Annotated in this window: 133 protein-coding genes and 1 riboswitch; of the genes, 55 read left to right on the plus strand and 78 right to left on the minus strand. The window is 72.0% G+C overall.

Going from position 1 to position 188,432, the window contains the following annotated elements:
* Positions 1 to 152 precede the first annotated feature (152 nt).
* Both WMR31_RS15200 and WMR31_RS15205 read right to left on the minus strand, forming a co-directional pair.
* Positions 153 to 395: a glutaredoxin family protein gene (locus WMR31_RS15200; protein WP_340539707.1), complete on the minus strand. Its 243-nt coding sequence runs from the start codon at positions 393 to 395 to the stop codon at positions 153 to 155.
* Positions 395 to 2,050, minus strand: a complete 1,656-nt coding sequence (locus WMR31_RS15205; RefSeq protein WP_340539708.1) for a class I adenylate-forming enzyme family protein — start codon at positions 2,048 to 2,050, stop codon at positions 395 to 397. The genes WMR31_RS15200 and WMR31_RS15205 overlap by 1 nt, the downstream gene beginning before the upstream one ends.
* Positions 2,051 to 2,084: 34 nt before the next feature.
* Between WMR31_RS15205 and WMR31_RS15210 the strand changes: the two genes are divergently transcribed.
* Entirely contained in the window at positions 2,085 to 2,978 is an 894-nt protein-coding gene (locus tag WMR31_RS15210; protein ID WP_340539709.1) for an HAD family hydrolase, read from the plus strand.
* A 237-nt stretch (positions 2,979 to 3,215) separates the two neighbouring features.
* On the opposite strand, the gene WMR31_RS15215 is transcribed toward WMR31_RS15210, so the two are convergent.
* From WMR31_RS15215 to WMR31_RS15235, 5 genes are all read right to left on the minus strand, one after another.
* Positions 3,216 to 4,469 (minus strand): lysophospholipid acyltransferase family protein, encoded by a 1,254-nt coding sequence (locus WMR31_RS15215; protein ID WP_340539710.1) that lies wholly within the window; start codon positions 4,467 to 4,469, stop codon positions 3,216 to 3,218.
* Positions 4,462 to 5,502: an NAD-dependent epimerase/dehydratase family protein gene (locus WMR31_RS15220; protein ID WP_340539711.1), complete on the minus strand. Its 1,041-nt coding sequence runs from the start codon at positions 5,500 to 5,502 to the stop codon at positions 4,462 to 4,464. Before WMR31_RS15220 ends, WMR31_RS15215 begins: the two co-directional genes overlap by 8 nt.
* A 25-nt stretch (positions 5,503 to 5,527) precedes the next feature.
* Positions 5,528 to 5,629 carry a 30S ribosomal protein bS22 gene (locus WMR31_RS15225; RefSeq protein ID WP_008356322.1) on the minus strand — a complete coding sequence of 34 codons (102 nt, stop codon included), beginning with the start codon at positions 5,627 to 5,629 and terminating at the stop codon, positions 5,528 to 5,530.
* Positions 5,630 to 5,721: 92 nt separating this feature from the next.
* The gene (locus WMR31_RS15230) at positions 5,722 to 5,925 is read right to left on the minus strand and encodes a helix-turn-helix domain-containing protein (RefSeq protein ID WP_340539712.1); all 204 of its coding nucleotides are present in this window, start codon (positions 5,923 to 5,925) and stop codon (positions 5,722 to 5,724) included.
* A 138-nt stretch (positions 5,926 to 6,063) separates the two neighbouring features.
* On the minus strand, positions 6,064 to 7,263 hold the full coding sequence (locus WMR31_RS15235; protein WP_340539713.1) for an acetoin utilization protein AcuC: 1,200 nt from the start codon (positions 7,261 to 7,263) through the stop codon (positions 6,064 to 6,066).
* Between the two features lie 35 nt (positions 7,264 to 7,298).
* Between WMR31_RS15235 and WMR31_RS15240 the strand changes: the two genes are divergently transcribed.
* The 3 genes from WMR31_RS15240 to trpS all read left to right on the plus strand — a co-directional run bounded on the left by WMR31_RS15240 (position 7,299) and on the right by trpS (position 11,451).
* Positions 7,299 to 8,576 (plus strand): hypothetical protein, encoded by a 1,278-nt coding sequence (locus WMR31_RS15240; RefSeq protein WP_340539714.1) that lies wholly within the window; start codon positions 7,299 to 7,301, stop codon positions 8,574 to 8,576.
* Positions 8,577 to 8,631: 55 nt separating this feature from the next.
* A complete protein-coding gene (locus WMR31_RS15245) occupies positions 8,632 to 10,290 on the plus strand; it encodes a DUF885 domain-containing protein (RefSeq protein WP_340539715.1) in 1,659 nt (552 codons plus the stop codon).
* Between the two features lie 192 nt (positions 10,291 to 10,482).
* Positions 10,483 to 11,451, plus strand: a complete 969-nt coding sequence (gene trpS, locus WMR31_RS15250; protein WP_340539716.1) for a tryptophan--tRNA ligase — start codon at positions 10,483 to 10,485, stop codon at positions 11,449 to 11,451.
* A 19-nt stretch (positions 11,452 to 11,470) separates the two neighbouring features.
* On the opposite strand, the gene proC is transcribed toward trpS, so the two are convergent.
* Entirely contained in the window at positions 11,471 to 12,271 is an 801-nt protein-coding gene (gene proC / locus WMR31_RS15255) for a pyrroline-5-carboxylate reductase (RefSeq protein ID WP_340539717.1), read from the minus strand.
* Positions 12,272 to 12,458: 187 nt separating this feature from the next.
* Positions 12,459 to 13,394 carry a proline dehydrogenase family protein gene (locus WMR31_RS15260; RefSeq protein WP_445321636.1) on the minus strand — a complete coding sequence of 312 codons (936 nt, stop codon included), beginning with the start codon at positions 13,392 to 13,394 and terminating at the stop codon, positions 12,459 to 12,461.
* A 135-nt stretch (positions 13,395 to 13,529) separates the two neighbouring features.
* Between WMR31_RS15260 and WMR31_RS15265 the strand changes: the two genes are divergently transcribed.
* The 3 genes from WMR31_RS15265 (at position 13,530) to WMR31_RS15275 (ending at position 17,703) form a co-directional block, all read left to right on the plus strand.
* Complete coding sequence (locus tag WMR31_RS15265; protein ID WP_340539718.1) at positions 13,530 to 15,710, plus strand: MMPL family transporter; 2,181 nt, start codon at positions 13,530 to 13,532, stop codon at positions 15,708 to 15,710.
* Between the two features lie 107 nt (positions 15,711 to 15,817).
* A complete protein-coding gene (locus WMR31_RS15270) occupies positions 15,818 to 17,011 on the plus strand; it encodes a sensor histidine kinase (RefSeq protein WP_340539719.1) in 1,194 nt (397 codons plus the stop codon).
* Positions 17,008 to 17,703, plus strand: coding sequence for a response regulator (locus WMR31_RS15275; RefSeq protein WP_340539720.1), 696 nt, complete (start codon positions 17,008 to 17,010; stop codon positions 17,701 to 17,703). Before WMR31_RS15270 ends, WMR31_RS15275 begins: the two co-directional genes overlap by 4 nt.
* A 7-nt stretch (positions 17,704 to 17,710) precedes the next feature.
* Here the strand turns inward: WMR31_RS15275 and WMR31_RS15280 are convergent, their stop codons facing one another.
* Genes WMR31_RS15280 through WMR31_RS15300 form a run of 5 tightly spaced genes read right to left on the minus strand, consistent with a single transcriptional unit; the run spans position 17,711 to position 21,527 of the window.
* Positions 17,711 to 18,448 carry an ABC transporter permease gene (locus WMR31_RS15280; protein WP_340539721.1) on the minus strand — a complete coding sequence of 246 codons (738 nt, stop codon included), beginning with the start codon at positions 18,446 to 18,448 and terminating at the stop codon, positions 17,711 to 17,713.
* Positions 18,445 to 19,173: an ABC transporter ATP-binding protein gene (locus WMR31_RS15285; protein WP_340539722.1), complete on the minus strand. Its 729-nt coding sequence runs from the start codon at positions 19,171 to 19,173 to the stop codon at positions 18,445 to 18,447. Before WMR31_RS15285 ends, WMR31_RS15280 begins: the two co-directional genes overlap by 4 nt.
* A gap of 30 nt (positions 19,174 to 19,203) precedes the next feature.
* Positions 19,204 to 19,785 carry a TetR/AcrR family transcriptional regulator gene (locus WMR31_RS15290; RefSeq protein WP_340539723.1) on the minus strand — a complete coding sequence of 194 codons (582 nt, stop codon included), beginning with the start codon at positions 19,783 to 19,785 and terminating at the stop codon, positions 19,204 to 19,206.
* A gap of 3 nt (positions 19,786 to 19,788) precedes the next feature.
* The gene (locus tag WMR31_RS15295; protein ID WP_340539724.1) at positions 19,789 to 20,583 is read right to left on the minus strand and encodes a sugar phosphate isomerase/epimerase family protein; all 795 of its coding nucleotides are present in this window, start codon (positions 20,581 to 20,583) and stop codon (positions 19,789 to 19,791) included.
* Positions 20,584 to 20,588: 5 nt separating this feature from the next.
* Positions 20,589 to 21,527 carry a Ppx/GppA family phosphatase gene (locus WMR31_RS15300; RefSeq protein WP_340539725.1) on the minus strand — a complete coding sequence of 313 codons (939 nt, stop codon included), beginning with the start codon at positions 21,525 to 21,527 and terminating at the stop codon, positions 20,589 to 20,591.
* A 155-nt stretch (positions 21,528 to 21,682) separates the two neighbouring features.
* On the opposite strand from WMR31_RS15300, the gene WMR31_RS15305 reads away from it, so the two are divergent.
* The 4 genes from WMR31_RS15305 (at position 21,683) to WMR31_RS15320 (ending at position 24,632) form a co-directional block, all read left to right on the plus strand.
* Positions 21,683 to 22,393 (plus strand): hypothetical protein, encoded by a 711-nt coding sequence (locus WMR31_RS15305; RefSeq protein ID WP_340539726.1) that lies wholly within the window; start codon positions 21,683 to 21,685, stop codon positions 22,391 to 22,393.
* Between the two features lie 10 nt (positions 22,394 to 22,403).
* Positions 22,404 to 23,183, plus strand: coding sequence for a DUF3109 family protein (locus WMR31_RS15310; protein ID WP_340539727.1), 780 nt, complete (start codon positions 22,404 to 22,406; stop codon positions 23,181 to 23,183).
* Positions 23,184 to 23,251: 68 nt separating this feature from the next.
* The gene (locus tag WMR31_RS15315; protein ID WP_340539728.1) at positions 23,252 to 23,890 is read left to right on the plus strand and encodes a VOC family protein; all 639 of its coding nucleotides are present in this window, start codon (positions 23,252 to 23,254) and stop codon (positions 23,888 to 23,890) included.
* Between the two features lie 46 nt (positions 23,891 to 23,936).
* Positions 23,937 to 24,632 (plus strand): class I SAM-dependent methyltransferase, encoded by a 696-nt coding sequence (locus WMR31_RS15320; protein ID WP_340539729.1) that lies wholly within the window; start codon positions 23,937 to 23,939, stop codon positions 24,630 to 24,632.
* A gap of 15 nt (positions 24,633 to 24,647) precedes the next feature.
* Here the strand turns inward: WMR31_RS15320 and WMR31_RS15325 are convergent, their stop codons facing one another.
* Positions 24,648 to 25,715, minus strand: a complete 1,068-nt coding sequence (locus tag WMR31_RS15325) for a LacI family DNA-binding transcriptional regulator (protein WP_340539730.1) — start codon at positions 25,713 to 25,715, stop codon at positions 24,648 to 24,650.
* Between the two features lie 163 nt (positions 25,716 to 25,878).
* Between WMR31_RS15325 and radA the strand changes: the two genes are divergently transcribed.
* The gene (gene radA, locus WMR31_RS15330) at positions 25,879 to 27,312 is read left to right on the plus strand and encodes a DNA repair protein RadA (RefSeq protein ID WP_340539731.1); all 1,434 of its coding nucleotides are present in this window, start codon (positions 25,879 to 25,881) and stop codon (positions 27,310 to 27,312) included.
* 70 nt (positions 27,313 to 27,382) lie between these two features.
* Positions 27,383 to 28,465 carry a DNA integrity scanning diadenylate cyclase DisA gene (disA, locus tag WMR31_RS15335; protein WP_340539732.1) on the plus strand — a complete coding sequence of 361 codons (1,083 nt, stop codon included), beginning with the start codon at positions 27,383 to 27,385 and terminating at the stop codon, positions 28,463 to 28,465.
* Between the two features lie 116 nt (positions 28,466 to 28,581).
* Here disA and WMR31_RS15340 read toward each other — a convergent pair whose 3' ends face one another.
* Both WMR31_RS15340 and WMR31_RS15345 read right to left on the minus strand, forming a co-directional pair.
* Positions 28,582 to 28,995: a VOC family protein gene (locus WMR31_RS15340; protein WP_340539733.1), complete on the minus strand. Its 414-nt coding sequence runs from the start codon at positions 28,993 to 28,995 to the stop codon at positions 28,582 to 28,584.
* 19 nt (positions 28,996 to 29,014) lie between these two features.
* Complete coding sequence (locus WMR31_RS15345; protein WP_340539734.1) at positions 29,015 to 29,848, minus strand: hypothetical protein; 834 nt, start codon at positions 29,846 to 29,848, stop codon at positions 29,015 to 29,017.
* 65 nt (positions 29,849 to 29,913) lie between these two features.
* On the opposite strand from WMR31_RS15345, the gene WMR31_RS15350 reads away from it, so the two are divergent.
* Entirely contained in the window at positions 29,914 to 30,786 is an 873-nt protein-coding gene (locus WMR31_RS15350; protein WP_340539735.1) for an HhH-GPD family protein, read from the plus strand.
* A gap of 109 nt (positions 30,787 to 30,895) precedes the next feature.
* Here the strand turns inward: WMR31_RS15350 and WMR31_RS15355 are convergent, their stop codons facing one another.
* The 9 genes from WMR31_RS15355 to WMR31_RS15395 all read right to left on the minus strand — a co-directional run bounded on the left by WMR31_RS15355 (position 30,896) and on the right by WMR31_RS15395 (position 41,789).
* On the minus strand, positions 30,896 to 33,493 hold the full coding sequence (locus WMR31_RS15355) for an ATP-dependent Clp protease ATP-binding subunit (protein WP_340539736.1): 2,598 nt from the start codon (positions 33,491 to 33,493) through the stop codon (positions 30,896 to 30,898).
* A gap of 165 nt (positions 33,494 to 33,658) precedes the next feature.
* Positions 33,659 to 33,985, minus strand: a complete 327-nt coding sequence (locus WMR31_RS15360) for a histone-like nucleoid-structuring protein Lsr2 (RefSeq protein ID WP_340539737.1) — start codon at positions 33,983 to 33,985, stop codon at positions 33,659 to 33,661.
* 91 nt (positions 33,986 to 34,076) lie between these two features.
* The gene (locus WMR31_RS15365; RefSeq protein WP_340539738.1) at positions 34,077 to 34,871 is read right to left on the minus strand and encodes a type III pantothenate kinase; all 795 of its coding nucleotides are present in this window, start codon (positions 34,869 to 34,871) and stop codon (positions 34,077 to 34,079) included.
* Positions 34,871 to 35,767, minus strand: coding sequence for a carboxylating nicotinate-nucleotide diphosphorylase (nadC, locus tag WMR31_RS15370; protein WP_340539739.1), 897 nt, complete (start codon positions 35,765 to 35,767; stop codon positions 34,871 to 34,873). The genes WMR31_RS15365 and nadC overlap by 1 nt, the downstream gene beginning before the upstream one ends.
* Positions 35,764 to 37,443 carry an L-aspartate oxidase gene (locus WMR31_RS15375; protein WP_340539740.1) on the minus strand — a complete coding sequence of 560 codons (1,680 nt, stop codon included), beginning with the start codon at positions 37,441 to 37,443 and terminating at the stop codon, positions 35,764 to 35,766. Before WMR31_RS15375 ends, nadC begins: the two co-directional genes overlap by 4 nt.
* 43 nt (positions 37,444 to 37,486) lie before the next feature.
* A complete protein-coding gene (panC, locus tag WMR31_RS15380) occupies positions 37,487 to 38,380 on the minus strand; it encodes a pantoate--beta-alanine ligase (RefSeq protein ID WP_340539741.1) in 894 nt (297 codons plus the stop codon).
* The gene (locus WMR31_RS15385; RefSeq protein WP_340539742.1) at positions 38,377 to 39,309 is read right to left on the minus strand and encodes a Rossmann-like and DUF2520 domain-containing protein; all 933 of its coding nucleotides are present in this window, start codon (positions 39,307 to 39,309) and stop codon (positions 38,377 to 38,379) included. The genes panC and WMR31_RS15385 overlap by 4 nt, the downstream gene beginning before the upstream one ends.
* 372 nt (positions 39,310 to 39,681) lie before the next feature.
* Positions 39,682 to 40,629: a hypothetical protein gene (locus tag WMR31_RS15390; protein ID WP_340539743.1), complete on the minus strand. Its 948-nt coding sequence runs from the start codon at positions 40,627 to 40,629 to the stop codon at positions 39,682 to 39,684.
* The gene (locus WMR31_RS15395) at positions 40,626 to 41,789 is read right to left on the minus strand and encodes a sulfotransferase family protein (RefSeq protein ID WP_340539744.1); all 1,164 of its coding nucleotides are present in this window, start codon (positions 41,787 to 41,789) and stop codon (positions 40,626 to 40,628) included. The genes WMR31_RS15390 and WMR31_RS15395 overlap by 4 nt, the downstream gene beginning before the upstream one ends.
* Positions 41,790 to 41,965: 176 nt before the next feature.
* Between WMR31_RS15395 and WMR31_RS15400 the strand changes: the two genes are divergently transcribed.
* Positions 41,966 to 43,102 (plus strand): glycosyltransferase family 2 protein, encoded by a 1,137-nt coding sequence (locus tag WMR31_RS15400; RefSeq protein ID WP_340539745.1) that lies wholly within the window; start codon positions 41,966 to 41,968, stop codon positions 43,100 to 43,102.
* Between the two features lie 21 nt (positions 43,103 to 43,123).
* Here the strand turns inward: WMR31_RS15400 and WMR31_RS15405 are convergent, their stop codons facing one another.
* The 3 genes from WMR31_RS15405 to WMR31_RS15415 form a co-directional block, all read right to left on the minus strand.
* A complete protein-coding gene (locus WMR31_RS15405; protein ID WP_340539746.1) occupies positions 43,124 to 44,113 on the minus strand; it encodes an ABC transporter substrate-binding protein in 990 nt (329 codons plus the stop codon).
* A 66-nt stretch (positions 44,114 to 44,179) separates the two neighbouring features.
* A complete protein-coding gene (locus tag WMR31_RS15410) occupies positions 44,180 to 45,010 on the minus strand; it encodes an ABC transporter permease (RefSeq protein ID WP_340539747.1) in 831 nt (276 codons plus the stop codon).
* A complete protein-coding gene (locus WMR31_RS15415) occupies positions 45,007 to 45,774 on the minus strand; it encodes an ABC transporter permease (RefSeq protein ID WP_340539748.1) in 768 nt (255 codons plus the stop codon). The genes WMR31_RS15410 and WMR31_RS15415 overlap by 4 nt, the downstream gene beginning before the upstream one ends.
* Before the next feature lie 63 nt (positions 45,775 to 45,837).
* Between WMR31_RS15415 and WMR31_RS15420 the strand changes: the two genes are divergently transcribed.
* Entirely contained in the window at positions 45,838 to 46,869 is a 1,032-nt protein-coding gene (locus WMR31_RS15420; protein WP_340539749.1) for an ABC transporter ATP-binding protein, read from the plus strand.
* A gap of 3 nt (positions 46,870 to 46,872) precedes the next feature.
* Here WMR31_RS15420 and WMR31_RS15425 read toward each other — a convergent pair whose 3' ends face one another.
* From WMR31_RS15425 to dacB, 12 genes are all read right to left on the minus strand, one after another.
* Positions 46,873 to 47,997 carry a GNAT family N-acetyltransferase gene (locus WMR31_RS15425; protein WP_340539750.1) on the minus strand — a complete coding sequence of 375 codons (1,125 nt, stop codon included), beginning with the start codon at positions 47,995 to 47,997 and terminating at the stop codon, positions 46,873 to 46,875.
* A gap of 56 nt (positions 47,998 to 48,053) precedes the next feature.
* A complete protein-coding gene (locus WMR31_RS15430; RefSeq protein WP_340539751.1) occupies positions 48,054 to 48,704 on the minus strand; it encodes a hypothetical protein in 651 nt (216 codons plus the stop codon).
* Between the two features lie 9 nt (positions 48,705 to 48,713).
* The gene (locus WMR31_RS15435) at positions 48,714 to 49,217 is read right to left on the minus strand and encodes a DUF3180 domain-containing protein (protein ID WP_340539752.1); all 504 of its coding nucleotides are present in this window, start codon (positions 49,215 to 49,217) and stop codon (positions 48,714 to 48,716) included.
* An 11-nt stretch (positions 49,218 to 49,228) separates the two neighbouring features.
* Positions 49,229 to 49,798, minus strand: a complete 570-nt coding sequence (gene folK, locus WMR31_RS15440; RefSeq protein ID WP_340539753.1) for a 2-amino-4-hydroxy-6-hydroxymethyldihydropteridine diphosphokinase — start codon at positions 49,796 to 49,798, stop codon at positions 49,229 to 49,231.
* Positions 49,791 to 50,189 (minus strand): dihydroneopterin aldolase, encoded by a 399-nt coding sequence (gene folB / locus WMR31_RS15445; protein ID WP_340539754.1) that lies wholly within the window; start codon positions 50,187 to 50,189, stop codon positions 49,791 to 49,793. The genes folK and folB overlap by 8 nt, the downstream gene beginning before the upstream one ends.
* Positions 50,186 to 51,007 (minus strand): dihydropteroate synthase, encoded by an 822-nt coding sequence (gene folP, locus WMR31_RS15450; protein WP_340539755.1) that lies wholly within the window; start codon positions 51,005 to 51,007, stop codon positions 50,186 to 50,188. The genes folB and folP overlap by 4 nt, the downstream gene beginning before the upstream one ends.
* 255 nt (positions 51,008 to 51,262) lie before the next feature.
* The gene (gene folE / locus WMR31_RS15455) at positions 51,263 to 51,877 is read right to left on the minus strand and encodes a GTP cyclohydrolase I FolE (protein ID WP_340539756.1); all 615 of its coding nucleotides are present in this window, start codon (positions 51,875 to 51,877) and stop codon (positions 51,263 to 51,265) included.
* Between the two features lie 9 nt (positions 51,878 to 51,886).
* Positions 51,887 to 53,944: an ATP-dependent zinc metalloprotease FtsH gene (gene ftsH / locus WMR31_RS15460; protein ID WP_340539757.1), complete on the minus strand. Its 2,058-nt coding sequence runs from the start codon at positions 53,942 to 53,944 to the stop codon at positions 51,887 to 51,889.
* A 170-nt stretch (positions 53,945 to 54,114) separates the two neighbouring features.
* Positions 54,115 to 54,666, minus strand: coding sequence for a hypoxanthine phosphoribosyltransferase (hpt, locus tag WMR31_RS15465; protein ID WP_340539758.1), 552 nt, complete (start codon positions 54,664 to 54,666; stop codon positions 54,115 to 54,117).
* A gap of 42 nt (positions 54,667 to 54,708) precedes the next feature.
* Entirely contained in the window at positions 54,709 to 55,713 is a 1,005-nt protein-coding gene (gene tilS / locus WMR31_RS15470; RefSeq protein ID WP_340539759.1) for a tRNA lysidine(34) synthetase TilS, read from the minus strand.
* The gene (locus WMR31_RS15475) at positions 55,710 to 56,756 is read right to left on the minus strand and encodes an Rv3626c family coenzyme F420 biosynthesis-associated protein (protein ID WP_340539760.1); all 1,047 of its coding nucleotides are present in this window, start codon (positions 56,754 to 56,756) and stop codon (positions 55,710 to 55,712) included. Before WMR31_RS15475 ends, tilS begins: the two co-directional genes overlap by 4 nt.
* A gap of 344 nt (positions 56,757 to 57,100) precedes the next feature.
* The gene (gene dacB / locus WMR31_RS15480) at positions 57,101 to 58,582 is read right to left on the minus strand and encodes a D-alanyl-D-alanine carboxypeptidase/D-alanyl-D-alanine endopeptidase (RefSeq protein ID WP_340539761.1); all 1,482 of its coding nucleotides are present in this window, start codon (positions 58,580 to 58,582) and stop codon (positions 57,101 to 57,103) included.
* A 102-nt stretch (positions 58,583 to 58,684) separates the two neighbouring features.
* Here dacB and WMR31_RS15485 point away from each other — a divergent pair, with 102 nt between their 5' ends.
* A complete protein-coding gene (locus tag WMR31_RS15485) occupies positions 58,685 to 59,188 on the plus strand; it encodes an inorganic diphosphatase (RefSeq protein WP_445321637.1) in 504 nt (167 codons plus the stop codon).
* Positions 59,189 to 59,220: 32 nt separating this feature from the next.
* Here WMR31_RS15485 and WMR31_RS15490 read toward each other — a convergent pair whose 3' ends face one another.
* The 6 genes from WMR31_RS15490 to WMR31_RS15515 all read right to left on the minus strand — a co-directional run bounded on the left by WMR31_RS15490 (position 59,221) and on the right by WMR31_RS15515 (position 68,216).
* The gene (locus WMR31_RS15490; protein WP_340539762.1) at positions 59,221 to 61,260 is read right to left on the minus strand and encodes an acyl-CoA dehydrogenase family protein; all 2,040 of its coding nucleotides are present in this window, start codon (positions 61,258 to 61,260) and stop codon (positions 59,221 to 59,223) included.
* Positions 61,261 to 61,698: 438 nt separating this feature from the next.
* Complete coding sequence (locus WMR31_RS15495) at positions 61,699 to 63,147, minus strand: C40 family peptidase (protein ID WP_340539763.1); 1,449 nt, start codon at positions 63,145 to 63,147, stop codon at positions 61,699 to 61,701.
* Between the two features lie 155 nt (positions 63,148 to 63,302).
* Positions 63,303 to 64,418, minus strand: coding sequence for a phosphatase PAP2 family protein (locus WMR31_RS15500; RefSeq protein ID WP_340539764.1), 1,116 nt, complete (start codon positions 64,416 to 64,418; stop codon positions 63,303 to 63,305).
* A gap of 9 nt (positions 64,419 to 64,427) precedes the next feature.
* Positions 64,428 to 65,444 (minus strand): ABC transporter ATP-binding protein, encoded by a 1,017-nt coding sequence (locus tag WMR31_RS15505; RefSeq protein WP_340539765.1) that lies wholly within the window; start codon positions 65,442 to 65,444, stop codon positions 64,428 to 64,430.
* A 9-nt stretch (positions 65,445 to 65,453) separates the two neighbouring features.
* Positions 65,454 to 67,109: an ABC transporter permease gene (locus WMR31_RS15510; RefSeq protein WP_340539766.1), complete on the minus strand. Its 1,656-nt coding sequence runs from the start codon at positions 67,107 to 67,109 to the stop codon at positions 65,454 to 65,456.
* A gap of 27 nt (positions 67,110 to 67,136) precedes the next feature.
* On the minus strand, positions 67,137 to 68,216 hold the full coding sequence (locus WMR31_RS15515; protein ID WP_340539767.1) for a thiamine ABC transporter substrate-binding protein: 1,080 nt from the start codon (positions 68,214 to 68,216) through the stop codon (positions 67,137 to 67,139).
* Positions 68,206 to 68,312: riboswitch (TPP riboswitch) on the minus strand. It overlaps the preceding gene by 11 nt.
* A 49-nt stretch (positions 68,313 to 68,361) precedes the next feature.
* Here WMR31_RS15515 and WMR31_RS15520 point away from each other — a divergent pair.
* Both WMR31_RS15520 and WMR31_RS15525 read left to right on the plus strand, forming a co-directional pair.
* Positions 68,362 to 69,309, plus strand: a complete 948-nt coding sequence (locus WMR31_RS15520; protein WP_340539768.1) for an alpha/beta hydrolase — start codon at positions 68,362 to 68,364, stop codon at positions 69,307 to 69,309.
* Positions 69,306 to 69,740 (plus strand): GNAT family N-acetyltransferase, encoded by a 435-nt coding sequence (locus WMR31_RS15525; protein WP_340539769.1) that lies wholly within the window; start codon positions 69,306 to 69,308, stop codon positions 69,738 to 69,740. Before WMR31_RS15520 ends, WMR31_RS15525 begins: the two co-directional genes overlap by 4 nt.
* An 81-nt stretch (positions 69,741 to 69,821) precedes the next feature.
* Here the strand turns inward: WMR31_RS15525 and WMR31_RS15530 are convergent, their stop codons facing one another.
* Positions 69,822 to 70,928: an MBL fold metallo-hydrolase gene (locus tag WMR31_RS15530; protein WP_340539770.1), complete on the minus strand. Its 1,107-nt coding sequence runs from the start codon at positions 70,926 to 70,928 to the stop codon at positions 69,822 to 69,824.
* A gap of 39 nt (positions 70,929 to 70,967) precedes the next feature.
* Here WMR31_RS15530 and WMR31_RS15535 point away from each other — a divergent pair, with 39 nt between their 5' ends.
* Positions 70,968 to 71,747 (plus strand): putative protein N(5)-glutamine methyltransferase, encoded by a 780-nt coding sequence (locus WMR31_RS15535; RefSeq protein ID WP_340539771.1) that lies wholly within the window; start codon positions 70,968 to 70,970, stop codon positions 71,745 to 71,747.
* On the opposite strand, the gene WMR31_RS15540 is transcribed toward WMR31_RS15535, so the two are convergent.
* Positions 71,722 to 72,171 (minus strand): MarR family winged helix-turn-helix transcriptional regulator, encoded by a 450-nt coding sequence (locus WMR31_RS15540; protein WP_340539772.1) that lies wholly within the window; start codon positions 72,169 to 72,171, stop codon positions 71,722 to 71,724. The two genes, WMR31_RS15535 and WMR31_RS15540, sit on opposite strands and share 26 nt — an antisense overlap.
* A gap of 48 nt (positions 72,172 to 72,219) precedes the next feature.
* Here WMR31_RS15540 and WMR31_RS15545 point away from each other — a divergent pair, with 48 nt between their 5' ends.
* Together WMR31_RS15545 and WMR31_RS15550 are read left to right on the plus strand one after the other, a co-directional pair.
* A complete protein-coding gene (locus tag WMR31_RS15545) occupies positions 72,220 to 73,650 on the plus strand; it encodes an MFS transporter (RefSeq protein WP_340539773.1) in 1,431 nt (476 codons plus the stop codon).
* A gap of 81 nt (positions 73,651 to 73,731) precedes the next feature.
* A complete protein-coding gene (locus tag WMR31_RS15550; protein WP_340539774.1) occupies positions 73,732 to 74,784 on the plus strand; it encodes a cysteine peptidase family C39 domain-containing protein in 1,053 nt (350 codons plus the stop codon).
* A 194-nt stretch (positions 74,785 to 74,978) separates the two neighbouring features.
* Here WMR31_RS15550 and WMR31_RS15555 read toward each other — a convergent pair whose 3' ends face one another.
* Positions 74,979 to 77,843, minus strand: coding sequence for an FAD-binding and (Fe-S)-binding domain-containing protein (locus tag WMR31_RS15555; RefSeq protein ID WP_340539775.1), 2,865 nt, complete (start codon positions 77,841 to 77,843; stop codon positions 74,979 to 74,981).
* 16 nt (positions 77,844 to 77,859) lie between these two features.
* Here WMR31_RS15555 and WMR31_RS15560 point away from each other — a divergent pair, with 16 nt between their 5' ends.
* The 4 genes from WMR31_RS15560 to WMR31_RS15575 are packed head-to-tail and all read left to right on the plus strand — an operon-like array spanning position 77,860 to position 82,117.
* A complete protein-coding gene (locus WMR31_RS15560) occupies positions 77,860 to 78,564 on the plus strand; it encodes a GntR family transcriptional regulator (RefSeq protein ID WP_340539776.1) in 705 nt (234 codons plus the stop codon).
* Between the two features lie 11 nt (positions 78,565 to 78,575).
* Positions 78,576 to 79,082, plus strand: a complete 507-nt coding sequence (locus WMR31_RS15565) for a GNAT family N-acetyltransferase (RefSeq protein WP_340539777.1) — start codon at positions 78,576 to 78,578, stop codon at positions 79,080 to 79,082.
* A gap of 58 nt (positions 79,083 to 79,140) precedes the next feature.
* Positions 79,141 to 79,722, plus strand: coding sequence for a TetR/AcrR family transcriptional regulator (locus WMR31_RS15570; RefSeq protein ID WP_340539778.1), 582 nt, complete (start codon positions 79,141 to 79,143; stop codon positions 79,720 to 79,722).
* A 40-nt stretch (positions 79,723 to 79,762) separates the two neighbouring features.
* Positions 79,763 to 82,117, plus strand: coding sequence for an MMPL family transporter (locus WMR31_RS15575; RefSeq protein ID WP_340539779.1), 2,355 nt, complete (start codon positions 79,763 to 79,765; stop codon positions 82,115 to 82,117).
* Between the two features lie 76 nt (positions 82,118 to 82,193).
* On the opposite strand, the gene WMR31_RS15580 is transcribed toward WMR31_RS15575, so the two are convergent.
* Positions 82,194 to 83,222 carry a pirin family protein gene (locus tag WMR31_RS15580; RefSeq protein ID WP_340539780.1) on the minus strand — a complete coding sequence of 343 codons (1,029 nt, stop codon included), beginning with the start codon at positions 83,220 to 83,222 and terminating at the stop codon, positions 82,194 to 82,196.
* Positions 83,223 to 83,315: 93 nt separating this feature from the next.
* Between WMR31_RS15580 and WMR31_RS15585 the strand changes: the two genes are divergently transcribed.
* Positions 83,316 to 83,729 (plus strand): winged helix-turn-helix transcriptional regulator, encoded by a 414-nt coding sequence (locus tag WMR31_RS15585; protein WP_340539781.1) that lies wholly within the window; start codon positions 83,316 to 83,318, stop codon positions 83,727 to 83,729.
* Positions 83,730 to 83,735: 6 nt separating this feature from the next.
* Here WMR31_RS15585 and WMR31_RS15590 read toward each other — a convergent pair whose 3' ends face one another.
* The 11 genes from WMR31_RS15590 to WMR31_RS15640 form a co-directional block, all read right to left on the minus strand.
* Positions 83,736 to 89,546 carry a family 78 glycoside hydrolase catalytic domain gene (locus WMR31_RS15590; protein WP_340539782.1) on the minus strand — a complete coding sequence of 1,937 codons (5,811 nt, stop codon included), beginning with the start codon at positions 89,544 to 89,546 and terminating at the stop codon, positions 83,736 to 83,738.
* 168 nt (positions 89,547 to 89,714) lie between these two features.
* Positions 89,715 to 89,924, minus strand: coding sequence for a helix-turn-helix domain-containing protein (locus WMR31_RS15595; RefSeq protein ID WP_340539783.1), 210 nt, complete (start codon positions 89,922 to 89,924; stop codon positions 89,715 to 89,717).
* A 24-nt stretch (positions 89,925 to 89,948) separates the two neighbouring features.
* Positions 89,949 to 91,199 (minus strand): alpha-hydroxy acid oxidase, encoded by a 1,251-nt coding sequence (locus WMR31_RS15600; RefSeq protein ID WP_340539784.1) that lies wholly within the window; start codon positions 91,197 to 91,199, stop codon positions 89,949 to 89,951.
* Between the two features lie 44 nt (positions 91,200 to 91,243).
* On the minus strand, positions 91,244 to 92,743 hold the full coding sequence (locus tag WMR31_RS15605; protein WP_340539785.1) for a rhamnulokinase: 1,500 nt from the start codon (positions 92,741 to 92,743) through the stop codon (positions 91,244 to 91,246).
* Positions 92,740 to 94,788 carry a bifunctional aldolase/short-chain dehydrogenase gene (locus WMR31_RS15610; protein WP_340539786.1) on the minus strand — a complete coding sequence of 683 codons (2,049 nt, stop codon included), beginning with the start codon at positions 94,786 to 94,788 and terminating at the stop codon, positions 92,740 to 92,742. Before WMR31_RS15610 ends, WMR31_RS15605 begins: the two co-directional genes overlap by 4 nt.
* A gap of 69 nt (positions 94,789 to 94,857) precedes the next feature.
* On the minus strand, positions 94,858 to 96,042 hold the full coding sequence (gene rhaI, locus WMR31_RS15615) for an L-rhamnose isomerase (RefSeq protein ID WP_340539787.1): 1,185 nt from the start codon (positions 96,040 to 96,042) through the stop codon (positions 94,858 to 94,860).
* 2 nt (positions 96,043 to 96,044) lie between these two features.
* Positions 96,045 to 96,386 carry an L-rhamnose mutarotase gene (locus WMR31_RS15620; RefSeq protein WP_340539788.1) on the minus strand — a complete coding sequence of 114 codons (342 nt, stop codon included), beginning with the start codon at positions 96,384 to 96,386 and terminating at the stop codon, positions 96,045 to 96,047.
* Positions 96,387 to 96,621: 235 nt separating this feature from the next.
* The gene (rhaS, locus tag WMR31_RS15625; protein WP_340539789.1) at positions 96,622 to 97,659 is read right to left on the minus strand and encodes a rhamnose ABC transporter substrate-binding protein; all 1,038 of its coding nucleotides are present in this window, start codon (positions 97,657 to 97,659) and stop codon (positions 96,622 to 96,624) included.
* A 24-nt stretch (positions 97,660 to 97,683) separates the two neighbouring features.
* Positions 97,684 to 98,799: an ABC transporter permease gene (locus tag WMR31_RS15630; protein WP_340539790.1), complete on the minus strand. Its 1,116-nt coding sequence runs from the start codon at positions 98,797 to 98,799 to the stop codon at positions 97,684 to 97,686.
* Positions 98,796 to 99,833: an ABC transporter permease gene (locus WMR31_RS15635; RefSeq protein ID WP_340539791.1), complete on the minus strand. Its 1,038-nt coding sequence runs from the start codon at positions 99,831 to 99,833 to the stop codon at positions 98,796 to 98,798. The genes WMR31_RS15630 and WMR31_RS15635 overlap by 4 nt, the downstream gene beginning before the upstream one ends.
* Positions 99,830 to 101,392 (minus strand): sugar ABC transporter ATP-binding protein, encoded by a 1,563-nt coding sequence (locus tag WMR31_RS15640; RefSeq protein ID WP_340539792.1) that lies wholly within the window; start codon positions 101,390 to 101,392, stop codon positions 99,830 to 99,832. The genes WMR31_RS15635 and WMR31_RS15640 overlap by 4 nt, the downstream gene beginning before the upstream one ends.
* A gap of 164 nt (positions 101,393 to 101,556) precedes the next feature.
* On the opposite strand from WMR31_RS15640, the gene WMR31_RS15645 reads away from it, so the two are divergent.
* The 5 genes from WMR31_RS15645 (at position 101,557) to WMR31_RS15665 (ending at position 108,364) form a co-directional block, all read left to right on the plus strand.
* Complete coding sequence (locus tag WMR31_RS15645; RefSeq protein ID WP_340539793.1) at positions 101,557 to 102,594, plus strand: LacI family DNA-binding transcriptional regulator; 1,038 nt, start codon at positions 101,557 to 101,559, stop codon at positions 102,592 to 102,594.
* Between the two features lie 228 nt (positions 102,595 to 102,822).
* Positions 102,823 to 106,041, plus strand: coding sequence for a fused isobutyryl-CoA mutase/GTPase IcmF (gene icmF / locus WMR31_RS15650; protein WP_340539794.1), 3,219 nt, complete (start codon positions 102,823 to 102,825; stop codon positions 106,039 to 106,041).
* A 182-nt stretch (positions 106,042 to 106,223) separates the two neighbouring features.
* On the plus strand, positions 106,224 to 106,844 hold the full coding sequence (locus WMR31_RS15655; RefSeq protein WP_340539795.1) for a DUF4333 domain-containing protein: 621 nt from the start codon (positions 106,224 to 106,226) through the stop codon (positions 106,842 to 106,844).
* An 18-nt stretch (positions 106,845 to 106,862) separates the two neighbouring features.
* On the plus strand, positions 106,863 to 107,606 hold the full coding sequence (locus WMR31_RS15660) for a helical backbone metal receptor (protein ID WP_340539796.1): 744 nt from the start codon (positions 106,863 to 106,865) through the stop codon (positions 107,604 to 107,606).
* Between the two features lie 86 nt (positions 107,607 to 107,692).
* Entirely contained in the window at positions 107,693 to 108,364 is a 672-nt protein-coding gene (locus WMR31_RS15665) for a Type 1 glutamine amidotransferase-like domain-containing protein (protein WP_340539797.1), read from the plus strand.
* A gap of 10 nt (positions 108,365 to 108,374) precedes the next feature.
* Here WMR31_RS15665 and WMR31_RS15670 read toward each other — a convergent pair whose 3' ends face one another.
* The 5 genes from WMR31_RS15670 to WMR31_RS15690 all read right to left on the minus strand — a co-directional run bounded on the left by WMR31_RS15670 (position 108,375) and on the right by WMR31_RS15690 (position 114,951).
* Positions 108,375 to 109,310, minus strand: coding sequence for a hypothetical protein (locus WMR31_RS15670; protein WP_340539798.1), 936 nt, complete (start codon positions 109,308 to 109,310; stop codon positions 108,375 to 108,377).
* 169 nt (positions 109,311 to 109,479) lie between these two features.
* The gene (locus WMR31_RS15675; RefSeq protein ID WP_340539799.1) at positions 109,480 to 111,213 is read right to left on the minus strand and encodes a DUF7800 domain-containing protein; all 1,734 of its coding nucleotides are present in this window, start codon (positions 111,211 to 111,213) and stop codon (positions 109,480 to 109,482) included.
* 92 nt (positions 111,214 to 111,305) lie between these two features.
* Positions 111,306 to 112,952: a class I adenylate-forming enzyme family protein gene (locus WMR31_RS15680; RefSeq protein WP_340539800.1), complete on the minus strand. Its 1,647-nt coding sequence runs from the start codon at positions 112,950 to 112,952 to the stop codon at positions 111,306 to 111,308.
* Between the two features lie 6 nt (positions 112,953 to 112,958).
* Positions 112,959 to 113,912: a cyclase family protein gene (locus WMR31_RS15685; protein ID WP_340539801.1), complete on the minus strand. Its 954-nt coding sequence runs from the start codon at positions 113,910 to 113,912 to the stop codon at positions 112,959 to 112,961.
* A 196-nt stretch (positions 113,913 to 114,108) separates the two neighbouring features.
* A complete protein-coding gene (locus tag WMR31_RS15690) occupies positions 114,109 to 114,951 on the minus strand; it encodes a TetR-type transcription factor C-terminal domain-containing protein (RefSeq protein ID WP_340539802.1) in 843 nt (280 codons plus the stop codon).
* A gap of 79 nt (positions 114,952 to 115,030) precedes the next feature.
* Here WMR31_RS15690 and WMR31_RS15695 point away from each other — a divergent pair, with 79 nt between their 5' ends.
* From WMR31_RS15695 to WMR31_RS15705, 3 genes are all read left to right on the plus strand, one after another.
* On the plus strand, positions 115,031 to 116,698 hold the full coding sequence (locus tag WMR31_RS15695; protein ID WP_340539803.1) for a class I adenylate-forming enzyme family protein: 1,668 nt from the start codon (positions 115,031 to 115,033) through the stop codon (positions 116,696 to 116,698).
* A gap of 92 nt (positions 116,699 to 116,790) precedes the next feature.
* Positions 116,791 to 117,978, plus strand: a complete 1,188-nt coding sequence (locus tag WMR31_RS15700) for an acyl-CoA dehydrogenase family protein (protein WP_340539804.1) — start codon at positions 116,791 to 116,793, stop codon at positions 117,976 to 117,978.
* A gap of 200 nt (positions 117,979 to 118,178) precedes the next feature.
* Positions 118,179 to 119,630, plus strand: a complete 1,452-nt coding sequence (locus tag WMR31_RS15705; RefSeq protein ID WP_340539805.1) for a protein adenylyltransferase SelO — start codon at positions 118,179 to 118,181, stop codon at positions 119,628 to 119,630.
* On the opposite strand, the gene rlmC is transcribed toward WMR31_RS15705, so the two are convergent.
* A complete protein-coding gene (gene rlmC, locus WMR31_RS15710; RefSeq protein WP_340539806.1) occupies positions 119,615 to 120,766 on the minus strand; it encodes a 23S rRNA (uracil(747)-C(5))-methyltransferase RlmC in 1,152 nt (383 codons plus the stop codon). The genes WMR31_RS15705 and rlmC overlap by 16 nt on opposite strands.
* A gap of 29 nt (positions 120,767 to 120,795) precedes the next feature.
* Complete coding sequence (locus WMR31_RS15715) at positions 120,796 to 121,431, minus strand: LuxR C-terminal-related transcriptional regulator (protein ID WP_340539807.1); 636 nt, start codon at positions 121,429 to 121,431, stop codon at positions 120,796 to 120,798.
* Positions 121,432 to 121,599: 168 nt separating this feature from the next.
* Here WMR31_RS15715 and WMR31_RS15720 point away from each other — a divergent pair, with 168 nt between their 5' ends.
* On the plus strand, positions 121,600 to 122,274 hold the full coding sequence (locus tag WMR31_RS15720; RefSeq protein WP_340539808.1) for a LuxR C-terminal-related transcriptional regulator: 675 nt from the start codon (positions 121,600 to 121,602) through the stop codon (positions 122,272 to 122,274).
* A gap of 51 nt (positions 122,275 to 122,325) precedes the next feature.
* Here the strand turns inward: WMR31_RS15720 and WMR31_RS15725 are convergent, their stop codons facing one another.
* From WMR31_RS15725 to WMR31_RS15735, 3 genes are all read right to left on the minus strand, one after another.
* Positions 122,326 to 122,757 (minus strand): SRPBCC family protein, encoded by a 432-nt coding sequence (locus WMR31_RS15725; RefSeq protein WP_340539809.1) that lies wholly within the window; start codon positions 122,755 to 122,757, stop codon positions 122,326 to 122,328.
* A gap of 87 nt (positions 122,758 to 122,844) precedes the next feature.
* On the minus strand, positions 122,845 to 125,220 hold the full coding sequence (gene lon, locus WMR31_RS15730) for an endopeptidase La (protein ID WP_340539810.1): 2,376 nt from the start codon (positions 125,218 to 125,220) through the stop codon (positions 122,845 to 122,847).
* A gap of 84 nt (positions 125,221 to 125,304) precedes the next feature.
* Complete coding sequence (locus tag WMR31_RS15735) at positions 125,305 to 125,733, minus strand: Fur family transcriptional regulator (protein WP_340539811.1); 429 nt, start codon at positions 125,731 to 125,733, stop codon at positions 125,305 to 125,307.
* 195 nt (positions 125,734 to 125,928) lie between these two features.
* Here WMR31_RS15735 and WMR31_RS15740 point away from each other — a divergent pair, with 195 nt between their 5' ends.
* Entirely contained in the window at positions 125,929 to 126,288 is a 360-nt protein-coding gene (locus WMR31_RS15740; RefSeq protein ID WP_340539812.1) for a bleomycin resistance protein, read from the plus strand.
* Positions 126,289 to 126,294: 6 nt separating this feature from the next.
* Here the strand turns inward: WMR31_RS15740 and WMR31_RS15745 are convergent, their stop codons facing one another.
* Positions 126,295 to 127,404 (minus strand): FUSC family protein, encoded by a 1,110-nt coding sequence (locus WMR31_RS15745; protein WP_340539813.1) that lies wholly within the window; start codon positions 127,402 to 127,404, stop codon positions 126,295 to 126,297.
* Between the two features lie 272 nt (positions 127,405 to 127,676).
* Here WMR31_RS15745 and WMR31_RS15750 point away from each other — a divergent pair, with 272 nt between their 5' ends.
* Genes WMR31_RS15750 through WMR31_RS15770 form a run of 5 tightly spaced genes read left to right on the plus strand, consistent with a single transcriptional unit; the run spans position 127,677 to position 139,191 of the window.
* The gene (locus WMR31_RS15750; protein ID WP_340539814.1) at positions 127,677 to 128,495 is read left to right on the plus strand and encodes an ABC transporter ATP-binding protein; all 819 of its coding nucleotides are present in this window, start codon (positions 127,677 to 127,679) and stop codon (positions 128,493 to 128,495) included.
* Positions 128,485 to 129,291: an ABC transporter permease gene (locus tag WMR31_RS15755; protein ID WP_340539815.1), complete on the plus strand. Its 807-nt coding sequence runs from the start codon at positions 128,485 to 128,487 to the stop codon at positions 129,289 to 129,291. Before WMR31_RS15750 ends, WMR31_RS15755 begins: the two co-directional genes overlap by 11 nt.
* A gap of 39 nt (positions 129,292 to 129,330) precedes the next feature.
* Positions 129,331 to 134,187, plus strand: coding sequence for a type I polyketide synthase (locus WMR31_RS15760; protein ID WP_340539816.1), 4,857 nt, complete (start codon positions 129,331 to 129,333; stop codon positions 134,185 to 134,187).
* Positions 134,184 to 138,044 carry a type I polyketide synthase gene (locus WMR31_RS15765; RefSeq protein ID WP_340539817.1) on the plus strand — a complete coding sequence of 1,287 codons (3,861 nt, stop codon included), beginning with the start codon at positions 134,184 to 134,186 and terminating at the stop codon, positions 138,042 to 138,044. The genes WMR31_RS15760 and WMR31_RS15765 overlap by 4 nt, the downstream gene beginning before the upstream one ends.
* Positions 138,031 to 139,191: an acyl-CoA dehydrogenase family protein gene (locus WMR31_RS15770; protein ID WP_340539818.1), complete on the plus strand. Its 1,161-nt coding sequence runs from the start codon at positions 138,031 to 138,033 to the stop codon at positions 139,189 to 139,191. The genes WMR31_RS15765 and WMR31_RS15770 overlap by 14 nt, the downstream gene beginning before the upstream one ends.
* Before the next feature lie 28 nt (positions 139,192 to 139,219).
* On the opposite strand, the gene WMR31_RS15775 is transcribed toward WMR31_RS15770, so the two are convergent.
* The 3 genes from WMR31_RS15775 to WMR31_RS15785 form a co-directional block, all read right to left on the minus strand.
* Positions 139,220 to 142,315, minus strand: a complete 3,096-nt coding sequence (locus WMR31_RS15775) for an AfsR/SARP family transcriptional regulator (protein ID WP_340539819.1) — start codon at positions 142,313 to 142,315, stop codon at positions 139,220 to 139,222.
* Positions 142,316 to 142,573: 258 nt separating this feature from the next.
* Entirely contained in the window at positions 142,574 to 143,329 is a 756-nt protein-coding gene (locus tag WMR31_RS15780; protein WP_340539820.1) for a 4'-phosphopantetheinyl transferase family protein, read from the minus strand.
* Between the two features lie 12 nt (positions 143,330 to 143,341).
* The gene (locus WMR31_RS15785) at positions 143,342 to 143,578 is read right to left on the minus strand and encodes a hypothetical protein (RefSeq protein ID WP_340539821.1); all 237 of its coding nucleotides are present in this window, start codon (positions 143,576 to 143,578) and stop codon (positions 143,342 to 143,344) included.
* A gap of 186 nt (positions 143,579 to 143,764) precedes the next feature.
* Between WMR31_RS15785 and WMR31_RS15790 the strand changes: the two genes are divergently transcribed.
* The 12 genes from WMR31_RS15790 to WMR31_RS15845 all read left to right on the plus strand — a co-directional run bounded on the left by WMR31_RS15790 (position 143,765) and on the right by WMR31_RS15845 (position 184,389).
* Positions 143,765 to 144,784: a helix-turn-helix transcriptional regulator gene (locus tag WMR31_RS15790; protein ID WP_340539822.1), complete on the plus strand. Its 1,020-nt coding sequence runs from the start codon at positions 143,765 to 143,767 to the stop codon at positions 144,782 to 144,784.
* Between the two features lie 7 nt (positions 144,785 to 144,791).
* Entirely contained in the window at positions 144,792 to 153,314 is an 8,523-nt protein-coding gene (locus WMR31_RS15795; protein WP_340539823.1) for a type I polyketide synthase, read from the plus strand.
* A gap of 55 nt (positions 153,315 to 153,369) precedes the next feature.
* Positions 153,370 to 158,817: an SDR family NAD(P)-dependent oxidoreductase gene (locus WMR31_RS15800; RefSeq protein WP_340539824.1), complete on the plus strand. Its 5,448-nt coding sequence runs from the start codon at positions 153,370 to 153,372 to the stop codon at positions 158,815 to 158,817.
* Between the two features lie 31 nt (positions 158,818 to 158,848).
* The gene (locus WMR31_RS15805) at positions 158,849 to 164,446 is read left to right on the plus strand and encodes a type I polyketide synthase (protein WP_340539825.1); all 5,598 of its coding nucleotides are present in this window, start codon (positions 158,849 to 158,851) and stop codon (positions 164,444 to 164,446) included.
* The gene (locus WMR31_RS15810; protein WP_340539826.1) at positions 164,446 to 169,065 is read left to right on the plus strand and encodes a type I polyketide synthase; all 4,620 of its coding nucleotides are present in this window, start codon (positions 164,446 to 164,448) and stop codon (positions 169,063 to 169,065) included. The genes WMR31_RS15805 and WMR31_RS15810 overlap by 1 nt, the downstream gene beginning before the upstream one ends.
* Complete coding sequence (locus WMR31_RS15815; protein ID WP_340539827.1) at positions 169,062 to 177,845, plus strand: SDR family NAD(P)-dependent oxidoreductase; 8,784 nt, start codon at positions 169,062 to 169,064, stop codon at positions 177,843 to 177,845. Before WMR31_RS15810 ends, WMR31_RS15815 begins: the two co-directional genes overlap by 4 nt.
* A gap of 24 nt (positions 177,846 to 177,869) precedes the next feature.
* The gene (locus WMR31_RS15820) at positions 177,870 to 178,760 is read left to right on the plus strand and encodes a 3-hydroxyacyl-CoA dehydrogenase family protein (RefSeq protein ID WP_340539828.1); all 891 of its coding nucleotides are present in this window, start codon (positions 177,870 to 177,872) and stop codon (positions 178,758 to 178,760) included.
* 23 nt (positions 178,761 to 178,783) lie between these two features.
* Positions 178,784 to 179,053, plus strand: a complete 270-nt coding sequence (locus WMR31_RS15825) for an acyl carrier protein (protein WP_340539829.1) — start codon at positions 178,784 to 178,786, stop codon at positions 179,051 to 179,053.
* Positions 179,050 to 180,219, plus strand: coding sequence for an acyl-CoA dehydrogenase family protein (locus tag WMR31_RS15830; protein ID WP_340539830.1), 1,170 nt, complete (start codon positions 179,050 to 179,052; stop codon positions 180,217 to 180,219). The genes WMR31_RS15825 and WMR31_RS15830 overlap by 4 nt, the downstream gene beginning before the upstream one ends.
* A 20-nt stretch (positions 180,220 to 180,239) precedes the next feature.
* Positions 180,240 to 181,301: an HAD-IIIC family phosphatase gene (locus tag WMR31_RS15835; protein ID WP_340539831.1), complete on the plus strand. Its 1,062-nt coding sequence runs from the start codon at positions 180,240 to 180,242 to the stop codon at positions 181,299 to 181,301.
* Complete coding sequence (locus WMR31_RS15840) at positions 181,298 to 182,083, plus strand: thioesterase II family protein (RefSeq protein WP_340539832.1); 786 nt, start codon at positions 181,298 to 181,300, stop codon at positions 182,081 to 182,083. The genes WMR31_RS15835 and WMR31_RS15840 overlap by 4 nt, the downstream gene beginning before the upstream one ends.
* A gap of 116 nt (positions 182,084 to 182,199) precedes the next feature.
* Positions 182,200 to 184,389, plus strand: a complete 2,190-nt coding sequence (locus WMR31_RS15845) for an MMPL family transporter (RefSeq protein WP_340539833.1) — start codon at positions 182,200 to 182,202, stop codon at positions 184,387 to 184,389.
* A gap of 31 nt (positions 184,390 to 184,420) precedes the next feature.
* Here WMR31_RS15845 and WMR31_RS15850 read toward each other — a convergent pair whose 3' ends face one another.
* Together WMR31_RS15850 and WMR31_RS15855 are read right to left on the minus strand one after the other, a co-directional pair.
* The gene (locus WMR31_RS15850) at positions 184,421 to 185,377 is read right to left on the minus strand and encodes an aldo/keto reductase (RefSeq protein ID WP_340539834.1); all 957 of its coding nucleotides are present in this window, start codon (positions 185,375 to 185,377) and stop codon (positions 184,421 to 184,423) included.
* A gap of 267 nt (positions 185,378 to 185,644) precedes the next feature.
* Positions 185,645 to 187,084, minus strand: a complete 1,440-nt coding sequence (locus tag WMR31_RS15855; RefSeq protein ID WP_340539835.1) for a hypothetical protein — start codon at positions 187,082 to 187,084, stop codon at positions 185,645 to 185,647.
* 44 nt (positions 187,085 to 187,128) lie between these two features.
* Between WMR31_RS15855 and WMR31_RS15860 the strand changes: the two genes are divergently transcribed.
* The gene (locus WMR31_RS15860; RefSeq protein WP_340539838.1) at positions 187,129 to 188,088 is read left to right on the plus strand and encodes a 2-dehydropantoate 2-reductase; all 960 of its coding nucleotides are present in this window, start codon (positions 187,129 to 187,131) and stop codon (positions 188,086 to 188,088) included.
* Positions 188,089 to 188,432 lie beyond the last annotated feature (344 nt).

Raw genomic sequence — 188,432 nt, forward strand, 5'->3', positions numbered from 1 at the left:
ACACACCGAACACGCGGAAAGGCCCTCTACCCACCCCGCCACGCCGAGCTGTCACCAACCTCCCTACCCACAACAGCCAGCGAGCGCCGACGAAACCCCGGCAACCCTCCTTGCCAACGCTACCGAGATCGGTTGCGAGGTTTCGTCGGCGCTCAACCGCCGCGGAGGGCGGCGCGCAGCCGGTCGGCGTCGACGCGCCAGAAGTCGTGCTGCCGGCCGTCGACGAAGGTCACCGGGACCTCGTCGGTGAACCGTCGCTGGAGCTCGGGGTCGTCGTCGATCAGCACGACCTCGTAGCTCTCACCAAGCTCGGCGCAGACGGCGGCGACGATCTCCTCGGCGACCTCGCACAGGTGGCAGTCGGGGCGTGAGTAGAGGGTGACCCGTGCGGCCATCACTCGAGCAGCCCGGCGGCCCGGCGTCGCTCGACGCCGCGCAGCCGGCCCTTCTGCACCTTGCCGGTGACGCCGTAGGGGAGCTCGTCGACGACCTCGATCCGGCTGGGCACCTTGAACCGGGCCAGGCCGGTCTCGCACGCCTCGCGGACGGCGTCGGTGAGTGCCAGCCGGGCGGCGTCGTCGGCGAGGTCGGCGACCACGTAGGCCACGACGGCCTCCCCCGTCACCTCGTCGGGCGCCCCGATCACGGCGACGTCGACGACTCCCTCGACGTCGGCGATGACCCGCTCGACCTCGATCGGGTAGACGTTGAAGCCGGAGACGATGATGAGCTCGCGGACCCGGTCGACGAGGAACACGTCGCCGGCGGGGTCGACGAAGCCGACGTCGCCGGTGGACCACCAGCCGTCCTCGTCGGGGCCGTCGGCGCCGTCTGGCCAGTAGCCGCTGAAGAGGTTGTCGCCGCGCAGCCTGATCTCGCCGGTGTCGTCGTCCTCGACCAGGCGGCCGTCGTCGTCGACCAGCTGCAGCTCGATGCCCGCGAGCGCCACCCCGACGGATCCGGGCGGCGGGGGCGGCGTCGAGACCAGCGTGCTCGTGACGACCGGAGCCGCCTCGGTGAGCCCGTAGCCCTGGTGGACCGCGATCCCGGTGCGCTCGGTGAACTCCTCGATGACCTCCGGCGCGATCGGCGCCGAGCCGGACAGCATCAGCCGGACCGGGCCGAGCCGGCCCTCGAGGTCGACGTCCTTCCAGTGCGCGAAGACGGGCGGCGCCACCGGCACGACGCTGCACGCCTCGTCGTCGATGAGGTCGAGGGTGCCCTGCGGGTCGAACCGCTCGGCGAGCACGAGCTTGGCGCGGCGGCGCAGCACGGCGCCCAGCACGGCGTTGAGCCCGTAGACGTGGAAGAGCGGCACGAGCCCGAGCACGACGTCGTCGCCGTGGATCATCGGCGGGTCGACGGCGGCGACCTGCTCGATGTTGGCGCTCAGCGCCCGGTGGGTGAGCATCACGCCGCGCGGCAGGCCACTGGTCCCGCTGGTGTAGAGCAGGGCAGCGAGGCGCTCGGGGTCCTGCACCGGCGGGACCGGCCTCGCCGCCGCGGTGCGCAGGTCGTCGTAGGAGCGCTCCTCGTCCTCGAGCGGGTCGGACCCGGAGGGGTCGGTGACGAACACGCGGGGGCGGACCGTACGCTCCCGCGCCTCGGCGGGGAGGTCCCCGTCCAACGGCGTCGGCACACCGGCGGCGACGTCGTCGAGCATGGCGAGTGCGGCTCGGACGAGGTGGACGGTGTTGGCGTCGGCGATCACCGCCCGGGCCCCGCAGTCGGCGATCACGCGCGCGGTCTCGCGGGCGCTGCCACTCGGATTGAGCGGCACCGCGACCGCCTGGGCCCGCAGGATGCCGAGGTAGGCGGTGACGAACTCGATCCGGTTCCCGGCCAGGAGGACGACCCGGTAGCCGGCCAGCACGCCGGCATCGGCGAGCCCGGTGGCCACCCGGCTCACCTCGTCGTCGAGCGCGGCCCAGGTGAGACTGCGGCCGCCGGCCTCGACGAGCGCCAGCATGTCGGGATTGTCGACGCCTGCGAGCGCGACCAGCTCCGCCGGGCCCGCAGGGGCGTTCGTGGCACGAGGAGCGGAAGGCATGCGAGGCAGTGTAGGCGGGTCCTAGAGTTGAGCCATGGCTCCCTCGGACAAGACGCGACGTCCGCTGAACCTACGTCAGCGCTCGACGCTCGCGGGCGAGGCGGCGGCCGCGTCGACCGAGGTCGAGACCGCCTTGGACCATCCGATCGATCCCACCGCGGCGGCCTTCTTCGACGTCGACAACACGATCATGCAGGGCGCAAGCATCTTCCACCTCGCGCGGGGCATGCATCGCCGCAAGTTCTTCACCACCAGGGACCTGCTCAGTGCCGCGTGGAAGCAGGCCTACTTCCGCGTCGTCGGCGTCGAGGATCCCGACCACATCGCCGAGACCCGCAGCTCGGCGCTCAGCTTCATCGCCGGCCATACCGTCACCGAACTGGAGGAGATGAGCGAGGAGATCTTCGACGAGGCGATGGCGCACCGGATCTGGCCGGGCACCCGCGCGCTCGCCCAGATGCACCTCGACCAGGGTCAGCGGGTCTGGCTGGTCACCGCGGCGCCGGTCGAGATCGCCCGGATCATCGCCCGCCGCCTCGGCCTCACCGGCGCGATGGGCACCGTCGCCGAGCACACCGACGGCGTCTACACCGGCCAGCTGGTCGGCGACATGCTGCACGGACCCGCCAAGGCGGAGGCGATCAACGCCCTCGCCGCCCGTGAGGGGCTCGACCTGGCCCGCTGCTCGGCCTACTCCGACTCCTCCAACGACCTCCCGATGCTCGGCCTGGTGGGGCGTCCGGTCGCGATCAACCCCGACGCCAAGCTCCGTGCCCACGCTCGCCAGGAGGGCTGGCAGATCCGCGACTACCGCACCGGCCGCAAGGCCGCCCGCGCCGGCCTGCTCACCGCTGCGGCGGCCGGCGCCGTCACCGGCTCGGTCGCCGCAGGTGTCGCGTTGCGTGGACGCCACCGTCACGAGGCCTGAGGGCCTGCGGGGGCGGGATTTCCCCGGTCGACCGGGGAAATCTGAACTTGGAGGCCGGGATCCCGGCCCCCAGGTTCAGGTTTGGGCCGCCCAGTCCGCCCGGTCAGCCCCGCGCGCCCCGACGTCGCCGGCCCTACGATCCCCCGCCGCCTGCGGACGACGCCGGCACTGCGTCGCGCGCTGACCGAGACCCCGCCGGGGGCGCGCCGCCCGGTCCTGCCCGACGTCCGGCAGCGGCTAGCGGAACACCGAGGTCCGCTGCATGAGCAGCGAGTAGAGGGTCTGCTGGATGGTCTCGCGGACCTGGTCGGTGACGTCGAAGACGAGCATCGGGTCCTCTGCGGCGGTGCGGTCGTACTCGTCGGTGCGGATCGGCTCGCCGAACTCCAGGAGCCACTTGGAGGGTAGCGGGATCAGACCGAGCGGACCGAGCAGCGGGAAGAAGGGGGTGATCGGGATGTACGGGACGCCGAGGAGCCGGGCCAGGGCGGGGATGTTGCCGACCAGCGGGTAGATCTCCTCGGCACCGACCACCGCGAGGGGGACGATCGGGACGCCGGTACGCATCGCTGCCGACACGAAGCCGCCGCGGCCGAAGCGCTGGAGCTTGTAGCGCTCGGAGTAGTTCTTGCCGATGCCCTTGAAGCCCTCTGGCCACACGCCGACGAGCTCCCCGCCGGCCAGCATCCGCTCGGCGTCCTCGTTGCAGGCCAAGGTAGCGCCGGTGGAGCGCGCCATCGAGGAGACGAACGGCAGCTTGAACACCAGGTCGGCGCCGAGCGGCCGCAGGAACCGGCCCGTGGTGTCGTGGATGCTGACCATGGTCATCAGGCCGTCGACCGGGATGGTGCCGGAGTGGTTGGAGACCACCAGGGCGCCGCCGTCGAGCGGGATGTTCTCGACGCCGCGCACCTCGATGCGGAACCACTGCTGGGCGATGGGTCGCAGTGCCGCCATCAAGAAGCGCTCGGTGATCTCGGCGTCGAAGCCGTACTCGTCGACGACGTAGTCGCCGGTGATCCGACGACGCAGGAACGCCAGGAACTGGGCCAGGCGGGGCTCCCACTGCTCACCGAAGACCTCGGCGGCGGCCTGCTGGAACGCCGAGAGCCATGCGGAGGCGGGGATGCCGCGCAGCGGATGACGCTCGCGAGCGGTCGTGCCCGACCCCGACGGCGGCTCGGCGGTCTCGACCGCCTCGTCCACCTCGACGGATTCGTCCCTTTCCGCCTCGACCGCCTCGGCCGTATCGACCGCCTCGGCCGCCTCGACCGCCTCGACCGTCTCGGCGGGCTCGCCCGGCCGCGCCACTCCCGGCTCGATCGGCTCGGCCGGGGCGGTGGCTCGGGTGCTCCCGGCCTGCTTCTTGGTGGACTTGCGCGTCCCGGCAGGCTTCGGCGCGAGGTCACGGGCTGCCGACGAGGGCTGCTTCCCGGCGCCGCGCCCCGGGCGGCCGCGGGTGCCGATCGGGATGATCTCGGCGTCAGCCATGTCCGCCCCCTCTGGGTCCCCCGGCGGGGATCCGGTCGATGAGCGCGGTCAGCGCCCGCTCGGAGCGGCCACCGGTGGGCGGGAGGTCGGCCGCGAAGTCGGCGAACGCCTCCGCGGTGGTGAAGCGCGGCTCGAAGCCCAGGACCTCGCGCATCGCACTGGTGTCGACGCCGCGGCCGTAGGTGAGTAACGCCTTCTGCTCGGGCGAGAACTCCGCGACGCGAGCCGACCGGAGCAGCGAACCGACCCCGCCTACCGCGAAGGCGGGCATCGGAACGGTGGGGCGCTGGAGCCGGCGCAGCGCCTGGCTGAGCATCAGCACGCCGTCCCCTGCGACGTTGAAGGTGCCCGGGATCGCGGTGCTCACGCAGTGCTCGAGGACGCCTTGCAGGTCGTCCTCGTGCAGGAACTGCATCCGGGCGTCGAAGCCGGCGACGGTGGGGATGACCGGCAGCCGGAAGTAGGAGGTGAGCGGGCTGTCGACGTGGGGGCCGATGACATTGGCGCAGCGCAGCATCGTGACCCGGACGTCGCTGCGGCGGCGGGCGAAGCCGCGCACGTAGCCCTCGATCTCGGCGACGTCCTTGGCGTAGCCGGCGCGCGGGGCACGCCGCGGCTCCATGTCCTCGGTGAACATCGCCGGGTCGCGGTTGCTCGCGCCGTAGACCGTGGTCGTGGACTTCACCACGACGTCGCGCACGCTCGGCGCCTTCTGGCACGCAGCGAGCAGCTGCATGGTGCCGATGACGTTGAGCTCCTTCATCGTGTTGCGACCGCCGGCGCTGCCGGGGGTCGCGATCACGCTCATGTGGACGACGGTGTCGACGTCCTCCTTCGCGATGACCTTCGCGATGATCGGGTTGCGGATGTCGGCACGGACGAACGAGACGCGTCCGATGTCACCGCGCGGCGGCACGGCGTCGACGCCGATGACCCGGCCCACCGAGGGATGCTCGGCGAGCGCTCGGGCACAGCGTCGCCCGAGGTCGCGCGAGACCCCGGTGACGAGGACGACCTTGTCGCCGCCGGCCATGAGCCGAACTCAGCCCGTGGCCGGACTACTTGCCGAGCTTGCGACGCTGGACGCGCGTCTTCTTCAGAAGCTTGCGGTGCTTCTTCTTGGCCATGCGCTTGCGCCGCTTCTTGATGACAGAACCCACGAATAAACCCTCTTCTGAAACGAGCCCACCCGGAGACCCGGGTGGGACGTCCAGAGTAACGGTCACCTCACGGTGAGGCTGAATCGGTCCGCTCAGCCGGCGTTGTAGAAGCTCTTGCGCAGATACTCGTCGACGTCCTCCTCGGACACCCGGAACGAGCGGCCCACCCGCACCGCGGGGAGCTCACCACCGTGGACGAGTCGATAGACGGTCATCTTGGAGACGCGCATCAGCGACGCGACCTCGGCGATGGTCAGGAACTTCGGGTCGGAGAGCCCCCCGGACGAGTTCGACACCTGGCACCAGCTTTCTAAGTGCTCGCCACCGGCTTCCCCACCGGTGATGACACGAGCACGACTGAGCAGACAATAGGGCTACTGTGACTCGTGGGGAAGACGTTACGCATAGAAACTTGTGAGTTTCTGGCGTGTCCCTCAGGGTAACGGGTCGAGCCCGTGGTACGGGAAGGCCGCGGATCTGGTGGCATTGATCACCCGGTCCAGCCAGGAGTCCGGGTCGTAGCCGTCGGCCCAGTCCCGCCACGTGGGGCTATTGCCGTCGGTCATCAGCCGGGGCGCGGTGGCGCCCAGCCGCTCCTCCACGCGAGCCCGCCACTCCTCGGGCGTGGGGGTCTCCGGATCGATCGGCGAGCCGGCCGCGATCCCGAGCAGGTGCGCCCACGCCCGCGGGACCACCTCCGCGATGGCATAGCCGCCACCCCCGGTGGCCACCCAGCGTCCGCCCGCCGTCTCGTGGGCCAGGTCGTGGAGGGCCTCGTAGGCCGCACGCTGCCCGTCTACGGTGAGCTCGAGGTCGGCGAGCGGATCGAGACGGTGGGAGTCGCAGCCGTGCTGGGTGACCAGCACGTCGGGCGCGAAGTCGCGAAGCAGCGGCGGGACGACGGCATGGAAGGCGCGCAGCCAGCCGGCATCGCTGGTGCCGGGAGGTAGCGGCACGTTGACGGCGGACCCGAGCGCGTCCGGTCCGCCGACGGAGTCCGAGGCGCCGGTACCGGGGAAGAGGAACTGCCCCGACTCGTGCAGGGAGATCGTGAGCACTCTCGGGTCGTCCCAGAACACCTTCTCGACGCCGTCGCCATGGTGGGCATCGACATCGACGTAGGCCACCCGCTCGGCGCCGTGGTCGAGCAGCCAGCGGATGCCGACGGCGACGTCGTTGTAGATGCAGAAGCCGCTGGCGCGATCCGGCATCGCATGGTGCAGGCCGCCGGTGATGTTGGCCGCGTGCGCCGCCTCGCCGCTCCACACCCGTCGGCAGGCCTCGATCGTGGCCCCGACGATGTGCGCGGAGGCCTCGTGCATGCCGGGGAAGATCGGGTCGTCGTCGGTGCCGAGCCCGACCGCTGCGGCGGCGTCCTCGTCGAGAGCGTCGGGATCGGCTCCGAGGGCCTTGACCGCCTCGACGAACTGCTCGTCGTGCACCGTCTGGATCTGCGCATCGCTCGCGGTCGGCGCCGGCACCGCCGGCAACCGCGGACCGATCACGCCGAGCCGGTCGGCCAGGTCGATGGCAAGATCGACCCGCACCGGCGACATCGGATGACTCGGCCCGAAGTCGTAGGCGGTCAGCGAAGGATCGAAGACGACGACGGCCGGGCCCGAGCAAGGAGGCATCTGGGCACGATAGTGCGCCCTGTCAGACTCTGGGCGTGCCTCCCACTGCCGAGACGAGCGAGGTCGCTCGCCGTCCGTCGTCGCAATGGCTGAAGCACCCCGGAACCGCTCCGCTGTGGCTGCGGGCAGCCGTGATCTTCCTCGGACTGCGCCTGATCAGCTGGCTGCTGCTCGAGCAGGCCGCCGAGCAGCAGGTCTGGCGTCCGGGCGTCACCGGGCCGAGTGAGGACCACATCGATCTCGCGCTGTCGTGGGACGCGCAGTGGTACCAGCGGATCTTCGAGGGCGGCTACCCCGACACCCTGCCGGTCGGTCCCGACGGGCGGGTCCAGCAGAACCCGTGGGCGTTCTACCCGCTCTACCCCTACACGATCCGCTTCGTCTCGGCGCTGACCGGGGGCGACTTCGCGACGCTCGCGCCCCTGCTGGCGCTGCTGGCCGGGCTCGGCGCCGCGGTCGTGATGGCGCGGCTCGTGGTCGAGGCGGTGCCCGCGCGTGGCTCCCGAGCCGAGCTGGTCGCCCTTGCGACGGTGGCGGTGTGGGCCGCCTGCCCCGTGGCGCCGGTGCTCCAGATGGCCTACACCGAGTCGTTCTCGATGCTGCTCCTGGTGATCGTGCTGCTGTGCCTGGTGCGCGAGCAATGGTGGGGCGTCGCCGCCGGGGCCCTGCTGCTCGGGCTGACCCGGCCGATCGCCCTGCCGCTCATCGTGGTGGTGGCCGTCGCGCTCTGGATGCGCTGGCGGGTGCGGGCCGCGCGTCCGCTGCGGACCGATGAGCTGATCGGCATGGCCGGGGCGTTCGTGGCCACCGGCATCTCCGGCATCGCCTGGACGACGATCGCCGCCCTGGGGACCGGGCGTCGCGACGCCTACCCCACGACGATGACGGCGTGGCGCGGCGAGGCCTCGATCAACGTCTTCGAGCCGTGGAAGCGGACGATCACCTGGGCCTGGCAGACCCACGAGTCGATCTTCGTGCTGCCGGCGCTCGGGATCGTGGTGCCGGTGGCGCTCTCGCTGCTGATGCTGGTGCCCCAGGTCGCCGGCGGGATCGACCTGCGCCTACGGGTGTGGTCGGTAGCCTACTCGCTCTACCTGGTGGCCGTCGTCGACGGACACACCAGCATCTTCCGCTACCTCATCCCGCTGTTCCCCCTCGCGATCCTCCTGGTCGGGGGCGCCCGCGAACGACCCCGGTTGCTGGGCCTGCGCACGACGTTCTGGGTGGTCGCCGGGATCGTCGGACAGGTCGGCTGGATCTGGTGGCTGGTGATCTTCTCCCCCATCAACGGCGGGGGCGACTACCCGCCGTGACCTCGCAGATCGGCGGCCGAGCGAAGCGCTCACCACGAGTCGTAGGGTCGCTCCCATGACGAACGCCGACCTCCAGCAGCTCACCCAGGACTTCTGGGACTTCTATCTCGAGACCTCCCCGACCGAGGCGCACCTGCTCGGCGACTACCGCTACGCCGCCGACTTCGAGGACCAGAGCCGCGCCGCCGAGGACAGCCAGATCGACCGGCTGCGCGCGTTCGCCGCGGCGGCGGAGGCGATCGACCCTGCAGACCTCGACCCGCAGGAGCAGATCACCCGTTCGGTGCTGATCTCGACCGCGGTCACGACCGCCGACCGCCTCCAGACGCGCCTGGCGGAGTTCGGGGCCGACCCGATCTTCGGCATCCAGGTCGAGATCCCGATCATCGCGGGCATGCTGGCGATGCCCGATGCCACGGTCGCCGAGGCGATGGTCGACAAGCTGCGCGCCGTCGCCCGCGGCTACGACCAGCTCTCCGAGCGACTGCGGGAGGGGGTCGCCTCGGGCCGTACGCCGGCCCGATTCGCCGTGGCCGACACCGTCGCCCAGATCGACGAGGCGCTCGCCACCACACCGGCCGAGGACGCCGTGCTCGCCAAGGTGCCGGCGCCGCCGTCCGGCGTCGATGCCGAAGCCTGGCGGGCCCGGGTGGCTGCGGCGATCGAGGACGACCTGCGACCGGCGATGGCGCGCTACCGCGACGTCCTGCGCGACGAGGTCCTCCCGGTCGCGCGGCCCGACGAGCAGTGCGGGCTGGTCCACCTGCCCGACGGCGAGGACACCTACGCGGCCCTGCTGCGCTACTACACGACCACCGACAAGACCGCCCAGGAGATCCACGATCTCGGTCTCGCCCAGGTGGCCAAGCTCGCCGAGGAGTACCGCGCGCTCGGTCCCGAGGCCGTCGGCACCGACGACCTCCAGCAGATCTTCGAGGCGATGCGCACCGACCCCAAGCTGCACTTCGAGAAGGGCGAGCAGCTCGTCGAGGCCTCCGAGGTGGCGATGGCCCGCGCCTGGGACGCCATGCCCGACTGGTTCGAGGTGCTGCCGCAGGCGCCGTGCGTCGTCGAGGGCACGACCACCGGCGCCAAGGCGTTCTACTTCCCGCCCGCCGCCGACGGCAGTCGCGGCGGCACGTTCTTCATCAACGTCGACAACCCGGCGTCGTGGGGCACCTTCGAGCTGGAGTCGATGGCCTTCCACGAGGGCATCCCCGGCCACCACCTGCAGCTCGCGATCGCCAGCGAGCTCGACGACGTCCCGGAGTTCCGCAAGCACATCCACAACTCCGCCTACGCCGAAGGGTGGGGCCTGTACACCGAGCGCCTCGCCGACGAGATGGGGCTCTACAGCTCCGCCGTCGACCGGATGGGCATGTACGCCGCCGACTCGATGCGCGCGTGCCGCCTGGTGGTCGACACCGGGATCCATGCGCTCGGCTGGACCCGCGAGCAGGCCGTGCAGTACATGGTCGACAACTCCCCGCTCGCCGACGCCATGGTGCGCCCCGAGATCGACCGCTACATCGTCAGCCCCGGGCAGGCCTGCTCCTACATGGTCGGCCGGGTCGAGATCGAGCGGATCCGCGAGGAGGCCGAGTCCCGGCAGGGCGACGACTTCGACGTCAAGGCGTTCCACTCCGCCGTCCTCGACTCCGGCTCGCTCCCCCTCGGCGTGCTCGACGAGGTGGTCTCGGCGCGACTGCCTTGACCTGGCGTGACATGATCGGGAGCGTGCTGAAGACCTGCTCGTTCCCGAGCGCCCAGTGGTGGCCCGCCTGAACCGGCGGACCACCCTCTGACGCACACCCAGAAGCGGCCGCCCTCGGGCGGCCGTTCTGCATCTGTCTTCCGCGAGACGACCGCTCCGAGGGGTCCATCCACCTCGATCACAGGAGCATCCATGTCCGTACCGCACTCGACCCGTCGTCTCTCGCTGCTCACGCCCAGCGGCCGGCTCTCGCTCGGCAACTACCTCGGCGCGCTCCGCCCGATGGTCGCCCAGCAGCGCCAGGCCGACTGCTTCTACGGCATCTCCGACCTGCACGCGCTCACCGTCGCCCACGACCCGGCCGCGCTGCGCGCCGCCACCGCCGAGCAGGCCGCGATCCTGCTGGCCGTCGGCCTGGAGGACAGCACCCTGTTCGTGCAGAGCAGGGTGCCGGCGCACAGCCAGCTGTCCTACCTGCTCGAGTGCGTCGCCACCACCGGCGAGCTGGGGCGGATGATCCAGTTCAAGACCAAGGCACGCGACTCGCGATCGGTGCGCACGTCGTTGTTCACCTATCCCGTGCTCATGGCCGCCGACATCCTGCTGTACCGCCCGGAGCAGGTCCCGGTCGGCGAGGATCAGCGCCAGCACGTCGAGCTGACGCGTGACCTCGCACAGCGCTTCAACCAGGCCTATGGGCCGGTGTTCACCGTGCCCGAAGCAACCACGCCGCCGGTCGGCGCGCGCGTGATGGACCTGACTGACCCGACCACCAAGATGAGCAAGTCGCGGGCCGCCGGGAGCATCGGGATCCTCGACGACCCCGACACCATCCGGCGCGCGATCTCGCGGGCAGTCACCGACAGCGACACCGGCCCGGACGCCGTCCGCGCCGACCGCGAGGCCAAGCCGGGCGTCACCAACCTGCTCGAGATCCTCGCGGCGTGCGGCGGGTCGGCCGAGGGGCTGACCACCTACGGCGCCCTGAAGCGAGCGGTGACCGACGCGGTCGTCGCCGAGCTGGACCCGGTACGCAAGCGCTACGCCGACCTCGTCGCCGACCGCACCCATGTCACCGACGTCTACGAGCGGGGCAGCGCCCGCGCCCGCGAGGTGACCGAGCCGGTGCTGGCCGCGGCGACCGCGGCGATCGGGCTGTGAGCCCGGGCAACGAGAGGCATCACTCGCCCTCGGCGAGCTGGCGCGAGCGATTGCGAGCCGCCTCCATGGCGGCCAGGAACGCCGCGCGCACCTTGTGGATCTCGAGCTCGCGCAGCGCCGAGGCGGTGGTGCCGCCGGGTGAGGTGACCTGCTCGCGCAGCACCGCCGGGTGGGTACCGGTCTCGCGCAGCATCTTCGCCGAGCCGACCAGCGTCTGGATCACCAGCTCGCTGGCGGTCGAGCGCGGCAGGCCGAGGTGGACGCCGGCCTCGATCATCGACTCCACGACGAAGAAGATGTAGGCCGGACCGGACCCGGAGATGGCGGTGACGGCGTCCTGCTGACGCTCCGGGATCCGCACCACCCTGCCGACCGAGGCGAGCAGCGACTCGGCCTCGACCAGCTGCTCCTCCGAGCAGTGCGAGCCCCGGGAGAGCGCGGCCATGCCCTCGTCGACCAGCGCCGGCGTGTTCGGCATGACCCGGACGACGGCGACGCCGTCGGGCACGCGGGCCTCGATGAACGCGGTCGTGATGCCGGCCGCCAGCGACACCAGCAGCTGCCCCGGACGCAGGGACGGAGCGATCTCCTCCAGGACGTCACCCATGTCCTGTGGCTTGACGACCAGCGCGACGGTCTCGGCCCGGGCCGCGGCGTCGAGGTTCGAGACGACGGCGACGCCGTAGCGCTCCTCGAGCTCGCGCGCCCGCTCGGGACGCTTCTCCCCCACCAGCAGTTGGTCGACCCGGCGTCCGGCTCGCACGAGCCCCGACAGCAGGGTCTCCCCCATCACGCCGGCCCCGATGATCGCGGTACTCATGAGCGCAACCTACCCGCGCGAGGCCCGATCCCCGGCCGGAGGCCGAGCCGGCGCACCGCGACCGCGGGCCGACTGGGCGGCCCATCCATGAACTTGTCGACCGGGATATCGGCCGCCCAGTTCATATTTCCCCGGTCGACCGGGGAAATCCCGCCCCCGCCGGCCACGAACGCGAGGGCGGACCTAGCTACTTCTTCGAGACCAGCGACCGCAGGAAGAAGGTGAGGTTCTGGGGGCGTTCGGCCAGGCGGCGCATGAGGTAGCCGTACCACTCGTGGCCGTAGGGGACGTAGACCCGGACGGTCTCGCCGGCGGCGGCCAGCCGGCGCTGCTCCTCGGGCCGGATGCCGTAGAGCATCTGGTACTCGTAGGTGCCGCGCGCCCGGCCGAAGCGGCTGGCCAACGAGGCGGCGATGGCGATCATCCGTGGGTCGTGGGTGGCGATCATCGGGTAGCCGTCGCCCGCGAGGAGCACCTTGAGGCAGCGCACGTAGGAGCGGTCGACGTCGATGTCGTCCTGGAACGCGACGTCCTCGGGCTCGTTGTAGGCGCCCTTGCACAGCCGCACCCGGGAGCCCTCGTAGGCGAGCGCGCGGCAGTCTGCCTCGGTGCGGTGCAGGTAGGCCTGTAGCACCGCACCGGTCTCGGGGAAGTCCTTGCGCAGGTCACGCAGGACGGCGAGGGTCCGGTCGGTGGTGGTGTGATCCTCCATGTCGAGGGTCACGGTCGTGCCTGCGTTGCGCGCGGCCCGGCAGATGATCCGGGCGTTCTCCAGCGCCACCTTGTCACCGACGCCGGGCAGCGCCTGGCCGATCGCGGAGAGCTTCACCGAGACCTCGGCGTTGCGCGCGAGTCCTCTTCTGCCGAGCTCGCGGAGCAGCTCCACGTACGCCGCGACCGTGGCGTCGGCCTGGGCCTGCTCGACGGTGTCCTCGCCGAGGAAGTCGAGCGTGGCGTGGAGTCCGTCGTCGACCAGACCGGCAGTCGCCTCGACCGCCGCCGCGGTCGTCTCTCCGGGCACATAGCTGGTCACGATCCCGGAGGTCACGGGCAGCGTGCTGACGACCTTCTTGACCCCCGAGCTGCGGGCGAGCAGCAGGATCGGCTGACGGAGCAGTGGCATGGCGTCAGGCTATGCCGACCTCGTCATCGCAACCACGCGGGCTACACCGCCGGATGTATCTCTGCTCCTCGACAGAGACAGATCCACACCCGCAGCACGACGCGGGGGCCCCGGGGGGACCGACAGGGTCGGAGCATGACGACCACCCAGATCTCGGACCCGGGCACCTCTCCGTCCTCCACACAGCCCGGGACGACGACAGCCCTCGGCTCCCGCATCGTGCGGACCATCCAGGCGCGGCCCCGCCGCGCACTGCTGGCGGTCTTCCTCTTCGTCCTCGTGGCCGGCGCCCTCGGCGGGCCGGTCGCCGGCGCGCTGGACTCCGACGGCGGCTTCGTCCCCGACAGCGCCGACTCGGTGCGCGCCCACGACGAGCTGACCGACGCCGCCGGCCACAGTCCGACGGCGGGGATCATCGCGCTGGTCCGCACCCCGGCCGGCCCCGGCGACCAGGCCGAGGTGGACGCCGTCACCGACACCCTCGCCGGACTCGACGGCGTCGCCACCGCGACCCAGGCAGGCGTAGCCCAGGACGGCAGCTCGGCCCTGGTCGCGGCCGTGGTCAGCGCGGACGCCGATCCCGAGGACGTCGCCCAGGAGGCCATCGACACGTTCGCCGACAACTCCTCGGTCACCGTGGGCGGCTCGGCGGTGATCGGCCCTCAGATCGGCGAGCGGGTCGGCGAGGACCTGGGCCGAGCCGAGATGCTCGCGTTCCCGATCCTGCTGCTGCTGTCGCTGCTGTTCTTCGGCGGCCGGGCCGCGGTCCTCCCGATGGTCGTGGGCGTGACCACCGTGCTCGGGACGTTCTTGGCGCTCAGCGGCATCAACCAGGTCTACGGGTTGAGCGTCTTCGCGTTGAACCTGGTGATCGGGCTCGGTCTGGGGCTTGCGATCGACTACACCCTGTTCCTCGTCAGCCGGTACCGCGAGGAGCTCGACCGGCAGGGCGCGACAGTGGGAGCGGTGCTCACCACGATGCGCACCGCCGGTCGCACCGTCGCCTTCTCGGCGGCGACGGTCGCGGTAGCGCTCATCACCTTGACGGTCTTCCCGATGGGCTTCTTGAAGTCGATGGGCATCGCCGGCGCCGTGGTCGCGGTCGTCGCGGCGGTCGCCGCGCTGGTCGTCTCGCCGGCGATCTTCGGGCTGTGGGGCGCCAAGCTCGCGCGCAAGCGCCGTCGTGACGACGAGGCGGAAGGCCGCTGGTACCGACTCTCGCACGCGGTGATGCGCCGTCCGGGTGCGATCGCGGCGGTCACCGCCGTGGTGATGCTGGCGCTCGCCGCACCGGCCCTCCGGGTCGCCTGGACGCCGGTCGACAGCAGCGTGGTGCCCACCGACCTCAGCTCGCGCGTCGTGGCCGACGCGATCGAGGCAGACTACGGCGGCACCGGCACGACCCCGGTGCTGGCGGCGATCGAGACCGACGACGCCGGACGCGCCGAGCGCTTCGCCGACGCCGCATCACAGCTCCCGGGTGTGACCGCTCCGGCCGCGCCGGTGGAGGTCGGTCCCGGCATGTGGCAGCTCGACCTCAGCGTCTCCGGCGACCCGTCCGGCGAGAGCGCCCAGCAGGTCGTCACCGAGGTGCGGCAGGTCGCCGACGACCAGGGCATCGACGTCCTCGTGGGTGGAGCGGCGGCCGAGTTCGTCGACCAGCAGGCCGCCATCGGGGACGGCCTTCCGCTCGCGATCGGACTGATGATCCTGCTCACGATGCTGGTCCTCTGGCTCATGACCGGGTCGGTCGTGCTGCCGGTCAAGGCGGTCGTGATGAACGTTCTCACCGTGGGGGTCGCGCTGGGCGCACTCACCTTCGTGTATCAGGACGGTCGGCTCACCGGCCTGCTCGGGTACACGCCGAACGGCGGGATCGAGCCCACCGACTTCCTGGTCGCCGCGGCCGTCGTGTTCGCGCTCTCCACCGACTACGGCGTCTTCCTGCTCGGCCGGATCAAGGAGGCTCGTGACTCGGGCCTGCCCGAACGCGAGGCGGTGGCCGTCGGCCTGGGCCGCACGGGCAGCGTGGTCACCGCCGCCGCGATCCTGCTCGCCGTCGCCATCGGCGCCTTCAGCACCAGCTCGATCTCGTTCATCCAGCAGATCGGGATCGCCACCGCGGTCGGCGTCCTCGTCGATGCCTTCGTGGTTCGCAGCCTGCTGGTGCCGTCGCTGATGGGCCTGCTGGGCAAGTGGAACTGGTGGGCGCCGATGCCATTGCGCCGTCTGCACGACCGGATCGGATTCACCGAGTCCGAGCCCGACGCGCCCGGGCCGCAGCCCGTGCCGGGCGAGCCGGCCGCAAACCACTGACCCCCCACCCCCCACAGGACGCCGGGACTCCGACCGCGGGGTCCCGGCGTCCGCATGTACTCCCCTGGGCGGACGCCGCCGCCGCGCGCGACGGCTAGGTTCGGGTCGTGCTGTGCCCACGCGTCCTCCCCGCTCGCGTCGCCGACGTCGCGATCTTCGTCGGGTGCGCGGCCGCGATGCTCGTCGAGCTCGCGCGCAGCCACAAGTCCGAGCCGTCGGTCCTGGGAATCCTCGCCATCCTCGTCGCGTGCGCACCGGTGCTCTTCCGCCGCGACCATCCCGTGCCGGCGATGGCCTGCGCGGTGCTCGCGCTGTTCGGGATCACCAGCACCTCCGGCATCTACGAGACGATCCCGATCCCCTCGGTGATCTGCGGCTACGCGCTCGCCGTGCGACTGGGACGCCGGGCGGCGATCTGGGCCGGCCTCCTCGTCGCACCCGTGGTCGTCGTGCTGATCCTCACCTACAGCGTCCATCCTGTGCTCGGCTGGGACACCGCCAAGAACCTCGGCCTGGTGGCACTGCCGTTGACTCTCGGGGTCGCCGCCCACGAGCGCCGCGCCCACCTCGCGGCCCTGCTGGACCGGGCCGAGTCGGCCGAGCGCACGCGGGAGGAGGAGGCCCTGCGCCGCGTCGGCGAGGAGCGGCTGCGCATCGCGCGCGACGTCCACGACGTCGTCGCCCACGCGATGGTGGCGATCAACGTGCAGGCCGGGGTCGGTGCCCACCTGCTCGACCGTGATCCCGCGCAGGCCCGCGCGACGCTGCGCGACATCAAGCGGGTCAGCGGCGAGGCGCTCACCGATCTGCGCTCGATGCTCGGCGTGCTCCGCGCCGGCGACGAGCCGGGGACCGACGACGGCGCCGCCCCCGTGCGTCCGGTGCAGGGCCTGGCGGAGATCGACGACCTGCGCGACGGCCTCGGCTCCGCGGGAGTCGACCTCGAGGTCCGGATCGACCCCGCGATCGCTACCCTGCCCGCGTCGGTCGGGGCGACCGGGTATCGCATCGTGCAGGAGGCACTCACCAACGTGATGCGCCACGCCGGCCCCACCTCGGCACGGGTCCGGGTCGCCAGGTCCGACGACGGCGTCCTCATCGAGGTCGAGGACGACGGCATCGCGACCCCGGCGGCGCTGGTGGGCAGCGGGGCCGGGCACGGCCTGCGCGGGATGCGCGAACGCGCCACCGCGATCGGCGGCTCGCTCGACGCCGGGCCCCGGCCTCACGGCGGCTGGCTGGTCTCGGCCCGCCTGCCGGTCGCGTCCGCACGAGCCGGCGAGGAGGTCGACTCCGCATGATCCGGATCCTGCTGGTCGACGATCAGACGCTGGTGCGCGCGGGCTTCCGGGCCCTCCTGGACTCCGAGGACGACCTCGAGGTGGTCGGTGAGGCGGTGCACGGTGGCGAGGCGATCGACCTGGCCGCCGCACTCGTCCCCGACGTCGTGCTCATGGACATCCGGATGCCGCGCGTCGACGGCCTCGCCGCTACCGCGCAGATCACCGCCGACCCGAGGCTGGCAGACACCCGGGTGGTCGTGCTCACGACGTTCGAGCTCGACGAGTACGTCTTCGGCGCCCTTCGCGCGGGGGCGTCCGGCTTCCTGCTCAAGGACATCGAGCCCGACGCGCTCATCGACGCCGTACGCCTGGTCCACGAGGGCCAGGCGCTGCTCGCGCCGCAGGTGACGCGCCGGCTCATCGAGGCCTTCGTCGCCTCCGAGTCGCGGGCCCCCGACGCATCGGAAGCACCGCTCACAGCTCCCGACGCCGCCGACGAGTCACGACTGGCGGCTCTCACGCCACGCGAGCGCGAGGTGCTCGGCCTCGTGGGCCGTGGACTCTCGAACCACGAGATTGCCGAGCAGCTCGTGCTCTCCCCGCTCACGGCCAAGACGCATGTGTCCCGGCTGTTCCTCAAGCTGGCCGCGCGCGACCGCGCCCAGCTGGTGGTGATCGCCTACGAGACCGGACTGGTGCCGGCGCCCTGATCGCGAGTCACGCCGTACGACGCCGCAAGGTCACCGCGCCCAGCGCCAGGCACGCGAGCGCGAACCCGGCCACCACCGCGACGTCGGTCCAGACCTCGCCGGTCCGGTCGGTCGTGGCCAGCCGCTGCATGGCGTCGACGGCGTAGGAGAGCGGGAGCAGGTCGCTGACGGTCTCCAGGACGGCGGGCATCCGGTCGCGCGGCAGGAACAGCCCGCACAGCAGCAGCTGCGGGATGATCACCAGCGGCAGGAACTGCACCGCCTGGAACTCGGTACGAGCGAAGGCGCTGACGAACAGTCCGAGCGCGGTGCCCAAGATGGCGTCGGCGATGGCCACGATCACCATCAGCCACCCGGGTCCGACGATCTCGAGGCCGAGCGCCCAGACACTGATCCCGACTGCGAGCAGCGACTGGACCGTGGCCACCAGACCGAAGGCCACCGCGTAGCCGAGCAGGAAGTCGAGCTTCCCGGTCGGCATCGCGAGCAGTCGCTCCAAAGTGCCGCTGGTCCGTTCGCGCAGGGTGGTGACGCTGGTGACGAGGAACATCACCACCATCGGGAAGAGGGCCAGCAGGCTCGGGCCGAGGCGGTCGAACGTGGCGGCGTCGACGTCGCGATACATCCACCACAGCAAGGTGATGAGCAGACAGGGCAGCACCAGCAGCATGGCCAGGGTGCGATGGTCCCGTCGCAGCTGGGTGAGCACGCGGACGGCGATCGCCCAGGTGACCCGGGCGCTCATCGCGGGTCTCCCGGCCCAGCGCCGGACTCGACCAGGGCGAGGAACGCGGCCTCGACGTCCTCGGTCCCGGTACGCGCCTTGACGCTCTCGGGTGTCTCGTGGGCGAGGATCGCGCCGTCGCGCATGAGCAGCAGCCGGTCGCATCGTTCCGCCTCGTCCATCACGTGGCTCGAGACCAGCACGGTCGCGCCCGCGTCGGCCACGCGGTGGAACAGCGCCCACAGGTCTCGGCGCAGGACCGGATCGAGGCCGACGGTCGGCTCGTCGAGGACGAGCAGGTCCGGGCTGCCGAGCAGGGCGACGGCGAGGCTGGCTCTCGAGCGCTGCCCGCCGGAGAGGCGCCCGACCACCTGGTCGGCGTGGGCGCCGAGGTCGACGGCGTCGACGACACGATCGACCTCCGCCGGGGCGGCTCCCAGGACCCGGGCGAAGAAGCGCAGGTTCTCCGCGACGGTGAGGTCGTCGTAGACGCTGGCCGCCTGGGTGACGTATCCGATCCGGTCTCGCAGCGCCGCGCTGCCGGCCTGGTGACCGAGGACGCGCACCGACCCGCCGGCGATCCGCTGGACGCCCACGACGGCGCGGAGCAGGGTCGACTTGCCGCAGCCCGACGGGCCGAGGAGTCCGGTGACTCCGGGTTCGACGTCGAGGTCGAGGTCGGCGAGCACGCGACGACGTCCGCGGTCGACGGTGAGCCCGCGGATCTCGATCGGCGCACTATTCATCACATGATGAATAATGCGCCTTCCGAGCCCTCAGGGCAAGGGGTCGAGCAGGTAGCGCTGCACCGTCGGGCCGAGACTGGCCACCAGCTCCTCGGCGGACGCCGAGGCGAGCGGCTCGAGCTCGAGGACGTAGCGGACCATCACCAGCCCGACCAGCTGGCTGGCCACCAGTGGCAGCCGGCGTTCGGGCTGGTCGACGCCCAGCGCCTCCACGAGCGGGCCGAGGACCATCCGGCCGAAGGCGTCGCGCACCAGCCGGGCGCCGGCGGGGTCGATCGCGCCGCGCACCAGCGCCAGCAGGGGCGTCCGGGTCGTCTCTTCGTCCCACACCGAGACGAAGGTGCGCACCAGCCGCGCTCCCACGTCCCCGGGGTCGCCCTCGGCCAGCGGCGCCACGACCGTCCGCGGGTCGACGGCGACGTCGAGAGCGGCGAGGAACAGGTCGTCCTTGGAACCGAAGTAGTGGTGCACCAGCGCCGAGTCGACGCCGGCGTCCGCGGCCACCCGGCGCACCGACGTCCCCGCGTAGCCGTGCTCGGCGAAACGCGCCCGGGCCGCGTGCAGGATCGTCGCGCGGGTGTCGGGCGAGCCGGGACGGCGCCCGCGGCCCACCGCTCAGTCCCCGCCGGCCGGCACGGCGAAGTGCGCTCGAGCGAACTCCAGCGACTCGCGCAGGTCGGCCTCCCGCTCCTCGCGGCTGCCGCACTTGCGGGTGTTGATCTCCACGACGATGTCGCCGTCGAAGCCGGAGCCGGCGATGTGCTCGAGGAAACGCGCCGCGCCCATCTCGCCCCGTCCGGGCACCAGGTGCTCGTCCTTGGCCGAGCCGGTGCCGTCGGTGAGATGGACGTGCCGCAGCCGGTCGCCGAGCCGCTCGGCCATCTCGACGACGTCGGACTGGGCGATGGCGGCGTGGGAGAGGTCGATCGTCGCATTGGCGTAGGGCTCCGCCGAAGGGTCCCAGCCGGGGAGGTACATCTCGGCGCCACGCTTCTTGGTGGCCCGCCAGGGATACATGTTCTCGACGGCGAAGCGGATGCCGGTGGAGTTCTCCAGCGCGGCGATGCCCTCGACGAATCCGAGCGCGTAGTCGCGTTGCCAGCGGAACGGCGGATGCACCACGACCACCTCGGCGCCGACCTCGGAGGCCATCGCGGCCGAGCGTTCGAGCTTGCCCCACGGCTCGGTGCCCCAGACCCGCTGGGTGAACAGCAGGCACGGTGCGTGCACCGCGCACACCGGCACCCCGTGGTGCTCACTGAGCTGCTTGATCGCCGAGGTCTGCTGGCTCAGGGCGTCGATGCCGACCATCACCTCGACGGCGTCGTAGCCCAGGGATGCCGCATAGGTGAAGGCGTGCGCCGTCGACTCGGGGTACACCGAGGACGACGACAGTCCGATCCGGGTCACCTGGCTCAGGCTCCGGGCTCGATCATGAATTGGTCGAGCCGCTCCAAGATGATTCCCTCGCGCAGCGCCCACGGGCAGATCTCGAGCTCGGGCAGGTCGAAGATGTCCATGCAGGCCTCCGCGACCAGCGCCCCCGGGACGATCTGGTGGGTGCGGCTGGGCGAGACGCCGGGAAGCCCGGCGAGCTCCTCCGGGCTCATGTCGGTGAGCTTCGGGATCCACTGCCGCAGGTCGGTCAGGGCCAGCGCGCGCGGCACCAGCGTGCCCTCCGCGGAGGGAGCGGCCCCGCAGATCCGGGCCAGCGAGCGGAAGGTCTTCGACGTCGCCGCGGCCCGGTGCGGCGATCCGGCACGCAGCAGGTTCCCGGCGTCGCGGGCGATCGAGGTCCGGATGCCCCGGCGGATCTCCTTCAACCCGGCCTCGTCGGGCGCGTGGCTGAAGTGGGAGCGGGCCAGCCGCGCGGCACCCAGCGGCAGGGACCACGCGATGTCGGGCCACTCGTCGGCACCCGAGGCGATCTCGAGCGAGCCGCCGCCGATGTCGAAGACGGCGAGCCGTCCCGCCGACCAGCCGAACCACCGTCGCACCGCCAGGAACGTCAGCCGGGCCTCGTCCTCGCCCGGCAGCACCGAGATGTCGACGCCGGTGCGGTCACGCACGACGGCGAGCACGTCGTCGCCATTCACGGCCTCGCGCACCGCGGAGGTCGCGAAGGACAGCATGTCCTCGCAGCCCTTCTCCTCCGCGACCACCACGGCCTCGGCGGTGAAGGCGGCCAGCGCGTCGATGCCGGTGCGGGTCACGGCGCCGGAGTCGTCGAGGTGCTCGGCGAGCCGCAGCGGCTCCTTGTAGGAGTACGCCGGCAGTGGCGCGGCTCCGCCGTGTGCGTCGACGACGAGGAGGTGTCCGGTGTTGGAACCGATGTCGAGGACGCCCAAGCGCATGCGACAACGCTACTCCGCAGGGTGTCAGGCTCCACGACACCGGGGGCGCGGGCGCCCCGACAGACCGATGGCCGAGCCAGCGACACGACCAAAGTAGGAGCACCTCCCTACCGACGCTCGATGCGGCACACGCCGATCCCTCCTAGCGTCGACGCATGGCGATCCAGCGGTGGCACCTGGTGGCCGGCGGAGTCCGGCACCGGGTCGAGGCCGACACCAGCGGCTGGCGCAACCACGTGCGTTGGTGGGCCGACGACGTCCTGGTCGCCGAACGCCGCACGGCCGAGGACAAGTTCGAGGTGCGGCCCGCCGCCGACGGCGAGGGCGACGGGGACCGGGACCGGGACGGAGTCATGGCCTTCCGCTTCACCCCGCTCGGCAGACCCCGGCGCGCCACCTGGTACCCGGCCGACGAGGCCGACCAGGCAGGACTCGGCCTCGGCGGCACCGACCTGATCCCGGAGGCCGGCTCGCCGGTCGCGCGGTTCGAGGAGCGGATCCGTGAGCACCCCCGCCGCTACGCGCTCCAGCGCACCGCGACCGCGATCCTGGGCGTGCTGCTGCCACTCCTGCTCGGCCTGGTCGCCGTGCGGGTCGCGGTGAGCCTGCCGTGGCCGGACCTGAACCTGCCCTCGATCCCGTGGCCCGACTGGGACCTGCCGAGCATCCCGTGGCCGAGCCTGCCGTCGATCCCCTGGCCCGACTGGTCGTTGCCCGGATGGTTCTGGTGGCTGGTGGAGAAGTCGAAGTTCGTGTGGCCCGTGGTGATCGCCTATGCGCTGGCCCGCGGCGAGATCCGGCGGCGTCGCACCCAGGACGAGCGCCGCGGCGATGATCCCGACGACGAGGCTCCCGCCGCCCCGTAGGCTCTCCGCTGTGCCTGAGGTCGACCTGGTGTTTCCGCGCGCCTTCGTGGAGTTCCCGAATCCTGACGACGACACCGAGGTGCTTCGCTGCGACCTCACCTGGCTCACCAGCAGCTTCACCTGCATCTTCGGCCAGGGCTGCCAGGGGATCTACGCCGACGCGCCCGACACCGGGTGCTGCACCCTCGGCGCGCACTTCGCCGACGGCGAGGACGAGGAGCGGGTCACCGGGTTCGTCGCCCAGCTGACACCCGAGCAGTGGCAGTTCCATCCCGGGCGCGAGGTCCGCGAGGAGGACTGGATCGACACCGACGACGACGGCGAGCGCAAGACCCTCGCGATCATCGTCGACGACCAGCCGGCCTGCGTGTTCCACAACCGCGCCGACTTCCACTCCGGCGCCGGCTGCGCCCTGCACGGCCTGGCCCTCGAGCAGGGCCGCAACCCGCTCGAGACCAAGCCCGACGTGTGCTGGCAGCTGCCGATCCGGCGCACCTTCCGCGACGTCGAGCTGCAGGACGGAACGACCTACACCGAGGTCTCCATCGGCGAGTACGACCGACGGGGCTGGGGTCCCGGCGGACACGACCTCGACTGGTACTGCTCGGGGAACACCGAGGCCCATGTCGCGGTCGAGCCGGTGTACGTGACCCACGAGCCCGAGCTCGTGGCGCTGATGGGTGCGGCCGCCTACGCCGAACTGGTCCGGCACTGCGAGGCGCACCTGCGCTCGCGCTCGGCCCTGGCCCTCCACCCCGCGTCGCACCCCTCCCCTCACCGGCAGGGGTGACGTCTCGACGTCAAGAGATCAGCACCCCGGCGTCTCACCCGAACGGGCACCTACTCACAATGGCTCACATGCGCCTGGACCACCTGTCGTACGCCGCTGGACCTGACGGGCTGGCCGCGACCGCGGCCCGCATCGGGGAACTGCTGGGATGCGAGTTCGGTGACGGCGGGATTCACCCACGCTTCGGGACGCGCAACATGATCCTGCCGATGGGCGCGCACACCTACCTCGAGGTCGTCGAGGCGCTCGACCATCCGGCATCCGACAAGGCCCCGTTCGGCCAGGCCGTCAAGGCGCGCTCGGCGCTCGGCGGCGGTTGGCTGGGCTGGGTGGTCTCGGTCGAGGACATCACGATCGTCGAGGAGCGGTTGGGCCGCGCCGCCGTCTCCGGCAACCGCCACCGCCCCGACGGCACCGAGCTGCTGTGGAAGCAGATCGGTGTCAACGGCCTGCTCGCCGACCCCCAGCTTCCGTTCTTCGTGCAGTGGGACAGCCCCGCCGAGATGCACCCCTCCGAGGGCGCGGACGAGGGCTACTACCTTGCCTGCTTGGAGATCGCCGGCGATCCGCAGCGCGTCAGCGAGTGGCTCGGCGAGACCGTCGAGGCGCCGTTGGAGGACGTCAAGGTCGAGTGGGTGGCGCCGCACGGGGTCCCCGGCATCCTGGCCGTCCAGGTGCAGACCCCGGTCGGCCTGGTCCGCATCTGAGGCGGTCCTGAACCGGCTCCGGCGCCACGGCGCTCTCGACGGCGCGGTGCCGAGCCCCAACATCTGGCGGCACACCGAGACCTACGAGATCGAGAACCGCGCCGTCGACCCCGACGGCACCTTGTGGTCCACGCTGGAGCGACTGGCGCCCTGGGCGGGCCGCACCGTGCTCGACCTCGGCTGCGGCACCGGCTTCCACCTCCCGCTCTTCGCGACGGACACCCGCGGCGCGCCGGCGGCGGCCCGGGTGATCGGTGTCGAGCCGCATCCCGACCTCGTCGCGCTCGCCCGGCGACGCACCGCGCGGCTCGACAACGTGACGGTGCTGCCCGGCACCGCACAGGCGATCCCACTACCGCCGGCCAGCATCGACGTCGTCCACGTGCGCTGGGCCTACTTCTTCGGCCCCGGCTGCGAACCCGGCCTGGCCGAGCTCGATCGGGTGGTCCGACCCGGTGGAGTAGCGACGATCATCGACAACGACGGATCGCGCTCCCAGTTCGGGACATGGTTCCGGCGCGGCTACCCGCACCTGCCCTCGCCGCGTGAGATCGAGCGCTTCTGGACGACGCAGGGCTGGACCCGCACCCCGGTCGACATGGGGTGGCGCTTCGACTCGCGTGCCGACCTGGAGGCGGTGGTCGCGATCGAGTTCCCGCGCGACGTCGCGCGCAGCATCCTGCGCCACCACGACGGTCTCGAGGTCGACTACGCCGTCAACGTCTGGTCGCGGACCTTCTGACCGACCGGGCGCTGCTCAGCCGGTCGAGCCGCGCACGGTGAGCGAGGGGCTGAGCAGCAGGCCCTCCCCGATGTGGGAGGGCGTGGCCAGCAGGTCCTCCAGCGAGCGCACCACCGCGATCGCGACGTCCTCCAGCGGCTGTCGCACCGAGGTGAGACCGGGGTGCACGAGCTGGGCGACCTGCGAGTCGTCGAAGCCGGTGACCGCGACGTCGACGCCGGGGCGCAGGCCGCGCTCGGCCAGGGTGTGCAGCACGCCCATCGCCAAGGTGTCCGAGGCGCACACGAACGCCGAGGGTCGCGCCTCGTCGAGCAGCACCGCGCTCGCCTCGCGGCCGCTGCCCACGGTGTCCTCGACGCGCGAGGCCAGGCCGGTGGTCGACAGGCCGCGCTCGTGCAGCGCCCGGCTCCAGCCCGATCGGCGGTCCTCCCCGATCCGGGAGTCCTTGCGCCAGCCGATCCAGGCGATCCGGGTGTGCCCCTTGTCGAGCAGGTGCCGGGTCGCGAGCTCTGTGCCGGCGGAGCCGTCGATGTCGACCCACGGGTGCCGCGCCTCGGGGTCGTCCCACGGTCGCCCGAAGGCGACGAAGGGCGCTCGACGCTCGCGCAGCCAGGTGGCCTGCGGATTCCCGAGATAGGTGTCGGTGACGACGAAGGCGTCGACGGCGGTGGAGCGCAGCAGATCCTCGTAGCCATCGAGTGCGGCCGGACCCTCGCCCGAGAAGAGCAGGACGTGATAGCCGGCCTCGCGCGAGGTCCACACCAGCGAGTGGACGAACCGGTCCATCACCGCGGTGGCATTGCCCTCCAGGACCGGGCTCAGCCGCAGGCCGACGAGGTGGGAGGCGCGGGTGCGCAGGTTCCGCGCGGCGCGGTTGGGCACGTAGCCGAGCTCGTCGATCGCCTCCTGCACGCGCAGCAGGGTGTCGGGGCGGAGCAGGTCGGGGTTGTTGACAGCGTTGGAGACGGTCTGCCGCGAGACGCCGGCGCGCTCGGCGACGTCGGCGAGGGTCGGCGCCGGTCCGAGCGTGCGCTGGGCGAGCCGCTCGGGGCGTTCGGGTCGCTCGAGCCGGTCGAGTCCCATCACTCCCCCCGTTCTCAATTGAACGATCCAATCGGGCTCCAGCAGTGTAACCGGGGCGCGCCCCGGCTCCCGTCGCCCGCCGGTCGGCGCTGGTCGGCACTGGTCGGCGCTGGTCGGGCCGGTCGTGCCGCGGTTGTCGGCGGCCTGCTCTAGCGTTCGGACCATGGCACGTGCGAGCGCGAAAGCACCCCGACCGCAGTACCGCTGCGCCGAGTGCGGCTGGGAGACCGGCAAGTGGGTCGGCCGGTGCGGCGAGTGCCAGGCCTGGGGGTCGGTGGCCGAGGCCGGGGCACCGGTGCTGCGCACCACCGCCGGACCGGTCACCACCGCCGCGGTCCCGATCGCGCAGGTCGAGGTCTCGGAGGCGGCGTTCGCCAGCAGCGGCGTCGCCGAGCTCGACCGGGTGCTCGGCGGAGGCCTGGTGCCCGGCGCCGCGATCCTGCTCGCCGGCGAGCCCGGCGTCGGCAAGAGCACGCTGCTCCTCGAGGTCGCCGCCCAGACCGCGCGCGCCGGCCGCCGGGTCCTCTACGTCACCGGCGAGGAGTCGGCCGGGCAGGTCCGGCTGCGAGCCGATCGCACCGGGGGCGTCCACGACGAGCTCTATCTGGCCGCCGAGACCGATCTCGGCGCCGTCCTCACCCACATCGAGGAGGTCCGCCCCTCGCTGGTCATCGTCGACTCCGTCCAGACCATCGGCGTCAGCGGCGTCGACGGCGTGCCCGGTGGGGTCACCCAGGTCAAGGAGGTCTCGGCCGCGCTGGTGCGGGTGGCCAAGACCCACGACATCGCCACGGTCCTGGTCGGCCACGTCACCAAGGACGGCGCGATCGCCGGGCCGCGCGTCCTCGAGCACCTCGTCGACGTCGTCCTGCACTTCGAGGGCGACCGCAACAGCCGGTTCCGCATGGTGCGCGCCATGAAGAACAGGTTCGGCCCGATCGACGAGGTCGGCTGCTTCGACCTCGCGGCCGAGGGCATCACCGCCGTGGCCGATCCCACGGGCCTTTTCGTCGAGCATCTGCACGGCCGGGTCGCGGGCACGTGCGTCGCGGTCACCATGGAAGGGCGCCGCCCGCTGCTCGCCGAGGTGCAGGCGCTGGTCACCCCGTCGCCGCTGGAGCGGCCGCGACGCACCACCTCCGGGCTCGACGGTTCGCGGATCGCGATGGTGCTCGCCGTCCTCCAGCAGCATTGCGGCATCCGGCTCCACAACCACGACGTCTTCGCCTCAACCCTGGGCGGCGCCCGGCTCTCCGAGCCGGCCAGCGACCTCGCGGTCGCCGTCGCGATCGCCTCGGCGACCTACCTCACGCCACCGCCGGTGGGAGTGGTCGCGATGGGCGAGATCGGGCTGTCCGGCGAGCTCCGCCGCATCCGCGACCAACCCCAGCGGCTGGCCGAGGCGGCCCGGCTCGGGTTCAAGATGGCCGTCGTCCCGGCCGAGCAGCCGCAACCCGATCGCCCGCGCTCCACCCGGTTCGACCCGACGATCGACGGGATGCGGGTCGTCGAGGCGCGCGACGTCCTCTCGGCACTGCTGCTGCTCAATCTCACCCAGCGCTCGAAGCAGTCGCTCAGCGTCGTCGACGACGGGTGAGCCGGCGCCGGAGCGCCGTCGCTTAGGATTCGGGTGCGACGCGGGTCGCACGACAGCAGAGGGGTGCTGGATGACCGACGCACGCAGCGACGAGCAGCTGCGGCTACGGGCGACCCTCGCGCAGACCGCGCCCGGGACCGCACTTCGCGACGGTCTCGAGCGGATCCTGCGCGGTCGCACCGGTGCCCTGATCGTGATCGGACACGACCGCGCGGTCGACGCGATCTCCACCGGCGGGTTCGAGCTCGACGTCCCGTTCACCGCCACCGGGCTGCGCGAGCTGGCCAAGATGGACGGCGGCATCATCGTCGACCGCGAAATCACCCGGATCCTGCGCGCCGCTGTGCACCTCATGCCCGACCACACCATCCCCTCGGAGGAGACCGGCACCCGGCACCGCACCGCCGACCGGGTCGCCAAGCAGACCGGCTTCCCGGTGATCTCGGTGTCCCAGTCGATGCAGATCATCGCCGCCTACGTCGGCGGCACCCGGCACGTGCTGGAGGACTCCGGGCAGATCCTGTCGCGTGCGAACCAGGCGCTCGCGACGCTGGAGCGCTACAAGCTGCGCCTCGACGAGGTCTCCAGCACCCTCTCGGCGCTCGAGATCGAGGACCTGGTCACCGTTCGCGACGTCGCCGTGGTCGCCCAGCGCCTGGAGATGGTCACCCGGATCGCCCGCGAGATCGAGGACTACGTGCTCGAGCTCGGCAGCGACGGGCGTCTGCTCTCCCTCCAGCTCGAGGAGCTGATCACCGGCGTCGACGCCGAGCGGGAGCTGGTGATCCGCGACTACGTGCCGGCGGGACGCCGCAGCAAGAGCCCGGAGGTGCTGCTCAGCCGGCTCGAGGCCCTCTCGGCCACCGAGCTCGTCGACCCCGCCGCCGCCGCCCGTGTCCTCGGGCTCGGCACCCCCGAGCATCTCGACGGCGCCGTCGCCCCACGCGGCTACCGCCTGCTGGCGAAGGTCCCCCGACTCCCCTCCCCGGTCGTCGATCGGCTCGTCGACCACTTCGGCACCCTGCAGAAGCTGCTCTCCGCCGGCATCGACGATCTCCAGACCGTCGACGGCGTCGGCGAGCTGCGCGCCCGCTCGGTGCGCGAGGGCCTCTCCCGCCTCGCCGAGTCGACGATCCTCGAGCGATACGTCTAACCACCCGCGCCGCCGCGGAGGTTGAGCAAGCCGGCGAGTGAGGGACGGACTCGCCTGACGATCGAGTGCCGACGAAACCTCACAAGCCACCTCGGGAACCCTGGCGAGGACGGTTGCTACTGCACCAGGAGGCAGAACGGATGCCCGGCGGGGTCGGCGAGCACGTAGAGCGGCTCGCCGTCGTCGGCCGAGCGGTCGTGGAGCACCCGCGCGCCGAGCTGCTCGGCACGGGCGCGGTGCCGCTCGAGCTCCTCGGTCGTGGGCACCTTGAAGTCGAGGTGCATCTGCATCGGCACCTCCTCCGAGGGCCAGGTCGGCGCGGTGGTGTCGCGCTTCTCCTGGAAGGCGACCACCCGTCGGCCGCCGGCATCGATCAGCACCAGCCAGTCGGCGTCGTCGACCGAGCCGTCGGTGGGAGGCTCGTCCCCGGCCCGGTAGTCCAGCCCCAGCAGCTCGCGGTAGAACTCCGCCAGCGCACGGCAGTCCCGCGCATCGATCGCGGTGTGCAGCAGCTCCGGGTACTCCGCCATCGCTCCAGGCTAGAGCCAACTAGGTGCGATTGCCCTTCTTGCCGAGAGTGAGGGTCGGCGCCGGCACGTCCGGACCGAGCGGACCGTCGGGGACGGCGACGTCGTCGGGGTCGGCGAGGGAGAAGGTCACCGGATCGGTGGGCTCGGCCCCGTAGGCCGCCGCTTGCACGGTGTACTCGCCGGGCTCGACCCAGGGCTCGTCGGCCGGGCACTCGGGCATCGACCGGCGAGCGTTCCAGGTGAGGTCGTAGGTGGCCGGGAAGTCGCGGCGGACGACGACCTCGGCATTCGGCACCATGCGCGGGCACTCGCGGGAGGCCCAGACCTCGCCGTCGTCGCCGCTGATGCCGCTGGTCTCGTCGCCACCGCCGACCGCGACGATCTTGACCGCCAGCGAGTCGCTGCCGAGCCCCCAGGTGCAGGCCTCCGACTCCTTGGTCTGGAGGGTCAGCCGGATCGTCGCCGAGCGTCGGGCCACCGCACCCGGCACGGACGGGGTGATCACGATGTCGGAGTCGGCGCACTCGCCTTGCGGCTCGGGTGGCACCGGCGGGGTGGTGGGCTGGTTGGCGGGCGGGACGGTGTAGTCGCTGCTCGGCAGGGGCGTCTCCCCCTGGCTGCCGGTGCCGTTCTGACCGGCGTTCTTGCGCTTCTTGCGCTGCTTCTTCGGGGTCGCGTCCGAGTCCCCCGGCTGGCCGCTGACCTGCACGGCCGAATCGTCCTTGGACGAGTCGTCCCCGCCGCCCCGCACGGCGTTGACGCCGATGAAGACGAGCGCGAGCGCGATGCCGACGACGAGCGCGCGGCGTCGCCAGTACACCGCCGCAGGCAGCGGTCCGCGGGTCGTGGGCATGATGAGCCAACGCTAGCCAGCGACCCGACTCCCACGGCGGAGCCACACCGAGGGAGGATCGGCCGGTGCCCGATTCGCCGCTCCACCCCCCGATCCTCGACTGGTACGACGCCCACCAGCGCGACCTGCCCTGGCGGCGACCCGAGGCTTCGGCGTGGTCGGTGCTGGTCTCTGAGTTCATGCTCCAGCAGACGCCGGTCGCGCGGGTGCTCCCGGTCCACGACGCGTGGCTGGAGCGCTGGCCCACCCCCGCAGCCCTGGCTGCGGCGAGCACGGGCGACGCCGTGCGCGCCTGGGGCCGGTTGGGCTATCCCCGCCGGGCGCTGCGCCTGCATGCCGCGGCGGCCGCGATCACCGAGGATCACGGCGGCGTCGTGCCGGCCGAGTACGACGACCTGCGTGCCCTTCCCGGCGTCGGCGACTACACCGCCGCGGCCGTCGCGAGCTTCGCCTACGGGCGCCGCCACGTCGTGCTCGACACGAACGTGCGCCGGGTCCTGGCCCGGGCGGTCGGCGGCGTCGAGTTCCCCGACCCCTCCCCCACGCGCGCCGAACGGGACACCGCGACCGTCCTGCTCCCCGACGATCCAGCGGTGGCCGCCACCTGGGCCGTGGCGGTGATGGAGCTCGGCGCCCTGGTCTGCACCGCCGCGGCGCCGCGCTGCGACGACTGCCCGATCGCCACCCAGTGCGCCTGGCGCGCGGCCGGCTGGCCGTCCTACGACGGACCACCGCGTCGCTCGCAGGCCTGGTCGGGCACCGACCGGCAGTGCCGCGGCAGACTGCTCGCGGTCCTGCGCGACGCCGACGGCCCGGTGCGCCGCGCCGCGCTCGACGTCGTGTGGCCCGACGCCTCTCAGCGGGAGCGCTGCCTGGACTCCCTCCTCGCCGACTCCCTCGCCGTCCAGACCGGTCCCGACTCCTACTCCCTCCCCTGAGCGCCGCCACCGCCCAAAAATGCGGTGACCCGTCAGCTATAGCTGACGGGTCACCGCAATTTCGACGCCGACCCGTCAGCTATAGCGGACGGGTCGGCGCCGAAGTGGGTCACAGAGCGCCGGCGGCGCCGCCTTCGTTCTCGGCGGGCGGGGCCTTCTTGATGTCGACCGGGCCGGGCTCGGTGGTGCCGGAGTCGCCGGCGCCGATCTCGGCGGCCTCGAAGGGCGGCAGGTCGGGCATCTCGCCCATCTTCTGGCCCTTGAAGGTGAAGGTCGCGGACGGACCCTCGCCCTCGACGTCGACCAGCACGATCTGACCGGGGCCGACCTCGCCGTAGAGCATCTTCTCGGCGAGCACGTCCTCGATCTCGCGCTGCACCGTGCGGCGCAGTGGACGGGCGCCGAGCACCGGGTCGAAGCCCCGGTCGGCGAGAAGGTCCTTGGCCGCCGAGGTGAGCTCGATGCGCATGTCGCGGTCGCGCATCCGCAGCTCGACCGAGGCCACCATGTTGTCGACCATCGCCACGATCTGCTCGCGCGAGAGCGGCGGGAAGACGATGATCTCGTCGACACGGTTCAAGAACTCCGGGCGGAAGTGCTGCTTGAGCTCGTCGGAGACCTTGCTCTTCATCCGCTCGTACGAGCCGGCCGCATCGCCACTCTGGTTGAACCCGAGGTGCACCGACTTGGCGATGTCGCGGGTGCCGAGGTTGGTGGTCATGATGATGACGGTGTTCTTGAAGTCGACCACCCGGCCCTGGGAGTCGGTGAGGCGACCTTCCTCGAGGATCTGCAACAGGCTGTTGAAGATGTCGGGGTGGGCCTTCTCGACCTCGTCGAAGAGCACGACGGAGAACGGCTTGCGGCGCACCTTCTCGGTGAGCTGGCCGCCCTCCTCGTAGCCGACGTATCCGGGCGGGGAGCCGAAGAGCCGCGAGACGGTGTGCTTCTCGGAGAACTCCGACATGTCGAGCTGGATGAGGGAGTCCTCGTCGCCGAACAGGAAGTCGGCCAGGGTCTTGGACAGCCAGGTCTTACCGACACCGGAGGGACCGGCGAAGATGAACGAGCCGCCGGGACGCTTGGGGTCCTTGAGCCCGGCACGGGTACGCCGGATCGCCCGCGAGAGCGCCTTGACGGCCTCTTCCTGCCCGATGACGCGCTTGTGGAGCTCGTCCTCCATCTTGAGCAGCCGGCTCGACTCCTCCTCGGAGAGCTTCACGATCGGGATGCCGGTCGCCACGGCGAGCACCTCGGCGATCAGCTCCTCGTCGACCTCGGCGACCTCGTCCATGTCGCCGGCGCGCCACTGCTTCTCGCGCTCGGACTTGCGCAGCATGAGCTGCTTCTCCTCGTCGCGCAGCCGCGCGGCGGCCTCGAAGTCCTGGCCGTCGATCGCGGCCTCCTTGCGCGTGCGGACGTCGGCGATCTTGTCGTCGTACTCGCGCAGGTCGGCCGGCGCCGTCATCCGCCGGATCCGCAGCCGCGAGCCGGCCTCGTCGATGAGGTCGATCGCCTTGTCGGGCAGGAACCGGTCGGAGATGTAGCGGTCGGCGAGGGTCGCGGCGCTCACCAGCGCCTCGTCGGTGATGGTGACCCGGTGGTGCGCCTCGTAGCGGTCACGAAGACCCTTGAGCATCTCGATCGTGTGCGCGATCGAGGGCTCGGCGACCTGGATGGGCTGGAAGCGGCGCTCGAGCGCGGCGTCCTTCTCCAGGTACTTGCGGTACTCGTCGAGGGTGGTGGCGCCGATGGTCTGGAGCTCGCCGCGGGCCAGCATCGGCTTGAGGATGCTGGCGGCGTCGATCGCGCCCTCGGCCGCACCGGCACCGACGAGGGTGTGGATCTCGTCGATGAACAGCACGATGTCGCCGCGGGTGCGGATCTCCTTGAGGACCTTCTTCAGCCGCTCCTCGAAGTCACCGCGGTAGCGGCTGCCGGCCACGAGCGCGCCGAGGTCGAGGGTGTAGATCTGCTTGTCCTTCAGCGTCTCGGGCACGTTGCCCTTGACGATGTCCTGGGCCAGGCCCTCCACGATCGTGGTCTTGCCGACGCCGGGCTCGCCGATGAGGACCGGGTTGTTCTTCGTGCGGCGCGACAGGATCTGCATCACCCGCTCGATCTCGGTCTCGCGACCGATCACCGGGTCGAGCTTGCCCTCGCGGGCGTCCTGGGTGAGGTTGCGGCCGAACTGGTCGAGCACGAGGGACGACGACGGCGCGTCGCCGCCGCCGGACTGGGCGGCCGCCGCGGCGGTGGACTCCTTGCCCTGGAAGCCCGAGAGCAGCTGGATGACCTGCTGGCGGACCCGGTTGAGGTCGGCGCCGAGCTTCTGCAGCACCTGGGCGGCGACGCCCTCGCCCTCGCGGATCAGGCCGAGCAGGATGTGCTCGGTGCCGATGTAGGAGTGGCCGAGCTGCAGCGCCTCGCGCAGGGACAGCTCGAGCACCTTCTTGGCGCGCGGGGTGAAGGGGATGTGGCCGCTGGGCGCCTGCTGGCCCTGGCCGATGATCTCCTCGACCTGCGCGCGGACCGCCTCGAGCGAGATGTCGAGGCTCTCGAGTGCCTTGGCGGCGACGCCCTCACCCTCGTGGATGAGTCCGAGCAGGATGTGCTCGGTGCCGATGTAGTTGTGGGAGAGCATGCGGGCCTCTTCCTGGGCCAGCACGACCACCCGGCGAGCTCGGTCTGTGAACCGCTCGAACATGCGCATCGCTCCTCAAAATCCGTGGGGCCCCGGCCGCTCCTGGGTGGAGGGAGGGCTACGGGTCTTCTAACCCCGCAGCCAGCCTACGCGTTCCCTCCGCAGCCGAAAGCCCGTCCGCTCATAGCGAACAGGCCTCGGGTGGATGCTCGGCGTGGAGGGCCGGCGTCAGTTGGCGGCGTCGAACGCCTCACGCACCGCGGCGGGGATGCGGCCCCGCTCGGGGACGTCCATGCCGTTCGAGCGGGCCCAGTCGCGGATCTCCGCCGGGCTGGCGCCGCCCGCGGCGGGCGTCGAGCGGCGCGAGGCGCGCCGGGTACCGGCCACCTTGCGGGCATTGCCGACGTAGTTGGCCAGCGCATTGCGCAACTTGGTGGCGTTCTTGTCGTTCAGGTCGATCTCGTAGTTGGCACCATCGAGGCCGAAGCGGATGGTCTCGGTCGCATCGGACCCGTCGATGTCGTCGACGAGGGTGATATTGACCTTTTGCGCCATGGGGCGACCTGCACTTTCGGGAGATGAGTAATTCGCGGCATCTTCTGGCTGTAGGAGGTGTCGCGAGCCGACCACTCCGAGCCGGAAACCACTATGACATATCCCCGATGTTTCGCCGAAATACCAACTCGAGACCCACGTGCGTCAGCCAGGGGCTGTGGTCGGTAAAGCAGTCGCATTCCTGGCGCACCAGATCGGCGAGATATCCGGTCGATATCACCGACACGTCGTCGCCAGCGACCCCCTTTGCGGTGAGTTCAGAGATCATGCGCGCCACGATCCCCTCCACCTGGGCCGCCACGCCGAAGACCATCCCGGACTGGAGGGCCTCGACGGTGTTCTTGGCGATCACCGAGCGCGGTCTGACCAACTCGACCTGGCGCAGTTGGGCGCCACCGCGCCCCAGCGCCTCCAGGGAGATCTCGATGCCGGGGCAGATGGCTCCCCCGATGTAGTGCCCGGAGTCGTTGACGACGTCGAAGGTGGTCGCGGTGCCACCGAAGTCGACGACGACGGCGGGTCCGCCGTAGACCGTGGCGGCCGCGAGTGCGTTGACGATCCGGTCGGTGCCGACCTCGCGCGGATTATCGGTGAGCACCGACAAGCCGGTGCGCACGCCAGGTTCGACGACGACGCCGGGCATGTCGCTGAAATGCCGGGCGAGCATCTCGCGGGCCGTCTGGGTGACCGACGGGACGGTCGAGCACAGCGCGACGCCGTCGATCTCGCCGACGAATCGACCCAGAAGTCCGCGCAATAGCACCGCCCACTCATCGGCGGTGCGATGAAGATCGGTGGAGACGCGCCAGTCGTGGGACACCTCGCGGTCGCGAACCAGCGCCAGCACGGTATGTGCATTGCCGATGTCGACCGCGAGCAGCGACATCAGATCTCCTGGAGATCGAGACCGAGATCGAACACGATCACCGAATGCGTCAGTGCGCCCACCGATATGAAGTCGACCCCGGTGGCCGCCACCTCGCCGGCACGCTCCAGGGTGAGCCCACCGGAGGCCTCCAGGGTCGCGCGACCGCCGGTGATCTCCACGGCCTCGGCCATCGTCTGGGTCGACATGTTGTCGAGAAGGATCTCGGTGCAGCCGGCCTCCAGCAGCTCGCGGAGCTGGTCCAGATCGGTGACCTCGACCTCCACCGGCAGGTCGGGGTAGGCGGCGCGCACGGCTCGATAGGCCGGGACGACGCCGCCGGCCGCGATCACGTGGTTGTCCTTGACCATCGCCTTGTCGGCCAGACCGAACCGGTGGTTGACGCCGCCACCGCAGCGCACGGCGTACTTCTGCAGAGCCCGCCAGCCGGGCAGGGTCTTGCGCGTGTCGAGCACCCGGGCCGAGGTGCCCTCGAGGGCGGCGACCCAGTGCGAGGTGGCGGTGGCGACCCCACAGAGGTGGCTGGCGAAGTTGAGCGCGGTCCGCTCGGCGGTGAGCAGCCCGCGGGTGGGCCCCGCGACGCGCATGACGACGTCGCCGGCGGTGACGCGGCTGCCGTCGGGCAGCCGGTCGGTGATCCGCACGTCGTCGCCCAGCACGAGCGCGAAGACCAGGGCCGCGACCCCCAGGCCGGCCACGACGCCGTCCTCGCGGGCGGCGAAGACCCCCTCGGCACGGGCGTCGGGGGCGATCGTGGCCTCGGAGGTGACGTCGACGGCGTCGCCGGGCAGGTCCTCCTCCAGGGCCCACTCGATGTGGGCGACGAGGTCGTCGACGGGGAGGCCGGCGGCCTCCAGCTCCGCGCGCAGGGGTGCGGGCACGGCGTGAAGCTTCATGACAGTCCCTCATCGGTAGCCGGGGCGGGGTGGAAGCCGACCTCGGCGACGCCGTCGCGCAGCCGGGTGTCGATATGGCCGGCCCACCGCTCGTCGTCGCGCTCGGGGAAGTCCTCGCGCCAGTGCGAGCCACGGGTCTCCTCGCGAAGCATCGCCGCCTCGGCGAGCGCTCCGGAGATGGTGACCAGGTTGGTGGTCTCCCAGGCGGCGAGGTCGATGATCTCGGCGCTCTGGTCCCCGATCCTGTCGAGGTCGGCCGCGGCCTCGGCCAGACCGCCGGCGTTGCGCAGCACGCCCACCTTCGAGGTCATCACCTGCTGGAGCTCACGCCGCAGGTCGCCCGGGACGAGGCCGGTGGGCCGTACGTCGGTCGCCGGCTCCGACCAGGGCCGCAGCTCGGCCGGGAGCACGTGGGCGATCCGGCGGGAGAACACCAGGCCCTCGAGCAGCGAGTTGGACGCCAGCCGGTTGGCACCGTGGACGCCGGAGCAGGCGACCTCGCCGGTGGCGTACAGCCCTGGGACGTCGGTGCGTCCCTCCAGGTCGGTGCGGACGCCACCGGAGGCGTAGTGGCAGGCCGGGGCGACCGGGATCAGCTCGGTGACCGGGTCGACACCGTGCTGGCGACAGGTCGCCAGGATCGTGGGGAACCGCTTGGTCCAGAACTCCTCGCCCAGGTGTCGCGCGTCGAGCCACATGTGGGGGCGGCCGGTCTCGATCATCCGCCGCATGATCGCCTTCGCCACGACGTCTCGGGGCGCGAGGTCGGCGAGCGGGTGGACGCCCTCCATGATCCGGTGGCCCTCGTCGTCGACGAGGAAGGCGCCCTCTCCGCGGACGGCCTCGGAGATCAGCGGCTGCTGGCCGGTGGAGTCGGGCCCCAGGTACATCACGGTGGGGTGGAACTGCACGAACTCGAGGTCGCGCAGCGTGGCGCCGGCCCGCAGGGCCAGGGCCATGCCGTCGCCGGTGGAGACCGCGGGGTTCGTGGTCTGGCTGAAGACCTGACCGAGGCCGCCGCTGGCCAGCACGACCGCGCGGCAGTGCACCGCGCCGACGCCGTCGCGCTGGCCCTCCCCCATCACGTGCAGCGTGACGCCGGCGACCCCGCCGTCGGCGTCGAGCAGCAGGTCGAGCGCGAGCGCGTGCTGGATGACCTCGATCTCGGGGTCGCGGTGGACCGCGGCGACCAGCGCCCGTTGGATCTCGGCGCCGGTGGCATCGCCGCCGGCGTGCGCGATGCGGTCGCGGTGGTGGCCGCCCTCCCTGGTCAGGGAGAGCACGCCGTCGGGATCGTGGTCGAACATCGCGCCCAGCGCGATGAGCTCGCGCACCGCGTCGGGGCCCTCGTCGACCAGCACGCGCACGGCGTCGGCGTCGCAGGCGCCGGCCCCGGCGACCAGCGTGTCGACCGCGTGCTCCTCGGGGGTGTCGCCCGGGCCGAGAGCCGCGGCGATGCCTCCTTGCGCCCACTGCGTGGAGCCGGCGGCGATCTGGTCCTTGGTGACGACCAGGACCTTCCCGATCGCGTCGCTCGGCCCATCGGCGGCCCGCAGGCGCAGCGCCGCGGTGAGTCCGGCGATGCCGGAGCCGACGATGACGACGTCGGCGCGGGTGGTCCAGCCGGGCTCGGGGGCGGTCAACCGCGAGGGCACGTGGCGGGCGGCGTCAGGCATTCGCACAGGCTAGTGGGTGGGGTTGGACACCGTCCGGGGCGACTCAAGCACTCCGGCCGAGCACGACGGGAAGGTTGTCGATGAGGCGGGTCGTGCCCACCTTCGCCGCGATCAGGATCCGCGCCTGCGTGCCGGGCGCCACGGGGCCCTCGGGCAGGGCGGTGAGGTCGGGGAGGGTGAGCGCGAGGTAGTCGAGGTCGACGCCGTCGACGGCGGCCAGCTCCTCGCGCGCCGCGGCGAGCGCCGCCTCGGCTCCGTCGGCCGCGGCGGCCTGCGCGGCGTGAAGGGCGCGGCTGAGCACGAGGGCCCGAGTGCGCTCGTCGGCGTCGAGGTAGATGTTGCGGCTCGACATGGCCAGCCCGTCGTCGTCGCGACGGGTCTCTCCTCCGACCACCTCGACCCCCAGACACAGGTCGGTGGACATCCGGCGGATCAGCACGAGTTGCTGGTAGTCCTTCTGGCCGAAGACTCCGACGTCGGGCCGGACGAGACCGAACAGCTTGGCCACCACGGTGAGCACGCCGCGATAGTGGCCGGGCCGGGTGCGACCCTCCAGCACGTCGCCGAGAGGTCCGGGCTCGACGACCACCTGGGGCGGCCCACCCGGGTAGACCTCCTCGACGCTGGGCGCGAAGACGACGTCGACACCGGCGGCGGCACAGATCTCGAGGTCGGCCTCCAGGGTGCGGGGGTAGCGGTCGAGATCCTCGCCGGCACCGAACTGGAGCGGGTTGACGAAGATCGAGACGACGAGGGCCCCGGCGGCCGGGCTGCCGACCGGGCCGAGGGACTCGCGGGCGCTGCGCATCAGGCTGGCGTGACCGTCGTGGAGCGCCCCCATGGTGGGCACGAGCACCACCGGTGCGCCGGCCGCGCGGTGCTCGGCCAGTAGCCCAGCCAGCTCCGCGCGGGTGCGAGCGACCGCCGGGCCGCTCACGGAGTCGTCTGGGCCGGGCGGGATGCAGCGGCGCGGTCGAGCGCGCCGTTGATGGCCAGCGCGCGGAGCGCGGTGATCCGGCCGTCGGTGACGGCGCGGCTCAGCGTGGCGCGGGCCAGGGCGAGGTAGGTCGGCATGGTGGTGGGGGCCTCGGCGCCGATGCTGTCGAGGTGGGCGCGCACGGTGTTGACGTCGCCGCGCACGATCGGGCCGGTGAGGGCGGCGTCCCCGTGCTCGAGGGCGTTGTCGAGGGCGGCGGTGAGCAGCGGGCGCAGGGTGGCGGCGGGGTCGTCGGCGCCAGCCGCGGCCAGCATCTCCATGGCCTCGGTGACCAGGGTGACCAGGTGGTTGGCGCCGTGCGCGAGTCCGGCGTGGTAGAGCGCGCGACGCGACTCGGCCACCCACATCGCGCGGCCACCGAGGTCGTCGACGAGCCGCCCGGCGAGCTCGCGCTCGGCGTCCTCGGCGGTGAGGCCGAAGACGCAGCCCGAGAGCCGGTCGAGGTCGACCGCGGTGCCGGTGAAGGTCATCGCGGGGTGCAGCGCGATAGCGCGGGCCCCGCGGGCGATGGCGGGGGCCAGCACGGCGAGGCCGTGGCGGCCGGAGGTGTGCACGACGACCTGTCCCTCACGCAGGGCGCCGCTGTCGGCGAGCACGGAGACGACGTTGCCGAGCATGTCGTCGGGGACGGTGAGCAGCAGCAGGTCACAGGCCCGCGCGACGGCACTGGGCTTGTCGACGTCGACGCCGGGCAGCAAGGCCTCGATCCGCCCACGCGAGGCGTCGGACTCACCGGCGACCGCGACGATGTCGTGTCCGGCGGACCGCAGGGCCGCAGCCAGGACGGCACCGACCCGGCCGGCGCCGACGACGCCGATCTGCAACGGGCGTTCCAGGGCGGCAGGCGTGCGCGAGGAGGGGTGCGACATGAGGGAACCTTTCGTTCCAGTCCCTCCGACCACCCGTCCTCGCCGCGTGCGCGTCGGGGCCGGGCCGGGGTGGGTACCGGACGTTGTGCTCGTGTTGTCAGCTGGTGCAACGCCGAATCTACGCGCGCTCATCCCCCCTGGGAACCGGCCGCGACGTGACCCATCCCACGTGGCTTTTGACCGCAGCTGGGCCTATAAGCCGGGCTCATCGGCCATCCCTGCCCGAGGCATCCGGATCTGGGTGCCTCGTGCCCGAACGGCGCAATTGCGCGGAACGGTGCGGGCTACGCGTCAGTAACGGTGCCGTTCGACGCAATTGCGCGGAACGGCACCCCGGGGCGGCTGCCCGCCACCGAGCCTCGCCGGACCGCGTCAGGCCCGAGTCTGGTCGTCGGAGGACACGACGGTTCCGACCTCGAGGGGTCGCGGTGCTTGGGGCAGCCAGGTGCGGGTGACGTGGTCGACGATGTGGACGCCGTCGGGGGCGTGGATCTCGACCACCCCCTCGGGCACCTCTCCGGCGTTGAGCGCGTTGAAGACCGCCCACTCGCGCCGCTTGCGCTTGTTGCGGTGGCTGGTGGCGAAGGAGTCCGGGTCGGTCCAGTGGGCGAACTCGTCGCCGTCGAGGTACTTCAGTTCCACGCACAGCCCGTGCGGCAGGCCGATCGAGCGCACCGGCTTGGGCGTGGTGCGCACCTCCCACTCGAAGGCCTTGGTGAACACGAAGTCGGGGCCGATCGGGAAGCCCCACTCCTCGGCGTTGCGCAGTCCGAGGTCGAGGTAGCCGTGCGAGGTGCCGTCGAGGTAGAGGCCGTGGCGCGGCACCCGGATGATCGACTGGACGTCGCCGATCTGCCAGGCGAGGTCGGCCAGCGAGGCCTCGCCCTCGGCGGTGAGCACCATGTCGCCGTCCCACTTGAAGGAGTAGCGGGTGCCGACCTGGGCGAAGCACCAGTTGTAGAAGTAGGCCAACGAGTGCACCGACAGCTCGTGGACGGCGCGATGCTCGGCTCCGGCACGCGCCACCGTGAACGGATAGGTCGCCAAGGTGAGCTTGTCGGCCAGGCCCGCCGCGGCGGCGGTGTCGGCGGCGACGTCGGGGGTGCCGTCGGTCGAGCCGTTGTCGACGACCAGCACGTGGTCCATCGCGCGGAGCAGCGGCGGCAGCACGAAGGGCAGGGACGGCGCCTCGTCCTTGACCCGCAGCACCGCGGTGCTGCCGCTGCGCAGGCCGCCGGGGCGGAGCCACGGCCAGATGATGTCGAACTCGGTGTGCCCCTCGAGGTTGGCGAGGCCGGTGGGTCCGGCGTGCGCCGTCACGCCCGTTCCTTGCCCGCCAGCTTGCGAAGTCCACGACGCACGGGCGCCGGGATCGCCGCCCGGACGCCGTGTGGGATCCGCTCGACGCCGGTCGCGGCGGCGCCGGCGGTGGGGACGGGTGCGCGGGCCGGCTCGGGCGGCCGCGGCGCGCCGGCGCCGGAGGCCATCTGCCTGCGCGTGCGCTGCTCGGCGTGCACGACCGAGGAGCGCGAGATCGCCTCGGCCTCGGAGTACAGGTCGGTGTAGGCCTGCCGGAGCTCGTCGAGGGTGGCGTGTACGGCGGGGGTGTCGCCGCCGGGCTCGGCGAGGCGGTTGAGCTCCTCCCAGGTCTGCCCGACCAGGTCGTGCAGCTTGGGCGGCAGCCCGAGGTCGGCGAGCGTCTGCTGCATCCGGCGCAGGGACGGGTCGACGAAGCGGTGGCCGTCGCGGATCTGCTCGCTGTTGGCGTGCAGCACGCTCTGCAGGCCGAGCGTCTCGCCGACGTGCATGGTGGCGCGGGTCCAGTCGTCGAGCAGGTCGGCGTACCGCACGAAGACGCGACCGCCGTTTCCGGCGGCGAGGGCCGCGGGGTCGGTGGGGCGGGTGCCGCGCTCGGTGTGCAGCAGCATGTTCAGCCAGGACGCCGCCAGGTGGGCCGAGCCGAGCTTGTTGGCGTAGTAGGTCTGCTTGCTGCCGACCACCTCGGCCGGCGGTCGCAGCATCGTCGCGAACACCGGCTCGGCGCCGGTACGGATCGCCGCGACCCGCCACAGGCCGAGGAACCAGGCGAGCCGCGGATCCTTGATGACCAGCTCCGGGTACCCGCCGTTCCCGGCCGCCCCGCCGAACTGGCTCTCCAGCCACTGCGCCGTCGCGATCCGCTCGGGCTCGCGAGTGCTCACCCGGCCGGTGTCGAACCACGCCTCGGGGCGGGAGTCGGAGACCTGCACGAGCGCCTCCTTGAGGAGCCGGTCGTGGTGGTCGACCACCCATTGCGGCTCTCCGAAGCCCTTGGGGTTCGAGGCATCGGCCACGACCTCGGGCTGCGGCACGTACATGCCGAGGATCTTCATCAGACCGGCCAGCGTGCTGGTGCCGCTGCGGCCGGCACCGGCGACGAAGAGGACCTTGCGCGGGGTGTCGGCGGACTCGACGTCGGCTGCGGCAGGGGCGTCACTCACGGTCGCGATGCTATCCGGGGCTATCCGGTCTCGCCGCCCCCTCCGGCACGCGCTTCACGCTGACCCGTCCGCTATGGCTGACGGGTCAGCGCAGATTTCACGGTGACCCGTCCGCTATAGCTGACGGGTCAGCGCAACTGGCGGGTCAGGGACGAGGGTCATCTAGGCTCGCGGGCATGAGGATCGGGCGGCGCCGGGGCCGGCAGCCGCGGCTCAGCGTGGTGGTGCCCGTCTACGACGTCGAGGACTATCTGGGCCAGTGCCTCGACAGCATCCTGTCCAGCACCTATCCGGAGCTGGAGATCGTGGTCGTCGACGACGGGTCCACCGACGGGTCGGGTGCGCTCGCCGACGAGTACGCCGCCAAGCAGGCGCGGCTGCGGGTCGTCCACACCTCCAACCACGGACTCGGGGCGGCCCGCAACGAGGGACTGCGCCACACCACCGGCGAGCTGGTGACCTTCGCCGACTCCGACGACGTCGTCCCGGCCGGGGCCTACGACGCGCTCGCCCGGCAGCTGCGCGAGGGCGGGTGCGACTTCGTGACCGGATCGATCGCCTGGTGGCGGCCGGACGCGACCGACCCCGCGGAGGTGCTGGTCCAGCCGCCCTGGATGCGACGACTGCACCGCGACCGCACCGACGTGCGGATCGAGGAGGCGCCGGAGATCCTCGGCGACGTCTTCGCCTGGAACAAGCTGTTCACCCGGGCGTTCTGGGACGGCGCCGGCCTGTCGTGGCTGGAGGGTCACCGCTACGAGGACCAGCCGACCACGACCGAGGCGTATCTGAAGGCTCGACGCTTCGGCATCGCCCCGGAGATCGTCTACCACTGGCGGATCCGCACCGACGGCAGTTCGATCACCCAGCAGCGCTTCTCCCTGCCCGACCTCGAGGACCGCTGGCTCACCAAGCAGCTCACCGCCCGCAGCGTCGCCGACCACGGGTCGCCCGAAGTGTCGCGGATCTTCACCGACCGGGTCCTGCCCGGCGACCTGCACCGCTACTTCGTGCTCATCCCCGAGGCCGACGACGAGTGGTACGCGCTGCTGGAGTCCGGCGTGCGCGAGCTGTTCGGATCGCGCTCGCTGACCCACAGCGGGCTGCCACCCGTGCACCGGCTCACCGGCTGGCTCGTGGAGCAGGGACGGCGCGCGGACGCCGCGCACGTGATGCGCCACGTCGCGAGCCTCCCGCCGGGTCGGCGGGTCGCGCGGGTGGAGGACCCGCGCGGGCTACGGATCGACGTCCCCGGCCTCGACCCGGCCACCGTCGACTTCGCGGCCCTCGCGCTGCGGGACCACGAAGCCTGACGGCGGCCGGAGGGCCCGCGGCTAGAGCAGACCCTCCTCGGTGAGGAACGACTTCGCGACGTCCTCGGCCTTCTCACGGTTGACGCTCACCCGGGCGTTGAGCTCGGTGAGGTTCTCGGTGGTGAGCTTGCCCATGAGCGGGTTGAGCAGGTCGGCCAGGTCGGGGTGGGCGGTGAGGAACTCGGTGGAGACCGCCGGCACGAGGTTCTGGGCCGGCTGGATCTGCATGTCGTCCTCGAGCACGACGAGGTCCTGGGACTCCAGGGTGCCGTCGGTGGTGCTGGTCTCGCCGAGCTCGACCTCGCCGTCGATGACCGCCTTGTAGGTCTGGTCGCTGGCGTAGCCGAGCGGCAGCACCTCGGTGATGTCGATGCCGTACTGGTCGCTCAGACCACCCTCGCAGTCCAGGCGCCCCTCGCAGTCGGGCGCGGCCGCGAGCTTGATCGACTTGCCCTTGAGGTCGGACAGCTTGGTGACGTCGTTGTCCTCGGAGTACTTCTTGGTCACGAAGAAGGCGTTGGTGTCGGTGGCCTCGGAGATGTCGAGCAGCGTGATGCCGGCCTCGTCGAGGAGCTGCGCGCCGTCGTCGGCCAGCTGCTGTCCGTCACCGGACTCGAACGGCTTGGCACTGTCGCCGTTCTCGCGGGTGTTGAGGAAGTTGACGATGCCGCCGACGTACTCGGGCACGACGTCGACGTCGCCGGGGAAGGTCGACATGTAGGCATCGCGGGCGTCGACCAGCTGCACCTCGGCGGTGTAGCCGCCGGCCTCGAGCAGCTGCTCGTACATCGAGGCGACCATCGCGGCCTCGGGGAACGACTGGCTGGCGATCGTGACCGCTTCCCCGTCGCTGGCCGGCGGAGCGCTGGACTCGCTGCCGGTGTCCGAGCTGGCGCCGTCGCTCGGCGAGTCGGACTCGTCGTCGTTGGCGAGGTCGTCGCCGGCGCACGCGCCGGTGGCGAGCAGGAGCGTCGCGGTGAAGACCGCGGCGAGGGGGCGTCGAAGATTCATGGGCGTCCTTCTGTGTCCCGCGGCATCTGGACCGCGCGTGTCCGGAACGGGCGGCGCCGCCGCACGTCAGTCGCCGAAGGTCTCGGCTTCCTCGACCTTAAGCGCAGTCACCGACGCTTTCGTACCCCGGCCTGCCTCGGAGTCGTCCGGACGATCGGCGTCGTCGTCCGGTCCGAGTGCGGCCTCGGCGCCCGACATCGGGTCGAGGAGCCGCTGGAGCAGTGCACCGAGGAGCTCCAGCACCAGCGCCACCGCCGCCACGACGACCGCACCGGCCAGGCCCTTGCCGTAGTTGCTGCGGAAGAAGCCGTCGGTGATGACCCGACCGAGCCCGGGCCCGGCGACCAGCGCCGCGATGGTCGCGGTGGCCCACACCTGCACCAGTGCCAGCCGGACGCCGCTGGTGAGCACCGGCATCGACAGCGGCAGCTCGACGCGCCAGAACCGCTGCCAGCCACTCATCCCCATCCCGGTGGCGGCCTCCTTGACGTCGTCGGGGACCTCGCGCATGGCGACATAGGCGTTGGTGATGATCGGTGGGAGCGCGAACAGGGCGAGCGCGACGAGGGTGGCCCCGCCCGCGCGGCCGTAGGGCCCGAGCTCGGCGGTGCCGGGGAACGTGTCGCCGGTCCAGCCCCACGGGTCGGCGATCACGAAGAGCCCCAGCAGCGCGAACGTCGGGATCGCGCGTCCGACGTTGGAGATGTTGATGGCCAGGAAGCCGCCTCGGCCCAGGTGCCCCAGCCACAGGGCGATCGGCAGTCCGACCACCAGGGCGACCACCAGGGCGGTGACGGTGAGCAGGAGCTGCTGCACGAGGAGCGCGAGCATGCCCCCGCTGCCGGTCCAGTTGGCGCCGTCGAGGAGGTAGTCGAGCATGTCGCTGAAGACGGTCATGCCGGTGCCCCCACTTCGTCATCCACGCGGTCATCCACGCGCGAGCGCGTGCGCGGTCTGGAGGTGCCACGATGCGTCCACGGCGTGAGGAGCCACTGCGCGACCACCAGCAGGACGTCGAGCAGCACCGCGAGCACGACGCACAAGATGGCCGCGGCGGCGAGCTCGGCGCGGAAGTTGTTGGTGACGCCGTCCTTGATGAGGTTCCCCAGCCCCCCGTAGGCCACCAGCGAACCCACCGTGGTGAGCGCGACCGTCGAGACCGTCGCGACGCGAAGACCCGCCATGATGACCGGAAGCGCCAGCGGGAGCTCGACCCGGAACAGCAGCCGCGCCGGCCCGTAGCCGAGGCCCACGGCCGCCTCGCGGACGTCGTCGGGCACCGCCCGCAGGCCCGCCAGGATCGCGCGGACCAAGATGGTGAGCGCGTACAGCGCGAGACCGATCACCACCGTGGTCCGGGAGAGGCCGGTGAACGGGACCAGCAGCGGGAACAGCGCCAGCGACGGGATCGTGTAGATGCCGGTACTGACCGCCAGCAGGGGCGTCTCGAGCCGGGACCAGCGCCGCGCGATCAGCGCGAGCGGGAACGCGATGAGGACCCCCAGCACGATCGCGGCGACCGTGATCTGGATGTGCTGGACGGTGGCATCGACCAGGTCGCCGCCGCGATCCTCGAAGTACTGCTGACAGAACCACTCGTTGTCGATCCGGCTGTAACACGGGATCTCGAAGTCCGCTGAGTGCGGCGCGAGTAGGGTCACCACATGCAACCTACCGGCCCGACGGCCGACTCGGGCAGCGACTCGGGCGCAGGCGAGGTCCCCATGATCAGCCTGACCGGCGTCGGGAAGACCTATCCGGACGGCACCGTCGCGGTGCAGGAGCTCGATCTGGACGTGCGTCGCGGCGAGCTGGTCTGCCTGGTCGGCCCGTCCGGGTGCGGCAAGTCGACGACGTTGAAGATGATCAACCGCCTCATCGAGCCGAGCACCGGCACGATCCGGATCGACGGCGCCGACATCATGGACCAGGACCCGGTGAAGCTGCGCCGGGGCATCGGCTATGTGATCCAGGCGGTCGGGCTGTTCCCGCACGAGCGGATCGTCCAGAACGTCATGACCGTCCCGCTGCTCTACGGCGAGTCGAAGGCCACCGCCCGCCAGCGCGCGAACGAGCTGCTCGACCTGGTGGGCCTGAACCCGGGCAAGTACGGCCGCAGGTACCCCCACCAGCTCTCCGGCGGTCAGCGCCAGCGGGTCGGCGTGGCCCGGGCGCTCGCCGCGAACCCACCGGTGCTGCTCATGGACGAGCCGTTCGGCGCGGTCGACCCCGTCGTCCGGGTGCGCCTGCAAGATGAGTTCCTGCGATTGCAGCGCGAGCTCGACAAGACCGTCGTGCTGGTCACCCACGACATCGACGAGGCGGTGCGGATGGGCGATCGGGTCGCCGTCTTCGCCCAGGGCGGCCGGCTCGCGCAGTACGCCACCCCGGCCGAGCTGCTCGCCGACCCGGCCGACGAGTTCGTCGCCGACTTCGTGGGCTCCACCCGCGGACTGCGCCGGCTGACCGTCACCCGCCTCGATCCCGGGCACCTCGAACCCCTCGACGGCGTCCGCACCGGCGACCTGGGCGCGGCGATCGACCTCGACTCCTCACTCGAGGAGGCGCTGGCCGCGATGCTGCGCGAGGATCGAGGCATGATCGCGGTCAAGGACGGACCGCGGTTCGTGGGGGTCCTCACCCCGAACGGCGTGCATGCCGCCCTGCGCGCCTCGCTGGCCGATCTCGAGAACGAGCGGGAGTCCGCCGCCGAGCGGCCTGCCACGCCCGCTCCGGGGCCCGACCTGGAGAAGTGAGGGTCAGTCCACCGGCACGTCGCGGTGCCAGGACTCGGTGACATACGACGTCGTCCAGCCCATCGACTCATAGAGGCCGGTCGCGCCGGTCTCGGAGTCGGCGTCGACCTCGAGCCCGACGCGATCGCGGCCGCGGCTCGCGGCGTCGGTGATGATCGTGCGCAGCAGCCCCTTGGCCACACCGCGCCCGCGGGCGGCTTCCCGCACGCCCAGGTAGGCGACGTAGGAGCCGTCGGGACCGTCGTTGGTGTGCGAGACGGTGCCGATCAGGGCGCCCACCGGCTCCAGGTCGGCATCCTCGTGCACGTCGTCGTCGCCGACGAGCTCGGCAAGCCACCAGTGATCCCACCGGTGCCCGGGGCTCTCGCGAATGCGGTGCACGAACTCCTCGAAGGTCTCCTCCCAGGAGTTGAAGTGGTCGCGGAACGCCTCCTCGAGCACGTCGTGCACCGCGCGGAGGTCGCGCTCGTCGGGCATCCCCGCGTCCACACCCGACGTCGCGGCGCGGACGCGACGGAACCGGACACCGCGCCCCTCCCACGACTGCGTCGAGGGCACCAGATCGGTCTCCTCGGCGCCCACCGGTCGGCTCATCTGCCACCAGGTCCGCACCCGCGTGAACCCGGAGTCGGCGAGCCATCCGGCCTGGCGCTCGTCGTCGGCGTAGGTCCCGGTGTCGATCTGCTGCACCGAGAGTCCGCGGGCCGCCCCCACCGAGCGAGCCTGGGCGACGGCCCACTCGATGATGACCTCGGAGCAGGCGCGCGCGGTGTCGTCGTCGAGGCCTCGGTCGACGATGTCGAGCAGCAGCATCCGGCCGCCCGCGCGGTCGTGCACCCCTCCCCAGGCTCGGATCGCGCCGTCGGCGTCGCGGATCACGAGGTTCTGCCGGGTCCGAAGAGCCGGCGCGGAGACCTCGACCAGGACATCCTCCACCGACGAGCCGGCCCATCCGCGCCCCTGCCGTTCGTGGTCGCGCAGCAGCCGGGTCAGCCCGGCGAGGTCGAACCGGTCCTCCGGGTCGGGCTGCCCGACGTGCCAGCCCGAGGGCAGGGCCGGGTGGGTGTCGACGAGGTCACCGACGAGGGCGCCGGGATCGGTCTCGAAGCGGGATTCCTCGGAAGTCACAGCAAGCCATTGTGCCGGACGGCGTCTCGACGGTCCGGCGGTGATCCCCAGTCGGATCAGGCGTGCTTGCGATCCTCGACGTGCGAGCTCTGCCAGGCGTTGAGCTCGGCCTGGACCAGGTCGAGCTCCTGCTCGAGCTCGGCGACCCGGACGATCGCCATCGCGGCGCGCTCCTCGGCGTCGGCCAGGCGCGCGGCCTGGCGCTCGCGGTTGGCCGCTGCGGTCTTGGCCGCGGCCCGGTGGCGCTCCTGCTCCTTGCGCGCCCGCGTCCGCTCCTCGGCGAGCTGGTCGCGCGCGCGGGTCACCTCCGCCGCGGCGTCGGCGAGCCGGGTCTCCAGCCGGCCGATGGTGGCCTCGTGGCGGGCGATCCGGCCGGTGGTCGAGACGACGTACAGGGCCTGCTCGGCCGTGCGCGTCTCGGTGAGGTCGGCGTAGTCGCGCGCCTGCTGGGCGCGGTCGCGCGCCCAGTCGCGGCGGGTCTGCAGGACCTCGGTGTGGACGATGCGGGTGGCGACAGCACCCAGGAGCGCGGCGGCGACGGCCGCGCCGATGGCCACCCCCAGGGAGCCGGCGAGTGCGGCGACCGCGGCGGCAGCGACAGCGAGCGCGACGAGGGCGACGGCGACGAGGACACGCGTCGAGCGTCGGCGGCGGCGAGACGGCGGGACGCCGGCGGCCGAGGCGGGGTATGCGGAAGGGGAAGGCATAGCGTCAGGCTAGTTGTCGGAGGCCTCCGAACGGACGCGACACGCTCGCTCCAGCAGCAGCGACGTGACGACGACCAAGGCGCCGGCGAGCCCCGCGAGCCCGGCTCGGAGGATGCGTTGATCGGCCAGCTCGGACGGGTCGCCGACCCAGCTGGCGGCGTAGCCGAGATATCCGCCGCCTACCAGTCCGCCCACGTAGGCGCAGGCGCGAGCGAGCACGAGCCGGTTGACCGCCTGGTTCGGCGCCAGTCGCTCCCGCCGCACGTGGACCGCGCGGTAGGTGACCCAGGCCGTCCAGCCGAGGATCGCCGCGACCAGGAAGAGGGCCAGCGGCTGGGCCCACGAGACCAGTGGCGGCGTCCCGGAGCGGGCGGTGACGGTGTGGACGAGCCAGCCGAGCACGAAGCCGACGATCGCCCAGATGACAGGGACGTGCGGCGGCGTGGGGCGTAGGGAACCGCCGTCGGGGCGCTGGTCGTCGGGGCCCTGCTGCTCCTGCCGCTCGTGGTCCAAGCCGGTCCCGACTACTCGACCTCGAGAACGAGGTCCTCGCGCAGGGTGAGGCCGTCGACCCCGGTCTTGTCGAGCAGGATCGCGATGGGGCCCTGGCCGGGCAGCTCGGCGTCGGGCTCGAGGTCGTGCCAGGGCTTGAGCACGAAGGCGCGCTCGTGGGCGCGCGGGTGCGGCAGTCGCAGCGCCTCGGTGTCGCTGCGGCGGTCGCCGACGACGATCAGGTCGACGTCGAGGGTGCGCGGCGCGTTCTCGGTCTCGCTGCGCTCCCGGTCGTAGGCGTCCTCGACGGCCAGGGCGCGGTCCATGAGCCGGTTGGCGGCCAGGGTGGTGTCGGCCAGGACGACGGCGTTGAGGAAGTTCTGGGCTCCTGGCGGGCAGTCGACCGGCACGGTCTCGTAGACCGGCGAGACCCCGGTGACCCACACGTCGGGGGTGTCGGCGATCGCGTCGACCGCGCCCTGGAGGCTCGCCATCGACTCGCCGAGGTTCGAGCCCAGCGCGATGACGACCCTGCGGATGGGTCGCATCTCTCCGGTGAGGGTGTCCGCATCGATGATGTGCGGGTTGGGGGTCTCAGTCACGGGGGACCTCGCGCTCTCGGGTGATCGTCAGCGCGACGTCGGCGAACGTCGCGTCGAGGGGGGCTTCGGGCTTGTGGACCGTCACCTGAACCCATTCAACACGAGCGTCCAAGAGACAGACGTCCGCGATCCGTTGGGCAAGGGTCTCGATCAGGTCGACCGGGTCGTGCTCCACGGCGGCTTGCACCGAAGTTCCGAGACTTCCGTAGTCGACCGTGTCCTGCAAGTCGTCGGAGGCGGCCGCGGGCCTGGTGTCGAGGCCGAGCACGAGGTCGATGACGAACCGCTGACCGTCGCGTCGCTCGAAGTCGAAGACCCCGTGGTGGCCCCGGCACTCGAGTCCGACCAGCGCGAGCCGGTCGACCCGATCCGGGGTCGAGGTGGGGGTCATCGGGTCCGTTGCCACACGCTCAGCACATCACGGGTGCCCCTGACGTCGTGCACCCGGACCCCCCACACGCCCCGTTCGGCCACCACCATCGTGAGGGCGTGCCCCGCGATCTCGCGCTCGGTCACCGGACGCGGGTTGCCGTCGGCGTCGGCGAGGAGCGAGCCGAGGAACGACTTGCGGCTCGCGCCGACCAGGAGTGGCAGGCCGAGCCTGCCGGGCCCGTCCGGGCGCCCGAGCGAGGCGACGAGCTCCCAGTTGTGCTCGGCGCTCTTGGCGAAGCCGAGCCCGGGGTCGAGCACGATCCGCTCGTCGGGCACGCCCGCGGCGCGGATCGCGGCCACCCGCTCGCCGAGCTCGCGCACCACGGCCGCGACCACGCCGCCCGGCTCGTCGTAGACCGCGAGGTCCTGCATCCGGTCGCTGTGCGCCCGCCAGTGCATCGCGACGTAGGTGGCCTGGGACGCCGCGACGACGTCGAGGATGGCCGGATCGGCGAGCCCGCCGGAGACGTCGTTGACCACCTGCGCGCCGGCGGCGATGGCGGCCGCGGCGACCTCGGCTCGCATCGTGTCGACCGACACCCGGGCGCCCTCCGCGGCGAGCGTCTCGATCACCGGAATGACCCGGTCGAGCTCCTCGGAGACCAGCGGGCGCGTGGCCCCCGGCCGGGTCGACTCGCCCCCGATGTCGAGCAGGTCGGCGCCCTCGGCCCACAGCCGGCGTCCGTGCGCGAGCGCGGCATCGGTGTCGGCGAACCGGCCACCGTCGGAGAAGGAGTCGGGCGTCACGTTGACCACGCCCATGACCACCAGACCCATGGGATCAACCTAGTGGTCGGCCCGCCCCGGGATTTCCCCGGTCGACCGGGGAAGTCTGAACTTGTCGGGCGAAATATCGGCCCCCCAGTTCATGGATCGGCCGCCCAGTTCAGAGATCGGCCGCCCGGTTCATAGATCCCCGGTCGACCGGGGAAACCTGAACTTGTCGGGCGAAATATCGGCCCCCCAGTTCATAGATCCCCGGTCGACCGGGGAAATCCCGCCCGCGTGGACCGCAGCCGGGGAGAGGCGGCCTCAGCGGCGGTGGATCAGGGCCATCGCCTCGGCGCGGGTGGCGGGGTCGGTGCGCATGGTGCCGCGGACGACGGAGGTGATGGTGCGCGAGCCGGCCTTGCGGACGCCGCGCATGGTCATGCACAGGTGCTCGGCCTCGATCACCACGATGACGCCGCGGGCGCCGAGGATGTCGCTGAGGGCGTCGGCGATCTGGGTGGTGAGGCGCTCTTGCACCTGGGGCCGCTTGGCGTAGAGGTCGACGAGGCGGGCGAGCTTGGAGAGCCCGGTGATCTTGCCGGTGGTGGCCGGGATGTATCCGACGTGGGCGACGCCGGTGAAGGGCACCAGGTGGTGCTCGCACATCGACCACAGCTCGATGTCGCGCACCAGCACCATCTCGTCGTGACCGAGGTCGAAGGTCGTGCTCAGCACGTCCTCGGGACGCTGGCGCAGGCCGGCGGTCAGCTCGGCGTAGGCCCGCGCGACCCGGGCGGGGGTGTCGCGCAGCCCCTCGCGGTCGGGGTCCTCGCCGATCGCGGCGAGGAGCTCGCGGATCGCGGCCTCGGCCCGGGGCTGGTCGAAGTCGGGCACCTCGGACGGGTCGCGGTCCGCCCGGTCGATCGGGTCATCCATCGAGGCAGCTCAGGCTGGCGGGGTCGGCGTGATGCCGCCGTCGAGACCGGGATCGCCGTGGACGTCGCCGCCGGGCCCCGGGGGCGTCACGATCGCGCCGGCGTCCTCGGGGGTCTTGGCCAGGCCGTTGACGGCCGCACGCTCGCGGATCGCCCGCGGGATCTCGACCGGCGGGATCGCCGAGGGGTTGCGCGTAGGGGAGCCCGTCCACGCCGGCCGCTCGGGCCGACGCTTGAGCGCCTTGAAGATCTCGGCGACCTGCTCCTTGTCGAGGGTCTCCTTGTCGAGCAGCGCGAGCACGAGCGCGTCGAGGACGTCGCGGTTGTCCTCGAGGGCGTCGAAGGCCTCCTGGTGGGCGGTGGTGAGCAGCTTGGTGACCTCGTCGTCGACGATCGCGGCGACGTCCTCGCTGTAGTCGCGCGAGTGCCGCAGGTCGCGGCCGAGGAAGGGCTGGCTGTTGTCGCTGCCGAGCTTGATCGCGCCGAGCCGCTCGGTCATGCCGTACTGGGTGACCATCGCGCGGGCCAGGTTGGTGGCCTTCTCGATGTCGTTGCCGGCGCCGGTGGTGGGGTCGTGGAAGATCATCTCCTCCGCGGCCCGCCCGCCCAGCATGTAGGCGAGCTTGTCGAGCAGCTCCGAGCGGGTCTGGGAGTACTTGTCCTCGTCGGGCAGCACCATCGTGTAGCCCAGGGCGCGCCCGCGCGGGAGGATCGTGATCTTGTGCACCGGGTCGGTGCCGGGCATCGCGGCGGCGACCAGTGCGTGGCCGCCCTCGTGATAGGCGGTGACGAGCTTCTCCTTCTCGCTCATCAACCGGGTGCGGCGCTGCGGGCCGGCGATCACGCGGTCGATCGCCTCGTCGAGGGAGGCGGCGTCGATGAGCTTCTTGCCGCTGCGGGCGGTGAGCAGGGCGGCCTCGTTGAGGACGTTGGCCAGGTCGGCGCCGCTGAACCCTGGGGTGCGGCGGGCGACGTTCTCGAGGTCGATGTCGGGGGCCAGCGGCTTGCCGCGGGCGTGGACCTGCAGGATCTTGGTGCGCCCGGAGAGGTCGGGGGCGTCGACCTGGATCTGGCGGTCGAAGCGGCCCGGGCGCAGCAGGGCCGGGTCCAGGACGTCGGGACGGTTGGTGGCCGCGATCAGGATGACGCCGCCGCGCACGTCGAAGCCGTCCATCTCGACCAGCAGCTGGTTGAGCGTCTGCTCGCGCTCGTCGTGGCCGCCGCCCATCCCGGTGCCGCGGTGCCGCCCGACGGCGTCGATCTCGTCGATGAAGACGATCGCGGGGGCGTTCTCCTTGGCCTGCTCGAACAGGTCGCGGACCCGGCTGGCTCCCACACCGACGAACATCTCGACGAAGTCGGAGCCGGAGATCGAGTAGAACGGCACGCCGGCCTCGCCGGCCACCGCCCGCGCCAGCAGGGTCTTGCCGGTGCCGGGCTGGCCGTAGAGCAGGACGCCCTTGGGGATCTTCGCGCCCACGGCCTGGAACTTGGCCGGCTCCTGGAGGAACTCCTTGATCTCGCCGAGCTCCTCGATCGCCTCGTCGCACCCGGCGACGTCGGCGAAGGTGGTCTTCGGCATGTCCTTGGAGATGAGCTTGGCCTTGGACTTGGCGAACTGCATGACGCCGCGTCCGCCGCCACCCTGCACGCTGTTCATCAGCCACAGGAACAGCAAGATGATCAGGACGAAGGGGATGAGCGTGGCGAAGATGCTGGTGAGCAGGCTGGGCTGCGGGTTCTCCGAGGTCGACTTCTCGATGCTGCCGCCGTTCTCCTTCAGCCTGGAATCGACCTGCGCGATGATCCCCTGCTGCTGTCCGAGCACGTAGAACGACTCCACCTTGGAGCCGGAGTCGCGAGCGCCGTCGACCAGCGTGGCCTCGATCTTCTGCTCGCCGTCGATGAAGGTGATGTCCTTCACCTTGTCCTCGGCGATGTACTGCTGCATCCGAGAGGTGGGGATCTCGTCGTAGCCGCCACCGGGGGCCAGGAACTGGAGGGCGAGGACGACGGCGACCACGGCGACGGCGATCCAGACCCAGGGGCCCTTGAAAATCCGCTTCACGACAACTCTTTCACAGCTAGTGCGCCGTACTCCGACAACTCATCGGCAACTGGTGGCGACTCATAGTCAAGTACCCGACGGTACAGGGGCGCCGGGCTCCCGCCATTCTCGCAGGCGGGTGGCTGAATCGCCGGATCGGCCGGACCGAGCCGGACCGCGAGACCGACGGGTCAGCTGTAGACGTGCAGCGCGAGGGTGCCGATGTCGCGCAGATTGCGGTAGCGCTCCTTGTAGTCCAGGCCGTAGCCCACCACGAACTCGTTGGGGATGTCCCACCCGACGTACTTGACGTCCACCGGCATCTGGAGCGCCTCGGGCTTGCGCAGGAGCGTGCAGATCTCCACGCTCGCGGGGTTGCGGGAGCCGAGGTTGGCGGTCAGCCAGCTCAGGGTGAGGCCGGTGTCGATGATCTCGTCGACGATGACGACGTGGCGCCCGCTGATGTCGGTGTCGAGGTCCTTGAGGATCCGCACGACCCCGCTGGACTTGGTGCCCGAGCCGTAGGAGGAGACCGCCATCCAGTCCATCTCGACGTGCCGGGTGAACGCGCGGGCCATGTCGGCCATCACCATCACCGCGCCGCGCAGGATGCCGACGATGAGGAGGTCCTCGCCCTCGTAGTCGCGCTCGATCTCGGCGGCCAGCTCCCCGATCCGCTCGTGGATCTGGGCTTCGGTGAAGAGGACGTTGACGAGGTCGCTGTCGACGTGGGCTGCGTCCATGTACGGAAGCCTAGTGGTGTGGGTGGCCGCCGGCGGACCCGGTCAGTGCGGCGCCTCGGTGGGCCGGAAGCGCAGGTGGGTGCGGTCACGATAGGCCGTGACCCGGCCGGGGAGCTGGACCTGGCCGCGCACGTCCCCGGCGACCAGGGCCACCAGGGCCGTCACGTGCACGTGGAAGAGCTCCGATGCCGGACTGCCCGCGGCGAGGGCCGCCAGGCGCACGACCCGGGAGCGGATCGCCTCGGGCTGGCCGGCGAGCGATTCGACGTCGATGCCGTCCTCGCCCCTCACCTCGAGGAAGGCCAGATCGGCGAGGTCGTCGAGGGCCTCCATGTCGGGGCGCAGCAACTGTCCGGTGCGGGCCAGGGTCGCCGCGACCCCCGGGCCGAGCTCGCGCTCCAGCGTGGGCAGCACCGTGTGCCGCACCCGCGACCTGGTGAACCGCGGGTCGGCGTTGTGCGGGTCGGTCCAGTACTCGATGGCCTCCGCCGCGCAGGCCTGCTCGGTCTGGGCGCGGGTGACGTCGAGCAGCGGGCGGCGGAACACCCCGAAGCCGGGGCGCATTCCGGCGATCGAGCGGCCGCCACTGCCGCGAGTGAGGCCGAGCAGTACGGTCTCGGCCTGGTCGTCGAGGGTGTGTCCGAGCAGGACGGTGTCACTTCCGGCGCTCTGGGCCACCTGCTCCAGGACGGCGTAGCGCGCCTCGCGGGCGGCGGCCTCGACGCCGCGTCCGTCGGTGCGGACCTCCACCCTCGCACCGACGGTCTCGTCGGCGCCGAGTCGCGCCATCTGCGCGATCACGGTGTCGGTGTGCTCGGCGGAGCCGTCCTGCAGGCCGTGGTCGACGACAGCGCCGACGACCCGGCGACGGGTGGGCTCGTTGCGCGTCTCGAAGACGGTGGCCGCGAGCAGGGCGAGGCTGTCGGCGCCACCCGAGCAGGCCACCACGATCGGCCCGTCGGGCGAGCGGCGTTCGGCCGACGACGTCGTCGCCAGGTCCCGGCGCACGGCGAGCCGGACCGCCGCCACCGCCGGGTCGAGGGTCACAGGACCCGGGTGATCCAGGCGTCGGGGTCGGAGATCTCGGCCTTGGTGGGCAGGTTCTCGGCCCGCTCCCACACGGCGTTGAACTCACTCATCCCGACCTTGTCGACCACGGCGCGCACGAACTTCGCGCCGTCGCGGTACTGCGCCATCTTGGCGTCCATGCCGAGCAGTCGGCGCATCGCGCGGTCGAGCGTGCCGACACCCTTGCGGCGCTGGTTGAAGCGGCGCCGAATCGTGGCGACCGTCGGGATGACGCTGGGACCCACGCCGTCCATGACGACGTCGGCGTGCCCCTCGAGCAGCGACATCATCCCGGTGACGCCGTCGAGGATCGCGCGCTGCTCGGGCGTGCTCATCAGGTCGACGAGACTGACTCCGGACATGCTGCGAGGACCGCCACGCACCGTCTCGCCGACCTTCTTGAGGGTGTCCTCGATGCCTCCGGGCCCGACCGACTCCGCGAGGGTCTGGACCTGCGTGTAGAGGTGGTCGCGCATCCACGGGACGGCCGTGAACTGCACCCGGTGGGTCTCCTCGTGCAGGCAGACCCACAGCCGGAAGTCACGCGGCTTGACGTCGAGCTCCCGCTCGACGTGGACGATGTTCGGGGCCACGAGCAGCAGGCGCCCGTCGGGGGCATAGAAGGGGTCGAACTGCCCGAGCACCTTCCCGGCGAGGAAGCCGAGGACTCCGCCGACCTCGGCGCCGGTGACCCGCGAGCCGACGGCCAGGGTGAGCCCCTTGGGGGTGCGGCGTTCGGTGAGCTTGTCGACCAGCGGCCCGAGCAGGTGCTTGAAGGCGTCGGCGTTGGCCTGGATCCACCCGGGGCGATCGACGACCAGGACGGGGGCATGGTGGTGGGGGGCTTCGAGTCCGGTGAACTCACGCACGTGGGCGGTGGAGGTCTCGGCACCCTCGCGCAGCTCGACGACGGCGTCCTCCGCCTCGGTGCGGGTGACGCGCGGCCCGTCGCCGGCGACTCGGCCGGCCACCCGGACCGCGAGGTCCCAGTCGATCATGTCGCGCGCGGCACCGGAGGTCATGCCTTGAACCTACCGGGAGGCCGATGTGTGCCACGACGGCCGACGATCGGGCCGCGCACGCATCGATCACGCGACGAGCACACGCCGAGACGCACCGAGGCCCGCTGGCGCGCGGTTCCCCGACGACGCTCGAGCGGGCCCCTCCCGGATGGTGCTGGCCGATCCGCGTTCCCCCCAGATACGCGGATCCACCGGTGCTACGACACTACGAATCGCCGTCCACCGAAGGTTCACAGAAGACCCACAATGGATCCACCGTTCGGTAACAATGAGCGACCCGCTATGGACGAATCACCGGAACTGCCGTGTCGGAAGAATTTTCAACCATCGTTGCCGGAGCGGTCTCAGCCGCCGCAGGCACACGCACCGAGGGCGCCGGCCGCGCTGTCCATCGCAACGCGCGCATCGAGGCTCTTCTCGAGCTTCACGCGGTCGGCCATCATCACGAAGACCATCACCGTGCCGTCGACACCGGTGGTGATCCCGGCCAGCGAGGTCACGTTGCTCAGCGTGCCGGTCTTGGCCCGCACCCTGCCCAAGGCGGCCGACGGGCCCTCGGTGAGCCGAGTCGTGAGCGAGCCGGTGAAGCCGGCCACCGGCAGTCCGGTCAGCACCGGACGGACCTCCGGGTGCTCCTCGCTGGCAGCCAACCGCAGGACGTCGACCAGGACGGCGGGGTCGAGCCGGTTGGCACGGGAGAGGCCGCTCCCGTCGTGCAGGGTGGAGCCGCGCAGATCGATCCCGGCCTCGCGCATCAGGGTCCGCACGCCGACCCGCCCGGCGTCGAGGCTGCCCTCGTCGGCGGTGGCGAGGCCGATCTGGCGCAGCAGGACCTCGGCGCCGTCGTTGTCGCTGACGTCGAGGACCCGCTCGACGATCTGCCCCAGCGGAGCGCTGTGGACCGAGGCGATGGACGGCAGGTCCCCGGCGATGCCGCGCTGCGGCTGCCCGACGACGGTGATCCCCTCGGCACGCAGGGCCTCGACGAACGAGACGCCCGCCTCCAAGGTGGGATCGGAAACCCGGCCCAGCCCGGCGCGGACCCGTCCCTGGTCGACCCACAGAGCGGTCGTCGGCGCGGCCTCTCCGGTGGAGACGTAGCCGGGCTCCCAGGTGGGGCTCACCGACGGCCCGGAGAACAGCGAGTCGTCGAGCACCAGGCGCACCTTGCGGCGGCCGTCGGCGCGCAGCGCCTTCGCGGTGCGTTGGGCGAGGTCGGCGAGGGTGGCCCGGGCCGGGTAGGGCCAGGCGGCGCCGTCGAACTCGGTGGGCCCACGCTCGAGGTACGGGTCGCCGCCGCCGACCAGGAAGATCCGGTTGCCCTGCGCGCGGACGTCGGTGGTGAAGACGTGGTCGGGCCCCATCGCGAGGAGCGCGGCCGCGCTGGTGACCACCTTGGTGGTCGAGGCCGGGATGGCCAGGCCGTTGCCGGAGGAGAAGGCGTCGGCGTCACCGGCGAGGGACCCGACGCGAATCAGCAGATGACGGCCGAGGTCGCGGTCGCCGAGGTAGGGCTGCAGCGCGGCGCGGACCGCGGCCGGATCGACCCCCGCACGCAGGGCCGACTGACCCGCGACCGGTCGCGGCGCGACGACGTCGGGCGCCTCGATGCCGGTGGGCGGCTCGACGGTGACCGGATCGGTCGGGTCGGCGCCGGGTGAGGACGGATCGGCCGTCGGCTCTCCACGCCAGCGGTCGATGAGGTCGTAGTGCCACACGAGTGCGCCGCCGGCACCCAGGAGCAGGACGAGCAGGAGCACCAGCGTGCCGCGCAGTGCTCCGCGGTCGCTGCGAGCAGGACCGTGTGATCGGTCACTCCCGGCCATCTCACTCCACCTCCCGCTGCGCGAACCGGGCCATTGTGCGCGACACTGTGCCTGCGGCCGTCATCGGCCGCCCGCAGACATGCGAAGACCACGGACCGGAGGATGCACGTGCTGGAGTTCGACGTACTGGTGGAGATCCCCAAGGGCGAGCGCAACAAGTACGAGGTCGACCACGTGTCCGGCCGGATGCGCCTCGACCGGCTGCTGTTCACCTCGACGCAGTACCCGACGGACTACGGCTACATCGAGAACACCCTGGGCCTGGACGGCGACCCGCTGGACGCGATGGTCCTTCTGCAGTCCCCCACGTTCCCAGGGTGCCTGATCAAGTGCCGCGCGATCGGCATGTTCCGGATGACCGACGAGGCCGGGGGTGACGACAAGGTGCTCTGCGTCCCGGCCACCGACCCGCGCCAGGAGCACATCCGCGACATCAGCCACGTGCCGAAGTTCGATCGGCTCGAGATCCAGCACTTCTTCGAGGTCTACAAGGACCTCGAGCCCGGCAAGTCGGTCGAGGGCGCCGACTGGGTCGGCCGCAGCGAGGCCGAGGCCGAGGTGCTCGCCTCCTTCCAGCGGTTCCAGGACAACCCGCAGCCCCACTGATCCGAGGCGAGTCGGCGCCTGCCGGCGCCGGCTCAGGGACTGGCCGGGGCCAGCAGCGCCGGTGCCCGGAGGAGCTCAGGCGGGATGGCGAAGGCGTCGACCAGGTCGCCGGCGAGCGGCCGGAGCTGGCGGTTCAGCGAGTCGACCTCGCGCGTGATCGCCTTGCTGCGCTGCGAGGAGAGGCGGCCGTGCTCGAGGAACCAGGCGCGGTCGGCCTCGATGCCCGACAGCGCGTGGAGATCGCAGAGCAGGCCGAGGGCGACCTTGACGTCGCCGTCGGGCGTGGCGCGGACGCGCTCGACGAAGACCTCGAGCACCTGACGCTCCAGATGCGCCCGTGCCGCCGCGATCAGGTGCGGCTGGACGCGGGAGAAGACCTCGCCGGCTGCGAGCCCGCCGTCGATCCCCCGCTTGAGCCGCCGTGCCGCGGCGGCAAGGGTGTGCTCCTCGCGGTAGCGATACATGGCGCGCTGGTAGTCGGAGTCGAGCAGGCCGGCCTCCTGGTCCCAGTCGTCCCCACCGGGCAGGACGTCCTTGATCCGCTCGAGCCAGGTGTGCACCCCGGCGCGCTCGATGGTCGTCTCGACGCCCAGCGAGGCGACGTAGCGGACCAGCTCGATGCGATCCATGTCGCCGAACGCCTGCGCGTAGTCGGTCAGCAGCCCCTTGGCCACCAGCTGCAGCAGCACGTGGTTGTCGCCCTCGAAGGTGGTGAAGACGTCGGGGTCGGCCTTGAGTGCGGCGAAGCGGTTGACCGCCAGGTAGCCGGCCCCGCCGCACGCCTCGCGGCTCTCCTGGATCGTGCGGGTCGCGTGCCAGGTGGCCAGCGCATTGGTGCCCGCCGCACGCGACTCCAGTCGCCGGCGCGCGGCCTGGCGTTCGGCGTCGACGTCGCCCCCGCCGTCCCCGGCCGGCTCGGTGAAGCTGTCGTGCAATTGCGCGACGAGCTCCTCCTGGGCGAAGTGGAGCGCATAGGTGCGCGCCAGTAGCGGCAGGAGCCGTCGCTGGTGGAGGCCGTAGTCGAGCAGCAGCTCCTCCCCCGCGTCGCTGCCGTCGGCCCCGAACTGTCGTCGTTGCAGGGCGTAGCGGACGGCGATCGCGAGTGCGACCTTGCTGGCGCTCAGGCTCGCGCCGCTCACGCTCACCCGGCCCTGGATCAGGGTGCCGAGCATGGTGAAGAAGCGCTTGTTCGGATTCTCGATCGGGCTGCGGTACTCGCCCTCGGCGCTCACTTGGGCGAACCGGTCGAGCAGCACCTCGCGCGGCACGCGCACGTCGGTGAACCAGAGCCGGCCGTTGTCGACGCCGTTGAGGCCCATCTTGTGTCCGTCGTCCTCGATCCGGACGCCGGGGGCCGGCTCGCCGTCCACTCGGATCGGCACGAGCAGGGCGTGCACGCCGTGCGCCTGACTGGCGACGACCAGCTGCGCGAACACCACCGCGAGCTCGCCGTGCGCGGCGGCGTTCCCGATGTAGTCCTTGCCGGCTTCCTCGCGCGGGGTGGTGATCACGAACTCGTCGGTGTCGGGGTCGTAGGTGGCCACGGTCTCCAGGGCCGCGACATTCGACCCGTGGCCGGTCTCGGTCATGGCGAAGCAGCCCAGCAGCTCCCCGGAGGCGATCCGGGCCAGGTAGCGGTCGTGGTGGCGCTGCGTGCCGAGCTGGAGCACGGCCCCGCCGAAGAGCCCGAACTGCACGCCGACCTTCACCAGGACCGACAGGTCGCCGAGCGCCAAGGTCTCGAAGGCGGCCACCGAGGCGCCGACGTCGCCCGCGCCGCCGTAGGCCACCGGGAAGCCGAGGCTCGTCTGCCCGGTCTCGGCGAGGGTGCGCACCAGCTGGAGGACCCGCTCCCGGAACTCCGGCGTCGGCAGCTCCTCGCGGTAGACCAGGATCGAGGCGTGCTCGGCGATCCGTTCGCGGACGGCGCGGCGCAGATCGCCGTGAGGGCCGTCGAGCAGCGTCGTGAGCGCCTCGACGTCGACGCGGTCCGGAGGACCGGCCGGGGTGGGCGGGCCGGTCTGGCCGGTCTGGTCGGTCTGGGCGGTGAGAGGAGGAGCGTCGGTCGCCATGACATCACGCTACGTCGGGCAGCGGGCAGACCTTGGAGGTCGAGCAAGCCGGGAGGGCTGAGGAACGAAGCCGCGACCGGCGAGACGCAACCCTCGCAAGCCTCCGGAGGTTGAGCAAGCCGGGAGGGCGAGGAACGAGCCCGCCTGACAGTCGGCCGCCGACGAAACCTCCCAACCGACCTCGCCACGTTGGCAGGCACGGTCGCCGGGGTTTCGTCGGCGCTCGCTGGCGCTCGCTTGCTCAACCTCCGGCGCGGTGGCTCGGAGGTTGAGCAAGCCGGGAGGGCGAGGAACGAGCCCGCCTGACAGTCGGCCGCCGACGAAACCTCCCAACCGACCTCGCCAACGTTGGCAGGGACGGTCGCCGGGGTTCGATCAATCAACGAGCGCTCGCTGGCTCAACCTCCGGCCGGGCCGGACGGTCGTCGCGCCCCGGCCTCAGGGTCGGGCGCGGAAGTTGGGCGTGATCCAGTAGTACATCGACTCCTCGACGACCGGGCGGCCGGTGCGGGGGGCGTGGATCATCATGCCGTCGCCGACGTAGAGCGCCACGTGATAGATCGAGGAGGGGCTGTTCGAGGAGCCCCAGAACAGCAGGTCTCCGGGACGCAGCTCGGACGTCGAGACGGGCGTCGACTGCTCGTACTGGGCCACCGAGTAGTGCGGCAGCGAGATCCCGCCGGCCTCCCAGGCGCGCATGGTCAAGCCGGAGCAGTCCCAGGAGTCGGGGCCGTCCGCGGCCCACACATAGGGCTCGCCGAGCTGGGCGCGGGCGAAGGCGATCGCGGCCTGGGCGCCGCCGCTGGGAGCCGGCGGCGGGGTGCTGGTGCCACCGGTGTCGCTGGTGTCGCTGGTGTCGCTGGTGTCGCTCGTGTCGCTCGTGTCGCTGGTGTCAGCGGCATCGTCGGAGGCGCCTGGTCCTGTGGCCGGCTCCGGCTGCGGATCGTTGCTCGGCTGGTCGTTGCCGGGCTGGTCGTTGCCGGGCTGGTCGGCGGGCTCGGGGCTCGGGGCGCTCTGCGCGTCCTGGGCCTCCTGCGCCTCCTGGGCCTGCTGCTCGGCGGCGGCCGCCTGGGCCGCCGCCAGCTGCTCGCGGCGGCGACGCTCGGCGGCGCGCCGCTCGAGTCCGGCCTGACGCTGCTCGGCCAGGGCGACGCTGATCCCCTGGAGCCGGGCGAGCTCGTCGAGGAGCTCCCCCTTGCGGGCGGAGACGGCGGTGGCGCGGGCGGCCGCGGCGTCCTGGGCGGCCTGCGCGTCGGCGCGGGCGGCGTCGGCGTCCTCGAGGGCCCGGTCCGCCTCACGTTCGGCGGCGTCGGCCTGGTCGGCAGCCTCGGCGGCGGCGGCCTGCGCGTCGACGAGCGCGTCCTCCTGGGCGCTGAGCGCCTGGGCGCCGAGCCGGTGGGTGTTGAGACGGTCGACCAGGCTCTCCACGCCGTCGGCCTCGGAGACCGCCGACAGGGCGGCCAGGTCGGAGCCGGTGGTGTAGCGCGAGACCACCGCGCGACCGAACAGGGTGCGCAGTCGCTCGACCTCGGCGTCGGCCGCGACCTGCGCCTCGCGGGCGGCGTCGGCCTTCTGCCGGGCCTGCGTGGCCGCGTAGCGGGCGCCGTTGTAGGCCTCGGCGGCCTGGGCGGCCTCGACCGAGGCCTGCTCCAGGTCGGCGTTGGCCGCCGCGAGGTCGGCCTGCACGGCGGCGACGTCGCGCTCGCCGGCGCTCACCGCGTCCTGGGCCTCCTGCACCTGCTCGCGGGTCGGGATCGGCGTCTCGTCCTCGGCGCTCGCGGTGCTCGCCGAGAGGCCGACGAGGCCACTGCACACGATGACGCCGGCGACACCGGAGGTGGCGAGGGGACGCAGGCGCAGCGACAACAGGCTCAACTTGAGTCTCACGAGTCACAACCTCAACAGAAGTTTCCGAAAGTCACAAGTCGTTCGGCGTGTCGACTTGACAGACTACATCGTTGTAATTCGAAAGGACGTCGAGCGCAGCGGTGATCACCCCTCCCGATCGAGCCGATCCCGGGAGGGGACGTGACGTCCCAGAACTACGCGCTGCCCTGGCGGGCGGCGCCGCGACCGGTCGCGCCGGGCTCGACGACGTCGACCGGCCCAGCGTCCTTCGTCCGGGGCCGCGGACGCCCGTGCCGGTCGAAGCGGATGCCCGCGGCGAGGCCGCCGAGGTAGAAGGAGACCAGGGCGAGGGTGATGCCGGCGATGTCGTCGGAGATGTAGTGCCAGCCGAAGTAGAGGGTGGCGATCACGGTGAGGCCGAAGTTGACCCAGAAGATTCGCTTGAGGATCACGCTGCGCACGGTGAACTGCACCATCAGCGCCCACAGCAGCGTGATGCCGCAGTGCAGGCTGGCGAAGCCGGCGACGGAGTTGACGATCCCCTCGACGCCCTGGCCGTCGTAGCCGCCGTAGAGCACCAGGTCACGCGACCGGTCCAGCGAGCGGATCAGGTCGGTGGTGCCGGTGTGCGCCAGGTCGGTGTAGCCGGGCACGTAGTGGAACGCCGGACCGAGCGTCGGCAGGGCGTAGTAGGTGGCGGTGCCGATCGACCATGCCAGGCACTGGGAGATGACGAACCAGTAGCCGTAGCGCAGGTTGCGCGACCACACGATCCAGGCCATCACCGCCAACGGCACCATCGGCACGAACAGCAGGTAGATCGTGGAGAGCACGTGCGCCGAGATGTGGGTGCCGAGGAGGTCGTGCAGCAGCGGGCCGGGACGGTGCCCGAAGACCAGGGCCTTGTCGACGGCGTTGAGCTCGCGGTCGAACATGTCGTCGGGATTGTCGAAGGACCGGACGAAGGGCAGCGCCGACTTCAGGTTCCGGTAGCTGACGTAGGTGACGTAGAAGGCCGAGACGCCGAGGGCGACGAGGAGACCGCGTTGCTTGGTCCAGTGGGTGCGCAGCCGTTCGCGCACGACCGGCAGCATCGCCGAACGTCGTAGCCGGGAGTCCCACAGCATCCGCGGCACGATGTCGAGGATCACCGTGATGCTCAGCAGCAGCGGCAGCCGGATCCAGGACGGGCCCAGGAAGGAGCCCTCGGGGTCGAGCAGCGGCCGGTCGTAGCGCGCGGAGACCAGCCAGGCCAGGATCCCCATGACCGCCGCGACCCCGATCAGGGTCAGATAGGCGCGGCGGTACACCCGGCCATCCTAGTGTTCGACTGGTACGCCGATGGTCGCGAGGCGGGCGGGCTCCACGGCCAGCGCCACCGGCTCCCCGGGCGCGGCCGCCGTACCGGGGGTGGCCACGGCGTCCACCTCGCCGATGCCCTCGACGTCGACGACGAGCCGTACCTGGTCAGGTGTGGCCCGCGACGTCCGCACCACACCGGTCAGCCGGCCGGCCTCCGCCCGCGTGTCGCCGGGCCGGGCCACGGTGAGCGCCGAACGCCGTAGGGCGACAGCCGGCGCTGGGGGCAGCCCGGCGGCGCGGAGCACGGCACCGGCGGCGGCACCGTCGAGCACGCGGGCGTAGCCGAGGAAGAGAGCCGTCTCCTGGTCGGCGGGGGCAGCCCACACCTCGCCGATGGCGCCCTGCTGCACGATGCGGCCCTCGCGCATCACCACGAGGCGGTCGGCCAGGGCGAAGGCCTCCTCCTGGTCGTGGGTGACGACCAGCGTGGTGGTGCCGGACTCGCGCAGGATGCGGTCGAGGTCGCCGGCCAGTCGTTCCCGCAGGCCCGCATCGAGCGCCGAGAGCGGCTCGTCGAGCAGCAGCAGCCGCGGATCGGCGGCCAGCGACCTGGCCAGCGCCACCCGCTGCCGCTCGCCGCCGGACAAGGTGGCCGGGAGGCGGTCGGCGTAGCCGTCGAGACCGACGAGCGAGAGCAGCTCGGCCACCCGCGCGGTGAGGTCGGGCGCCTTGCGCAGCTTCAGCGCGTAGCCGACGTTGCGGGCCACGGTGAGGTGCCCGAAGAGCTGACCGTCCTGGAACATCATCGCGAACCCGCGGCGATGGGTCGGCACTCCGGCCAGGTCGACGCCGTCCCAGGAGATCGTCCCCGACGACGCGGGCTCGAGTCCGGCGACCGCGCGCAGCAGGCTCGACTTGCCGCAGCCCGACGGCCCGAGCACCGCGACGACGCTGCCGTCGGGCACGGTCAGGCTCGCGTCGCGCACGGCCGGTACGCCGTCGTAGGTGACACCGAGATGGTCGAGGGTGAGCACGTGAGTCTCCTACCAGGCTCCGAGTGCGGGCACCCGCAGTCGTTCGACCGCGAGCAGGACGACGGCGGTGGTCGCCGCCAGCACGACGCTGGCGGCCAGGGCCATGCCGTACTCGGCGGCCCCGGGACGCCCGATGAGCTTGAAGATGACGACGGGGAGGGTCGGGTGGTCCTCGCGCGCGAGGAAGGAAGTCGCCCCGAACTCCCCCAGCGACACCGCGAACGCGAAGCCGGCGGCAGCGAGCAGCGGGCGCCAGACCACTGGGACGTCGACGGTCGTGAAGGCGCGCAGCGCGCCCGCCCCCAGCGAGGCGGCCGCCTGGCGCTGCCGGTCGTCGATGCCGGCCAGCACCGGGATCAGCGTCCGGACGACGAGTGGGAGCGCCACGAGTGCCTGCGCGATCGGCACCAGCAGCGGCGAGTCGCGCAGGTCGAGCGGGCCGCGGTCGAGGGTGATGAGGAAGCCGAACCCGAGCGTGACCGCCGAGACGCCGAGCGGCAGCATGAAGAAGCCGTCGAGCACGCCGCGGACCCGTCGTTCGGCGCGTGAGTGCGAGCGGCGGGTCACCACGATCGCGACCAGCAGGCCCAGACCCAGCGACATCCAGGTGGCGTCGACCGCGGTGCGCAGCGAGTTGCCCAGCGCCTCGGTGACCGGGACGACCAGGCTGCCGTCGCCCCGCGTGCCCAACGCGCGGTACGACGCCAGCGACCAGCCCTCGCCACCGGGCGCGCGCAGCGAGCCGAGCACCAGCGCGAGGATCGGCACGGCCACGGCGACGAGCAGGGCGCCGGTGAGCAGCACGGCCGCGACGTCGCCGCGCCCCGGCCGACGCGCCCGCGCCGTCGTCCGCGCCACGACCGCGTCCGGGACGGCGCGGGCCCGGCCCGCGACGACGAGCAGGCCGACCACGACGACGAGCTGGACGATCGAGAGCGCCGCGGCGCCGGACAGGTCGAGGAAGTCGGTGGTGAGCAGGTAGATCTCGGTCTCGACCGAGGCGTACCGGCTCCCGCCCAGGGTGAGCACCACACCGAAGGCGGTGGCGCAGAACAAGAAGACGACGCTGGCCGAGGATACGATCGCCGGGCGCAACGCCGGCAGGGTGACGGTGCGCAGCACGGTGAGCGGCGGGGCACCGAGGGCGGCGGCGGCCTCGGCCGGACGAGGGTCGAGACCCTCCCAGGCGGCTCCGACCGTGCGGATCACCACGGCAACGTTGAAGAACACCAACCCGAGCACGATGCCGGTCGGAGTGCCGTCCAGGCCGAGGAAGCCGAGCGGCCCGCCGTCCCTGAGCAGCTGGCGGAAGGCGACGCCGACCACCACGGTCGGGAGCACGAACGGCACCAGCAGCAGGCCGCGCACCAGTCCTCGCAGCGGGAACCGCAACCGGTAGAGGACGTAGGCCGCGGGCAGGCCCAGCAGCACGCTGAGCACCGTGCCCGCGACCGCCGTCCAGAGCGTGAACCACAGCACCCGGTGGGTGCGCGGCCTGGCGAGGACCTCGGCCACCGCTCGGGGATCGAAGCGGCCGTCGGGCCACAGCCCGCGCTCGATCATCCCGGCCACGGGCAGCACGAAGAAGACCGAGAGCACCGCCACCGGCACCGCGGCCAGGGCGATCAGCCCGAGGGTCCGCCGACCCGAGCGTGCGGCGCTCACGACGTCCGGCTCCTCCTCATCGTGGCGTCACCGGGTGGTGATGTCGTTCCACTCCCGCAGCCAGTTCTCCCGCTCGGCATCGATCTCGGCAGGGTCGAGAGAGAGCGGCGCGTCCGGGCGCTCGACGTGCGCGGTCCACTCGGCCGGCAGATCGATGCGGTCGACGGTGGGGAAGACGTACATGTTCTCCGGGAGCGCCTCCTGCACGGCAGGGCTGAGGAGCCACTCGACGACCTTCGTGGCGCCCTCGGGGTTCTCGGCGCCGGCCAGGACGCCGGCGTACTCGACCTGGAGGAAGCAGGTGTCGAGCAGGGCGCTGGTGGTGCTGGTGTCGCTGCCCTCGGCGACGGTGAAGGCCGGGCTGGAGTCGTAGGAGACGACGATCGGCCGGTCGCCGTCGCCGCCGCCCTGGGTGAAGTCGACCTGGTAGGCGTCGGTCCAGCTCGACGCGATCGAGGTGTCGTTGTCCATCAGCCGCTTCCAGTAGTCGGGCCAGTCGTCGCCGTACTCGGCGATGGTGGCCAGCAGGAAGGCGAGGCCCGGGCTGCTGGTGGCCGCGGACGGGGTGACGAAGAGCCCGCGATAGGTCGGGTCGGCGAGGTCGTCGAGTGACGTGGGCGGCGCCACGTCGTGTTCGGTGAACCACGTGTCGTCGATGTTGACGCACACGTTGCCGTTGTCGATCGGCGCCAGGGAGTGCTCCTCGTCGCCGGGCAGCGCGTACTGGGAGACGCCCTCGGGCCAGGCCACCGCGCCCGGCTCGAACACACCCTCGCTCAGCGCGCGGCTGCCGAAGGTGTTGTCGACGCCGAACGCGACGTCGCCGATCGGGTCGTCCTTGGTGAGGACCAGCTTGTTGGTGAGCTCGCCGGCGTCGCCGCTGGTGCGGATGTCGAGCGTGAGGCCGGTGTCGGCCTCGAAGTCGGCGATCAGATCGTCGGGCAGGCTGAACGAGCCGTGGGTGACCAGCACGACCTTCGGCCCCTTGCTCGCGTCGTCGGTGCCGCCGTTCTTGTCGTCGTCACCTCCGACCAGACTGCAGCCGGTGGTGGTCAGGACGATCGCCGCCGCGAGGGCCCCGGCCCGTCGTCCGTATGCATACCTCATCTGGACTCCCTTCGCCGGTCCTAACCGGTGCAGGTTCGGAGGGTCTGCGGATCGTCCGCACTCTCAGCACGCGCTCGTGCTCCCCTGTCTGTGCGGCCAGAGTACCGGCCGCTCTCCCCCGGCCTCGACGTGGGAGGCTGCGCGCGTGCCCAGCCTCCGCCACCAGCTCCTCGCCGCCGTCGTCCCGAGGCTTCGCGGTGCCGACGCGGGGCCGTTCGACGCCGACGCCGAGCGGGCCCGGCTCGAGCGCGAGCACGCGGAGCTGGAGGCGGCCGGCCGACCGTTGCCGACCAGCTGGGTGCCCGGCTTCGAGCGTCGCTACGAGGTCACCACGACCGAGCAGCCGTTCCCGATCCACACGATCCGCCGGCGCCGCACCGACGGCGCAGGCACCGGCCGGCACGCGGCCCGCACGACGATCTACTACCTGCACGGCGGTTCCTACGTCGCCGGGATCGATCCGGCGCACGTGCGCTACGCGACGCGGCTGGCCGACCGGCTCGACGCCGACGTGGTCATGCCCGACTATCCGCTGGCTCCCGAGCACACCTGGCGCGACAGCCACCGAGCGCTGGTCGACGACCTCGCTCGCCGCACCGCCGGGCGCGACCGGGTCGTCGTGGTCGGCGACTCGGCCGGCGGCGGGCTGGCGCTCGCGGTGACGATGTCGTTGCGTGATCTGCGCGGCCACCTGCCGGCCCGGCTGGTGCTGCACGCGCCGTGGGTCGACCTGACCGCCAGCACGCCGGAGACCTACGAGCTCGACGCGATCGATCCGTGGCTGCGCATCGACCGGCTCGACGTGCTCGCCCGCTGGTGGGCCGGAGATCCCGACGACCTGGCGCGGCCCGAGGTCTCCCCCGCGCTCGGCGACCTGAGCGGCCTCCCGCCGACGTTGATGCTGTGCGGCACCCGCGACCTGCTCATGCCCGGCTGCCGGCTCCTCGCCGACCGTGGCGCCGCCGTCGACTGGCCGCTGACCTACCTCGAGGCGCCCGGCCTCGTGCACGTCTTCGGGCTGCTCCCCGGGATTCCCGAGGCGGCGCGAGCCTGGCGCCACACGATCGACTTCCTGGAGGCGGCCCCGCGATGAGCCCGCACTGCACCGCCGTGTCCTTCGACGATCTCAGCGCCGCCCGGCTCTACGACGTCGCCCGCCTGCGCCAGGCGGTCTTCGTGGTCGAGCAGGAGTGCCCCTACCCCGACCTGGACGGTCGCGATACCGAGCCGGGCACCCGCCATGTGCTGCTGCTCGACGACGAGGAGCTGATCGGCTACGCGCGGGTGCTCGACGACGGCGCCGAGTGGCGCATCGGCCGCGTCGTCCTCGCCCGGCCGGCTCGCGGCCGCGGTCTCGCCGACGTCCTCATGCACACCGCGCTGAGCGTCTGCCGCGACCGGCCCGTCGTCCTGGACGCGCAGTCGCCGCTCGCTGACTGGTACGCCGGCTTCGGCTTCACCGCCAGCGGCCCCGAGTTCCTCGAGGACGGCATCGCGCACCTGCCGATGCGCCGCGAACCGTGACGGGGTGCGGGCGCTCGGCTTGTTACTGACCGTTGTGAGTACTGACCTGCTCTTGTAAGCGCAGGTCAGAGGTCACAACGGTCAGTAACAAGCCGCGCCGGCCCTGCGGTACTCGACGACGCCGTCCACCTCGCTGGTGGCCAGATCCCCCCGTGCCACGAGCAGCGCGAGGTGGGCCTGGGTCTCCATCACGGCCATGCCGGCGTTGAAGGGGTCGAGGGTGTCGAAGGGGTGGTGGTGCCGAGTCCAGCCGAGCCGGGAGGCGACGTCGCGAGCGGTGGCCACGCCGTCCTCGGGCACGGCGGCGAGGCTGTCGGCGAGCCGGATGTCGTGGTGCTCCAGGAGCTGGGCGACCCGGGCGTGGCTGGAGGGAGCCACCGGGCCGTGGGCGGGAAGCAGCGCCAGGTCGGGCAGCGCCTGGACCTTCGTGAGCGAGGCCAGGAAGTCGCCGAGCGGCTGCTCGGGCAGTGGCAGGGTGAAGCCGATCGAGGGGGTGATCGTGGGCAGCACGTGGTCGCCGGAGAACAGCAACCCCGCGGCGCGGTCGGCGAACACGTAGTGGCCCGGCGTGTGCCCGGGCGTGTGGACGGCGTCGAGGTTGCGGGCACCGATCGCGATCTGCTGGTCGTCGGTGAGCCAGGACGTCGGCGGAAGCCAGCTGTGCGGGTCGGACCCGGGCCCGCCACCGGGACCGCCACCGGTCCAGTGCGAGGCGATCTCCGCGGCGCCGGCCTTGACCAGGGCCTCCTGGAACGGATTCGGGTCCGGCGGCGCGTCGCGCATCTGCCGGACGAAGTCGACCGCCGGCCCCTCCTCGCGGCCCAGCGCGACGTCGACGCCGAGCTCCTCGCCGAGCGCGCGGGCCATCGTGTAGTGGTCGCGGTGGGAGTGGGTGACCAGGAACCGGCGGATGTCACCGAACCCGGCGCCCATCGAGCGCAGGCTGCGGTCCAGGACGTCGCGGGCGACGTCGATCTGCCAGCCGCCGTCGATGAGGGTCAGGCCGCTGCCGGCGTCGTCGGTGGTCTCGATCACGTAGACGTTGACCGCGCGCAGGCCGTCCATCGGAAGCGGGAGCGGGATCCGGTGGATCCCCGGGGCCACCTCCCACGCACCCTCGGCCGTCCAATGCTCCCCGGAGTCGGGTGAGACGGCGTAGGCGGTCGGCGTTCCGGCATCATCAGACACGCCAGCGAACCTACGCGGTCGCCGCGAGACGATGGGCGGGTGTCCATCGACGACGTCGTCCGCCGACTCCGCGCTGCGGGCTGCGTGTTCGCCGAGCAGGAGGCGACGCTCCTCGTCGAGGCCGCGGACGACGACGCCCACCTGCGCCGCCTCGTGAGTGCCCGGAGCGCCGGGCGACCGCTGGAGCACCTGTTGGGCTGGGCCGAGTTCGACGGGCTGCGGATCGTGGTCGCCGACGGTGTGTTCGTCCCGCGGCAGCGGACCCGGCTGCTGGTCGAGGTCGCGGCGGCACGAGCACCCAGGGGTGGCGTCGCCGTCGACCTGTGTTGTGGAAGCGGTGCTCTCCTGGTCGCGCTGGCAGCACGCCGGCCCGATCTCGAGGGTCACGCTGCGGACCTCGATCCCGCCGCGGTGGCGTGCGCCCGGCAGAACCTTCCTCCCGAGTGCGTGCACGCGGGCGACCTGTTCGACGCGCTTCCCGCCCGGCTGCGCGGCCGGATCGACGTCGTGGTGGCCAACGCGCCCTACGTGCCGACCGAGGCGATCGCGGCGATGCCGGCCGAGGCGCGCGACCACGAGCACCGGATCGCGCTCGACGGGGGCACCGACGGCCTCGACCTGCACCGCAGGGTGGCCGCCCACGCGGCGCGCTGGCTCGGGCCCGGCGGCCTGCTGGTCATCGAGGTGGCTCCGGCCCAGCTCGTCGCGGCGGCCTCGCTCTTGTCGACAGCGGGCTTCGACGTCGAGACGGTCACCGACGACGAGCGGGACGCGACCGCCGTGCTGGCGACACTCACCCGCGCTCGGAACGCTCGCTGATCGCTCGATCCCACGCGTCGTTGAGGGCCTGCAGGCCCTCGACCAGAACGGCGGTGGCCTCAGGGCCGAGCGCGTCGATCGCGGCCTGGATGGGCTCGGCGCGGATCCGCGCGTCGTGGTCGAAGGCCTCACGCCCTCGGGTCGTGGGCCGGATCAGCAGGCTGCGACGTCCCGCCACCTCGAAGCGCTCCAGCATGCCGGCGGAGATGGCCGCGTTGACCTGGCGGTTGACGGTCGACTGCTCGAGCTCGAGCTCGGTCGCGAGCACTCGGAGGGTGCGGGGCTCCCCGTCGTCGAGCAGGCGCAGGATGCGCCACGCCGAGTTCTCGAGCCGGGCGCCGGGGTGCACCGTGGCCCGGCGCTGCTGGAGCCGGGTGAGCTCGTCACCGAGAGCCACCAGCTCAGCGGGATAGGAGTCGGTCACGGTGGAGGATTGTGGCAGAGGCCGCATGTATGTGTACGGTACATATTCGTGGATTCCCGTCATTCGCGCGCGCTCCTGACCGTCGTCGTCCTGTGCTTCGGCGGCATGAGCGTGGCGCTCACCCAGACCCTCGTCATCCCGATCCAGGGCGAGCTGCCCGGACTGCTCGGGACGTCGGTGGCCAATGCGGGCTGGGTGGTCACGATCACGCTGCTCACCGCCGCGGTGGTGATGCCGATCGGCGGCCGGCTCGGCGACCTGTTCGGCAAGCCGCGAGTGATCACCGCGAGCGCGGCGATCCTCGTGATCGGCTCGATCGTGTGTGCGCTGTCCGACTCCCTGGTCCCGATGCTCATCGGGCGCGGACTGCAAGGCATGGCGATGAGCTTCATCCCGGTGAGCATCGCTCTCATCCGCGAGATCGTGCCCGCCGACATGGCCAACAGCGCCATCGCGGCCGTGAGCGCCACGCTTGGCGTCGGCGGCGCCATCGGTCTTCCCCTGTCCGCCTGGGTGGCCCAGACCTTCTCCTGGCACGCGCTCTTCTGGATGTCGGCGATCCTCGCCGCGGTGCTCACCATCGCCGTGCTCACACTCGTGCCGCAGGTCCACGACGGCCAGGGCGGACGGGTCGACGTCGGCGGTGCCGTGCTGCTGGCCGTCGGGCTGGTCGGCGTCCTGGTGGGCGTCTCGAAGGGCTACGAGTGGGGCTGGACGTCGCCCGGCACGCTCGCCTCGATCCTCGGCGGGCTCGTCGCGCTGGTGCTCTTCGGTCTGTTCGAGCTGCGCCAGAGCGAGCCGCTGGTGGACCTGCGGGTCACCGCGCGTCGTCCGGTGCTGCTGACGAACCTCGCCGCGGTGGCGATCGGCTTCGGCATGATGGCGCAGTCGATCGTCGTCCCGCAGCTCCTGGAGCTGCCGAAAGCGACCGGTCACGGCCTGGGCCAGTCGGTCCTCGAGGCGGGCCTGTGGATGGCTCCCGGCGGTCTGGTGATGATGGCCTTCGCCCCGATCTCCAGCAAGCTGATGACCGGCGTCGGCGCGAAGCGGACCCTCATGCTCGGCGCATCGGTGCTCGGCGCGGGCTACCTGGTGGCCTTCTTCCTCATGAACGCCCCCTGGCAGCTGCTGATCGCCTCGGCCGTGGTCTGCGCCGGGGTCGGGATCGGCTACGCCGCGATGCCGACGCTCATCTTGAACTCGACCCCGGAGCACGAGGCCGGCTCGGCAGTCGGCGTCAACGCCCTCATGCGCTCGGTCGGCACCACCGTCGCCGCCGCGGTGATGGTCTCCATCCTGTCGGGCTCGATCAACGCGATGGGGGTGCCGAGCCGCGACGCCTACGAGCTGTGCTTCCTGGTCGGCGCCGTGGCGGCGTTCGTCGGGGTCGCGATCACCGCGCTCGTGCCGCAGTCGCGCCGCAAGGACGCCGACGCGGACGCCGTCGAGGGCGAGCTTGACGAGGCGCTGCCCGCCTGACCCGCTGCCTGACGCTGGGCCCGAAACCAACCGGAAAACTCCGCTCCCGGAGGGCTCGGGAAGCGCCTACCGTCTGAGGGCATGACGGTCACGCATGGGATGGACACCGCGGCCGGGCTCACCGCGGGCGCGCAGCTGGAGTCCGGTTCACAGGAGATCGTGCGGATCGCCACCTCGGTCGGGCAGGCGCTCTACGCCTTCGACTGGTACGGCACCGACGCCGACGACACCCGGTCGACCTGGGACGGCACCTACCGACCCGACCTGGACGCGGTGGCTGCCGCCGTCGCCGAGATCGCGCGACTGATCAAGGCCGAGGCGCAGGCTCAGGACGAGGCCTCCGGCGAGGCCGCGACCACGGCAGGGGCCGGCGCCCTCGGGTTCTCCGGAGCACCCGCCGGCGCGCCCGACCCCCAGACCCAGAGGCTGATCGACCGCGCCCGCGCATCGGGACTGAGCGGAGACGCGCTCAACCGTTACACCCAGCAGCTGGCGGCGATGACCCCCGCCGAGCGCGCGGCCCTCGACCCGGCCAACTTCCGCGGCCCCCAAGCCGTGCAGCCCGACGGCACCACGTGCGGCTCCTCGAGCCTGGTGATGTCGCGGATGATCAACAACCCGGCGTACGCGATGCAGGTGATCACCGGCTACGACCCGACGACCGGGCAGACCACCGGGGGCACCGCGCAGGACCGCTTCGCCGCGGAGGCGCTGGCGATGCACGAGCGCACCAACGCCTGGCACGACCGCGACGGACACCTCCAGCCGGCCTGGCCGATGGGGCTCGGCACGGCTCCCGGGCCGCTCGCCAACGAGATGTCCGCCCCCGGCGGCTCCGGCGTCCCGGGCACGCAGTACGACGTCGACTACGTGCGCTGGGAGAACCCCGGCTCGAGCTACGACAAGATGCTCGCCGCCACGCAGGCCGGCCACACCGTCCCGGTCTACGTCGGCAACAACATCCACCCCGGACACATCGTGCTGGTCACCGGCGCCGACGCCAACGGCAACCTCACCTTCTACGAGCCGGGCGGTGGACAGACCGTCACGGTCAGCCGTCAGCAGTGGGAGTCCGGCCAGATCTCGCTGGGCGGCTGGGACAAGCCGTGGGCGATCGTGACACCTCGCAACTGAGCGAGCCGCGACGACGGCGACGTCGTCGGCCGGGTTCGGCGTTTCGTCGGGCGAGACGAGCCTCGGAGGTTGAGCAAGCCGGCGAGTGAGGAACGAACTCGCCGGCGCCGACGAAACCTCGCAACCGACCTCGCTGGCAACGCTGGCAACGACGGTCGCCGGGGTTTCGTCGGCGCTCGCTGGCGCTCGCTTGCTCAACCTCCGGCGGCGGGGCCTTCTCGATCGCCGGCGATCCGGGCGGGGTCGAGCAGCTGCGCGAGATGGATGGAGGGACGTTCGCGCAGGTCGGCGATCTGGGTGCGGCACGAGAAGCCGTCGGCGAGCACGAGGGCGTCGGGGGTGGCGTCGAGCGCGGGGAGCAGGTTCTGCTCGGCGACCGCCACCGACACCTCGTAGTGGCCGATCTCGACGCCGAAGTTCCCGGCCAGGCCGCAGCACCCGGCAAGTCGGGTGACCGTGGCCCCGGTGGACGCGAGCAGGGCGGCGTCGGCCGCCCAGCCCATGACGGCATGGTGGTGGCAGTGCGGCTGGGCGACCAGCGTGGTGCCGGACAGGTCCGGCGGGGTCCAGCCGGGGGTCTCGGCGAGCAGCTCGGCCAGGGTGCGGGTGGCGTCGGCGACGACGCGGGCGTCGTCGTTCGCCAGCAGCTCGAGCGCGTCACTGCGCAGGACGCCGGTGCACGAGGGCTCCAGCCCCACGATCGGGACGCCGGCGCGGGCCTCGGCAGCCAGCGCCGCGACGGTGCGGCCCAGGATCTTCCTGGCCGCGTCGAGCTGACCGGTGGTGATCCAGGTCAGGCCGCAGCACAGGCCGGCGTCCGGGAGCCGGGGCGCGTAGCCGGCGTCCTCGAGCACCCGGAAGGTGGCCTCGGCGACCTCGGGATCGAAGGAGTCGCTGAACGAGTCGACCCACACGATCACCGGAGTGCCCGCGGTCGAGCGGGAGACGTCCCGACGACGGAACGGCACCCGCGCGAACGCCGGCACCGAGCGACGCCCGTCGACGCCGGCCAGCCACAGCGCGAGCCGGCCGATGATCGGCAGCCGCGGCATCAGGTTCGCCAGGCGGGGCGCCCGGCCTATGAGCTTGGCCCAGAAGGGAAGGCGTCCCAGCGTGTAGTGCGAGCGGGGGCGGAGCCGGCGCCGGTAGCGCTGGTGCAGCGCCTCGGACTTGTAGGTGGCCATGTCGATGCCGGTCGGGCAGTCGGAGGCGCAGCCCTTGCACGACAGGCAGAGGTCGAGCGAGTCGTGCACCGCGGGCGCGTCCCACGCGAGCTCGCCGCGCACGACCTCCTGGAGGATGCGCGCGCGCCCTCGGGTGGAGTCCTTCTCCTCGCGGGTGGCCAGGTAGGACGGGCACATCACTCCCCCGGCGGCGGAGTTGTCGGCACGGCACTTGCCGACGCCGGTGCAGCGGTGCACGGCCTGGGCGAGGTCGCCGCCGTCGTGCGGGTAGGCCATCGCCAGCCGTCTCCGGAAGGGCGGCACGCCTGCCACCCGGACGTCGGCGTCGACCGGGTCGGGGTCGACCAGGACCCCTGGGTTGAGCAGGTTGTCGGGGTCGAAGGCCCGCTTGATGCCGGCGAACATCGCGATCGCCTGGGGTGAGTACATGTGCGGCAGGAGCTCGCTGCGGGCCCGGCCGTCACCATGCTCGCCCGACAGCGAGCCGCCGAACTCGCCCACCAGGCGGGCGGCGTCGGTGAGGAAGTCGCGAAGGACCACGGTGCCGTCGGGCCGGTCGAGCGGGTAGTCGAGGCGCACGTGCATGCAGCCGTCGCCGAAGTGGCCGAACGGCGCGGAGGTCATCCCGTAGGCGGCGACCAGCTCGTCGAAGCGGGCGAGGTAGGAGCCGAGCATCTGGGGCGGGACGGCGGCGTCCTCCCATCCCGGCCAGGCGGGCCGGTCGGCGGGCGAGCGGCCGGCCATGCCGGCGCCGTCCTCGCGGATGCGCCAGAGCCGCGCCTGCGTCGCGGGGTCCTCGACGACCAGGCTGTCGACGCCGAGCCCGGACGCCGCCAGCCGGCGCGCGCGGTCGAGCAGCTCGTCGCGGTCGTCGCCGGCGAGCTCGACGAACAGCCACGCGGCGCCGTCGGGGAGCGGTGGGACCGCGCCGTCACCGCGCCGGGCGCGGAGCACGGCGAGCAGCCGGGAGTCCAGCCCCTCGCAGGAGGTCGGCCCGTGCGCGACGACGGCGGGCGCGGCCTCGCCGGCCGCCACGATGTCGTCGAAGCCGAGCACCACGACCACGCGGATCGGGGCGTCGACGACCAGTCGCACGGTGGCCTCGGTGATCACGCCGAGCGTGCCCTCGGACCCCACGAGGGCCTGGGTGAGGTCGAACCGCTCGGGCAGCAGGTGGTGAGCGGCGTACCCGGACACCTGGCGGCCGAAGCGGTCGAACTCGGTGCGCGCGGTCGCGAGGTGGAGACCCATCACCTCCCGAGCGCTGGCCAGGACCGTCTCGCCGCCGTGCACCCACGGCACGCCCGCGGCGTCGTACCCGGTCTCGAGGGTGCCGCCGTCGGCGGTGAGCAGACGCAGCCCGGCGACGTTGTCGCTGGTGCGGCCGTAGGCCAGGGAGCGCGAGCCGCACGCGTTGTTGCCGATCATCCCGCCGATCGTGCAGCGCGGGTGGGTCGAGGGGTCGGGACCGAACCGGACGCCGTGCGCCATCGCCTGCTTCTGGAGCACCGCGTGCACGGTGCCCGGCTCGACGACGGCGGTTCGCGCCTCGGGGTCGATCGCCAGCACCCGGTTGAGGTGCCGGGAGAAGTCGAGCACGATCCCGCGACCCACGGCGTTGCCCGCCACCGAGGTGCCGGCGCCGCGCGACGTCAGCGGCGTCCCGGTCTCGCGGGCGATCGTGAGCGCCGCGGCCACCTCGTCGGCGTCGCGCGGGCGCACGACGACCAGGGGCGGGATGCGGTACAGCGAGGCGTCGGAGGAGTACATCGCCTTGGTGCCGGCGTCGTCATGGGCCTCCAGGCCTTCGCGGCGCAAGGCCCCGACGACGTCGGCTCCCTCGGCGCGTTCGAGGACGGCGGCCGACTCGCTCATGAGTAACATGTTACTCGTGCCCGACCTGGTCCTGCCAGCCGACGCCGCATCGCTCACCGACGCGGTGGTCGCCGCCGTGCGCGACGGCATCCAGCGGGGCGAGCTGACCCCGGAGGCGACGTACTCGGTCTACCAGCTGGCCGAGCTGCTCGGGGTGTCGCGGAGCCCGGTGCGCGAGGCCATGGTGCGCCTCGCGGACGCCGGCCTGGTCGAGATCGTGCGCAACCGGGGGTTCCGGGTGGTGCTGCCGAGCGCCGCCGACATCGAGGAGATCTTCGAGATCCGGCTCGCCCTCGAGCCGGCGGCCGCCGCGAGAGCCGCCCGCGTGGGCTGTCCGGACGCCGCGGCCCACCTGGCGTCGATGAGGGCGGCGGCGAGGGCCGGCGACGAGCCGGCCTTCTGGTCGGCCGACCGCGCGCTCCACCACGCGCTGCTCGTCGGCGCGGGGAACCGGCGCGCCGCGACGATCATCGAGCAGCTGCGCTCGACCACGGCCCTTCTGGGGCCGCCCACGACCGCGACCGGCCGCACCCTTGCCGACGTCCTCGCCGAGCACGCGCCGATCGTGGATGCGGTCCTCGCAGGAGAGCCGGAGCGCGCGGAACGGGCGATGCGCGGTCATCTGGCCCGCACCGCCGACCTCCTGATCGACGCGACCCGCATGAGCGATACTGAGGCGTGCCCCCCGCGACCAGCCTCCCGGAGACGACCGCGCGACTGACGCTGCGCCCGATGGACCTCGCCGACGTCGACGCACTGTGGCCGATGCTCTCCGACGCACGCATGTGGGCCCACCACCCCGAGGCGCGGCACGACTCCCTCGCGCAGACCCGGGCGTACGTGGAACGCGCGGCGGCTCGATGGGCGCGCGACGGCCTGAGCTACTGGACGATCGAGCTCACCGGGAGCGGAGAGGTCGTCGGATCGGGCGGCGTCCAGGTGCACCCGCGCGGGCACTGGAACCTGAACTACCGGATCGCGGTCCCGCACCAGGGCAACGGCTACGCGAGCGAGCTGGCCGGGGCAGCGCTCACCGCCGCCCGGATCATGGCTCCCGAACGCCCATGCATCGCCTGGATCGACGCGGACAACACCGCGTCCCGAGCTGTGGCGGCCAAGGTCGGCCTGGTCGACCAAGGGCTGCGCGAGGGCTCGGCCGACGACATCCTTCGCCTGGCCTACTCCGACCGTCCGCTCGACGCGCGGGTGTATCCGGCCGCGGGCCACTCGTCGGCGTAGCCGGGATCACATCGCGTCGGTTATGCACTCTCACCATCGATAGTGCAGACTGCACTCCGTGACCAAGAGTGCAACGGGCCGTGAGGCGACCTCACGGCGGATCAACCGCTGCGCCCTCCGGCTCGCCGACGAGCACGGGCTCGACGGCTTCACCATGGAGGACCTCGCCGAGGCCGCCGGGGTCTCGCGACGCACCCTGTTCAACTACTTCCCCGGCAAGGTCGACGCCGTCCTCGGACACTGGAAAGGCCTCGACGCGGCTGATGTCGAGACCTTCCGCGCCGGCGGACCGCACCACGACCTCATGCTCGACCTGCGCGAGCTGGTGATCCCGATCCTCGGCGAGAAGGTCGACGACCGCACCCGGATCGCCCAGGCCCGACGGGTCCTGCGCGGCAATCCGCGGCTGCTCGGCGCGGTCCACGATCGCTACGAGGCGGTGTGCGCCGAGGTGATCGACCACATCGTCGCCCGCGAGGGGGACGGCTTCCCCCGCGCTGACGCGCAGATCGCCGTGGCTGTGCTCGCCGGCCTTCTCGACGTCTCGCTCGACGCCTTCTTGAACGACACCAGCGGACGCCAGTTCTTCGACCACTTCGATCACAGCCTCGCCGCTGCCGCCCGGCTGCTCGGCAGCTGACCTCAGACCCCTCCACCCATACACAGGAGACACCACTACCATGGCCACCTATCTCTACCGGCTCGGCAAGACGGCCTACCGTCGCTGGCCGCTCTTCCTCGCGGCCTGGCTCGCCGTCTTCGTGGTGGTGGGCGGCGTCGCCGCCACCCTCTCGAAGCCGACGACCGACGCCTTCACCATCCCGGGCATCCCCTCGGAGGAGGCCGCCGACCTCCAGGCCGAGCTCTTCCCCGACAGCGTCGACGCGTTCGACCAGGCGACGGTCAACGTCGTCGTGGCGGCCCCGGAGGGCGAGCAGCTCTCCGACTACGCCGACGACGTCGCCGCCCTGGTCGAGGACCTGCGCGGCGTGGACCAGATGCCCGCCCCCGAGACGGTGGTCGACCCGGTGGCTGCGGCCGCCGCGGCCGCCGAGGCCCAGCAAGGCGCCCAGCAGGGCGGCCAGCAGGATGACGCCGCCGCCGGCGCCGCGGCCGCGATGGCCCCGATCTCCCAGGACGGCCGGATCGGCGTCATCACCTTCGCCTTCGACGTCGACACCGTCACCGACGTGAAGCCCGCGACGCAGGAGCAGGTCAAGGACCTCATGGCCGAGGCCCGCGACTCCGGCCTCACCGTCGAGGCCAACGGCCAGGGCATGGGCGAGTTCGCGCCGCCGGGCGGATCCGCGGAGCTCATCGGCATCGGCCTGGCGCTCATCATCCTCGTACTCACCTTCGGCTCTCTCGTCGCGGCCGGCCTGCCGATCGTCTCCGCGATCGTCGGCGTCGGGCTCGGCATGGCCGGCATCACCGCCTCGACCGCGTTCATGGACGTCGGATCGAGCGCCCCGATCCTGGCGACGATGATCGGACTGGCGGTCGGCATCGACTACTCGCTGTTCATCCTGGCGCGGTACCGGTCCGAGCTGGAGCACACCGAGGACCGCGAGGAGGCGGTCGGCGTCGCCGTCGGCACGTCCGGCTCGGCAGTGGTGTTCGCAGGCCTCACCGTGCTCATCGCGCTCGCCGCACTCGCCGTCGTGCGCATCCCGTTCCTCACCACGATGGGCATCGCCGCCGCGGCGACCGTCTTCCTCGCGGTGCTCGTGGCCCTCACCCTGCTGCCGGCGATCCTGGGCATGCTGAAGTCCAAGGCCTTCGGCGGCCAGGTGCGCAAGTACCGGCCCAAGCGCGACGAGAAGGGCCGCGTGCTGAACAACGGCGTGCGCTGGGCCCGCTTCGTCGGCAAGAAGCCGGTCGTCGCGGTCCTGCTGGTCGTGGTCGGCCTCGGCGCCCTGGCCATCCCGCTGAAGGACCTCTTCCTCGCCTTCCCGACCGACAGCACCGCCTCGCCGTCCACGACCCAGCGCAAGGCCAGCGACCTGCTCACCGAGGGCTTCGGCCCCGGTCGCGAGGCTCCCTTCCAGCTCGTGGTCGACCTGCGCGAGGTACCCGAGGCCGAGCGCGCCGCCACGACACAGGAGATCGTCGACTGGGCCGCGTCCCAGGACGGCGTCGCCGGCGCCGTCGACCTCGCGGCCCTGACCGCCCCGGCCGAGGGCGACCCCGCCGCCGCCGCGGCCGCCCCCGGGACGCAGATCCTCCTGCTGCCGGAGTACGGCCCGGACGAGCCGCAGACCAAGGACCTCCTCGAGGCGCTGCGCGGCGGCGAGGGCGACATCGAGGCGAAGACCGACACCGACATCGGCATCACCGGGCTCACCGCGATCACGACCGACGTGTCCGACCGGCTCAACGGGGCACTGGTGCCCTACCTCGCCGTCGTCGTCGGCCTGGCGTTCATCCTGCTGATGATCGTGTTCCGCTCGCTGCTGGTGCCGCTCACCGCGACGTTCGGGTTCCTGCTCTCGGTCCTTGCGACCCTCGGGTTCACCGTCCTGATCTTCCAGGAGGGCACCTTCGGGATCATGGAGGGCCAGCCGATCGTCAGCTTCATGCCGATCTTCCTGATCGGCGTGGTGTTCGGGCTCGCTATGGACTACCAGGTCTTCCTGGTCACCCGGATGCGCGAGGCCCACGTGCACGGCGCCTCCACCCGCGAGGCCGTGGTCGACGGCTTCCGCAGCTCGGCCCGCGTGGTCGCCGCCGCAGCGGTGATCATGACCGCGGTGTTCTCCGGGTTCATCCTCGAGGACGACGCGATCATCAAGTCGATGGGCTTCGCCCTGGCCGTGGCCGTGATCTTCGATGCCTTCGTGGTGCGGATGGTGCTGATCCCGGCGCTGATGTACCTGCTCGGCGAGAAGGCCTGGTACCTGCCGGCCTGGCTCGACAAGATCCTGCCCAATGTCGACGTCGAGGGCGAGAAGCTCGACCGGGCCCACATGTCCGGCCTGCACGGCGACGACGACCCGGACGCCGACCTCGTGCGCGAGCGCGAGCCGGTGCACTGAGCCTGCTGAGGCCGGTCCGAAATCGCCGAGTCGGCGTTTGTGTTAAGCACAAACGCCGACTCGGCGGCTTTTTGGGTCAGGCGCCGGGGCGTTCGAGGCGGCCGTCGCCGTGGCGGGCGAAGCGGGTCTCGTCCTTGGGGTGCACCGGCGCGGTGCTGTCCCACTCCCAGCCACCGAACTCGGTGCGCTGGTAGTCGAGGAAGGCCTGCCGGATCTCGGCCTCGGTGTTCATCACGAACGGGCCGTACTGGGCGATCGGCTCACCGAGGTCGACCGACTGGAGCACCAGCAGCACCGCGGGGCGGTCGCCGGCGGTGACGGTGACCGGCGCGACGTCGTCCTGCTCGTAGCCGAAACCGGTCGGCACCTGCTCGCCGTCGATCTCGACGCCGCCCTCACCGTGCACGTAGACCATGCGCACGGCCTCGGGGAGAGTCGCGGCCGGCAGCTCGACGCTGGCGCCCGGCTCCAGGTCGATCAGCCACACCGCGGTGTCCGAGGCCGCGTCAGCAGCCCAGGACGCCCGCGGCGCATCGAGGGCGGCCGCGCCGCCGTACGAGCCGGCGATCACGTGGACCCGCGCTCCCCCGCTCTCGACCACCGGGATGTCCTCGGCCCACTGCATCGTGAACTCGGGCGCGGCTCCCTTGCTGAGGGCCGGCAGGTTGAGCCAGATCTGGTAGATCTCGAACGGGTTCGGCGCATCGTCGCGGACCAGGGGGAACATCTCGGAGTGGCTCACGCCGCGCCCGGCCGTGACCCACTGGACGTCGCCGGGACCGTAGCGGGCCGAGGCGCCCGTGGAGTCGGCGTGGTCGACGTAGCCCTTCCGGACGATCGTGATCGTCTCGAAGCCGCGGTGCGGGTGCGCGGGGAAGCCGGGCACCTCGGTGCCGTGGTACATGCTCCAGCCCGAGGGGTTGCGCATGTCCTGGCCGAGCGGACGGTCGCTGAGATCGGCGTCCGGTCCCATCGCGCCATTGCCCTGCGGGTAGGCGTCGAGGTGGTGGCTGGCGAAGAGGAAGGGCCCGACGCCGCGCCAGGGACGGCCGAGCTCGACGACCCGGCCGGAGGTGGCCTGGGACTCGTGAATGGTGCTGCTCATCAGCTGAACTCCCGTCGTTGAGTGGTTGGTCACCCGTCTCAACAACGGGACTTCACTCTTGATTCCAGAGCAACTGGCGTTCACGCTGAAGCCATGGACGATCACGAGCCGGGCTACATCACCGTCGCCGACATCTGCGCCGGCGCCGGCAGCATCCGGGCCGCCCTGGAGACCGTGGGCGGCCCGTGGCCGATGGCGGTCCTCACCGCCCTGCGCCCTGGGCCGTGTCGCTACGGCGAGCTCAAGCAGGTCGTGGAGGGCATCAACGACCGCATGCTGTCGCAGACACTGCACCGCTTCCTGCGCGACGGCCTGGTCACCACCGCGCCGGTGACCCCGGGAGCCTCCCGTCGGCAGTACCTGCTCACCGATCTCGGAGGAGAGGTCGTGGCGGCCCTCGGCGTCTTCATCGAGGAGGTCGTCCGGCTCGCCCCACAGGTCGCGGCCGCCCGCGCACGCTTCGCCGAGTCGGCGCTTGCGTCGAACACAAACGCCGACTCGGCGTAGACGGGGTCAGGTACCGCGCACGGTGGCGGGGGCGGAGGTCGCCGCCGCGACACTCGGCGAGCCGAGGTAGCGGACGGTCACCCGGTGGCGGCCCTTGGCGACCACGACCTTGGTCGAGGCCTTCGAGCCCTTGAGCGTGGCCGTGCCGACCACCTTGCCGTCGACCAGGAAGCGCACCTTCCCGGTCGCGGTGGCACCGGTGGCCTTGACCGTCGACCGCACCGTGACCTTCTTGCCGGCCTTCACCTGGGTGCGGCTGACCGCCACCGACACGGTGGCGGTCGCCTTCGCGACCGGCGCCGTCGATGCCGACACCGCTGTGCCCGGCGCGAGTCCGGCCTTGGTGGCGGTCACCCGGACCGAGATCCGCTTGCCGACGTCGGCGGCGGAGGGCGTGTACGTGGCCCGAGTCGCCCCGGCGATCGGGCTCCCGTTGCGCAGCCACTGGCGGGTGAAGCCCAGTCCGGTGGTGTTCCAGGTGCCGGTGGTGGACGACAGGGTGCGCCCGACCATCGCGGCGCCGGTGATCTGCGGCAGCAGGACCGGCGCGACCTCGTCGACGTCGGCGAGCGTGATGGTGGCCTGCCGCATCGTCTCGGCGTTCCCGGCGACGTCGGTCGAGGCGAACTCCACCAGGTGCTCGCCGAAGCCACGCACCGCGATCGGCGCGCCGTCGCTGGTCATCCAGTCGCCGCCGTCGATGCGGTAGCGAGTGGTGGCGACTCCACTGAGAGCATCGCTCGCACTCAACGTCACCGTGGCCCGGTCGGCCGCCTCGGCGCCGCCGCCCCGCTTGACCGCGATCTCGGTGACCGGCGCCGTGGCGTCGATCCCCACCTCGAGCTCGCCGACAGGTGACCGGTTCCCGGAGGCGTCGGTGGCCCGGTAGGACAGCGCGTGCCGGCCCTCGCCGGTCACCGCCACCGGAGCGACGTAGGCCTGCCAGCCGGCACCGCCGGCATCTCCGACCTGCACCAGCGGTGCCGCGTCGCGGTTGTCCGCCGCGCGAACCGCCACCGTGACGCCGGAGCGGTACCAGCCGTTGTCGCCGGCCCGGCCGCTCGCCACCACCGCAGAGACGTCCGGCGCCTGGGTGTCGGCGGGCACGCCGAGGACCCAGAGATCGGCGATCGAGGGATCGAAGAACCCGGCGGCGTCGGTCGGATACTCGAACTTGATCCGCACGTTGCCGTCGTTGTCGAGCACGGCGGGATCGTCGATCAGCGCGTCGTAGGTGACGGTTCCCGCCCCGCTCGCGGCGCGCGGGACCAGCTGGGTGCGGACCTGCACGTCGTCGACGTACACGTGGTACTTCTTCGTGCGCGCACCGTCGAAGGTCTCGATGTTGCGCAGCACGAACGGCTGCCCGGCCGGCACGTCCACGGTCGCGGAGTACCACGCGCCCGGGTAGGCCGAGTGGGCGTAGCGGCGGGTCAGGCCGGCCTCGACGTTGGTGCCGCTACTGGGCGCAGCCATGATGCCGTGCGCCTTCTCGGACGCCGCGTCGCCGAAGTCGACGTGGTCGAGGACCGTTGCCTCGGGTGGTGTCGGCAGGTCGAGGGTCACGCTCGCTTCCGACGAGGCGAGCTCGTCCGCTCCGCGCACCAGGTCGACGGTGACGGGGACCGGGCCGCCGACCACGTCGAGCGGGACGACGACGGCCACCGTGAGATCGGTGCTCTCACCGGCCGGCACCAGCGTGTCGCGCGACGGGACGGCGGCCCAGCCGTCGGGCAGGCTCACCGCGGCGTGCACACGGACGTCGGCGGTGCCGGCATTGCGCACCGGCACGGTGAGCGTCGCGTGCTCGCTGGGGTCGGCGCCGTCGAGAGCCAGGGCCGGCGTGCCGATCTCGAGCCCGGAGGTGACGTTGACCCAGTCGGGAGTCGTGTCGGTGAAGGTGAAGTCCTTGTCACCGGCTGTGTAGTCGAGCTTCAGCGTCGCGTCGTAGCCGCCCGGCGCCTGGCCGGCCGGCACCTCGATCGACACCGGCAGCTGCGCCGAGGCGCCCGCCGCGACGGGGCCGCTGTCGACGTCGGCGGACCCGATCCCCTCGACCTCGACGGTGCCATCGATCCCGGTAAGCGGGACGTCGCCGTCGTTGGTGATCTCAACCGTCCCGACGGCCGTGTCGCCGGCGAGCACGGGGCCGGAGATCGGAGGCAGGGTGACCGTGACTCCCATCGCCGAGGTGAGCGCGCGAACCAGCTTGGCCTCGATGGCGGCGAGACTGGCGTCGAGGTCTCCACGCACAGGCGCGTCGACCGCCGAGTCGGCGAGCCAGGCGCGCAGGTCGCGGATGCTCGCGAGGGCGGACTCCAGGGCCGCGGTCGCGGCCTTGTCGTCGCCGTCCACTCCGGCGAGGAGAGCGGTGCTCACATCGCCGTGGACCTTCTCCAGGACGCCGTCGACGTGGTCGCCGTCCTCCGCCGCCAGGTCGCCGGACGCCGTCAGGTCCGCGACGTGGGTCCGGAGCATCCCGATGTCCTCGAGGATCGCCCCGAGGAGCGCGTTGCTGCCCACGACCGCGAAGTCGTAGGACCCCGAGCCGACCGTGATCGTGACCGTATCACCGTCGTCGACGACGTCGAGCACACCGTCGGCGTCGCTCAGCAGACCGCCGCTCTCGAGCACCGCGTAGCCGTTCTCGGCGGGCAGCACGACCTGCGCGGTGGTGTTCACCGGGACGTCGGCGGCCAGCGTGAGGTCGTCGCCGTCGAGGTTCCACTCGGTGGCGATCGTGCCGTACGGCGAGTCGAAGGAGCCCTGGCCGTGGGTCAGGCCGCCGCCGACGTTCGGCTCGATCCGGCTGACCTTGTAGCCGGCCTCGATCGGCTTGATCGCGCCGATGTTCTGGTACATCCAGTCGCCGACGGCGCCGTAGGCGTAGTGGTTGAAGGAGTTCATGCCGACGTCACCGAAGGAGCCGTCCGGCTTGATGGAGTCCCACCGCTCCCACATGGTGGTGGCGCCGTTCTCGACCTCGTAGCCCCACGACGGGTAGTCCTTGTGCATGAGCAGGGTGTAGGCGAGGTCGTCACGGCCGATGCTGCTCAGCGCGGGCAGCAGCCACGGCGTGCCGAGGAAGCCGGTGCTGAGGTGGTTGTTCTTGCTGGCCAGCTTCGCGACGAACCGGGCGGCGACCTTGTCGCGCAGGGCCGGGTCGTCGACGAGGTTCATGCCCAGCGCCATCGCGTAGGCGGTCTGGCTGTTGCCGACGACGGTCCCGTCTGCCTGGACGAGGGTGTCGGTGAACGCCGCACGGATGTCGCCGGACAGACCCGCGTACTCGGCGGCGTCGGCGTCCTTGCCGAGGGCCTTCGCCATCTCCGACAGCATCCGGGCGTTCTCGGCGAAGTAGGCGGTGCCGAGGACACTGGTCGGCGTCGGGTCGTCGAGGTTCAGCCAGTCGTCCCAGTTGCCGCGGGCGGTGTCGATCAGGTCGGGCCCGGCGCCGTCGACGGTGAACTGGAAGAACCGCTGCATGGCCGCGTAGTTGTCGCGGACGATCGCGGTGTCGCCGCGGGCGAGCCAGACGGCGTAGGGCACGGTGATCATGGCGTCGGACCAGCCGAGCCCGCTGCCGAGGTCGATGCCCGGCGGCACCGGCGCGATGCCGGGCAGGTCGCCGTCGGGGAGGGCGGAGTCGGTCAAGTCGGTCATCCACTTGGTGAGGAACGGGCTGGTGTTGCGCAGATAGCTCGCTGTGGGGGCGAAGACGTTGATGTCTCCGGTCCAGCCGAGCCGTTCGTCGCGAGCCGGGGTGTCGGTGGGGATGGACAGGAAGTTGCCTCGCTGGCCCCACGAGATGTTGCTCGCCAGCTGGTTGAGCATCGGGTCGGACGTCTTCAGGGTGCCGGTGGCCGGGAGGTCGGAGCCCCAGACGACGCCGGTCACATCACCGGTCGCGGGTGCGGCGTCGAGGCCGGTGATCTCCAGGTAGCGGAAGCCGTGCTGGGTGAAGGTCGGCTCGTAGGTGATGGTGCCGTCGGTGGCGAAGGTGTAGCGGTCGGTCACCTTGGCTGCCCGCAGGTTCGCGGTGTAGAGGGTGCCGTCGGGGTTGAGCATCTCGCCGTAGCGGATCGTCACGGTGTCGCCGGCCTGGCCGGTGAGCCTCATCCGCGCGACGCCGACCATGTTCTGGCCGAGGTCGTAGACGAATGCGCCGGGCGAGGGCTCGGTGCGCTCGCGCACAGCGATCTCCTCGGTGGTGCGCACCGGCTCGTCCGGCTGGGGCACCACCTTCGACGTCGCCGACGGGCGCTCGGTCACCGGCGCCCAGGCGGCGTCGTCGAAGCCGGGCTGGTCCCAGCCGGCGATCTCGAAGCGGGCGTCGTAGGTCTCGCCGTCGATGTTGTCGGTGAAGGCGTAGGGGCCGCGCCGGGTGCGCCAGCCGTCGCCGGTGTCGACCCACCGGGAGGTGCCGTCGGTGTAGTCGATCCGGAGCCGGGCCAGCAGCGACAGGTCGCGTCCGTAGACGCCGGGGCCCCACATGCCGACCTTGCCGCCCCACCAGCCGTTGGCGAGCTCGGCGGTGAAGGAGTTCTCACCCGACCGGAGCAGGTCGGTGACGTCGTAGGTCTGGTGCTGGAAGCGCTTGGTGTAGTCGGTCCACCCGGGCGCGAGGTGCTCGTCGCCCACCTCGTCGCCGTTGAGCCCCAGCTCGTAGACGCCGCGCGCGGTGGCGTAGATCCGCGCCCGCGCGACGGTCTTGCCGGCCGCGGCGTCGAAGTCGGTGCGCAGCAGGGGCATCCGGGTGTCCGGTGAGACCCACAGTGCGTCGGTGTTGCCGGCGATCTGGAGGCCACCCGGCACGAGGGTCCCGGCGCTGAACGGGTTGCCCTGGGTCGCGAAGTCGGTGTCGAGGAGCGTCGTGCCGTCGGCCGCGGTGACCCGCACGTCGTGCACGGTCATCTTCTCGGTGCCCTCGGTGGCCTGGCTGGAGCGCAGGCCGACGTAGCCGCGGCCCGAGGTGGTGTCGGTGCGGGTGTCGATGACGGTGCCGTCGAGCTTCGTGGTGATCGTGCTGCCGGCGAAGGTGACGCTCATCGTGTGCTCGCCGCGGGCCAGCTCGTCGGCGGAGATGACCGAGGAGATGTCCTTGCTCTCGATCAGGGTGAAGGCCCCGTTCACCTTGCGGTGCGGACGGAACTGCGGGACACCGTTAGCGACCTTGAGCTGCCACATGTAGCCGTTGCCCAGGTCGGGAGCGCGGAGGTAGGCGGCGAAGACCAGGTTGTCGATGGTGAAGTCGAAGTCGGCGGTGTAGTCGGTCCACCGGGCGAGCTCGGTGCCGGCGTCGGCGCCGATCCAGGCGGCGTCGCCCCAGTCGGAGCCATCGAGCAGGCCGGTCTCGAACGTTGCGGGCTCGCTCCACTCCGAGGCCTGGTCGGCGCCGTCCCACACCTTGACCTGCCACACGTAGCGGGTGCCGGAGGTCAGCGCGGGTCCGCCGTAGGGCACGTCGGCCTGCCGGTCGGAGGTGACCTTGCCGCTGTCCCAGACATCGGCGCCGCCGAGGCTGTCCTCGGAGGTCGCGACCCGCACCTGATAGGCGCTCTGGACGACGCCGCGCGCGTCGGACTCGGAGGACCACGACAGGCTCGGCGCCGCGCCGGGGATGCCGAGCGGGTCGACCCGGCCGTTCGTCATCAGTGCGGAGACCGAGACCGGCGCGGCGGCCGCCGCCTGACTCGCGCCGGGTTCGGCGGCGTGAGCGCTGGGCGCCTGGAAGGTGAGCGCCAGGGCCAGCGCGAGGACTCCGACCAGCGGCCGGGCCGGTCGAGGGGAACGCAGTGGACGTCGATCGCGTGTCATGGCACGCCTTTCGCGAGGGGGGCATCGAGCGCCTCTCGCTCCCGAACCTGAAACGATTCAGGCGGAGACGCGCTCTCACCCTAGAACCGCCGTGACCGGCGTCACAAGGGTCCGATCGTGGCCGCTTCCGGCCATACCGACCACCGCTGCGCGCGCGGCCCCCGACGCTCAGATCAGGCCGGCTCGAACCGCGATCACCACTGTCTCGATGGTGGAATCGACACCGAGCTCGTCGCCCAGCGCCCGCAGCCGACGACGCACGGTGCGCTCGGAGAGCCCGGTACGGCGCGCCACCGAGGCGACGGTGTGACCCTCGGCCAGCAACCCGAGGATGGCGAGATCGTCCGAGGACGGCGCCCAGGCGCTGGCACGATTCAACCCGGCGTCCGCCACCGCGACACCTCAGTCGTCGAGGCGTTGCGGCGCCAGCCGCCGCAGCGCGGTGACGTGCTCGGGCTGGAGCTCGTCGAGCGTGCTGACCCCCAGCAGCCGCATGGTGCGCTCGATCTGGCCACGCAGAATGTCGATGGTGCGGTCGACGCCGTCGCGGCCCCCGGCCATCAGCCCGTAGAGGTAGGCGCGACCGACGAGGGTGAAGTGCGCGCCGTGTGCGAGCGCGGCGACGACGTCCTGACCCGACATGATGCCGGTGTCGAGGTGGATCTCGACGCCGGAGCCCCGGGTCGCGCGCACCACCTCGGGAAGCAGGTGGAACGGGATGGGCGCCCGGTCGAGCTGACGGCCGCCGTGGTTGGACAGCAGGATCGCATCGACGCCGCTCTCGGCGAGCCGCACGGCGTCGGGCACCGACTGCACGCCCTTGACCACGACCTTGCCGGGCCACTGCGAGCGGATCCACTCCAGGTCCTCGTAGGTGACCGTCGGGTCGAACATCGTGTCCAGCAGGTCGGCCACGGTGCCGGACCACGAGTCGAGGCTGGCGAACGCGAGCGGCTCGGTGGTGAGGAAGTTGATCCACCAGGCCGGGCGCGGGATCGCGTTGACGACGGTGCGCGGGGTCAGCGTCGGCGGGATCGTCATGCCATTGCGGACATCGCGCAGCCGAGCCCCCGCGACCGGGACGTCGACGGTGACCAGCAGCGTGTCGTAGCCCGCCGCGGCCGCGCGGTCGACCAGCGCCATCGAGCGGTCGCGGTCCTTCCACATGTAGAGCTGGAACCAGTTGCGCGCGCCGGACGACGCCGGAGCAGCGGCGGCGACGTCCTCGATCGAGGTGGTGCCCATCGTCGAGAGCGAGAACGGGATGCCCGCCGCGGCGGCCGCCGTCGCCCCGGCGATCTCGCCCTCGGCCTGCATCATCCGGGTGAAGCCGGTGGGCGCGATCCCGAAGGGCAGCGCGACCCGCTTCCCGAGCACCTCGCGCGAGGTGTCGACGTGGGAGACGTCGCGCAGGATCGCCGGGTGGAACTCGACGTCGCCGAAGGCCTGTCGCGCCCGCGCCAGCGAGACCTCCCCCTCGGCCGCGCCGTCGGTGTAGTCGAAGGCCGCCTTGGGCGTACGCCGCTTGGCGATCCGGCGCAGGTCCTCGATCGTGAGCGCCTTCTCGAGGCGCCGCGCCTTCGGCGAGAGCTCCGGCTTCTTGAACTTCAGCAGCGGGGCCAGGTCGTGTCGCTTCGGCAGTTGCCGCTTCATGGTTGCCATGCTCCCGTGGTGTCGTGTGATCGGTGAGTCGTTCATCATCGCCTAGTGGCACTTGCCGACAGACGGCGCTCGGCGGCGTCCCAGTCGAGGCCGCCGCGCGCCTCGTACCGGACGACGTCGTGGGCGCGGCGCACGAGCGCACGCATGGCGGCGAGGTCGGGGAGGTCGGCGCCGAGCGCTCTGGCCTGTACGAGCACGTTGCCGAGCGCGGCGGCCTCGGCCGGGCCCGCCTCGACCGGCAGGCCGGTCGCGTCGGCGGTGAGCTGGCACAGCAGTCGGTTCTGTGTGCCGCCGCCGACGATGTGGACGACGCCCAGCGAACGACCGGCCAAGGCCGCGGCCGTCCGGAGCTGATGCCGGTAGGCCAGCGCCAGCCCGTCGAGGATGGTGCGGGTGATCTCGACCGGCGTGTGCGGCACCGGCTCCCCCGCGCGCTCGGCGAGAGCCTGGATCCGGGCCGGCATGTCGCCGGGAGGCAGCAGGCTCGGGTCGTTGACGTCGACCACGGTGCGCAGGGCGGGCGCCTCGGCCGCCGCCGCGAGCAGGGCCGGCAGATCGGCGTCCGGTAGGCCGTGGTCGGCCCAGGTGCGTACCGACTCCGACAGCACCCACAGCCCCATCACGTTCTTGAGGAACCGCACCGTGCCGTCGACGCCGCCCTCGTTGGTGAAGTCGGCCAGCCGCGCATCCTCGGTGAGCACCGGCGAGTCCAGCTCGAGGCCGACCAGCGACCAGGTGCCCGAGGAGATGTAGCCGAAGTCCGGCTCGGCAGCCGGGACGCCTACCACCGCGGAGGCGGTGTCGTGCGAGCCGACGGCCACCACGGGCACGCCGGGACCGACGCCCAGCTGGTCGGCGACCGCGGGCAGGAGGGGTCCGACCGGCTCGCCCGGATCGCGCAGCGGCGGCAGCACCCTGGTCGGCAGGCCGCACTCGGCGACCAGGTCGAGTGCCCACTCGCGCGCCCGGATGTCGTAGAGCCCGGTCGTGGAGGCGTTGGTGCGCTCGGCCCCGAGCCGGCCGGTGAGCCAGTAGCCGAGCAGGTCGGGCAGCAGCAGCAGCGTCTCGGCCGACTCCAGCGCCGGCGTCCCGCGGGCGGCGGCGAGCTGGTAGATGGTGGTGAAGGGCAGCTGCTGGAGACCGGTGGTGGCGTACATCCGCTCCGCCCCGGAGCCATGCAGTTCCCCCAGCACCTTCTCGGCCATCCCGTCGGTGCGGGAGTCCCGGTGGCTGTAGGGATTGCCGAGCAGTGCTCCGCCGCGATCGAGCAGTCCGTAGTCGATGGCCCAGGAGTCGATGCCGATCCCGTCCAGCCGACCCCGGCGGGCGATGTCGCGCAGGCCGACCAGCACCTCGCGATAGATGCCCAGCACGTCCCAGTGCAGCGAGTCGTGGACGCGGACCGCCCCGTTGGGGAAACGGTGCACCTCCTCGAGCTCGAGCACGTCCGGGCCCACGAGCCCCGCCATCACCCGGCCGCTGGTCGCGCCCAGGTCGACGGCGGCGACACGCAGGTGCCCGGACGGCAGGCTCATCGCAGGAAGGCCGCCGCGACGCCGGCGTCCACCGGGATGTGCAGCCCGGTGGTGTGGGTCATGTCCGGTCCACAGAGCACGAAGACCGCGTTGGCGATGTGGGACGGGAGGACCTCGCGCTTGAGGATCGTGCGCTGGGCGTAGAACTTGCCCAGGTCCTCCTCCTCGACGCCGTAGACGGCCGCTCGGTTCGCACCCCAGCCGGAGGCGAAGATGCCCGAGCCCTGGACGACGCCGTCGGGGTTGACGCCGTTGACCTTGACGCCGTGCGCGCCCAGCTCGGCGGCGAGCAGGCGGACCTGGTGGGCCTGGTCGGCCTTCGCGGCACCGTAGGCGACGTTGTTGGGGCCGGCGAAGATCGAGTTCTTGCTGGAGATGTAGACGATGTCGCCGCCCATCCCCTGCTCGATGAGCACCTTCGCGGCGGCCTTGGCGACCAGGAAGGAGCCCTTGGCCATCACGTCGTGCTGGAGGTCCCAGTCGTCCTCGCTGGTCTCGAGCAGCGAGCGGGAGAGCGACAGTCCGGCGTTGTTGACCACCAGGTCGAGCCCGCCGAAGGCGAGCACGGCGGCGTCGACCATCGCCTGTACCGCGGCGGCGTCGGACACGTCGACCTGGACACCGACCGCGACGTCGGCGTTGCCGATCTCGGCCGCGGCCGCCTGCGCCTTCTCCAACGAGAGATCGGCGATCACCACGCACGCGCCCTCGGCGGCGAGCTTCTCCGCGGTGGCCTTGCCGATGCCGGAGGCGGCGCCGGTGACCAACGCGATCCGGGTGGCCAGCGGCTTCGGCTTCGGCATCCGCTGGAGCTTGGCCTCCTCCAGCGCCCAGTACTCGATGCGGAACTTCTCCGCCTCGTCGATCGGCGCGTAGGTGGAGAGCCCCTCCGCGCCGCGCATCACGTTGATGGCGTTGACGTAGAACTCCCCGGCCACGCGGGCGGTCTGCTTGTCCTTGCCGTAGCTGAACATGCCCACGCCGGGCACCAGCACGATGAGCGGGTCGGCGCCGCGGATCGCGGGGCTCTCGGCCGTGGCGTTGCGGTCGTAGTAGCCCTGGTAGTCCTCGCGGTAGGCCTCGTGCAGCTCCTTGAGCCGCGCGATGCTCTCCTCCACGGTGGCCGAGGCGGGCAGGTCGAGCACCAGCGGCTTCACCTTGGTGCGCAGGAAGTGGTCGGGGCAGCTCGTGCCGAGGGCCGCGAGGCGCGGATGCTCGGCGGCGGCGAGGAAGTCGAGGACGACGTCGCTGTCGGTGAAGTGACCGACCATCGGCCGGTCCTGGCTGGCGATGCCGCGGATGGTGGGAGCCAGGGCAGCCGCCTTCGCACGACGCTCCTCCGGCGGCAGCGCGCCGTAGCCGTCGAGCGCGGGACCGAAGGGCTCGGACTTGGAGTGCTCGGCGATGTAGTCGGCCGCGGTGTCGATGATCCACAGCGAGTTGCGCTCGGCCTCCTCGGAGGTGTCGCCCCACGCGGTGATGCCGTGGCCGCCGAGGATGCAGCCGACCGCCTGCGGGTTCTTCTCCTTGATCTCGGCGATGTCGAGGCCGAGCTGGAAGCCGGGACGCCGCCACGGCACCCACACGACCTTGTCGCCGAAGATCGTGGCGGTGAGCTCCTCGCCGTCCGCGGCGGTGGCGATGGCGATGCCGGAGTCGGGGTGCAGGTGGTCGACGTGGGCGGCGTCGACGAGGCCATGCATGGCGGTGTCGATCGACGGTGCCGCACCGCCCTTGCCGTGCAGGCAGTAGTCGAAGGCGGCGACCATCTCGTCCTCGCGGTCGATCCCGGGGTAGACGTCGACCAGGGCGCGCATGCGATCGAGCCGGAGCACGGCCAGCCCGGACTCCTTGAGGGTGCCGAGGTCGCCGCCGGAGCCCTTGACCCAGACGAGCTCGACGGGCTCACCGGTGACCGGGTCGGTCTCGGTGCCCTTCGCCGAGGTGTTGCCGCCCGCGTAGTTGGTGTTCTTGGGGTCGGCGCCGAGGCGGTTCGACCGCGCGATGAGCTCGGCGGCGGTGTTGCTCGGGGTGGGGTTGCTCATGGTTCCTTCCAGCGGGTGACAGGTGCGGGGGGGTGACGGGTGCGGTGACAGGGGCTCAGGAGACGTCGTTCAGGTCCAGGACAGCTGGGTGCCGCCGACGCGGGCGGCCTCGATCTCCTGCTGGTAGCCGGACTCGGCGTAGGCGCGCATCGGGTCGGCCGGCAGTCCGCGCTCCTCGCGCCACGCGGCGAGGTCGGGCCGGACGTCGGTGCTGAAGGCGTCCATGAAGATCGCGTTCGCGCCCAGGACGTCGCCGGCCTCCTGAGCGGCGGTGAGCGCGTCGCGATCGACGAGCAGTGCGCGGGCGGTCATCTCCTGGACGTTGAGGACCGACCGGATCTGTCCGGGGATCTTGTCCTCGATGTTGTGGCACTGGTCGAGCATGAAGGCCACGTCGGCGTCCGGGTCGAGCGGCGCATAGCCACCGCCGCGGATCACCTCGAAGAGGATCCGGAACAGCTGGAACGGGTCGGCGGCGCCGACGATGAGGTCGTCGTCGGCGTAGAAGCGGGAGTTGAAGTCGAACGAGCCGAGCTTCCCCAGCCGCAGGAGCTGCATGACGATGAACTCGATGTTCGTGCCGGGGGCGTGGTGGCCGGTGTCGAGGCAGACCACGGCTCGTTCGCCGAGCGCGGCCACCTGGGCGTACGAGGTGCCCCAGTCGGGCACGTCGGTGTGGTAGAACGCCGGCTCGAAGAACTTGTACTCGAGCACGAGCCGCTGGCCTTCGCCGATCCGCTCGTAGATCTTGGCCAAGGAGTCGGCCAGCCGGTCCTGCCGACCACGCAGGTCGGCCTGGCCCGGGTAGTTGCTGCCCTCCGCCAGCCAGATCTTGAGATCCCGTGAGCCGGTGGTGTTCATGACGTCGATGCACTCGAAGTGGTGGTCGATCGCCTTCTGCCGGACCGAGCGGTCGACGTGGGTGAGCGCACCGAGCTTGTAGTCGTCGTCCTGGAAGGTGTTGGAGTTGACCGTGCCGAGCTCGACGCCCTGCTCGCCGGCGTACGCGCGCAGCGCGGCGTAGTCGTCGACGCGGTCCCACGGGATGTGCAGGGCGACCTTGGGCGCCAGGCCGGTGAGTCGGTGCACGGTGGCGGCGTCGGCGATCTTCTCCTCCACCGTGCGTGGGGTGCCGGTGGAGCCGAAGACCTTGAATCGGGTCCCGGAGTTCCCGAAGGCCCAGGAGGGCAGCTCGATGGCCTGCCCCTCGAGGAGCGGCGCGATCTCGGCGAAGGCGCGCGAGGTGTCGGTCATGATCAGCTTTCCGTGGTCGTGAGCTGGTCCTCGAGGTGGAACACCTCGCGGAGCGCGACGAAGCCCTCGTCGGGGGGTGCGTCGAGGTCGAGGAAGAACTCGGCCATCTCGGCCTGCCACCGGGCGTTCACCTCGGTGCGACCCATGGCCTCCTGGGCGGCGGCCAGGTCGTCGGACTCGACGTACCCGACCAGGAGGCCGTCCTCACGCAGGAACAGGGAGTAGTTGCGCCAGCCCGTCTCCGCGAGCGCGGCGAGCATGTCGGGCCAGACGGCGGCGTGCCGGGCGGCGTACTCCTCCAGCCGCTCCGGGCGCACCTGGAGGGTGAAGCAGTAGCGCGGCACGGCGCGTTCCCCCTGTTCCTGCGTGAGTAGTGGTTGATCGATCTGTTCGGATCTGTTCAGCGCGGCTGCGGTCTCGACACGCGGGCTGCGACCTCGTTCCTCGGTCGCACGGCTTGCTCGACCACCAACAGCCCATCCGCTGGCACGGCTGGTCTCGACACGCCGGCTGCGACCTCGTTCCTCGGTCGTACGGCTTGCTCGACCACCATCAGCGCATCCGCTGGCGCGGCTGCGCTCAGAAGTCGAAGTCGTCGATGTTGTCGGCGTTGAAGACGAACGGGTCTCCGAGCACGACGACGCCGTCGGCGCCGACGGTGTACTCACCGAGGTCGCCGGCCTCGAAGGTGTCGCCCTCCTCGCCGGTGATGTCGCCCTTCACGAGCGCGTCGGCGGTGAACGCGGCCAGGTAGCCGAGCTCGTCGGGGTTCCACAGAGCGAACTCGGTGACCGTGCCGTCCTTGACGAAGGTCTTCATCTGGCTGGGCGCGCCGAGCCCGGTCAGCGCGACCTTGCCCTTGAACTCCGAGGTCGACAGGTAGCGCGCCGCGGCGGCGATGCCGACCGTGGTCGGCGAGACGATGCCCTTGAGGTTGGGGTGCGCCTGGAGCAGCGCGGCGGTCTCGTCGAAGGACTTCTGGTCGTCGTCGTCGCCGTAGACGGTGTCGACGAGGGTGATGTCGGGGTAGTTGGCCTTGAGGTCCTCCTCCATCAGCTTGATCCACTCGTTCTGGTTGGTCGCGTTCGCCGCGGCCGAGAGGATCGCGATCTCGCCGGAGCCGCCGATCTGGTCGGCGATGAGCTCGATCTGCTTGGTGGCGATGCCCTCGGCGTCGGCCTGGCTGACGAACACGTCGCGGCAGCTGGTGTCGGAGTCGAAGGTGACGACCTTGATGTCGACCTCCTGGGCCTGCTCGATCGAGTCGCACAGGGCGTCTTGGTCGTTGGCCGAGATGACCAGGGCGTTGACGCCCTGCTGGGTGGCGGTCTGGATGAAGGAGACCTGCGTGTCCGGACCGGACTCGCCGGATCCTGGCCCGACCTCGTCGATGGTGCCGCCGAACTCCTTGGCAGCGCGCTCGGAGCCCGCCGTACTCGCCTCGAAGTAGGGGTTGCCGAGGTTCTTCGGGATCACGGTGATCTTGGCGGCGTCGTCGCCACCACCGCCGCCGCCGTTCCCGCTGTCGCCGTCGTCGCCGCCGCAGGCGGTGAGCGCCACCGAGGCTGTGAGGGCCAGCGCGGCAAGAGCTGCGAGCCGCCGGTTCTTGTTCAACATGTGTCGGTGCCTTTCGTGAACTGATTACTTGTCGAGCGACGGTCCGCCGGAGGCGGGCGGCTCTGGAGCGGGAGTCGACGGCGGGGCCTCCGCCGTCGGTCCGGCCCGACCTGGGACGAGCCCGGAGATCCAGGTCAGGAGCATGGGGGCGACCACCGAGGCGACGAGCAGGCAGCCGATCACGATGTTGGTGACCTCGGTGCGGACGCCGTCGAGGCGCATCGCACTGTTGATGACCGCGATGAGGAGGACGCCGGCGACGACGCCCGGCAGCGAGCCGCGGCCGCCGAAGATCGACACGCCGCCGAGCAGCACCGCTGCGATCACCTGCAGCTCGAGGTTCACCGAGGAGTCGCCGCGCGCGACGCTGGAGTACAGCGTCTGGTAGATGCCGGCGATGGCCGCGACGAGCCCGGCGAGGGTGAACAGGATCAGCTTGGTGCGCGCGATGTTCACCCCGGTGAAGCGCGCCGCCTCGTCGTTGAGGCCGATCTCGTAGATTCCGCGGCCGAAGGTGGTGAAGTGCAGCAGCACCCCGAAGGCGATGGTCAGCAGGAGCAGCGGGATCACGAACTGGGGATAGCTCGAGCCGTCGCTGAGGCGCTCGCGGGTGAGGTCGGTCCACTTCTCCGGATAGCCCTTGATCGACTCGGTGCCGAGGAAGCCCTTGGCCAGCCCGCGGAAGAGGGCGAGCGTGCCGATGGTGACCGCGAGCGAGGGCAGCTTCAGGTAGGCCACCAGGAAGCCGTTGAACAGACCGCAGGCGACGCCGGTGGCGAGCGCGACGCCTAGCGCGGCGACGAATGGCAGATCCCACTTGGTGTAGGCGATGCCGAGCATGGCCCCGGTGAGGGCCATCGTGCTGGCCACGGAGAGGTCGATCTCGCCGGTGATGATGATCAGCGTCATCGGGAGCGCCAGCAGCATGATCGGCGCCGACTCGAGGAACAGGAAGTAGATCGTGAGCGGGCCGTCGAAGCCGACGATGTTCGCGCGGGCGTAGATGAACACCACGACCAGCAGCGCCACGATCGCGAACTCGCGGGTCGCGATCAGGCGCCAGAGGAACGGGCGCTGGTAGGAGGCGTAGGTGCGCTCGTCGACCGCACGGTCGAGGGTGGAGGTCAGGGGTGCGTTCACGACGTCGCCTCTCTGTCGACGGCGAGCCTTCGTTCGGCCCGGGAGGAGAGCACCCGGTCCAGGACGATGGCGCCGATGATCAGGGCGCCGACGACGGCCTGCTGGTAGAAGTCGGAGACCCCGAGGATCGGGAGGACCCGGTTGATCGTGACGAGGAGGAAGGCGCCGATCGCCGCGCCCCACACCGAGCCGCTGCCGCCGAAGATGGCCACGCCCCCGATGACCGCGGCGGCGACGGCCTGCAGCTCGATCCCCTGGCCGGCATTCGACGAGACCCCGCCGTAGCGGGCCGCCCAGAACACGCCGGCCAGTCCGGCGAGGGCGCCGGAGGCGATGAAGGCGCCCAGCACCCGGCGCCGGATCGGCAGTCCGAAGAGCGCCGCTGCGTCGGGATCGGAACCGATCGCGTAGAGCTCGCGTCCGCCGCGCGCCGTCCGCAGGTAGTAGCCCACCGCGATCACGACGAGGAGGGACAAGATGGTCAGCACCGGGATCGTGAGGATCTGCTTGGTGCCGAGGTCGAGGAAGCCGGGGTCGAGCTCGCCGGCGTTGACCCGGTCGCTGCCGGCCCAGCGCAGCAGGATGCCGCGATAGACGAGCATGGTGCCGAGCGTGATCACCAGCGCCGGCACCCGTGCCACCGCGATGATCAGTCCGTTGATCGCACCGAGTCCGGCGCCGAGCGCGACGCCGCCGAGGGCGGCGAGCCAGGGCGAGTGACCCGCCGACATGATCTCGCCGGTGGCGTAGGCGCACAGTCCGAGTGTCGAGCCGACCGAGAGGTCGACGTTGCGGGTGATGATCACCATCGTCTGCCCGGCCGCGAGCAGCATCAGGATGCTCGGGGTGAGCAGCAGGTCGCGCCACCGGTCGCCGGTGAGGAAGCCGTCGCTCTTGAACGTCGCGACCGCGATGAGGAGCAGCAGCACCACCAGGACGGCGATCTCGCGCGAGCGCACGAGGCCGCCGAGGATGTGGCCGACGTCGGGGCGGCGTCGGGTGGGTGCGGGAGGAGTGTCGAGCGCGGTGTTCATGCCGTGACCTCCTTGACGGCCTCGGCCTCGTGCTCGAGGTGGATCTGGTCGGGGGTGGTGCCGGTGGCCGCGGCCATCACGGTCTCGGGAGTCGCCTCACCGCGGGCGAGCTCGGCGGTGATCCGGCCCTCGCACACCACGAGCACGCGGTCGGCCATGCCGAGCACCTCGGGAAGCTCGCTGGAGATCATCAGCACCGCGAGGCCCTGCCCGGCGAGCTCGGAGAGCAGCCGGTGCACCTCGGACTTGGTGCCGACGTCGATGCCTCGGGTCGGCTCGTCGATGATCAGCAGCTTGGGTCCGGTGGCCAGCCACTTGGCGATGACGACCTTCTGCTGGTTGCCCCCGCTCATCGTGGTGGCGGCCATGTCGAGGGCGTTGGTCTTCACCTCGAGGCGGGAGGCCCAGGGGCGCACCGCCTTGTTCTCCATGCCGGTGGCGATGAGGCCGCCCTTGGCGATCCGGCCGCGGATCACCCCGGCGATGTTGTGGGCCACCGAGCTGTCGATGACCAGTCCCTGCTGGCGTCGGTCCTCGGGGACGAACGCGATGCCGGCCTTGATCGCGGCACGCGGGCTGCCCGGACGGATTGGCTTCCCGTCGAGGGTGACCCGGCCGCTGCGGTACTTGTCGACGCCGAACACAGCACGGGCGATCTCGCTGCGACCGGCGCCCACGAGCCCCGCCAGGGCGACGATCTCGCCGGCCCGGACGTCGAAGGAGATGTCGCGGAACACGCCGGGTGAGTCGAGGTTCTCGACCGAGAGGACGACGTCGCCGATCTCGGCGTCGACCTTGGGGAAGAGGTCGTCGACCTCACGTCCGACCATGAGCGAGACCAGGGCCGGCACGGTGGTCTCGGCGACCTTCTCGGTGCCGACGTAGGCGCCGTCGCGCATCACGGTGACGGTGTCGCACAGGTCGAAGACCTCGTCGAAGCGGTGGGAGATGAACACCAGGCCGCGGCCCTCGTCGCGCAGGGATCGGGCCACGGCGAAGAGCCGCTCCACCTCGACGCCGGAGAGGGCGGCAGTGGGCTCGTCCATCACGAGGAGGGAGGCGTCCAGGGAGATGGCCTTGGCGATCTCGATGATCTGCTGGTCGGCGATCGAGAGTCCGCGCGCCGAGCGGCGCGGGTCGATGCGGACCCCGAGGCGCCGGAAGATCGACTCGGCCTCCTCGTGCATGGCGGCGCGGTCGATGCGTCGGCCGGCTCCGAGGGGCATCCGGCCCATGAAGATGTTCTCGGTGACCGAGAGGTCGGGGAAGAGCGTCGGCTCCTGGTAGATGACCGCGATCCCCGCGCCCTTGGATTCGGCGGTGGAGGAGAAGTCGACGTCATTGCCCTTGAAGCGGAAGGTGCCGCCGTCGCGCCGGTGCACACCCGCCACGATCTTGACCAGCGTCGACTTGCCCGCGCCGTTCTCGCCGATCAGGGCGTGGATGGAGCCCGGCTCGACCCGCAGGGTGCCCGATCGCAGCGCCTGGACGGCACCGAAGGACTTGCGCACATCGGTCAGCTCGAGTACCGCGGGCAGTGATTGAAAGGTTTCACTCACGGGGCAGAGAGTAGGTGACCGCGCTCACAACGCGCAACAGTCGCGACGAAGTTTTTCGACGCGATCGCCCAGCGGGCTCGGACTCTCAAGTGGCCCACGCGTCGAAGGTCGATCTCCGCGACGACGTAGTACGTTTCACTCAGCACTCCTCGGACAGGACCTCTATGGCGCTCAACCACGCACCTCGCGGTAGCCGCTCCGCCTCCGTCAAGGACGTCGCCGCTGCCGCCGGCGTCTCCCTCGGGACGGTCTCGAACGTGCTCAACCGCCCCGACCGGGTGAGCACTCCGACTCGCGAGCGCGTCGAGCGGGCCATGGCCGATCTCGGCTTCGTGCGCAACGAGTCGGCCCGGCAGCTGCGCGCCGGCACCAGCCGCACCCTCGCCTACGTCGTCCTCGATGCCGGCAACCCCTTCTTCACCGACGTCGCCGACGGCATGGACAGCGCCGCCGAGCAGGCCGGGCTCTCCCTGGTGCTGTGCAACAGCGGCCAGCGCGCCGACCGGGAGGCCGCCCACCTCGCGCTCTTCCAGCAGCAGCGGGTGCAGGGACTGCTGGTCACGCCCGTGGATCCCGAGTCGCCCAGCCTCGATGCCGTCCGCGACCGGGGCACGCCGGTGGTGATCGTCGACCGCACCCGCACCGGCAGCGCCTTCTGCTCGGTGGCCGTCGACGACGTCCTCGGCGGCCGGATCGCGATCGAGCACCTCCTCGACCGGGGGCACACGCGGATCGCCTTCGTGGGCGGGCCTCCCGACCTCGGCCAGGTCCGCGACCGGCTCGTCGGGTCCCGTGCGGCCTGGGCCGACGCCGGCCTCCCCGAAGGTGACCTGACCGAGACTCTCACCCCCACCCTCGACGTCGAGGCCGGGCGCGAGGCGGGCGCCCGGATCGCCGGCCTGCCGAAGTCGCGGCGCCCCACTGCGGCCTTCTGTGCCAACGACATGACCGCCCTCGGCCTGCTCCAGCACGCGATCGGCAACGGCGTCCGCGTCCCCGAGGACCTCGCGATCGTCGGCTACGACGACATCCAGTTCGCCGGGGCCGCCGCCGTCCCCCTCACCTCGGTCCGCCAACCGCGCACCGAGCTGGGCCGCGCCGCCGCCGAGCTCGCCATCGACGAGGCCACCAACCCCGCCCACGAGCACCAGCAGGTGATCTTCACCCCCGAGCTGGTCGCCCGCGAGTCCACCCGCCACTGACCATCCTGCGCTGACCCGTCAGCCATAGCGGACGGGTCGGCGTCCCACTTGCGCTGACCCGTCAGCTATAGCGGACGGGTCGGCGTCCCATTTGCGCATTTGCGCTGACCCGTCAGCCATAGCGGACGGGTCGGCGTGAATGGGGCGGTCATGGATCAAACTGGTTGGACTTCCTATCAAATCGATGAGACCCTTGAAGCACCGCGTCCGCCACCCCAGGGAGCCACCGTGTCCGAGCTTCACGTGCCGTCGAACCCCGTCCGCCTGGTCACTGCGAGCAGCCTGTTCGACGGCCATGACGCCTCGATCAACATCATGCGGCGGATCTTCCAGAGCCAGGGCTGCGAGGTGATCCACCTCGGCCACAACCGGTCGGTCCAGGAGGTCGTCGACGCCGCCCTCGAGGAGGACGTGCAGGGCGTGGCCGTCTCGTCCTACCAGGGCGGGCACGTGGAGTACTTCGAGTACCTCGTGGAGTCGCTGCGGGCCCAGGGCGCCGACCACGTGAAGGTCGTCGGCGGTGGCGGCGGCGTGATCGTGCAGGACGAGATCGACCGGCTCCGCGCCAGCGGCGTCACGATCTTCTCCCCCGAGGACGGCCAGCGGATGGGCCTGGTCGGCATGATCAACTCGGTGGTCGCCGACTGCGACTCCGACCTGTGGCAGACCAAGCAGGTCACCGCCGAGCAGATCCTCAGCGGCGACCGGTTCGCGGTGGCGCGGGCGATCACCGGCGCCGAGACCGGGCGTCTGGACGACGAACTGCTCGCCGCCGTCCGCGCGGCCGCCGACCGGCACCCGGTGCCCGTGCTCGGCATCACCGGCACCGGCGGCTCCGGGAAGTCCTCCCTCACCGACGAGCTGGTGCGCCGCTTCCGCGTCGACCAGCAGGACAAGCTGCGCATCGCGGTGATCGCCATCGACCCGACCCGCCGCAAGGGCGGCGGCGCGCTGCTCGGCGACCGGATCCGGATGAACTCCCTCGACGGCGAGCGCGTCTTCTTCCGCTCACTGGCCACCCGCGGCGCCCACGAGATCCCCGACCAGATCGCCGACGTCGTCGCCATGCTCAAGGCGGCCGGCTTCGACCTGGTGGTCGTCGAGACGCCGGGCATCGGCCAGGGCGACGCCGCGATCGTCCCGTTCGTCGACACCTCGATGTACGTGATGACGCCGGAGTTCGGCGCCGCCTCGCAGCTGGAGAAGATCGACATGCTCGACTTCGCCGACGTGGTGGCGATCAACAAGTTCGAGCGCCGCGGCGCCGCCGACGCCCTGCGCGACGTCGGCCGCCAGCTGGTGCGCAACCGCGAGGCGTTCGGCAAGCAGCCCTCCGACATGCCGGTCTTCGGCACCTCGGCCGCCCGCTTCAACGACGACGGCGTCACCGCGCTCTACCAGCACCTGCGTGGCCTGCTCGCCGACGGCGGCCTGCCGGTCACCGAGGGCACGCTGCCCGCCGTCGACACAAAGACGTCGTCCGCGATCACCCAGGTGATCCCCGGCGACCGGGTGCGCTACCTGTCCGAGATCACCGAGACGGTGCGCGCCTACCACGCCCGCACCGACGAGCTGGCCGACGCCGCCCGCCGCGTCCAGCGGCTCTCCGAGGTCGCCGCCGAGCTCACCGACCGCGCCGAGATCGACCGCCTGCTCGAGCAGGCGCGCGAGGACCTTCCCCGCGAGGTCCGCGACCAGATCGACGGCTGGGACTCGGTCGTGGAGGCCTACTCCGGCGACGAGCAGGTCGTCGTCGTCCGCGACAAGGAGATCCACACCAGCCTGGTGCGCGAGTCGCTGTCGGGCAACAAGATCCGTCGCGTCGCACTCCCCCACTACACCGACCACGGCGAGCTGGTGCGCTTCTGGCGCAAGGAGAACCTGCCCGGCATGTTCCCCTTCACCGCCGGGGTCTTCCAGTTCAAGCGCGACGGCGAGGACCCGGCTCGGATGTTCGCCGGCGAGGGCGACCCCGCGCGCACCAACCGCCGCTTCAAGGTCCTCAGCGCCGACAGCGACGCCAAGCGGCTCTCCACGGCGTTCGACTCGGTGACCCTCTACGGTCGCGACCCCGACGAGCGCCCCGACATCTACGGCAAGGTCGGCACGTCGGGCGTGAGCGTGGCGACCCTCGACGACATGAAGGTGCTCTACGACGGGTTCGACCTGGTGGCGCCCTCGACCAGCGTGTCGATGACCATCAACGGCCCGGCCCCCACCGTGCTGGCGTTCTTCCTCAACACCGTGATCGACCAGCAGGTCGACAAGTTCCGCGACGCCGAGGGCCGCGAGCCGTCGTCCGAGGAGCGCGCCGAGCTGGCCGCCAAGGCCGTCGCGACCGTGCGCGGCACGGTGCAGGCCGACATCCTCAAGGAGGACCAGGGCCAGAACACCTGCCTGTTCTCCACCGAGTTCAGCCTGCGGATGATGGCCGACATCCAGGAGTGGTTCATCCAGAACCAGGTCCGCAACTTCTACTCGGTCTCCATCTCCGGCTACCACATCGCCGAGGCCGGAGCGAACCCGATCAGCCAGCTGGCCTTCACCCTCGCCAACGGCTTCACCTACGTCGAGTCCTACCTCGCGCGCGGCCTCGACATCGACGACTTCGCGCCCAACCTGTCGTTCTTCTTCTCCAACGGCATGGACCCCGAGTACTCGGTAATCGGCCGCGTCGCGCGCCGGATCTGGGCGGTCGCCATGCGCGACAAGTACGGCGCCAACGAGCGCTCGCAGAAGCTGAAGTACCACGTCCAGACCTCCGGACGCTCCCTGCACGCGCAGGAGATGGACTTCAACGACATCCGCACCACGCTCCAGGCGCTGATCGCGATCTACGACAACGCCAACTCCCTGCACACCAACGCCTACGACGAGGCGGTCACCACCCCCACCGAGGAGTCGGTGCGCCGGGCGCTGGCCATCCAGCTGATCATCAACCGCGAGTGGGGCCTGGCCATGAACGAGAACCCGCTCCAGGGCTCGTTCATCATCGACGAGCTCACCGACCTCGTCGAGGCCGCGGTGCTCAAGGAGTTCGACGCGATCAACGAGCGCGGCGGCGTCCTCGGCGCGATGGAGACCGGCTACCAGCGCGGCCGGATCCAGGACGAGTCGATGCTCTACGAGCACCGCAAGCACGACGGCTCGCTACCGATCATCGGCGTCAACACCTTCCGCCGGCCCGACTCCGACGACGGCACTCCCGAGCACGTCGAGCTCGCCCGCGCCACCGACGCCGAGAAGGAGTCCCAGCTCAACCGGGTCCACGCCTTCCAGGCCGAGCACGCCGAGGAGGCCACCGAGGCGCTGGCCCGCCTCAAGGACGCCGCCACCTCCGGCGAGAACGTGTTCGCCGTCCTGATGGACGCCGCCCGCGTGTGCTCCCTCGGCCAGATCACCGAGGCCTTCTTCGAGGTCGGCGGCCAGTACCGACGCAACGTCTGAGCCTCGCACGGGTCCCCCGCGCAGCGTCGTCGGATCGGGCCCCTGTGGACAGACCCCGGATAGTTTGAGGCGTTATCAACCTCGACCACCCGCCCCGAGGTTGATTACGCCTCAAACTATCCCCGGCCCGCTACCCCCGGCCCGCTCGGGCACGTCACCCACGACCATCTACGGTTGCGCCCATGACCCCACGCATGCGGCTCCCCCTGATCTCGGCTGCGGCACTGATCGCCGTCCTCTCCTTCGGCGGCTGCTCGAGCAGCGACGACGACGGCGGGAAGGACTCCGGGGACTCCGCCAGCCCGTCGTCGATCGCCGCCTCGAAGGTCGAGGAGGAGGTCAAGGCGGAGCTCACCGAGCTGGCCGGTGTCGCACCCGACGACGTCGCCTGCGTCGACCTCCCCGCCGAGGTCGATGCCTCGATCCGCTGCACCGTGAGCAGGGACGGCGAGGAGATCGGCGCGACCGTCACCGTCACCTCGGTCGACGGCGGCGACGTCGAGTTCGACATCCAGGTCGACGAGGCGTCGCCGGGGGCCGACCCGTCCTCGGGTGCGACCGGGGCGGCCGTTCCCGCCGCCGACGTCGCCGAGCAGGCGAAGCAGCAGCTGGCGGCGTCGGTCGGCCAGGAGCCCGACGACGTCACCTGCGTCGACGACCTGCCCGCCGAGGTGGGCGCCACGATCCGGTGCACCCTCACCGACGCCGGCACCCAGTACGGCGTGACCGTCACGGCCACCGAGGTCGACGGCACCAACGTGAAGTTCGACGTCCAGGTGGACCAGGAGCCGATGACCCCGTGAGGACTCGTTGAGCACCCGATGAGCACCGATCGCGACGACCTCGGCACGCCGGTCCCGCTCACGGGGCCCGCCCGGCGGGTCGTGTCCTTGGTGCCCTCCCTCACCGAGGCGCTGGTCTCCGTCGAGCCGGGGGCGGTCGTGGGTGCGACCGACTGGTGCACGCACCCCGCCGACCTCGACGTCGCCCGGGTGCGGGGCACCAAGAACCCCGACCTCGCCGCGATCCGGGCGCTGAGCCCCGACGTCGTGGTGGCGAACAAGGAGGAGAACCGCGAGCTCGACGTGCGCCGGCTGCGCGAGTCCGGCGTCACGGTGTGGGTCACCGACATCGAGACCGTGCCGCAGGCCGTCGCGTCGATGGCGCGGCTGTTCGACTTCCTCGGCTGGCACTCGCCCGACTGGCTGGCGGCCTCGCGCGACCTGTGGTGCGGCGACCGCCCGCCGGTCACCCGCACCGTCGCGGTCCCGATCTGGCGCGATCCGTGGATGGTGGTCGGCGCGCGCAACTTCACCACCGACCTGCTGCGCCGCCTGGGCTGGGCGAATGTCTACGCCGAGGACGCCGACCGCTACCCGAGCGTCGACCTCGCCGACCTCGACGCCGCCGGCGCCGACGTCGTCCTGCTCCCCGACGAGCCCTACGTCTTCACCGCCGACGACGGCCCCGAGGCCTTCACCCGAACGCCCACCGAACTGATCTCGGGCAGGCTGATCACCTGGTACGGCCCCTCCCTCGTCGAGGCGGCCGAACTGGCTCGCTGAGCCGAGACCGGCACCAGCGGGCGATGAGTCTCGCTGTCGGACCGGGTCGGTATCCGAGCATCGTCATCGACCCCGGGAGGCCACCCTTGAAGCTGCTACTCACCTCCGGCGGCGTCACGAACGCCAGCATCCGTGACACCCTGGTCGAGCTGCTGGGGAAGCCGATCGCCGACTCGACCGCGCTGTGCATCCCCACCGCGATGTACGGGCATCCGTGGAACGGCCCCGGGGAGAAGGTCTGGCGGTTCATCAGTGGGCAGGAGCCCGGAAACCCGATGGTCGACCTGGGGTGGAAGTCGATGGGCATCTTGGAGCTCACCGCGCTGCCCAGCATCGACGCCGAGCGCTGGGTCCCGCTGGTGCGCGAGACCGACGCACTCCTGGTCGCCGGCGGCGACGTCCTCTACCTGTATCACTGGATGCGGGAGACGGGACTGGTCGACCTGCTCCCGTCGCTGGACGACACCGTGTGGGTGGGACTGAGCGCGGGCAGCATGGTGATGACCCCTGAGGTCGGCGAGGAGTTCATCCAGTGGCGGCCGCCGACGGGCGACGTCGGCACGTTGGGACTGGTCGACTTCTCGATCTGCCCGCACGTCGCGCCGGACGGCGAGCCGGGCAACTCGATGGCCGAGGCCGAGCAGTGGGCGGCCGGCATCGCCGGCCCGACGTACGCCGTCGACGACCAGACTGCGATCACGGTCGTCGACGGCGCCGTCGAGGTCGTGTCGGAGGGTCACTGGCGCCAGCTGAGCTGACTATCCGGGATCAGCTCACCAGGACCCAGGTGTTGAAGTCGTCGCCCTCGATCGAGATCGAACCCGGGTTGACGATCAGCTGCGGGTCGCCGGCGGCCGGCGCGTCCAGCGTGACCTCCTCGGTCGGCGTCAGCTCCGCGGTGTCTCCGCTCGCGTCGTAGACGCGCAAGGCCGTCGGGCTGACGGTGTAGACGAGGGTGCCGCACTGGACGAAGCCGAACGGCTCGGTCTCGGTGATCGTCCAGGTCTGGTCCGAGGTGGTGTCGCGCAGCGTGATCGACGTCGGCTCGTCGAAGGTGGGCGCGTAGACGACCCGCTCGGCCGTGGCGTCGGGATCCTGGGTCAGGTCGTCGCCCAGCGAGGCGGGGATCTGCGTCCAGTCGATGCCGAACAGCTCGTCGACGAGCACCTTCTCGCCGTCCAGGCCGATCCGCTCGGAGGTCTGCACCGTCTCGGGTCCGTCGCCATCCACGACGACCGACGACTCTCCGTCGAGCCCGACCACGTCGATCGTTCCCGTGACGTGGTCGTACTCGGCGAATCCGGAGCTGGTCTCGCCGGTGTGCTCGATCTCCTGCTCCCACACCACGGCGCCCTTCGCGTCGCGACGCTGGAGGGCCACCGACGTCTCGGTGCGCGGATAGGCGATGACGAAGCCGTCCTCCAGCACGGTCACCAGCTCGACGTCGCCGACCAGGTCGGTGATGGGTGCGCCCACCGGGACCGGTTCGGCGTCGTCGGGCTCAGCAGGGAGGACGAAGATCTGGTCGTCCGGAGCCTCGAAGTCGACCTCTTCGGAGCCGGCCCGGTAGACGGTGTCGGCGTTCGCGGCGGGCTTCGCGGAACCCCCGATAGGCACCTCGACGACCCGCTGGGCGCCGAACGACGTCGGGCACTGCCCGCTGAGGACCGCACCGGACGACGGGTCGTCCGCCGGGTCGGACATGGAGCTCTTCGGATCCGGCTCCTCGCCGGCACCGTCCTCGCCACCGCCGCAGGCCGACAAAGAGCTCGCGACAACCAGCGCGACGGCGGCTCGAAGAGCCAACGATGTTCTCGACACAGTGCATATCCCCCAGGTGACAGGCCGCAGCAGGCGCCGCAGCGCGGAAACCCTAGGACGAGTCCCGACCGATGGCGGTTCCCTGTCCATTCACCGTCACGTCGGCCACTCGCACCAGCAGCGGACGGTCGACGTCGTCCTCGACCTCGCCGGTGGCCCACCACAGTCGTAGGTCGGCGCCGTGCACCTCGAGGACGGCGAGGTTGTTGTCGAACCACGGACCTTCGACCAGCCGCCACGTGAACGGCGCGTCGGGCACCTTCGCCGAGCGTGCGACGAGGTGACCGAGCGGCCCGGCGACGCCGTAGGACAGGGCGGCGGTCGCGAACCGCATCCTGCGCGGGAGCGGGTTGCGGATCGGCGAGCAGACGGCTTGGAAGATCCGGCTGCGCACGTGGGGGCGATCCTCCGGACGCGGGGTGACCGAGGAGAGATAGCTGTGGTGCACGTCGCCGGAGAGGAACATGATCGTCGCCGGCGGCCGCCCGCGCTCGCCGCGCGCGACCTGGAGCACCATCTCGGCGACCTGGCGGAAGCCGCGCTGGAAGGCGGCCCAGTGCTCGAGGTCGACGGTCTGGCGCACCTTCTCGCCCAGCCCGGAGAGCTGGCGTCCCCAACCGCCGCCGGCCAGCGCCTCGGAGAACGCCTCCACGTAGTGCAGGCCGGGCGCGAGCAGGAACGGGAGAGACGTCGCGACGATCAGGTGATCGACGTCGCCGCGCATCTGCTCGTCAAGCCAGGCCATCTCGTCGTCGTCCAGGATGCTGCGGTCCTCGGGATCGAGCACCCGCGCGGCACGCGAGTCGACGACGATCAGCCGGGACTGCGTGCCCAGATCGCGCGCGTAGCTCCATCGATAGGAGGTGGGCTCTTGATCGGCCCGGTTCGCGAAGGCGTCGAGTCGCTCGCTCAGGTCGTAGCCCGGCTCGTCGGAGTGAGCGGTGATCTCCTGCCACAACGGATCCTCGTCGCGCTCGGCCGGCGTCATGTTGCCCAGGTGCTGATAGACCCAGTACGACGCCAGCCCGCCGACGATCCGGTCGTGCCACCAGCTGGTGGCCTCCATCTCGTCCTTCCAGGCGCGCGAGGTGTTCCAGTCGTCGCGGATGTCGTGGTCGTCGAAGATCATCAGGCTCGGCAGCGTGGACAGGAGCCAGCGGTTGACCGGGTCCGACCAGGCGAGCTTGTAGAGGTGGGCGTACTCCTCGTAGTCCTTGAGCTCGTCCCCGGGCGGCTCGTCCAGGCCGCGCCGCTCCTCGATGAAGGCGCGCATCGCCTCGGTCGTCTCGTCGGCGTAGACCTGGTCGCCGAGGAAGGCGACCAGGTCGGGCCACCGCGGCTCGTCGCCGTCTGGATCCCGGCTGGCGTCGACGTGGCCGGTGAGACCGGCCATCCGCAACGCGAAGGCGCGCAGCGCATCGACTCCGTGCGTGGCGTTCCCCTTCTCGTCGTGCGACACCGAGGTCCGGCACGACCCATAGGCGAGCCGCAGCGGCTTGGTGTGGTCGAGGGTCGGCACGACCGAGGGTGGGAGCGTCGAGTCGGACTCCGGCCACACGCGCTCGTCGTCGACGTCGACGGTGTAGGCGTAGCGCCGGCCCGACTCGAGCCCGTCGAGGCACACCAGCGCGTAGTGGTGGTCGTGCGCGGCGAAGGTCACGGCCTCGGCCGTCGGCCCGTCGTCGGTGCGCACCCGCACCCTCGCCGGCCGGTCGACCTCCACCCAGATCGAGGCCGAGTGCTGGTCGACGTGGCGCAGGAGCGGTCCGAGGACCAGGGATGTCATGGGTCCTGCCTACCAGGCTCGTGGCGTCTGCGCCGAGACGCCGAGTCGGCGCGAATGTCGAACAGAAACGCCGACTCGGCGTTATTTCAGGGTCAGCCCCGCAGTTCGCGGCGCAGGATCTTGCCGGTGACCGTCTTCGGGAGCTCGTCGAGGATCACGACCTCGCGGGGGTACTTGTAGGCGGCCATCCGCTCCTTGCAGTGGGCGATCAGGTCCTCGGGGGTGGCCGCCACGCCGTCCTTGAGGCTGACGAACGCCTTGACGGTCTCGCCGCGCTTCTCGTCCGGGACGCCGACGACGGCCGCCTCGCGGACCGCGGCGTGCTCGGCGAGCACGTCCTCCACCTCGCGCGGCCAGACCTTGTAGCCCGAGGCGTTGATCATGTCCTTCTTGCGGTCGACGATGAAGATCCAGCCCTCGGGGTTCATGAACCCGACGTCGCCGCTCTTGAGCGCGCCGCCGGGCAGGTTCGCCGCGGTCTCGTCGGGCTTGCCCCAGTAGCCGGCCACCACCTGGGGACCGTCGGCGACGATCTCGCCGACCTCGCCGAGCTCGACGTCGTTGCCCTCCTCGTCCTGGATCCGGACCACGGTGCTCGGCACCGGCACACCGACTGCGAGCGCGCCCGAGGTCGGATCCACCGGGGAGGGGGTGCCGAACGGCGTGAGCGTCATCGGGCTGGTGGTCTCGGTGAGGCCGTAGGCGTTGTGCACCTGGAGCCCGGTGGCCTCCTTGAACGCCTTCTCCGCGGTCGGCGAGATCGCCGCGCCGCCTGAGTAGGTGGAGGTGAAGGAGGCGAAGTGGTCGCGCGTGAGCGCGGGCGAGTTCAGCAGCGCGTTGAACGCCGTGATCGCTCCGATCGTGTACGTCGGCCGGTGTTCCAGCAGCGCGTCGAGGACGACGTTCGGCTCGAACCGGTAGGCCAGAACCAGCGGCATCGGGGCGAGCAGGCTCACCCCGATGTGGCCGATCAGGCCGGTGATGTGGAACAGCGGAGCGACCCCGAAGACCGACCCACCCGGCCGGAACCGGGCCCAGTCGCGGTAGACGGTGGAGGTGAACACCACGTTGCCGTGGGTGTTCATCGCGCCCTTCGGCACCCCGGTGGTGCCCGAGGTGTAGGTGAGGAATGCGACGTCGTCCGGTCCGAACTCGACCGGCGGCGGCACCTGGCCGCGGTACTGCTCGATCAGCTCGAGCAGGTCGACGGTGCCGTCGTGCCGGGTGCGCTCGAGACCGGCGAAGACCCGTTGGTCGTCGCGGGTCTGGTAGTCGAGCTCGCTGGTCGTGATCACCAGCGACACATCGGTGTCGGGGACGACGTCGCGGGCTACCTCGTCGTAGAGCGACTCCAGCGCCACCAGGACGGTCGCGCCGGAGTCCTTGAGCAGGTAGGACAGCTCGCGCGCGCGGCTCATCGGGTTGATCGAGACCAGCACGCCGCCGGCCTTCCAGGCGGCGAGCATGCACACCACGAACTGCGGGACGTTCTGGAGATAGACCGCCAGTCGGGAGCCCGACTGGAAGCCGTTCGCGAGCAGCGCACAGGCGAGCGCATCGCTCTGCTCGTCTAGCTCGGCGCGGGTGACCTCCCCGTCGAAGTAGCGGATCGCCACCCCGTCCGGATCGGCGGCCAGCCCGGCCCGAAACATCGCGAGCGCGCTCGGGTGCTCCGGCTCCAGGTCGGCAGGGAAGTCGCCGTACAGCCCCAGCCAGGGCCGCTCGTCGTAGACGCTCATCGGCGGCTACTTGATGACGATGGGGTTGACCGGAGAGCCACTGCCTTGTGCCACCTTGAGCGGGGCGGCGGCGTAGAAGAACTCATAGACGCCGTCCTCGGCACAGTCGGCGGCGAGCTTCTCCAGGTCGGTGATCTCGGTGAGGGTGATGCCGAGGTTGCGCATCAAGGCGTTGTGCAGCACCAGGGCGACGCCGTTGTTGGGGTCGAAGGTGACCTCGTTGGCGATGGTGTCGGTGACCAGGTTCGGGATCTCCATGTCGGCGAACCACTGCACCAGCTCGGGGCTGTAGACCAGGCCCGGCTCGCAGAAGTCCTCGTAGAACTTGTCGCCGAGCTCGAAGAACAGCTGGAGGTAGTTGGTGCGGATCAGGAGGATGTCGCGCTTGCGGAGCTCGACCCCCTGCGCCTCGGCACAGGCGATGAGGTCCTCGTGGGTGAAGGTCTCGGCGGAGTCGAGGGTCGGCTTGCCGCGGAATCGTGCCATGTCGAGCAGGACCGCGCGCCCCACGACGCCGCGCTCGGCGATCGGCTCGATGCTCGCCTTGTCCAGGCCCCCGACGGTGGTGCGGGCGTCGTAGCCGTTCCAGATCTTCCCGCCGTACCAGACGTGGCCGAGGGCGTCGTACTGCGTGGATCCCTGGAGGAAGGCGTTGATCTTGTCGTCGGCGTAGTGCAGGCCGCCGGGGAAGGAGGGTGCGTCCTCGGCGTCCCACGACGCCTCGTCGAGGATCTGGGTGCGCTCGGCGGGCGAACGACCCGGCCATACCGGGTCGCCCTTGGGGTCGCCGATCAGGCGCTGCAGGGTGAACACCTTGCCACTGGAGATCAGCCGCGCCGCATCGAGCACCTCCTGGGGTCCGAGATAGTTCAGGCTGCCTACCTCGTCGTCCTCGCCCCACTTGCCCCAGTTGGACGGCGCGTCGGCGAGCAGGTCTGTCAGGTCGGGCGAGTCGGTCATCGGTACACCTTTCGATCGAGCGGGAGGGAGAGAACCGGGCTGAACCCACCGATCGAACGTTCTGACGGGTTCAATGCGATGAGCGTCACAAGGATGCGCGCTCGCGTCAACCCCCTGATACGACTGTTCGGCACTCTCTTGGGCGACTCTTGGGGAGGTCTGGCCCGCCGACCGGTCGAGTTCGGCCAGGCTGAAGTCAGCGGGGCGTGGCTCGCATCATGTCGCGCGCCAGGACGGCGTACTCGGCGGCGATCTCGACCGGCGACTGGGAGCCGTCCTCGGTGAACCAGTGGGGCACCGCGGTGCACATCGTGACGATCGCGCGCGCGGTGTTGTGCGGGAGCGCCACGGCGAACACCCCCTCCTCGACGCCGCTTGCCGCAGCCCGCTCCAGCGCCGCTTGGACCGCACGCCGGGCGGCGAGGATCCGGCTGCGGTCGGGCTCCTCGAGGCTGCGCGACTCGGTCGCGACGATGAAGGCCTCGTCGGCACGGACCGCATGGAAGAGGGCGAGCGCCTCGACCATGCTCTCGAACCGGTCTGCGGCGGTGGCGCCGTCCTCGCCGGCGAGAACCACCCGCCAGGTGAGGTCCTCCAGGACGAGGTCGGAGAGGGCGACCAGCAGGCTCTGCTTGCTGCGGTAGTGGTGATAGATCCCGGCGATGCTGATGTCGGCCGCCGAGGCGATCATCCGCATGGTCGCTCCGTGGTAGCCCAGTTCCCGGAACACCACGACCGCGGCGGCCAGCACCGGGTCGAGCGGCAGCGGTGCGAACCGGCGCCAGTCGTCGTCGGGCGGCGCGAGGTCGGAGCCGTCGACCAGCGCGGCCGGGGCCGGAGCCAGCAGCTGCGCCGCGGAGGTGCCCAGCGCCTCGGCGATCTGCTGGAGACGAGCGACGGTGAGCGACACCTTGCCGTTCTCGACCGCGCTCATCGTGCCGATGCTGACGCCGACCCGCTCGGCCACCCCGCGCAGCGTCAGCCCGGCCTCGAGGCGGGCACGACGGATCGCCGCACCGGCGCCGTCGAGTTCAGCCATGCTGAACACCGTAGTGCGTAGCCGCCGGCGATGCATCGTTGGCACAATTCGCCCGAGCGCGTCCACCCGAGGAGGAGTCATGGGGCCGGACACCCACGAACGCGACCACCCCTGGCTCGCCGCGTACCCCGAGGGACGCCCGCACTCACTGGACCGCGAGCACGATGGCGGACTCTCGATGCTCCGCAGCGCCGTGGCGGCCAAGCCCGGTGACCCCGCACTGCACTACCTCGACGGCACCCTCACCTGGACCGACCTCGACCGCGGCTCCGACGCGCTCGCGGCATTGCTGCTCTCCCGAGGCTTCGCGCCGGGCGAACGGCTGGCGGTGTGCGTTCAGAACGACCCCGCGTTCGTCATCGGCCTCCTGGCGGCCTGGAAGGCCGGCGGAGTCGCCGCGCTGGTCAGTCCGATGTCGCGCACGCGCGAGCTCGACGCGATCCTGCGCGACTGTGAACCGGCTGCGCTGCTCATCCTCGACGACCTGTACGAGGACGTGGCCCGAGGCGTGCTCGCCGGTGCCGCGCACAGCGTGCACACCGTCGTCACCGTCAGCCCACTCGACGGTCAGCACAGCGACGACCCACGCCTGTTCGACGGCCTCGACCGGCGTCGTCCGGGCGACACTCTCGACCTCGGCGCGGTCATCTCGACCGGCCTGACGCCGCACGGGGAGGTCGGTGCGGCGACCGCCCCCGACGACGTCGCGGTGCTCGCCTACACCTCCGGCACGACGGGGCGACCGAAGGGCGCGATGCTCACCCACCGCAACCTCGCCCACAGCGCCCAGGTCTACCGCGACTGGCACGATCTGCGTCCCGGCGAGCCGGTGCTGGCGCTCTCCCCTGTGTTCCACGTGACCGGGCTGGTCGGAGGGGTGCTGCTCTCCCTGCTGCTCGGCTCGCCGCTGGTGCTGACCCACCGGATCCTGCCTGGGGTCACCCTCGATGCGGTGCGTCGTTGGCGTCCGGCGTTCGCGATCGCCGCGATCACCGCCTACATCGGCCTGGTCGACGACGGTCACGCGACGCCCGACGACTTCGCGTCCTTCCGAGTGCTCGCCTCGGGCGGCGCTCCCATCGAACCAGCCACCGCGGACCGTCTCGAGGCCGCGCTGGGCCACTACATCCACAACGTGTACGGGCAGACCGAGACCACCTCCCCGTCCCATGCGGTGCCGCCCGGCGTCCGCGCACCTGTCGACGAGGGCACCCGCACCCTGTCGGTCGGGCTCCCGGTCTTCGACACCGTCGCCCGGATCGTCGACGACGCGGGCGCGGAGGTCCCGGCCGGCGAGATCGGCGAGATCGTGACCTCCGGCCCCCAGGTGAGTCCTGGCTACTGGCGCAACCCCGAGGCCACCGCCGAGGGCATCCCCGACGGCCGGCTGCGCACCGGCGACGTCGGCTTCATGGACGCCGAGGGTTGGTTCTACGTCGTCGACCGGCGCAAGGACATGATCAACGCCTCCGGCTACAAGGTCTGGCCGCGCGAGGTCGAGCAGGTGCTGGCCGATCATCCGGCGGTCCGTGAGGTCGCGGTCGTCGGCATCCCCGACGACTACCGCGGCGAGTCGGTGAAGGCCTTCGTCGCACTCCGCGAGGGCGCCGACGTCGACGAGGCCGCGCTGGTGCGCTACTGCCGCGACCGGATGGCCGCCTACAAGTACCCCCGTGAGATCGAGCTGGTCGCTCACCTCCCCCGCACCACCACCGGCAAGGTGCTCCGCCGCATGCTGCGTGGGTGAGGGCGCCGCGGCCGTTCCACCGACCGGCGAGCCCACCGCCGAGAGGACAAGTACGGTGGTCCTGCCCTGGTCTCATCTCGCGAAGGAGCGCCATGCCCGCCCGCAGAGTTCTCGCCACCGACGAGCACGCCGACCTGCTGCGCCTGGTGCGTCAGATCGCCACGGAGGAGCTTCTCCCGCGCGCCGCCACGGCCGAGGCCGAGGAGAAGTTCCCCCGCGAGGTGTTCCGCATGCTCGGGCAGACCGGCCTCCTCGGGCTCCCTTACCCGGAGGAGTACGGCGGGGCGGGACTGCCCTACGAGGTCTACCTCCAGGTGCTCGAGGAGATCGGTGCGGTGTGGGCGAGCGTCGGGGTCGGCGTCTCGGTGCACGCATTGTCCTGCTTCGGGCTCGCGACCGTCGGCACCGAGGAGCAGAAGCAGAAGTGGCTGCCCGACATGCTCGGCGGCGAGCTGCTCGGCGCCTACTGCCTGTCCGAGCCGCACGCCGGGTCCGACCCGGCCGCGATGCGGACCACCGCGCGCCGTGACGGCGACGAGTACGTCATCGACGGCGCGAAGGCTTGGACCACCCACGGCGGCGAGGCCGACTTCTACAAGGTCATGGCGCGCACCTCCGATGACCGCAATGGCATCTCCTGCTTCCTGGTACCGGCCGACGCGGCCGGCCTCTCGTCGGATCCTCCCGAGCGCAAGATGGGCCTCACCGGATCCTCGACCACCACGATGCGCTTCGACGGGGTTCGGGTGCCGGTCGAGCGACGCCTCGGCGCGGAGGGCGACGGTCTCAAGATCGCCCTCGCCGGCCTCGACTCCGGTCGGCTCGGCATCGCCGCGGTCGCGACCGGCCTGGCGCAGGGAGCGCTCGACCAGGCGGTCGCCTACGCCAAGGAGCGGGAGACGTTCGGCCAGCCGATCATCGAGCACCAGGGGCTCGCGTTCCTGCTCGCCGACATGGAGGCGGCCGTTCAGGGTGCACGGGCGGTCACCCTGCACGCGGCACGCCTCAAGGACGCGGGTCTGCCGTTCGGCCGCGAGGCGAGCATCGCCAAGCTCACCGCCACCGACAACGCGATGAAGGTGACCACCGACGCCGTGCAGGTCTTCGGCGGCTACGGCTACACCCGCGACTTCCCCGTCGAGCGGTTCATGCGCGAGGCGAAGGTGATGCAGATCTTCGAGGGCACCAACCAGATCCAGCGGATGGTCATCGGGCGATCGCTCAACTCCAGCCGCGACGACCAGGGCACCATCACCCATCACCGCCCGGCCGAGGCCTGACGACGCCGGTCCCGCACGTGGCCGGTCCCGCACGTGGCCCGTCCCGCACGTGGCCGATCCCCCACGTAGCCGACCTCCCACGTGGCCGGTCCCGCACGTGGCCGGTCCCGCACGTAGCCGATCCCCCACGTAGCCGATCCCCCACGTAGCCGATCCCGCACGTGAGCGATCCCGTACGGCCCGGGCGTAGCCTGAAGACGATGACCACCACCGCGCCGTCCCCGGTCGCACTCACCTCGCGATTCGCCACCGAGCTGCCCGAGCTCGCTCTGGCCTGGCAGGCCGAGGAGGCACCCGACCCACAGCTGCTCGCGCTCAACCGGCCGCTGGCCGGTGAGCTCGGCCTGGACGCGGACTGGTTGCAGTCTGCGGAGGGCGTCAGGTTCCTGGTCGGCAACGCGGTCCCCGACGGCGCTCACCCGGTGGCACAGTGCTACGCCGGGCACCAGTTCGGCGGATACGCCCCGCGCCTGGGCGACGGCCGCGCACTGCTGCTCGGCGAGATCGACGCGCTCGGCGGGCGCGACCTCCACCTCAAGGGATCGGGGCGGACGCCGTTCGCGCGCGGCGGCGACGGACTCGCGGTGGTGGGCCCGATGCTGCGCGAGTACGTCGTGAGCGAGGCCATGCACGCGCTGGGCATCCCGACCACGCGCTCGCTGGCCGTGGTGGCGACCGGACGCCGCGTCCAGCGCGAGACGGCACTGCCCGGCGCGGTGCTCGCCCGGATCGCCTCGAGCCATCTGCGGGTCGGCAGCTTCCAGTACGCCGCCGCGACCGGCGACGTCGACCTGCTCGACCGGCTCACCCGTCATGCGATCGCGCGCCACTATCCCGAGGCAGCGCAGGCACCGAACCCGGCACTCGCGCTCTACGAGGCGGTGGTCGCGGCGCAGGCCTCGTTGGTCGCGAAGTGGATGCTGGTCGGTTTCGTGCACGGCGTGATGAACACCGACAACGTCACGATCTCCGGCGAGACCATCGACTACGGCCCGTGCGCCTTCCTCGACGCCTTCGACCCCGCCACGACGTTCAGCTCGATCGACCAGGGCGGGCGCTACTCCTACGGCAACCAGCCGGTCGTCCTGGAATGGGACCTGGCTCGCCTCGGCGAGGCATTGCTGCCGCTGGTGCACGACGACCAGGAGGAGGCCGTTTCGCAGGTCACCGAGGCCCTCGGCGCATTCCGGCGCGAGTACTCCGCAGCGTGGTCCGTCGGGCTACGTGCGAAGCTCGGCCTCGCGGGCTCACGGGACGGGGCCGAGCCGGTGGTCGAGGACCTGCTGGGCCTGCTGCAGCGCGACCATCCCGACTTCACCTCGTTCTTCCGCGCACTCGCAGACGCCGCCGACGGGGACGCGGCGCCCGCACGCGACCTGGTGCTCGATCGTGACGGGTTCGACCGGTGGCTGGCGCGGTGGCAGTCGCTGGAGCCGGACTCCGGCCTGATGCGCCGCACGAATCCGGTGGTGATCCCGCGCAACCATCTGGTCGAGGAGGCGCTGAGCGCGGCCACCGCAGGCGACCTCGACCCGTTCGGCAGACTCCTCGACGCCGTCAGCCGGCCGTTCGAGGCGCGGCCAGGGTTCGGGCGCTACGCGGAGCCGGCGCCGGAGTCGTTTGGCGCCTACACCACCTACTGCGGCACCTGACGCCGCAGCAGCACGATCACCTCGTAGTGGTCGGTGTGGGGGAACATGTCGAGGAGTCTCGCCTGCTCGGCACGGAACGACGGCAACGCGGCGAGATCCCGCGCGAGCGTCTCGACGCGACAGCTTGAGTAGATCAACGCCTGTGCCGCCGAGGCCTCGATCCAGGCACACAGCTCGGGGCCGAGCCCCCGTCGGGGCGGGTTGACGACGACCAGGTCCGCGGCGGCCGCCTGCGCCCCGATCCCCCCGGTCACGTGGGACGGGTCGGTCGCGTCGCCGGCCGCGAACTCGACGTCGAGGAGACCCTGTTCGCGGGCAGCGGCGCGCGCACTGTGCACCGCCTGCTCGCTCAGCTCGACGCCCAGCACCCGCCGTCCGGGCGCCGCGAGGTGCATCGCGAACCCACCGACACCGCAGTAGAGGTCGAGGACCTGCCTTGGCTCGAGACCATCGGCCCACTCGCGAGCCTGTCGGTAGAGCGCGGCTGCGACGTCGGTGTTGGTCTGGAAGAAGCTCCGTGCTCCCAGGTGCAGGTCGACGTCGTTGACCGTGACCGGAAGCGTCGTCTGCTCGGTGAGCACGATCTCCTCCGGCCCTTCCAGCACCGCCTTGTGCTCGGGCTGGAGATTGGCGCTGACCACGACGGCGGCGGGGTTGGCGTCGAGGAAGCCCGGCAGGTGCTTGCGCAGTCGCGGCAACGACTCGGTCGAGCGCAGCACGAAGCGCACGAGGTACTGCCCCGAGGGCGACTCGGTGACCAGCACGTGCTTGAGCTCGCCGCGGCGGAGGCCCACGTCGTAGGGAGTGAGCCCCGCGGTCGTGATGAAGGCGGCCACCTCGGGCAGGAACGCCTGCATGGCAGGCGAGTACAGGCCACAGGCGCGAAGGTCGGTCCCGTCACCTCCCGCATCGAGGATGCCGAGCGTGGGCGCGTCAACGGTGCCGGCGACGACCATCTTGGCCTTGTTCCGAAACCCGCTCGGACGACTCGGCACCGGGGGGAGCCATCGCAGCCCCCTGCAGTCGGCGAGCACCGCTCGCGCGTGCTCGGCCTTGGCGTCGAGCTGCTGCTGGTAGGGGGTGCGCAGGTGGCTGCACGAGCGGCAGCGACCGTCCTCGAAGTATCCGCACCGCACGAGGTGACCCTACGGGGACTGGGCGCCGGTCAGGCCGTCTCCTCCCGCTCGGAGGAGAATCCGTGTTGGAGACACCAGACGACCGCCTGGCTCCGGCTGGTCACGCCGATGCGGCGGTAGGCGCTGCGGATATAGGTCTTCACCGAGTTGATGCTCAGGTAGCTCTGCTCGGCGATCTCCTGGTTGCTGAGGCCCTGGGTGATGAGAGTCAGGACGTCGACCTCGCGCGGCGTCAGGCCGACGTCGTGGCCGAGGCGATGCTGCACCGCATCGATCTCGCTAGAGCCGACCACGCGCCCGGCTCCTACCTCGACCGAGGTCGCCGACAACACGGCCTCGAGGAGTTCGTCGTCGTCGACCCCGAGGGAGAAGAAGCCGTCGGCTCCGCGGGCCAGCGCCCGCGAGGCGAGGTCGGGGCGTAGATCCTGCGACACCACGAGGACGGCGGCGGCGGTCTTCTCGACGAAGAAGTCGAGGTCCGCACCATCGCCTTCGTGCAGGCCGATGGCGTCGTACAGGATCACGTCGGGATCGGGGACATTGGCCGCGGTCGAGAGTTCGACGACGCGGACCCGGTCGGGGTGCTGGCCGAGCATCGCGGTGAGGCCGACAGCGACGACCTCCAACGGGCTCACGACGGCCACCCGACTCATATCGAGGGTCATGGACGAGTGTCTATCGGACGCCGAGTGGGAGCGGTGGAATGTTCACCCCAACGGGTGACTGGGTGTGTCGCGAAAACCACCCGATTCGGACGATGCCGATTCACCCTTAGGGATGAATCTACAGAAGCCAGTGGTTCTTCTCGGCCGAGGATCTGGCATTCTCGATAGGTGAGCAGTACCCGCCCCGTGCGACTGGCGATCGTCAACGACTACGAGATCGTTGTCATCGGCGTCGCCGCAGCTCTGCAACCCTTCGCCGATCGGGTCGACGTCATCGAGATCGCGGCCGGGCAGATCACCGTGAGCGATGTCGACGTCCTGCTCTACGACACCTTCGCCCAGCAGCAGGGCGGCGCGACGCCGGTGGCCGAGCTCGCCACCGATTCCCGACGACTGATCGTCTTCAGCTGGGAGGAGTCGCCGGAGGCCGTGCAGGCCTCGCTCGCGGCCGGAGCATCCGGATTCGTCTCGAAGCGCAGTTCGGCGCTCCAGCTGGTGGAGGCGGTCGAGCAGGTCCACGCCGGCCAGAAGGTCGCCCCGCCGAATGTCGATCTCTACACCGAGGAGACGGCTGCCGAGGCGCCACATGCCGGAGGGGTCGTGGGACGGTGGCCTGGCGACGAGCTGGGCCTCACCCCGCGCGAATCGGAGATCCTCGCCCTGATCTGCCAGGGACTCAGCAACAACGAGATCACCGACCGGACCTTCATCGGGCTCAACACCGTCAAGACCCACATCCGCGCGCTCTATCGCAAGATCGGTGTGGGGAGCCGCACCCAGGCGGTCGTGTGGGGCCACCAGCACGGCTTCACCCCCGACCGCTCGCGCTCCACCTGTCACTGACGGCGCCTGGCGGTTCGTCGGGTACCCGTGCTCCGCCGGCGGCGGAGGATTTCACAGGTGCTCGAGCGAATCCCGCAGGCTCTCGGCCACGAAGTCGCCCAGCACCGCCACGCCCTCGTGGTCGAGCACGGCCCGGGGCGGATCCCCACTGGGCAGGAAGTCCGCGTGGTAGGTGACCCGCGTGCCGCCGTCGACGGTGTCCTCGACGGTGAGGGTGCCGACCAGCGCGCCGGCGGCCGCTCGGCCGTGGACCTGGAGCCGCACCTGGTCGACGAACTCGGTGACGACGTACTCGACCTCGGTCCGGCGGCCACGGAACTTCGAGACGTTGTGGTACCTCGTGCCCACGCCGCCGTCACCGCTGACCCGGTCGGTGGTCAGCGTCGGGGGGTCCCACTCCTCGGTGGTCGTGAAGTCGGCCAGGAACCGCCACACCTTGCGCCGCGGCCGATCGACGGTGAAGGTGCGCTCTACGGTCGGCACGGCGACTCCCCTCGCATCAGACGGTGGTCATCCGACCATGACGTGCGACGAGGGGAGCCGTCCGCACCCCGAGGGGTGGCTGCTTGCTCAGGCAGCAGCCGACGCCGACTCCGAGACCTGCTCCAACGCCCCGCGGACGACGTCGAGGACGTCGCCGACGACGTGCACCGTGAGCGCCTCGAGGATCTCGGCGGGGACGTCGTCGAGGTCGGGCTCGTTGCGCAGCGGCACGAACACCTCGGTCAGGCCGGCGCGCTGAGCGGCGAGCAGCTTCTGCTTGAGCCCGCCGATCGGGAGCACGCGCCCGTTGAGGGTGACCTCGCCGGTCATACCGACCTCTGAGCGCACCGGGCGGCCGGTGGCCAACGAGGTGAGCGCGGTGACCATCGTGATGCCGGCCGAGGGACCGTCCTTCGGGACCGCGCCGGCGGGCACGTGCAGGTGGATCGCCCGGTCGAGTGTGGCGGGGTCGACGCCGAGCGCCTCGGCGTGCGACCGCACGAAGGTGAGTGCGATCTGCGCCGACTCCTTCATCACCTCACCGAGCTGGCCGGTGATCGTGAGCCCGGCCGGGCCGTCGTGGGCGGTGGCCTCGATGAAGAGGACGTCGCCACCGAGTCCGGTGACCGCCAGGCCGGTGGCGACGCCGGGGACGGCGGTGCGCTCGGCCGACTCGGGCGTGAACCGGGGCCGTCCGACGAGGTCGACCAGGTCGTCGAGGCCGACGTCGACGTGGGTGGCCTCGCTCGTCGCGAGGCGGGTCGCCGCCTTCCGCAGCGCCTTGGCGAGCAGTCGCTCCATCTGCCGCACGCCCGCCTCGCGGGTATGGTTGGCGGCCAGCTCGCGGAGAGCGTCGTCGGTGACGGTGACCTCGTCGGCCGTCAGCGCTGCGCGCTCCAGCTGCCGGGGCAGTAGGAAGTCGCGGGCGATGGCGACCTTGTCGTCCTCGGTGTAGCCGTCGAGGGTGATCAGCTCCATCCGGTCGAGCAGGGCGCTCGGGATCTGCTCGACGACGTTCGCGGTGGCAATGAACAGCACGTCGGACAGGTCGAGGTCGAGCTCGAGGTAGTGGTCGCGGAAGGTGTGGTTCTGTGCCGGGTCGAGAACCTCGAGCAGCGCCGCGGCGGGGTCGCCGCGATAGTCGGCACCGACCTTGTCGACCTCGTCGAGCAGGACGACCGGGTTCATCGTGCCCGCCTCCTTGATCGCGCGGACGATCCGGCCGGGCAGTGCGCCGACGTAGGTGCGGCGGTGGCCGCGGATCTCGGCCTCGTCACGGACGCCGCCGAGCGCGACGCGCACGAAGCTGCGGCCCAGCGAGCGGGCGACCGACTCGCCCAACGAGGTCTTGCCGACTCCGGGAGGGCCGGCCAGCAGGACGACGGCGCCGGAGCCGCGTCCGCCGACGACCTCGAGGCCGCGCTCGGCGCGCCGGGCGCGCACCGCGAGGTACTCCACGATGCGGTCCTTGACCTCCTCGAGCCCGTGGTGGTCGGCGTCGAGGACCTCGCGGGCCGCGGCGATGTCGGTGGAGTCCTCGCTCACCTGCCCCCAGGGCAGGTCGAGCACGGTGTCGAGCCAGGTGCGGATCCAGCCGGCCTCGGGGTTCTGGTCGCTGGAGCGCTCGAGCTTGGCGACCTCGCGCAGCGCCGCCTCGCGGACGGCGTCGGGCAGCTCGGTCGCGGCCTCGACCCGGGCGCGGTAGTCATCGGAGCCGTCCGGCTCGCCCTCGCCGAGCTCGGCGCGGATGGCGGCGAGCTGCTGGCGCAGGAGGTACTCGCGCTGGGTCTTCTCCATGCCCTCGCGGACGTCCTCGCCGATCTTGTCGGTGAGCTCGACCTCGGCGAGGTGCTCGCGGGTCCACTCGATGAGGGTCTCGAGGCGCGCGACGACGTCGGGCGTCTCGAGCAGCTCGCGCTTGCGCTCGTCGGAGAGGTAGGGCGCGTAGCCGGCGGTGTCGGCGATGGCGTCGGGATCGCTCATCCGGTGCACGGTGTCGATCAGCTGCCAGGCCTCACGGCGCTGGAGGACGGCGATCACCAGGCGCTTGTAGTCCTCAGCGAGCTCGTGGGCGCGCGCCGCGTCGGTGTCGTCGGCGGGGTCGTCGGTGTCGGTGGGCTCGGCGGCGCGGACCGGCTCGACGTCGACCCACAGGGCCGCGCCGGGTCCGGACACACCGCTGCCGATCTTGGCGCGGCGCTCGGCCTTCAGGACGGCGGCGGGCTCGCCGCCGGCGAGGCGGCCGACCCGCTCGACGGTGGCGATGACGCCGTAGGAGGCATAGCGGTCTTCGAGTCGGGGAGCAAGGAGGAGGCGGCTGTCGCTGCTCGCGCGGGCGGCGTCGATCGCGCTCCGGGCGGCGTCGTCGAGCTCGACCGGCACGACCATGCCGGGAAGGACGACGACGTCGTTGAGGAACAGGACGGGCAGGGCCGTCGGAAGGTGCTGCGCGGAATCACTCATGTCCGCTCAACGACGGGGATCGGTGCCCCTGTTCCGGTGTTCGTCGTGGGCGAACACCGGACTCAGCCTGAACTCAGCTTGAGGTCAGCGGCACTCGGGGCAGGTGCCGAAGAGCTCGATGGTGTGGCTCACGTCGGCGTAGTCGTGCTCGGCGGCCTGGGCCGCGGCCCAGCGCTCGACGGCCGGGCCCTCGATCTCGACGGTGCGCCCACAGTGGCGGCACACCAAGTGGTGGTGGTGGGTGGTGCTGCACCTGCGGTACACCGACTCGCCGGCATCGGTCTTGACGACGTCGACGTCGCCGGCGTCCGAGAGCGCCTGGAGCGTGCGGTACACGGTGGCCAGGCCGACCGACTCACCGTCGCGGCGCAGCGCGTCGTGGATCTCCTGGGCGGTGCGGAAGTCGTCGCTGGCGTGGAGGGCGGCCTCGACCGCACGTCGCTGCCGCGTCGACCGCGCGGGAGCCGACGAGGCCTGCTGGGTCGTTGCCCCGTCACTGCCGGTCTTCGCCATGGCCGCCACGGTACCGTCCGGATCCACCTTGACCACCTGGCCCACCGGAGCCGCCGCGGCCGGGGGTGCACCGGCCGCGACGGCTCCACATGTATCCCGAGTGGGATACTTTACTTTAATCACACGTAGCCCGAATCGCCAAGCAGCCGCGGACGCCGGGCGTGGCGGGTGCGCGGCCGATGGCAGACTGCCGAGATGGCCGATCTCGCCACCCCCAACCTGCCGGCGCGCGACTTCGACCGCACCATCGACTTCTACGGCACCCTCGGGTTCGCCGCGACCCATCGCGACGACGGCTGGCTGATCCTCACCCGCGGCGACCTGGTGCTGGAGTTCTTCCCGGACCCCGGCCTCGACCCTGAGTCCAGCTCGTTCGGCTCGTGCCTTCGCCTCGACGACGTCGACGCGTTCTATCGCGTGTGCCTCGATGCCGGGCTGCCGGAGGCGACCAGCGGGTTCCCGCGCCTGCACCCGCCGCGCCAGGAGGGTGACCTACGCATCGGCGCGCTGTTGGACCCCGATGGCTCCCTGCTCCGTCTCATCGGCCGGGACTGACGGCGGTCAGTCCCGGCGACGCGGAGGCGGTGGGAGCGAGTCGGTGGCCTCCAGCTGCTCCATCCCGGTGATCATCAGCAGATCGGCGACCAGCGCCCGGATCTGCGCCAGGATCACCTCGGCGGTCATCTCATCCGACAGCTCTACCTGGCCGGTGCCGGCCCCGACGGCGAGCAGGGCCGGTCGGGCGGCCAGGGCCTGGCGATCGGCTCGCAACTCGACCACACAGAGGTCGACGGCGTCGACGAGCTCGTCGATGAGCCGGGCGTAGGCGTGGGGCACCGGGATCCGGTGGTAGGCGGCCACGGTCACCTGGCGCACCAGCACCCGGGTGGTGCGCAACGCCCGGTCGAGCGGTTCCACGAGATCGGCCACCATCCGGATCCCCGGCCGGTGGCGTACCCGGAAGGGCGAGGAGGCCACCACCGCCATCCCCTCGTCGGCCGCCGACTCCAGGCGACGCACCAGGTGGTCGGTGGACCGTGCGTCGGCAAGCAGGTCGAAGGCCTGCTCGACGTCGCCGTCGCGCAGCACGCTCGCGGCGCCCCGGAGCAGCTCGGCGACCTTGGCGAGCACCACCCCGGCCTGTTCGCGAGGACGGCGCAGCGGCGCCGACGGGACGATGCTCGCCGCGACCAGCGCCACGGCACCGCCGACGAGCGCATCGGTCCACCGGGTGAGCGATCCCCCGGTGCCAGGGACCAGCGCTGCGACGAACAGGCTCTGCACAGCGGCCTGCATCACGAACAGCACGCCCGCATCCAGCATCACCGCCGCGGTCATGGCCAGCGCCACGATCAGCGCGATCTGCCACCCGCCCGACCCGAGCCAGACCACCAGGAGATCCCCGAGCAGGACGCCGACCGCCACCCCGGCGGTCACCTCCAGCACCCGGCGCAGCCGTTGGGCGTAGGAGGTGCCGAGGCACACCACCGCCGCGATCGGCGCGAACACCGGCAGCTCGTGGTGCAGGACGTCGCTGGCCAGGAACCACGCGACGCCGGCCGCGGCAGCGCACTGGAGGATCTGCCAGCGCTTCTCTCGGAAGCGCTGGAGCCGCGCGGAGAACGAGCGACGTCCGCGTCGCCGCATCTGCGCGACCGATGGCGCCTCCATGCGCCCGATCCTCTCAGACCCCTCCGATCCGGATCCGGGTCGCCGACCGGACCACCAGCGGGGGTGGGGGCCGAACCGAGCCCGGTCTCGAACCCGACGCCGTGCAGGTGGGACGACCATGCCGACACGTCACTGACCGGTTGCGGCCACGAACATGCTGCGCGTGGCGGGCGCCGTCAGCGCAGACCTACGGTCGACACGGCCGGTACCAGAGAGTGACCGGCCGGACCGGTCGCAAGATGGGACGTGAGGGCGTGCTGGACATAGTGGACGTGACCAAGCGCTACGGCCTGGTCACCGCGCTCGACCGGCTCACGCTGCGGGTCGAGCCCGGCGAGATCGTGGGGCTGGTCGGCCACAACGGAGCCGGCAAGACCACGCTGGTCGAGATCATCTCCGGTCTGGTCCGTCCCGACAGCGGGACCGTCCTCATCACCGGTCACCCGCCCAAGCAGGCACGCGGCCTGGTCGGCATCGCCCCGCAGAACCTGGCTCTCTACCCCTCGATCACTGTCCACGAGCACCTCGAGCTCTACGGCCGCCTGGCGGGGCTGCGCCGACGTGCCCTGTCCGCGGCGATCGACGACCTCGCCCTCGGGCTCGGCCTGACCGAGATCCTCGACCGCAGCACCGGAGTCCTCTCCGGGGGGCAGCAGCGGCGCACCCAGGCGGCGGCGGCCCTTCTCAACCGGCCACCGGTCCTGGTGCTCGATGAGCCGACAGCCGGCGCGGACCTCAGCACCCGCCAGGCCATGCTGGACCTGATCAAGCAGCGCGCGGGTGAGGGTGCGGCCGTCCTGTACACGACCCACTACCTTCCCGAACTGACCGACCTCGACGCCTCCATCGCGGTCATCCGGCAGGGCAGCGTCGTCGCCCGTGGCAACTACGACGAGCTCGTGGGCGGCCTGCCCGGCGAGGTGGTGCTCCACTACGAGGACGGGAGCGCGCGGAGGGTGACCACCCACGACCCGGCGTCCGAGCTGATCACGATGCTGAGCGCGTCGGAGCGTCCGGTCACCGGCGTCGACGTCAACCACGCGACGCTGGACGACCTCTACCAGGCATTGGCGGTCGGCCATGTTGCATGACGTCGCCCCGACCCATCGCATCCGCCGGTCCCGGCTCAACACCGTGCGGGAGTCGCTGCATCGCGTGCTGGCCATCTCCCACCACAACGTGCGCCTGCGGCTGCGCGATCCCGGCCAGGCCATCAGCTACCTGGTGCTCCCGATGATCTTGATGGTCGTCCTCAAGCCCCTCTACATCCGTGCCGTGCCCGGCGGGTCGACCCAGGTCGTGATCGGACTCGTCGTGATGTTCTCGGTCCTGGCCGTCGGCATCGCCGGCAGCTCGATCCTGGTCGAGCGTCAGTGGCACACCTGGGACCGGTTGCGGCAGACCCGCGCCGGCTCGGCCGAGATCCTGCTTGGCAAGGTGGCGCCGATCTACCTGCTGATGCTGCTCCAGCAGACGATCCTGCTCACATTCGGTTGCGTCGTGATCGGCATGCCGTGGCCCGACTCGCCCGTGCTGGTCGCGGTCGCGATCCTCGTCTGGTCCTTCGCCCTCCTGGCCATCGGGGCCGCCCTCGCAACGATCGCGCGCAGTCTCAGCGAGCTCGGCGCCATCAGCGACGTCGGCGCCATGGTGCTCTCGTCGTTGGCGGGGGCCCTGGTCCCCCTTTCGATCCTGCCCGGGTGGGTCGAGGTCGCGGCTCACGCCTCGCCCGGCTACTACGCCCTGGAGATGCTCCGCGCAGCTGTGGCCGGCGACACCCGGCAGGTGCTCGGCAACGCTGCGGTCCTCATCGCCGTCGGCCTGGCCGCAGGCGGCTACGCGATCCACCGGTTGGCGCGCGGCTGGGGCCGTACCCGGCTCCTGTGAAGCACCACCCCTTCCACCAGACGACGAAAGGCACACGCGATGGCACGGCGATCAGAGGATGAGGGGGCCACCTCGGGCGCCACCGGTGAACGAGCAGACATCGCGATCGTGGGGATGGCGGGTCGCTTCCCCGGCGCCGGTGACGTCGACGCGTTCTGGGCCAACATCGTGGCCGGCAAGGAGTGCTTCACCACGTTCACCGACGACGACCTGCGGGCCGCCGGCGTGAGCGAGAGCGTGTTCACGGACCCGAACTACGTGCGCTCACGCCCGGTCCTCGATGAGGTGAAGAACTTCGACGCCGGCCTGTTCGGGCTCAGCCCGCGCGAGGCCACCTTCACCGACCCGCAACAGCGGCTGTTCACCGAGTGCGCCTGGTCGGCCCTCGAGATGGCCGGCTACGGCACCTCCGAGCACCGCCCGGAGGTCGGAGTCTTCGCCGGCACCAACCTGAGCACCTACCTGTTCAGCCGGCCTCGCGCGATGCGCCTGGACGGCGGCGACACCGATGGGCTGATGGCCGGCAACGACAAGGACGCCCTGGCCACGAGTGTCGCCTACCGGCTGGACCTGCGCGGGCCCAGCGTCGCCGTCCAGTCGTTCTGCTCGACCTCGCTGGTGGCGGTGCACCTCGCCGCGGGAAGCCTGCGGGCCGGCGAATGCGACCTCGCCATCGCCGGCGGCGTCTCGGTGCGCCTTCCCGACCGGGTCGGCTACACCTATCAGGAGGGGAACCAGGCATCTCCGGACGGGCACGTGCGCACCTTCGACGCCCAAGCCCGCGGCAGCATCTTCGGCGACGGCGTGGCCGTCGTGGTGCTCAAGCGACTCGACCGTGCCCTGGCCGACCGCGACCACGTGCTGGCCGTCATCAGGGGCTCCGCAGTCAACAACGACGGAGCGATGAAGTTCAGCTACCAGGCGCCGAGCATCGAGGGCCAGCGACGCTGCGTGACGGCTGCCTTGGCCGACGCCGGCGTGGACTCCGCCGACGTCTCCTACGTCGAGGCGCACGGCACCGCCACCGAGGTCGGCGATCCGATGGAGGTGGCGGCTCTCACCGCGGCGTTCCGGCAGCAGCAGCGGCGGACCGATCGCGAGCCGTGTCTGCTCGGCTCCGTCAAGCCGAACGTCGGACACCTCGATCGTGCGTCCGGCGTGACGGGGCTCATCAAGGTGGTGCAGTCATTGCGTCACGAGACCATCCCCGGCACCCGGAACTTCGTCTCGCCGAATCCCGAGATCGACTTCGACCGCAGCCCCTTCCGGGTGACCGCGCAGGCCACGTCGTGGCCGCGCGAGGCCGGCCGGACCCGGATCGCCGGGATCAGCTCGCTCGGCATGGGCGGCACCAACGTCCATGCGGTGGTGACCGAGGCGCCGCCGCCGGTCCCTCGCGGTCCGCGCCGTCGCCGGTGGCAGGTTCTCCCCGTCTCGGCTCGCTACGAGGCGGGAGCCGACGCCGCCTGCGAGAACCTTGCCGCGCACCTGCAGGGTGACACTCTGACGCCCGATGCCGACCTCGGAGACGTCGCCCACACGCTGCAGGTGGGAAGGGCCCGCTTCCACCATCGACGGGTCGTCGTCGCCGACAGCGCGGCTTGCGCGGTCGACGGCCTGACCTCGCCCATCGGCCGATTCGCTCGAACCGAGGCCACGGTCGGCCGCAAGGTCGCCTTCTTGTTCGCCGGAGTCGGCGAGCAGTACGCCGGAATGCTGGGCGACCTCTACGCCGGCGACCCCGAGTTCCGAGCCGACGTCGACGAGTGCGTCGCGCTGCTGGGCCTGGCCGGCGTCGACGAGCTGAGCGACGTGTTCACCGGTCGACCGGCACCGGCGGGCAACGACCTGGCCGCCCTGCTGGGACGTGGGTCCGAGCCAGCGGCGGAGCCGGGGCCGCTCGACCATCTGGCCCAGCCCGCCGTGTTCGTCGCCGAGCACGCGCTGGCGCGGCATCTGGAGCGGCTCGGGGTCTCCCCCGACGTCATGGTCGGCTACAGCGTCGGCGAGTACGTCGCTGCGTGCCGGGCCGGGGTGCTGAGCCTGCCCGACGCCTTGCGCCTGGTCTCGAAACGTGCCGAGCTGATCGCCGCCCTGCCCCGTGGCTCGATGCTCGCCGTCGCCGCGGACGAGGCACGTCTCACCGAGATCCTGGGCGAGACCGCGTCGCTCGACGTGGCGGTGAGGACGGGCTCCCAGTTGGTCCTCGCCGGCCCCGACGACGCCGTCTCGGCCGCCGCCGGGACGCTGCAGATGGCGGGCGTCGGGTGCCGGATCCTCAGCACCACCCACGCCTTCCACTCCCACATGCTGCGCCCCGCAGCAGCCGAGCTGACCGCGTGGGTGCGCGACAACATCACCGCCGTCGCGCCTACGCTCCCCTACTACAGCAACGTCACCGGCGAGCTCGTCGACGCCGAGCTCGTCACGGACCCGGGCTACTGGGCCCGGCACATGTGCGAGACCGTCGACTTCGACACCGCGCTGGGGCGCCTGCTGGCCGGCGACCACGCGATCGTCGAGATCGGTCCGGGGCAGTCGCTCGGAGCCCTGGTACGTGCTCACGCTTCGTGCGACCGGGACCGGTGGCCGCTGGTCGTGCCCACGGTGCCCGGCGCCCACCTGCCCGACGACGTCGACCGCGCCCTCACCGAGACCGTGGCGCGGCTGTGGCTGGTCGGGGTCGACGTCGACTGGCGCAGGTTCCACGAGGGGTGGCAGCCGGGCCGCGTCCCGCTGCCCGGCTATCCCTTCGAGCACCGCGAGTACTGGCTGGAGGCCGACCTGCTCACGGCCGAGGAGCCCGCCGAGCTCGACCCGCAGGACCCGACCGGGATCTTCACCTCGCTGCCCCGGCTCGACAGCGACCAGTGGATCAACTGTCCGGTCTGGTCACAGACGACCGCACTCCCGAGCGCGTCAGCCGGGCACCTGCTGATCTTCGCCCGTCCTGGCGAGCACGACGACGTCGTCGCCGCGCTGCGCGCCGGGCTCGACGAGGGCGCCCGTGCGGTCGTGGTGCACCCGGGCGACCTGCCGCTCACCGCCGCGCAGGTCGATGCATCGACCGACGTCCAGCCCGAGGTACTCAGCGTGCGCCCCGGCGTCGTCGACGACCTCACCGTGCTGCTGCGCCAGCTCGAGAGCACCGGCAACACCCCCACCCGCGTCGTCCACCTGTGGGGCCTGGGCACGGCGGCCGCCGGATCAGCCACTGGGTCGACCACCGGGCCACAGGACCGGCTCGAGACGGGGCTGAACCACCTGGTTGCGTTCGCACGCGCCAGCGGCGAGCTCGGCGCCGCCCAGTGGCGTCTCGACATCGTCACCTCGGGCACCCAACGGGTGCTTGCCTCCGACCACATCGATCCTGAGGCGGCGACGCTGCTCGGCCCCGCACGGTTGATCCCGGTCGAGTACCCCGGCACCCGTACCCGGCTCATCGACGTCGACGAGATCGACTCACCCGGCGGCCTGCGGCTGCTGTGCGCCGAGATCTCCGCCGATCCCGCCGACCAGGTGGTGGCGTTGCGCGAAGGGCGGCGCTGGGTCCCGAGCTACCAGGTGCTGCCGCCCGGCGGCGACCCGCCCCCGGTCGCCCGCTTCCGTACCGGGGGCACCTACCTGATCACCGGTGGCCTCGGCGGAATCGGACTGGCCATGGCCGAGCGGATCGCCTCCGACCACGCCGCCCAGGTCGTGCTGCTCGGGCGTACCGCGGCGCCGCCCCGCGCAGCATGGACGGCGATCCTCGACGACCCCGCGACGACCGACGAGGTGCGACGCCGGGTCGAGGGGCTGCGACGAATCGACGCCCTCGGCCACGGGCTGGTCACCATCGCCGGGGACGTGTCCAGCACCGACGACGTGCGGGCCGCGCTGGACGCGGCGACCGCCCGCTTCGGGCGGGTCGACGGCGTCCTGCACTGCGCCGGCGTGCCGGCCGTCGGACTGATGCAGTTCAAGTCGGACGCCGACATGGCGCAGGTCCTGGCCCCGAAGATGGGAGGAGCCCGCGCGATCGCCGAGGCGACGGCGGGTCGCGACCTCGACTTCGTGGTCCTCTTCTCGTCCACCACCTCGGCCACCGGCGGTGGCGCCGGGCAGGTGGACTACTGCGCGGCCAACACCGTCCTGGACGCCTACGCCGTCAGCGACCGGCTCGGCGCGACCCACGTCGTCTCGATCGGGTGGGGCGAATGGACCTGGAACGGGTGGACGGCCGGTCTCGAGCGCTACGACGAAGGCTCCCGGACCTACCTGGAGCGCTACCGCGCAACCTTCGGGATCGACTTCGACGAGGGCTGGCAGGTACTGCAACGCGTGCTGGCCACGGGCGAGCGCCACGTCGTCGTCTCCACCCAGGACTTCCCGACGCTGGTGGCGATGAGCCGCGAGTCGTCGGTGGCCAGCCACCAGGAGATGGTGCGCAAGGTGCGCGGTCAGCTCGGCCGGCATCCGCGGCCCGACCTCGCCACCGCGTTCGTCGCACCGGAGAGCGACGCCGAGCGTGCCGTGGCCGAGGTCTGGGCGGACGCGCTCGGACTCGAGCAGGTCGGCGCCTACGACAACTTCTTCGACCTGGGAGGCAACTCACTGGTGGGCATGGAGATCATCGCCGCAGTCCGAGCCGCGCTCGACCTGGCCTACCTTCCGCCTCACCTGCTCTACCAGGCACCCACGGTCGCCGAGCTCGCCCGAGCGGCGCTCACCGGGCCTGCCGATGCGGCCGCCAACCGCGACACCGTGCCCGACCCCGGATTCGCCGTCTCGACGCCGGGCCCCGACGGCGGTGCCGTCGAGGGTGCCGTCGAGCCGCCCATAGCCGCACCGCTGGCCCACCAGTCCCGAGTCGAGATGCGACGCAGCTCGCTGCGCGCGAGGAGGACCGCATGACCCTCACCCCTGACACCGAGTCGCCCTACGCCTCCGCGGTCGCCATCGTCGGGATGTCGGGGCGCTTCCCCGGGTCCGACGGCGTCGCCGAGTTCTGGCAGCACCTGTGCGCTGGGCAGCCGGGGCTGCGCGAGCTCGACGACCAGTCCCTGCTCGACGCAGGGGCCAGCCCGTCGCAGCTCGCCGACCCCCACTACGTCCGCTGGTCGGGAGCCGTCGCCAACCCCGACCTCTTCGATGCCGCCCTGTTCGGCATCAATCCGCGCGAGGCCGCCCTGATGGACCCGCAGCACCGGATGTTCCTGGAGTGCTCGTGGGAGGCGCTGGAGAGCTCGGGGCACTGCCCGACCGACGCGCCAGGGCAGGTGGGGGTGTTCGCGGGGTGCGGCTTTCCCGACTACATCGCCAAGAACCTGACCCACCTGGCCGGTGAGCCCGGCGTCGCCCTGCAGATGGCGGTCGGCAACGAACGGGACTCCCTCGCATCCCTGGTCTCCTACAAGCTGGGGTTGCGCGGGCCGGCCCTCGGCATCCAGACGTTCTGCTCGACGTCGCTGGTCGCCGTGCACCTGGCCTGCCAGAGCCTGCTCACCTACGAGTGCGACCTGGCGCTGGCCGGCGGCGCCTTCGTGCCGCTGCCGCAGCCCAGCGGATACCTCTACGCCGAGGGCGGCATCCTGTCGCCCGACGGGGTCGTCCGCAGCTTCGATGCCCGCGCCAACGGCACCGTGATGGGCAGCGGTGTCGGGGTCGTCACGCTCAAGCGCGCCGAGGAGGCGATCGCGGACGGTGACGTCATCCACGCCCTCGTCCTCGGCTCCGCGGTCAACAACGACGGTCGTGCCCGAGTCGGATACACCGCGCCCGGAGTCGACGGCGAGAGCGAGGTGATCGAGCAGGCCCTCGGCGTCGCCGGAGTCAAGCCCGAGACCGTGGGCTACGTCGAGTGCCACGCCACCGGCACCTCGCTGGGCGACTCCATCGAGATCGCCGCCCTCAACCGGGTCTTCGGCACGGCCCGTGACGAACCGTGCGTCCTCGGGACGCTGAAGCCATCGATCGGACACCTCGACCGGGCTTCGGGCGTGGCCGGCCTCATCCGCGCCTCGCTGAACCTCAAGCACCGGGTGCTCCCGGGCACCCCGAACTACCGCAGCCCCAACCCGGCCCTCGTGGGAGCCGAGGACCGCTTCGAGGTGCTCACCGCCGATCGCGCGTGGCCGGAGGGGCCGGATCCTCGTCGCGCCGGAGTCAGCTCGTTCGGCCTCGGCGGGACCAACGCGCACGTCGTGCTCGAGGAGGCCCCACCGCCACCGGCACGAACCGGCCGCCCCGGTCCGCACCTGCTCGTGCTGTCGGCGCAGGACGAGGTGGCGCTCGACGAGGCGACCCAGCGGCTACGCGCGCACCTCGCCGCGTCCCCCCACCTCGACCTCGCGGACGTCGCCTTCACCCAGCAGGTCTCGCGCGGCGGCTTCGCGCTGCGTCGCGCGGTAGTCTGTTCCACCGTCGACGACGCCGTCGCCGCCCTTGACGACCCGTCCCGGTGGTTGGGCGGCACCGCGGTGCGGCGCAACCCGACCGTCGTCATCACCCCGAGCCCCCAGCCGACAGCCTGGCTGGCCCAGCTCGCAGGTGCGCTCAGCGCCCCGGGCGTGGATGCTCCCGCGGACGTCGACGCGGCCCAGGTTGCCGGACTGCTCGCGGCCTGGCTCACCGACCGCGGCGTGTCCGCCTCGGTCGACGTCGTCAGCGACTCGACTCATGCACCGCTGCCCCTGTCATTGCACCCCGACGGCCTCGACGTCGCCTCGTGGCTGCAGACGCGGCTCGCCGAGCTCTGGATCACCGGAGTCGCCGCCGACTGGACGCGGGTCCACGCGGGCGAGGGCCGTCGCGTCGAGCTCCCGACCTATCCCTTCCAGCGGCGCCGGCACTGGGTCGAGCCGGTCGACTCGCCGACTGCGGTGCAGCGCGAGGGGAAGACGTTCGACCGCAGCCAGTGGACCTACCTGCCGACCTGGCGACAGGAGCCGGTGCGCCTCGACGACCTCGACACGCGCCTTCGCGAGGCAGGACCCTGGCTGGTGCTCAGCGCCGACGACCTGGGCGACGGCCTCGCCACCCGGCTGCGCCACGCCGGCGCCGAGGTGACGGTGGCTCGCCCGGCTCCCGACGCGCCCGCGACCGTTGCGAAGGGGCACGACGCCGAGGTCCGGGTGGCCGACGCCGGCGACCTCACGGCCGTGCTGCGGTCGATGCCCCAACCGCCCCGAGCGGTGGTCCATGGATTCAGCCTGGCCGATCGCGAGGACGCCGGCCCCGCCGACTTCCACACTCGCCAGGAGAGCGGCTTCCTGTCGGCACTTGCCCTGGCCACCGCGCTCGTCGACACCGCCGCCGGAGCTCCGCGTACCCAGGTCGCGCTCCTCACCTCGGGTGCCGTGCACCTCAGTGGCGGCGACCTGCGTCACCCCGAGCACGCCACCCTGGCCGCGCTCGCCCCCAGCGTGGCCCAGGAGAATCCGCGGGTCCTGGCCCGTCACGTCGACGTGGCGACACGTGGCGACGCCCCGTCCGCGGCCGAGATCGACCTGATTCTCGGCAGCCTCGTGAGCCCGCACCGCGGCCCGGTCGCCATCCGAGGGGAGGACGCCTGGACACGCGCCTACCAGCACCACCCGGTGCCGGAGCCGGACGCCGTAGAAGCCGGCGTGCGCTCGGTGCCCGTCCAGCCGCGGGACCGAGTGCTCATCACCGGTGGACTCGGAGACGTCGGGGTCGTGCTGGCCCGTCACCTCGCGCGACGCCACGGCTGTCGCCTGGTGCTCACCGCCCGCACACCGCTGCCACCACGCGCCGACTGGGACCGGCTGCTCGGCGAGGCGGACGCCGACCCTCGCGCCGTCCGGCACGTCCGCACCGTGCTCGCGCTCGAGGCGGAGGGGATCGATGTCGTCGCGATGACCGCCGACGTCGCCGACCACGACGCGATGCAGCGCGTCGTGGACGTGGCGCGAGAGCGGTTCGGCGGGCTCGACGTGGTGGTCCACGCCGCCGGCGTCCAAGACGGCCGCCACTTCCAGTTCACTCACCAGGTCGACCCCGCCTCCGTGCGGGCCCACTTCGAAGCGAAGGTCGACGGCTTCCACGTCCTCCAGTCCGTGCTCGGCGAGGAGGCACCCGACCGACGTCTCGCGTTCTCGTCACTGGCCGGGGTTCTCGGGGGCATGACGCTCGGCGTGTACGCCGCCGCCAACGCCGCTCTCGACGCCTACGCCCTCACTGCCCGGCAGCACGGCGCGGGCCGCTGGGTCAGCGTCGACTGGGACACCTGGAACGTCGACCCCGATCGGGTCAGTGGCCACAGCGCCAGCATCACCGACTTCGCGATGACGCCGGCCGAGGCTGCCGACACCTTCGAGCGAACCCTCGAGGCCGGCCGCGACGTGGCGCGGCTGGTGATCTCCACAGGTCCGCTCGATCCTCGCGTCGAGCAGTGGGTGGTGTCCGACCTCCACGGCGACGAGGACGTGCACGACGTCGAGCGCCATCCCCGCCCTGCGCTCAGCACGCCCTTCGAGGAACCTGCCGCCGGTACGGAGAGTCGACTCGCCGAGCTCTGGTCAGGAGCGCTGGCCATCTCCCCGGTCGGGGCCCTGGACAACTTCTTCGACCTCGGCGGCCATTCGCTGATAGCCATGGACCTCACTCACCGGATCCGGGCCGCATTCGAGGCCCAGCTGCCGGTCACGGGGCTGCTCGAGTGCCCCACCGTCCGCGAGCTCGGCGCGTTGATCGACTCACTGCTCGCCGTGTCTGACGACCCCGGAGGTGCGACCGATGGTGCAGCCTGACCACGTCAAGGAGGCGCGCGACTACGCCCGTCGCGAGCTCGCCGGCCACGAGCGGCTGCTCGACTCGCTACCCGAGGCCCCTCTCGACGTACACCGACGCTTCAGCGAGACAGGACTCGCGAACTGGTGGCTCCCCAAGGATGTCGGAGGTCCCGGCCACAGCCTGGAGGACGGCGTGCGGATCGTGGCGGAGATCGCTCACGCCGACGCCGGCTCCGCGTTCACGCTGTTCATCCCGATCCTGACGACGAGCATGGTGCAGTGGTACGCCGAGCCCGAGGTGCGTGAGCGATATCTGGGGCGCCTGGCCCGCGAGCACGGCGCCGCCTCGACCCTCGGCAGCGAGCACGAGGCCGGCAGTGAGCTGGCGCGGATTTCCTGCACCGCCCGCCGCGAGGGGGGCGAGTGGGTGGTCAGCGGCGACAAGGCGTTCTCGACCAACACCGCCTTCGCGGACTTCGTGGTCGTCATCGCCCGCGCGCCTGACGAGCCGGCCGGCTACGTCGCCCTGCTCGTGCCGCGCGAGACACCGGGCCTGGTCGTCGAGAAGCGCTGGGACGTGATCGGCCTACGCTCCTCGGCCACCTATCAGGTGGCTCTGTCCGGGTGTCGGGTGCCGGCCGACCACGCCCTGCGCGGCAGCGGCCTACGGCTGCTCGAGGTCGGTCTGAACGCGAGCCGGATCCTGATCGCCGCGACCGCACTCGGCATCGCCCGTCGTGCTCGTGACCTGTGCCTCGACTACGCCCGCACCAAGCAGGTCAAGGGCGCGCCGCTCGCGACCAACGCCGTGTTCGCGAGCCGGCTCGGACAGTTCGAGATGCAGATCGACGTGATGGCCACCCAGTGCCTCGCCGCCGCCCGCGAGTACGACGCCATCTGCGCCGGCGACGATCCAGCCGGCGACTTCATGCGGCTCGGCTGCTTGAAGTCGGCGATCACCACGAAGATGTTCTGCGGACAGGTCGGGTTCCAGTTGGTCGCGCAGGCCAGCGAGATGTTGGGGGGCATCGGGTACACCCACGACTCGGCCGTCGGGAAGCTGCTACGCGACGTTCGCTTCGTCTCGATCGTCGAGGGCGGGGACGACGTGCTGCGCGATCTCGTGTACAGCCGGTTCGTCGTACCCGTCTCGAAACGCAGCTGAGCCCGGATCCAGGCTGAGCCTGAGGCGGTCACGGGCGCGACGACTGCGACGGCTGCGACGACTGCGATGACATGGCCCGCACCTGTGCCAACTGGTGGCGCAGCTGCACCGACACGTCGTCCTCGTGGGAGGCGAGCTGGTCGCTGACGAGGTCGATGTCGCCCGCCAGCGCGTCGATTCCGGGCTCGTCACCCACCTCCGCCAGCAGCAGCAGGGTCTTGGCGTGCCACAACGCCGAACCCAGCCCCGCGAACACCTCGCGGGCTCGGGTCAGCTCGGTGACGGCGGCGCCGACGTTGCCACGCAGCACCTCGAGCTGCCCCAGCTCGAAGGCCGCCCGGCCTTCGATCACCTGGGCCCCGGTCTGGGCGGCCATCTTCTTGGCGTCGCGGAAGGAGGTCTCGGCCATCTCGGTCTGACCACCGCGGAGTCGGGCCTGGCCCAGGAGGTGCAGCAGGTGCGACTCACCGACCCGGTCGCCGAGCTCACGGACGGTCGACAGCGGCCCGCGGAGCATCTGCAGCGCCTGCGTGGTCTGGCCGCTGAGGAGGTGGAGCTCCGCCACGCGCGCCTCGACCTGCGCGACACCGCGCCGGTAGCCCGCCGCCCGGCACAGGGCGAGCGAGTCGGCGAGGAGGGTGCCGGCGAGGTCGTGGTCTCCGACCCGCATCGCCTGCTGGGCCATCACGCGCAGCACGTTGGCCTCGCCGATCGGGTCATCGACCTCGCGCATCTTCTCCAACGCCCGACGGCACTTGTCGTCCATCGCGGCCACGTCGCCCCGCACCCGGTCGACGAGAGCCGCGTTGCGCAGGGTCAGGGCCTCACCGTGTGTGTGCCCGACGGCGGTGAACAACCCCAGCGCCTTCGCGAAGTGGCGCTCGGCCTCGTCGATGTCCTTGATCGCATGGTTAAGCGTGCCCAGCGAGTAGTGCGACGCTGCCAGCCCGACCAGGTTGCCGCGCCGCTCGCACACCTCCGCCGCGAGCTCGGCGGTGTCGCGCCAGTCGTCGTACTGCGCGCGCACCTCGAAGAGGCTCACCATCGACAGGGCGAGGTCCCAGCACACCTCGTCGAGGTCGGACCCGGCCGCCAGCCTGACCATGGCGATGAGGTTGGCCCGCTCGGCCTCGAACCACGCGAGCGGACCCTCCTCGGGGAGGGTGTCGTCGCCGGCGGCCCGATACCTCGGTGCCGACCCGTGCAGGGTGGTGTAGTCGCCCCCGTACTCGGCGCGGTGGGCGCGGTCGGTGCGTTCCAGCCAGGCGCCCAGGAGCCGACGCAAGGCGGCTTCCTGAGCCTCGGGCGAGTCGGTCTCCTTGAGCAGCTCCAGGGCGTAGACACGCACCAGGTCGTGCAGCCGGTAGCGGGGCTCGCCGGCACCGACCGGCTCGAGCAGGTGGGCGTCGAGCAGGATCTCGAGACTCCGTTCGGCGGAGTCGAGGTCCTCATCGCACAGCGCGGCGGCCACCCAGCCCGAGATCTGGGACGTCTGCGCGAGAGCGAGGAGCCGGAACAGCACCTTGGCGTGGCCGGGCAGCGCGCGGAAGCTCGTACCCAGGCTCGAGCGCAGCTCGAGCCCTCGGTGGCTGAACTCGTCGAGGCGCCGCATCTCGTTCTCCATCCGGCGCGTCAGCTCCGCGATGCGCCAGTGGGGGCGTGAGGCCAGCCGCGCTCCCGCGATGCGCAGCGCGAGCGGAAGGCCGCCGGCGTAGGTCACCAGCCGGCTGCCCGCCTCGGGCTCAGCCGCGATCCGGTCGCGGCCACCGATCCGCCCGAGCAGCTCGAGGGAGTGCGCGACGTCGAGGACGTCGAGGGTGAACCACCGGGCACCGGTGAGCAGGTCCAGCCGGGTCCGGGTGGCGACGATGACGGCGCAGGTGCGACTGCCGGGCAGCAGCGGGAGGATCTGCTGCTCGGAGTGCACGCCGTCGAGGATCACCAGGATGCGCTTGCCGGACACGAGACTGCGGAACCGCTCGGCCCGCTCGTCGCGGTCGTCGGGGATCGCCGAGCCGGACAGGCCGAGCGCGCGCAGCAGCCGGGCCAGCAGCACCGTGGTGCGGTCCTCCGCCTCAGGCCCTTGGAGGTCGACGAACAGGTGACCGTCGGGATAGTGCTCGGCCACCTCGTGCGCCACCCGGAGGGCGAGCGCGGACTTGCCGACGCCACCCGGCCCGCAGATGCCGATGATGGGAACCGCGTAGTCGTCCGCGCTCCGCGCCGGGTCTGGCCGCAGCAGCGCGGTGATCTCGGCGATCTGCTCGTCACGCGCGACGAAGTCGGCCTCGGCGCGCGGCAGCTGGCGCGGGCTCACCCACGCGCTGGCCGGCTCTGGCCCGGCCACGGGCACGTCGGGATGCCGGTCGTCGTCGTGGTCTCCGTCGACGATCCCACCCATCAGCGAAGGGTCGTTGCGAAGGATCCTCGCCTCGAGGGCCTGGAGTTGCGGGCCGGGATCGAGCCCCAGCTCGTCGGCCAGCGTGGCCCGAGCCGTCCGCATGACTCCGAGCGCGTCGGAGGTCCGTCCCGAGCGGTAGAGCGCCAGCATCAGCTGGCCGTAGCTGTCCTCTCGCAACCCGTCGCGCTGCACCACCTCCTGCAGGTGACCCACCAGCTCGCGGTGGCGCCCCAGGGCCAGCATCACTCGTGCGTAGTCGTCGGTGGCGCTCAGGTGAGCGTCGTCGAGGGTGGCCGCGCCGCGCTCGACGACCTCGCTCGCGATGCCCTCCAACGCGTTGCCCCGCCACAGCGACAGGGCCTCGCGCAGGGCGGCCGCCGCCTCCGGGCCCGCGTCGCGAGCGGCCTGGCGGCGTCCCTCGGCCACCAAGCGCTCGAATCGCCCGACGTCGAGCGCCTCGACGGGCACCTCGAGCCGGTACCCGGGATGCTGCGTGAGGATCTGCGCCGAGAGCTGGTGGCGAGCGAAGAGCTTGCGCAAGGTCGAGACGCAGCCCTGGATCTGACCCTTCGCCGTGGAGGGGGGCCGCTCGCCCCAGACGGCGTCGATCAGCTCGTCGCCCGAGACAACCCGGTTGGCCCGCAGGGCGAGCAGGGCCAGGACCACGTGCTCACGGTGCCCGCCGATCCGGATCGGGTGCCCCGAGGCGGAGGAGAGCTCCATCGACCCGAGGATCCTGAGGTCCAATGCTTCTCCTCCCGACGTGCTCCGGCGCTCCCCCCGGTCCACCCCGCGCGCGGGGATGACTCCCGGATCCCGGCGAATCGTGACGGGACGCCGGTGTCCCTCGTCGTCGTCATCATCGCCAGCGCCACTGTAACGAGCAACCGGGCCCGTTGGGCGTGTCCTGATGGTCGCGCACTCGCGTCGTTCTCAAACGTCTTTCGCACGACGAACTGGTGAACCCATCGTCCACGTGCCTCAGGAAGAGCCAGCCAGCGCCGCGCGTAGACCGCCGGCGGTGTCGCTGACCACCTCGACGGGGCCAGGGGCGAGCATGCAGAGAGCCGCGGCGTAGCCCTCCGGCGACGCGAGGTCGACCAAGGCCCAGTCCTCCCCGCGTCCGCGGTACCCGCGCAGCCTCGCGGACTCCCGCGGCGAGGACACGACGACCTCCGCGGGCGGGACGCGCAGTCCGGCGCCGGTCGCCTTCAGCACGGCCTCCTTGCGGCACCAGTACCGGTAGAAGTCGCGTGGGCTCAAGCAGCGCTCGGAGGCGTGCAGGGCCACCGACGCCAGCCCGGTGGTGTCACGAGCCTCCATCCGTTCGACGTCGACCCCGATCGGCGCCCGCGTCGTCGCGGCGAGCACCACCGCATCCTCGGAGTGGGAGAGGGAGAGATGCAGCCCGGTGCCGGGGATCGCCGGCTTGCCGTGGGGCCTGCCGCACGAGCAGCGGCGCTCCACCCGCACTCGTCCGGGTGCGCGACCCAGGTGCATGCCCGCGCACCATCGGATCATCGCCACACCCACCGTGAACCGGTCCCGGTCGGCGGGCAGGGCCAGCGCGCGCCTGCGTTCGTGCTCGCCCACCGACAGCAGGTCGAGCAGGTCACCTCGGGGGTCGCCGACCCCGTCGAGGTCGCGCAGGTCGGCGAACCACACCCGGCAGCCGGCCCCAAGGGCACGCTCGCCGAGGTGGCGTGGAGGAACGGCGTTACCGCCGGAGGCGGCCACGGGCTGGTGCGTTCACGACTGCGAGGTGGCGGATCCCACGGAGCCACCGCGCAGGTCCCAGGGCGAGTCCCCTGCCTGGGCCGGGGCGACACTCACGGCGAAGGCAGCCAGGACGCAGAGGACGGCGAGAACGCCGGCGACCACGGCTACGGCGACCGCGAGGAGACGCAGATTCACCGTCTGACTCGCGGTCTGGCTCGCGGTCTGACTCGCGGCGTGACTCGTGGCGAGGTGCGTGTCGAGGTTCATGCGAACTCCTGAGGGATCGAGTGCGGGGAGGCGAGGAACCACAGGTAAGCCCTCGGCGCTCTCGGATCGCCCCTCCTTCTCTCTTGGATCCCTCTCGTCGCCCGACAGCGGTCGCGCACCGGTCCGAGAGCGGCTCCTGACCTACTTGGCCTGGACCTGATCGGCAACCAGACAGGAGGACGCAGCATGGCTACCACAGCACTGCAGTCAGTCCCGACACCGCTCGACCCGGCGATGCCGTCGGTCGACGAGGGGACCCTCGCCGACGTCTATCGCTATGCCGTCGCACGCGGGGAGATCACCGACCAGGATGACGTCGCCCGATGCCTGGACCTGCCGACCGCGTGCGTGGCGCTGGTGGTGGAGCAGCTGATGCACCAGCGACTGCTCACGCCCTCCCCGGAATCGCCGGACCGCCTGGTCCCGGTCGAGCCGGCGGTCGCGGCCGCCATCCAGGTCTCGCCGATGGAGCGTGAGATCTGCGACCGGCGCGGACGGATCGCCCTGGTCCGGCAACGGGCGGCCCGGCTCCAGGCCGAGTTCGAGTCCGCGCGGCAGGTGGGGCCGGGATCTCGTGACCGGGTCGAGCGCCTGGCGGGCCCGGCCCTGGTACAAGGACACCTCGAGGTGATGGCCTCGGCCTGTGAGCGGGACGTGCTCGTGGTGCAGACCGGCGACGGCGACGATCTGGACGGCCTGCTCGACCTGTGCTCACGGTCGCTTCCGGACAGCGTCGAGGTCCGCATCGTGTGCCAGCACCGCAGTCGGGCGGACCTGGCAACCCGAGCCCGGCTCCGGGCACTGACCGACCTGGGCGCGAAGGTCCGCACCCTGGCCCAGGTGCCGCACCGCGCGATCGTGTTCGACGGCGCGTCCGCGGTCCTCTTCGGTGAGGGCGGCTCGGCCGTGGTCCTGAAGGACGACCCCGCGCTCGTGGGGTTCACGGTGCAGGTGCTCGAGCAGCAATGGGATGCCGCCGTGACCGCCGACCTGCTCGACGTCGGCTACGCGGGCGCGACCGACGACCTGCGCCGAAGCCTGATGGCGCTGATGGGGCAGGGGCACACCGACGAGGTGGTCGCTCGCAAGCTCGGCCTCTCCGTACGCACCTGCCGTCGTCACATCGCCTCGTTGATGCAGGAGCTCGGGGCCGTGAGCCGCTTCCAGGCGGGCCTGCTCGCCGGGCGATCCGGCGCCGAGGAGTGACGTGGAGATGACAGCCCTCCAAGATCCGGTCGCCGTCGTCGGGATCGCGTGCCGGTTGCCAGGTGCCGACGGCCCTGACGAGCTGTGGCGCCTGCTCGACGCGGGAACGGCGGCCATCACCGACGCTCCGACCGACCGGTGGCCCACCAGTGCGGGTGCCACCACCCCGCGCTGGCGCGGCGGCTTCATCGACTCGCCCGCCGGCTTCGACGCAGAGCTGTTCGGGATCGAGGCCGACGAGGCCGCAGCCATGGATCCGCAGCACCGGCTGGCCATGGAGCTGGCCTGGCACGCCCTCGAGGACGCGCGAACGACCACAGAGCGGCTGCGCGGCCGACCGGTCGGGGTGTTCACCGCCGGCATCGGCCAGGAGTACCCCACGCTCGTCGACCGCCTCCTCGCGGCGGTGCCGGGCCAGTCCCCGTACAGCCAGCCCCCGTACAGCCAGCACACGTACACGGGCCTGCAGCGTTCGATGATGGCCAACCGCCTGTCCTACGTGCTCGGACTGCGCGGGCCGAGCCTCACCGTCGACTCCGGTCAGTCCTCGGCGCTCGTCGCGGTGCACCTGGCGTGCGAGAGCCTGCGCTCGGGCGAGAGCGAGCTCGCGATCGTCGCCGGGGTCAACCTGATGCTCCTCGATGAGACGACGCGGGCCATCTCCGAGTTCGGCGCGCTCTCGCCCGACGGGCACTGCCACGTCCTCGATGCCCGCGCCAACGGCTACGTCCGCGGGGAGGGTGGCGTCGCCCTCGTCCTCAAGCCGCTCGACCAGGCGCTGACCGACGGTGACCCGGTGCGCTGCGTCATCCGCGGCAGCGCCGTCAACAACGACGGCGGCGGGGCGGCGCTGACCTCGCCGACCGTCGAGGCGCAGCGGGCGGTCATCCTCCGTGCCCTCGATCACGCCGGCCTCGGCCCCGACGACGTCGACTACGTCGAGCTCCACGGAACGGGCACGCGGGTCGGTGATCCGGTCGAGGCAGCGGCGCTCGGCGCCGCGATCGGACGACTTCGCACCGGATCGGCTCTGGCGGTGGGCTCGGTGAAGACCAACGTCGGGCACCTCGAGGGCGCCGCCGGGCTCGTGGGCCTGCTGAAGGCAGGCCTCTGTCTCGAGCACGGCGCGCTCGTCGCATCGGTCGGGTACGAACAGCCGCACCCCGACATCCAGCTGGAGGCGGCCGGGATCCGCGTGGTCACCGCCACCGAGAGATGGGACTCCCCTGGACGCCACGCCGGCGTCAGCTCGTTCGGCATGGGCGGCACCAACGCCCACGTGGTCCTCGGCGCGGCACCCGCGCCGGCGCCCCCTCCCGAGCCGACAGCACCGTTCCCGCCCTCGGTGCCGTGGGTCGTCTCGGCTGCCGGCGGTGCCGCACTGCGGGCACAGGCGGCCCGGGTGCTCGAGCCGGGCACGCGCGACCCGGACGGCGTCGCCCAGGCCCTCCTGCGCACCCGGATCCTGCTCCCCTACCGCGCGGTCTGCCTCGGCGACCGCGCGAGCGCGCTGGCCGCGGTGGCCGCCGGCGGGGCGCATCCCGACGCCATCGTGGGCCAGGCGCGCGCCGGCACCACCGCCCTGGTGTTCCCGGGGCAGGGCTCCCAGTGGGATGGCATGGCCACCGAGCTCCTGGACACGTGCCCGCCCTTCCGGCACCGCGTCGAGGAGTGCGCGCAGGCCCTGGACGGGCTGGTCGACTTCTCGGTCCTCGACGTCTTGTCCCAGACCGACTACGCCGCGTCACTCGACCGGGTCGACGTCGTGCAGCCGGTGCTGTGGACGATGCTGGTCGCCCTGGCCGAGGTGTGGCGCGCGGCAGGACTACGCCCGGCCGTGGTGCTCGGGCACTCGCAGGGCGAGATCGCTGCCGCCACAGCCGCCGGGGCCCTGTCCCTGGCCGACGGCGCGCGGGTGGTGGCCCTTCGCAGCCGAGCTCTCGCCCGGATCGCTGGGACCGGCGGCATGTTGTCGGTGCAGGCCGGCGAGCAGGTCGTCGAGGCCGCCATCGCCGACCATGCCCCGGGTGCCACGATCGCCGCGCTCAACTCGCCCTCGGCCTGCGTGGTCTCCGGCTCCGCCGCAGAGCTGGCCGAGCTGCAGGGCCAGCTGACCGTCGCCGGCTACCGCGCCCGGCTGGTCGAGGTGAACTACCCCTCCCACTCAGCAGCCGTCGAGCCACTGCGCGCCGAGATCCTCGATGCCCTGGCCGAGATCCGTCCCCGCCCCGCCGAGGTCACCGTCGTCTCGTCGGTGACCGGCACCGTGATCGACCCCACCACGATGAACGCGGACTACTGGTTCGAGGGCCTGCGCAGGCCGGTGCGTTTCGGGGCCGCCGTCCGCGCCGCCGCCCTCACCGGTGCGCGCCTGTTCGTCGAGGCCAGCCCGCACCCGGTGGTGTGCCCGGCGATCGAGGAGACGATCCAGGACGCCGGCGTCGACGCCGTCGCGGTGCCGACGTTGCGCCGAGGCCAGGGCGGGCCGGTCCAGCTCGAGCGGGCACGGGCCCATGCCTTCGTGTCAGGGGCCCCGATCAGCTGGCCGACGGCGACGGCGCCCCCCCTCCGCACGCTGCCCTCGCTCCCTCCGTACCCGCTGCAGCGGGTGCGGCACTGGGTGGGCGAGCGGTCCGCGGACGTCCAGTCCGCGGCCGCGGTGCGCCCGCGCACCTCCGCCGACTGGCTGGACCTCGTCCTGAGCACCGTGGGCGCGGTCCTCGACCGGCCGCTGTCGCCCGAGCAAGCCTCCGAGGCGTTCCGCGACCTGGGCGTCGATTCCGCGGGCGCCCTCGAGATCCGCAACCGGCTCCAGATGACGTGCGGCCTGGCGCTGCCCGCCGGACTCCTCTTCGAGCGCCCCTCGCCGGGGCTGCTGGCCGAGCATCTCCACCTCGGGCACACGCCGGGCGGTCCCGTCGCCGCACCACCGGACACCGTCGCTACCGCGGAGACTCGCGCGGGCATCTCGCAGTCCGGGTCGGGGACCACCGAGCCGATCGCCGTCGTCGGCATGGCCTGCCGCTTCCCCGGTGGGGTCGACTCCCCCGAGGACCTCTGGCGCCTCGTCGACACCGGCGGCGACGCCGTCGGCGAGTTCCCGCTCGACCGGGGCTGGGACCTGGAGTCCCTGTTCTCGCAGGAGGCCTCCGCCGAGGGTCGGAGCGCGACCCGCTTCGGTGGCTTCCTGCGTGACGTGGCGGCCTTCGACGCCCCGTTCTTCGGCATCAGTCCCCGCGAGGCGATGGCGATGGACCCCCAGCAGCGATTGTTGCTGACGGTCGCGTGGGAGGCCCTCGAACGAGGCGGCATCGACCCCGCCGGCCTGCGTGGCACACCCACCGGCGTCTTCGCCGGCGCGATGGCGCAGGCCTACGGACCGCGCATGCACGAGCCCGCAGGCGACAGCGGCGGCCACCTCCTGACGGGCTCGGCCCTCAGCGTCGTCTCGGGCCGGCTGGCCTACACCCTCGGCCTCGAGGGCCCCGCCCTCACCGTCGACACGGCGTGCTCGTCGTCGCTGGTCTCCCTGCACCTCGCGGTGCAGTCCCTGCGACGCGGGGAGTGCTCGCTGGCCCTGGCCGGCGGCGTCACCGTGATGACGACACCGGGCATGTTCATCGAGTTCAGTCGCCAGTCGGGGCTCTCGGTCGACGGCCGGTGCAAGGCCTTCTCGGCCGACGCCGACGGCACCGGCTGGTCCGAAGGCGCGGGTGTCGTCGTCCTCATGCGCCTCACCGACGCAGTGCGCGCCGGTCGGGAGGTGCTCGCGGTGATCCGCGGGAGCGCCGTCAACCAGGACGGCCGCAGCAACGGCCTGACCGCGCCCAACGGCGCCGCGCAGGAGCGGGTCATCCGCCAGGCGCTCGCCGACGCCGGCCTCGACGCAGAGGACGTCAGCGCGGTCGAGGCCCACGGCACCGGCACCTCGCTCGGCGACCCGATCGAGGCCGAGGCGGTGCGACGGACCTACGGGGCGGCCCACGACCCTGGCAACCCGGTATGGCTCGGCTCGTTGAAGTCGAACCTCGGACACACCCAGGCCGCGGCCGGGGTCGGCAGCCTCATCAAGATGGTCGAGGCGCTGCGTCACGGCACCCTCCCGCGCACCCTGCACGCCGAGATCCCCTCCCCCCACATCGACTGGTCCGACGGCACCGTCCGGCTGCTCGACTCTCCGGTGCCGCTCGACGCCGAGGCGCCCGGCCCGTCACGGGTGGGCATCTCCGGGTTCGGGATCAGCGGGACCAATGCCCACCTGGTGCTCGAGCAGGCCCCGACCTCCCCCGACGGCGCCACCGACGCCGCCCCCGACAGCTTCACCGGGTCGGAGGCGATCCAGCCCGTGGCGGCGGCCGAGGACGCCCCCACGGTCTGGGTGTTCAGCGCGCGCTCGGCGGCCGGACTGATCGACTATGCGCTACGGCTGCGTGAGCACGCCGTCACGGCCGACCTGACGGTGACCTCACGCACCCTGGCCCGACGCTCCCGGCTCGAGCACCGCGTCGTCGTCGTGGCGCACGACCGGACGGACCTGCTCGAGGCTCTCGACGCCGTAGCGGAGGGCAGACCCCATCCGGCGGTGATCGCGGGCACGGCCCTGGCCGAGGTCCAGCCTGTCCTGCTCTTCCCCGGTCAGGGGACCCAGTGGGTCGGGATGGCGCGCGACCTGCTCGACCAGAGCCAGGTCTTCTGGGACGCCATGTGCGAGGTCGACGGGACGCTCGGCTCCCACATCGACTGGTCGGTGCTCGACGTCGTCCGCGACGAGGCCGGCGCTCCGGCCCTGGACACGGCCGAGGTCATCCAGCCCACCCTGTTCGCCGTCATGTACTCGCTCGCCGCCCTGTGGCGCTCGGTGGGCGTCGCCCCCGCGGCCGTCATCGGGCACTCGCAGGGCGAGATCGCCGCCGCCTGCGTCGCCGGGGCGGTCTCCCTGACCGACGCCGCCCGGCTCGTCGTCCGGCGCAGCCGAGTGCTGGGGGGCCTGGCGGGAGTGGGCGGCATGGTCACGGTGCCCCTCACCGCGGACGAGGCGACCGAGTTGATCTCGCCGTGGTCCGACCGGCTCTGGGTCGCGATCCACAGCTCACCACACGACTCGGTGGTCGGTGGCGACCTCGAGGCCCTCGACGCCCTCGAGCGCGCCCACGGGGACCGGCTGCCCCTGCGCCGCGTTGCCATCGGCTATGCCGCCCACACGCCCCACATCGACCGGGTCGAGGACGACATCCGCGCCGCCGTCGCCGAGGTGACCCCGCAGGCGGCCTCGGTCCCCATCGTCTCCTCGGTCACCGGAACCGCGATCGACCCGCTCGACCTGGGGCCCGAGTACTGGTGGCGCGGCCTGCGCGAGCCCGTGCTCTTCACCGAGGCCGTGGCCAGCGCGAGCGCCACTGTGGCCCGTCCGCTGTTCATCGAGGCCAGCCCGCACCCCGCGCTCACCGCCCACGCCGAGGAGACCCTCCACGTCCTGGGTAGGTCCGGCTCCGCCGTCGCGTCGCTGCGGCGGGGGGCCGGCGGCTGGAAGCAGTTCGTGCGCAGCGTGGCGGCGGCGTTCACCGCTGGCGCCCCGGTCGACTGGACCCAGGTGTCGGGTACCGGCCCGAGCTCGTGCGCGGTGCCGACCTATCCCTTCCAGAACGGCCACTACTGGCTGCCCGCCACCGATCCCGGGCTCCGGCTGCGGGGCGTCGACGAGGTGGACCACCCGCTCTTCGGGGCGCTGCTGGCCCGTGGCGACGGTGGGCGCACGCTGACCGCGCGGCTCAGCGCCGCCACCCCCGGGTGGCTCGCCGACCACGTCGTCGCCGGGGTGACCCTCGTGCCTGGCGCGGCGTTCGTCGAGATGGCCGTGGCGGCAGCCCACGACTCGGGCTGCACCGAGATCGGCGACCTCGTCGTCCTCGAACCGCTGGTCCTGCCCGCAGAGGGCGGCGTCCAGGTGCAGGTCACGGTGGGCGAGCCGGACGACGACGGGCGACGCGACCTGACCCTGTTCGCGCGGGACGAGGGCGACCCGCGACGGCCGTGGACACGCCACGTGGTCGGCTCCTGCGAGCCCGTCACCGCCGAGCAGGGGAGCCTCGGGACCGACGCGACCGACCCGTCGGGGGCCGAGATCCCCCTCGACACCCTCCACGACGACCTCCGGCTCCTCGGGTACGACTACGGACCCGCATTCCGGGGGCTCCTGCGGGCGTGGCACACCGACGACGGATATGTCGCCGACGTGGTCGTGGACGACGCCACGGGGTCCACCGGCGGCTACACCCTGCACCCCGGCCTCCTCGACGCCGTCCTGCACCCGTTGGTGCTCGAGTCGGCGACCGCCGACGAGCTGGTCGTGCCCTTCGAGTGGCGAGGCGTGCGTGCCTTCCAGTCCGGTCACGCCGCGGCCCGAGCCCGGGTCACCCGGCTCGGGCCGGACCGGATCGGCATCGAGCTCTTCGACGCCGCCGGCGCTCCGGTGGCCTCGGTCGATGAGCTCGTGCTGCGCCGGGTCAGCCGGGCCGTGCTCGGCTCCGCGGCCGGTGCCGAGGATGCGCCCGCCCCGGATCCTGAGCTCCACGCCCTGACGTGGGCCGACGGCCCCGACGCCGCAAGCGACCTGACCGGCGCCGAGTGGGCGCTGGTCGGCGACGCGGACCACCTGGCACAGAGCCTCGCGGCGACCGCGGTGAGGCTGCGGCAGTTCTACGACCTGGCCTCGGTCGCCGATCAGAGTCCCGACGGCATGCCCGAGCTCGTCGTGCTGGCCCCTCCCGGCACCCATCCAGACGACGAGGACGACGACGCCGGACGGGCCCGGTCTGCGTGCATGCACGCCCTCGAGGCGATCCAGGCGTGGTTGGCTGACGAGCGCTTCGCCGAGAGCCGACTCGTCGTCGTCACCACGACGACGGACGCCAGCTGGGGCCTGGTCCGCTCGGCGCAGGCCGAGCACCCCGGCCGCTTCGTCCTGGCCTGCCTCGACGACGAGTTCAGCGGGTGGGCCGACCTGGCCCAGGCCGTCGCCACCGGCGAGGACCAGCTTCTCGGGTCCGGTGACGGCGTGCGCGTGGCGCGTCTTCAGCCCCTGACCCCGGCCTCCGTCTCCGACGGGCAGGTCGATGCCGTCACGACCTCCGACCCGGACCCGTCAGCCGGCCTCGATCCCGGGCGCACGGTCGTCATCACCGGCGGCACGGGCGGCCTGGGAGCGCTGGTCGCCGAGCACCTCGTCGTCCGTCATGGAGCCCGTCACCTCCTCCTGCTCTCGCGCACCGGCAACCGCGCGGAGGGTGCCGGGCCGCTCGTGGCGCGGCTCGAGGAGCTCGGTGCCGACGTGGTGGTCCGCGCCGTCGACGTGACGCACCGCCGTGGACTGGCCGCCGCGCTCGCGGACGTCGATCCGGCCCACCCGATCGGAGTCGTCGTCCACGCCGCGGGTGAGCACCGAGACTCTCCCGTCGACCGGCTCACCGTCGAGGACCTCGAGGCCGCTCTCGCCGCGAAGCTCGACGGCGCCGTCCACCTGCACGAACTGACCCGCGATCTCGACCTGGAGGCCTTCGTGCTCTTCTCGTCGGTGGCCGGCGCGGTCGGCACCGCGGGCCAGGCGAACTACGCCGCCGCCAACGCCGCTCTCGACGCGCTCTCGCGCCGACGGGTGTCGCAGGGCCTGGTCTCCACCTCCATCGCCTGGGGGCTGTGGGAGGTACCGGCGTCGATGGCCGGCTCCCTCGAGCCTGCCGACCTGGCCCGGCTCGCACGCCGGGGCATCGGCTCGCTGGCGCCCGAGCAGGCGCTCGCCCTTCTCGACGAGTGTCTGCGTCTCCGCCCCACCGAGGCTGTCGCCGCCGCGTGGAGCCACGCGGCGGCACCGGTGGCATCGGTGCTGCGCGACGTCGTCGCGGTCCCCGGGGGCCGAGCCGCGCCACCCGGAACCACCTCCCGTCGAGACCAGACCCGGCCCGTCCGACTCCCGTCGGCGGCACCTGTCACCACGACGTCCGCGTCCTCCGCGGGCGCGTCCGCGGGTACCTCCGCAGGCGCCGCACCGTTGGCCACGATCCTGGCCGGGCTCAGCCGAGACGAGGCCGAGGCCGAGGTCCTCGCCCTCGTGCAGCGCGAGGTGAGCGCCGTGCTCGGCTACAACGACCCGTCCCTGGTCTCGGCCGAGCAGGAGTTCGTCGACCTCGGGCTCGACTCGCTGACCGTCGTCGACCTGCGGAACCGGCTGACCGCCGTCACCGGGCTCCGGCTCCCCGCGACGCTCGCCTTCGACCACCCCACCGTCCTGGCCCTGCGCGACCACCTCGTCGGGTCGCTGGTGCCGGAGGCCTCCGCACCCCGGCTCGAGCTCGGCGAGGCCCTCGAAGCCGCCGCACGGCTGGCCGCCGCCGATCCCACCGTGCTCGAGGAGGTGCGCGCCCTGCTGCAGGACTCTCTGCGGAACCTCGGGACGAGCCCGGATGCGGCCGCCCGGACCTCGGCGATCGAGGCCGCATCCGACAGCGAGCTGTTCGAGTTCCTGGACAACAGATGAGCTCGCGGACCGGCCACCGCACCCACCCGACACGACGACCTGAGGAGGGAGGACCATGACGACCGAGGAGAAGCTGCGCGACTACCTGCGACGCGTCACGCTCGACCTGGCCGAGGCACGACGCCGCCTGGCCGCCGGCGAGGGCCACCGACGTCCGGAGCCGATCGCCATCATCGGGATGGCCTGCCGCTTCCCCGGCGGCGTCACCAGTCCCGAGGACCTCTGGGAGGTCGTCTCGACCGGAACCGACGCGACAGGTGACTTCCCCACCGACCGAGGCTGGGACGTCGAGCGCCGCTACGACCCCGACGGCGCCACCCCCGGAACGTTCTCGGTGCGCCGCGGGGGTTTCCTCCACGATCTCGCCGACTTCGACGCCGACTTCTTCGAGATGAGCCCCCGCTCCGCCCTGGCGACCGACCCGCAGCACCGGCTGTTCCTCGAGACGTGCTGGGAGTCGTTCGAGCGAGCCGGCGTCGACGGCACTGCCCTGGGCGGCAGCGACACCGGCGTGTTCGCGGCCACCATGTACAACGACTACGCGCAGCGGTTCATCGGCTGCCACCCCGAGGCCCTCGAGGGCACCCTGCTCACCTCGAACGCCGCGAGCGTCCTCGCCGGGCGGGTGTCCTACACCTTCGGGCTCGAGGGTCCTGCGATGACCATCGACACGGCATGCTCGTCCTCGCTCGTCACGCTCCACCTCGCTGTGCGCTCGCTGCGCCACGGCGAGTGCTCCTTGGCGCTGGCGGGCGGCGTGACCACGATCGCCACCCCGGACAGCTACGTCGAGTTCAGCCGCCAGGGAGCACTGTCCCCGGACGGACGCTGTCGCGCCTTCGCCGAGGACGCCGCAGGCGCCGCCTGGTCCGAAGGCGTAGGCACCCTGCTGCTCGAGCGCCTCGCCGACGCCCGGCGCCTGGGGCACCCCGTGCTCGCGGTGGTGCGCGGCTCGGCCGTCAACCAGGACGGTCGCAGCATCGGGATGGCGGCGCCCAACGGTCCCGCGCAGGAACGGGTGATCCGCGCCGCCCTCGCCGACGCCCGACTCGACCCCCGCGACATCGACCTCGTCGAGGCGCACGGCACGGGCACCCGGATCGGAGACCCGATCGAGGCCCAGGCGCTGCTCGCCACCTACGGTCGACGCCCCGCCGACGAGCCGGTCCACGTCGGATCGGTGAAGTCGAACCTGGGGCACACCCAGGCGGCCGCGGGAGTCGCCGGGGTCATCAAGGCGGTCATGGCGCTGCGCCACGCGACCATGCCCGCGACCCTCCACGTCACCCGCCCGTCCCCCCAGGTGGACTGGGCGGCGCACCCTGTCTCGCTCCTGCGCGACCACCAGCCCTGGCCCGACCGCGGCCGGCCCCGGCGTGCCGCCGTGTCCTCGTTCGGCATCAGCGGCACCAACGCCCACGTGGTGCTGGAAGAGGCTCCTGCGGCGGCCCAGTCGGCGACCCCGCCCCGCGCACCGCTCCCGACGGCGTTCGCGCTCCCGGTGAGCGCGCGCACGCACGCGGCGCTCCCCGCCCAGGCGGCGCGACTGCACCGGATGCTGGTCGACGACGCGACGCTCGCACCCGCCGACGTGGCACGGGCCCTCGCCACCGGCCGGGCCCACCACCGACACCGCGCCGTCGTCCACGGCGCCGACCGGGACGACGTGCTGTCCCGGCTCGATGCTCTGGCCCAGGACGCCTCGTCTCCCGGGGTGACCCGCGGGCAGGTCGCCGCCCCGATGAGCGTCGCGTTCCTGTTCGGGGGCCAGGGGGCTCAGCGCCTGGGCATGGGCCGCGAACTCCACCGCGACCATCCACCGTTCGCCGCGGCGTTCGACGAGGTCTGTGCCGCGCTCGACGCGCACCTCGACCGACCGCTCGAGCAGGTGATGTGGGCCGACCCCGAGGGTCCCGACGCCGGCCTCCTCGACCAGACCGGGTGGACGCAGCCGGCCCTGTTCGCCTTCGAGGTGGCGCTCTTCCGGCTGCTCGCCGCCCACGGCGTCACGCCCCACGCGGTCGCGGGGCACTCCGTCGGAGAGCTTGCGGCGGCCCACGTGGCCGGAGTGCTCTCGCTGGACGACGCCGCACGCCTGGTGGCCGCACGTGGACGTCTCATGCAGGCCCTCCCACCGGGGGGCGCGATGTACGCCGTCGCGGCGGCCGAGGCGGAGGTCCGCACCGACCTCGCGGGTCTCGGCGAAGCGGTCGCGATCGCCGCGGTCAACGGACCTCGCGCGGTGACGGTCTCGGGAGCCGACGCCGAGCTCGCCACGCTCGTGCAGCGCTGGCGCGACCAGGGGCTACGGGTCCGGCGGTTGCCGGTGAGCCACGCGTTCCACTCCCCCCTGATGCAGCCGATGCTCGCGGAATTCCGCGCCGTCGTCTCCACCGTCCACCTCGCCGAGCCCGACCTGACCTGCGTCACCGGCCAATCCTCGGGATCGAGCTGGACCGACCCCGAGTACTGGGTGGCGCACGTGGAGCGGGCCGTCCGCTTCGCCGACACGGTCGCGCTCCTGGAGGCGGCCGGGACCCGCGCCTACGTCGAGATCGGGCCCGGCGCCGCCCTCAGCCATCTGGTAGCCGACTGCCTCGAGGACCGCACCGCCTCGGCCGTGCCCACCGGACGCGACGGACACGCGGAGAGTGCCTGCTACCTCGACGCGCTCGCCCACCTTTGGGTTCGCGGAGTGCCGGTGGCGTGGGACGCGCTGTGCGGCACCGGCACCGACGTGGTGCACGACCTCCCCACCTACGCCTTCTCCCGTCGCCGGTTCTGGCTCGACAACCCCGACCCGCCCGCCGACCTCGCCGCCCACGGTCTGCGGAGTTCCGGCCAGCTGCTCGTTGGTGCCGCGATCGACCTCGACCGGGGTGGGGTCGTGCTCAGTGGGCGCGTGCGACACGACCACCCCTGGCTGCGCGACCACGTCGTCGGGGACGCGATGGTGATCCCGGCCTCGGCGGTCCTCGACATGCTGCTGGGCGCGGCCGCCCGTGTCGGGCTCGACGTCGTGCAGGAGCTGACCCTCGCGGCACCCCTCGTCGTCCCCGTCGACGGCGAGCTGCTCCTCCAGCTGGTCGTCGACGACGACGACGGAACCTCGGCCCGAGCGGCCCGGCTCTCGGCCCGCACCTGTCCCGAGGATCCGTGGACACCAGCGGCCTCGGGCACGCTCGCCGCCGCGGCGGCGGCCGAGGTCCCGCACACCGAGACGGCGTGGGCCACAGCGTGGCCGCCGGATGCGGAGCCGGTCGCCGTCGACGCCGGCTACGACGCCCTGGACGGGCGCGGGTACCACTACGGTCCAGCATTCCGAGGGGTGCGCCGGGCGTGGCGCGGCAGCGACGTCCTCTACTGCGAGATCGAGGCCCCGGGCGTGCTCGAGCAGACGTCTCGTGTTCACCCCGCTGTCGTCGACGCGGTCCTGCACGCCTCGCTGCTCGCCGACGCCGCCCGCGACGGCGCCGAGCACCACACGCTGCTGGTCCCGTTCGTCCTGCACGGCATCCGCGCCACGACCACCGATGCGCGCATGCTGCGCGTGCGGGTGAGCACCGAGGGCGACCGGCTCGGCGTCGAGGTCACCGACCCGTCGGGACGGCCCGTCCTCACCATCGAGTCGGTCACCGTGCGTGAACTCTCCGCCAGGGCCCTGGGCGGGCCGCGCTCGGCCTATCAGCTCACCTGGACCCCGGCGAGCGCCGAGGCGGGCCCTGACCGGCGCCCCCCGCTGGTCGTCGACATCGCACCCGTGGCGTCCGGGGAGGATGTCCCGCGCGGTGTCCGCCTCGCACTCGCAGATGCTCTCGACGTCGTCCGCCCGTGGGTTGCCCGCTCTCCCGACGACCTCCTCGTGATCCGCACCCGCGGCGCCACCGGGCCCGGCGCCACCGACCCCTGCGCCGCAGCCGTGGCGGGTCTGGTGCGCGCCGCCCAGGCCGAGCTCCCGGGCCGACTGGTCCTCCTCGACACCGACGCCGACGCCGGCGGCACCGAGCCCGACCTGACCGATTGGGCACGCGTCCGGTCCGCGGCCGCATCAGGCGAGACCGAGATCGCGATCCGCGGCCGCGACCTGCTCGTGCCCCGGATCGTCGCGGTCAGCCGCACCGAGGGCCCTCTCGACACCACCCCGCCCCTGCGCCACGGCACCGTCCTGGTCACCGGCGGCACCGCCGGGCTCGGCTCGGTCGTCGCCGAGCACCTCGCGACGCGCCCCGGCGTGGACCGGTTGCTCCTGGTCTCCCGCACCGGACCGACGGCGCCGGGAGCCCAGGCCCTGGTCGCCCGGATCGAAGCGCTCGGGACCGCCGTCGACGTGGAGTCCTGCGACGTGGCCGACGCCGCGGCCCTCGAGGCCGTGCTCGGTCGCATCCGTGACGAGGCCCCGCTCATCGGGGTCGTGCACGCGGCCGGCGTGCTCGCCGACGCGAGCATCGGGCGGATCGCGCCCCACCAGGTCGAGCAGGTGATGCGGCCCAAGGTGGACGGCGCCTGGCACCTCCATCGACTCACCCGCCACCGCGACCTGTCCTTCTTCGTCCTGTTCTCCTCGATCGCAGGGCTCCTCGGCAGCCCCGGTCAGGGCACCTACGGGGCGGCCAACGCCGCGCTCGACGCTCTGGCCGCACACCGTCACCTGGCCGGCCTGCCCGCGACGTCGCTCGCGTGGGGCCGTTGGACCGGAGGCATGCTGGACGGCCTCGATCCGGCGGGGCGCGCCCGGCTCGAGCGCAGCGGCGTGGCGGCCCTGTCCGATGAGGAGGGGCTGGCCGTGCTCGACCAGGCTCTCGCGTCCGGCGCGACCCGTCTCGTCGGCGCGGCCTGGCGCCCCGACGCTCTGCGCCGTCACGCCCGCGGCGCACTCCCCAGCGCGCTCCGGGGCCTGGTCCCGCAGGCGCGATCAGCGCCGGCCGATCACCACCCCGGGCACGAGGGGCAGCACGGGCACGACGGGCAGGGCCACGAGCACTCACTACGCATCGAAGTCCTGCCGGGAACCGCGCCGGAGGCGGCGCGTCGCGCCATCGCCCAGACGGTGCGCGGCGTGGTGGCCGAGGTCCTCGACCACCGTGACGTGGAGGCGGTGGAGACGACGCGCGCGTTCAGCGAGATGGGCTTCGACTCGATCACCGCCGTCGAGCTGCGCAACCGGCTGGACACGCTCAGCGGTCTGCGACTGCCCGCCACCCTCGCCTTCGACCACCCGACCATCGACGCCCTGGCCGCCTTCCTCCACGAGACCCTCGCGCGCGAGTCGGCGGGTCTCGACGACGGCGCGCCGTCGGCTCCCGAGGCCGCGCTGCGAGCCGCCCTCGCCCGGCTCGAGCACTTGGACGACGTGGAGCGCGTCCGCCTGGTCGCGGTCGCCAGGGACGCACTGACCAGGCTCGTGCCCAGCCGGGGCGCGACCACCGAACCACCGGCGGGGATCTCCACCGAGGAGGCCCACCAGGCCTCCGACGAGGAGATCTTCGCCCTCCTCGACAGCTGACCCGCTAACCGACGCGACCGGAAGGACGGCCATGGCCACCGAAGACGAGCTCCGCAGCTACCTCAAGCGCGCCACCATGGACCTCGCCGAGACCCGGCACCGGCTCGCCGCGTCCGAGGAGCGGGCCGCCCGCGCCCAGGACACCCTGCACGAGCCGATCGCCATCGTGGCGATGGCGTGCCGGGCACCCGGTGGGGTCGAGGACCCGGACGGTCTGTGGGACCTGGTCTCGCAGCAGCGCGACGTGATCGACGAGTTCCCCGCCGACCGCGGCTGGAGCACCGACCTCTACGACCCCGACCCGGATGCCCACAACAAGACCTACACGACCAGAGGTGGCTTCCTCGACGGCGCCGCGGACTTCGACGCCGCGATGTTCGGGCTGTCCCCACGGGCCGCGCTGGCCGCCGATCCGGCCCACCGGGTCCTGCTGGAGACCACGTGGGAGGTGATCGAGCGGTCCGGGCTCTCGCCGGCCGACCTGCGCAACACCCGCACCGGCGTGTTCGTCGGCTGCATGTACAACTACTACGCCGCGCGGTTCCTCACCGACATCCCCGAGAGCGTCGAGGGCAACCTGCAGACCTCGGGTGCACAGAGCATGCTGTCTGGCCGGATGTCGTACACCTTCGGCCTCGAGGGACCCTCGATCACCATCGACACCGCGTGCTCGACCTCGCTGGTCGCGATCCATCTCGCCGCACAGTCCTTGCGGCGCAACGAGTGCTCCCTGGCCCTGGCCGGCGGCTCGACCGTGATCGCAGACCCGGTGATCTTCGCGGAGTTCTCGAGGTTGCGGGCGCTGGCACCCGACGGCCGGTGCAAGGCCTTCGGCGCCGATGCCGACGGCACCAGCTGGGCGGAGGGCGCCGGCCTCCTCATGCTCGAGCGCTACAGCGACGCCGTGCGCAACGGGCGACGCATCCACGCGCTGATCCGCGGCAGCGCCACCAACCAGGACGGACGCAGCAACGGGCAGACCGCGCCCAACGGGCCCGCGCAGGAGCGGGTGATCCGGCAGGCGCTGGCCGACGCCCGGCTCGACGTCGGCGACGTCGACGCGGTGGAGGCGCACGGAACCGGGACCCAGCTCGGAGACCCCATCGAGGCGAACGCCCTGTTGGCGACCTACGGGCAGCACCGTTCGGGCGAACCCCTCCAGCTGGGGTCGCTGAAGTCCAACATGGGTCACTCCCAGGCCGCTGCGGGGGTCCTCGGCGTCATCAAGATGGTCGAGGCGATGCGGCGCGGCATCCTGCCGCCGAGCCTGCACGCCGACGAGCTCTCGCCGCATGTCGACTGGGACAGCGGACAGGTCGAGGTCGTGCGCACCGCACGTCCGTGGCCTGTGACGTCCCACCCCCGACGGGCGGCCGTCTCGAGCTTCGGGGTCAGCGGCAGCAACGGCCACGTCATCATCGAGGCACCCGCGCAGGACGCGGCCGACACCGGCGATGCCACTGCGGCGCCGGACCAGGATCAGGTCCTGGTGTGGGCGTTCTCCGCCCGGACCTCGACCTCGCTGCAGCGTTTCGCCGGCCGACTGCGCGTCTTCGTCGAGTCGTCTCACTCGCACGCCGACCTGGTCGAGGCCGGACGGTGGCTCGCGCGGCGCACCACCTTCGACACCCGCGCCGTCGTCACCGCCACCGACCGCGACGAACTGCTCGCCGCCCTGGCCGCGATCGAGCTCGGTCACCGGCACCCGGCCGCTGCGGTCGGCACCGCCGCCGACGGCGACGTCGAGACGGTGCTGGTCTTCCCGGGCCAGGGCACCCAGTGGACCGGCATGGCGGCGCGGCTGCTCGAGGAGTCGCCGGTCTTCGCGGCCCGGCTCGCGCAGTGCGACGAGGCACTCGCCCCGCACCTGGACTGGTCGGTCGCGGGCCTGCTGCGCCAGGCCCCTGGCACACCGGTCCTCGACGGGCCGGATGTGATCCAGCCGGCCCTGTGGGCGGTGATGGTCTCGCTGGCCGAGCTCTGGCGCTCGGTCGGGGTCGATCCCACCGCCGTCATCGGACACTCCCAGGGCGAGATCGCCGCAGCGTGCGTCAGCGGCGCGATCACCCTGGAAGACGCTGCCCGCATCGTGGCCCTGCGGAGTCGTCACCTCACCTCGCTGTCGGGCAGCGGCGGCATGCTTGCGGTCTCCCTGCCCACTTCCGTGGTCGCGCAGCGTCTCGTCGGAGACCTGTGGATCGCCGTGCACAGCGCTCCCGGCTCCACGGTGGTCGCCGGGAGCCCCGAGGCCCTCGACGCGTTCGTCGAGGCCTGCGGCCCCGAGGTGCGCACTCGACGCATCGACGTCGACTACGCCTCCCACGGTCCGCACGTCGCCGCGTTGAGGCCGATCCTGACGACGGTGCTCGAGGGGATCTCAGCGCGCAGCACCACCGTCCGCTACGCCTCGGCGTCCGAGGGCGCACTGATCGACGCGAGTCGGCTCTCCAGCGAGTACTGGTACGACAATCTGCGCAACCCGGTGCAGTTCGAGCAGGCGGTCCGGGCCCTGGCCGGCCCGCGGCGCACGGTGTTCGTGGAGTGCAGCCCCCACCCCGTCCTGGGGGGCAACCTGCGCGACATCGCCCACGACGCGGAGATGGCGGCCGAGGTGTGCGGCACGCTGCGTCGCGACGAAGGCGACTGGCTCCAGTTCCTACGCAGCGCCGCCCTCGCGCACACCGCAGGGGCGTCGGTGGCCTGGGCTGGGATCGTGGGCGACCCGACGGGTCCGCCCCCCGACCTCCCGACCTACGCCTTCGACCGCGAGCGGTACTGGCTCCTGGACCGTCCCGGGTCGGTCTCCGGAATCGCGGGCATGGAACAGGCCGCCCACCCGCTGCTCACCGCGCGCGTCGACTGCGCCGACGGACGGGCGGTGTGGACCGGCCGGCTCGCGACCCAGACCAGCCCGTGGCTCGCCGACCACGCGGTCGGCTCTCAGGTGCTGTTCCCAGGTGTGGGCCTGGCCGAGCTGCTCGTGGCTGTCGGCACGGACGTCGGCTGTGCCGCGCTCGACGAGCTGGTGCTGCAGCGTCCACTGAGCCTCGGTCCCGATGGGCTCGACCTGCAGGTCACGTTCGAGCCGTCCGAGGATGCCGCGCCCCGCCGCGCCACGGTGCACATGCGAGACGACGACGCGTGGGTGCTCGCGGCGTCGGGCACCCTGTCGCCCGCCGTGGCGACGAACGGCCGTGCGGCCCTCGCCCCGTGGGCCGAGGCGTGGCCACCGACCGGCCCGGGTGTGCGACAGATCGACCCCGCCACCCGCTATGCCGACCTCGCCGACCTCGGCTATCACTACGGCGCGGCCTTCCGGGGCGTCCAGGCCTTGTGGGTCGACGGCACCACCCTGTTCGCCGAGGTGGCCCTGGCAGCCGAGCCCGACGACTTCGTGCTGCATCCAGCCCTGCTGGACGCCGTCCTCCACCCGATCCTGCTCGCCGGGCGCGAGGACGGCGACCAGGAGCTGCGCCTTCCCTTCACCTTCGGTGGGGTCACCGTCCACGCCCAAGGAGCCACCGGACTCCGGGTCCGGATCACGGTGGACGAGGGCCGAGACGAGGGAGCGGGCGCGGACGGGGACGAGAGCTACCGAATCGAGGCCGCCGACGCCCGCGGTCACCGGGTCGTGAGCATCGACTCGCTCCGGGCGCGACGATTCGCCGGCGCCGACCTCGGCGCCGCCGCACCGTCCGTGCTGCACGAGCTGGCCTGGCGCCCAGCGCCGTCCCCCTCCCCTTCGTCGGCCACAGTGACGATGGTGGTGGTCGACGGCTCGCCCACCGGAGCGGGGAGCGCCTCCTCGGCCACCGCCGATCACGCCCACTACGCATCGCTGTCCGAGGTGCCGGCCGAGGCACAGCTCGTGCTGGCCACACTGCCGGAGACGTCCGGAGCGCCGTTCGAGCAGGCCCACGCCGCCGCACACTGGGCCCTCACCACGGCCCAGGAGTGGCTGGGACTTGCGCATCCGGGCACACTCGTCGTGCAGACCCACGCGGCTCTCGGCGCTGGCGCCGTCAACCCGTCTTCAGCGGTCGTGTGGGGGCTGCTGCGTAGCGCGCAGTCGGAGAACCCGCGCTCGTTCGCGCTCCTCGACCACGATGGGAGCGATGTCGACTGGTCGATGATCGCAAGCCACATCGGCGATGGCCGTGACCAGCTGCACGTCCGCGACGGCGTCGTGCACGAGCCCGAGCTGGCGAGGGTCCCGGCCGGGCAGGAGGAGACCGGCCCGACGCCCCCGTCGGCCGTGGTCCTCGATGCGCACGGCACCGTTCTGATCACCGGCGGCACCGGTGGCCTCGGCGCCCACGTGGCGCGCCACCTGGTCGCCCGGCACGGTGCACGGCATCTGCTCCTGGTCTCGCGCCGCGGTCCGGAGGCCCCCGGGGTGGACGTCCTGGTCGACGATCTGACCGAGGCCGGCGCCGAGGTCCGGGTTGCCGCCTGCGACGTGGGCGACGCCGACCAGCTGCAGGAGCTCCTGGCCCAGGTGGCCGCGGACCATCCCCTCACCGCCGTCGTGCACGCGGCCGGCGTCCTCGACGACGCCACCGTCCAGCGCCTGGCTCCCGAGCAACTGGACACGGTTCTCGCGGCAAAGCTGAGCGCCGGGTGGCACCTCCACACGCACACCCGCGGGGCCGACCTCCGCTCGTTCGTCCTCTTCTCCTCGATGGCCGGGGTGACGGGCAACCCAGGTCAGGGCAACTACGCGGGCGCCAACGCCGGTCTCGACGCGCTGGCCTCGCATCGCCACGACCTCGGGCTGCCCGCGACGTCGGTGGCCTGGGGGCTGTGGGCGGCGGAGACCGGTCTGACCGAGGGACTCACCGGCACCGACACCGCCCGGCTCGAACGGGCTGGTGTCCGCGCCATGAGCACCGAGCAGGGCCTGGCGCTGCTGGACGCCGCGCTCGCGAGTGGACGGGCGAGCGTGGTCGGCGCCTCGTTCCACACCGCGGGGATCCGGGCGGGCCTGGCCGCGGGGACCACTCACCGGCTGCTTGCTCCGTTGGCCGGCACCGGCTCCAGCCTTCCCCGCGCCGCCGGCGCCTCTGACGCCGGCGCGCAGACCGACCTCGCCGATCGGCTGCGCGGGCTCTCCCCGCAGGAGAGCCAGGACGTCGTCGCCGGGCTGGTCTGCGAGCTCATCGCCGCCACGCTCGCCCACGCCTCGCCCACGAGCATCGAGCGGAACCGGGCGTTCAGCGAGATGGGATTCGACTCGCTGACCGCCGTCGAGCTGCGCAACCGGCTCGACGCGGCCACCGGGCTCCGGCTCGCCGTGACGACCGTGTTCGACCATCCGACGGTCGAGCGTCTCAGCGCGCACCTGGTCGCCCAGGTGGCTCCGGCCGAGGTCGAACCCGAGGACCTGATCCGAGCCGCGCTGGAGGCCCTCGAAGCGCAGGTGCTCGCGGCGGATCCCCAGCTTCGTGCCCGCGCCGAGCTCGCCGTCCGCAGCACCCTGGAGCGGATCTCCTGGTCGACCGCCGACGGCGGGGCGACCGAGCACGTCGAGCCTTCGAACGACGACACCGAAGCGCTGCGAGCAGACGCGTCCGACGAGGAGCTGTTCGCCTTCATCGAGGAGCAGATCGCCGGCGGGGGGAACGGCTGATGGCCACCGAGCAGGAGCTGCGCGACTACCTGCGCCGCGCCGCGGTCGACCTCACCGAGAGCCGCCGCCGCGTGGCTGAGCTCGAGGCAGCACGGCACGAGCCCGTCGCCGTCGTGGGCATGGCGTGCCGGCTCCCCGGCGGGGCGGACTCGCCGGCCGCCTTCTGGGACCTCCTGCAGCGCGGTGGCAGCGGGACCGGCGCGGTGCCGCACGAGCGCTTCGACATCAGTGAGCACTACGACCCCGACCGCACGGCCGGACGCGTCTACACCGACCAGGGCGCCTTCCTCGACGACATCGCCGGCTGGGACGCCGACCTGTTCGGCGTGCCGCCGGCGGAGGCCCTGCGCATGGACCCCCATCAACGGCTGCTGATGGAGCTGACGTGGGAGACCCTCGAGGACGCCGGCATCCCGGCCGGCTCGATCGCCGGCCGGCGCGTCGCAGTCCTGATCGGGTCGATGGACAGCACCCAGTACGGGCGACTCCAATACACGCTGCAGGGCGAGCAGGTCGCGCACGAGCCGTACTTCGGCCAGGGGGCGGCCAGCAACATGACAGCAGGACGGCTGGCCTACCACTTCGACCTGCGCGGGCCGGCCGTCACCATGGACTCGGCCTGCTCGTCGTCCCTCGTGGGTGTCCACCAGGGCATCACCTCCCTGCGCCGGGGCGAATGCGACCTGGCGCTGGCCGGCGGCGCCAGCCTCGTGCTCACCCCCGACGTCTTCGTCCAGGCCTGCGCGACCTCGCAGCTGTCGCCCGCCGGCGCCTGTCACACCTTCGACGCCTCCGCCGACGGCTACCTCATGGGCGAGGGCGGAGGCCTGGTCCTCCTCGAGCGGCTCTCGGACGCCGTCGCCCACGGACGGCGGATCCACGGCGTGCTCCGCGGCTCGGCGGTAAACCAGGACGGGCACAGCAACGGCCTGACCGCACCGCGCCGCGGGGCGCAGGTCGAGGTGATCCGCGACGCCCTCGACGACGCCGGCCTGGTCCCGGGGGACATCGACCTGGTCGAGGCGCACGGCTCGGCCACGAGTCTCGGCGACGCCATCGAGCTGGGCGCACTGCACGACGTCTTCGGGCACGGGCCGCGCCGCGCGCCGCTGCACGTGGGCGCGGTGAAGACCAACATCGGCCATACCCAGGCCGCGGCCGGCATCGCGGGACTGATCAAGACGCTGCTGTCGCTGCAGCACCGCCGGATGCCGGTCAACCTCCACTTCTCCGAGCCGGCGCAGGCGCTGCCCGCCGACGGCTCCCTCGACCCGGTGGTGCGCCCGACCGAACTCGGTGACGACGCCGTTCGCGCAGGCGTGAGCAGCTTCGGGTGGTCGGGCACCAACGCCCACGTCGTCGTCGAGACCGCGCCGGCCGCACCGCCGGCCGTACGATCGGCCGCCGCCGACTCCATGCGGCCGGAGCACCTCGTGCCGCTGTCGGCGGCCCACCCGGACTCGCTGGCCGACCACGTCTCCGCGTTGCACGCGTGGGCGGGCGCCAACGGCGACGTGATCCTCGACGACGCGGCCCACACCCTGGCCCGGCTCCGCACCCACCACGGCTACCGCCGCGCCGTCGTGGCCCGGGCGGGCACCGACGACTCCCCTCTCGGCGGGCTGCGGGACGCCCTGGGAGCCGAGCACCGCATGCACCGGGTGCACGCCAGCCCTCGCGTCGCGTTCCTCTTCCAGGGCACCGGCGACCAGTACGTCGGGTTGGGGCGCGACCTCTACGGCACCGAGCCGGGTTTCGCCGCCGCGGTCGAGGAGTGCCTCGCGCTTCTGGTCGCCCGCTGCGACCTCGACCTGCGGCACCTCCTGCTGGAGCGCGAACCGACCCGCCGCTCGGACTCGTTGGTGCCGGCGAGCGACGATCTCCTCGACGACCCCGCCCTGGCCCATCCGATCGCGTTCGTCGTCGAGTACGCGCTCGCGACCACGCTCCTGGCCGCCGGAGTCCGTCCCCAGATGCTGGTGGGCTACAGCCTCGGGGAGTACATCGCGGCCACCGTCGCCGGGGTCTTCGACCTCGGCGACGCCCTGGAGATCGTGGTCGAGCGCGCCAGGCTCATCGGCACCGCCGAGCCCGGCGCCATGCTCGCGGTCGCCGCCGGGAGCGACGCCGTCCACGCCGCCATCACCTCGTGCGGGGCCGCGGTCGAGGTGGCCGCGGTCAACGGGCCGGCGCTGACCATCGCCAGCGGCACCCCCAGCGGGGTCGAGCAGCTCGCCGAGCTGCTCGTCGAGCTGCGGCTCCCCCACCGCCGCGTACGCACGAGCGCGGCATTCCACTCCTCGCTGCTCGCCCCGGTGCGCGACAAGCTGGCGGCACTGCTCGACCGATTCCCGCGGCGTCCTCCCACGATCCGGGTCGTCAGCAACACCACGGGGCGGCCGCTCACGGCGAGCGAGGCGACCAGCAGCGCCTACTGGGCCGACCACCTCGTCGAGCCCGTTCGACTCGCCGACGCGCTCTCACACTGCCTCGCCGAGGGAGTCGACATCGTCGTCGAGATCGGTGCCGGCCAGAGTTTGGGGACCGTGGTGCAGCAGGACCCCAACGCTGCCCACGTCTGCGTCGTCCCGACCCTCGCCGGCCGCGACGCCGGCACCCAGCTCGGCGGTGAGCGCCGCCAGCTGCTCACCTGCCTCGGACGGTTGTGGGAGTGCGGTGTCGACCTCGACTGGGAGGCCCTCGCTCCCACCGGGACGCTCGTGGGGGTACCGGGCTACGCCTACCGGCGCACCCGGTACTGGCCGGAGACGACCCGACGGGCCGAGCCCGCCGCGGCCGAGCCCGTGCTCGATGCTCCGCCCGCCGACCTCTGTTACACCGGCACCTGGCGGCGTGACCCCGCCGTCAGCCCCGGCCAGCCCGGCCTCGCCGGTCCCCTGCTCGTGATCACCGGCACCGCAACGCACCCGTTGGCGTCGGAGCTCGTCGCGCACGCGAGGGCAGCCGGCGTCCAGGCCCGAGTGGTCGACGCCGATGCCGACGACCTGACCGCGGGTCTCACCACCGACGCCGACCACCCGGTGCACGCAGTCGTGCTCAGCGGTGTGGCCGAGGCCGACGCCCAGCACGCGGGCCTCAGCAGTCGGGCCTACCTCTCGCTCCTGCGCCTGCTCCAGCAGGCAGGTGACCACCCGGGCGGGCTGCGCCTGGTCACTGTCAGCAAGGGTGGCGCCGAGGTGGTCGGCGGCGACCTCGTCGCACCGTTCTCCACGTCCGTCCACGGCCTGGGCCGTGCGGCACGCCACGAGCTCGGACCCCTCACCTGGCACGGAGTCGACCTCGACCCGCGCGGCACCGACGACGAGGCGGCCCGACTCTGGCACGAGGTCGGCAGCTCGGCCGCCGGCACCGTCGAGCCCGGCGTGGTGGCCTGGCGGGGCGGACGACGGTGGCTGCCCGACCACGCCCCGGTGCCGACGTCCCCAGGACCGGGGCCGTGGCGGCACGACGGCCACTACCTGATCACCGGTGGGTCGCGCGGCCTGGGCCGGGCACTGGCGGACCACCTGGTCGCCGCCGGCGTACGCCGCCTCACGCTGGTCAGCCGATCCGCCTCGGCCACCGACGTCACCGCACTGGAGAACGCAGGTGTGGAGGTGCTGCTGCTCGACGCCGACACCGCCCGTCCCGACCAGCTGGGTCGCGCGCTGGCCACAGCGCGCCGGCGGCTGGGCCCGCTCACCGGAGTCGTGCACGCGGCCGGCGTGCCCGCCAGCGGCATGGTGCAACGCCAGCGGCCCGAGACGGTCGAGGCCGTCCTCGGCACCAAGCTCGGGGCGCTGGCACCCCTCGGCGACCTCGTTGCCGGGTCCGAGCCGCCGGAGCTCGTCGTGCTCTACTCCTCCGCGCTGACCAGCCTCGGGGGTATCGGCGAGGCCGACTACTGCGCCGCCAACACCGTGCTCGACGCCTACGCCCAGCACCTCGACGCCACCTCGGACGCCACCCACGTCGTCTCGGTGGCATGGGGTCCCTGGCTCCACGACGTCTGGCAGACCCCCGACGACGCCACGGAGGCTGGTCCCGGCAACGAGCTGGCCCGGCGGGCCGGCGACTATCGCAGACGCTTCGGCTTCGGCGACGACGCCGGCTGCCGCTTCCTCGACGCGCTCCTGGCCACGGGGCTCCCGCACGTGGTCGCCGTGCGCCAACCCCTGGAGGTGGCCGCGGCGCAGTGGGCCGACGTCCTCGACCTCGCCGCGCTCACCGCCGCCGCGACGACCGCGCCGACCGGGCCGCGCCATCCGCGGCCGGACCTGCGGGTGGCCTATGCAGCCCCCCGCACCGAGCTCGAGGGCGTGATCGCCGAAGTCTGGCAACGCTTCTTGGGCCTGGACCGCGTCGGCGTCGACGACCCGTTCTTCGACTTGGGCGGCAACTCCCTGGTCGGCATGTCGGCGCTGCTCGACCTGGGCCATCGACTGGGCCGGACCATCGCACCAGCACTCCTGTTCGCCCACCCGACCGTGGCCCAGCTCGCCGCCGCGCTGGAACCACCCGACCTCGCCACCCGTCCCGCTCCCGCAGCATCCGACGTCGGCGAGCGCGGACGTCGCCGTCGCCGCGCCCGCCAGACGCGCAAGGAGTTCCCCTCGTGACCACATCTGCCTCCGACCTGAGCCCAGGAGTGACCCCGGATCCGGCTTTCGAGCACGGAGTCGACCCTGACGCCGCGAGCCCGGGCGACATCGCCGTCATCGGCATGTCCGGGCGGTTCCCGGGATCACCCGACATCGGCCGGCTGTGGACCAACCTGCGGGCCGGGCACTCGGGAATCACCCACTTCAGCGACGACGAGCTCCGCGCAGCCGGTGTCAGCGACGAGACGCTCGCCGACCCCGCCTACGTGCGGGCCGGCGCGGTCATCGACGGTGTCGAGGACTTCGATGCCGGCTTCTTCGGGGTGAGCCCGCGCGAGGCCCAGGTGCTCGATCCCCAGCAGCGCCTGTTCCTCGAGCACAGTTGGCACGCACTGGAGGACGCCGGCTGCGACCCGGGCCGCGTCGACGGGACCGTCGGCGTCTTCTGTGGTGCCGCCTGGAGCTCCTACCTCCAGCACCAGCTGATGGGCAGCGACGTCGCCCGCTCGCTCGGCGAGCTGGCCGTCGGCCTGGCCAACGACAAGGACTCCCTCGCGACCCGGGTGGCCCACAGCCTGGGCCTCACGGGGCCGGCGTACTCGGTGCAGAGCTACTGCTCCACGTCGTTGGTCTCGGTGTGCGCGGCCGCGAGCAGCCTGGCCGGCCTGGAGTGCGACGTCGCCCTGGCGGGAGGCGTCGCGGTCACCGTGCCGCACCGCGTCGGCTACCTCTACCAGCCCGGAGGCATCGCTCCACCGGACGGCGAGTGCCGTGCCTTCGACGCCGCCGGCCTGGGGGCTCCGCTGGGCAGCGGGGTCGGAGTCGTGGTCCTCGCCCGGCTGGAGGACGCGCTCGCCCAGGGGCACCGCATCTACGCCGTCATCCGCGGCTGGGCCGTGAACAACGACGGCGGCGACAAGGTCGGCTTCACCGCGCCGGGTCTGCGTGGCCAGTCGGCGGTGATCGCCGAGGCCCTCGCGACCGCCGACCTGTCGCCCGACGACATCGACTACATCGAGGCCCACGGCACCGGAACCGCCCTGGGTGACGCCGTCGAGATCGCCGCGCTGCAATCGGTGTTCGGTGGGTCGGACTGCCTGATCGGCTCGGTGAAGACGAACCTGGGTCACCTCGACCGGGCTGCCGGCGTCACGGGCCTGATCAAGGCCTGTCTCGCGATGCACCACGAGGAGATCCCGGCGACGCTGAACCTGCGCACGCCCAACCCACAGCTGTCCGCTGGGACGGCTCGACTGAACGTCGTCGACTCGCTCACCCCGTGGCCGCGCACGGCCGACCGACCGCGCCGGGCCGGCGTCAGCGCCTTCGGCATCGGCGGCACCAACGCCCATGTGGTCATCGAGGAGCCCCCGCTCGCGCCCGCGGGCGCCGAATCCGCACGACCCGAGGCACTCGTCTGGTCGGCACGGACCGGCGCGGCGGCCGACGAGCTGACCACGCTCCTCGGTGCGTCGCTCGCGGTGACCCGAAGCCCGCTCGCCGACGTCGCCCACACCCTGCAGCACGGACGCCGGCACTTCGAGCACCGACGGGCCCTGGTCACCGACTCGACCTCCGACGCCGCGAGCCTGCTCACCGAGGGCCGTTCGGTGCTGGCCGCGGCCGACCCCGTCGCGGGGCGCGGCGTCGCATTCCTCATCGCCGGCACCGGAGAGCAGTACCCGGGCATGGTGCACGACCTGTACCGCGACGAGCCCGTGTTCCGCTCGGCGATCGAGCGGTGTCGCGAGCCGTTGACCGCGCTGCTGGGCCGCGACTGCCTGGCCGAGGCGATCGGTCCACGCGGACCCGTCGCCGACGCGCTGGCCGGGTTCGCCGGCCTGGCAGCACCAGCGGCGCCCTCGACCCTCGAGCTGCAACCGGCCACGTTCGCCGTCGGGTACGCGCTGGCCGAGCTCGCCCGCGAGTCCGGCATCGAACCCGCCCTGCTCGTGGGGTACAGCGTCGGCGAGTACGTCGCCGCCTGCCTGGCCGGCGTGCTCTCGCTCGACGACGCCCTGCGGCTGGTGGCCTACCGCGCTCGGCTGATCGAGACCCGGCCGGGCGGCGTGATGCTGGCCGTCGCGGCGTCCGAGCCGTCCCTGCGACCGCTTCTGACCGAGACCGGTCTCGATGTCGCCGCGATCAACGGCCCAGACCTGACGGTCGTCGCCGGACCCGCCGAGGAGGTCGCCGCCCTGCGACGGCGTCTGGCGGCCAACTCCGTCGTGTCGCGCCCCCTCGCGACGAGCCACGCCTTCCATTCGCGGATGCTGGCTCCGGTCGGCGACGAGCTGACCGCCTGGGTCGCAGCGCACATCGAGCTGCATCCGCCCCGCGTGCCGACGGTCTCGAACGTCACCGGCCACCTCCTCACCGACGAGCAGGCCACCGACCCGGCCTACTGGACCGAGCACATGTGCTCGACGGTGCGCTTCGACGACGCCGTCGCGACGCTGGCGGCAGCCGGGGACCACGCCGTCCTCGAGCTCGGACCGGGGCGCTCGCTCGGCGCGATGGTGTGTGGTCACCGCGACGTCGAGCCGCCGCGGTGGGCCCAGGTCGTGGCGACCCTGCCCGCCGCCGCGGACCCACGCTCGGCGACGACGACCGTGACCGAGGCCCTGGCGCGCCTGTGGCTCTGTGGGGTCGAGGTCGACTGGCGTGGCCGACGCGGTGCCGCGCCGACGCGCACCGCGGACCTGCCGGGGTATCCGTTCCAGCGCGACCGGTACTGGATCGACGCGCCGACGGCGGCGCCACCGGTGTCACCACGACTGCCCGAGGCGAGCACGGCGGAGGCGACGTCCGAGGCAGGAGGCCCCGCCCGGCTGCACCGCGCCTCCTGGTCGGTCGAGGCCCCGGCGCTCGACGCCGGCGACCCCGCGACACGCGGGTTCGTCCTCGTCGGCGGCGACGAACGACTGCGCGACCGGCTGACCGAACTCCTCACCGCCGGCGGGCACCCGGTGGTCCCGCGCGCATCGGAGGCGACGACCCCGGCGCTCGCCGTCGTCGACCTCCGCTGGATCGACGGCCACGCCCCACCCCACGACGCACTCCCGCAGGTGGCGAGGCTCGTGGAGGACGAGGTGACCCGCGCCGACGGCGACGTCGCGTTCGTCCTGGTGACGCGGGGCGGACAGCGCACGGCCGACGACGAGGTGCCCGACCCCACGCAGGCCGCGCTCGGGGTGCTCCCCGTCGTCGTCGGCCACGAGTACCCGGGGTGCGTCACCCGGCTCGTCGACCTGGATCCCGCGGCCTCACCCGACGATCTGGCCCACGCCCTCGCTGCCGGCCTGACCTCCGATGCCCCCCTGGTCGCGGTGCGCGGCGGCGCGTGCCTGGTACGGAGTTTCGCGTCCGTCGCCCCGGCCGAGCCCGGCGAGCCCGGTGCTCGGGCAGTGAAGCCCGGCGGGACCTATCTGGTCACCGGCGGGCTCGGGGGCGTCGGGCCGCTCCTGGCTCGCCACCTCGTCGACAGCGGCGCCGGGCGGGTCGTGCTCACCGCCCGCTCCGTGAACCGCATCCCGCCGGCCGTGCGGGACCTGATCGATGCCGGCGCGCCCGTGGAGCCGGTGGCCGCCGACGTCACCGACCTGTCCGAGATGCGCGCCCTGATCGCATCGCTGATCGACTCCGGTCGCCTGGACGGCGTCCTCCACGCCGCGGGTGTCTCGTCCCCGGACTCCTTCCGCGCATTGCGCGACCTCGACGCGGAAGCGGTCGAACGGCACTTCGCGGCGAAGGTCCACGGAGCGGAGGTGCTCAGGACCGTCCTGGCGGAGCTCGACGTCGACCGGGCCCCGTCGTCCTGCCTGGTCTTCTCCTCCACCTCGGCCGTGCTCGGCGGACTCGGCTTCGGCAGCTACGCCGCCGCCAACGCCGCGCTGGTGGCCGTCGCCCTCGACGCCGCGGCCGCCGGCGGCCCGACGACCTGGACCGCCGCGTCATGGGACACCTGGGCGCCGACCCTCGATCTGCTCACCGACAGCCCCGTCGGCGCGACGATGCGGGCCACGTCCCTCTCGGCGGCCTCAGCGCTCGCCGCCCTCGACGCCGCCGTCACCGGATCCGAGCGCTCCGTCGTGGTCGCCGCCGCCGACCTCGACGAGCGCCTCGCCGCAGGCACCACCGCGGCACCAGGCCGCGAGGAGTCCTCGGGGGGCCGTTTCCCCCGCCCCGACCTGCCCCAGCCCTACAGCGCCCCGGTCAGCCGGCTCGAGCAGGACCTTGCCGAGGTCTGGGCCGATGTCCTCGGCATCGAACCCGTCGGCACCCGCGACAACTTCTTCGACCTCGGTGGCAACTCCCTGGTGGCCCTGCAGATGCTGACGACCGTCAAGGCGCGCTTCGGCGTGCGGATCCCCGCCGTCGACCTCTTCGAGGCACCGACGATCACCCGGCTGGCCTCGCTCGTCGCGCAGCGCCGGGACCCGGCCGAGGATCGGCATCGGGCACCGATCCGGACCGTGACGGCCCACCGGCCGATCGACCAGCCGATCGACCAGCCGATCGACCAGCCGATCGACCAGCGGATCGCCGTGATCGGCATGGCCGGACGGTTCCCGGGTGCCGGCGACGTCACGGCTTTCTGGCAGAACCTCTGCGGCGGCGTCGAGTCGATCCGCCGGTTCTCCCGCGACGAGCTGATCGCCGCCGGGGTCGCCCCCACCCTCGCCGACGACCCCGCATACGTCGCCGCCCGGCCCGTGCTCGACGACGTCGCCGGCTTCGACGCCGGCTTCTTCGGGATGAGCGCCCGGATGGCCTCGCTCACCGACCCGCAGCAGCGCCTGTTCCTCGAGGTCTGCTGGGAGGCGCTGGAACAGGCCGGTTACGCAGGTGAGGACCCCGACCGAGGCCGGGTGGGGGTCTACGGAGGAGCGAACCTGAGCAGCTACCTCCTCCAGCTGCCGCCCGAGCTGCTCGCAGGCGACGAGGTGAGCACCTTCGAGGTGATCATGGGCAACGAGAAGGACGCGCTAACCACGACGGTGTCCTATCTCCTCGGCCTCACCGGCCCCAGCGTCGCGGTGCAGACCTTCTGCTCGACCTCGCTGGTGGCCACCCACCTCGCGATGCGCAGCCTGCGCAGCGGGGAGTGCGAGATGGCCCTGGCCGGTGGCGTCTCGGTGCGCGTCCCGACCCACGTCGGCCACCTGTTCGCTCCGGGAGGCCAGGAGACCCCCGACGGACACGTCCGCACCTTCGACGCCGACGCCCGCGGCAGCATCTTCGGTGACGGGGCGGCCGTCGTGGTGCTCAAGCGCCTCGACGCGGCGCTGCGCGACGGCGACCACGTGTGGTCGGTGCTGCGCGGCTCGGCGATGAACAACGACGGCGCGCTCAAGGTCGGCTACGTCGCCCCGAGCGTCGTGGGGCAGTCCGCCGTGGTCGCCGAGGCGTTGGACGACGCCGGGATCACCGGTGACGACATCGACTACGTCGAGGCCCACGGCACCGCGACCGAGCTGGGAGACCCGATCGAGGTCGCCGCGCTGACCCGAGCATTCGGCGAGGTCGGCGAGCCGGGCCAGTGCCTCCTGGGCTCGGTCAAGACGAACATCGGTCACCTCGACCGAGCCGCGGGCGTGACCGGTCTGATCAAGACGTCGCTTGCTCTGCACCACCAGCAGATCCCGGCGACCCTGCACTACCGCCGGCCGAACCCGGAGATCGACTTCGCCGCCGGCCCCTTCCGGGTCAACACCGAGCTCACGCCGTGGCCGCGGCGCGAGGGGCGCACGCCACGAGCGGGCCTCAGCTCCCTCGGCATGGGCGGGACGAACGTGCACGTCGTGGTCGAGGAGGCACCGGCCGCCGGCGACCGGCTCGACGGCGCTCGACGCGTCCACCTCCTGCCGCTCTCGGCCAGGTCCGCCGCCGCTGCGTCCCAGTGGAGTGCCGACCTCGCGTCCCACGTGGCGACCGAGCACGCGGCCGGTCGGGACCTGCGACCCGACGACGTCGCCTGGACGCTGCAGGTCGGACGCAAGCGGTTCGAGCACCGAAGGGTGGGCGTGGGAGACGGGCTCAGTGCCGCGGCGCAGGACCTGGCAGCAGGCACGCGCGCCCGCGTCGACGGGACGCTCGGCCGCCCCGTCGCCTTCCTGCTCCCCGGCACCGTCGATCTGTCCGCGGGCGCCCTCGACGAGCTCGTCCGCCATGAGCCCGACGCCGCAGCGGCACTGCGCGAGTGCCTCGACACGGCATCCGAGGTGCTCGCCGCCCACGGCACCCGCAGCGACCTGATGGACATGCTGGCCGGGAGCGCGCCCCCGGTCTCGCACCCGTCCGGCCCCTCGCACAGTGCTGCTTCGGAGGGGCTGGTGACCACCGCCGTCACGGTCGCCGTCCAGGTGGCTCTGGGGCGGGTCCTGATCGGCTGGGGGCTCACCCCGGTGGTGATCGCCGGCCGAGGCGCCGGTGCCTCGGCGGCACGCTGCCTGCGTGGCGAGATCTCGCTGGCCGACGCGGTCCGCGACGCCTTCACCACCCCCGCCACACTCGCAACCGACGCGGCCCCGAACGTGAGTGACGGCGACGACGTCCGCGCCGTCCTCGACGAGCCGGGTGTGGCCGTCGTCGAGCTCGGCTCCGGGAGCCTGAGCGCCGCCCTCGGCGAGGGTGCCGCGTTGCACACTCGCGTGCTTCCCGAGCCGGGCGAAGCCGCCGACCGGGTCCTGACCGAGTGCCTGGGCGACCTGTGGCTCGCCGGGGTCGACGTCGACTGGCGCAGCTACCAGCGTGGGTCGCACCCGAGCGGCGCCCTCCCGCGCCGGATGCCCCTGCCGACCTACCCGTTCCAGCGTGAGCAGTACTGGATCTCCGGGGGCGATCCGACGCGCCGGGTGGAGCCTTCCGGGCTCATCGACGACGGCGAGGTCGCGGTGACCCTCGAGACGATCGCCGCGTTCCCCACGCTGCCCGAGGCCGAGTGGCTGTTCCAGCCGAGCTGGCACCAGGCCGTCCGACCGCGCCCCGAGGACGCCGCGCGCACCGCCCGCTGGCTCTTCCTGGTCGACGACGGCGTGGCGGCAGGGGTGGTCGCCGCGTTCCGCACCCGGTGCCCCGACGCACGGGTGTGCGAGGTCCGCCCCGGTACCGAGGTCGCCGTCGACGAGCACGGCGGCACGATCCGCCCCGGCTCCCTGGACGACGTCGCGACGCTGCTGCGAGCGATCGACGTCGGCGACGACGCCTCGGAGCAGCCCTGGCGCGTGGTCCATCTCTGGTCCCTGCGCAACGGCCCCGCCGAGCGCGGACCCGACAGCCGGGCATCCGGCCTCCACACCCTGGTGGCGCTGGTCCGCGCGGCCTCGGAAGCCGGTTGGACGGCGTGGCATCTCGACGTGGTCACCTCCGGAAGCCAGGCCGTGCTGCCGGGCGACGTGAGCGACCCGATGGCGGCCACGCTTCTCGGGCCATGCCGGGTCGCGCCGCTCGAGCACCCCGGCACCGTGACCCGGCTGATCGACGTCGGCCCCGACGACGACGTGTCACCGACGCTCGTCGACGAGCTGCTCGCACCCGCGGCACCCTTGGTCGCCCTCAGGCACGGCCGTCGCTGGTTGCCGCAGTACCTCCCGCTCCCCGACGTCGGCGTGGCCGACGAGCCCTTCCGCACCGGTGGGGTCTACCTCATCACCGGGGGGCTCGGCGGCATCGCGCTCAGCCTGGCCGAGCGGATGGTCCGCGACCACGAGGCCAAGGTGGTGCTGCTCAGCAGGCGCGAGACCCCCACCCGCGCCGCGTGGCCCTCGATCCTCGACGGGTGCACCGAGATCGTGGTGGGCGACGTGACGAGCCAGGCCGACGTCCGTCGGGCCGTCGACCGGGCGATCGAGCGATTCGGCGCCCTGCACGGTGTCCTGCACGCGGCCGGAGCCCCGGGAGCCGGCCTGATGCTCCTCAAGGAGCCGCAGGACGTCGAGGGCGTCTTGGCCCCCAAGGTCGCCGGCGCCGAAGCCCTCGTCGGCGCGCTCGGCATCGGCACCGCCCACGAGCTCCCGCTCGACTTCCTGGTGCTCTTCTCCTCGATCACCTCCGCGACCGGGGGCGGCCCCGGCCAGGTCGACTACTGCGCCGCGAACGCCTACCTCGACAGCCTGGCCGACGCCCTGGCGACACCGCAGCGGCACGTGCTCGCGATCGATTGGGGTGAGTGGACATGGAACGCCTGGGAGAGCGGGATGTCGGCCTACGACCCGGCGCTGCAGCAGTTCTTCCGCGACAACCGCGCCCGCATCGGCATCGACTTCGACGCCGGGTGGCGCAGTCTGCGGCGTGCGCTGGCCACCGGTGAGACCCGCGTCGTCGTGTGCTCCCAGGACTTCCCGACCATGGTGGAGCACAGCGCCCGGTTCACCCTGTCCACGGTCACCGAGCACGGCGGCGCGGACACCGGCCCGCGCCACCCGCGCCCCGACCTGGTGACGGCCTACCAGGCGCCCGAGGGCGAGACAGAGCAGGCGGTCGCCACCATCTGGGCGGAGTCGTTGCGTCTCGAACGGGTCGGCGCGCTCGACAACTTCTTCGAGCTGGGTGGCAACTCGCTGCTCGGTGTCACGATCGTGGGCCGGCTACAACGCCTCTTCACCGAGGCTGACCTGCCGCCGCACACCCTCTACGAGGCACCCACGGTGGCGGCGCTCGCCGCGAAGGTGCTCACCTCCGCCTCCGGACATCTCGCAGCGGGGCCTCCAGGTCCCCCAGACAACGTCAGCCAGGTCCGCTCGCAGTTGCGCAGATCCGGCGTTCACGCCTCGGCCTCACGGCGCCGGGGTCGGTAGCCACCACAACAAAGGAATCAGATCATGCAGACAAGCACGACGAACACCTCTGTCGGAGTGATGGGTGCCGGGGTCATGGGCTGCGGGGTCGCCCAGAATCTCGCCCAGACCGGGCACGACGTGATCCTGGTCGACACCAGCGAGGAGATCCTCGCCAGGTCGCTGGCCACGATCCGGCGCGATGTCCGGATGAGTCCCTTCCTGGGCGGGCCGGTGCTCGACGTCGACGACGTCCTCTCCCGGATCAGCACCGGGGTCGGCGCCGACGCCGTCGCCAAGGCCGACATCGTCATCGAGAACGTCAGCGAGAACTGGAGTCTCAAGCGCGAGGTCTACGGTGAGCTCGACGCCGCCTGCGGCGACGACACGGTGTTCGTCGTCAACACCTCGGCCATCCCCATCACCCGCGTCGCCTCGGCGACCACCCGGCCCGACCGCGTCATCGGCGTGCACTTCATGAACCCGGTGCCGGCGAAGCCCGCGGTCGAGCTCATCCCGGGCGTGCACACCAGCGACGACACGATCGAACGCACCACCGCCCTGCTCGCGGCGATGGGGAAGAAGGCGATCCGGGTCAAGGACTCCAGCGGCTTCGTCTCGAACCGGGTGCTGATGCTGACCGTCAACGAGGCCGCGTACTTGGTGTACGAGGGCACCGCGGACGCGGAGTCGGTCGATGAGGTCTTCCGCAGCTGCTTCGGCCACCCCATGGGGCCGCTCGAGACCGCCGACCTGATCGGCGTCGACACGATCCTGCACAGCGTCGAGGTGCTCTACGAGCACTACGCCGACAGCAAGTACCGGCCCTGTCCCCTGCTCAAGCAGATGACCGACGCCGGTCTCCACGGCCGCAAGAGCGGCCGCGGCTTCTACGACTACCGCACCCCTGACACCACCAACGTCCCCGTCGGCTGACCCATCGCACCCAGGAGGAACCCATGACCCACACGCCCGCCACCACCGACGCCGTCCTCGGCTTCATCAGCGCCCGCTACCCGCGCGCCGAGCTCACCGCGGACGACGACATCTTCAGCGTCGGCTACGTCAACTCTCTGTTCGCGATGGAGCTCGTCATGTTCCTCGAGAACACCTTCGGCGTCGTCGTACCCAACGACGAGCTGCGCATCGACAACTTCCGCACCGCGACCGCGATGACGCAGCTCGTCGCGCGGATCTCGGCGCACCCGCTCAGCGGGGTCGGCTCGTGATCGAACTGGCCCTGGTCGGCGACCCGGTTCTCGACGTCGTCCCCGTCGAGGACCGTGCCGGCGCCCGGGTCTTCGTCGACGCCCACATCGCGCCGCTGGCGAACGAGTTCGAGCGCACCGCGACGGTTCCCGAGACCGTGCTCGACGCGCTGTCGAGGGCCGGTCTGTGGGCGCCGTTCCTTCCCACCGACCTAGGGGGTCGCGGCGTCGACATGGTCACGCTCGGTGCGATCCACGAGGAGGTGGGCCGCGGCTGCTCATCGGTCCGCAGCCTCCTGACCGTGCACACCATGGTGGCCTGGGTGGTCAACCGGTGGGGCACACCCGACCAGCGCCACCACTGGGTGCCGCGCCTGGCCGACGGCAGCACGCTCGGAGCGTTCTGCCTGACCGAGCCGGGGGCGGGCAGCAACGCAGCCGACATCGCCACGGTGGCGGAGCAGACGCCCGACGGCTGGCGGCTCAACGGCACCAAGCGGTGGATCACCAACGGGCGCCGGGCCGACGTCTTCCTGGTCTTCGCCCGCACTGGCGCCACCATCGTGGGGTTCCTCGTGCCGCGGTCCACGCCCGGCCTGGAGGTCTCCGCGATCACCGAGGTCCTCGGGACGCGCGGCTCGATGCTGGCCGAGGTGCGGCTGCGCGACGTCGCGCTGCCCGACGACGCGCTGGTCGGGCCCCGTGGGTTCACCGCAGGCATGGTCTTGACCAGTGCCCTGGATCTCGGCCGGTTCAGCGTCGCGAACGGCTGTGTCGGCCTCGTCCAGGCCTGCCTGGACGCCTCGACGTCATACGCTCTGGAACGTCGGGTGGGCGGCACCGCCCTGTGGGACCTGCCACTCATCAGGTCCAAGATCAGCGACATGGTCACCGACGTCCGGGCGGCCCGGCTGCTGTGCACGGAGGCCGGTCGTCTCAAGGACGCCGGCGATCCGGCCACCGTGATGGCGACCTGGATCGCCAAGTACTTCGCGTCGGTGGCCGCGGCCCGCCACGCGAGTGAGGCCGTGCAGATCCACGGTGCCAACGGCTTCGGGCCCGACCATCCCGTGGCGCGGCTGTACCGCGACGCCAAGGTCATGGAGGTCATCGAAGGCAGCAACGAGATCCAACGCCTCACCATCGCCGACGAGGCCCTGCGCGGCCTGGCAGGGAGCCCCTCATGACCGCTCAGACAGTCGCTCCGGTGAGCGTCGACACAGTTCCGGCCAAGCCCCGCCAGGGACGGATCAAGTGCGTCGTGTGGGACCTCGACCACACGCTGTGGGACGGAGTGCTGCTCGAGGACGACGACGTCGTGCTCCGCACCGAGCTCGTCGAGCGCATCCGACTCCTCGACAGCTGGGGCGTCCTCCACACCATCGCCAGCAAGAACGACGCCGACACCGCCATGGCCAAGCTCGTCGAGCTCGGCATCGACGACCTCTTCCTCTGTCCTCAGATCAGCTGGAACCCCAAGTCGGAGGCGATCCGCGCCGTCGCCGAGACCCTCAACCTGGGGCTGGACGCCTTCGCGTTCGTCGACGACCAGGAGTTCGAGCGCGCCGAGGTCGCTCACGGTGCCCCCGAGGTCACCCTGATCGACGCCGCGGACGCGGCCGAGGTTCTCCTCCAGGAGGACTTCCGGCCACGGTTCGTCACCGACGAGTCGAGCCGCCGGCGCGAGGTCTACCGCGGCCAACTCGAGCGGGCTCGGGTCGAGCGTGACTTCGTCGGCACCTCGGAGGAGTTCCTTGCGAGCCTCGACATGGGCTTCGTCATCGAGACCGCCCAGCATGCCGACCTGCAGCGGGCCGAGGAGCTGACCGTACGCACCAACCAGCTCAACGCCACCGGTCGGACCTACTCCTTCGAGGAGCTCGAGGAGCTGCGGGTCTCCCAGGACCACGTCCTCCTGGTCGCCTCGCTGACCGACCGGTTCGGGAGCTACGGCACCATCGGCCTGGCCCTGGTCGAGAAGGGCGAGGAGAGCACGTGGCACCTGCGAATGATGCTGATGTCGTGCCGGGTGATGTCCCGTGGTGTCGGGACGATCCTGCTCCACCATGTGCTGCATCTGGCCCGCGAGGCGGGAGCCGGGTTGCGCGCCGATCTGGTCGAGACCGGCCGCAACCGGATGATGCAGGTGACCTATGCCTTCGCGGGCTTCCAGGAGATCGCCCGCGACGGCAGCCACGTGGTGCTCGAGGCCGACCTCGCGGTGGCCCACCCGTTCCCGTCCTACGTCAGGCTCGAGGTGCGCGGATGACGACACTGCCGACCGACGACCGGGTCCGTGCGTGGCTGCCGATGCGCAGCCAAGACGTCGCGGGCGACGCGGTCCTACTCTTCTGCCTGCCGCACGCCGGCGGTGGCGCCTCCGCCTTCCGTGGCTGGGTCGGCACGCACCGCGAGGTCGACGTCGTCCCCGTCCAGCCCCCCGGTCGCGAGGCCCGGATGCGCGAGCCCGCCTTCGAGCGCATGGACCCGCTCGTCGACGAACTCGTCTCGGTCATCGAGCGATCGGCCGCCGGACAGCCGTTCGCGCTCTATGGGCACAGCCTGGGAGCGCTGGTGGCCTACGAGACGGCGGTGGAGATGCGCCGACGGCGGATGCCGGCCCCGGTGCACCTGATCGTGTCCGGGGCACCGGCGGCGCACCGAGCCAAGGAAGGGGGCCGCGCCGTGTCGACCATGGCGACACCCCGGCTGGTCTCGATGCTCCGCAAGCTTGGTGGCACACCCGAGTGGGTGCTCCAGGACCCGGAGATGCTCGCGATGGTGCTGCCGGTCATCCGGGCCGACTTCGCCCTGCGCGAGTCCTACCGCTATCGGCGCGAGCCTCCTCTCGAAGTGCCGGTCACCGTGATCGCGACCCACGACGACGCCCGCGCATCCTTCTCGCAGCAGGCGCGCTGGACCGACCGATCCACGCGCCCCGGGCAGGTACACACCCTCACCGGTGGACACTTCGCCATCTTCGAGGAGACCGAGCGCGTCACCCGCCTGGTCCGCGACGCCCTGGTCCCGACCGCCGGTGGCAGGTTATGACCGCGACGACGCAGACAGAACTGGTCGGTCCCTGAGGCTGTTGCGCAGCGAGCCGGGCGCGCATCCTGGGGTATACACCGAGAAGGACGCGCTCCGCGCGGTGAGGAGTTGGGCTCATGCTGTCGTCTTGGGGGCAGATCGTCTACCGGCGTCGCCGGGTGATCGTGACGCTCGCCGTCGCGTTCCTGCTGTTCGCAGTGGTGTGGGGCACCGGCGTCTTCGCTCACATGACCGGCAACTCCAGCGTCACCGACGCCGGCAGCGAGTCGCAGCGCATCGGCGAGCGGATCGAGGCCGAACTGGGACCCCAGGGCACCGACTTCATCGGCCTCTACTCCAACGACGACCTCGACGTCGACGACCCCGCCTTCAAGGACGCCGTCGAGAAGATGGCGACGTCGCTGCGGGCCAGCGACGGCGTGGAGGCGGTCACGACGTACTACGACACCGGCAGCGACGCGATGCGGTCGACCGACGGTCATGAGACCTTCGTCGCGGTCCGACTCCTCGACGACGCCGATGACGACGCGATCAAGGACGTCCCGGAGGCGATGGTCGCGGGGTCTCCCCTGACCACGCAGGTCGGGGGCTCGGAGGCGGTCGACCTCAGCATCCAGGAACAGGTACCCGCCGACATCGCGCGCGCCGAGACGATCGCCATGCCGCTGCTCCTGATCGCTCTCCTGCTCGTCTTCGGTAGCGTCGTCGCGGCCTCGATGCCGTTGCTGATCGGCACGTTCGCGGTGCTCGGCGCCTTCACCCTCCTGCGGGTGATCGCGATGTTCACCGAGGTCTCGATCTTCTCGCTCAACATCATCACCATCCTCGGCCTGGGGCTGGCCATCGACTACGGCCTGTTCGTCGTCGGCCGGTTCCGCGAGGAGCTGCACCGCGGACGCAGCGTGGAGGACGCCGTCCAACGCACCATGGAGACCGCCGGCCGGATGGTGGTGATCTCGGGCGTGCTCGTCACGCTCGCCCTCTCCGGCCTGCTGCTCTTCCCCCAGGTGCTGCTGCGCTCGCTCGGCATGGGCGGGGCGGCCGCCGTGCTGTTCGCGATGCTCGCCAGCCTCACCGTGTTGCCGGCCATCTTGGCCATGCTCGGTCACCGCGTCGACGCCTGGCGCATCCCCTGGACCGGCCGACGGAGCGCCGCGGCCGTCGAGACCGATGCCGTCTCGGGGCGCTGGGCGAGCCTGGCCCACCACGTGATGCGCCGTCCGGTCGTCTATCTGCTCGCCTCGATCGCCGTGCTCGGCGTGCTCACCTATCCCTTCTCGCACGTGCGCTTCGGCGGCGTCGACGAGCGGATGCTGCCTGTCGACGCGGAGAGCCGGCTGGTGGCGGAGCAGATCGTGGCCGACTTCCCCGGCGGCAACCCACGCCCGATCCGTGTCCTGGTCAGTGGCGCCTCGCCCGCCGAGGCGCAGGACGTCGGCGCCGAGATCGCGGCCATCAAGGGGGTCGACTCGGTCGACCAGGCGGCCCAGTCAGGTCGCAGCACCCTGTTCTCCGTCGGCTACTCGGGCGATGCCAGCTCGGCCGCGGCCCTCGACGTCGTCCGCGACGTCCGCGCGCTCTCACCGCCCGGCGACTCCCAGATCCTGGTGGGCGGCAGCTCGGCGGAGGTCGTCGACCAACTGCAGTCCCTGTCGGGGCGGATGCTGTGGATGGCGCTGCTCGTCGCCGGCATCACGTTCCTGGTGCTCGCGATCGGCTTCAGGTCCCTGGTGGTGCCACTCAAGGCGATCGTGGTGAACGTGCTCTCGATCGGCGCGGCGTTCGGCGTGGTCACCTGGATCTTCCAGGACGGCCATCTCGCGGGCTGGCTCAACTTCACCCCGACCGGCTACATCGAGGCGAGCCAACCGGTGCTCATGGTCGCCATCTTGTTCGGACTGTCGATGGACTACGAGGTCTTCTTGCTGTCCCGGATCCGCGAGACCTGGCTCGAGACCGGCGACAACACCGCAGCGGTGTCGATCGGGCTGCAGCGTTCCGGACCGATCATCACCGTCGCCGCACTCCTGATGTGCATCGTGATCGGGTTCTTCTCCATGTCCAGCATCACGTTCCTCAAGATGATCGGCGTCGGCATGGTCGTCGCGATCCTCGTCGACGCCACCATCGTGCGCTTGGTCCTGGTTCCGGTCACGATGCGGCTGCTCGGCCGCGCCAACTGGTGGCTGCCCGGTGGCACGCGGCGCCACCCAGGTCACCACGTCGCGGACGACGCGACGGGGCACGTGCCCGAGCCGTCTCCTACGCACGACGGTCGACACCCGGCCCGAGTCGATCTCGCCTGAGCCTCCCGCGCGCGGACGGCCGCCGACCGCGCTACCAGCGGTCGTGGATCTCCGCGCGCAGGTGCCGGTCGTAGATGCCTGCGACCGCCTCCAGGAAGTCCGGCGGCAGCGGTGCGGCCGAACCGGCAGCGGCGTTGGCGCGCGCCTGCTCCGCCGTCCGGGCGCCCGGGATCACCGTGCTCACACCCGGCTGCTGCCACACCCAGGCGAGCGCGGCCTGCGCCGGAGTGAGGTCGAGCCCCGAGCCCGCGACCAGCGCAGAGAACTCCTGGGCGGCCTGGATCCCCGTGCCGAAGTCGACCCCGGAGAACGTCTCGCCGACGTCGAAGGCACTGCCGTCGCGGTTGTAGGTGCGGTGGTCGTCGGGGGCGAAGGTGGTCGTGCGGTCGTAGCGCCCCGACAACAGGCCCGAGGCCAGCGGGACCCGCGCGATGATCCCGATGCCGGCCGACTCGGCCGCCGGCAGCACGACGTCGAGCGGCTTGAGCCGGAAGGCGTTGAGGATGATCTGCACGGTCGCCAGGTGGGGCCGGCGCATCGCCTCGAGCGCCTGGTCGACCGTCTCCACGCTCACGCCGTAGGCCGCGATCGAGCCGTCGGCGACCAGCGCGTCGAGGGCGTCGTAGGTGGCGTCGTCGGCGATCGTCTCCGACGGCGGGCAGTGCAGCTGGACCAGGTCGAGCGTCTCGACGCCGAGACGCCGGCGGGAGTCGTCGACCCACGTCCGGAACGCCTCGGCCCGGTAGTTCTCGGGGACCTGCTCCACCGCGCGGCCCATCTTGGTGGCGACGGTGAACCCGGCGTCCGGGTGGGCGGCCAGGAAGGCGGCGATCGCGCGCTCGCTACGGCCGTCCCCGTAGACGTCGGCGGTGTCGTAGAAGGTGACCCCAGCCTCGGCCGAGGCCTCCAGGACGGCCTGCGCGTCGTCGTCGCTCACCTCGCCCCAGTCGGCTCCGAGCTGCCAGGTGCCCAGTCCGACGACCGACACCCTCCGACCGGTACGTCCCAGAATCCGAGTCTCCACGGCGCACACCGTACCCGCGCCGACGAAACCTCGTGAGGTCCTCCGACAGCCACGTCCCAACCGACCTCGCCAACGCCGGCAGCGCCGGTCGCCGGGGTTCCGTCAGCGCCCAGCGTCGGCAAGGCCCCCGGAGGTTGAGCAAGCCGGCGAGTGAGGAGCGAACTCGTCGGCGCCGACGAAACCTCGCAACCGACCTCACCAACGCTGGCAGCGACGGTCGCCGGGGTTTCGTCAGCGCTCGCTGGCGCTCGCTTGCTCAACCTCCGGCGGCGTGGCGGTCGACTGCTCAACCTCCGGCGGCGTGGGGGCCGCTTGCTCAACCTCCGGCGGCGTGGCGGCCGGGTGCTCGGCCTCCGGCGGCGTGGGGGTCGCCTGCTCGACCTCCGGCGGCGGTGTGGCGGCCGGGTGCTCGGGCGCGGGACCGGTCGACGGCTCGGCGTCCGGCGCGGCTGCGCCCGGCTGCTCGGCCTTCGGCTTCGGGCCGCGGCCGCGACGGCCACGGCGGGACTGGCCCCCCTGCTGGCCGGACTGGTCGCCTCGACCGCGGCGCTCCTGGCCACCCCGACCGCCGGGTCCGGCGGGGCCGCGGGTCTCGACGCGGCCGCCGAAGAACAGGTCGGCCGACCCGAGGATCAGTGGACCGGCCAGCGCCTCGGGGGAGAGCCAGAGCCGGCCGAACTCGTCGTCGTCGAGGACCGGGACGGCGACCCGCACGTCGGTGACGTCGACCTGGTGGTCGAACATCTCCAGCACCATCGGGTCGATCGCGCGCAGCGAGGCGACGACGTCGGCGACGGTGCGCTTGCGTGCGGCGACCAGTCGGTGGGCGAGTGCGTCGATCGACGTCGAGGAGCGACCGCGCGGCCGCTGGCCGGTGTCGAGCTGGTGCATGGCGACGCCGAGGGCGTCGAGGGCGATCTCGAAGACCTCGGTCCAGCCCTCGCCGCGAAGCACGATCTCGCGGGGCTCCGGCGCCCCCTTGCCGCCCTTCTTGCCCCGCTGCTCGTCGCGGCTGCGTCGGTGCGGACGGGTGAGCGCGATCGGCACGTCGACCCACGAGCCCCCCGGCTGCGGCGTGCTGCCGATCGCGACGGCGGTGACCTTGCCCCCGGCGAGCACGAGCGCGTCGGCGCGACCGAGCTGGCGCCGGTCGAGGCGGCTGAGGTCGGAGCGGTGCTGCCCGGTGGCCACCCCGTCGACGACGGCGGTGACGGTGCTGGAGTGGCGCGCCTGCTTCCAGAACTCCGCACCGTCACCGGGGACGCGGTCGAGCCCGAGGTCGACCATCACCAGGGGCTCACGTCCGGTGACGCCGAGTCTGCGCAGAGCATCGCGGAGCGGATCGGCCGCGGCAGGGACCCCTGCGTTGACGGCTTCGACGACGGCGAGCCGGAACGCCTGGGTGGACAGCCCGACGTGGGGGCGGAAGAGCCTCGCGGCGTCGGCCAGCGACGTCGTCGCGAGGTCGACCTCGGATCGCTCGGCCTGCGCGGCCAGGACGGCGGCCACGGCGAGGCGCACGACCTGCTGGGTGCCCCAGTCGCGCGGGCTGATGCTCCACTGTTCGGCGCTGCGCTCGGCGAGCACCGCCAGCTGACGGTCCGAGGGGCGCGGGGGGACGCCGAGCCGGCGGGCGGGCAGGATCAGCTCACGGGACAACGACTCGGCCATGGCCAGAACCGTAGACCTCGGGCCTATCCTCGGCACCTGTGAGGGTGTGCATAGTGGGCGCTGGCGCGATCGGCGGCTGGATCGGGACGCGGCTGGCCGCCACGGGTGCGGCCGACGTCTCGGCGATCGCGCGCGGCGCGACCCTGGCCGCCCTGGACACGCACGGCTGGCGCCTGGAGGAGCACGGCGAGCTGATCGCCGCGCCCGCCCGCGTCGCCGCCAGCCCGGCCGACCTCGGCGAGCAGGACGTCGTCGTCCTGGCCGTGAAGGCGACGTCACTCGGCTCGGCGCTCGACCTCGTCGCCCCGTTGTGCGGGGCGGAGACGGCTGTGGTGCCGTTCATGAACGGCGTGCCGTGGTGGTTCGCACCGGACCTCACGCTCGACAGCGTCGACCCGGGCGGCCAGATCGCGGCCGCGGTGCCCTACGAGCGGGTGATCGGCGGCGTCGTGCACGCCAGCTGTGCGAGCATCGAGCCCGGGCTCGTCCGGCACGCGACGGGCAACGGCCTGATCGTCGGCGAGCCGGCCGGAGGCCCGTCGGCACGGGTGGCCGCGCTCGGCGACGTGCTCCGGTCCGCCGGCTTCGAGGTCACCGAGAGCCCGGATGTGCGCCGCGACGTCTGGTACAAGCTCTGGGGCAACATGACGATGAACCCGGTCACGGCGTTGACCGGCGCCACGGGCGACCTGGTGCTCGGCGATCCGCTGGTGCGTGAGCTGTGCTCGACGGCGATGCGCGAGGCCCAGGAGATCGGAGCCCGCATCGGATGCCCGATCGCGGAGACTCCCGAGGACCGGCACGCCATCACCAGCAGGCTCGGTGCGTTGCGGACCTCGATGCTCCTCGACGTCGAGGCCGGACGACCGATCGAGCTCGACGCGCTGATCGGCTCGGTACACGAGCTCGGCCGGCGCCTCGACGTCCCGACCCCGGCGATCGATGCGCTCTTCGGCCTCACCCGGCTCTTCGGACGAGTGCAGGGGCTGTACCCCTCGTCCTGACCGTCCCCGGCGCTGGGCTGAGGAACGAAGCCGCGAGGGGCGAGACGAAACCCTCGCGAGCACTCGGAGGTTGAGCAAGCCGGGCGGGCGAGGAACGAGCCCGCCTGACAGTCGGCTGCCGACGAAACCCTCGCGAGCACTCGGAGGTTGAGCAAGCCGGGCGGGCGAGGAACGAGCCCGCCTGACAGTCGGCCGCCGACGAAACCTCCCAACCGACCCCGGAAACGTTGGCAGCGCCGGTCGCCGGGGTTTCGTCGGCGCTCGCTGGCTGTTCTATACCGCGAGGTTGGTGACACCGGGGGTGCGGGTGACTGGGGGTCTTCCGGCTAGTGCGGTGTGGGGTC

It is taken from the genome of Nocardioides epinepheli, from assembly GCF_037936805.1.
Classification (GTDB): Bacteria; Actinomycetota; Actinomycetes; order Propionibacteriales; family Nocardioidaceae; genus Nocardioides.

Excerpts from the sequence above, each read along its gene's own strand:
- WMR31_RS15200 (WP_340539707.1), bottom strand. The coding sequence starts at position 395 with ATGGCCGCACGGGTCACCCTCTACTCACGCCCCGACTGCCACCTGTGC.
- WMR31_RS15205 (WP_340539708.1), bottom strand. The coding sequence starts at position 2,050 with ATGCCTTCCGCTCCTCGTGCCACGAACGCCCCTGCGGGCCCGGCGGAG.
- WMR31_RS15210 (WP_340539709.1), top strand. The coding sequence starts at position 2,085 with ATGGCTCCCTCGGACAAGACGCGACGTCCGCTGAACCTACGTCAGCGC.
- WMR31_RS15215 (WP_340539710.1), bottom strand. The coding sequence starts at position 4,469 with ATGGCTGACGCCGAGATCATCCCGATCGGCACCCGCGGCCGCCCGGGG.
- WMR31_RS15220 (WP_340539711.1), bottom strand. The coding sequence starts at position 5,502 with ATGGCCGGCGGCGACAAGGTCGTCCTCGTCACCGGGGTCTCGCGCGAC.
- WMR31_RS15235 (WP_340539713.1), bottom strand. The coding sequence starts at position 7,263 with ATGCCTCCTTGCTCGGGCCCGGCCGTCGTCGTCTTCGATCCTTCGCTG.
- WMR31_RS15245 (WP_340539715.1), top strand. The coding sequence starts at position 8,632 with ATGACGAACGCCGACCTCCAGCAGCTCACCCAGGACTTCTGGGACTTC.
- trpS (WP_340539716.1), top strand. The coding sequence starts at position 10,483 with ATGTCCGTACCGCACTCGACCCGTCGTCTCTCGCTGCTCACGCCCAGC.
- proC (WP_340539717.1), bottom strand. The coding sequence starts at position 12,271 with ATGAGTACCGCGATCATCGGGGCCGGCGTGATGGGGGAGACCCTGCTG.
- WMR31_RS15260 (WP_445321636.1), bottom strand. The coding sequence starts at position 13,394 with ATGCCACTGCTCCGTCAGCCGATCCTGCTGCTCGCCCGCAGCTCGGGG.
- WMR31_RS15265 (WP_340539718.1), top strand. The coding sequence starts at position 13,530 with ATGACGACCACCCAGATCTCGGACCCGGGCACCTCTCCGTCCTCCACA.
- WMR31_RS15275 (WP_340539720.1), top strand. The coding sequence starts at position 17,008 with ATGATCCGGATCCTGCTGGTCGACGATCAGACGCTGGTGCGCGCGGGC.
- WMR31_RS15280 (WP_340539721.1), bottom strand. The coding sequence starts at position 18,448 with ATGAGCGCCCGGGTCACCTGGGCGATCGCCGTCCGCGTGCTCACCCAG.
- WMR31_RS15285 (WP_340539722.1), bottom strand. The coding sequence starts at position 19,173 with ATGAATAGTGCGCCGATCGAGATCCGCGGGCTCACCGTCGACCGCGGA.
- WMR31_RS15300 (WP_340539725.1), bottom strand. The coding sequence starts at position 21,527 with ATGCGCTTGGGCGTCCTCGACATCGGTTCCAACACCGGACACCTCCTC.
- WMR31_RS15305 (WP_340539726.1), top strand. The coding sequence starts at position 21,683 with ATGGCGATCCAGCGGTGGCACCTGGTGGCCGGCGGAGTCCGGCACCGG.
- WMR31_RS15315 (WP_340539728.1), top strand. The coding sequence starts at position 23,252 with ATGCGCCTGGACCACCTGTCGTACGCCGCTGGACCTGACGGGCTGGCC.
- WMR31_RS15325 (WP_340539730.1), bottom strand. The coding sequence starts at position 25,715 with ATGGGACTCGACCGGCTCGAGCGACCCGAACGCCCCGAGCGGCTCGCC.
- radA (WP_340539731.1), top strand. The coding sequence starts at position 25,879 with ATGGCACGTGCGAGCGCGAAAGCACCCCGACCGCAGTACCGCTGCGCC.
- disA (WP_340539732.1), top strand. The coding sequence starts at position 27,383 with ATGACCGACGCACGCAGCGACGAGCAGCTGCGGCTACGGGCGACCCTC.
- WMR31_RS15340 (WP_340539733.1), bottom strand. The coding sequence starts at position 28,995 with ATGGCGGAGTACCCGGAGCTGCTGCACACCGCGATCGATGCGCGGGAC.
- WMR31_RS15345 (WP_340539734.1), bottom strand. The coding sequence starts at position 29,848 with ATGCCCACGACCCGCGGACCGCTGCCTGCGGCGGTGTACTGGCGACGC.
- WMR31_RS15355 (WP_340539736.1), bottom strand. The coding sequence starts at position 33,493 with ATGTTCGAGCGGTTCACAGACCGAGCTCGCCGGGTGGTCGTGCTGGCC.
- WMR31_RS15360 (WP_340539737.1), bottom strand. The coding sequence starts at position 33,985 with ATGGCGCAAAAGGTCAATATCACCCTCGTCGACGACATCGACGGGTCC.
- WMR31_RS15365 (WP_340539738.1), bottom strand. The coding sequence starts at position 34,871 with ATGTCGCTGCTCGCGGTCGACATCGGCAATGCACATACCGTGCTGGCG.
- nadC (WP_340539739.1), bottom strand. The coding sequence starts at position 35,767 with ATGAAGCTTCACGCCGTGCCCGCACCCCTGCGCGCGGAGCTGGAGGCC.
- WMR31_RS15375 (WP_340539740.1), bottom strand. The coding sequence starts at position 37,443 with ATGCCTGACGCCGCCCGCCACGTGCCCTCGCGGTTGACCGCCCCCGAG.
- WMR31_RS15385 (WP_340539742.1), bottom strand. The coding sequence starts at position 39,309 with ATGTCGCACCCCTCCTCGCGCACGCCTGCCGCCCTGGAACGCCCGTTG.
- WMR31_RS15400 (WP_340539745.1), top strand. The coding sequence starts at position 41,966 with ATGAGGATCGGGCGGCGCCGGGGCCGGCAGCCGCGGCTCAGCGTGGTG.
- WMR31_RS15405 (WP_340539746.1), bottom strand. The coding sequence starts at position 44,113 with ATGAATCTTCGACGCCCCCTCGCCGCGGTCTTCACCGCGACGCTCCTG.
- WMR31_RS15410 (WP_340539747.1), bottom strand. The coding sequence starts at position 45,010 with ATGACCGTCTTCAGCGACATGCTCGACTACCTCCTCGACGGCGCCAAC.
- WMR31_RS15420 (WP_340539749.1), top strand. The coding sequence starts at position 45,838 with ATGATCAGCCTGACCGGCGTCGGGAAGACCTATCCGGACGGCACCGTC.
- WMR31_RS15430 (WP_340539751.1), bottom strand. The coding sequence starts at position 48,704 with ATGCCTTCCCCTTCCGCATACCCCGCCTCGGCCGCCGGCGTCCCGCCG.
- folB (WP_340539754.1), bottom strand. The coding sequence starts at position 50,189 with ATGACCCCCACCTCGACCCCGGATCGGGTCGACCGGCTCGCGCTGGTC.
- folP (WP_340539755.1), bottom strand. The coding sequence starts at position 51,007 with ATGGGTCTGGTGGTCATGGGCGTGGTCAACGTGACGCCCGACTCCTTC.
- folE (WP_340539756.1), bottom strand. The coding sequence starts at position 51,877 with ATGGATGACCCGATCGACCGGGCGGACCGCGACCCGTCCGAGGTGCCC.
- hpt (WP_340539758.1), bottom strand. The coding sequence starts at position 54,666 with ATGGACGCAGCCCACGTCGACAGCGACCTCGTCAACGTCCTCTTCACC.
- WMR31_RS15475 (WP_340539760.1), bottom strand. The coding sequence starts at position 56,756 with ATGACCTCCGGTGCCGCGCGCGACATGATCGACTGGGACCTCGCGGTC.
- dacB (WP_340539761.1), bottom strand. The coding sequence starts at position 58,582 with ATGGCCGGGAGTGACCGATCACACGGTCCTGCTCGCAGCGACCGCGGA.
- WMR31_RS15485 (WP_445321637.1), top strand. The coding sequence starts at position 58,685 with ATGCACGTGCTGGAGTTCGACGTACTGGTGGAGATCCCCAAGGGCGAG.
- WMR31_RS15490 (WP_340539762.1), bottom strand. The coding sequence starts at position 61,260 with ATGGCGACCGACGCTCCTCCTCTCACCGCCCAGACCGACCAGACCGGC.
- WMR31_RS15515 (WP_340539767.1), bottom strand. The coding sequence starts at position 68,216 with ATGAGGTATGCATACGGACGACGGGCCGGGGCCCTCGCGGCGGCGATC.
- WMR31_RS15525 (WP_340539769.1), top strand. The coding sequence starts at position 69,306 with ATGAGCCCGCACTGCACCGCCGTGTCCTTCGACGATCTCAGCGCCGCC.
- WMR31_RS15550 (WP_340539774.1), top strand. The coding sequence starts at position 73,732 with ATGACGGTCACGCATGGGATGGACACCGCGGCCGGGCTCACCGCGGGC.
- WMR31_RS15555 (WP_340539775.1), bottom strand. The coding sequence starts at position 77,843 with ATGAGCGAGTCGGCCGCCGTCCTCGAACGCGCCGAGGGAGCCGACGTC.
- WMR31_RS15565 (WP_340539777.1), top strand. The coding sequence starts at position 78,576 with ATGGACCTCGCCGACGTCGACGCACTGTGGCCGATGCTCTCCGACGCA.
- WMR31_RS15575 (WP_340539779.1), top strand. The coding sequence starts at position 79,763 with ATGGCCACCTATCTCTACCGGCTCGGCAAGACGGCCTACCGTCGCTGG.
- WMR31_RS15580 (WP_340539780.1), bottom strand. The coding sequence starts at position 83,222 with ATGAGCAGCACCATTCACGAGTCCCAGGCCACCTCCGGCCGGGTCGTC.
- WMR31_RS15585 (WP_340539781.1), top strand. The coding sequence starts at position 83,316 with ATGGACGATCACGAGCCGGGCTACATCACCGTCGCCGACATCTGCGCC.
- WMR31_RS15590 (WP_340539782.1), bottom strand. The coding sequence starts at position 89,546 with ATGACACGCGATCGACGTCCACTGCGTTCCCCTCGACCGGCCCGGCCG.
- WMR31_RS15600 (WP_340539784.1), bottom strand. The coding sequence starts at position 91,199 with ATGAAGCGGCAACTGCCGAAGCGACACGACCTGGCCCCGCTGCTGAAG.
- WMR31_RS15605 (WP_340539785.1), bottom strand. The coding sequence starts at position 92,743 with ATGAGCCTGCCGTCCGGGCACCTGCGTGTCGCCGCCGTCGACCTGGGC.
- WMR31_RS15610 (WP_340539786.1), bottom strand. The coding sequence starts at position 94,788 with ATGAGCAACCCCACCCCGAGCAACACCGCCGCCGAGCTCATCGCGCGG.
- rhaI (WP_340539787.1), bottom strand. The coding sequence starts at position 96,042 with ATGACCGACACCTCGCGCGCCTTCGCCGAGATCGCGCCGCTCCTCGAG.
- rhaS (WP_340539789.1), bottom strand. The coding sequence starts at position 97,659 with ATGTTGAACAAGAACCGGCGGCTCGCAGCTCTTGCCGCGCTGGCCCTC.
- WMR31_RS15635 (WP_340539791.1), bottom strand. The coding sequence starts at position 99,833 with ATGAACACCGCGCTCGACACTCCTCCCGCACCCACCCGACGCCGCCCC.
- WMR31_RS15645 (WP_340539793.1), top strand. The coding sequence starts at position 101,557 with ATGGCGCTCAACCACGCACCTCGCGGTAGCCGCTCCGCCTCCGTCAAG.
- WMR31_RS15655 (WP_340539795.1), top strand. The coding sequence starts at position 106,224 with ATGACCCCACGCATGCGGCTCCCCCTGATCTCGGCTGCGGCACTGATC.
- WMR31_RS15660 (WP_340539796.1), top strand. The coding sequence starts at position 106,863 with ATGAGCACCGATCGCGACGACCTCGGCACGCCGGTCCCGCTCACGGGG.
- WMR31_RS15670 (WP_340539798.1), bottom strand. The coding sequence starts at position 109,310 with ATGTCCGACCCGGCGGACGACCCGTCGTCCGGTGCGGTCCTCAGCGGG.
- WMR31_RS15675 (WP_340539799.1), bottom strand. The coding sequence starts at position 111,213 with ATGACATCCCTGGTCCTCGGACCGCTCCTGCGCCACGTCGACCAGCAC.
- WMR31_RS15680 (WP_340539800.1), bottom strand. The coding sequence starts at position 112,952 with ATGAGCGTCTACGACGAGCGGCCCTGGCTGGGGCTGTACGGCGACTTC.
- WMR31_RS15685 (WP_340539801.1), bottom strand. The coding sequence starts at position 113,912 with ATGACCGACTCGCCCGACCTGACAGACCTGCTCGCCGACGCGCCGTCC.
- WMR31_RS15690 (WP_340539802.1), bottom strand. The coding sequence starts at position 114,951 with ATGGCTGAACTCGACGGCGCCGGTGCGGCGATCCGTCGTGCCCGCCTC.
- WMR31_RS15695 (WP_340539803.1), top strand. The coding sequence starts at position 115,031 with ATGGGGCCGGACACCCACGAACGCGACCACCCCTGGCTCGCCGCGTAC.
- WMR31_RS15700 (WP_340539804.1), top strand. The coding sequence starts at position 116,791 with ATGCCCGCCCGCAGAGTTCTCGCCACCGACGAGCACGCCGACCTGCTG.
- WMR31_RS15705 (WP_340539805.1), top strand. The coding sequence starts at position 118,179 with ATGACCACCACCGCGCCGTCCCCGGTCGCACTCACCTCGCGATTCGCC.
- WMR31_RS15715 (WP_340539807.1), bottom strand. The coding sequence starts at position 121,431 with ATGACCCTCGATATGAGTCGGGTGGCCGTCGTGAGCCCGTTGGAGGTC.
- lon (WP_340539810.1), bottom strand. The coding sequence starts at position 125,220 with ATGAGTGATTCCGCGCAGCACCTTCCGACGGCCCTGCCCGTCCTGTTC.
- WMR31_RS15735 (WP_340539811.1), bottom strand. The coding sequence starts at position 125,733 with ATGGCGAAGACCGGCAGTGACGGGGCAACGACCCAGCAGGCCTCGTCG.
- WMR31_RS15740 (WP_340539812.1), top strand. The coding sequence starts at position 125,929 with ATGGCCGATCTCGCCACCCCCAACCTGCCGGCGCGCGACTTCGACCGC.
- WMR31_RS15745 (WP_340539813.1), bottom strand. The coding sequence starts at position 127,404 with ATGGAGGCGCCATCGGTCGCGCAGATGCGGCGACGCGGACGTCGCTCG.
- WMR31_RS15755 (WP_340539815.1), top strand. The coding sequence starts at position 128,485 with ATGTTGCATGACGTCGCCCCGACCCATCGCATCCGCCGGTCCCGGCTC.
- WMR31_RS15760 (WP_340539816.1), top strand. The coding sequence starts at position 129,331 with ATGGCACGGCGATCAGAGGATGAGGGGGCCACCTCGGGCGCCACCGGT.
- WMR31_RS15765 (WP_340539817.1), top strand. The coding sequence starts at position 134,184 with ATGACCCTCACCCCTGACACCGAGTCGCCCTACGCCTCCGCGGTCGCC.
- WMR31_RS15770 (WP_340539818.1), top strand. The coding sequence starts at position 138,031 with ATGGTGCAGCCTGACCACGTCAAGGAGGCGCGCGACTACGCCCGTCGC.
- WMR31_RS15775 (WP_340539819.1), bottom strand. The coding sequence starts at position 142,315 with ATGGAGCTCTCCTCCGCCTCGGGGCACCCGATCCGGATCGGCGGGCAC.
- WMR31_RS15785 (WP_340539821.1), bottom strand. The coding sequence starts at position 143,578 with ATGAACCTCGACACGCACCTCGCCACGAGTCACGCCGCGAGTCAGACC.
- WMR31_RS15790 (WP_340539822.1), top strand. The coding sequence starts at position 143,765 with ATGGCTACCACAGCACTGCAGTCAGTCCCGACACCGCTCGACCCGGCG.
- WMR31_RS15795 (WP_340539823.1), top strand. The coding sequence starts at position 144,792 with ATGACAGCCCTCCAAGATCCGGTCGCCGTCGTCGGGATCGCGTGCCGG.
- WMR31_RS15800 (WP_340539824.1), top strand. The coding sequence starts at position 153,370 with ATGACGACCGAGGAGAAGCTGCGCGACTACCTGCGACGCGTCACGCTC.
- WMR31_RS15805 (WP_340539825.1), top strand. The coding sequence starts at position 158,849 with ATGGCCACCGAAGACGAGCTCCGCAGCTACCTCAAGCGCGCCACCATG.
- WMR31_RS15810 (WP_340539826.1), top strand. The coding sequence starts at position 164,446 with ATGGCCACCGAGCAGGAGCTGCGCGACTACCTGCGCCGCGCCGCGGTC.
- WMR31_RS15820 (WP_340539828.1), top strand. The coding sequence starts at position 177,870 with ATGCAGACAAGCACGACGAACACCTCTGTCGGAGTGATGGGTGCCGGG.
- WMR31_RS15825 (WP_340539829.1), top strand. The coding sequence starts at position 178,784 with ATGACCCACACGCCCGCCACCACCGACGCCGTCCTCGGCTTCATCAGC.
- WMR31_RS15840 (WP_340539832.1), top strand. The coding sequence starts at position 181,298 with ATGACGACACTGCCGACCGACGACCGGGTCCGTGCGTGGCTGCCGATG.
- WMR31_RS15845 (WP_340539833.1), top strand. The coding sequence starts at position 182,200 with ATGCTGTCGTCTTGGGGGCAGATCGTCTACCGGCGTCGCCGGGTGATC.
- WMR31_RS15855 (WP_340539835.1), bottom strand. The coding sequence starts at position 187,084 with ATGGCCGAGTCGTTGTCCCGTGAGCTGATCCTGCCCGCCCGCCGGCTC.